This window comes from Halobellus sp. EA9 (assembly GCF_051195055.1).
In the GTDB taxonomy this organism is placed as follows: Archaea; Halobacteriota; Halobacteria; order Halobacteriales; family Haloferacaceae; genus Haloquadratum; species Haloquadratum rubicundus.
The window spans coordinates 222,810-439,697 of the sequence record NZ_JBNTJW010000001.1 but is presented as its reverse complement, the minus strand read 5'-3'; the positions used below and the strand labels follow the sequence as shown (position 1 = coordinate 439,697).

General features: G+C 69.2%; 232 protein-coding genes, 2 tRNA genes, 1 other RNA gene and 4 pseudogenes (1 of these 239 cut by a window edge). 129 read left to right on the top strand and 110 right to left on the bottom strand.

The features are described 5' to 3' along the window. Positions 1 to 528 carry the 3' portion of an endonuclease III gene (nth, locus tag ACQUQ0_RS02290; RefSeq protein ID WP_435182896.1) on the top strand. Its footprint begins 159 nt before the window's first position, so the window shows 528 of its 687 coding nt (coding positions 160-687); the start codon falls outside the window, past its left edge; the stop codon is at positions 526 to 528. A gap of 50 nt (positions 529 to 578) precedes the next feature. On the opposite strand, the gene ACQUQ0_RS02285 is transcribed toward nth, so the two are convergent. Then, positions 579 to 1,061, bottom strand: a complete 483-nt coding sequence (locus tag ACQUQ0_RS02285; protein ID WP_435182895.1) for a DUF7321 family protein — start codon at positions 1,059 to 1,061, stop codon at positions 579 to 581. A 102-nt stretch (positions 1,062 to 1,163) separates the two neighbouring features. On the opposite strand from ACQUQ0_RS02285, the gene ACQUQ0_RS02280 reads away from it, so the two are divergent. From ACQUQ0_RS02280 to ACQUQ0_RS02245, 8 genes are all read left to right on the top strand, one after another. Beyond that, positions 1,164 to 2,051: a DUF7319 domain-containing protein gene (locus ACQUQ0_RS02280; protein WP_435182894.1), complete on the top strand. Its 888-nt coding sequence runs from the start codon at positions 1,164 to 1,166 to the stop codon at positions 2,049 to 2,051. 133 nt (positions 2,052 to 2,184) lie between these two features. Next, the gene (locus ACQUQ0_RS02275; RefSeq protein ID WP_435182893.1) at positions 2,185 to 2,871 is read left to right on the top strand and encodes a plastocyanin/azurin family copper-binding protein; all 687 of its coding nucleotides are present in this window, start codon (positions 2,185 to 2,187) and stop codon (positions 2,869 to 2,871) included. After that, positions 2,871 to 3,257 (top strand): DUF7318 family protein, encoded by a 387-nt coding sequence (locus ACQUQ0_RS02270; RefSeq protein ID WP_435182892.1) that lies wholly within the window; start codon positions 2,871 to 2,873, stop codon positions 3,255 to 3,257. Before ACQUQ0_RS02275 ends, ACQUQ0_RS02270 begins: the two co-directional genes overlap by 1 nt. Before the next feature lie 3 nt (positions 3,258 to 3,260). After that, positions 3,261 to 4,067, top strand: coding sequence for a cytochrome b (locus tag ACQUQ0_RS02265; protein ID WP_435182891.1), 807 nt, complete (start codon positions 3,261 to 3,263; stop codon positions 4,065 to 4,067). A 4-nt stretch (positions 4,068 to 4,071) separates the two neighbouring features. After that, entirely contained in the window at positions 4,072 to 4,848 is a 777-nt protein-coding gene (locus tag ACQUQ0_RS02260; protein WP_435182889.1) for a cytochrome bc complex cytochrome b subunit, read from the top strand. Between the two features lie 163 nt (positions 4,849 to 5,011). Then, positions 5,012 to 5,488 (top strand): DUF7315 family membrane protein, encoded by a 477-nt coding sequence (locus ACQUQ0_RS02255; protein ID WP_435182888.1) that lies wholly within the window; start codon positions 5,012 to 5,014, stop codon positions 5,486 to 5,488. After that, positions 5,481 to 5,756: a DUF7314 family protein gene (locus ACQUQ0_RS02250; RefSeq protein ID WP_435182887.1), complete on the top strand. Its 276-nt coding sequence runs from the start codon at positions 5,481 to 5,483 to the stop codon at positions 5,754 to 5,756. Before ACQUQ0_RS02255 ends, ACQUQ0_RS02250 begins: the two co-directional genes overlap by 8 nt. 104 nt (positions 5,757 to 5,860) lie before the next feature. Continuing rightward, positions 5,861 to 6,307, top strand: a complete 447-nt coding sequence (locus tag ACQUQ0_RS02245; protein WP_435182886.1) for a DUF7313 family protein — start codon at positions 5,861 to 5,863, stop codon at positions 6,305 to 6,307. A gap of 134 nt (positions 6,308 to 6,441) precedes the next feature. On the opposite strand, the gene ACQUQ0_RS02240 is transcribed toward ACQUQ0_RS02245, so the two are convergent. The 7 genes from ACQUQ0_RS02240 to ACQUQ0_RS02210 form a co-directional block, all read right to left on the bottom strand. Then, on the bottom strand, positions 6,442 to 7,248 hold the full coding sequence (locus ACQUQ0_RS02240; protein ID WP_435182885.1) for an NAD(+)/NADH kinase: 807 nt from the start codon (positions 7,246 to 7,248) through the stop codon (positions 6,442 to 6,444). 121 nt (positions 7,249 to 7,369) lie between these two features. Beyond that, complete coding sequence (locus tag ACQUQ0_RS02235; protein ID WP_435182884.1) at positions 7,370 to 8,293, bottom strand: alpha/beta fold hydrolase; 924 nt, start codon at positions 8,291 to 8,293, stop codon at positions 7,370 to 7,372. Positions 8,294 to 8,340: 47 nt separating this feature from the next. Further along, on the bottom strand, positions 8,341 to 9,489 hold the full coding sequence (gene meaB, locus ACQUQ0_RS02230; protein WP_435182883.1) for a methylmalonyl Co-A mutase-associated GTPase MeaB: 1,149 nt from the start codon (positions 9,487 to 9,489) through the stop codon (positions 8,341 to 8,343). After that, positions 9,489 to 9,920 (bottom strand): cobalamin B12-binding domain-containing protein, encoded by a 432-nt coding sequence (locus tag ACQUQ0_RS02225; protein WP_372388103.1) that lies wholly within the window; start codon positions 9,918 to 9,920, stop codon positions 9,489 to 9,491. Before ACQUQ0_RS02225 ends, meaB begins: the two co-directional genes overlap by 1 nt. A gap of 49 nt (positions 9,921 to 9,969) precedes the next feature. After that, positions 9,970 to 11,283: a GAF domain-containing protein gene (locus ACQUQ0_RS02220; RefSeq protein WP_435182882.1), complete on the bottom strand. Its 1,314-nt coding sequence runs from the start codon at positions 11,281 to 11,283 to the stop codon at positions 9,970 to 9,972. Between the two features lie 229 nt (positions 11,284 to 11,512). Further along, the gene (locus ACQUQ0_RS02215) at positions 11,513 to 13,366 is read right to left on the bottom strand and encodes a S9 family peptidase (RefSeq protein ID WP_435182881.1); all 1,854 of its coding nucleotides are present in this window, start codon (positions 13,364 to 13,366) and stop codon (positions 11,513 to 11,515) included. 84 nt (positions 13,367 to 13,450) lie between these two features. Further along, positions 13,451 to 13,708, bottom strand: coding sequence for an MTH865 family protein (locus ACQUQ0_RS02210; RefSeq protein WP_372388109.1), 258 nt, complete (start codon positions 13,706 to 13,708; stop codon positions 13,451 to 13,453). Positions 13,709 to 13,833: 125 nt separating this feature from the next. On the opposite strand from ACQUQ0_RS02210, the gene ACQUQ0_RS02205 reads away from it, so the two are divergent. Together ACQUQ0_RS02205 and ACQUQ0_RS02200 are read left to right on the top strand one after the other, a co-directional pair. Next, entirely contained in the window at positions 13,834 to 14,307 is a 474-nt protein-coding gene (locus ACQUQ0_RS02205) for a pyridoxamine 5'-phosphate oxidase family protein (RefSeq protein ID WP_435182880.1), read from the top strand. A gap of 77 nt (positions 14,308 to 14,384) precedes the next feature. After that, positions 14,385 to 14,963: a plastocyanin/azurin family copper-binding protein gene (locus ACQUQ0_RS02200; protein ID WP_435182879.1), complete on the top strand. Its 579-nt coding sequence runs from the start codon at positions 14,385 to 14,387 to the stop codon at positions 14,961 to 14,963. On the opposite strand, the gene ACQUQ0_RS02195 is transcribed toward ACQUQ0_RS02200, so the two are convergent. The 10 genes from ACQUQ0_RS02195 to ACQUQ0_RS02150 form a co-directional block, all read right to left on the bottom strand. Then, entirely contained in the window at positions 14,942 to 15,469 is a 528-nt protein-coding gene (locus tag ACQUQ0_RS02195; RefSeq protein ID WP_435182878.1) for a hypothetical protein, read from the bottom strand. The two genes, ACQUQ0_RS02200 and ACQUQ0_RS02195, sit on opposite strands and share 22 nt — an antisense overlap. Further along, the gene (locus ACQUQ0_RS02190) at positions 15,462 to 15,893 is read right to left on the bottom strand and encodes a CopD family protein (RefSeq protein WP_435182877.1); all 432 of its coding nucleotides are present in this window, start codon (positions 15,891 to 15,893) and stop codon (positions 15,462 to 15,464) included. Before ACQUQ0_RS02190 ends, ACQUQ0_RS02195 begins: the two co-directional genes overlap by 8 nt. Positions 15,894 to 15,991: 98 nt before the next feature. Beyond that, positions 15,992 to 17,050 (bottom strand): glycosyltransferase, encoded by a 1,059-nt coding sequence (locus ACQUQ0_RS02185; RefSeq protein ID WP_435182876.1) that lies wholly within the window; start codon positions 17,048 to 17,050, stop codon positions 15,992 to 15,994. 97 nt (positions 17,051 to 17,147) lie between these two features. Then, complete coding sequence (locus ACQUQ0_RS02180) at positions 17,148 to 17,645, bottom strand: VOC family protein (protein ID WP_435182875.1); 498 nt, start codon at positions 17,643 to 17,645, stop codon at positions 17,148 to 17,150. Positions 17,646 to 17,733: 88 nt separating this feature from the next. Continuing rightward, positions 17,734 to 18,357, bottom strand: a complete 624-nt coding sequence (locus ACQUQ0_RS02175) for a DUF420 domain-containing protein (RefSeq protein WP_435182874.1) — start codon at positions 18,355 to 18,357, stop codon at positions 17,734 to 17,736. 259 nt (positions 18,358 to 18,616) lie between these two features. Further along, entirely contained in the window at positions 18,617 to 19,663 is a 1,047-nt protein-coding gene (locus tag ACQUQ0_RS02170) for an NAD(P)-dependent glycerol-1-phosphate dehydrogenase (RefSeq protein ID WP_435182873.1), read from the bottom strand. Between the two features lie 92 nt (positions 19,664 to 19,755). Next, a complete protein-coding gene (locus tag ACQUQ0_RS02165) occupies positions 19,756 to 20,451 on the bottom strand; it encodes a LysE family translocator (protein WP_435182872.1) in 696 nt (231 codons plus the stop codon). Positions 20,452 to 20,523: 72 nt separating this feature from the next. Continuing rightward, a complete protein-coding gene (locus ACQUQ0_RS02160) occupies positions 20,524 to 21,228 on the bottom strand; it encodes a TMEM165/GDT1 family protein (RefSeq protein WP_435182871.1) in 705 nt (234 codons plus the stop codon). Then, positions 21,225 to 21,929, bottom strand: a complete 705-nt coding sequence (locus tag ACQUQ0_RS02155) for a metal-dependent transcriptional regulator (RefSeq protein ID WP_435182870.1) — start codon at positions 21,927 to 21,929, stop codon at positions 21,225 to 21,227. Before ACQUQ0_RS02155 ends, ACQUQ0_RS02160 begins: the two co-directional genes overlap by 4 nt. Positions 21,930 to 22,038: 109 nt before the next feature. After that, positions 22,039 to 23,211, bottom strand: coding sequence for a pyridoxal-phosphate dependent enzyme (locus ACQUQ0_RS02150; protein WP_435182869.1), 1,173 nt, complete (start codon positions 23,209 to 23,211; stop codon positions 22,039 to 22,041). A 151-nt stretch (positions 23,212 to 23,362) separates the two neighbouring features. Here ACQUQ0_RS02150 and ACQUQ0_RS02145 point away from each other — a divergent pair, with 151 nt between their 5' ends. Continuing rightward, positions 23,363 to 24,637: an NAD(P)/FAD-dependent oxidoreductase gene (locus ACQUQ0_RS02145; protein ID WP_435182868.1), complete on the top strand. Its 1,275-nt coding sequence runs from the start codon at positions 23,363 to 23,365 to the stop codon at positions 24,635 to 24,637. Positions 24,638 to 24,696: 59 nt separating this feature from the next. Here ACQUQ0_RS02145 and ACQUQ0_RS02140 read toward each other — a convergent pair whose 3' ends face one another. Together ACQUQ0_RS02140 and ACQUQ0_RS02135 are read right to left on the bottom strand one after the other, a co-directional pair. Continuing rightward, on the bottom strand, positions 24,697 to 25,392 hold the full coding sequence (locus ACQUQ0_RS02140; protein ID WP_435182867.1) for a metallophosphoesterase: 696 nt from the start codon (positions 25,390 to 25,392) through the stop codon (positions 24,697 to 24,699). Positions 25,393 to 25,605: 213 nt separating this feature from the next. Further along, complete coding sequence (locus ACQUQ0_RS02135) at positions 25,606 to 26,208, bottom strand: J domain-containing protein (RefSeq protein WP_435182865.1); 603 nt, start codon at positions 26,206 to 26,208, stop codon at positions 25,606 to 25,608. A 187-nt stretch (positions 26,209 to 26,395) separates the two neighbouring features. On the opposite strand from ACQUQ0_RS02135, the gene ppsA reads away from it, so the two are divergent. The 15 genes from ppsA to ACQUQ0_RS02060 all read left to right on the top strand — a co-directional run bounded on the left by ppsA (position 26,396) and on the right by ACQUQ0_RS02060 (position 44,082). Then, on the top strand, positions 26,396 to 28,684 hold the full coding sequence (gene ppsA / locus ACQUQ0_RS02130) for a phosphoenolpyruvate synthase (protein ID WP_435182864.1): 2,289 nt from the start codon (positions 26,396 to 26,398) through the stop codon (positions 28,682 to 28,684). 132 nt (positions 28,685 to 28,816) lie between these two features. After that, a complete protein-coding gene (mfnA, locus tag ACQUQ0_RS02125; protein ID WP_435182862.1) occupies positions 28,817 to 30,001 on the top strand; it encodes a tyrosine decarboxylase MfnA in 1,185 nt (394 codons plus the stop codon). A gap of 150 nt (positions 30,002 to 30,151) precedes the next feature. Next, on the top strand, positions 30,152 to 30,685 hold the full coding sequence (locus ACQUQ0_RS02120; protein WP_435183040.1) for a YqaA family protein: 534 nt from the start codon (positions 30,152 to 30,154) through the stop codon (positions 30,683 to 30,685). Between the two features lie 83 nt (positions 30,686 to 30,768). Next, complete coding sequence (gene metG / locus ACQUQ0_RS02115; RefSeq protein WP_435182861.1) at positions 30,769 to 32,835, top strand: methionine--tRNA ligase; 2,067 nt, start codon at positions 30,769 to 30,771, stop codon at positions 32,833 to 32,835. Between the two features lie 92 nt (positions 32,836 to 32,927). Beyond that, positions 32,928 to 34,703: a pyruvate kinase gene (pyk, locus tag ACQUQ0_RS02110; protein ID WP_435182860.1), complete on the top strand. Its 1,776-nt coding sequence runs from the start codon at positions 32,928 to 32,930 to the stop codon at positions 34,701 to 34,703. Between the two features lie 31 nt (positions 34,704 to 34,734). Next, a complete protein-coding gene (locus tag ACQUQ0_RS02105) occupies positions 34,735 to 35,016 on the top strand; it encodes a DUF7312 domain-containing protein (RefSeq protein WP_435182859.1) in 282 nt (93 codons plus the stop codon). Positions 35,017 to 35,066: 50 nt separating this feature from the next. Beyond that, positions 35,067 to 36,884, top strand: coding sequence for a DUF7282 domain-containing protein (locus tag ACQUQ0_RS02100; protein WP_435182858.1), 1,818 nt, complete (start codon positions 35,067 to 35,069; stop codon positions 36,882 to 36,884). Next, positions 36,881 to 38,038 carry a restriction endonuclease gene (locus ACQUQ0_RS02095; protein WP_435182857.1) on the top strand — a complete coding sequence of 386 codons (1,158 nt, stop codon included), beginning with the start codon at positions 36,881 to 36,883 and terminating at the stop codon, positions 38,036 to 38,038. Before ACQUQ0_RS02100 ends, ACQUQ0_RS02095 begins: the two co-directional genes overlap by 4 nt. Before the next feature lie 294 nt (positions 38,039 to 38,332). Beyond that, positions 38,333 to 39,022 (top strand): NfeD family protein, encoded by a 690-nt coding sequence (locus tag ACQUQ0_RS02090; RefSeq protein ID WP_435182855.1) that lies wholly within the window; start codon positions 38,333 to 38,335, stop codon positions 39,020 to 39,022. Positions 39,023 to 39,154: 132 nt separating this feature from the next. Continuing rightward, positions 39,155 to 40,339, top strand: a complete 1,185-nt coding sequence (locus tag ACQUQ0_RS02085; RefSeq protein ID WP_435182853.1) for a LolA family protein — start codon at positions 39,155 to 39,157, stop codon at positions 40,337 to 40,339. A gap of 387 nt (positions 40,340 to 40,726) precedes the next feature. Further along, positions 40,727 to 41,098, top strand: coding sequence for an ArsR/SmtB family transcription factor (locus ACQUQ0_RS02080; RefSeq protein WP_435182852.1), 372 nt, complete (start codon positions 40,727 to 40,729; stop codon positions 41,096 to 41,098). Position 41,099: 1 nt separating this feature from the next. Beyond that, positions 41,100 to 41,411: a DUF7521 family protein gene (locus ACQUQ0_RS02075; protein ID WP_372388153.1), complete on the top strand. Its 312-nt coding sequence runs from the start codon at positions 41,100 to 41,102 to the stop codon at positions 41,409 to 41,411. Positions 41,412 to 41,683: 272 nt separating this feature from the next. After that, complete coding sequence (locus tag ACQUQ0_RS02070; RefSeq protein WP_435182851.1) at positions 41,684 to 42,022, top strand: ArsR/SmtB family transcription factor; 339 nt, start codon at positions 41,684 to 41,686, stop codon at positions 42,020 to 42,022. 119 nt (positions 42,023 to 42,141) lie between these two features. Beyond that, a complete protein-coding gene (locus ACQUQ0_RS02065) occupies positions 42,142 to 43,386 on the top strand; it encodes an SPFH domain-containing protein (protein WP_435182850.1) in 1,245 nt (414 codons plus the stop codon). Between the two features lie 75 nt (positions 43,387 to 43,461). Then, positions 43,462 to 44,082, top strand: coding sequence for a winged helix-turn-helix transcriptional regulator (locus tag ACQUQ0_RS02060; RefSeq protein ID WP_435182848.1), 621 nt, complete (start codon positions 43,462 to 43,464; stop codon positions 44,080 to 44,082). A 12-nt stretch (positions 44,083 to 44,094) separates the two neighbouring features. Here ACQUQ0_RS02060 and ACQUQ0_RS02055 read toward each other — a convergent pair whose 3' ends face one another. Next, entirely contained in the window at positions 44,095 to 44,340 is a 246-nt protein-coding gene (locus ACQUQ0_RS02055; RefSeq protein ID WP_435182847.1) for a DUF7123 family protein, read from the bottom strand. A gap of 415 nt (positions 44,341 to 44,755) precedes the next feature. Between ACQUQ0_RS02055 and ACQUQ0_RS02050 the strand changes: the two genes are divergently transcribed. Then, a complete protein-coding gene (locus tag ACQUQ0_RS02050; protein WP_435183038.1) occupies positions 44,756 to 46,549 on the top strand; it encodes a flippase-like domain-containing protein in 1,794 nt (597 codons plus the stop codon). Position 46,550: 1 nt separating this feature from the next. Here ACQUQ0_RS02050 and yjjX read toward each other — a convergent pair whose 3' ends face one another. Next, on the bottom strand, positions 46,551 to 47,063 hold the full coding sequence (gene yjjX, locus ACQUQ0_RS02045; RefSeq protein WP_435182846.1) for an inosine/xanthosine triphosphatase: 513 nt from the start codon (positions 47,061 to 47,063) through the stop codon (positions 46,551 to 46,553). A gap of 74 nt (positions 47,064 to 47,137) precedes the next feature. Beyond that, the gene (locus ACQUQ0_RS02040; protein ID WP_435182845.1) at positions 47,138 to 47,929 is read right to left on the bottom strand and encodes a helical backbone metal receptor; all 792 of its coding nucleotides are present in this window, start codon (positions 47,927 to 47,929) and stop codon (positions 47,138 to 47,140) included. A gap of 244 nt (positions 47,930 to 48,173) precedes the next feature. On the opposite strand from ACQUQ0_RS02040, the gene ACQUQ0_RS02035 reads away from it, so the two are divergent. Together ACQUQ0_RS02035 and ACQUQ0_RS02030 are read left to right on the top strand one after the other, a co-directional pair. Then, on the top strand, positions 48,174 to 49,220 hold the full coding sequence (locus ACQUQ0_RS02035; protein ID WP_435182844.1) for a transcription initiation factor IIB: 1,047 nt from the start codon (positions 48,174 to 48,176) through the stop codon (positions 49,218 to 49,220). A 114-nt stretch (positions 49,221 to 49,334) separates the two neighbouring features. Next, positions 49,335 to 49,751: a DUF7575 domain-containing protein gene (locus ACQUQ0_RS02030; RefSeq protein WP_435182843.1), complete on the top strand. Its 417-nt coding sequence runs from the start codon at positions 49,335 to 49,337 to the stop codon at positions 49,749 to 49,751. Here ACQUQ0_RS02030 and ACQUQ0_RS02025 read toward each other — a convergent pair whose 3' ends face one another. The 3 genes from ACQUQ0_RS02025 to ACQUQ0_RS02015 form a co-directional block, all read right to left on the bottom strand. Next, on the bottom strand, positions 49,752 to 50,960 hold the full coding sequence (locus tag ACQUQ0_RS02025) for a 3-dehydroquinate synthase II (protein ID WP_435182842.1): 1,209 nt from the start codon (positions 50,958 to 50,960) through the stop codon (positions 49,752 to 49,754). 61 nt (positions 50,961 to 51,021) lie between these two features. Continuing rightward, complete coding sequence (locus ACQUQ0_RS02020) at positions 51,022 to 51,678, bottom strand: GNAT family N-acetyltransferase (protein WP_435182840.1); 657 nt, start codon at positions 51,676 to 51,678, stop codon at positions 51,022 to 51,024. A gap of 89 nt (positions 51,679 to 51,767) precedes the next feature. Then, positions 51,768 to 52,517 (bottom strand): CPBP family intramembrane glutamic endopeptidase, encoded by a 750-nt coding sequence (locus ACQUQ0_RS02015; RefSeq protein WP_435182838.1) that lies wholly within the window; start codon positions 52,515 to 52,517, stop codon positions 51,768 to 51,770. A gap of 133 nt (positions 52,518 to 52,650) precedes the next feature. Here ACQUQ0_RS02015 and ACQUQ0_RS02010 point away from each other — a divergent pair, with 133 nt between their 5' ends. Further along, positions 52,651 to 54,378: a radical SAM protein gene (locus tag ACQUQ0_RS02010; protein ID WP_435182837.1), complete on the top strand. Its 1,728-nt coding sequence runs from the start codon at positions 52,651 to 52,653 to the stop codon at positions 54,376 to 54,378. Positions 54,379 to 54,431: 53 nt separating this feature from the next. Here ACQUQ0_RS02010 and ACQUQ0_RS02005 read toward each other — a convergent pair whose 3' ends face one another. The 3 genes from ACQUQ0_RS02005 to nreA all read right to left on the bottom strand — a co-directional run bounded on the left by ACQUQ0_RS02005 (position 54,432) and on the right by nreA (position 56,729). Beyond that, positions 54,432 to 54,887, bottom strand: a complete 456-nt coding sequence (locus ACQUQ0_RS02005; RefSeq protein WP_435182835.1) for an SHOCT domain-containing protein — start codon at positions 54,885 to 54,887, stop codon at positions 54,432 to 54,434. 86 nt (positions 54,888 to 54,973) lie between these two features. Further along, complete coding sequence (locus ACQUQ0_RS02000) at positions 54,974 to 55,372, bottom strand: TRAM domain-containing protein (protein WP_435182834.1); 399 nt, start codon at positions 55,370 to 55,372, stop codon at positions 54,974 to 54,976. A 91-nt stretch (positions 55,373 to 55,463) separates the two neighbouring features. Beyond that, on the bottom strand, positions 55,464 to 56,729 hold the full coding sequence (gene nreA, locus ACQUQ0_RS01995; protein ID WP_435182833.1) for a DNA repair protein NreA: 1,266 nt from the start codon (positions 56,727 to 56,729) through the stop codon (positions 55,464 to 55,466). Positions 56,730 to 56,859: 130 nt separating this feature from the next. Between nreA and ACQUQ0_RS01990 the strand changes: the two are divergent. After that, positions 56,860 to 58,142 (top strand): annotated as a pseudogene (locus ACQUQ0_RS01990) (MFS transporter). A gap of 140 nt (positions 58,143 to 58,282) precedes the next feature. On the opposite strand, the gene ACQUQ0_RS01985 reads toward ACQUQ0_RS01990, so the two are convergent. After that, entirely contained in the window at positions 58,283 to 59,158 is an 876-nt protein-coding gene (locus tag ACQUQ0_RS01985) for a transcription initiation factor IIB (protein ID WP_435183037.1), read from the bottom strand. A gap of 197 nt (positions 59,159 to 59,355) precedes the next feature. Between ACQUQ0_RS01985 and rnhA the strand changes: the two genes are divergently transcribed. Beyond that, entirely contained in the window at positions 59,356 to 59,952 is a 597-nt protein-coding gene (gene rnhA, locus ACQUQ0_RS01980; protein ID WP_435182832.1) for a ribonuclease HI, read from the top strand. Beyond that, a complete protein-coding gene (locus ACQUQ0_RS01975; RefSeq protein ID WP_435182831.1) occupies positions 59,945 to 60,562 on the top strand; it encodes a DUF7108 domain-containing protein in 618 nt (205 codons plus the stop codon). The genes rnhA and ACQUQ0_RS01975 overlap by 8 nt, the downstream gene beginning before the upstream one ends. Before the next feature lie 6 nt (positions 60,563 to 60,568). Here ACQUQ0_RS01975 and ACQUQ0_RS01970 read toward each other — a convergent pair whose 3' ends face one another. After that, a complete protein-coding gene (locus ACQUQ0_RS01970; protein WP_435182830.1) occupies positions 60,569 to 60,928 on the bottom strand; it encodes a PadR family transcriptional regulator in 360 nt (119 codons plus the stop codon). A 281-nt stretch (positions 60,929 to 61,209) separates the two neighbouring features. On the opposite strand from ACQUQ0_RS01970, the gene ACQUQ0_RS01965 reads away from it, so the two are divergent. Both ACQUQ0_RS01965 and ACQUQ0_RS01960 read left to right on the top strand, forming a co-directional pair. Then, entirely contained in the window at positions 61,210 to 61,743 is a 534-nt protein-coding gene (locus tag ACQUQ0_RS01965; protein ID WP_372388194.1) for an inorganic diphosphatase, read from the top strand. Between the two features lie 175 nt (positions 61,744 to 61,918). After that, positions 61,919 to 62,050, top strand: a complete 132-nt coding sequence (locus ACQUQ0_RS01960) for a hypothetical protein (protein WP_435182829.1) — start codon at positions 61,919 to 61,921, stop codon at positions 62,048 to 62,050. A gap of 21 nt (positions 62,051 to 62,071) precedes the next feature. On the opposite strand, the gene ACQUQ0_RS01955 is transcribed toward ACQUQ0_RS01960, so the two are convergent. Next, positions 62,072 to 62,575, bottom strand: coding sequence for a molybdopterin-dependent oxidoreductase (locus tag ACQUQ0_RS01955; protein ID WP_435182828.1), 504 nt, complete (start codon positions 62,573 to 62,575; stop codon positions 62,072 to 62,074). 122 nt (positions 62,576 to 62,697) lie between these two features. On the opposite strand from ACQUQ0_RS01955, the gene ACQUQ0_RS01950 reads away from it, so the two are divergent. The 4 genes from ACQUQ0_RS01950 to thrS all read left to right on the top strand — a co-directional run bounded on the left by ACQUQ0_RS01950 (position 62,698) and on the right by thrS (position 67,221). Next, positions 62,698 to 63,660, top strand: coding sequence for a rhomboid family intramembrane serine protease (locus ACQUQ0_RS01950; RefSeq protein WP_435182827.1), 963 nt, complete (start codon positions 62,698 to 62,700; stop codon positions 63,658 to 63,660). A 1-nt stretch (position 63,661) separates the two neighbouring features. Continuing rightward, a complete protein-coding gene (locus tag ACQUQ0_RS01945) occupies positions 63,662 to 64,447 on the top strand; it encodes an endonuclease V (protein WP_435182825.1) in 786 nt (261 codons plus the stop codon). 146 nt (positions 64,448 to 64,593) lie between these two features. After that, entirely contained in the window at positions 64,594 to 65,118 is a 525-nt protein-coding gene (locus ACQUQ0_RS01940; protein ID WP_435182823.1) for a hypothetical protein, read from the top strand. Between the two features lie 177 nt (positions 65,119 to 65,295). After that, positions 65,296 to 67,221 (top strand): threonine--tRNA ligase, encoded by a 1,926-nt coding sequence (gene thrS, locus ACQUQ0_RS01935; protein ID WP_435182822.1) that lies wholly within the window; start codon positions 65,296 to 65,298, stop codon positions 67,219 to 67,221. Positions 67,222 to 67,238: 17 nt separating this feature from the next. On the opposite strand, the gene ACQUQ0_RS01930 is transcribed toward thrS, so the two are convergent. Continuing rightward, positions 67,239 to 68,312: a DMT family transporter gene (locus tag ACQUQ0_RS01930; RefSeq protein ID WP_435182820.1), complete on the bottom strand. Its 1,074-nt coding sequence runs from the start codon at positions 68,310 to 68,312 to the stop codon at positions 67,239 to 67,241. A gap of 223 nt (positions 68,313 to 68,535) precedes the next feature. Between ACQUQ0_RS01930 and hflX the strand changes: the two genes are divergently transcribed. Further along, positions 68,536 to 69,918, top strand: coding sequence for a GTPase HflX (hflX, locus tag ACQUQ0_RS01925; protein WP_435182818.1), 1,383 nt, complete (start codon positions 68,536 to 68,538; stop codon positions 69,916 to 69,918). 9 nt (positions 69,919 to 69,927) lie between these two features. Here hflX and moaC read toward each other — a convergent pair whose 3' ends face one another. Both moaC and ACQUQ0_RS01915 read right to left on the bottom strand, forming a co-directional pair. Next, positions 69,928 to 70,458 carry a cyclic pyranopterin monophosphate synthase MoaC gene (gene moaC, locus ACQUQ0_RS01920; protein WP_435182816.1) on the bottom strand — a complete coding sequence of 177 codons (531 nt, stop codon included), beginning with the start codon at positions 70,456 to 70,458 and terminating at the stop codon, positions 69,928 to 69,930. Then, positions 70,455 to 71,891 carry an NAD(P)H-hydrate dehydratase gene (locus ACQUQ0_RS01915; RefSeq protein WP_435182815.1) on the bottom strand — a complete coding sequence of 479 codons (1,437 nt, stop codon included), beginning with the start codon at positions 71,889 to 71,891 and terminating at the stop codon, positions 70,455 to 70,457. The genes moaC and ACQUQ0_RS01915 overlap by 4 nt, the downstream gene beginning before the upstream one ends. 147 nt (positions 71,892 to 72,038) lie before the next feature. Here ACQUQ0_RS01915 and ACQUQ0_RS01910 point away from each other — a divergent pair, with 147 nt between their 5' ends. After that, positions 72,039 to 72,407: an ArsR/SmtB family transcription factor gene (locus ACQUQ0_RS01910; RefSeq protein WP_435182813.1), complete on the top strand. Its 369-nt coding sequence runs from the start codon at positions 72,039 to 72,041 to the stop codon at positions 72,405 to 72,407. Between the two features lie 69 nt (positions 72,408 to 72,476). After that, entirely contained in the window at positions 72,477 to 74,885 is a 2,409-nt protein-coding gene (locus ACQUQ0_RS01905; RefSeq protein ID WP_435183036.1) for an ATP-dependent DNA helicase, read from the top strand. 14 nt (positions 74,886 to 74,899) lie between these two features. On the opposite strand, the gene ACQUQ0_RS01900 is transcribed toward ACQUQ0_RS01905, so the two are convergent. After that, positions 74,900 to 75,082, bottom strand: a complete 183-nt coding sequence (locus ACQUQ0_RS01900; protein ID WP_372388216.1) for a DUF7576 family protein — start codon at positions 75,080 to 75,082, stop codon at positions 74,900 to 74,902. A 164-nt stretch (positions 75,083 to 75,246) separates the two neighbouring features. On the opposite strand from ACQUQ0_RS01900, the gene ACQUQ0_RS01895 reads away from it, so the two are divergent. Then, on the top strand, positions 75,247 to 75,477 hold the full coding sequence (locus tag ACQUQ0_RS01895) for a DUF7511 domain-containing protein (protein WP_435182810.1): 231 nt from the start codon (positions 75,247 to 75,249) through the stop codon (positions 75,475 to 75,477). A gap of 33 nt (positions 75,478 to 75,510) precedes the next feature. Here the strand turns inward: ACQUQ0_RS01895 and ACQUQ0_RS01890 are convergent, their stop codons facing one another. The 7 genes from ACQUQ0_RS01890 to ACQUQ0_RS01860 all read right to left on the bottom strand — a co-directional run bounded on the left by ACQUQ0_RS01890 (position 75,511) and on the right by ACQUQ0_RS01860 (position 83,199). Further along, the gene (locus tag ACQUQ0_RS01890; RefSeq protein ID WP_435182807.1) at positions 75,511 to 76,611 is read right to left on the bottom strand and encodes a CheF family chemotaxis protein; all 1,101 of its coding nucleotides are present in this window, start codon (positions 76,609 to 76,611) and stop codon (positions 75,511 to 75,513) included. Then, positions 76,608 to 78,269, bottom strand: a complete 1,662-nt coding sequence (gene flaJ / locus ACQUQ0_RS01885; RefSeq protein WP_435183035.1) for an archaellar assembly protein FlaJ — start codon at positions 78,267 to 78,269, stop codon at positions 76,608 to 76,610. Before flaJ ends, ACQUQ0_RS01890 begins: the two co-directional genes overlap by 4 nt. 157 nt (positions 78,270 to 78,426) lie before the next feature. Further along, positions 78,427 to 80,097 carry a type II/IV secretion system ATPase subunit gene (locus tag ACQUQ0_RS01880; RefSeq protein WP_435182805.1) on the bottom strand — a complete coding sequence of 557 codons (1,671 nt, stop codon included), beginning with the start codon at positions 80,095 to 80,097 and terminating at the stop codon, positions 78,427 to 78,429. Continuing rightward, on the bottom strand, positions 80,097 to 80,849 hold the full coding sequence (locus ACQUQ0_RS01875; RefSeq protein WP_435182804.1) for an ATPase domain-containing protein: 753 nt from the start codon (positions 80,847 to 80,849) through the stop codon (positions 80,097 to 80,099). Before ACQUQ0_RS01875 ends, ACQUQ0_RS01880 begins: the two co-directional genes overlap by 1 nt. A 3-nt stretch (positions 80,850 to 80,852) precedes the next feature. Next, positions 80,853 to 81,305: a flagellar protein G gene (locus tag ACQUQ0_RS01870; RefSeq protein ID WP_435182802.1), complete on the bottom strand. Its 453-nt coding sequence runs from the start codon at positions 81,303 to 81,305 to the stop codon at positions 80,853 to 80,855. Next, on the bottom strand, positions 81,306 to 81,749 hold the full coding sequence (locus tag ACQUQ0_RS01865) for a fla cluster protein FlaF (RefSeq protein WP_435182801.1): 444 nt from the start codon (positions 81,747 to 81,749) through the stop codon (positions 81,306 to 81,308). It lies immediately after the preceding gene. After that, positions 81,733 to 83,199, bottom strand: coding sequence for a flagella accessory protein C (locus ACQUQ0_RS01860; RefSeq protein WP_435182800.1), 1,467 nt, complete (start codon positions 83,197 to 83,199; stop codon positions 81,733 to 81,735). Before ACQUQ0_RS01860 ends, ACQUQ0_RS01865 begins: the two co-directional genes overlap by 17 nt. A gap of 309 nt (positions 83,200 to 83,508) precedes the next feature. On the opposite strand from ACQUQ0_RS01860, the gene ACQUQ0_RS01855 reads away from it, so the two are divergent. Beyond that, entirely contained in the window at positions 83,509 to 84,270 is a 762-nt protein-coding gene (locus ACQUQ0_RS01855) for an RAD55 family ATPase (protein WP_435182799.1), read from the top strand. Positions 84,271 to 84,421: 151 nt separating this feature from the next. Here the strand turns inward: ACQUQ0_RS01855 and ACQUQ0_RS01850 are convergent, their stop codons facing one another. The 3 genes from ACQUQ0_RS01850 to ACQUQ0_RS01840 all read right to left on the bottom strand — a co-directional run bounded on the left by ACQUQ0_RS01850 (position 84,422) and on the right by ACQUQ0_RS01840 (position 86,434). Then, positions 84,422 to 85,054 (bottom strand): archaellin/type IV pilin N-terminal domain-containing protein, encoded by a 633-nt coding sequence (locus ACQUQ0_RS01850; protein WP_435182798.1) that lies wholly within the window; start codon positions 85,052 to 85,054, stop codon positions 84,422 to 84,424. A gap of 9 nt (positions 85,055 to 85,063) precedes the next feature. After that, positions 85,064 to 85,726, bottom strand: a complete 663-nt coding sequence (locus ACQUQ0_RS01845; RefSeq protein ID WP_435182796.1) for an archaellin/type IV pilin N-terminal domain-containing protein — start codon at positions 85,724 to 85,726, stop codon at positions 85,064 to 85,066. Positions 85,727 to 86,095: 369 nt separating this feature from the next. Beyond that, positions 86,096 to 86,434 (bottom strand): ArsR/SmtB family transcription factor, encoded by a 339-nt coding sequence (locus ACQUQ0_RS01840; RefSeq protein ID WP_435182795.1) that lies wholly within the window; start codon positions 86,432 to 86,434, stop codon positions 86,096 to 86,098. A gap of 241 nt (positions 86,435 to 86,675) precedes the next feature. Between ACQUQ0_RS01840 and ACQUQ0_RS01835 the strand changes: the two genes are divergently transcribed. The 8 genes from ACQUQ0_RS01835 to ACQUQ0_RS01800 all read left to right on the top strand — a co-directional run bounded on the left by ACQUQ0_RS01835 (position 86,676) and on the right by ACQUQ0_RS01800 (position 93,253). After that, a complete protein-coding gene (locus ACQUQ0_RS01835) occupies positions 86,676 to 87,233 on the top strand; it encodes a DUF7500 family protein (RefSeq protein ID WP_435182794.1) in 558 nt (185 codons plus the stop codon). A gap of 90 nt (positions 87,234 to 87,323) precedes the next feature. Continuing rightward, on the top strand, positions 87,324 to 87,692 hold the full coding sequence (gene cheY / locus ACQUQ0_RS01830) for a chemotaxis protein CheY (RefSeq protein ID WP_372388241.1): 369 nt from the start codon (positions 87,324 to 87,326) through the stop codon (positions 87,690 to 87,692). Further along, complete coding sequence (locus ACQUQ0_RS01825) at positions 87,689 to 88,939, top strand: chemotaxis protein CheC (protein WP_435182793.1); 1,251 nt, start codon at positions 87,689 to 87,691, stop codon at positions 88,937 to 88,939. Before cheY ends, ACQUQ0_RS01825 begins: the two co-directional genes overlap by 4 nt. A gap of 56 nt (positions 88,940 to 88,995) precedes the next feature. Next, positions 88,996 to 89,568, top strand: coding sequence for a chemotaxis protein CheD (locus ACQUQ0_RS01820; RefSeq protein WP_435182792.1), 573 nt, complete (start codon positions 88,996 to 88,998; stop codon positions 89,566 to 89,568). A 515-nt stretch (positions 89,569 to 90,083) separates the two neighbouring features. Continuing rightward, positions 90,084 to 90,620, top strand: a complete 537-nt coding sequence (locus ACQUQ0_RS01815) for a FlaD/FlaE family flagellar protein (protein WP_435183034.1) — start codon at positions 90,084 to 90,086, stop codon at positions 90,618 to 90,620. 71 nt (positions 90,621 to 90,691) lie between these two features. Continuing rightward, on the top strand, positions 90,692 to 91,768 hold the full coding sequence (locus tag ACQUQ0_RS01810; protein ID WP_435182790.1) for a hypothetical protein: 1,077 nt from the start codon (positions 90,692 to 90,694) through the stop codon (positions 91,766 to 91,768). A 156-nt stretch (positions 91,769 to 91,924) separates the two neighbouring features. Then, positions 91,925 to 92,362 (top strand): universal stress protein, encoded by a 438-nt coding sequence (locus ACQUQ0_RS01805; RefSeq protein WP_435182788.1) that lies wholly within the window; start codon positions 91,925 to 91,927, stop codon positions 92,360 to 92,362. Positions 92,363 to 92,449: 87 nt separating this feature from the next. Next, positions 92,450 to 93,253 (top strand): RIO1 family regulatory kinase/ATPase domain-containing protein, encoded by an 804-nt coding sequence (locus ACQUQ0_RS01800; protein WP_372388249.1) that lies wholly within the window; start codon positions 92,450 to 92,452, stop codon positions 93,251 to 93,253. A gap of 358 nt (positions 93,254 to 93,611) precedes the next feature. Here ACQUQ0_RS01800 and ACQUQ0_RS01795 read toward each other — a convergent pair whose 3' ends face one another. From ACQUQ0_RS01795 to ACQUQ0_RS01785, 3 genes are all read right to left on the bottom strand, one after another. Continuing rightward, the gene (locus ACQUQ0_RS01795; protein WP_435182787.1) at positions 93,612 to 94,043 is read right to left on the bottom strand and encodes an SRPBCC family protein; all 432 of its coding nucleotides are present in this window, start codon (positions 94,041 to 94,043) and stop codon (positions 93,612 to 93,614) included. Between the two features lie 59 nt (positions 94,044 to 94,102). Beyond that, positions 94,103 to 94,327: a DUF7123 family protein gene (locus ACQUQ0_RS01790; protein ID WP_435182786.1), complete on the bottom strand. Its 225-nt coding sequence runs from the start codon at positions 94,325 to 94,327 to the stop codon at positions 94,103 to 94,105. A 62-nt stretch (positions 94,328 to 94,389) separates the two neighbouring features. Continuing rightward, on the bottom strand, positions 94,390 to 94,581 hold the full coding sequence (locus tag ACQUQ0_RS01785) for a DUF7525 family protein (protein ID WP_372388255.1): 192 nt from the start codon (positions 94,579 to 94,581) through the stop codon (positions 94,390 to 94,392). A 118-nt stretch (positions 94,582 to 94,699) separates the two neighbouring features. Here ACQUQ0_RS01785 and ACQUQ0_RS01780 point away from each other — a divergent pair, with 118 nt between their 5' ends. Further along, positions 94,700 to 95,866 (top strand): LEA type 2 family protein, encoded by a 1,167-nt coding sequence (locus tag ACQUQ0_RS01780; RefSeq protein WP_435182785.1) that lies wholly within the window; start codon positions 94,700 to 94,702, stop codon positions 95,864 to 95,866. A 5-nt stretch (positions 95,867 to 95,871) separates the two neighbouring features. On the opposite strand, the gene ACQUQ0_RS01775 is transcribed toward ACQUQ0_RS01780, so the two are convergent. The 9 genes from ACQUQ0_RS01775 to ACQUQ0_RS01735 form a co-directional block, all read right to left on the bottom strand. After that, entirely contained in the window at positions 95,872 to 96,903 is a 1,032-nt protein-coding gene (locus tag ACQUQ0_RS01775) for a PhoU domain-containing protein (protein WP_372388259.1), read from the bottom strand. A 126-nt stretch (positions 96,904 to 97,029) separates the two neighbouring features. Beyond that, the gene (locus ACQUQ0_RS01770) at positions 97,030 to 98,088 is read right to left on the bottom strand and encodes an ATP-NAD kinase family protein (RefSeq protein WP_435182783.1); all 1,059 of its coding nucleotides are present in this window, start codon (positions 98,086 to 98,088) and stop codon (positions 97,030 to 97,032) included. A 256-nt stretch (positions 98,089 to 98,344) separates the two neighbouring features. Beyond that, a complete protein-coding gene (locus tag ACQUQ0_RS01765; protein WP_435182782.1) occupies positions 98,345 to 99,043 on the bottom strand; it encodes a competence/damage-inducible protein A in 699 nt (232 codons plus the stop codon). An 87-nt stretch (positions 99,044 to 99,130) separates the two neighbouring features. Continuing rightward, the gene (locus ACQUQ0_RS01760; RefSeq protein WP_435182780.1) at positions 99,131 to 99,928 is read right to left on the bottom strand and encodes a DUF5803 family protein; all 798 of its coding nucleotides are present in this window, start codon (positions 99,926 to 99,928) and stop codon (positions 99,131 to 99,133) included. 37 nt (positions 99,929 to 99,965) lie between these two features. Then, positions 99,966 to 100,643: a DUF2110 family protein gene (locus tag ACQUQ0_RS01755; RefSeq protein ID WP_435182779.1), complete on the bottom strand. Its 678-nt coding sequence runs from the start codon at positions 100,641 to 100,643 to the stop codon at positions 99,966 to 99,968. Next, complete coding sequence (locus ACQUQ0_RS01750) at positions 100,643 to 101,170, bottom strand: transcription factor (protein WP_435182777.1); 528 nt, start codon at positions 101,168 to 101,170, stop codon at positions 100,643 to 100,645. Before ACQUQ0_RS01750 ends, ACQUQ0_RS01755 begins: the two co-directional genes overlap by 1 nt. 139 nt (positions 101,171 to 101,309) lie before the next feature. Next, positions 101,310 to 101,699 carry a type II toxin-antitoxin system VapC family toxin gene (locus ACQUQ0_RS01745; RefSeq protein ID WP_435182776.1) on the bottom strand — a complete coding sequence of 130 codons (390 nt, stop codon included), beginning with the start codon at positions 101,697 to 101,699 and terminating at the stop codon, positions 101,310 to 101,312. Continuing rightward, positions 101,696 to 101,848: a hypothetical protein gene (locus ACQUQ0_RS01740; RefSeq protein WP_435182774.1), complete on the bottom strand. Its 153-nt coding sequence runs from the start codon at positions 101,846 to 101,848 to the stop codon at positions 101,696 to 101,698. Before ACQUQ0_RS01740 ends, ACQUQ0_RS01745 begins: the two co-directional genes overlap by 4 nt. A 127-nt stretch (positions 101,849 to 101,975) precedes the next feature. Continuing rightward, the gene (locus ACQUQ0_RS01735; protein ID WP_435182773.1) at positions 101,976 to 102,530 is read right to left on the bottom strand and encodes a tRNA (cytidine(56)-2'-O)-methyltransferase; all 555 of its coding nucleotides are present in this window, start codon (positions 102,528 to 102,530) and stop codon (positions 101,976 to 101,978) included. Between the two features lie 147 nt (positions 102,531 to 102,677). Between ACQUQ0_RS01735 and ACQUQ0_RS01730 the strand changes: the two genes are divergently transcribed. The 3 genes from ACQUQ0_RS01730 (at position 102,678) to ACQUQ0_RS01720 (ending at position 105,533) form a co-directional block, all read left to right on the top strand. Beyond that, positions 102,678 to 103,424, top strand: coding sequence for an SIMPL domain-containing protein (locus tag ACQUQ0_RS01730; protein ID WP_435182771.1), 747 nt, complete (start codon positions 102,678 to 102,680; stop codon positions 103,422 to 103,424). 56 nt (positions 103,425 to 103,480) lie between these two features. Next, positions 103,481 to 104,269 (top strand): DUF2797 domain-containing protein, encoded by a 789-nt coding sequence (locus ACQUQ0_RS01725; protein ID WP_435182770.1) that lies wholly within the window; start codon positions 103,481 to 103,483, stop codon positions 104,267 to 104,269. A gap of 127 nt (positions 104,270 to 104,396) precedes the next feature. Then, positions 104,397 to 105,533: a DUF4382 domain-containing protein gene (locus ACQUQ0_RS01720; RefSeq protein WP_435182769.1), complete on the top strand. Its 1,137-nt coding sequence runs from the start codon at positions 104,397 to 104,399 to the stop codon at positions 105,531 to 105,533. A gap of 180 nt (positions 105,534 to 105,713) precedes the next feature. On the opposite strand, the pseudogene ACQUQ0_RS01715 reads toward ACQUQ0_RS01720, so the two are convergent. The 3 genes and pseudogenes from ACQUQ0_RS01715 to ACQUQ0_RS01705 form a co-directional block, all read right to left on the bottom strand. Further along, positions 105,714 to 105,917, bottom strand: a pseudogene (locus ACQUQ0_RS01715) (HVO_2922 family protein); the annotation flags it as partial. Positions 105,918 to 106,210: 293 nt separating this feature from the next. Then, positions 106,211 to 106,521, bottom strand: an RNA gene (gene ffs, locus ACQUQ0_RS01710) — signal recognition particle sRNA. A gap of 78 nt (positions 106,522 to 106,599) precedes the next feature. Continuing rightward, complete coding sequence (locus tag ACQUQ0_RS01705; protein ID WP_435182768.1) at positions 106,600 to 107,022, bottom strand: DUF7548 family protein; 423 nt, start codon at positions 107,020 to 107,022, stop codon at positions 106,600 to 106,602. A 109-nt stretch (positions 107,023 to 107,131) separates the two neighbouring features. On the opposite strand from ACQUQ0_RS01705, the gene ACQUQ0_RS01700 reads away from it, so the two are divergent. Genes ACQUQ0_RS01700 through ACQUQ0_RS01690 form a run of 3 tightly spaced genes read left to right on the top strand, consistent with a single transcriptional unit; the run spans position 107,132 to position 109,761 of the window. Continuing rightward, the gene (locus ACQUQ0_RS01700; protein WP_435182767.1) at positions 107,132 to 108,286 is read left to right on the top strand and encodes a thiolase C-terminal domain-containing protein; all 1,155 of its coding nucleotides are present in this window, start codon (positions 107,132 to 107,134) and stop codon (positions 108,284 to 108,286) included. Beyond that, entirely contained in the window at positions 108,283 to 108,678 is a 396-nt protein-coding gene (locus ACQUQ0_RS01695; protein WP_435182766.1) for an OB-fold domain-containing protein, read from the top strand. Before ACQUQ0_RS01700 ends, ACQUQ0_RS01695 begins: the two co-directional genes overlap by 4 nt. Positions 108,679 to 108,732: 54 nt before the next feature. Next, a complete protein-coding gene (locus tag ACQUQ0_RS01690) occupies positions 108,733 to 109,761 on the top strand; it encodes an aldo/keto reductase (RefSeq protein ID WP_435182765.1) in 1,029 nt (342 codons plus the stop codon). A gap of 31 nt (positions 109,762 to 109,792) precedes the next feature. Here ACQUQ0_RS01690 and ACQUQ0_RS01685 read toward each other — a convergent pair whose 3' ends face one another. Beyond that, positions 109,793 to 110,023 carry a SelT/SelW/SelH family protein gene (locus ACQUQ0_RS01685; protein ID WP_372388284.1) on the bottom strand — a complete coding sequence of 77 codons (231 nt, stop codon included), beginning with the start codon at positions 110,021 to 110,023 and terminating at the stop codon, positions 109,793 to 109,795. 89 nt (positions 110,024 to 110,112) lie between these two features. Here ACQUQ0_RS01685 and ACQUQ0_RS01680 point away from each other — a divergent pair, with 89 nt between their 5' ends. After that, on the top strand, positions 110,113 to 110,337 hold the full coding sequence (locus ACQUQ0_RS01680) for a hypothetical protein (RefSeq protein WP_435182764.1): 225 nt from the start codon (positions 110,113 to 110,115) through the stop codon (positions 110,335 to 110,337). Between the two features lie 31 nt (positions 110,338 to 110,368). Here ACQUQ0_RS01680 and ACQUQ0_RS01675 read toward each other — a convergent pair whose 3' ends face one another. Continuing rightward, positions 110,369 to 111,049: a DUF7546 family protein gene (locus ACQUQ0_RS01675; RefSeq protein WP_435182763.1), complete on the bottom strand. Its 681-nt coding sequence runs from the start codon at positions 111,047 to 111,049 to the stop codon at positions 110,369 to 110,371. A gap of 2 nt (positions 111,050 to 111,051) precedes the next feature. Further along, a complete protein-coding gene (gene cyoE, locus ACQUQ0_RS01670) occupies positions 111,052 to 112,458 on the bottom strand; it encodes a heme o synthase (protein WP_435182761.1) in 1,407 nt (468 codons plus the stop codon). Positions 112,459 to 112,578: 120 nt separating this feature from the next. On the opposite strand from cyoE, the gene coxB reads away from it, so the two are divergent. Further along, positions 112,579 to 113,307, top strand: a complete 729-nt coding sequence (gene coxB / locus ACQUQ0_RS01665; RefSeq protein ID WP_435182759.1) for a cytochrome c oxidase subunit II — start codon at positions 112,579 to 112,581, stop codon at positions 113,305 to 113,307. A gap of 90 nt (positions 113,308 to 113,397) precedes the next feature. Here coxB and ACQUQ0_RS01660 read toward each other — a convergent pair whose 3' ends face one another. Next, on the bottom strand, positions 113,398 to 113,844 hold the full coding sequence (locus ACQUQ0_RS01660) for an adenylyltransferase/cytidyltransferase family protein (protein ID WP_372388292.1): 447 nt from the start codon (positions 113,842 to 113,844) through the stop codon (positions 113,398 to 113,400). After that, entirely contained in the window at positions 113,841 to 114,389 is a 549-nt protein-coding gene (locus tag ACQUQ0_RS01655; protein WP_435182758.1) for a Mov34/MPN/PAD-1 family protein, read from the bottom strand. Before ACQUQ0_RS01655 ends, ACQUQ0_RS01660 begins: the two co-directional genes overlap by 4 nt. A 167-nt stretch (positions 114,390 to 114,556) precedes the next feature. Here ACQUQ0_RS01655 and ACQUQ0_RS01650 point away from each other — a divergent pair, with 167 nt between their 5' ends. Beyond that, positions 114,557 to 116,482 carry a DHH family phosphoesterase gene (locus tag ACQUQ0_RS01650; RefSeq protein ID WP_435182755.1) on the top strand — a complete coding sequence of 642 codons (1,926 nt, stop codon included), beginning with the start codon at positions 114,557 to 114,559 and terminating at the stop codon, positions 116,480 to 116,482. A 216-nt stretch (positions 116,483 to 116,698) separates the two neighbouring features. On the opposite strand, the gene ACQUQ0_RS01645 is transcribed toward ACQUQ0_RS01650, so the two are convergent. Both ACQUQ0_RS01645 and ACQUQ0_RS01640 read right to left on the bottom strand, forming a co-directional pair. Continuing rightward, positions 116,699 to 118,267, bottom strand: a complete 1,569-nt coding sequence (locus ACQUQ0_RS01645) for a phospholipase D-like domain-containing protein (RefSeq protein WP_435182752.1) — start codon at positions 118,265 to 118,267, stop codon at positions 116,699 to 116,701. Positions 118,268 to 118,385: 118 nt separating this feature from the next. Then, positions 118,386 to 119,714, bottom strand: coding sequence for a HEAT repeat domain-containing protein (locus tag ACQUQ0_RS01640; RefSeq protein ID WP_435182751.1), 1,329 nt, complete (start codon positions 119,712 to 119,714; stop codon positions 118,386 to 118,388). A gap of 113 nt (positions 119,715 to 119,827) precedes the next feature. On the opposite strand from ACQUQ0_RS01640, the gene ACQUQ0_RS01635 reads away from it, so the two are divergent. Then, positions 119,828 to 120,652, top strand: a complete 825-nt coding sequence (locus ACQUQ0_RS01635) for a class I SAM-dependent methyltransferase (protein ID WP_435182750.1) — start codon at positions 119,828 to 119,830, stop codon at positions 120,650 to 120,652. A gap of 90 nt (positions 120,653 to 120,742) precedes the next feature. Here ACQUQ0_RS01635 and surE read toward each other — a convergent pair whose 3' ends face one another. Genes surE through ACQUQ0_RS01620 form a run of 3 tightly spaced genes read right to left on the bottom strand, consistent with a single transcriptional unit; the run spans position 120,743 to position 123,869 of the window. After that, the gene (gene surE, locus ACQUQ0_RS01630; RefSeq protein WP_435182749.1) at positions 120,743 to 121,546 is read right to left on the bottom strand and encodes a 5'/3'-nucleotidase SurE; all 804 of its coding nucleotides are present in this window, start codon (positions 121,544 to 121,546) and stop codon (positions 120,743 to 120,745) included. A 47-nt stretch (positions 121,547 to 121,593) separates the two neighbouring features. Further along, positions 121,594 to 123,072 (bottom strand): small ribosomal subunit Rsm22 family protein, encoded by a 1,479-nt coding sequence (locus ACQUQ0_RS01625; protein WP_435182748.1) that lies wholly within the window; start codon positions 123,070 to 123,072, stop codon positions 121,594 to 121,596. Next, a complete protein-coding gene (locus ACQUQ0_RS01620; protein WP_435182746.1) occupies positions 123,069 to 123,869 on the bottom strand; it encodes a prephenate dehydrogenase/arogenate dehydrogenase family protein in 801 nt (266 codons plus the stop codon). The genes ACQUQ0_RS01625 and ACQUQ0_RS01620 overlap by 4 nt, the downstream gene beginning before the upstream one ends. A 377-nt stretch (positions 123,870 to 124,246) precedes the next feature. Here ACQUQ0_RS01620 and ACQUQ0_RS01615 point away from each other — a divergent pair, with 377 nt between their 5' ends. Beyond that, on the top strand, positions 124,247 to 124,750 hold the full coding sequence (locus tag ACQUQ0_RS01615; RefSeq protein WP_435182744.1) for a hypothetical protein: 504 nt from the start codon (positions 124,247 to 124,249) through the stop codon (positions 124,748 to 124,750). A gap of 25 nt (positions 124,751 to 124,775) precedes the next feature. Here ACQUQ0_RS01615 and ACQUQ0_RS01610 read toward each other — a convergent pair whose 3' ends face one another. After that, positions 124,776 to 125,960 carry a M24 family metallopeptidase gene (locus tag ACQUQ0_RS01610; RefSeq protein WP_435182743.1) on the bottom strand — a complete coding sequence of 395 codons (1,185 nt, stop codon included), beginning with the start codon at positions 125,958 to 125,960 and terminating at the stop codon, positions 124,776 to 124,778. Positions 125,961 to 126,080: 120 nt separating this feature from the next. Here ACQUQ0_RS01610 and srp19 point away from each other — a divergent pair, with 120 nt between their 5' ends. The 3 genes from srp19 (at position 126,081) to ACQUQ0_RS01595 (ending at position 127,623) form a co-directional block, all read left to right on the top strand. Next, entirely contained in the window at positions 126,081 to 126,362 is a 282-nt protein-coding gene (gene srp19, locus ACQUQ0_RS01605; RefSeq protein ID WP_435182742.1) for a signal recognition particle subunit SRP19, read from the top strand. 1 nt (position 126,363) lies between these two features. Next, positions 126,364 to 126,591 (top strand): H/ACA ribonucleoprotein complex subunit GAR1, encoded by a 228-nt coding sequence (locus tag ACQUQ0_RS01600; RefSeq protein WP_372388313.1) that lies wholly within the window; start codon positions 126,364 to 126,366, stop codon positions 126,589 to 126,591. Positions 126,592 to 126,657: 66 nt separating this feature from the next. Beyond that, positions 126,658 to 127,623 carry a presenilin family intramembrane aspartyl protease PSH gene (locus tag ACQUQ0_RS01595; RefSeq protein WP_435182740.1) on the top strand — a complete coding sequence of 322 codons (966 nt, stop codon included), beginning with the start codon at positions 126,658 to 126,660 and terminating at the stop codon, positions 127,621 to 127,623. Between the two features lie 98 nt (positions 127,624 to 127,721). On the opposite strand, the gene ACQUQ0_RS01590 is transcribed toward ACQUQ0_RS01595, so the two are convergent. Then, positions 127,722 to 128,234 (bottom strand): PUA domain-containing protein, encoded by a 513-nt coding sequence (locus ACQUQ0_RS01590; RefSeq protein ID WP_435182738.1) that lies wholly within the window; start codon positions 128,232 to 128,234, stop codon positions 127,722 to 127,724. Between the two features lie 118 nt (positions 128,235 to 128,352). Here ACQUQ0_RS01590 and ACQUQ0_RS01585 point away from each other — a divergent pair, with 118 nt between their 5' ends. Beyond that, positions 128,353 to 128,538 (top strand): hypothetical protein, encoded by a 186-nt coding sequence (locus ACQUQ0_RS01585; protein WP_435182736.1) that lies wholly within the window; start codon positions 128,353 to 128,355, stop codon positions 128,536 to 128,538. Between the two features lie 30 nt (positions 128,539 to 128,568). Here the strand turns inward: ACQUQ0_RS01585 and ACQUQ0_RS01580 are convergent, their stop codons facing one another. After that, positions 128,569 to 129,066 (bottom strand): NYN domain-containing protein, encoded by a 498-nt coding sequence (locus ACQUQ0_RS01580; RefSeq protein ID WP_435182734.1) that lies wholly within the window; start codon positions 129,064 to 129,066, stop codon positions 128,569 to 128,571. A 333-nt stretch (positions 129,067 to 129,399) separates the two neighbouring features. On the opposite strand from ACQUQ0_RS01580, the gene dapA reads away from it, so the two are divergent. The 10 genes from dapA (at position 129,400) to psmA (ending at position 138,006) form a co-directional block, all read left to right on the top strand. Continuing rightward, positions 129,400 to 130,308: a 4-hydroxy-tetrahydrodipicolinate synthase gene (gene dapA / locus ACQUQ0_RS01575; RefSeq protein WP_435182733.1), complete on the top strand. Its 909-nt coding sequence runs from the start codon at positions 129,400 to 129,402 to the stop codon at positions 130,306 to 130,308. Beyond that, positions 130,308 to 131,135, top strand: coding sequence for a 4-hydroxy-tetrahydrodipicolinate reductase (dapB, locus tag ACQUQ0_RS01570; protein WP_435182732.1), 828 nt, complete (start codon positions 130,308 to 130,310; stop codon positions 131,133 to 131,135). Before dapA ends, dapB begins: the two co-directional genes overlap by 1 nt. After that, positions 131,132 to 131,977 carry a 2,3,4,5-tetrahydropyridine-2,6-dicarboxylate N-succinyltransferase gene (locus ACQUQ0_RS01565; protein ID WP_435182730.1) on the top strand — a complete coding sequence of 282 codons (846 nt, stop codon included), beginning with the start codon at positions 131,132 to 131,134 and terminating at the stop codon, positions 131,975 to 131,977. The genes dapB and ACQUQ0_RS01565 overlap by 4 nt, the downstream gene beginning before the upstream one ends. Then, complete coding sequence (gene lysA, locus ACQUQ0_RS01560) at positions 131,974 to 133,218, top strand: diaminopimelate decarboxylase (RefSeq protein ID WP_435182728.1); 1,245 nt, start codon at positions 131,974 to 131,976, stop codon at positions 133,216 to 133,218. The genes ACQUQ0_RS01565 and lysA overlap by 4 nt, the downstream gene beginning before the upstream one ends. Next, the gene (dapF, locus tag ACQUQ0_RS01555) at positions 133,215 to 134,159 is read left to right on the top strand and encodes a diaminopimelate epimerase (RefSeq protein WP_435182727.1); all 945 of its coding nucleotides are present in this window, start codon (positions 133,215 to 133,217) and stop codon (positions 134,157 to 134,159) included. Before lysA ends, dapF begins: the two co-directional genes overlap by 4 nt. After that, a complete protein-coding gene (locus ACQUQ0_RS01550) occupies positions 134,160 to 135,314 on the top strand; it encodes a M20 family metallopeptidase (RefSeq protein ID WP_435182726.1) in 1,155 nt (384 codons plus the stop codon). A 65-nt stretch (positions 135,315 to 135,379) separates the two neighbouring features. Next, positions 135,380 to 136,108, top strand: a complete 729-nt coding sequence (locus ACQUQ0_RS01545) for an RNase P subunit p30 family protein (RefSeq protein WP_435182725.1) — start codon at positions 135,380 to 135,382, stop codon at positions 136,106 to 136,108. Further along, a complete protein-coding gene (locus tag ACQUQ0_RS01540; protein ID WP_435182724.1) occupies positions 136,092 to 136,760 on the top strand; it encodes a class I SAM-dependent methyltransferase in 669 nt (222 codons plus the stop codon). Before ACQUQ0_RS01545 ends, ACQUQ0_RS01540 begins: the two co-directional genes overlap by 17 nt. A 6-nt stretch (positions 136,761 to 136,766) precedes the next feature. Then, positions 136,767 to 137,246, top strand: a complete 480-nt coding sequence (locus tag ACQUQ0_RS01535) for an Rpp14/Pop5 family protein (protein ID WP_435182723.1) — start codon at positions 136,767 to 136,769, stop codon at positions 137,244 to 137,246. A 4-nt stretch (positions 137,247 to 137,250) separates the two neighbouring features. Then, positions 137,251 to 138,006, top strand: coding sequence for an archaeal proteasome endopeptidase complex subunit alpha (gene psmA, locus ACQUQ0_RS01530; RefSeq protein ID WP_435182722.1), 756 nt, complete (start codon positions 137,251 to 137,253; stop codon positions 138,004 to 138,006). Positions 138,007 to 138,168: 162 nt separating this feature from the next. On the opposite strand, the gene ACQUQ0_RS01525 is transcribed toward psmA, so the two are convergent. Further along, positions 138,169 to 138,522 (bottom strand): helix-turn-helix transcriptional regulator, encoded by a 354-nt coding sequence (locus tag ACQUQ0_RS01525; protein ID WP_372388335.1) that lies wholly within the window; start codon positions 138,520 to 138,522, stop codon positions 138,169 to 138,171. A 25-nt stretch (positions 138,523 to 138,547) separates the two neighbouring features. Then, entirely contained in the window at positions 138,548 to 139,321 is a 774-nt protein-coding gene (locus ACQUQ0_RS01520; RefSeq protein WP_435182721.1) for an NRDE family protein, read from the bottom strand. Positions 139,322 to 139,418: 97 nt separating this feature from the next. Here ACQUQ0_RS01520 and ACQUQ0_RS01515 point away from each other — a divergent pair, with 97 nt between their 5' ends. Further along, positions 139,419 to 139,859, top strand: coding sequence for a universal stress protein (locus ACQUQ0_RS01515; RefSeq protein ID WP_435182720.1), 441 nt, complete (start codon positions 139,419 to 139,421; stop codon positions 139,857 to 139,859). Between the two features lie 221 nt (positions 139,860 to 140,080). Here the strand turns inward: ACQUQ0_RS01515 and purN are convergent, their stop codons facing one another. After that, a complete protein-coding gene (gene purN, locus ACQUQ0_RS01510) occupies positions 140,081 to 141,676 on the bottom strand; it encodes a phosphoribosylglycinamide formyltransferase (protein WP_435182719.1) in 1,596 nt (531 codons plus the stop codon). A gap of 178 nt (positions 141,677 to 141,854) precedes the next feature. On the opposite strand from purN, the gene purB reads away from it, so the two are divergent. The 5 genes from purB (at position 141,855) to ACQUQ0_RS01485 (ending at position 146,164) form a co-directional block, all read left to right on the top strand. After that, a complete protein-coding gene (gene purB, locus ACQUQ0_RS01505; RefSeq protein WP_435182717.1) occupies positions 141,855 to 143,243 on the top strand; it encodes an adenylosuccinate lyase in 1,389 nt (462 codons plus the stop codon). Positions 143,244 to 143,324: 81 nt separating this feature from the next. After that, positions 143,325 to 144,401, top strand: a complete 1,077-nt coding sequence (locus ACQUQ0_RS01500; protein WP_435182716.1) for a glucose 1-dehydrogenase — start codon at positions 143,325 to 143,327, stop codon at positions 144,399 to 144,401. Next, positions 144,388 to 145,038, top strand: a complete 651-nt coding sequence (gene gfcR, locus ACQUQ0_RS01495; RefSeq protein ID WP_435182715.1) for a transcriptional regulator GfcR — start codon at positions 144,388 to 144,390, stop codon at positions 145,036 to 145,038. Before ACQUQ0_RS01500 ends, gfcR begins: the two co-directional genes overlap by 14 nt. Positions 145,039 to 145,114: 76 nt before the next feature. Then, the gene (locus ACQUQ0_RS01490; protein WP_435182713.1) at positions 145,115 to 145,456 is read left to right on the top strand and encodes a glutaredoxin family protein; all 342 of its coding nucleotides are present in this window, start codon (positions 145,115 to 145,117) and stop codon (positions 145,454 to 145,456) included. Positions 145,457 to 145,597: 141 nt separating this feature from the next. After that, complete coding sequence (locus tag ACQUQ0_RS01485; protein WP_372388345.1) at positions 145,598 to 146,164, top strand: DUF7110 family protein; 567 nt, start codon at positions 145,598 to 145,600, stop codon at positions 146,162 to 146,164. A gap of 78 nt (positions 146,165 to 146,242) precedes the next feature. Here the strand turns inward: ACQUQ0_RS01485 and ACQUQ0_RS01480 are convergent, their stop codons facing one another. Then, positions 146,243 to 147,532, bottom strand: coding sequence for an aminomethyl transferase family protein (locus ACQUQ0_RS01480; protein WP_435182711.1), 1,290 nt, complete (start codon positions 147,530 to 147,532; stop codon positions 146,243 to 146,245). A gap of 236 nt (positions 147,533 to 147,768) precedes the next feature. On the opposite strand from ACQUQ0_RS01480, the gene ACQUQ0_RS01475 reads away from it, so the two are divergent. After that, positions 147,769 to 148,284: an amino acid-binding protein gene (locus ACQUQ0_RS01475; RefSeq protein WP_435182709.1), complete on the top strand. Its 516-nt coding sequence runs from the start codon at positions 147,769 to 147,771 to the stop codon at positions 148,282 to 148,284. Between the two features lie 45 nt (positions 148,285 to 148,329). Here ACQUQ0_RS01475 and ACQUQ0_RS01470 read toward each other — a convergent pair whose 3' ends face one another. Beyond that, the gene (locus ACQUQ0_RS01470) at positions 148,330 to 148,980 is read right to left on the bottom strand and encodes a type I 3-dehydroquinate dehydratase (RefSeq protein ID WP_435183033.1); all 651 of its coding nucleotides are present in this window, start codon (positions 148,978 to 148,980) and stop codon (positions 148,330 to 148,332) included. A gap of 174 nt (positions 148,981 to 149,154) precedes the next feature. Then, positions 149,155 to 150,165, bottom strand: a complete 1,011-nt coding sequence (locus ACQUQ0_RS01465; protein WP_435182708.1) for a 2-hydroxyacid dehydrogenase — start codon at positions 150,163 to 150,165, stop codon at positions 149,155 to 149,157. 110 nt (positions 150,166 to 150,275) lie between these two features. On the opposite strand from ACQUQ0_RS01465, the gene ACQUQ0_RS01460 reads away from it, so the two are divergent. Continuing rightward, positions 150,276 to 151,247 (top strand): phosphoadenosine phosphosulfate reductase family protein, encoded by a 972-nt coding sequence (locus tag ACQUQ0_RS01460; protein WP_435182706.1) that lies wholly within the window; start codon positions 150,276 to 150,278, stop codon positions 151,245 to 151,247. An 18-nt stretch (positions 151,248 to 151,265) separates the two neighbouring features. Here ACQUQ0_RS01460 and ACQUQ0_RS01455 read toward each other — a convergent pair whose 3' ends face one another. Both ACQUQ0_RS01455 and ACQUQ0_RS01450 read right to left on the bottom strand, forming a co-directional pair. Then, positions 151,266 to 152,423, bottom strand: coding sequence for an XdhC family protein (locus ACQUQ0_RS01455; RefSeq protein ID WP_435182704.1), 1,158 nt, complete (start codon positions 152,421 to 152,423; stop codon positions 151,266 to 151,268). Further along, on the bottom strand, positions 152,420 to 153,094 hold the full coding sequence (locus ACQUQ0_RS01450) for a Rossmann-like domain-containing protein (RefSeq protein ID WP_435182703.1): 675 nt from the start codon (positions 153,092 to 153,094) through the stop codon (positions 152,420 to 152,422). Before ACQUQ0_RS01450 ends, ACQUQ0_RS01455 begins: the two co-directional genes overlap by 4 nt. A gap of 84 nt (positions 153,095 to 153,178) precedes the next feature. On the opposite strand from ACQUQ0_RS01450, the gene ACQUQ0_RS01445 reads away from it, so the two are divergent. Then, positions 153,179 to 154,387, top strand: coding sequence for a sensor histidine kinase (locus tag ACQUQ0_RS01445; protein WP_435182702.1), 1,209 nt, complete (start codon positions 153,179 to 153,181; stop codon positions 154,385 to 154,387). Between the two features lie 37 nt (positions 154,388 to 154,424). On the opposite strand, the gene ACQUQ0_RS01440 is transcribed toward ACQUQ0_RS01445, so the two are convergent. Next, on the bottom strand, positions 154,425 to 155,711 hold the full coding sequence (locus tag ACQUQ0_RS01440; protein WP_435182701.1) for an MFS transporter: 1,287 nt from the start codon (positions 155,709 to 155,711) through the stop codon (positions 154,425 to 154,427). Between the two features lie 143 nt (positions 155,712 to 155,854). Between ACQUQ0_RS01440 and ACQUQ0_RS01435 the strand changes: the two genes are divergently transcribed. Both ACQUQ0_RS01435 and ACQUQ0_RS01430 read left to right on the top strand, forming a co-directional pair. After that, positions 155,855 to 157,315, top strand: a complete 1,461-nt coding sequence (locus ACQUQ0_RS01435; RefSeq protein WP_435182700.1) for an MATE family efflux transporter — start codon at positions 155,855 to 155,857, stop codon at positions 157,313 to 157,315. Positions 157,316 to 157,400: 85 nt separating this feature from the next. After that, positions 157,401 to 158,183 carry a ZIP family metal transporter gene (locus tag ACQUQ0_RS01430; RefSeq protein WP_435182699.1) on the top strand — a complete coding sequence of 261 codons (783 nt, stop codon included), beginning with the start codon at positions 157,401 to 157,403 and terminating at the stop codon, positions 158,181 to 158,183. Positions 158,184 to 158,271: 88 nt separating this feature from the next. Here the strand turns inward: ACQUQ0_RS01430 and ACQUQ0_RS01425 are convergent. Continuing rightward, positions 158,272 to 158,343: transfer RNA gene (locus ACQUQ0_RS01425), tRNA-Ala, on the bottom strand. Positions 158,344 to 158,592: 249 nt separating this feature from the next. Between ACQUQ0_RS01425 and ACQUQ0_RS01420 the strand changes: the two genes are divergently transcribed. Genes ACQUQ0_RS01420 through ACQUQ0_RS01405 form a run of 4 tightly spaced genes read left to right on the top strand, consistent with a single transcriptional unit; the run spans position 158,593 to position 161,240 of the window. Beyond that, positions 158,593 to 159,060 carry a 30S ribosomal protein S15 gene (locus ACQUQ0_RS01420; RefSeq protein WP_435182698.1) on the top strand — a complete coding sequence of 156 codons (468 nt, stop codon included), beginning with the start codon at positions 158,593 to 158,595 and terminating at the stop codon, positions 159,058 to 159,060. Positions 159,061 to 159,065: 5 nt separating this feature from the next. Next, on the top strand, positions 159,066 to 160,331 hold the full coding sequence (locus ACQUQ0_RS01415; RefSeq protein WP_435182697.1) for a hypothetical protein: 1,266 nt from the start codon (positions 159,066 to 159,068) through the stop codon (positions 160,329 to 160,331). Continuing rightward, positions 160,328 to 160,606 carry a KEOPS complex subunit Pcc1 gene (locus tag ACQUQ0_RS01410; protein WP_435182696.1) on the top strand — a complete coding sequence of 93 codons (279 nt, stop codon included), beginning with the start codon at positions 160,328 to 160,330 and terminating at the stop codon, positions 160,604 to 160,606. Before ACQUQ0_RS01415 ends, ACQUQ0_RS01410 begins: the two co-directional genes overlap by 4 nt. Continuing rightward, positions 160,599 to 161,240 (top strand): 30S ribosomal protein S3ae, encoded by a 642-nt coding sequence (locus tag ACQUQ0_RS01405; RefSeq protein ID WP_435182695.1) that lies wholly within the window; start codon positions 160,599 to 160,601, stop codon positions 161,238 to 161,240. The genes ACQUQ0_RS01410 and ACQUQ0_RS01405 overlap by 8 nt, the downstream gene beginning before the upstream one ends. 78 nt (positions 161,241 to 161,318) lie before the next feature. Here ACQUQ0_RS01405 and ACQUQ0_RS01400 read toward each other — a convergent pair whose 3' ends face one another. After that, the gene (locus ACQUQ0_RS01400) at positions 161,319 to 161,774 is read right to left on the bottom strand and encodes a cupredoxin domain-containing protein (protein WP_435182694.1); all 456 of its coding nucleotides are present in this window, start codon (positions 161,772 to 161,774) and stop codon (positions 161,319 to 161,321) included. A gap of 132 nt (positions 161,775 to 161,906) precedes the next feature. Between ACQUQ0_RS01400 and ACQUQ0_RS01395 the strand changes: the two genes are divergently transcribed. Beyond that, positions 161,907 to 162,608 (top strand): protein sorting system archaetidylserine synthase, encoded by a 702-nt coding sequence (locus ACQUQ0_RS01395; RefSeq protein ID WP_435182693.1) that lies wholly within the window; start codon positions 161,907 to 161,909, stop codon positions 162,606 to 162,608. A gap of 52 nt (positions 162,609 to 162,660) precedes the next feature. Here ACQUQ0_RS01395 and ACQUQ0_RS01390 read toward each other — a convergent pair whose 3' ends face one another. Continuing rightward, on the bottom strand, positions 162,661 to 162,936 hold the full coding sequence (locus ACQUQ0_RS01390; protein WP_372388428.1) for a DUF7111 family protein: 276 nt from the start codon (positions 162,934 to 162,936) through the stop codon (positions 162,661 to 162,663). Positions 162,937 to 163,035: 99 nt separating this feature from the next. Between ACQUQ0_RS01390 and ACQUQ0_RS01385 the strand changes: the two genes are divergently transcribed. From ACQUQ0_RS01385 to ACQUQ0_RS01375, 3 genes are all read left to right on the top strand, one after another. Then, the gene (locus ACQUQ0_RS01385; RefSeq protein ID WP_435182692.1) at positions 163,036 to 163,347 is read left to right on the top strand and encodes a DNA-binding protein; all 312 of its coding nucleotides are present in this window, start codon (positions 163,036 to 163,038) and stop codon (positions 163,345 to 163,347) included. A gap of 71 nt (positions 163,348 to 163,418) precedes the next feature. Further along, the gene (locus tag ACQUQ0_RS01380) at positions 163,419 to 164,501 is read left to right on the top strand and encodes a phytoene/squalene synthase family protein (protein ID WP_435182691.1); all 1,083 of its coding nucleotides are present in this window, start codon (positions 163,419 to 163,421) and stop codon (positions 164,499 to 164,501) included. Positions 164,502 to 164,585: 84 nt separating this feature from the next. Continuing rightward, the gene (locus ACQUQ0_RS01375; protein WP_435182689.1) at positions 164,586 to 165,446 is read left to right on the top strand and encodes a cytochrome c oxidase subunit 3; all 861 of its coding nucleotides are present in this window, start codon (positions 164,586 to 164,588) and stop codon (positions 165,444 to 165,446) included. A gap of 224 nt (positions 165,447 to 165,670) precedes the next feature. Here ACQUQ0_RS01375 and ACQUQ0_RS01370 read toward each other — a convergent pair whose 3' ends face one another. The 4 genes from ACQUQ0_RS01370 to ACQUQ0_RS01355 are packed head-to-tail and all read right to left on the bottom strand — an operon-like array spanning position 165,671 to position 169,657. Next, on the bottom strand, positions 165,671 to 166,690 hold the full coding sequence (locus tag ACQUQ0_RS01370) for an ABC transporter ATP-binding protein (RefSeq protein ID WP_435182687.1): 1,020 nt from the start codon (positions 166,688 to 166,690) through the stop codon (positions 165,671 to 165,673). 3 nt (positions 166,691 to 166,693) lie between these two features. Continuing rightward, positions 166,694 to 167,533 (bottom strand): ABC transporter permease, encoded by an 840-nt coding sequence (locus tag ACQUQ0_RS01365; RefSeq protein ID WP_435182686.1) that lies wholly within the window; start codon positions 167,531 to 167,533, stop codon positions 166,694 to 166,696. Then, entirely contained in the window at positions 167,533 to 168,456 is a 924-nt protein-coding gene (locus ACQUQ0_RS01360; RefSeq protein WP_435182684.1) for an ABC transporter permease, read from the bottom strand. Before ACQUQ0_RS01360 ends, ACQUQ0_RS01365 begins: the two co-directional genes overlap by 1 nt. Before the next feature lies 1 nt (position 168,457). Beyond that, positions 168,458 to 169,657: an extracellular solute-binding protein gene (locus ACQUQ0_RS01355; protein WP_435182683.1), complete on the bottom strand. Its 1,200-nt coding sequence runs from the start codon at positions 169,655 to 169,657 to the stop codon at positions 168,458 to 168,460. A gap of 307 nt (positions 169,658 to 169,964) precedes the next feature. On the opposite strand from ACQUQ0_RS01355, the gene ACQUQ0_RS01350 reads away from it, so the two are divergent. After that, a complete protein-coding gene (locus tag ACQUQ0_RS01350) occupies positions 169,965 to 170,189 on the top strand; it encodes a hypothetical protein (RefSeq protein ID WP_435182681.1) in 225 nt (74 codons plus the stop codon). 209 nt (positions 170,190 to 170,398) lie between these two features. After that, the gene (gene dph5 / locus ACQUQ0_RS01345; RefSeq protein ID WP_435182680.1) at positions 170,399 to 171,178 is read left to right on the top strand and encodes a diphthine synthase; all 780 of its coding nucleotides are present in this window, start codon (positions 170,399 to 170,401) and stop codon (positions 171,176 to 171,178) included. 6 nt (positions 171,179 to 171,184) lie between these two features. On the opposite strand, the gene ACQUQ0_RS01340 is transcribed toward dph5, so the two are convergent. The 3 genes from ACQUQ0_RS01340 to ACQUQ0_RS01330 all read right to left on the bottom strand — a co-directional run bounded on the left by ACQUQ0_RS01340 (position 171,185) and on the right by ACQUQ0_RS01330 (position 173,489). Next, positions 171,185 to 171,574, bottom strand: a complete 390-nt coding sequence (locus ACQUQ0_RS01340; protein ID WP_435182678.1) for a DUF4260 domain-containing protein — start codon at positions 171,572 to 171,574, stop codon at positions 171,185 to 171,187. Between the two features lie 126 nt (positions 171,575 to 171,700). Continuing rightward, positions 171,701 to 172,624, bottom strand: a complete 924-nt coding sequence (gene artA / locus ACQUQ0_RS01335; RefSeq protein WP_435182676.1) for an archaeosortase A — start codon at positions 172,622 to 172,624, stop codon at positions 171,701 to 171,703. A gap of 94 nt (positions 172,625 to 172,718) precedes the next feature. Next, positions 172,719 to 173,489, bottom strand: a complete 771-nt coding sequence (locus ACQUQ0_RS01330; protein ID WP_435182675.1) for a VOC family protein — start codon at positions 173,487 to 173,489, stop codon at positions 172,719 to 172,721. Positions 173,490 to 173,610: 121 nt separating this feature from the next. Between ACQUQ0_RS01330 and ACQUQ0_RS01325 the strand changes: the two are divergent. Beyond that, positions 173,611 to 174,122, top strand: a pseudogene (locus ACQUQ0_RS01325) (DUF21 domain-containing protein). A gap of 13 nt (positions 174,123 to 174,135) precedes the next feature. On the opposite strand, the gene ACQUQ0_RS01320 reads toward ACQUQ0_RS01325, so the two are convergent. Together ACQUQ0_RS01320 and ACQUQ0_RS01315 are read right to left on the bottom strand one after the other, a co-directional pair. Beyond that, entirely contained in the window at positions 174,136 to 174,591 is a 456-nt protein-coding gene (locus ACQUQ0_RS01320) for a TIGR04206 family protein (RefSeq protein ID WP_435182673.1), read from the bottom strand. Positions 174,592 to 174,597: 6 nt separating this feature from the next. Next, positions 174,598 to 175,710, bottom strand: coding sequence for an OBG GTPase family GTP-binding protein (locus ACQUQ0_RS01315; RefSeq protein ID WP_435182672.1), 1,113 nt, complete (start codon positions 175,708 to 175,710; stop codon positions 174,598 to 174,600). Between the two features lie 109 nt (positions 175,711 to 175,819). Here ACQUQ0_RS01315 and ACQUQ0_RS01310 point away from each other — a divergent pair, with 109 nt between their 5' ends. From ACQUQ0_RS01310 to ACQUQ0_RS01280, 7 genes are all read left to right on the top strand, one after another. Then, complete coding sequence (locus tag ACQUQ0_RS01310; protein ID WP_372388452.1) at positions 175,820 to 176,185, top strand: DUF7541 family protein; 366 nt, start codon at positions 175,820 to 175,822, stop codon at positions 176,183 to 176,185. A 107-nt stretch (positions 176,186 to 176,292) separates the two neighbouring features. Then, positions 176,293 to 176,799: a DUF6684 family protein gene (locus ACQUQ0_RS01305; RefSeq protein WP_435182671.1), complete on the top strand. Its 507-nt coding sequence runs from the start codon at positions 176,293 to 176,295 to the stop codon at positions 176,797 to 176,799. A 185-nt stretch (positions 176,800 to 176,984) separates the two neighbouring features. Then, positions 176,985 to 178,724: a cbb3-type cytochrome c oxidase subunit I gene (locus tag ACQUQ0_RS01300; RefSeq protein WP_435183032.1), complete on the top strand. Its 1,740-nt coding sequence runs from the start codon at positions 176,985 to 176,987 to the stop codon at positions 178,722 to 178,724. A 355-nt stretch (positions 178,725 to 179,079) separates the two neighbouring features. Next, positions 179,080 to 179,376 (top strand): DUF7520 family protein, encoded by a 297-nt coding sequence (locus ACQUQ0_RS01295; protein ID WP_435183031.1) that lies wholly within the window; start codon positions 179,080 to 179,082, stop codon positions 179,374 to 179,376. Between the two features lie 198 nt (positions 179,377 to 179,574). Then, positions 179,575 to 180,846 carry a Single-stranded DNA binding protein gene (locus ACQUQ0_RS01290; protein ID WP_435182670.1) on the top strand — a complete coding sequence of 424 codons (1,272 nt, stop codon included), beginning with the start codon at positions 179,575 to 179,577 and terminating at the stop codon, positions 180,844 to 180,846. Then, entirely contained in the window at positions 180,843 to 182,567 is a 1,725-nt protein-coding gene (locus ACQUQ0_RS01285; RefSeq protein ID WP_435182669.1) for a hypothetical protein, read from the top strand. Before ACQUQ0_RS01290 ends, ACQUQ0_RS01285 begins: the two co-directional genes overlap by 4 nt. Before the next feature lie 9 nt (positions 182,568 to 182,576). Next, the gene (locus ACQUQ0_RS01280) at positions 182,577 to 183,392 is read left to right on the top strand and encodes a metallophosphoesterase (RefSeq protein WP_435182668.1); all 816 of its coding nucleotides are present in this window, start codon (positions 182,577 to 182,579) and stop codon (positions 183,390 to 183,392) included. 35 nt (positions 183,393 to 183,427) lie between these two features. On the opposite strand, the gene ACQUQ0_RS01275 is transcribed toward ACQUQ0_RS01280, so the two are convergent. Further along, positions 183,428 to 183,688, bottom strand: coding sequence for a hypothetical protein (locus tag ACQUQ0_RS01275; protein ID WP_435182667.1), 261 nt, complete (start codon positions 183,686 to 183,688; stop codon positions 183,428 to 183,430). Positions 183,689 to 183,793: 105 nt separating this feature from the next. Here ACQUQ0_RS01275 and ACQUQ0_RS01270 point away from each other — a divergent pair, with 105 nt between their 5' ends. Next, positions 183,794 to 183,919, top strand: a complete 126-nt coding sequence (locus ACQUQ0_RS01270) for a hypothetical protein (RefSeq protein ID WP_435182666.1) — start codon at positions 183,794 to 183,796, stop codon at positions 183,917 to 183,919. Between the two features lie 81 nt (positions 183,920 to 184,000). After that, on the top strand, positions 184,001 to 186,853 hold the full coding sequence (locus tag ACQUQ0_RS01265; protein WP_435182664.1) for a DEAD/DEAH box helicase: 2,853 nt from the start codon (positions 184,001 to 184,003) through the stop codon (positions 186,851 to 186,853). A gap of 110 nt (positions 186,854 to 186,963) precedes the next feature. Here the strand turns inward: ACQUQ0_RS01265 and ACQUQ0_RS01260 are convergent, their stop codons facing one another. The 3 genes from ACQUQ0_RS01260 to ACQUQ0_RS01250 form a co-directional block, all read right to left on the bottom strand. After that, positions 186,964 to 187,245, bottom strand: a complete 282-nt coding sequence (locus tag ACQUQ0_RS01260) for a type II toxin-antitoxin system RelE family toxin (protein ID WP_435182663.1) — start codon at positions 187,243 to 187,245, stop codon at positions 186,964 to 186,966. After that, on the bottom strand, positions 187,235 to 187,528 hold the full coding sequence (locus ACQUQ0_RS01255) for a ribbon-helix-helix domain-containing protein (RefSeq protein ID WP_435182662.1): 294 nt from the start codon (positions 187,526 to 187,528) through the stop codon (positions 187,235 to 187,237). Before ACQUQ0_RS01255 ends, ACQUQ0_RS01260 begins: the two co-directional genes overlap by 11 nt. Positions 187,529 to 187,594: 66 nt before the next feature. Beyond that, entirely contained in the window at positions 187,595 to 189,790 is a 2,196-nt protein-coding gene (locus ACQUQ0_RS01250; protein WP_435182661.1) for an AAA family ATPase, read from the bottom strand. 113 nt (positions 189,791 to 189,903) lie between these two features. Between ACQUQ0_RS01250 and ACQUQ0_RS01245 the strand changes: the two genes are divergently transcribed. Next, positions 189,904 to 190,038, top strand: a complete 135-nt coding sequence (locus ACQUQ0_RS01245) for a DUF7128 family protein (RefSeq protein ID WP_372388469.1) — start codon at positions 189,904 to 189,906, stop codon at positions 190,036 to 190,038. Between the two features lie 74 nt (positions 190,039 to 190,112). On the opposite strand, the gene ACQUQ0_RS01240 is transcribed toward ACQUQ0_RS01245, so the two are convergent. From ACQUQ0_RS01240 to ACQUQ0_RS01230, 3 genes are all read right to left on the bottom strand, one after another. Continuing rightward, positions 190,113 to 190,802, bottom strand: a complete 690-nt coding sequence (locus ACQUQ0_RS01240) for a DUF7524 family protein (protein ID WP_435182660.1) — start codon at positions 190,800 to 190,802, stop codon at positions 190,113 to 190,115. A gap of 161 nt (positions 190,803 to 190,963) precedes the next feature. Further along, positions 190,964 to 191,152, bottom strand: coding sequence for a methytransferase partner Trm112 (locus ACQUQ0_RS01235; protein WP_313689546.1), 189 nt, complete (start codon positions 191,150 to 191,152; stop codon positions 190,964 to 190,966). Between the two features lie 201 nt (positions 191,153 to 191,353). Next, positions 191,354 to 192,679 carry an adenylosuccinate synthase gene (locus ACQUQ0_RS01230; RefSeq protein WP_435182659.1) on the bottom strand — a complete coding sequence of 442 codons (1,326 nt, stop codon included), beginning with the start codon at positions 192,677 to 192,679 and terminating at the stop codon, positions 191,354 to 191,356. 172 nt (positions 192,680 to 192,851) lie between these two features. Here ACQUQ0_RS01230 and ACQUQ0_RS01225 point away from each other — a divergent pair. Both ACQUQ0_RS01225 and ACQUQ0_RS01220 read left to right on the top strand, forming a co-directional pair. Next, positions 192,852 to 193,495 (top strand): annotated as a pseudogene (locus ACQUQ0_RS01225) (NAD(P)-dependent oxidoreductase). 288 nt (positions 193,496 to 193,783) lie between these two features. Further along, positions 193,784 to 194,089, top strand: coding sequence for a hypothetical protein (locus ACQUQ0_RS01220; protein ID WP_435182657.1), 306 nt, complete (start codon positions 193,784 to 193,786; stop codon positions 194,087 to 194,089). Between the two features lie 39 nt (positions 194,090 to 194,128). Here the strand turns inward: ACQUQ0_RS01220 and ACQUQ0_RS01215 are convergent, their stop codons facing one another. Then, the gene (locus ACQUQ0_RS01215; RefSeq protein ID WP_435182655.1) at positions 194,129 to 196,477 is read right to left on the bottom strand and encodes a DUF7527 domain-containing protein; all 2,349 of its coding nucleotides are present in this window, start codon (positions 196,475 to 196,477) and stop codon (positions 194,129 to 194,131) included. 94 nt (positions 196,478 to 196,571) lie between these two features. Between ACQUQ0_RS01215 and ACQUQ0_RS01210 the strand changes: the two genes are divergently transcribed. Further along, on the top strand, positions 196,572 to 198,221 hold the full coding sequence (locus ACQUQ0_RS01210) for a potassium channel family protein (protein WP_435182654.1): 1,650 nt from the start codon (positions 196,572 to 196,574) through the stop codon (positions 198,219 to 198,221). A gap of 185 nt (positions 198,222 to 198,406) precedes the next feature. Then, the gene (locus ACQUQ0_RS01205) at positions 198,407 to 199,072 is read left to right on the top strand and encodes a potassium channel family protein (protein WP_435182652.1); all 666 of its coding nucleotides are present in this window, start codon (positions 198,407 to 198,409) and stop codon (positions 199,070 to 199,072) included. 106 nt (positions 199,073 to 199,178) lie between these two features. Here the strand turns inward: ACQUQ0_RS01205 and ACQUQ0_RS01200 are convergent, their stop codons facing one another. Next, the gene (locus tag ACQUQ0_RS01200; protein WP_435182650.1) at positions 199,179 to 200,450 is read right to left on the bottom strand and encodes an amidohydrolase; all 1,272 of its coding nucleotides are present in this window, start codon (positions 200,448 to 200,450) and stop codon (positions 199,179 to 199,181) included. 318 nt (positions 200,451 to 200,768) lie between these two features. Here ACQUQ0_RS01200 and ACQUQ0_RS01195 point away from each other — a divergent pair, with 318 nt between their 5' ends. The 3 genes from ACQUQ0_RS01195 to ACQUQ0_RS01185 all read left to right on the top strand — a co-directional run bounded on the left by ACQUQ0_RS01195 (position 200,769) and on the right by ACQUQ0_RS01185 (position 203,099). After that, entirely contained in the window at positions 200,769 to 202,331 is a 1,563-nt protein-coding gene (locus ACQUQ0_RS01195) for a Na+/H+ antiporter NhaC family protein (protein WP_435182649.1), read from the top strand. Then, the gene (locus ACQUQ0_RS01190) at positions 202,328 to 202,594 is read left to right on the top strand and encodes a DUF7513 family protein (protein WP_435182648.1); all 267 of its coding nucleotides are present in this window, start codon (positions 202,328 to 202,330) and stop codon (positions 202,592 to 202,594) included. Before ACQUQ0_RS01195 ends, ACQUQ0_RS01190 begins: the two co-directional genes overlap by 4 nt. A 115-nt stretch (positions 202,595 to 202,709) precedes the next feature. Continuing rightward, on the top strand, positions 202,710 to 203,099 hold the full coding sequence (locus tag ACQUQ0_RS01185; RefSeq protein WP_435182647.1) for a DUF2237 family protein: 390 nt from the start codon (positions 202,710 to 202,712) through the stop codon (positions 203,097 to 203,099). An 88-nt stretch (positions 203,100 to 203,187) separates the two neighbouring features. Here the strand turns inward: ACQUQ0_RS01185 and ACQUQ0_RS01180 are convergent, their stop codons facing one another. Then, a complete protein-coding gene (locus ACQUQ0_RS01180; RefSeq protein WP_435182646.1) occupies positions 203,188 to 203,520 on the bottom strand; it encodes a 30S ribosomal protein S10 in 333 nt (110 codons plus the stop codon). A gap of 223 nt (positions 203,521 to 203,743) precedes the next feature. Between ACQUQ0_RS01180 and ACQUQ0_RS01175 the strand changes: the two genes are divergently transcribed. Further along, the gene (locus ACQUQ0_RS01175) at positions 203,744 to 204,205 is read left to right on the top strand and encodes a bis(5'-nucleosyl)-tetraphosphatase (protein WP_372388488.1); all 462 of its coding nucleotides are present in this window, start codon (positions 203,744 to 203,746) and stop codon (positions 204,203 to 204,205) included. A gap of 15 nt (positions 204,206 to 204,220) precedes the next feature. After that, positions 204,221 to 205,297, top strand: coding sequence for a DUF5787 family protein (locus ACQUQ0_RS01170; RefSeq protein ID WP_435182645.1), 1,077 nt, complete (start codon positions 204,221 to 204,223; stop codon positions 205,295 to 205,297). Positions 205,298 to 205,335: 38 nt separating this feature from the next. Here the strand turns inward: ACQUQ0_RS01170 and ACQUQ0_RS01165 are convergent, their stop codons facing one another. After that, positions 205,336 to 205,851: a DUF5797 family protein gene (locus ACQUQ0_RS01165; protein ID WP_435182644.1), complete on the bottom strand. Its 516-nt coding sequence runs from the start codon at positions 205,849 to 205,851 to the stop codon at positions 205,336 to 205,338. 96 nt (positions 205,852 to 205,947) lie between these two features. On the opposite strand from ACQUQ0_RS01165, the gene ACQUQ0_RS01160 reads away from it, so the two are divergent. The 3 genes from ACQUQ0_RS01160 to ACQUQ0_RS01150 all read left to right on the top strand — a co-directional run bounded on the left by ACQUQ0_RS01160 (position 205,948) and on the right by ACQUQ0_RS01150 (position 207,184). Beyond that, positions 205,948 to 206,271, top strand: a complete 324-nt coding sequence (locus ACQUQ0_RS01160) for a transcription factor S (protein ID WP_435182643.1) — start codon at positions 205,948 to 205,950, stop codon at positions 206,269 to 206,271. 146 nt (positions 206,272 to 206,417) lie between these two features. Next, positions 206,418 to 206,551 (top strand) — tRNA-Pro (locus ACQUQ0_RS01155). A gap of 78 nt (positions 206,552 to 206,629) precedes the next feature. Further along, a complete protein-coding gene (locus tag ACQUQ0_RS01150) occupies positions 206,630 to 207,184 on the top strand; it encodes a hypothetical protein (RefSeq protein WP_435182642.1) in 555 nt (184 codons plus the stop codon). Positions 207,185 to 207,240: 56 nt separating this feature from the next. On the opposite strand, the gene ACQUQ0_RS01145 is transcribed toward ACQUQ0_RS01150, so the two are convergent. From ACQUQ0_RS01145 to ACQUQ0_RS01135, 3 genes are all read right to left on the bottom strand, one after another. Next, positions 207,241 to 207,975: a methyltransferase domain-containing protein gene (locus tag ACQUQ0_RS01145; protein WP_435182641.1), complete on the bottom strand. Its 735-nt coding sequence runs from the start codon at positions 207,973 to 207,975 to the stop codon at positions 207,241 to 207,243. Further along, the gene (locus ACQUQ0_RS01140) at positions 207,972 to 208,361 is read right to left on the bottom strand and encodes a nascent polypeptide-associated complex protein (RefSeq protein WP_435182640.1); all 390 of its coding nucleotides are present in this window, start codon (positions 208,359 to 208,361) and stop codon (positions 207,972 to 207,974) included. Before ACQUQ0_RS01140 ends, ACQUQ0_RS01145 begins: the two co-directional genes overlap by 4 nt. 75 nt (positions 208,362 to 208,436) lie before the next feature. Next, entirely contained in the window at positions 208,437 to 208,901 is a 465-nt protein-coding gene (locus ACQUQ0_RS01135) for a pyridoxamine 5'-phosphate oxidase family protein (RefSeq protein ID WP_372388497.1), read from the bottom strand. Between the two features lie 114 nt (positions 208,902 to 209,015). On the opposite strand from ACQUQ0_RS01135, the gene ACQUQ0_RS01130 reads away from it, so the two are divergent. From ACQUQ0_RS01130 to ACQUQ0_RS01110, 5 genes are all read left to right on the top strand, one after another. Beyond that, positions 209,016 to 210,692: an acyl-CoA mutase large subunit family protein gene (locus tag ACQUQ0_RS01130; RefSeq protein WP_435182639.1), complete on the top strand. Its 1,677-nt coding sequence runs from the start codon at positions 209,016 to 209,018 to the stop codon at positions 210,690 to 210,692. Further along, positions 210,693 to 211,133, top strand: a complete 441-nt coding sequence (gene mce / locus ACQUQ0_RS01125) for a methylmalonyl-CoA epimerase (RefSeq protein WP_435182638.1) — start codon at positions 210,693 to 210,695, stop codon at positions 211,131 to 211,133. It begins immediately after the preceding gene. A 46-nt stretch (positions 211,134 to 211,179) separates the two neighbouring features. Beyond that, positions 211,180 to 212,868 carry an o-succinylbenzoate--CoA ligase gene (gene menE / locus ACQUQ0_RS01120; protein ID WP_435182637.1) on the top strand — a complete coding sequence of 563 codons (1,689 nt, stop codon included), beginning with the start codon at positions 211,180 to 211,182 and terminating at the stop codon, positions 212,866 to 212,868. A gap of 67 nt (positions 212,869 to 212,935) precedes the next feature. Then, positions 212,936 to 214,087: an acyl-CoA dehydrogenase family protein gene (locus ACQUQ0_RS01115; RefSeq protein ID WP_435182636.1), complete on the top strand. Its 1,152-nt coding sequence runs from the start codon at positions 212,936 to 212,938 to the stop codon at positions 214,085 to 214,087. A 123-nt stretch (positions 214,088 to 214,210) separates the two neighbouring features. Beyond that, positions 214,211 to 214,411: a hypothetical protein gene (locus ACQUQ0_RS01110; protein WP_435182635.1), complete on the top strand. Its 201-nt coding sequence runs from the start codon at positions 214,211 to 214,213 to the stop codon at positions 214,409 to 214,411. A gap of 140 nt (positions 214,412 to 214,551) precedes the next feature. Here the strand turns inward: ACQUQ0_RS01110 and ACQUQ0_RS01105 are convergent, their stop codons facing one another. Beyond that, positions 214,552 to 216,438 (bottom strand): bacterio-opsin activator domain-containing protein, encoded by a 1,887-nt coding sequence (locus tag ACQUQ0_RS01105; RefSeq protein ID WP_435182634.1) that lies wholly within the window; start codon positions 216,436 to 216,438, stop codon positions 214,552 to 214,554. A gap of 147 nt (positions 216,439 to 216,585) precedes the next feature. Between ACQUQ0_RS01105 and ACQUQ0_RS01100 the strand changes: the two genes are divergently transcribed. Next, on the top strand, positions 216,586 to 216,753 hold the full coding sequence (locus tag ACQUQ0_RS01100; RefSeq protein WP_435182633.1) for a DUF7563 family protein: 168 nt from the start codon (positions 216,586 to 216,588) through the stop codon (positions 216,751 to 216,753). Positions 216,754 to 216,888 lie beyond the last annotated feature (135 nt).

Sequence of the window (216,888 nt, the reverse complement as noted above, 5' to 3'; positions counted from 1 at the left end):
AACGAGGTCACCGAAGACCTCTTCGAGAAGTACCAGTCGCCCGAAGACTACGCCGCGGCCGACGAGGAGGAGCTCGCCGAGGACATCTACGGGATCACCTTCCACAACAACAAGGCCGGCTACCTCAAGTCGATCGGCGAGACGCTCGTCGAAGAACACGACGGCGAGGTGCCGGATACGATGAGCGCCCTCACCGACCTCTCGGGCGTCGGCCGCAAGACCGCCAACGTCGTCCTCCAGCACGGCCACGACGTCGTCGAGGGGATCGTCGTCGACACACACGTCCAGCGGATCGCGCGGCGGCTCGGCATCGCCGACGAGGAGCGCCCCGAGAAGATCGAACAGGAGCTGATGGAGCTGGTCCCGGAATCCGACTGGCAGCAGTTCACGCACCTGTTCATCAGCCACGGTCGCGCGGTCTGTACGGCCCGGAACCCCGACTGCGAGGAGTGCGTGCTCGAAGACGTCTGTCCCTCCTCGAAGCTCGACAGCGACGTCGACCTCGCGTCCGGCGAGGCGTGGGGGTAGGGGAGGCCGCGTCTCCCCGCCGCGTCCCCGCGCCGGCGGCCGCGCGCCGCTCACCCGAGCACGTAGCGGAGCACGAACCGATACAGTCCGAGGAGCCACGCGAGGAGCCAGAAGAGGACGTAGCCGAAGACGCCGGCGCGGAGCCGGCCGCGCCAGGCGCTCATATTCGGGTGGAGCTCGTCGATGTCGATCTCCTGGTCGGGGTCGTCGTAGAGGTCGGCCTCGCGTTTCACCTGGAGGATCCGCACGATGCCCGTCAGCGCGAACACGAGCAGGGCGTACGCCTGCAGGCCCAAGAGCGCGTGCAGGACCGCCACCCCGGTCAGCTGATCGAGCAGCCGCGGCACCATCCACGACGCCACCGGAACGGTGGTGAGGACGAGCCCCGGCACGATGATCTTCAGGTGGTAGACGAGGACGTCCCAGGTCACCGTCTCGGCGTCGATCATCACCCACGCGCCGTAGAGGTAAAACGGGAGACTCGCCGTGACCATCAGCGCGGCGACCGTCGCGATGGCCGAGTCGGATACCATCGACCGCGCTACGGACCGGCGGCGGGTAAAGTGCCCGACTCGCGTGCGGTCGCACTCCGGCGAACCGTTACCCTAAGGAGCCTGCCGCGCCAAGGTCCGACGATGACGGAGCCCTCAGAGGAGTCGTACGCGACGGACCGCCGCGCCGACGCGGTGGCCGCCGGCGACTCCGACGCCGACACCGACGGTTCAGACGCTGGCCCGTCCGCCCCCGAGTCAGACGACCTCGAGGCGCTCCGGAGGGAGGTCGAAGAGACCTACGACTTCGACGACTTCGGCCCCGCCGAGATGGCCGAGATGAGCCTCGAAGAGTGGGAGGCGGCGTTCGATCCCGACACCTGGATCGTCGGCGAGGAGCTCCTCGACCGGGTCGAACAGGAGCTCGAAGCGCGGGTCGCGATCCGCGAGATCTTCGCGGTCATAGAGCGCATCACCGAGGGCGAAGACCGCGTCGTCGCCTACTCCGACGAGGGGTACGCGGTCATCTACGACGACGGCAGCGTCGAGGGCGAGGGCACGGTCCTCCGGGACGTCAAGCCCACCGTCGCGCTCTGTTCGATGTCCGACTACGAGCTGATGGACGCGCCCGAGGACGCCTCGCTTCCCGAGCCCGAGGAGGTCGTCGAGGGAAGCGGCGAGTTCGGCAATCTGATGCTCCAGATCGTCGCGGGCGTCCAGATCCTCGTCGGCGTCGGAATCCTGATCGCGTGGCTGGCCCTCCCGTCTCTGTCGACGGTCGTCGCACCGATCGCCTCGTTCGGCTTCCTCGTGATCGGCGCCTTCCTCTTTTTCGTCGTCGCGAACGCACGGCTCTCCGATCGCTTCCGGACCGAGGAGTTCCGGGCCCGGCTTCGCGCGCTCGACGCCGCGGACGACGAGCCGCCGGAGGCCGTCGCCGAGGTGATGCCCGACGCCGGTGCCGAGACCGACGCCGCCGTCGACTCCGCGGCGAGCGGGAACGGAACCGAGACCGACCGAACTGACGGGTGACGACGCCCAGGCGCGTCTCCGACTGCCTCTGCGCCAAACCGCCGGGAGGACGCCCGACGACCCCGCTGCGGGGATCGCGGCCTCACGGGGGAGTCGGTGGGTTTAAGCGCGTTCCATCCTGAGACTGACGTGTATGAAGAGGCGGGACTTTCTGCGAGCAGCAAGCGTCCCTGCTGCCGCCGCGACGGCCTCTGCCGCCGCCGGTACCGGCGCTGCCCAGGAGACGGAGGGCGGCACCGACACCGGCACGGCGACCGGGACCAGTACCGGGACCCCGATGGGTACTGGGACGAGTACCGGCACCGGAACAGGCACTTCGGGCGGCTCCGGCGGTGGCGGAGGACCGACCGTCACGGTCACCGTCGGCCCCGGCGGCTCCCTGGTGTTCGAGCCGGGGACGAGCGAGCCGCTCCAGATCGCCCCGGGCACGACGGTCAAGTTCGTCTGGGATTCAGACAACCACAACATCGTCGTCAGCAGTCAGCCCGAGGGCGCCAACTGGCAGGGAACCCCGGGCGGGGAAGCCAAACTGTACAACACCGGCTACACCTACACTCACACCTTCGAGACGCTCGGCACCTACGAGTACTACTGCGCGCCGCATCAGAGCGCGGGGATGGTCGGCACTATCGAGGTCGTCGAGAATCCCAACGCTGGCGGCGGTGGCGGCAAGAAGGAACTCCACTCGTTCGGCGTCCCGATCCACGCCCACTGGGTCGGCGCCGCGACGATCCTCGCGATCCTCGTGACCGTGATCTTCACGTTCTACGTCCTGAAGTACGGTGAGTCACCACACACCGGCACCGGGAGGAACGGATAATGTCATCGAGCGGCAGCACCTACGGCGACATCCATCGGTACGAACCGGCCCGCGAGAGCACGGCGGCCGCGATCGCGATCGTCCTCCTGACGATCATCGAGGTCGTCTTCGTGTTCCTGTTCACATACGGCCTGCTGTCCGGCTGGGGCCTGAGCGAGACCGGGAACATGTATCTCGGCGCCGTCCTGGCCGTCATCTTCATCGACTTGGCGTTCATACTGGCGCTGTACCGCAAGGAGTTCCTGCCGGACGTCATAATCGTGAAGAAGCGGCGCCGTAAGTACGAAGACCTCTACATTCGGGAGGAAGACGTCGACGGAACGCCGTTCGCCGACGGCGCGTGGGACCAAGTCAAGCGCGCGATCTACCCGTACTACAAGCGATAACCAATGAGCCTCGAAAAGAAAGACGAATACGACCACAAAGGCTGGATGAAGGAGAAGGATCTGACTCCCGTGGAGTCGACCTTCCTCACCACTCTCATCTGGCTGGACAAGCGGTTCCGCATCGTCGACTACCTGGAGCTCTTGGAGACCCTCTACTACCGGGTCAACCTCCAGATGCCGAAGAGCCACACCGAGCAGTACAACCTCGACAACAAGTTCTGGTACTGGTACCCGCTGTACACGCTGGGGCTGTTCTCGACGCTGGCGTACGTCGTCGCCGCCATCTCCGGTGCGCTGTTGGGCTTCTACTACAGCCCCTCGGCGGCCGCAGGATCGGAGGCGGCGGGGACCGTCGCCTACGAGAGCATCGCGTTCATCATGCGCGACCTCCAGTTCGGGTTTATGCTCCGCTCCATCCACCGGTGGGCGGCGCAGGTGATGGTCGCCGCGGTGTTCCTGCACATGCTCCGCGTGTACTTCACCGGCGCCTACAAGGAGCCCCGCGAGCTCAACTGGCTGATCGGCATCGTCCTGATCAGCCTGACGATGGTGTTCGGGTACACCGGATACCTGCTCCCGTGGGACCAGCTCGCCTTCTGGGCGGGCCAGATCGGCGTCGAGATGTCGCTGTCGATCCCACTCATCGGCGAGTGGGTCGCCCAGCTGCTCTTCGGCGGTTTCTCACTGAGTCAGGCGACGTTGCAACGGATGTACATCATCCACGTGTTCCTGCTCCCGTTCGTGGTGACGACGCTCATCGCGATCCACATCGGCATCGTCTGGGTGCAGGGCATCGCAGAACCCCACTAGACCAATGACCGACGACACCACCTCCGAGACCGACTCCGACGACGACGTTCGCGCAGACGGCAGCGGCATCGTCGCACCGGACGACGAGACCCCGACGTGGCGCGAGCGCAAGACCCGCGCCCAGGGGCTCTCGCGGCTCACCTACGAGTACTTCGAGCGCGCCCGCCGGGAAGACCAAGACCTCCGCCAGGAATCCGACTACGTCGAGCGCGACGTGCTCGCGTTTCCGACGTGGCCCCACGAGGTCATCCGCAACCTCTCCATCGCGAGCTTCTTCGTCGGGATGCTGCTGTTCCTGGCGGCGACACTGCCGCCCCACATCGGCGCGCCGGCGAACCCGTCGAGCACGCCCGCGATCATCCTGCCGGACTGGTACCTCTACTGGTCGTTCGGCCTCCTCAAGCTCGGACCGCTGAACCCCGAACTGGCGATCCTGGGCGGAAAGAAGCTGATGGCCGACCGGACCTACGGCGTCCTCGCGAACCTCGTCGTCGTCGGGATCGTCGCCATCGTGCCCTTCCTCAACAAGGGCAGCGCGCGCCGGCCGGTCGAACAGCCGTTCTGGGCGGCCGTCGGCGTCGGCGGCGTCATCTTCGCGTTCACGATCAGCGTTTACTCCGCGAAGAATCTGCTCCCGATGAACGTCCACCTGGCGTTCGACCTGACGTTCATCCTCCCGCTCGTCGGCGGGTTCGTTACCTGGGCGGTCCTGAAGACGATGCGCGAGGGGTATATGTACGACCTCAACCGCCGGTACTACCGGCTCCGGCCGCCGAAGTAACCGGACTTCAGTCGTCCCTGGCTCCGCTCCGGCCGCCGATCCGAGGCCGACGCTGACGACCCCACGGACTCGTTTCCGTCGTTCTCCTGTTTCTCCCGATCGCGGTCGCGTTCCGAGGACGCACACGGAAAGGTCCATTTCGCTCCCGTCCGTAGCGCCCACAATGACCGATGGAGACGCGGCCGGCGCGGGCACGGGCGCCGTCGATCGCCCCGACGCCGCGGCGGCCGAGACGGCGGAGTCGGGGGCGGACGCGGGCAGCACAGAGCCGAACGGAGCGGACGCCGAGGGAGCGACGGGGACCGGCGTCCGCGGCCGCGACGTCGTCGTTCCGATGCCGCTGTACAAGGTCGTGACCGTGTTCTCGACGCTCATCGCGGTCGTGAGCGTCGTGTTCGGGTTTATGCTCCTCGACGCCGCGACGCTGAACGTGAGCTTCCTCGGCAACGCTATCCGCGGGCTGCTCGCGTTCGTCGGTCTCGCCGTCGCCGACGGGATCCTGAGCACGGTCCTGGCGGCGCTCGGGCTCGGCATCATCGCGTTCGGTGCCGGGGTGTACGTCCTCGGGACGCGGTTCCGCGCCCGCGGAATGGGAAAGTCTCAAGAGGACTCCGGCGAAGCTTCGAACAACGATGGCTGACGAGTTCGTCAAGGGTCTGAGCATCTTCACCGGCGCGGGGCTCGCGTGGATGGTCCTCGCCGGCTGGTACCGTACGCCGAGCTTCGAGAGCAGTCAACAGCTCGTCGCCCCCCTGTCGCTCGGCGACTCCGCGACGATGTTCGATACGCTGGGGGTGCTGCTGATGGACGTGTTCTTCTGGTTCGCGATCATCGGCGCGCTGACCTTCTGGGTCGGCATCCCGGCCGTCCGGCAGGCCCGCGAAGCGATCGAAGAGCGCGCGCAGTAGCTCGCGGTCCGACCCCACGTCCCGACCGCCGACGCGCCGTCAGTCGCCGCGATTCCCGCACCGGATTGGAAAAACTCTAATGACTCCTGTGCCCACGTTCTGATATGCAACCGCTACAGTTCCTCGTCCCGATCGACGCACTGGAGTCGATCGATGGACTCCTCCCGACCGTCGTCTTCGCGCTGGTGGTTCTCAACGTCCTCACGCGGCTGCTCCAGCACAACCGCCACGAGCGGCAGGCCGAGGAGGGCGACGACGAGGCGATCTCCCGGTGGCTCCCGCATACGGCAACCACGCTGGCGATGGTGTTCGCGTCGCTCCTCTATATGATCGTCGCGCCCCACGGCGGAATGGTGATGTCGGTGCTGGTGCTCGGGGTGTTCGTCACGGACTTCTTCGAGTTCGAGTCCCGCAAGGTCGAAGCCCGCTCGAAGAGCAAGGACCTCGAAAGGCCGACGGCGGCGATCGGCGCGTCGATCTTCGCACTCCTGTACGCCAGCTATCAGAGCGTCTTCTTCCTGATCGCGCCGATCTGGAACTCGATCGTCTGAGCGGCCACACGGCCGTCGATCTCTCGGCGGAGTTCTCTCCCGCCGAGCGGCGTCTCATAGTGATTCCCCTCACTGCTTACCGGCGAATACCATCCCCGGTGACGGCGTTCAGGGGTGAGAGACGAGAGCAATCACTATCGCTCCGCACTCGCGCCGGAGTCGGTCTCTGTCGCCGGACCGAACGTCTGCGGCGCGGCGATCGACAGCCTCCCCGCGACGGTGATCGAGATCGGGACCGCGGCGGGGACCGTCCGCGCGACCGCGTCGTCGAGCAGGAGCGACACCGCCGCCTCGTCGCGCTCGACCGACAGCGAGACCGGGGGCCGGAGCACCCACGTGTCGGCGTGCATCGCGTACGGGGAGATCGGCACGGCCGTCAGCCCCGTCTCGGGCGCGAGCAGCGGCCCATCCACGGCGTGCGCGTAGCCCTCGCTCCCGAGGGGCGTGGCGACGACGATCCCGTCGGCCCTGACGGTCTCGCTCCAGCCGTCCGACGCGACGCCGTACTCGGAGATGCGCGCGGGCTCTGCGGTCACGAGCGACACGTCCGCGAGCGCCGCGCCGACCGGCTCGCCGTCGACCGCGACGCCGAGGACGGGGTGAGGCGCGGTCTCGTACGCATCCGTCGCGACGGCGTCGATCGCGGCGTCCACCTCGGCCGTCGACGCGTCGTAGCGTCCCGCACCGGCGTCGACGACGACGACGGGACAGGCCGGCGGATCGGCCGCCAGCGCGAGAAGCGACGCCTCGCCGACGGCGAAGACGGCGTCGGCGTCGGTGGTGTCGACGCTGGCAGTGTCGGTGCCCGCGTCACGGCTCGGGGCCGACACCCGTTCGACGTCGACGCCGTCGCGCTCGGTCGCCCGCCTTTCGACGGCGTCGGCGGTCACGTCGGAGTCGTCGGCGTCAACGACGAGCACGGACAGGGACGCACCGCTCACGGCTCTGCCTCCGTTCGCGGTCGCGGGCGCGCCGGCTCGGCTTCGGGCATACCCGCCGATAGACCGCTCCCGGAAAAAGACCCAGCGGTTCGCGCCGCTCCGGAGGGTCGACTCTCGGCGCTCACTGCCCGACGGCGTCGCGGACGACGTCGAGCGACGCCGCGGGGAACTCCACGTGCGGGAGGAGCTTTGCGTCGTCGACGACGACCAGCCGGCAGTCCGCAGCCGCCGCCAAGTCTCGGCCGCGCTTCAGCGGCGTGATCTCCGCCTCGCGGCCCCACAGCAGCGTCACGTGGGCGTCGACGTCGGCGAGCGCCTCCCCGAGGTCGAACTCGGCGTTGAGGAAGCCGCTGACAAACGACGCCGGCGCGTACCGCGCGTTCGGCTGGTGGGCGGTCCGCCACTCGTAGTCCATCCACTCCTCGCTCACCTTCCCCATATCGTAGTAGCCGTGGTCGGCGTTGAAATAGCGGATCGAGGGCTTCGAGCCGAGCAGATTGAACAGCGCCTCGCCGAGGACCGGCGAGCGGAGGAGCTCGCGGGCGAGGAGGTTCCGGTCCGGGCCGCCGCGCTCCGTCGGACAGATCAGGACGACGGACGCGAGATCGAGGTCGTCCGCGGCGTCGACGAGGTACGCGCCCGTCAGCGACGAGGCGACGACCGCGGGCGTATCGAACTCGGCGACGAAGTCGCGGACGAACTCCTCGTACAGCGTCGCCGAGTAGCGGAGCGGCGGCCGCTCGGAGGTCCCGAAGCCCGGGAGGTCCGGCGCGACGACGTGGTAGTCCTCGGACAGGTCGTCGAAAATTTCGCGGAACTCCCCGTTCGAGCCGGCGGCGTTGATCCCGTGGAGCAACACGAGGTCGGGGGTCTCGGGGTCGCCCGCCTCCGCGTACTGCACGTCGAAGCCGTTCCACTCGAACGTCCGCTGGGACCCGGAGAGCGCCGGCTCCAGCGGCGGGGTCCGGTTCCGAATCGCGGCGTTGGCGAGCGCGATCGCGCCGGTCCCGGCGATCGCGGCACCGACGACCGATCTGAGTTTCATACCGGATCACAGTGTCGCGAGACGCTTGAGGCTGCTGGCGCCGTCCGTCACTCGCTTTCGGGGTCGCCGCCGTCGCCCGATCCGTCGTCGTCCGATTTCACGCACTCCCGGATCGGCTCGACGACCGCGTCGGCGACGGTGTAGGGATCGGTCTCGCGGGCCTGGACGCGCTCGGCGAGAGCGTCGAGGCCGCCCCGTCGCGCCAGTTCGGCCTCCGCGAGCTCGGTGAGGTCGCTCCGGACGAGCCGGCGGATCTCCGCGCCGTGTCGCTGCCGCGCCTTCGCCTCGCGCGCGCCGGACTCGCGGAGCCAGGCGTCGTGTCCGTCGAGCGCGTCGAGGAGGTCGTCGACGCCCTCGCCGGTCGTCGCGACCGTCTCGACGATCCGCGGGTCCCACTCGGCCGTCGCGTCGGAACCGTCTTCGCGGGTCGCCGGATCGGCACCGCTCGCCATCCCGGGGCCGTGGTGGCCGCTCTGCGCGGATCCAGCGTCGCCCGCCGAGCGCTGGCGGTGGAGCATTTCCTCCAGTTCGGCGACGGTGCGGGCGGCCCCGTCTATGTCGGCCTTGTTGACGACGAAGACGTCGCCGATCTCCAGGATCCCGGCCTTCAGCATCTGGACGTCGTCGCCGCTGCCGGGCTGGACGAGCACGGCGACGGTGTCGGCGGTCCGGACGATGTCGACCTCGCTCTGTCCGGCGCCGACGGTCTCGACGACGACGACGTCCTTGCCGAAGGCGTCGAGCGCCGTGATCGCCTCGGTCGTCGCGGTCGAGAGGCCGCCGAGCCGCCCGCGCGCGCTCATCGACCGGACGAAGACGTCCATGTCGCCGCTCGATGCGCCCATCCGGATCCGGTCGCCGAGGACCGAGCCGCCCGAGTACGGCGAGGAGGGGTCGACGGCGACGACTCCCACGGTCTGGCCCTGGTCGCGGTACGCCCGCGCGAGCTTGTCGACGAGCGTCGACTTCCCCGCGCCGGGGCTGCCGGTGACGCCGACGACGGCGGCGTCGCCGGCGTGGCCGTGGAGCCGGGCGACGAGGTCGCGGTGGCCCGGCGCGCGGTTCTCGATCAGGGTGATCGCTCGCGCCAGCGCGCGGTGCTCGCCGGCGAGCAGCCGCTCTACCAGCCGCTCGATCCGCGCCTCGGTGGCGTCGGGGTCCGCGACGTCCTCGCCTTCGGGGTCGTCTCCGCCCATCACTCGCGCTCGGGGGCGTGCTCGCGCACGAACTCGATCGTCTCTTCCATCGGCGTCCCGGGGCCGAAGATCGCGGCGACGCCCATCTCCCGGAGCCCCTCGCGGTCCTCCTCGGGAATGATGCCGCCGACGATCAACAGCGTGTCCGCGAAGGCGCCGTACTCCTCCAGCCCGTCGACGACCTTCGGCACGAGGGTGTTGTGCGCGCCCGAGAGGATCGAGATCCCGAGCACGTCGACGTCCTCCTGGACGGCGGCCTGGACGATCTCCTCGGGCGAGCGGTGCAGGCCGGAGTACACCACCTCGAACCCGGCGTCCCGGAACGCGCGGGCGATGACGTGGGCGCCCCGGTCGTGCCCGTCGAGACCGACCTTCGCGATGAGACAGCGGATCGGGCGGCTCCGCCCGCCGTGTTCGGCGTCGGCGCTCATACCTCGCCGTTCGGCCGCCCCGGGTTTGGATCTACCGGCGCAGCCGCTCTCAGCCGAAGTATCCCGGCACGGAGCCGTCGTCCGCGGGATCGACGTAGATCCCGTAGGCGCACTCGTCGCTGCCGGGCGGCGAGACGGCGACGACGTGCAGCGCGAAGGTCCCCACGCCGCCGGCCGCGGTCGAGCGTTCGACGACGCCCGTCGAGACGCCCGCGGTCCCGAGCGCGGCCTCGAACTGTTCGGTCTCCGACACGTCGGCGACGTCGGCGAGCGGCCGGCCGCTCCGGACCGTCCCGAACTGCTCGTCGTAGGCGCCGTTTACCTCCTCGACCCGAAGCTCGCCGTCGCGTCGCTCCACGTAGACCGCCGGCGCGGGCAGGCCGTCGAAGAAGGCGTGGAGCCGGTCGCGCTCGCGCCGCAGCGTCACCTCCCGTTCGATCCGTTCGAGCGCCTCGCGGGCGTAGCCGGCGAGGATCTCGACGAACTCCAGGTCGCTCTCGTCGAAGGCGGCGCGCGCCCCGCTCGCGACCTGAATCACGCCGCGGCCGTCGATCGGGACGCTGATGCCGGCGTGGAGTTCGTCGGTCTGCGGCCGGGCGTCCTCGACGGACTGGAGATCCGAGACGATCTCCGACTCGCCGCTGCGGAGCGTCCGCCCGGCGATTCCCTCGTCGACGCCGAGCGGCCGCACCGACGCGTCCGGGAGCGACGTCGCCCGCGGGAGCAGGCGGTCTCCCTCCAGCAGATAGATGACCGCGTAGTCGTACGCCAGCGCCTGGGTCGTCGCGTCGAGGGTCCGCTCGACCACGGCGCCGACGGTCTCGCAGGCGGTGATGTCCTCGGCGAAGTGACTCAGCGCCGTCAGCCGCGCGTTCGACTCCCGGAGGTGGCTCGTCCGCTTCGCGGCCCCGACCTCGGCGCGGACGCGCTCTACGAGCTCTCTGATCGTCGACTCGGTCGGGCCGCTCGTCTCGACGGTCTCGACGAACGGCGGCTCGTAGACCACCGTCGGCACCGCGTCGTCCTCGATGAGCGAGCGGATCAGCGCCCGATCGTCGCCGAGGACGACGACGCAGTCGAGGGTCGGCCCCAGTTCCTCGACGTACTCGACGGCGGTGTCGCGGCAGCGGACGACGACCTCGACCGAGAGCTCCTCCTCCAGCGTCTCGACCACCACCTCCGCGTTGGCGTCTATCTCGCCGTCCCCGTCGAACTGCCAGCCGTCGCCCCCCGGCTCGGCCTCTGTGCCCCCCCTCGTCCACTCCCCTCCGGAGTCGCGTTCGACCTCGTCGGATCCACCGTCGGTCGCGTCGCCGATGGACGTGACGAGGAGAACGCGTCCGCCTGCGGGGTCCCCCGACATACACTCCAAGGTGGCACGTCAACGCTTTAAGAGGTTCGGTCGGCTGACTGTTCCTCCGGAACGAGACGTGTTCCCACGGCACACCTGCCGTCCCTCGGTCCGGGGCGCCGCTTCGCACGGTCCGAGGTGAAGCGGGCGATTCGTCTGATTTCCGGGAAGTTCCGCGGATCGAACCGTGCTCGTCGCGGGGTTCGAGGGCCGTCGTGTGTCCCGGCACCCGACGCCGTCGTCACACGTGCTCATCGAGGAAGTCGACGACCGCGCCGTAGGCCTCGATGCGGTTCTCCAGCTTCGAGATGCCGTGGCCCTCGTCCTCGAAGATGAGCTCCCGGACGGGGACGTGCTCGCGGGCGGCCTCGACGAGCTGGTGGGCCTCCGAGACCGGCACCCGCGGGTCGTTCGCGCCGTGGAGCACGAACAGCGGCGCGCGGATCTCCTCGATCCGGTTGAGCGGCGAGATTGATTCGAGGAACTCCCGGTCCTCTTCGAGGGAGCCGTACTCGGCCTCGCGGAGCTCGCGCCGCCACTCGCCGGTGTTCTCTAAGAACGTCACGAAGTTCGCGATGCCGACGACGTCGACGCCGGCGGCCCACAGGTCCGGGTACTCGGTCATCGACGCGAGCACCATAAAGCCGCCGTAGGAGCCGCCCATCGCGACGACGCGGTCGGGGTCGATCGCGGGGTGGTCCACGAGCCACTCGACGCCCGCCTCGATGTCCCGCACCGAGTCCATCCGCTTTTCGACGTCGTCGAGGTGGCCGTAGGCCTTCCCGTAGCCCGCCGAGCCGCGGACGTTCGGCTCGAAGACGGCGTAGCCGTTCGCGAGGAAGTACTGCGTGACCGCGCTGAACGAGGGGCGGCGCTGGGACTCGGGGCCGCCGTGGATGTCGACGATCACCGGCGTCTCGCCCGCGCTCGTGTCGGACTCGGGGAGGGAGAAGAACGCCGGGATGTCGCGGCCGTCGAACGTCGGGTAGTGGACGAGTTCGGGCTCGACGAAGGTGTCCCGCGGGATGCCCGCGGTGGCGGCCTGGGTCCAGCGCTCGGCCGGGAGCCGGAGCCCGTCGGCCGCTTCGACCGCCGTCTCCGCCCCCGTATCGATCACGTAGACGTTCGCCGGGTCGCCCCGCCGGGTCACCGTCACGGCGAATCGCTCGCCGCCCTCGTCGAAGGCGACGCCGCCCACGACGCCCTCGGGGAGATCCGGCGCCGGCCGCTCGTCGATCTTGGGGCCCGATTCCGATCCCGCGGGCGCGACGAGGTCGCCGACGGTGAGTTCGGTGTAGCCGTCGACGTTCGTCGAGTAGACGACTCTTCCGTTCCGGTCGTCGACGGCGACGCCGTCGATCTCCCAGTCGGCGTCGCTCGCGACGAGCGCGAACTCGCCCGTCTCGACCTCGACGGACCACAGATCGAGGGTGTCGCTGTCGCGGTCGGAGACGAGGTAGAGCCGCTCGCCGTCGGGGCCCCACTCGGCGCTCTGAAAACGGACGGTCCCCTCGTGGGGCGTCAGGTGGGTCAGCTCGCCCGTCCGGAGGTCACAGACGGAGACGTTCTGGTCGAAGTTCGAGTACGCCTCCGCGACGATGAGCCGCGAGTCGTCGGGCGAGAAGCCGCCGACGGTCAGCCAGCCGTCGCCCTCGGCGACCAGTTCGGCGTCCTCGCCGACCTCGTCGCGGCCCTGCACGTAGACGTCGAAGACGGACTCGTCGCGGCGGTTCGACGCGAACGCGAAGCGCTCGCCGTCGTGGCTCCACCCGCCCCAGCGGTGCTTCGCGTCCGGGTGGGCGGTGAGGTTCGTGATCGACCCGTCGCGGAGGTCGTACCGGAACAGCTGCGCCCGTTCGTTGCCGCCCTCGTCCATCCCGAAGACGAACTCCTCGCGCGTGGGCGACCACGAGACGAAGGTGACGCGCTCTTCGAAGAACGTCCGCTGTTCGGGCCAGCCGCCGGGCTCGGTCGTCGTCCAGACCTGCGGGACGCCCGTCGTGTCCATCAGAAACCCCAGGCGCTCGCCGTCGGGGGCGAACGAGGCGCCGTAGGCGCTCCGGACGTTGAGATACCGCTCGATGTCGTGGGCCATACCGCCGGCTACGCCCCGGGAGACCAAAGCGTTCGGGTCCGCCCTCGACCCGCGCGGCGGGTCGGTCGCCGTCGGGCGGTCGGCTCAGATCATCCCTTCGGCCTTGAGCCCCTCGATGACGTCGTCGACGAGCGACTCGACGTCGTTGTAGGGAAAGTCCTGGTGCGAGCCGAGCTTCGCCGCCATCTCCATCGCGGTGAGGGTCACGTCGCCGGCCTCGAACTTCGTCCCGGGGCCGTCCGGGAGCGTCGGGACGAGGTCCATCTGACTGCTGACCGGGAAGTCGGCGCCACTGAACGCGTCTGTGAACTGCTGGCGGAGTTCCGCCTCGACGTCTGCCATAGCCGTGAGGTGCCACAGGACCCGCAAAAACGTTCCGGAACCACCGCAAACGCGTTGAGAGTTGCTCTTCGGGGCCGAGTCCGTGAGCCGTGGTTTTCTTGCCGCTCGGGGTCCAACGAGGACCGATGCCAGAGGCCGAGGTCGGCGTCGAGATGACAGACGAGGAGATCACGGCGTTCCTCACGCGGCAGGGACACGGCGTGCTCTCGTTCGCCGGCGAGGAGCCGTACAGTCTCCCGATCTCCTTCGGCTACGACGTCTTAGAGAACCGCTGTATCTTCCAGCTCGTCTTCCACGACGAGAGCACGAAGCGCGAACGGATCGCGTCCTCGTCCCGCGTCACCCTCGTCTCCTACGAGTGGCGCGGCCCCGACGACTGGCGGAGCGTCATCATCGACGGCGACCTCCGCTGGATCGACGACGAATCGCCGGAGGTCCTCGACGCCTCGGAGGTATTCGCGGAGTACGCCTCGCTGGCGGGCCTCGCCGTCTTCGACCGCCCGACGCCCGACCTCGATCCCGAGTGGTACGAACTGGAGATCGAATCGATGAGCGGCCGGCACGCGCCGGCGGTGGCGTCGATCGACGCGATCGAGTGACCGCTCGCGGCCGCTGTGGCCCCCGCGCGGGCAGACAAACCAAAGTATTCACTACAGGCGACTCCCAACGCCCGAGTATGACTGACGGCAACGCGGAGATGTCCCGTCGCGCCTTCCTCACGACGGCGGCCGGTACCGCCGCGACAGCCGGCGCCGCGGGGACCGCGGCGGCACAGGAGACCACCACCAGCGGCGGCGGTGGCGGCGGTGGCGGCGGTACGGCCACCGTGACGGTCGGGCCGGGCGGCGACCTGGTGTTCGAGCCGGGGACGAGCGAGCCGCTCCAGATCACGCCGGGGACGACGGTGAAGTTCGTCTGGGACTCGGACAACCACAACATCGTCGTCGAGAGTCAGCCCGACGGCGCGAACTGGCAGGGCCACGAGACGATCGAGAACAGCGGCTTCACCTACACACACACCTTCGAGACGCTCGGCACCTACGAGTACTACTGCGCGCCGCACAAGAGCGCGGGGATGGTCGGCACCATCGAGGTCGTCGAGTCGATCTCGACGCCCGCGCCGTCGAACGTCCCCGAGGTGCCCGACTCCGCGAAGACCCTCGGCGTCGCGACGACGTTCGCGATGGTCGCCACGCTGGGGCTCGCGTTCTTCTTCCTCAAGTACGGCGGCGACTACGAACTCGACGAGGAGTAGTCGTCCGGTCCCGGGACGATCCGCTCGCTCGCCCGCGCGACCGCGACGTTGCAGCCGGCGGCAATCGCGCCGACCACCGCGCCGACGACGGTGGCGACCACCGAGCCGACGACGCCGACGATCGCGACCGTGATCAGGAACTCCGGATCCCGAAGCGCGGCGACCGCGCCGGCGACGAGCGCGCCTCCCGCCACGAGTCCGACGCCGACGCCCGCGGCCCCGATGCCGCCCCGCCGGAGGAGCGCCCGACGGGAGCCGTCGCGGTCCCGGAGGCTCCGCTCGGCCAGGACCCACCGGACCGCGGCGACGACGAGCGCCCACAGGTAGCCGAAGGCGGCCAGTCCGGGGACGGTGCCGGCCCCCGCGAGCGCGCCGGTCAGCCCGCCGGAGAGGTGTGCGGCCAGGACGACGACGAGCGAGAGCGCCGCCAGATCGAAGGTCGCCACGGTCCACGCCTCGAACCGACTGGCGCCGTCGGCCTCGGCCCGCTCGTCCCGGTCACCCATGGGCGAGCACCTCCGCGAGGGCGACTGCCAGCCCGAGGCCCCAGCCGGTGACGGCGTACAGGGCGCGGAGCCGATCGCGGTCGGGCGAGGCGAGTCCCGAGCTGGCCGCTTCGAGCCGTTCCACCGCGAGGGAGCGAACCGCGGAGACGACGACGAGGCCGATCACGACCGCGAGCTTGCTGCTCAGGACCGTCCCCCACCGAGTCTCGGGCCCCGGCGGTCCGAGCGCGCCGAGGTTGCCGACGCCGGTGGCGATCATCACGCCGAGGGCGCCCCAGAAGAGCCGTTCGTATCGACGGAGCGCCGGCAGGGGATCGGCCTCGTCGCCGCGGAGTAGCAGCCACGCGACGCCGACGCCCCCGAGCAGGGCGGCCATCCCGAGGACGTGTGCGAGTCGGACGAGGAGGTGGAGGGCACTCGCCATACCCCGCCGTACACGGACGGGGACCGTAACTTCCCGGGACGGTCACGCCGTCGGACTTCCGGCCGTTCGTCGCAGAAGTCTCAGAAGTCTCAGAAGTCTCAGAAGAACCCGTAGTCGTCGATCTCGTCCTCGTAGACGCTCTCGTAGCCGTCCAGCACGGTCTCGTGGTCGTACCGCGCGAACGCCTCGTTCACCGTCCGGCGGTCCTGCCCGGCGGCGGCGACGACCTCGTCGGCCAGCTCCTGGGGGCTCGTCACGAGCGCGCCCCGCTCGCGGCTCTCGACCAGTTCGTGGGCGCTGGAGCGCGCCTGGTACTCGACGATGCCGACACAGCCGCAGGCGAGACCCCAGAGCAGTCCCCTGGGGAACGGATCGACGGTCGCGGTCTGGGCGAAGACGTGCGCGCCCTTGAGGATCGGGACGAACTCCTCGGGGTCGAGCGCGCCCAGGAAGGAGACGCGGTCGTCGATCCGGAGTTCCGCGGCGGTCTCCTCGGCGGTCCCGCGCTCGGGGCCGTCGCCGACGACGACCGCGCGCCAGTCGCGGTCCCTGAGCTCTGCGAGCGCCAGCAGGAACGACTCGACGTTCGCGTGCTCGTCGAGGCGGCGCGCGTACACGAGGTCCGCGCGCGTGTCGACCTCGGCGTCGCGGACGAGGTCGAAGTCGATCGACTCGGGCACGATCTCCACGTCGTCGGCGGTCGCGCCGTACTCGCGGACGTCCGTCTTCACGAGCCGGGAGGGCGCCAGCACCCGACTGGCGCTCTTCGCCGCGCGCCGGCACATCCGCTCTGTGTCGTCGTCGCGTCGCGCCCACCAGTCGACGACGACCGGGACGCGGAGGACGCGCGCGGCCGTCCGCGCGGCGGCGACCTGCGAGGGCGGGCTGTTGGCGGCGTGGATCACGTCCGGATCGGCCCGCCGGAGGGCGAACGGCAGTTTCGACGCGAACGCCCGCGCGGAAGGGGTCTCCGTGACCGCGACGTACTGGACGTCGTGCTGCTCGAAGGCGTCGAGCGGTCCCTCCCACCACTGGGCACAGAGGAAGACGACGTCGTGGCCGCGCGCCGCGAGGCGCTCTGCGACCCGCCGCGCCCGCCGCGTCGCGCCGTCCGAGCGGCGTTGATCGGGATACAGCGAGACGAACGCGACGCGCATACCCGAGGGTTTCGTCCGGGCGATAAAAATCCTCGACATTCGGTCGGTCCGCCGCGCGCTAGCCACCGTCGCCGCCGTGCGCCGGCGGACCGGCGGCTCACTCGTCCATATAGATCGGCGCGGGCTCTTCGCTCGGTCCCGGCGGGGCGATGTCGGTCCGCTCGACGACGTTGCGGACGACCGAGTCGTCGAGGTCGTCGGCGTCGGGGGAGTTCACCTCGATCATATTGCCCGCAGGGTCCCGGATGTAGAACTGGACCGCGCCCGAGGGGACGACGTAGACCGGCGGCTCGCCGTCGACGAACCCCCGGTCGATCTGCGGCAGGGGCTCGACCGCGGCGCGCCCGTGGTCGCGGACGGCCCGGTAGACGGCCTCGAAGTCGTCGAGGTGGAGCGCGTGGTGATTGAACGCCGGGGGTTCGGCGTCGCTCTCGACGATGTGGAGCTGGAGGTCGCCGACCGCGAACCACTGCACCCGCTCTTCGAAGTCGGGCGTGGGAATGCGCTCCAGGCCGAAGACCGACTCGTAGAACTCGACTGACTCTTCGAGGTCGTCCGCGACGATGCTGACGTGCGTATAGCTTACTTCGACCACGGTGCGGGAGGGACGACAGGGGAGACCAAAACGGTTCGGTCGGCGCCGGGGGCGGGAGACCGGCTGTGGCGATCCGGCCCCGCGTCGATCAGCCCACCAGGAGCACGGCCGCGGCGGCGGACTCGACGTACTCCCAGGAGAACGCGTGGTTCAGGAGGAGGTACGTGACGACGCCGAGCGAGAGCGACAGGAGCCACGCGCCGGCGGCGATCCGGCCGACGCGGCGGTGCGGCGTCTCCGCGCGGAGCTCTTCGGGGGTGTGGGTCGCCCCGAGGACGATGGCGTACAGCACCACCGGCACCGAGATGATCGAGAGGACGATGTGGATCGCGAGCATCGCCAAGTACGGGTAGTAGACGAAGGCCGGGCCGACGAACTCCTTGGTCCCGCCGCCCCCGATCTTGGTGAGGTACAGCGCCAGGAAGACGAGGATCAGGACGAACGACGTCACCATCGCGGCCGCGTGTTTTCGCACCTCGTCGCGACGGATCCACCGCCACCCCGCAGCGATCACGAGGACGTTCACGGCGTTGACGAGGGCGATCGCGTCCGAGAGGGTGTTCACCGCCGAGAGCGATAGCTCGGGGAAGACGCTCTCGGGAACGACGCCGAGGAAGGTCCCGACGACGGCGGCGTAGCCGACGACCGAGAGGACAGCCGTGACCGCCAGCGGGTGCCGCTTTACCGCGTTGTCGGCGCTCGCAGTTGCCATAATGGAGCGTCCGGACTCGGCACTATTCCGTCTTCGGATCCGACTATGACTGGGGAGTGGTTTCTGAGACAGACAGCGCCGACAAGACCTCGGAAGCTCCCGGCGTCTCGACGGCTGCGACTCGCTGTGTCCTCGGCTCATTCACTCTGTTCGTTCGCCTGCGGTGCTTGCGTCGTCTCGCACATCGAGACGCCGGCCCCTTCCAGTCCCGCCCGTAGTGGATCCGCGGCAATCGACGCCTAACGCGTCTCACCTCTCTTCAGATCACGCCGGTAAACGCCGCGGCCTCGCGCGCGGCGGCGTCGCTGACGCCGTCGCCGAGGATCGTGTAGCGGTCGCGGATCGTGTGCGCGGTCGTCACCGCCTCCAGGAAGGTCTCGTCGTCGATGCCGAGTTCGGCGGCCGTCGTCGGCGCCCCGACGTCCTCCAGGGCGTCGCGGATGTCGGCCCACTCCCCGCGCTCGCCGGAGTGGAGGTACTCGGTCACGACGGCGGCGACGCCGACCTGGTGGCCGTGGAGCGCGCGCCCCGGGACCAGGCGGTCGAGCTGGTGGGAGATGAGGTGCTCGGCGCCCGAGGCGGGCCGCGAAGAACCCGCGATCGACATCGCGACGCCCGAGGAGACCAGCGCCTTCGCGACGAGCCACGCCGACTCCTCGAACTCGGGCTTGACCGCGTCGGAGGACTCGACGAGCATCTCCGCGGTCATCTGCGAGAGCGCGCCGGCGTACTCGCTGTATTCGACGTTCTTGAGCCGGTGGGCGAGCTGCCAGTCCTTTACGGCGGTGTAGTTCGAGATGATGTCCGCACAGCCCGCGGTGGTGAGGTCCCAGGGCGCCTCCGCGAGGATCTCGGTGTCGGCGACGACCGCGAGCGGCGGGTCCGCGGCGACCGAGTGCCGGGTGTCGCCCTCCGGGATCGACGACCGCCCCGAGACGATGCCGTCGTGGCTGGCGGCGGTCGGCACGGAGACGAAGCCGCAGCCCAGCCGGTCGGAGGCCATCTTCGCCGTGTCGATCGGCTTGCCGCCGCCGAGCCCGACGAGGTAGCCCGCGTCTTCGGCCTCCGCGACGTCGATGACGCGCTCGACGGCGTCGAAGCTCGCCTGGTCGACGGTGATCGTCGCGGGGTCGTCGAACTGCGCGCGGACCCGGTCGCCGGCCAGCTCGTTCGGCGTCGGGCTCGTCACGACGAGCGGCCGACCCGAGAGGTAGAGCTCCGCCAGCGCATCCGAGAGGTCGTCGAGGACGCCGTGTCCGACGAGCACGTTCCGCGGGAGCTTGATCCACGTCGTCTTCTCGAACATAGCTCACGTATTCTGCGGCGCGGCTTAGAAGATACTGGTCCGCGCTCGAAATTCACCCGCGACTCGGTGAATCTCCGAGCGCCGGCGGCCGATCAGAGGAACGTCCCGGCGCTCTCGGCTAAGAACAGCAGGCCGAAGCCCGCGAGGACGACCGCGCTCAGTCCCGCGACGATCGGCGCGAACGCCTCGACGCGCCGCTCGGCGCCGACGAGCGCCGCCGGGAAGCCGGTGATCCAGAGGACGATCCCGCCGAAGAAGCCCGCGACGAGCGCTGGCGAGCCCGTGGAGACCACGAGAGTCCCCGCCAGCGCGTCCCCGACGTAGGGCGTCTGCGCCAGCACGTCGACCGTGCCCGGCTGGAGCAGCCCCACGCCGATCGTGAGCCAAAAGAGGATCTGGTAGGGGTTCGTAAGCGCCAGCACGAACGCCTTCCGGAAGCCGGTCCCGACTCGCGGGTCCGACTCGTCGGCGGCGCCCGCGCCGGGACGGAACGACGATCGGACGTCGCGTGCGGCGCCGTACGCGAAGTACAGCATCAGGAATCCCCCGACGCCGATCATCGCCGCGCGCACGAGCGGGAACTGCTCGACGAACGTGACGACGCCGAGCGCGGCGAGCACGAAGAAGATCGCGTCCGCGCTCATCGCGCCGAGGCCGGCCTTGAACCCCGCGAGCCAGCCCCGGACGACGCTCTCTTCGGCGATGATCGCGTTCATCGGTCCGGGCGGGGCCGCGAGCGCGACCCCGAAGACCGCGCCCGCAGAGAGGGTCGCGAGGAGACTCGTCATTGCGCCAAGGGACGACCGGAATCGAGAAAAAAGGTCCGAAGCGGCTCCTTGAGGGCCGCACGCCGCCCCGCCTCACACGAGCGCGAGAACGGCCGTACTGATCGCGCTGACGACGGTCTCCCAGACGGAGAAGCCGGTCACGACCGAGAGCGCGGTGTCGAGGCCGAAGAAGGCGAAGAGCGCCGCCGAGGCGAAGTGGGCCTTCCGCATATCGACCCGGTGGGCGAAGGTGTGGAAGAAGTACGCGTTGGCGAGGCTGACGGGGACGATCGCGAGCATCTCGCCGACCCAGATCGCGGAGGTCGCGCCGTACTGGACGGCGAGGCCGACCGTGACGAGCTGGGTCTTGTCACCGAACTCGCCGGTCACCATCATCGCGAAGATCGGGACGAATCCGCCGAAGGAGCCCGACAGGCGGTCGATCGGCGCGGGCAGGTCGAGCCCCGCCAGGTCGGCGAATCCGCCGTCGGTTTCGGTCGCCCCGCTCTGTGGGTTCGGCCCCGACGGCGCCGAGCGATACAGGAGGACCGCGAACGTCAGGAAGAGCCCCGCGGTAATGGCGTCGAGGACGACCGGCGAGAGCGCCGCCTGGAGCGCGCGCCCGAACAGGATCTCGAGGGCGGTCCACCCGGCGAACGCCGAGCCGGCGGCCGCGACCACGACGAGCGGATTGTACCGCGTCGAGAGCCCCGCGATGATGAACTGGACCTTCTCGCCGGGCAGCACCGCAAGCTGTGCGATGAACGCGACGACCAGGATCTCGGCGTAGGTCGTCACGCGTCGGTCACCTCGGCTGGATCGGTCGGGGCCGCCGCGTCGGCGACGGGTCGCACGTAGATCGCGTCCGCGACGGACTCCGGCAGGCTCTGTTCGCCCTCGGTTTCGGTCCGGACTGTGAGCATCCCGAACGGGGCGACGTCGACGATCTCCAGTTCCGTGCCGGGGGTTACGCCGGCGTCTTCGAGGTACTCCAGTTCCTCCCTGTCGCGGTCGCTCACGCGGGAGACGACCACCCGATCGCCGACTTCGTGCGCCGAAAGAGCGGAGGCGCCGTCGTCTTCTATGGGTGCCAGGTCGGCCGAGGGAATGGGGTCGCCGTGGGGGTCGACCACCGGGTCGTCGAGCGCCTCGGCGACGCGCCGCTCGAACTCCTCGCTGATGTGGTGTTCGAGGGCGTCGGCCTCGTCGTGGACCTCGCTCCAGGAGTAATCGAGGCGTTCGGCGAGGTACGCCTCCAGCAGCCGGTGGTGGCGGAGCACCTCCAGCGCGACGGTCTCGCCCTCCGGCGTCAGCTCGGCGCCCTTGTACTTCTCGCGGGCGACGAGGCCGCGCTCCTCCAGTTTGTCCAGCATGCTCGTCACCGTCGCCGGCGTCTTCTCCAGCGCGTCGGCGACGGCGGAGGTGGAGACCGGCGGCCCCGACCGGGTCTGAATCTGATAGATCGTCTTGAGGTAGTCCTCCATCACGTCGCTCAGCATACCCTGATTTAGACGGCTCTAAAAATATTAGTCTATCGATCGAAACAATATCCTATGTCGAGTAGGTGCGATAGATGGCAGACGCTCGATCAGCGCTAACGCGAGAAAGTTAGATTCCTTTCCCCATCAGGTGGCTCCGGAGTACGTCTGCGGTTTTCGTCCCGGATTCGGTGTTGACGACGACGACGTCGTCGCCGGAGCCGAGCGCGCCGTCGTCGGCGAGCGTCCCGGCGCCCGCGAGCGCGACGCCGCCGGCCGCGCCGACCTCCACGCCGGCCTCCTGGGCCGCGACGACCGCGCTCTCCAGGCTGTCGTCGTCGTCGACGGCGACGAACGCCCCGCCGGTCGCTTCGACGGCCGCGAGCGCCGCGGCCGCGCCCTTCGGCTCCGGAATCTCCAGCTCGCCGACGATCGTGTCCGGCGACTCCCAGGGCTCTACCGTCTCGTCTCCCCGCTCCGCGGCGGCGACGAGCGGCGCGCAGCCCGACGGCTGGACGGCGTAGACCGGCGGTAGCGCGTCGATCAGGCCGATCTCTCGGAGCTCGCGGAAGCCCTTCGCGACGCCGGCGACGACCTCCCCGGTCCCTGCGGGGACGACGACGGCGTCGGGGAGGTCCCACGACGCGGACTCCGCGATCTCGAAGGCGACCGTCTTGAGCCCGTCGTGGCGGTGGGGGTTGTCGAACTCCTGGAGCGTGTACCACTCGGACTGCAACTGCTCGTGGAGGGCGGCCTCGGCGTCCGGGTAGCGGCCGCCCGCGACGCGCATCTCGCCGCCGTGGACGTTCACCATCGCCTTGTTGGAGAACGGCGCACGGGAGGGGACGAACGCGTACGAGCGGATCCCGGCCATCCCCGCGTAGGAGGCCGCCGACTGCCCCGCGTTCCCGGGCGTCGCGAGCGCTGCGAGGTCCGCATCGGCCTCGCGCGCCGCCGTCACGGCCGGCGCGAGGCCGCGGTCTAAGACCGTCCCCGTCGGGTTCCGGCTCTCGTCTTTGATCGACAGGCTCCCGAGGCCGGCGTCGTCGGCCAGCGTCGGCGCCGAGACCAGCGGCGTGCCGCCCTCGTCGGCCGTGACCGGATCCGAGAAGGCGAGCAGGTCGGCGTACCGCCACATCGACCGCGGTGCGTCGGCGAGCGCGCCGCCGGTCCAGTCGACGGTGTCGCAGTCGTACCGCGCTTCCACCCGCGCGCCGGCGTCGCTCTCGCCGGTCGCCGTCGCGTCGTACCGCTCGCCGGTCTCCACACAGAACAGACCGCGAAACGCCTCGCTCGTTCCCATACCGGTGCTACTGAACGGACGGCCAAATCCCTATTCATCCGGTCATCTGGGTGGGGCGGGAGCGCGGCCGCTCGACGACCGCGCCGTTCGACGGCCCCCGCCGACGACCCCACTCGCAGTCCCTATGTGGGTGCCGACCGAAGGACCGCGTATGACTCAGGATTCCGTCGCGGTCGTCGGGGGCGGACTAGCGGGCCTCGTCGCGGCGCGACGCCTCGCTCTGTCGGGCGCCGAGGTGACGCTGTTCGAGCGCCGGCCGTCGGTGGGCGGTCGCGTCCGCACGGAGCACCGGGAGGGGTTCACGCTCGACCGGGGCTTTCAGGTCCTCTTCACCGCCTATCCGGCTGTCCAGCGCGAACTCGACCTCGGCGCGCTCGACCTCCGGTACTTCACCCCCGGTGCGGTCATCGCCCGCCCCGGATCGCGGTCGGTCCTCTCGGACCCTCTCCGGGACCTCCGGGCGCTCCCTGCGTCGGTGCGGAACGACGAGGTGACGGGGACCGACAAGGCGCGGACGCTGCTGCTCAGACAGCACGTCGGCACCCGGACCGAATCGGAGATCTTCCGGAGCGCCGACCGGTCGATCCGCTCGTACCTCCGCGAGTGGGGCTTCTCCGAGTCGTACATCGAGCACTTCGTCGCGCCCTTCTACGGCGGGATCACGCTCGATCGGTCGCTGTCGACCTCGAAACGCGTCTTCGAGTACACGTTCAAGGCGCTCTCCGACGGCCGGATCGCCGTGCCTGCCGCGGGGATGCAGGCGATCCCGGCGCAGTTGGCCGAGCGGGCGGAGGCGGCGGGCGCGACGATCCGCCGCAACGCCCGCGTTCGCGCGGTGACCGACCACGGCGACGGCGCCACGGTCGAGACCGAATCGGAGGCGCTCGACGTCGACGCGGTCGTGGTCGCCACCGATCCGAAGGAAGCGAAGCGGCTCACGGGTGTCGACGACGTGCCCACCGACGCCCGCAGTTGCGTGACGCAGCACTACCGGCTGCCCGAAGGCGTCACCCCGACGACGCGGCGGAAACTGCTTCTCAACGCCGCCGACCCCTCGCCGAACACGATCGTGCCGATGTCCGAGGTCGCGCCCGAGTACGGGCCCGAGGGCGAGGCGCTGGTCAACGCGACGTTCCTCGGCGAGGCGGCGCTCGACCGCGACGCCGACGCCCTCGCCGAGGAGACGCGGCTGACGCTGGAGGCGTGGTACCCCGACCGTGACTTCTCCGAGCTGGAGCCGGTCCGTACCCACCGGATCGAGTTCGCGCAGTTCGACCAGCCGCCGGGCGTCCACGACACGCTGCCCGGGACGCGGGCGCCCGGCGGGCGGACGTACCTGGCAGGCGACTACACCGCCTGGTCGTCGATCCAGGGCGCGATGCGGAGCGGCCGCGAGGCGGCGCGGGCGGTCGAGCGCGACCTCTGAGCGCCTCGGCGGCGACGGGGACGCGCGGCTCGCGGCCGAGGAGACCGCCGGCGAGCTTCTCAGAGCAGTTGCCGGAACTCCCCCAGCGGCGGGAACGCGAGCGCTTTCCCGGCGTCGCCGTCGTAGACGATCGGCCGGGCGTCGTCCAGCCGATCGAGCAGCGGCGACTGGAGGTCCGACCCGCGCGCGTCGTTGATCTCGACGCCCGCGGCGGCGCGGGAGAATGCCGGCAGCATCAGCACGTCGGCGCCGCGGTGGGCGTCCGGCGCGTCGAGGAAGCACGGTCGGCGGCGTCCCTCGATCGCGATCGCCGGGTGGTCGTGGCCGATCACGTATCGGTCGGCGTCGATCTCCGGCCGCTCGTGCCCGTGACAGACGACGACCCGCGGGTCTTCGGATGCGACGTAGACGTCACGGACGCCGTCGCGGACGCGGTCGAGCGCGGCGTCGTGATTCCCGCGGACGAACACCGGCTCGCTCCCCGCGTCGCGGCAGGCGCCGGCGAGCTCTGCGACCGTCTCGCGGCTCCGCTCGGTGACGGTCCCGAACCGGTGGAGCACGTCGCCGGCGAACACGACGGTCCCCGGGTCGAACGCCGCGAGGCGCGCGTCGAGCCGGTCCCGCAGGTCCCGCCGCTCGCCGAGGGGGAACGCGACGTCCGAAGCCGACGCGCGGCCCACGTGGAGGTCCGCGACGACGAGCGCGTCCGCGTCAGGGAGGAAGACGCTTCGCTCCCGGTACTCGATCGTGTCCACGGCCGGTCTTGGGCGCCCGTCAGCAAGTCAGTACCGGCACGTCGCGGACGCTCTGCTCGTCGGCGTCGCGGCGGCTATCGGTGTGGCGAACAGGCGACACGGACCGGACTGAGACCCGGTGGGGCCGCGCGGCGCAGTGTGTCGCACACCCGCTGACGCGCCGCGGCCGCGACTACGTCACGGGCGGTCTGGCCGCCTCCCGGTATAAAAACGTCAGTCGCTGGCGTGTTCCCTGGCGGTCGCGTACGCCTCTTGCAGCCGCTTGAACTCGGCCTCAGAGCCGCCGTGGTCGGGGTGGACGGACAGCACGCGGTCGCGGTAGGCGTCTCGGACCTCCTCGACCGTCGCCGGCCGCGAGACGCCGAGGTGCTCGAAGGCGTCCTGAACCGGGTTCGATCGGTCCGACGCCGACTCGACGCCGACGGTCGGCACCTCGAAGGGGAGCCGCCGGCCGAGCGCGCGGACCGGCATCTCGTGTTCGCAGAGCACCGTGTAGGTCCCGGCGCGTTCGAGCCGGAAGTACGCCTGCGCGTCGAAGGTGAGCGCGACGTCCCGCTGGGGCAGGTAGAACTCGACGGTCTCGCCGCCGATCTCGTAGTCCTCCGCGAACGGCTCGTCGATGTCGCGGAGGTACCGCTGGATCTCCGCGCGGCGGCGGGCCGACCCGTCGATGCGTCCGGCCCTAGGCGTCGGCTCGTCGGGGAACAGGCGGCCGCCGACGAGGAACACGCCCGCGGCGATCACGGAGGCCACGCCGCCGCCGAGCAGCCCGAAGACGAGCCACGGCGGCAGCAGCGAAACCCACTCCGGAAGCACAGTCGGATCGTGGGGTGCGGTCCTAAAGAACTTCTCGCCCGTGTCATCCGTCACGGGGGCTTCGGGTCGTCTCGGGGATCGACCGAGCCGCCCGGCGGGAATTGAGTACTCGGAGCCGAGTTTGTTTAATTCACCGTTGCACGCTTCGGAAAGTACTTTAGGGATATCTGCGGAAATGCACACACTGATGGCTGTAGCTTGGCTGGACGACGTGCGGTCCACCGACGTCGATCGCGTCGGCGGGAAGGGGGCTTCGCTGGGCGAACTCACCGCCGCGGGGCTGCCCGTCCCGTCGGGGTTCGTCGTGACCGCCGGTACCTATCGGGAGTTCATCGAGGACGCCGGCATCGACGAGGAGCTGTTTTCCGCCGTCGACGTCGACCACGAGGACACCGAGGCGCTGCGCGAGGCACACGAGCGCGCACACGAACTGATTATGGAGACCCCGGTGCCGGACGACGTCCGCGAGGAGATCATCGCGGCGTACCGGGACCTCGGCGACGGCGAGCGGTTCGTCGCCGTCCGCTCGTCGGCGACCGCCGAGGACCTCCCGGACGCCTCCTTCGCGGGCCAACAGGAGACGTTCCTGAACGTCCGGGAGGACGCGCTGGTCGAGCGCGTCAAGGAGTGCTGGGCGTCGCTCTTCTCCCAGCGCGCGATCTACTACCGGAACCGCCAGGGCTTCCCCCACGAGAAGGTCGACATCGCGGTCGTCGTCCAGGAGATGGTCGACGCCGAGAAGTCCGGCGTCCTCTTCACCTCTCACCCCTCGACGGGCGACCCGCAGATCATCATCGAGGCCGCCTGGGGCCTCGGCGAGGCCGTCGTCTCCGGGTCCGTCTCCCCCGACAACTACGTGATCGACCGCGAGACGGGCGAGGTGGAGACGATCACCGTCGCCGACAAGAAGACGATGATGATCAAAGACGAGGAGACCGGCGAGACCATCGAGACCGAGGTCCCCGACGACAAGCGGAGCGTCCGCGTCCTCGAAGACGGAGAGATCGACGAACTCATCGAGCTCGGCGAGCGCGTCGAGGACCACTACGGGACGCCCCAGGACGTCGAGTGGGCGGTCCACGAGGGCGAGATCTATATGCTCCAGTCGCGCCCGATCACCACCATCGACGACGAGGACGAGGCGGTCCCCGACGTCGAGGCCGCGGGCGCGGACGGCGGCATCGAGGCCGACAGCGCGGACTCCGGCGACGTGCTCCTCCGCGGGCTCGGCTCCAGCCCCGGAATCGCCTCCGGCGAGGTCCGGATCGTCACGAAGCTCGACCACCTCGACCAGGTCGGCGAGGGCGACATCATCGTCACGGAGATGACGATGCCCGACATGGTGCCCGCGATGAAGCGCGCGGCCGGGATCGTCACCGACGAGGGCGGGATGACCTCCCACGCCGCCATCGTCTCCCGCGAGCTCGGCGTCCCCGCGGTCGTCGGCGCCGGCTCGGCGACCCACGACCTCGAAGACGGCCAGCTCATCACCATCGACGGCGACAAGGGGACCATCCGCGAGGGAACCGAGCCCGAGGAAGAAGAGACCGAGCCGATCGAGGACGCGCGCCCGAAGACGCCCGTGAAGCCGATGACCGCCACCGAAGTGAAGGTCAACGTCTCGATCCCCGAGGCGGCAGAGCGCGCGGCCGCGACGGGCGCCGACGGGGTCGGTCTCCTCCGGACGGAGCACATGGTGCTCTCGCTCGGCAAGACGCCGACGAAGTACATCGCGGACAACGGCGAGCGCGCCTACGTCGACGAGCTCGTCGACGGCATTCGCACCGCCGCCGAGGAGTTCTACCCGCGGCCGGTCCGCGTCCGGACGCTCGATGCGCCCACCGACGAGTTCCGGCAGCTGGAGGGCGGCGACGACGAGCCCAGAGAGCACAACCCGATGCTCGGCTACCGCGGCATCCGGCGCTCGCTGGACAACCCCGACCTCTTCAAGCACGAACTGGAGGCGTTCCGCCGGATCTTCGATATGGGCTACGACAACGTCGAGGTGATGTTCCCCTTGGTCAACGACGCCGAGGACGTCGCCCGCGCCCGAGACCTGATGAAACAGGCCGGCGTCGACCCCGAAAAGCGGACCTGGGGCGTGATGGTCGAGACGCCCGCGGCCGCGCTGGCGGTCGAGTCGATGGCCGAGGAGGGCATCGACTTCGTCTCCTTCGGGACGAACGACCTCACGCAGTACACCCTCGCGGTCGACCGCAACAACGAGCGGGTCGCCGACCGCTTCGACGAGCTCCACCCCGCGGTCCTGTCGCTCATCGGCGACACCATCGAGACGTGCCGCGAGCTCGGCGTGAAGACGAGCATCTGCGGGCAGGCCGGCTCGAAGCCGCAGATGGTCCAGTTCCTCGTCGAGAAGGGCGTCTCCTCGGTGTCGGCCAACATCGACGCCGTCCGCGACGTCCAACACGAGGTAAAGCGGGTCGAACAGCGGCTCATCCTCGATTCGGTCCGCTGAGCCGCCGCGCCGACTTCCGGCGCTGACACAGCCATCCTCACCTTCTCCGGCCGCCCGGGGCCGAATCGCGGGTCCGCCACCCGGGGTTCCCGTAACAGAATACCTAAACGCGGCGGGGCCGTACTCGTCGCTATGCAGCGGGCGGCCCCGCAGGAGTTCGACCGCGTTCTCTCGTCGATGTGTACGGAACCACACCCCGACGCGAGAGCGGCCGCAGAGCGGTTTCTCGCGACGAATCCCGGCGACCCGGCCACGTACAACGAGGTCGCGCGCTTGGAGGCCCGCGCGGTGACCGAACTCGGCCGGCTCGCCGGCCTCGACGTGCCGCCCCAGACCGCGCCCGCCGAGCGGCCGCACGACGCCGACGACTCCCAGACCGTCGACGGCGGCGCGGAGTCGGTGCCGACGCGCTCGGGCGGGGGCGGAAGCGGCGTCCGCGACCCCGACGCGGCGCCCCACGGCTACGTCACGAGCGGCGGCACCGAGGCCAACATCCAGGCTGTGCGGTCGGCGCGGGAGCGACGTGGCGTCGCGAACCCGAACCTCGTCGTCCCCGAGAGCGCGCACTTCTCGTTCACGAAAGCGGCAGACCTCCTGGAGGTCGAACTGCGGTCGGTGCCGACCGACGAGGACCACCGCGCGGACGTTGAGGCGGTCGCCGCGGCCGTCGACGAGGAGACGGTCCTCGTCGTCGGCGTCGCCGGCAGCACCGAGTACGGCCGGGTCGATCCGATCCCCGAGATCGCGGCCGTCGCCCACGACGCCGGCGCGTACTGCCACGTCGACGCCGCCTGGGGGGGCTTCCTCCTCCCCTTCACGGACCACGAGTGGAACTTCGCCCACGCGGGGATCGACTCGCTGACGATCGACCCCCACAAGTGCGGCCAGGCGGCGATCCCGGCCGGCGGGCTCCTCTTCCGCGAGGCGGCCGGGATGGACGCGCTCGCGGTCGACACGCCGTATCTGGAATCCACCTCGCAGGCGTCGCTGACGGGTACCAGGAGCGGCGCGGGCGTCGCGAGCGCCGTCGCCGCCATTGACGCGCTGTGGCCCGACGGCTACCGCCGCGAGTACGAGCGCGCCGACCGGCTGGCGCGCTGGCTCGCCGACGAACTCCGCGACCGCGGCTACGACGTCCCCGGCGTCGAGCTCCCGATCGTCGTCGCCGACCTGCGCGGGAGCACGTTCGAGGCGCTCCGGGAGCGCGACTGGCGCCTCTCGCGGACGGGCTCGGGGCTCGCGCGGATCGTGATGATGCCGCACGTAACACAGAGCAGCCTCCGGGCGTTCCTCGACGACCTCGACGCCGTCCGGTAGGCCCGATCGACGCCGACGCGGTTCCGCGATCGTTCCGAAACTCAAGACTTACCACCCCGTGCGTCTCACTCCCCGACACACGTGTCAGTCCCCGCCACGGCATCCCTCCTCGGACCGGTCGCGCAGACGGCCAGCGCCGTCGGCGTCGCGGTGGCGGGCGACCTCCTGCCGGAGTTCGGCTGGCTCACCCGGGCGGTCGAGACCGCCACCGGGTGGCCCGGCGTCGGCATCATCTTCGTCTACTCGTTCCTGATCGCCTTCGCGCTCCCGGGCGTGAGCGAGGTCGTCCTCTTGGCGCCGCTGGATCTCGGACTCGGCGAGGCCGGCCGGCTCGCGGTCATCATCCTCACGACCGGCGTGGGCAAGGCCGCCGGGAGCGTCTTCGCGTTTCACATCGGCCAGGAGGTCAAAGACTCCGGGCCGGTGATCCGCTTCCTCCGAAACTCCCGATTCGACGTGGTCGAGTGGTCCGAGCGGCGGACCGTCGAGATCGCCCAGCGGTGGGGCTACGCGGGGCTCGCGCTCGCGCTCTCGGTTCCGTTCTTCCCGGACACGCTGTCGATCTACGCGTTCGCCGTCCTCGAAGAGGACTACGCGAAGTTCGCCGCCGCGACCTTCGCCGGGAGCGTGGGGCGGCTCGTCGTGACTCTCGTCGGCGTCGGAACGATCCTGTCGATCGTCTAGACGGCGCCGGGACGGACCGCCGCGCCGACCGGCCGCGACTTCGAACCAGCGGGATTTTGGTCCCGCCCCGTTCATCACCGTGTATGAGCCACGAGGACTTCCCCACCGACGAGCCGACGGTGGTGACCTGCGGCCTGCCGTACGCCAACGGCGACCTCCATATCGGTCACCTCCGCACGTACGTCGGCGGCGACATCTACAGCCGTGCGCTGAAGCGACTCGGACAGGACACCGCCTTCGTCTCCGGGTCGGACATGCACGGCACGCCCGTCGCGGTCAACGCCGAGGAGGAGGGCGTCACGCCCGAGGAGTTCGCGCTCCGGCACCACGAGCAGTACGAGGCGACCTTCCCGAAGTTCGACGTCGAGTTCGACAACTACGGCCACACCCACGACGAGACCAACGTCGAGACGACGCGGGAGATCGTCCGCACGCTGGAAGAAGAGGGCTACGTCTACGAGAAGGAGATCCCCGTCGCCTACGACCCCGAGGCCGACCAGTGGCTCCCCGACCGCTTCGTCGAGGGCACCTGCCCGTACTGCGGCGAACACGCCCGCGGCGACGAGTGCGACGAGGGCTGCGGCCGCCACCTCGAACCCGGCGAGATCGAAGACCCCGTCTCGGCGATCACGGGCAACCCCGCCGAGTACCACGAGCGCGAGCACGAATTCTTCGCCGTCTCGGACCTCCAGGAGTACCTCTCTGGCTTCCTCGACCGACTGGAGGGCACCTCGAACGCGCAGAATCAGCCCCGCGAGTGGATCGAGGGCGAACTCCAGGACTGGTGTATCACCCGCGACATGGACTGGGGCGTCGACTACCCCGGCGACGAGGACCTCGTCCTCTACGTCTGGGTCGACGCGCCGATCGAGTACATCTCCTCCACGAAGCAGTACACAGACCGCGTCGGCAGCGACGTCTTCGACTGGGAGGACGCGTGGCGCGACGAGGGAGAAATCGTCCACATCATCGGCCGCGACATCATCCAACATCACACCGTCTTCTGGCCGGCGATGCTCCACGCCGCGGGCTACACCGAGCCCCGCGCGGTGATGGCCTCGGGGTTCATCACCCTCGAAGGTAAGGGCTTTTCGACCTCCAGAAACCGCGCCGTCTGGGCCGACGAATATCTGGAGGAGGGCTTCCGCCCGGACCTGCTCCGGTACTACCTCGCGACCAACGGCGGCTTCCAGCAGGACGTCGACTTCTCGTGGGCGAAGTTCCGCGAGCGCGTGAACAACGAACTCGTCGGCACGGTCGGCAACTTCGCGTACCGCTCGATGCTCTTCGCCGCCCGGGAGTTCGGCGGCACGCCCGACGCCGACCTGTCGGACGACGTCCGCGAGCGCATCGAGGCGGCGATCGACGACTTCCGCGCCGGCGTCAACGACTACTCCGTCCGCGACATCGGCGAGAGCGCGGTCCGCCTCGCGCAGTTCGGCAACGAGTACATCCAGAAGCACGAGCCCTGGAAGCTCGACGACGACGATCCCGAGAAGGCTCAGGTCATCCGCGACTGCGTCCAGGTCGCGACCGCCGTGGCCGTCCTGTTCGAGCCGGTCACGCCCGAGGCCGCAGAGCACCTCTGGGAGGACCTCAACGCCGACGGCGACGTCCACGCGGTCGGCGTCGAGGCCGCCCTCGACGCGCCCGGCGGGGAGTTCGACGAGCCCACGGAGCTCTTCGAGAAGATCCCCGAAGAGCGCGTCGAGGAGCTCAACGAGAAGCTCGAAGCGCGCGTCGCGGAGGCGACCGCCGACGACGAGAGCGACGACTCGGCGGCGGACGAGGATTCCGACGACGCCGCGGCCGACCTCGAACCGATCGCCGACGAGCGGATCGGCTTCGAGGACTTCCAGGACCTGGACATCCGCGTCGGCGAGATTCTCGACGCCGAGGGCGTCGAGGGCGCGGACAAGCTCGCGAAGCTGACCGTCGACATCGGCGTCGAGGAGCGCCAGATCGTCGCCGGCATCAAGCAGCTCCACGACCTCGATTCCCTCCCCGGGACCAAGATCGTCGTCGTCGCCAACCTGGAGAAGGCAGAACTGTTCGGCGTCGAGTCCAACGGGATGCTGCTCGCGGCGGGCGAGCAGGCCGACCTGCTGACGACCCACGGCGACGCCGAGCCCGGCACGAAGATCCGGTAGCCCGGTCCTCCGCGCCCGCCGCGACTCGCCCAATCTTTACCGACACCCGGGCACCGGCGGTCTTTTTAACTCGGTGTTGAGTATACCGTTCTATGCGAAAAGCGAAGATCGTCTGCACGCTCGGCCCGGCGTCCGACGAGGAGTCGACGATCCAGGCCCTCGCGGAGGCGGGGATGAGCGTCGCGCGGCTCAACGCGAGCCACGGGACGCCCGACCACCGCCGGGAGGTGATCCGGCGGATCCGCGCGGTCGACGACCGGACGGAGCGCCCCCTGGCGGCGATGGTCGACCTCCAGGGGCCCGAGGTCAGGACCGCGCCCCTGGAGGAGCCGATCCAGCTCGAAACGGGCTCGGAGGTCCGGTTCGTCGAGGGCACGGACGCGACGCCCGAGACCGTCGGGCTCTCGTACTCGATCGCCGCCGCGGAGCCGGGCGATACGGTCCTCCTCGACGACGGCCGCATCGAGACCACGGTGCTCCGCGTCGAGGACGACGCCGTCGTCGCCCGCGTCGACTCCGGCGGGAAGCTCGCCGGCCGCAAGGGCGTGAACCTCCCGGGCGTCGACCTCGACATCGACCTCATCACGGAGCGCGACCGCGAGGAGCTCCGCGTCGCCGCAGAGACCGAGGCCGACTTCGTCGCGGCCTCGTTCGTCCGCTCGGCGGCCGACGTCTACACCATCAGCGACGCGCTCGACGAACTCGGCGCGGACATCCCCGTCGTCGCGAAGGTTGAGCGCGCCGGCGCGGTCGAGAACCTCGATGAGATCGTCGACGCCGCCTACGGCGTGATGGTCGCCCGCGGCGACCTCGGCGTCGAGATGCCGCTCGAAGACGTCCCCATCATCCAAAAGCGGATCATCCGCCGGTGCCACGAGACGGGGACGCCCGTCATCACCGCGACGGAGATGCTCGATTCGATGATCCACGCCCGGCGGCCGACCCGCGCGGAGGCCTCCGACGTCGCCAACGCCGTCCTCGACGGCACCGACGCGGTGATGCTCTCGGGCGAGACTGCCATCGGCGACGACCCCGTCCGCGTCGTCGAGACGATGGACCGGATCGTCCGCCAGGTCGAATCCAGCGACGAGTACGCCGAGGGCCGCGAGGGGCGGATCCCGACGCCCGACGGCGACTCCCGCACGGAGGCGCTGGCCCGATCGGCGCGCTACCTCGCACGCGACGTCGGCGCGAGCGCCATCGTCGCCGCCTCCGAGTCGGGCTATACGGCCCGGAAGACCGCGAAGTTCCGCCCGGCCGTCCCGGTGGTCGCGACGACGCCGATCGATCGGGTCCGTCGCCAGCTCGCGCTCTCGTGGGGGGTCATTCCGACCTACTCGCCGTACCGCGACGGCATCGACCAGATGATGGACGACGCGGTCGACGCCGCGCTCGACGTCGACGCCGCCGCCTCCGGCGACACGCTCGTCGTCCTCTCGGGGATGATGACCGAACTGGAGGGCACGAACACGACGAATATGCTGAAGCTCCACGTCGCCGCCGAGGCCGTCGCCACGGGCCGGAAGGTCGTCGGGGGCCGGATCACGGGGCCGCTCGCGGTCTCCTCGGACGGCGACCTCTCCGGGGTCCCCGAGGGCGCGATCCTCGCGCTGCCGGCGGACTTCGACGGCGAGTTCGACGGCGACGCGGCGAAGCTCGGCGGGATCGTCGACGCGCGGCCGGGGATGACCGGCTACCCCGCGCTCGTCGCCCGCGAGCTCGATCTGCCGATGATCTCGGGCGCGCCGCTGCCGGAGCGGCTCTCGCCGGGCACGACCCTGACGCTGCACGCCGAGCGCGGCATCGTCTACGAGGGCGACGTGATCAGACACCGCCGCGAGCCCGACCGCGGGCGTCGCGGGCGGTAGGGATTTCCGGGCGCGGCACCTACCTCGGGTGATGAGCGATCACGACCCGGACCGCGACCGGACCGCCGAGGACGACCCCGCTCGGAGTCCGGTCGACTTCGATTCCGAGTCCGATTCCGACTCCGACTCCGGTTCCGATTCCGACCCCGACGCGGCTTCGACGATCGGCACCCAACTCGACGAGGGGCTGACGTTCGAGCGTCCGCCGATCGAGCCCGAGCGCCCGGAGCCGGAGAACGCGCTGTTCGTCGTGCTCGGCGTGCTCGGCACCGTCGCCCTCCTGGCGTCGGCGTTCGCGCCGGGCCTCATCTGACGGCAGAGAATTATCACTTCTGATGCTGTGACCGTAGCGCTTTATGTGGTATGCGGGGTAGCAGTGAGACAACCGACCCGCCGATGTCCCACGCTACGCTTCCCCTCACCATCGTTTGCTGCCTCCTCGTCGGTGCGGTAGCCCCGGTTTCGGGGCTCGCCGCGGTGCCGGCGGCGCCGGCGCCCGCGTCGGTCGCAACGATCGACGCAGGTCCCGCACGCGCGCAGACCGAAGAGGCCTCTGGCTCGTTCGGCCGGGACAATCTGACGGTGACCCGCGGCAACGAGGTCACGATTTCGGTCTCGCACTCGGGCCCCGCGAACCTCACGATCGGCGGCGCGGAGTACGGTTTCAACGTCACCGTCCAACTCGGCGGTAGCGGCTCGACCGAGGTCGTCCTCGACACCCGCGCGACGACCGCCGCGGACCCGAGCGAGTTCATCGAGGGCGGCTCGCCGACGATGCACTCGGATCCCCTCGAGGAAGCGATCGAGCCCGATGACTACCTCCTGCGGCTCGAAGTCGACGGCGTCGAACAGGACCTCGCCACGCTCACCGTCGAACCCCGCGGCGAGACGACCGCGGCGTCCTACCGCGCCCCGGCGTCGTTCACCCCCGAGGAGTACACCGGCGGCGGCGAGGACGGCGACGCCGACGTGGGGGCGCTGACGAGCCAGATGAGCGCGGGCGAGACCGTCGCCCGCGGCGACTACGCCGTCGTCCGGTTCGAAGAGAGCGGCCTCGAAACCGCGCTGAACGCGAGCGATCTCACCGGGAGCGCGGCCGCGAACGGCCTGAAGGTCAACTTCACCCAGACCGACCCCGGCCCGAACCACGCGGCCCGCGAGTACGTCGCGACGGCGGGCGCGAACGTCTCCGTGCTCCCGAACTTCGAGAACGACCGGATCTACGTGCTCTGGAACACGAGCGGCGTCCCGATCGAGGACCGGTCCGGGCGCAACCGCTACCGCGCGGCGCTCACGCTCACCGACGAGAGCGGCCTCGTCGCCTCGGAGACGACGCTCGCGACGACGGCGTTCACCCTCGAAGCGCCGTCGGTGTCGCTGTCGCCGACGCAGGACGCGACCCACTACCCGTGGGAGAACGACACCTTCACCGTCACGGGCCGGACGAACCGCGCGCCCAACACGACCCTCGAAGTCCGGCTGCGTTCCGACGACCCGAACGCCTTCCTCCAACTCCGAGACGCGACCGTCGGCGCCGACGGCCGCTTCGAGGCCGACTTCGACCTCGGCTCGGTCTCCCGGGGCGCGAACGCGACGCTGTGGGTCCGAGAGTACTTCCTCCAGACCGCCCAGGACGTCTACCTGGTCGCGCCCGATCCGAGCGTCCGGATCGATAATCAGACCGCCAACGGCACGTCGCTGACCGTCGCGAGCGCGGAGATCCCCTCCGGCGGCTTCGTCCGGCTGGAAGACGCCGACGGCGAGTCGGTCGGCCGGAGCGACTACCTCGAACCCGGCCGCCACGAGAACGTCGCGGCGGAACTGAGCACGCCCCTGTTCGAGACCCAGCGGCTCCGCGCGGAGCTGGTCCGTGCGGACGCGAACGGCTCCTACCGGGCGAACGCCGAGGCGTACGCCGACGACGGCGTCGTCGTCAACGACACCGCGGTGATCGACTTCCCGCCGGCGCCGACCGAGACGCCGGCGGCGACACGGACCGCGACGGCGACGGCGACGCCCACGCCGACCGAGACGCCGTACCCCGTCGTGACGCGGACGCCGCTCGCGCCCGCCGGCGCGACGCAGTCGAGTCTCCCGCTGTCGCCGGGCGTCGCCGTCGCCGCGGTGCTCGCGCTCGGCGCGCTCTTGGCCCGCCGCGGCCGCGGAGGTGAGCCGTCGTGATCCCCGAACTGGAGCCCGAAGAGTTCGTCTCGTTCCTCGGCGACCTGTGGCGCGAGCGCGGCTGGAACGTCTCGATGAAGGAGCGCGCCGACGAGACCCACTTCGTGATCGGCAAGCGCGGCGACGGCAAGCGCGGCGTCATCTACGTCTTCCCGACGACGACCGCGACCGTCACCGAGCGGCACCTCAAGCAGTTCGTCACGTTCTGTCGGAAGCGCGGCATCGACGTCGCCGTCGTCGCAACCCAGGGCGCCTTCGCGGAGGGGGCCCAGCGCATCGCCGGCCAGCGCGGGGTCCACCTCCTCGACCGCGAGACGCTCGAAACCACCGTCTCGGAGGGCGGCTTCGACGACCTCCTCGCCCAGTACACCGAGACGAGCGGCCTCGCGGCCGTCTTCGAGCGCCTCCGCGACGTCGGCGTGCCCGTGCCGGAGGGGCTCGAAGACCGCCTGCCGGACGTCGGCGCCGCGGTCGCGGGACTCCGGGCGACGGTCGGCCTCACCGCGGACGGATCGGGCGACGAATCGGACGGCGGCGACGGCGGGACCGACGGAGACCCTGGAGACGGATCCCGACTCGACCGCGTGACGGACCGGCTCGGCGGGATCGCCTCGGGGTCGGTGCCGGCGGGCGTCATCCCCGTCGTGCTCGTCGTCGCGTTCCTGATCGGCGCGACCGTCGGCCCGGCGGTCGGCCTCGGCGGCGGGCTCTTGGGCCCGGGCGGCGATGCGGGCCCCGGCGTCTCCGCGATGTCGACCGCGGGCGCGAACGCGACGGTCGACGCGCGGTGGAACGCCGAGACGCGCGACGGCCTGAGCGTCAACGGAACCTCCTTCGAGCCGCCCGACGGGCAGACGTTCCTGCTCGTCCGCCTGAACGTCACCAACGGCGGCGACAGCCCGATCCAGCTCCAGCAGTCGGCGTTCGCGGTCGAAGTCGCCGGCCAGCGCTACGGCAGACAGCCGCTCGAAGGCGTGACGGGCTTCCCGAGCGCCGGGCTCTTCGAGCCGGGCGAGAGCCGCGAGGTGTGGATCGTCTTCAGCATCCCGGCGGACGCAGAGAGCGCGACCCTCGTCTACGACGGCGAGCTGAGGCTCCGGTTCGAGCGCGACACGTCGATCACGCCCGAGGCCACCGTCCCGGACGACGGCTGATACTGTTCCGCAGACGACGCGGGCTCGTCGATCGACACCCGCGGTTCGAGCGCTTCATACTGTCGGACACAACTGTTTCAAGATATTCGCCGCCCCGGGCGGGAAATTCTTCACAGACTTGTGTCCGACAGTATCACCGACGTCGCTTACGGTCGTAGCGTTTGCAAGTCTTCACTCACTCGATCGCACGCTGTCGTGCGATCGGATGTGTAATCAATTGCAAACGCTACGATAGCGTGATCCCACCTCGCGTCCCGTGATAACGCTTAATCGTGCGCCATCCCAAGCCCGCGTATGTTCGACCGAGCGCTCGCGGTCGCCCTCCAGCTCTCGATCCCGCCCGAGACGCTGCCGCTCCTCCTTGTGGCGGCCGGCCTCGGCGTCAGCTTCCTCGAAGCGTTCGCGCCGGGAGCGCACTTCATCGTCCTCGGGATCGCCCTGCTGGCGGCCGGGCTGGTGGGGCTCGTGCTCGGGCCGCTGGCCTCGCCCGTCGTGCTCGCGGTCCTCGTGCTCGTCTTCGGCGGCCTGGCGCTCTACGGCTACCGCGAACTCGACATCTACGGCGGCAAGGGCACGGCCCAGACGAGCGACTCGACGAGCCTCCGGGGGCGGACCGGCAGAGTGACAGAGCGCGTCACGCCCACCGAGGGCGAGGTCAAACTCGACGACGGCGGCTTCAACCCCTACTACGCCGCGCGCTCGGTCGACGGCGAACTCGACGTCGGGACCGAAGTCGTCGTCGTCGATCCCGGCGGCGGCAACGTCGTCACCGTCGAGTCCCTGGAAACCGAGTACGACGAGATCGACCGCGCGCTCGAACGCGGGCGTCGCGAGGGCGCGGCGGACGCGGCCGGCGGCGACGGCGGCGGCTCCGGTGAGATCGACGCCGACCCCGGCGCTGATACCGACGCGAACGAGAGCACGGGGTCGGAGTCGGAGCCGACGGATGGCGAAGACCTGGACGTCGAGACCGAGCGGAACTGACGGTCCGGGCGTCCCGCCCCGCGATCGCCGGGATCGCGCCCCGCGCCTCTCGCGCCGGCCCGCGAATCCCGGAGCGGCGGTATTTAATTGCCCGCGCTACCAGAACGCAAACGACCCTGGTCCCCACCCCGTATGACCGACAGCGCCCTCCCGATCGACCGACGGACGCTCGCCGCGCTCCTGCTGCTCGCCGTCGCCCTCTCTACCTTCGTGTGGGCGTCGGGGGCGTCGGTGACGGACGGCGAGCCGCGAGTCAGCGAGAACGTGAGCGAGCGGTACCGCTCGATCGACTCCCTCGAAGCGACCCGGTCGGTCGTCGTCGAGCGCGATCGGAGCGTCTCCCGCACGGTCGCAGACGTGACCCTCGTTCCGGGCACCGACCGCGAGCGGGTCCGGTTCCGCGGCGATGGCCCGCGCCGGTACGAGCGCCGGCTCTCCAACGGGTCGGTCCTGTGGCTCTACGATGCCGACCGGCGAAACGTCACCGTCATCAACCTCACCGGCCCGCCGGAGCGCACGACGCGGGCCGCCCGGATTCAGCAGTTCGTGGCGGCGGCCGGGCTGACGGACGCGGCCGGTCGGCCGCAGCAGCCGACGGTCGCGCCGCTGCCGGTCGTGCCGCGCGACCGCGGGGCCGGACCGCGCCCCGAGGCCGCCGACACCTACACCGTCGACTACGTCGGGACCGACTCGGTCGACGGCCGGGAGGCGTACGTCCTCAGCGTCGCGCCCTCGACGAACCGCAGCGACGTCGGCTACCGGCAGCGGCTCTGGCTCGACGCGGAGCGGTTCTATCCGCTCCGGACCCGGACCGTCTGGACCGCCGACGGGGCCCGGCGGTCGGTGACGACCACCTACACGAACGTGACGTTCGACGCGCCGGTCTCGGCGGACGCCTTCTCGCCGGACTTCGGACCGAACGCGACGGTCGAGCGGCTGGAGACGCCGGAGACCGAGTGGTACCGGAGCGTCGCCGACCTCTCGGCGCGGAGTTCGATCGCGGTCCCCGAACCGTCGGTGCCGGCGGACTTCTCGCTCACGTACGCGACGCGCACCACCGGCCGCGTGCGGGGCGTGGGGCTCCGGTACGCCGCGGACGGCCGCCAGCTCACGGCCGCCAAGTACAACTTCACCTACGCGCCCGACGAGGGCGAGACGGACCTCGTCGTCGACGGTCGGCCGGCGACGCTCGACCGCGGCCCGACGACCTCGCTGTCCTGGTCGTGCGAGCAGTACCGGTACACGGTTCGGGGGACGGGCGTCGAGACCGAGCGGCTGATCGCCGTGTCCCGGTCGATCGGGTGTCCCAGCGGGTGAACGCTTTCGGGTCCTCGTCCCCGCGGCGCCCGGCGCGCGACGGCGTTTTCTGACCCGGAAACTGCGGCTGCCGTTATATTATCTCTCGAACCCTCCCGTCGAACGCGATGGACACGCGCTGCGGGCGCGAGGTGCCGCCCCGCTCACGTCCCCGCCGTCCGTCGTCGCCGCCGCGGTCGCTACCGCGGCCCCGCTGACGTGCTCTCGATCCCTCCGCCGGGCTCCCTCCGTGCCCCGGCACCGACGCTCGACTCCCGGCCCGCCGTCTGCGCGGGCAGCCCTCCCCAAATCGGCCCGCCGCGGGCGGCTCCGACGACTGCGTGGTGGAACTTCAGAGTCGGAAGTCCGGGGCGGTATTTATTCGGGCGGCGGTCCTCCGGTCGACGCGTGAGCGAGGACCCGGACCCCGGCGACATTCTCGACATCCTCAGCGACGACTACGCCCGGGCGATCCTCGCCGCAACGAGTGTCAGACCAATGTCCGCACAGCAGCTCGCCGACGAATGTGAGATGTCCGAACCGACGGTGTACCGGCGGGTCGAGCGGCTCCGAGAGCACGACCTCCTCGAAGAGCGCACGGAGGTCCGAAGCGACGGGAACCACTACGGCGTCTACGCGGCCACGCTCTCGGAGCTCTCGATCGAACTGGGGGAGGGGCGCTTCGAGGCCGACGTGACCCGACGCGAACCGGCGTCGTTCCCCGGCGAACGGGAGTCAGACACCGCGGACCGATTCAGGAAAATGTGGGAGAACCTCTGACATGCTCGGGCTGTCCGCGCTCGTCGACTGGCTGATCGTCGCGCTCGCGCTCGGGTCCACGCTCGTCGGCGGCTACGTGGGCTATCAGGCCTACCGCGGGTATCGCCGCCACGACAGCCGGACGATGCGAGCGCTCTCGCTGGGGCTGCTCTTGCTCACGACCGTCGCGTTCAGCATCGCCTTCGTCGGCTCCGTGCTCCTCCGGGAGGGCTACCTCGACCTCCGGTACCAGCGTCCACTGACACTCGTGACGCGGACTCTGCAGTTCCTCGGCGTCCTCCTCATCGCCTACTCGCTCCACGCTCGGAAGTGACGCGCCGCGCCCGCGATTCCCGGGCCGGCACCGTCGGCGGCCCGGACCGACGATCACTGTACCTCCGCTAGTCGGGGGTAACTTCAGATCGAGAAACTCCGCGCCGGGTCTCTTTGTGGTCCGATACGCAGTGGGGTGTACGATGGATTCGATGCGAGACCCGAACGACGTGCCGCGCGCCTCTCGGAACCGACAGCCCGCCCCCCGCGTGAGGTCGAGACGCGACGGGCGGACCGAGCGCCGCGAGACGCCGGCGTCCGGAGCGTGAGGCGATGTCAAGCCTGTTACCTGCCCACGGCTCGGTCGAGCGCCCCGCTCCGGACCGCACCGAGGTCGTCGTCGACGGGACCGGCTCGGGTGCGGTGCTTTCGGTCCTGGCCTCGGAGACGGCGCAGGCGGTCCTCTGTGCCCTCGACGCGGGGCCGAAGCCGGTCTCCGAGATCGCCGAGGCGGCCGACACGTCGCTCCAGAACGCGCGCTACCACGTCGAGCGCCTCCGCGAGGCCGGGTTCGTCGAGCCCGTCGACACGTGGTACTCCGAGAAGGGCCGCGAGATGACGGTCTACGGCCTGCTGGTCGATCGGCTCGTGCTCCGGTTCGAGTCCCGGTAGCCGACCGGATCGAGACTTACGGCCCCGAAAAACGACCGGCGACGGCTGTTCGGACGGCCGCCGGCGGCCGGCGATCGGCCCGGGCCAACGCTTATCACCGCCACCTCCCAAGGTCGGCTATGGCACTCGGTCCCGCGTTACTCCAACTCGGCATCGGGATCCCGACGATCGGGATCCTCGTGCTCCTCCTCGCGATCGTCACCGTCTACCAGATGGTCGAGATCGTCGACGCCTACGAGAAGAAGGCGCTGACGGTCTTCGGCGAGTACCGGAAACTGCTCGAACCGGGGATCAACTTCATCCCGCCGTTCGTCTCGCGGACGTACGCCTTCGATATGCGGACCCAGACGCTCGACGTCCCGCGCCAGGAGGCGATCACCCGCGACAACTCCCCCGTGACCGCCGACGCCGTCGTCTACATCAAGGTGATGGACGCCAAGAAGGCGTTCCTCGAAGTCGACGACTACAAGCGCGCGGTCTCGAACCTCGCCCAGACCACGCTGCGGGCGGTCATCGGCGACATGGAGCTCGACGACACGCTCAACAAGCGCCAGGAGATCAACGGTCGGATCCGCCGCGAGCTCGACGAGCCCACAGACGAGTGGGGCGTCCGCGTCGAGAGCGTCGAGGTCCGCGAGGTGAACCCCTCCCAGGACGTCCAGCAGGCGATGGAACAGCAGACGTCGGCCGAGCGCCGCCGCCGCGCGATGATCCTCGAAGCGCAGGGCGAACGGCGCTCCGCCGTCGAGCAGGCCGAGGGTGAAAAGCAGTCGAACATCATCCGGGCGCAGGGCGAAAAGCAGAGCCAGATCCTCGAAGCGCAGGGCGACGCCATCTCGACGGTCCTCCGCGCGAAGTCCGCCGAATCGATGGGCGAGCGCGCGATCATCGAGAAGGGAATGGAGAGCCTGGAGACGATCGGCCAGGGCGAGTCGACGACGTTCGTCCTGCCGCAGGAGCTCACCAGCCTCCTGGGCCGCTACGGCCGGCAGCTGACCGACTCCGACGTCCAGGAACAGGCGGGCCTCGACAGCCTCGACTTCGACGAGGAGACCCGCGAACTGCTCGGGCTGGACGACATCGAGGAGATCCTCGGCCAGATCGACCAGGCGACGGAGATGGACGTCGAAGAGCTCGAACAGGAGGCCGAGGCGATCAAGCAGGGCGCCGGCACCGACTTCAAGGACGCCGACGCGGTGATCCAGGAGGCCGGCACGGTCGAGGAGCCGTCGATCAAGGACCCCGACGAGGTCGTCGCCGAGGCCGACGCCGACGCCGCGGAGTCGGGGTCGCCCTCGCCGGAGCCCGAGGACGCGGCGGACGAGTCGTCCGAGGAGCCGGCCGTCGAGCGCGAGACGGAGTAGCCGGCTCGGCGATCCCGTCGCTATCGCCCCGAACGAAGCGCTTTTGTCCGCATCTCCCCTCTATCAACCGACTCGATGCCCAACCGGGAGGTCGACGAGGAAAAGCGGGCGACGCTCAGGCGCTTTGCGGCGCTCGGAGCGGCCTCGCCGCTCGCCGGGCTGGCATCCGGCACCGCGGCCGCGGACTCGGAGACCACGAGCGACGCCCGCGACGCCATCGTCGGCTTCGTCGCCTCCGCGCCCGGCGCCCACTTCTCGAAGATCCGCGACGACCTCCAGTTGGGAACGGGCGAGACCCAACACCACCTCCGGAATCTGGTCGAGGAGGGCGTCCTCGACTCCCGCCGCGACGGCGACTACAAGCGCTTCTTCCCCGCCGGTCGCTTCTCGGCGTTCGAACAGACCGCGCTCGGGTACCTCCGGCGGCGGACCCCCCGCGGGATGCTCATCGAACTCCTTCGGAACCCGGACGCCACGGGCGCGGACCTAGCGGCCCACCTCGACGTCTCGCGGGCGACCGTGAGCGGCTACGCGCGCGAACTCGACGAGGCCGGATTGCTCTCCCGGGAGGACGGCTACGCCGTCGAGCGCCCGGAGACGCTCCTCGTGCTCGTCGTCAGGTACGCCGACTCGTTCGGCGCCGACGCGGTCGCGCTGGCGGACGAGACCGACTCGCTCGTGCGGTATGACCCCTGACCGCGGCGCCGCTCACCGCGTCACCTTCCAGGTCGTCCCCGAGGAGTAGCCCCACTTCTCGATCGTCAGGCCGACGTCGCTGTCGAGGATCGCCCGCATGTTCGCGCCGACCTCCTTCGCGGAGAGCTCCAGGTCCTCGGCGATCAGGCGCGATTTGAAGTAGGTCCGCTCGTCCACGTTCGCTCGCAGGTATCCGAGGATCCGATCCTGCTTCTCGTTGAGGTTCGCGGTCGGGCTCGCGGCGGCTGTCGCGCTCATACGCACCAGTACATCCGCTCGGCCTATGAGGTGTTTGGTACGGTCGCTTAACCCCGCGCTGTGGTGCGGTTTCGGCGGATCGATCGCCCGTTTCGTTCCGCCTTCGGGCGCCCGTCGGTACAGTCGCCTAACACGGATTCGGAGCCGATCCGAGGCAGAAAGTTCATACCCGCTGCACGGCCAGAAGCCACCAATGGACGGTCCCCGCGACGGCTCCGGACGCGACTCGGCCCCGCGGCCTCATAGTGGTTACTCTCGTCTCTTACCGCCGAACGCCGTCACCGGGGGGTGGCGTTCGGCGGTAAACAGCGAGAGCAATCACTATCACGCCACAGAGAGCGGCGTGCGCGCCGACGGAGGCGACGCCGCGGACGGCGACGTCGCAGCCGATCGCGGCGGGCCGGAAGCGGTCTCGGTGAGCGTCGTCCTGCCGGCGTACAACGAGGCCGACACGATCGAGGCCACGGTCGAGACGACCCTGCGGACGCTCGCGTCGTTCCTGGCGCCGGGGTCGTTCGAGGTCATCATCGCCGAAGACGGCTGTGCGGACCGCACGCCCGAGATCGCCGACCGCCTCGCTTCCGAGGACGACCGCGTCCGCCACTTCCACAGCGACGAGCGACTGGGGCGCGGCGGCGCGCTCGAACGCGCCTTCGAGGCGGCCGACGGCGACGTGTTGGTGTACTTCGACACCGACCTCGCGACCGATATGCGCCACCTCGAAGAGCTGATCGAGCGCGTCCGCTCGGGCGAGGCCGACGTCGCGACCGGCTCGCGCTGGATCCCCGGCAACGTCGCCGACCGGCCGCCGAAGCGCGGCGTTCCCAGTCGGGTGTACAACGGCCTCGTGCGGACGCTGCTCCGGTCGGAGCTCCGCGACCACCAGTGCGGCTTCAAGGCCTTCAGCCGGGAGGCGTTCGACGACCTCAAGACCGAGGTCGAAGACGACCACTGGTTCTGGGACACCGAGATGCTCGTCCGCGCCCAGCGCCGCGGGTTCGCGGTCGCGGAGTTCCCCGTCGAGTGGACGCCGAAGGGCGACACGAAGGTCGACCTCGTCCGCGACGTCTTCGGGATGGGCAGCCAGATCGTCCGCACGTTCTGGCAGCTGTCGGTCCGCCCGAGGCTCTCCCGCCGCGTCGGCATCGTCGCGGGCGCGGTCTTGGCCCTCGTCGCGCTGGTGCTGATGACGCAGTACATCGACTTCGAGACCGTGCTCTCCGAGATGGGCGACGCCGACCTCGCGCTCGTCGGCGCCGCTGCGGTGATCTACGTCCTCTCGTGGCCGCTCCGGGGCTACCGCTACCGCGACATCCTCGCGGAGTTGGGCTACCACGAGACGGTGGGGTTCCTGACCGGCGCGGTGTTCATCAGCCAGACCGGGAACCTCGTCTTCCCGGCGCGGGCGGGCGACCTCATCCGGGCGTACGTGGTGAAGGCACGCCGCGGGATCCCGTACCCCTCGGGGTTCGCGTCGCTGGCGGCAGAACGCGTCTTCGACCTGCTGACGATCGCCTCGATGGCGGGCGTCGTCCTCATCGGCTACACCGCGACCGGCCAGACCGCGGAGCTCGCCCGGACGATCACCGGCGCGGAGGGCGCCGGCCGCGTCGCCGTCATCGTCGCGCTCGGCGTCGGCCTCGTCGCGCTGGCGGCCGTCGTCGGGATCGCGCTCTCGGCGCGGAGCGACCGCGACTTCGTCCGCGCGCTGGTCTACCGCGTGAGCACCGACTCCTACGCGGACTTCGTCGCGGGCGTGGTCGGCCGGTTCGTCGACGACCTCCAGACCGTCGCGGGGACGCGCCGCGGCTTCTCCCGGGTCGGCGCGGCGAGCGTGGCCGTCTGGACGCTCGACGTCGTGACCGCGCTCCTCGTGCTCGCGGCGTTTCAGCCGGGGCTCCCGCTCGTCGAACTGATCGCGGTGAGCTTCTTCGCGGTCAGCGTCGGCAACCTCGCGAAGGTGCTGCCCCTCTCGCCGGGCGGCGTCGGGCTCTACGAGGGCGCCTTCACCCTCCTCGTCGTCGGACTGACGCCGCTGTCGGCCGAGCTGGCGCTCGGGGCGGCCGTCCTCGATCACGCGGTGAAGAACCTCGTCACCGTGATCGGCGGCTACGCCTCGATGCTCGGGCTCAACGTCTCGCTGACGACCGCGGTCGAAGAGACCCGCGAGGTCCGCGAGCACGGCGAGGAGGCGCCCGAACTCGATTAGGTTAGTACAGGTCGCTCAGGAACGGGCTCGCGGCCGCGGTGACCGCGGCGGCCAGCGCGTCGGTCCGGGTCATCGCGCCGCCGGTGAACGCGCCCGCGGCGCCCTGCTTCTTCGCGACGTCGGACTCGCCGAGGACGTCGTCCATCACCGGCCCCAGTTCCTCGCCCGCGCGGACGCGCCCGGCGACCGAGTCCGGGAGGGGAAGGCTCGGTCCGGCGCCGACGCCCCGCCGGTCGCCGTCGTCGACGACGGCCCACATCACGAGGAGCGCGGGCTCGCCGTCTTCCTCTTCTACGCCGGCCACGCCGCCTTCGATCCCCACCCCGAGGTCGTGGCTGCCGGCGTCGAGGACCGTCGCGGCTCGGTTCTCCGCGCCCCGGCGCGTCTCCTCGCGGCCCGTCGGCTGCTCGGAGACGCCGGAGGGGACCGGCTCCGCCTCGACGGTCGCGTCCGGGAAGACCCGGGCCGTCGCGTCGCGCTTCACGGGGTTCCCGCTGCCGACTCCGATTCGCATACCGGCGGGTGGTGCGGCGCGGAGTATACGCGTGTCGCTTTCGCGGTCCGGCGGGCCGCTGGCCTCCCCTTCACTCAGCCGTCGCCGTGGAGCACCGCCGCGAGCCGCTCGATGCCGCCGACGAGGGCGGGACTCGGCTGATTCAGGAGATCGTCGTCGAACACGTGGACCGGCGCGTCGAGGTCCCAGCCGCGCTCGGCGAGGACGTCGGGGTCGACCCGGTCGCCGTGGCCGCAGTGGTGGACCACGACGTGATCGGGGTCGGCGCCCGCGACCCGCGCTCTCGTCACTTCTTGTGACCGTTCTCCCGGTTCGCAGAAGGGGTAGCGGCCGCCCGCGGCCGCGACCGCGTCGGGGACCCAGTTGCCGGCGGCCATCGGCGGGTCGCCCCACTCTTCACAGTAGATCACGGGCCGGGCGTCGCTCCCGCGTTCGGGGACGCGGCTCCGGACGGCCTCGATCCGGTCGCGCAGTTCCGTCGCGAGCGCGCTCCCCGCCTCGGGCCGGCCGACCGCCCGCGCGAGCGCCTCGACGGAGTCGACCACCGCCGCGAGCGTGTCGGGCTCGACGTGGCAGACGTCGTAGCCGCGGTCTCGGAGCTCGTCGCGGACCTCGCGCTGGAGGCCGTCGGCGGTGCAGACGACGTCGGGGTCGAGGTCGGCCAGCCGGTCGTAGTCGGGGTTCAGCCACCCCCCGACGACCGGGCGGTCGAGGTCGCAGTGGGCGGTCACGCCGACGACCGCCTCGCCGGCGCCCATCGCCGTCAGGGACGCCGTCGCGCTGGGCGCGAGCGAGACGATGCGTTCGGGCGCGTCGACGGCATCTATGTCCGTCTCTCTTCGGCCGGCCGCTTCGGACGGCACCATATCCGTTCGAGCGGGGCCGACGCGCAAGTGCGTTGCGGACGGCCGCGGAGTCGGGAGCGCGCTCCCGTCCCGGTGGTATATAAATTATCACGGTCGTTTTTCTGGGATGCCTCGGGGAGGGGCTGTGCGCGCCGTTCGGGCAGACGATTCCGAACGCTTTTTATAATCTCCGTCGGTGGAGTTGGTACGGACCGCTCCGGGCCTTCGTACTGATCCCTGGCACGGGGCATTCGTCGCGACACCGATGAGCGAGCAGAGTACCTACACTCGCGTGAACGCGAGAACGAGAGACGAATCGCGAACGAACGAGGGACGAGACGGCAGTTCGGCCGGCCAGCGCTGGGTCCGTCCCGACGAGGAAGAGGAGGTCGAAGAGGAATCCCAGGACGAAGAGCTCACCTGCCCGGAGTGCGGCGGCAACGTCGTCGCCGACGACGAGCACGGCGAGACCGTCTGTGACGACTGCGGCCTCGTGATCACCGAGGACTCGGTCGACCGCGGCCCCGAGTGGCGCGCCTTCGACGCCAAGGAGAAAGACCAGAAGTCCCGTGTCGGCGCGCCGACGACGAACACGATGCACGACAAGGGGCTGTCGACCAACATCGACTGGCGCGACAAGGACGCCTACGGCAACTCCCTCTCTTCGAATCAGCGCCAGAAGATGCAGCGGCTCCGCAAGTGGAACGAGCGGTTCCGCACCCGCGACTCGAAGGAGCGCAACCTCAAGCAGGCGCTCGGCGAGATCGACCGGATGGCTTCGGCCCTGGGCCTCCCCGAGAACGTCCGCGAGACCGCGTCGGTCATCTACCGCCGCGCGCTCGACGAGGACCTGCTGCCCGGCCGCTCCATCGAGGGCGTCGCCACCTCGTGTGTCTACGCCGCGGCCCGGATGGCGGGCGTCCCCCGCTCGCTCGACGAGATCGCGGAGGTCTCCCGCGTCCCCAAGAGCGAGGTCGCCCGGACCTACCGCTACATCGCCCGGGAACTCTCCTTGGAGGTCAAGCCCGCCGACCCCGAGCAGTACGTCCCGCGGTTCGCCTCCGAACTGGGCCTCTCCGACGAGGCGAAGCTCCGCGCGCGCCAGCTCCTGAAGAACGCCAAGGAGAAGGGCGTCCACTCCGGCAAGTCGCCGGTCGGCCTCGCGGCGGCCGCGGTCTACGCCGCGGCGCTGCTGACGAACGAGAAGACAACCCAGGCCGCCGTCAGCGACGTCGCCGACATCTCCGAGGTCACGATCCGCAACCGCTACCACGAGCTTCTGGAAGCCGAAGAGAGCATCGGCCTGGCCTGATCGACGGCCGCGAATCCGCAGCGCCGCCGACGTACCCGACTTCGGTCCCGACTTCGGATCCGGACCGGACCCGGACGTTCACTTTTAAGACCTCCCACCTCGTCGCCCACTGATATGACGCACACGCGACGCCGTGCCCTGATCGCGACGCTCGTCGCCGTCCTCGGCGCCAGCGTCGGCGTCGCCGGCGCCGGCCACCTCTACCTCCGGCAGTGGCGCCGCGCCGCCGCCTGGTTCTCGGTCGTCGTGGGCGCGACGATCGTGCTGCTCTCGGTGTTCGTCGACCCGGCGACGCTCAGCCTCTCGGACCCCGCCGCCGTCGTGAACGTCGAGCCGGCCGCGCTGCCGACGACGGTCACCGTGCCGGTGTTCGCGCTCTTGCTGTTGAACGCGCTCGACGCCTACCGCCTCGCCGCTCGCGGCCCACAGACCGCGGACGCGCCGCAGTGTCCCGCCTGCGGCGGCGAACTCGATCCCGAACTCGACTTCTGTCCGTGGTGTACGACGCGGCTCGAATGGGAAGCGGAGTAGTTACTTCTCGATGATGCTCTCTTCGACGGCCTCGCCGAAGTGCCGCGCGGTCTGTTCGTAGTAGAGCCGCACCTCGTCGCCCGCCTCTAAGTCGGTGACCGCCTTCCGCCCCTCGCGGGTGTGGACCTTGATCGTCTCGGCGTTCTGCAGGAGGGTCTCGACGCGGTCGCCGTCGACCTCGGCCTCGATCCGGAACATCGGGCGCTTTTCGATCTTCACGCGGCCGACGACGGCCTCGCGGGTCTTCCCCTCGCTGTCGACGACCTGGACCTCGTCGCCGCTCTTCAGTTCGGAGAGGTACTTCGTGCCGCCGTCGGGCGTCCGGACGTAGGCGTGGACCGCGCCGGCGTTGACGCGGAACGGCCGCGAGGCGACGTAGGGCGATTCGGCGGTCTCGGCGTGGACGAAGAACAGCCCGCGGCTCATGCTGCCGACGAGCATCCCCTCGTCGTGTTCCATCAGGTTCCCGGTGTCGACACAGACCCGGTCGGCCATCCCGGTGCGCTCGACGGCGGTCACCTCGGCCCACTGGAGGTCGAGCGTCTCGCGCTCGGCCTCGTCGCGGATCTCGACGGTCTTTCTGATCTCGTCGGGATCGTCAGAATCGAGGAGCACCCCGTCGGCGCCGAGTTCGAGCGTCTCGAAGGCGGTCTTTGCCTCCTCGGCGGTCGTCACGCCCGCGATGAGGTCGGTCTCCTCGCCGATGCGCGCGATCAGGTTTTCGAGGGGGATGATCGTCCAGTCCTCGCCGACGACGATGGTGTACTCCGCGTCCTGGGCGGCCTCCTCGGCGAAGGCCTCGTAGTCCTCCGAGAAGATCCGGACGTAGGCGCCCTGCGCGCGGTCGTCCTCGCGGCGGAGCGTCGTGAGGTCCGCCGAGCCGGCGAAGTCCGGCGGCAGGTCAGCCGTGCCGTCGCCCTCGCCCTTCTTGCCCACGATGTAGGCGTCGGCCTCGCCCTCGGCGTCGACGTCGTCGATGGGGGTCTCGTCGGCGTCTGCGTCCTCCTCGACGTCGTCGATCAGCGCGGTGCCCGAGTCGGTGCGGAACGCCGCCACCGAGACGTCGCCGAGCGAGCGGACGCGGTCGACGTCGGCCTCGTCGACGAGCACCCAGTCTACGCCGGCCTCGAGGCCGGCCGTGATCCGTCGCTTGCGTGTCTCCCAGTCGCCGACGGTGTCGTCGGCCTTGAGCCAGACGCTGCGTGTCATTACCGGCCCAACTCGGCCGGCGCGCTTGAACGTGGCGACTCTGCGGAGGCTTGCCGCGGCGTCAGTCGCGGAACGCCCCGTCGACAGCCGAGACCGGTCGCGGTTCGGCCGGCTCGCCCTCGGGCTCCCGGAGGCGGCGATGATACCAGACGACGTCGTGCCAGCCGTCCAGTTTGAATCCCGCGGCCGGGAAGCGGCCGACGCGCTCGAAGCCGCGGCGCTCGTGGAACGCCTCGCTCTCGGGGTTCGGCATTCCCAGCGCGGCGTAGGCCGCGCAGTAGCCCTGTCGCCGGAGCGTGTCGAGCAGGCGGTCGTAGAGCCGCGTGCCGATCCCGGAGCGGTGGGCCTCGTGGTCGACGTAGACCGACGTCTCGACGGCCCACCGGTAGGCCGGGCGCTCGCGGAGCTGGCTGCCGTAGGCGTAGCCGACGATCCTCGATTCGACCTCGCCGTCGCCCGTCGCGTCGCGCGGGCCGTCGTTCCCGTCGTCTTCCGCGTCGCCCTCTGCGTCGTCACCGACGACGGCGACGTACCACGGATACTCGTCGGCGTCGCGCTTCTCGCGGACCTTCGCCCGCACCTCCGCGACCGACGGCACCTCGGTCCGGAACGTCGCCGGCGAGTCGCGGACGTAGGGCGCGTAGATCCGCCGGACCGCGGCCGCGTCGTCTGGGGTCGCGGGGCGGAGGCGGACGTGCCCATCAGCGTCGTCGCGCATACTGTTCCGAGGGCGGCCGAGCGTAACCGCTCTTGCGGTTCGCGATTCCCGCCTCCCGCGCTTCCCGATCGCTCACCGACCGCGGGACGTCAGAGCGCGTACAGCGACGGGAGGAGCGAGAGTCCGACCAGCAGTTCGAGGAGGTTGTTCAGCGCGTGGAACAGCCAGGCGCCGACGAGGTTGTCGAAGCGGAGGCGGAGCCACGTGAGCAGCGATCCGAGGAGGGCGGCGTTGAGGACGCCGGCGACCCCGGCGGTGAAGGCGTGGACGACGGCGAACACCGCGAGCGACGCGGCCCCGACGACGAGCGGTCGGTGCCCCCGTTCGATCCCGACGCCGACGAGGAGGCCGCGGTACAGCAGTTCCTCCGCGACGGGCGCGACGGTGACCGCGCCGAAGCCCACGGCGAGCGCTCCCGCGGTTGTGGTCACCGTCGCCGGCGCGTACCGCGCGACGCCGAGCGCGTCCGCCAGTACCGTCGTCGCGGGCCACCCGACGAAGACGCCGAGGGCGGTCGCCACCGCTCCGGCGGCGATCTCGCGGGAGGACGGCGTCCGGAAGAGCGCGGCCGCCGCGAACGGCGCCGAGTCCAACGCGACGAACAGGCTGCCGACGACCGCGAGGTTCGCGACGCCGTACACGAGCGTCGGGAAGTGCGGCGGAAACCCCGGATCGGCGCCGCCGGCCGCGACGTAGCCCGCCGTGATGGCGAGCGCCGTCAGCGCGATCGGCGCCACCGCGGCGAGCGCCCACGCGGAGCCGACGGTCTCGAAGGCGCCGGCCGTCCGTCGGAGTCGATCCCCCGGAATCCGTAGCGAGGCGAGGGTCGGAGGGCTCATTCGGGCGTGACTGTATCTACGATGGCCCCTGAATCTATCGGTTGGCTATCACGTCAACATTGAGTCCGGATCGCGCGGTCGCCGGCGGTCCCGGAGAGTGAGCGTTTTACCGCTCGGCCGTCTTTGGCCCGCTATGACCGATCCGGCCGACATCTCCGTGACGCTCGTCGACGGCTACGTCGACGAGCCGGCGCACTTCGGCGTGCCGCCGTACATCTCCACGTACCCGCGCTATGCGGCCGGGGCGCTCGTCGACGCCGGCGTCCGCCGGGAGCGCGTCACCTACCACACGATCGACGAACTCCGCGAGGACCGGGGCAAGTGGGCCGACGTCGCCGACGCCGACCTCTTCGTCTACATCGGCGGGATGACCGTCCCCGGGAAGTACGTCGGCGGGACGCCCGCCGAGCCCGACGAGGTTCGAGAGCTGGCCTGGACCGCCGAGGGCGTCTCGGTGATGGGCGGGCCGATCCGCTTCGGCGTCGGCGAGGAGAACGCCGGCGCCCAGGAGATGGAGCGGCAGGACCTCGACTACGACTTCCTCGCGATGGCCGACGTCGAGGCCGCGCTCTACGACCTCGTCCGAAACGACTTGGAGGGCTTCGAGAACCGCTACCGCGACACCGACGAACTGGACAGCTGGGCCGAGAAGGGGGCGTTCGTCGTCGAACAGCACCCAAATCATCCGGAATACCTGATCTGCGAACTGGAGACGTCGAGGGGCTGTGCCTACCGCTGTTCGTTCTGCACCGAGCCGATGTACGGCGACCCCTCGTTCCGCCAGCCCGAGTCGGTCGTCGGCGAGGTCGGGAACCTCTACGACCGCGGCGTCCGGCACTTCCGGCTCGGTCGCCAGGCCGACATCCTCGCGTACGGCGGTGACGGCGAGGCGCCCAACCCCGAGGCGTTGCGGGAGCTGTACGGCGGCATTCGGGAGGTCGCACCCGACCTCGGGACGCTCCACCTCGACAATATGAACCCGATCACGGTGGTGAAGTGGCCCGAGAAGGCGCGGGAGGGCATCCGGATCATCGCCGAGCACAACACCCCCGGCGACACCGCCGCCTTCGGCTTGGAATCGGCCGATCCCGTCGTCCAGGAGAAAAATCAGCTGAACGTCACCGCCGACGAGTGCTTCCGGGCGATCGAGATCGTCAACGAGGAGGCCGGCTGGCGCCCCGGCGACGATCCCGCGGACGCCCCCACCCACGGCGACGGCGCCGCGAACCGCCTGCCCAAACTGCTGCCCGGCATCAATCTCCTGCACGGGCTGAAGGGCGAGCGCGCGGAGACGTTCGAGCACAACAAGCAGTTCCTCGAACGCGTCTACGACGCGGGCCTGATGGTCCGCCGGATCAACATCCGGCAGGTCATGGCCTTCGAGGGGACCGAGATGGCCGACGAGGGCGCCGATATCGCCCGCGAGCACAAGAAGCGCTTCAAGCAGTACAAGCGCGAGGTCCGCGAGGAGATCGACCGGCCGATGCTGCGCCGCCTCGCGCCCGTTGGGACAGTCCTCCCCGACGTCCACCTCGAATACCACCAGGACGGCCGGACGTTCGGCCGGCAGCTGGGGACGTATCCGCTCTTGGTCGGGGTTCCGGGCGAGCGCGAATTAGGACAGACGATCGACGCCGCGGTCGTCGACCACGGCTATCGGTCGGTGACGGCCGTTCCCTACCCGCTGGATCCGAACGCGGCCTCGATGGACGAACTCACGGCGATTCCGGGGATCGGCGACAGCACGGCGGGCGACATCGTGGTCAATCGGCCCTACGAGTCGGCCGCAGAGGTTCCGTCCCCCGAAATCGACTTCGCGACGTTCACCGGCGGCTATCCGGTCGATCGCCGGGCGGACTGACGAGCCGTCGTCTGGCGTCGGCGGCGGCGTTCGCGCCGTCCCTCGCCGAAGCGCTACCCGCGGTTCGTCTCGACCGCGGTCCCCCGAGATCGCTCCGCGTGTTCGACCCCGGCCGCCGGGTCGTCGACGGTGCCGTTCTCGGTCCGGACGAGCGTGTCGAGCCGCCGTTCGAACTCCTCGTCGGAGACCTCTCCCGCGGCGTACCGGTGCTTGAGTGCCTCCACGGCGTCGCTTCCGGCGGATCTCGTTTTCGTTTCCCGGCCGGATGGCGGCGCGAGGAGCGACGCCGCAGCGACGGCCGGGAGGGTCAGCGCGAGGATTCCGAACAGCGCGATGAGGGCGTTGTACACGAGCCCCGTTTTCACGCCCGAGATGATCGCCACCGCGGCGTAGGCACAGAGGGGAGCGGCGACGCCGGCGACCGCGGCGACCCGACGCCGCCACCGACGGCTGTCGGGCGTGTATCTGGCGAGCGTGCTCGACGGCGATGCGTCGCGTGGAGGGCGCATATTCGGTGAGTGTCGACACTCGCACAAAACTGTTTTCCGGCCGAGAGCGGCGTTCGCGACGCGCGAGGCCGGACGCAGTGGCGTCGTTACAGTTCCTCTTCGATCACTTCGCCGACCGCGAAGTTCGACTTCACTTCCGTGACCTCGATCTTCACGCGGTCGCCGACTTCGGTGTCGGGGACGATGATGACGTAGCCGCGCTCGACGCGGGCGATGCCGTCGCCCTGCTTGCCGATGTCCTCGATCTCGACGTAGCGCAGTTCGCCGGGCTCGACGGGGGGCTGGGGCTCCGACGAGGGGCGCTCGGTCTCTGTCGTCTCCGTCGTGGACTCGGCCGAGCGAGAGATGAGAGCGACGCGGTAGGTCTCGCCGGGATCGATCGATCCGGTCTCGACCTCGCGCTTCGGTACTTCGACCACGTATCGGTCCTCTTCGGCGCGAACGTCCGCGTTGAACAGACACAGGAGCTTATCTGAGATTTCCACCGTATAGACCTCCGGTCGTACATTCCCGCGAATCGTTAAAGTAGTACCGCCCGTCACACCGGTCCCGCAGGTCGGTTTTCGGCCGCGTGGCCTAGTCGCCGAAGTCGCCGAAGGTCGTCTGGAGCCCGGCCGCCATCGTCGACTTCCGCTGGAGGGTGCCCAGCGAGATCGGCAGGTGCTCTCCGACGCCGCGGACCGCCCCGCCGAAGGTCTCTGCGGTCCCGTACTCCTCGCCGAAGGCGTCGCGGACGGCCTCCCGCACCTGCCAGACGCCGACCGGGCCCCAGTAGTCCTCGGAGACGTGCCGGAGGACGAGCGCCTTGGCCTGTCGCCCCCGATCGTCGAGGTGTTCGAGGACGCCCAGGCGGGCGGCGTGGTACGCGCCCGCGGTCTCCTCGACGTAGCCCGTCCGCCCCTCGCGGCCCTCGCTGTCGGCGGCGAGGTACATCCCCGCCTCGGGGTCGGGGTTCCAGACGCTGCCGGGCGCCTTCATCTCGACGAGCTCGTACTCCCACTTGCCGGGCGCGAGGATCACCCAGAAGGCGTTGCCGAGGAACTCGTTGCGGTGGACCTCTACGCTCCCGATCTCGGGGTTCGTCCGGATCCGCCCCCGGAGGTACTGGCCGACGGTGTCGTCGACGGCGGTGATCGACCACCGCGTGGGGACGAGTCGGCGCTGCTGGGTCTGGCCGAGCGCGCCCGCCGAGAGGATCGTGTTGACGTCGTAGACGTCGAAGCCGCGCCGGTAGAGGTAGGTCATCGCGCCCTTGGCGTTCCAGTCGTCGTCCTCCAGGGTCTTCTCGACGAGTCGCGGCACGTGGGGGTTCTCCGCCAGCTCCGCGGACTGGGCTCGCGCGCGCGGCCCCACGGGCGTCGCCACGTCCTCGACGCCGACGTCGAGGTCGACGTCGGGCTTCTCGTCGAGGCCGATCTCGACGGTCACGGGTCGGTCCGCGATCGCGACCTCGCGCTGTGTCCCCAGAAATCCGTTCCAAGAGTCGGCGACGTTCGTCACCTCCTGGGCGCGGTTGGAGTTCAAAAGCGAGGTCCGCCGCGCGAAGACGTCCGAGATGGAGACGCCCTCGTCGTACCACGCGCCCGAGGTCTCGAAGCGCTCGGCGTCGTCGTCGTGGCCGACCGGCGAGAGCAGCCCCGTCGACACCTTCGGATAATTGGAGGTGCCGACGAAGATCGACGGCGAGACGCCGCCGTACAGCGAGTCGCCCTGGACGGTCTCCTCGAAGCGGTCCTGGAAGGTCTCGAGGTGGTCGAGGATGTCGTAGGACTTCTCCTCGGCGAGCCGTCGACGCTCCGCCCGCTCGTTGCGCTCGATGTCGACGTACTCCTCCAGGTCCATTACCTGACCGTGAGCCGGCGACGAATATGAACCTTCGGCGCGGCGGTCGCTCGCGAGCGTCGGTGCCGGCGTCGCTTTCCCGACCGTGAACCGAAAGTTATCTTGCACAGAATATGAATTACTAAGCAAGATAGAAGACACACGCGACCTCACGCAGGGCATCCGCGAACACCTCGGGCAGTTCTCGCTGCACGTCCTCTTGGTGTTCGCGACGGGGCTGACGATCGGATCCGAGCGCGCGGTCGTGCCCGTTCTCGGCCGCGACGTGCTCGGCGTCGAGTCGCTGTTCGTGATCGGCTCGTTCGTGGTCTCCTTCGGGTTCGTGAAGTCCGCGCTCAATCTCTACGCCGGCAAGTGGGGCGAGGAGTACGGCCGCAAGCCCGTGCTCGTGGCCGGGTGGCTGACCGCGCTGTCGCTTCCGGCGATCCTGATCCACGCGCCGAACTGGGCGTGGATCACCGTCGGCAACGTCCTCCTGGGGATCAATCAGGCGCTGACCTGGAGCATGGCCATCAACGCCAAGATCGACCTCGCGGGCCCCGACCAGCGCGGCCTCGCCGTGGGGATCGACGAGGCCTTCGGGTACACCGGCGTCGCCGTCGGCGCGTGGGTCACCGGCGTGATCGCCGCGCAGGCGGGCCTCCGGCCGGCGCCGTTCTACTTCCTCGCGGCGGTCGTCGTGGTCGCGCTCCTCGTCTCGGTCGTCCTGATTCGGGAGACCGTCCAGTACGCCCGAGCCGAGGGCGACGACGACCACCACGACGCGAACCTCCCGTTCCTCGCGGTCCTGAAGCGCGCGACCTACGGCGACCGGACGCTGTTCGCGGCGGCGCAGGCCGGTCACGTCGAGAACTTCGTCGACACGCTGTTCTGGATCGCCGTCCCGCTGTACCTCACGAGCCGCGGGCTCGGCCTCGACGCCGTCGGCGTCGTCGTCGGCGTCCACAGCGCGATGTACTTCCTCCAGATCGGAACGGGCGGCCTGGCCGACCGCGTCGGGCGCCGCTGGCCCGTCATCGTCGGGATGTTCGTCGCCGGCGCGGGCGTGCTCGGGATGCCGCTCGTCGAGGGCTACCTCCCGTGGGCGCTCCTCGCCGGCGTCTCGGGCCTCGGGTTGGCGCTCCTGTACCCGAATCTGATGACGGTCCCGGGCGACGCCGCGCACCCGACGTGGCGCTCGGCCGGGATGGGCGTCTACCGGATGTGGCGCGACTCCGGGTACGGCGTCGGCGCGATCCTGATCGGGCTCTCGATGGAGTTCCTGTACGTCGAGGCCGCGTTCTACCTGACGGCGGGATGATGTTCCTCTCGGGCGCGGTCGTCCTCCTGTGGATGGAAGAGACCCACCCGGAGTTCGGGACCCACGAGCCGCCGGCCCCCGCGGCGGAGTCGGGTTCGCCGACGAGCGACTGATAGTGATTGCTCTCACTGTTTACCGCCGAACGCCGTTACCAGGGGTGGCGTTCGGCGGTAAGAGACGAGAGTAACCACTATGAGGGCCCTCTCCTGTGGCCGTCGGCTCGTAGGTGGAAAAACCGCGACAGAACGGGCGCCTAACTGTGGATGCCCATCGCTTCGATCTGCTCTTGGTACCGATTCCGGATGGTGACCTCGGTGACCTGAGCGACGTCGGCGACCTCGCGCTGGGTCTTCTTCTCGTTGCACAGAAGCGAGGCCGCGTAGATGGCCGCGGCGGCGAAGCCGGTCGGCGACTTCCCCGACAGCAAGCCCTTCTCGGAGGTCGTCTCGATGATCTCGTTGGCCTTCGACTGGACCTCCTTCGAGAGGTCGAGCTCCGAGCAGAATCTGGGCACGTACTTCTTCGGATCGACCGGCTTCATCTCCAGGCCGAGCTCCTGGGAGATGTAGCGGTAGGTCCGGCCGATCTCCTTGCGCTCGACGCGGGAGACCTCGGAGATCTCCTCCAGGGAGCGGGGAATGCCCTCCTTGCGGCAGGCGGCATACAGCGCGGAGGTGGCGACGCCCTCGATCGAGCGGCCGCGGATCAGGTCCTCGTTGAGGGCGCGCCGGTAGATCACCGAGGCGACCTCCCGTACCGAGCGGGGGACGCCGAGCGCCGAGGCCATCCGGTCGATCTCGGAGAGCGCGAACTGGAGATTGCGCTCGCCGGCGTCCTTCGTCCGAATGCGCTCCTGCCACTTCCGCAGGCGGTGCATCTGCGAGCGCTTCCGCGAGGAGATCGAGCGGCCGTAGGCGTCTTTGTCCTTCCAGTCGATCGTCGTCGTCAGCCCCTTGTCGTGCATCGTCTGGGTCGTCGGCGCGCCGACGCGGGACTTCTCCTGCCGCTCGGAGTGATTGAACGCCCGCCACTCCGGCCCGGGGTCGATCTGCTCTTCCTCGACGACGATCCCCGTGGGCTCGTGTATCAACTCGCCGTCGCCCGTCCGGACGAGGTCTTCCTCGTCCATGTCCTCGATGTCGATGCCGTCTTCCGCTTCGTCCGCCTCGTCTTCACGTTCGCCCTGCCATCGCGTCCTGTCTGCGTCCTGTTCCCGCTGGCGGGTGGGCCGTGTCATCGCATTTTTATATTCGCTATCTCGATACAGTTAAACCCTCGGCTGATTCGGACCGAACGCTTCTTTCGTCCCTGCCGAGTTCGTCCGGTATGCCGAGCGTCAACCTCGATCCCGACGTCGCCCGCGAGCGGCTGGAAGCCGCCGGCGTCGAGGTCGAACCGGGCAACACCGACCACGAGCGGTGGCGCGCCGAGCGCGGCGACGCCAACGCCGTCGCCTACGACGACACGGTCGTCGTGCAGGGGTCGCGGCCGACAGATCTCCTCGCCGTGCTCCGCGAGGACCGGGGCGGCCGCGCGCACGTCTACTTCGACGGCGCCAGCCGGGGGAATCCCGGTCCGGCGGCCGTCGGCTGGGTGCTCGTCACGAGCGACGGGATCGTCGCCGAGGGGGGCGAACGGATCGGCGAGACGACGAACAACCGCGCCGAATACGAGGCCCTGGAGCGCGCGCTCGAAGCCGCCCGGGAGTACGGCTTCGACGAGGTCGACGTCCGCGGCGACGCCCAGCTGATCGTCCGGCAGGTCAGGGGCGAGTACGACACCAACAACCCCGAACTGCGGGAGCGGCGGGTCCGCGTGCGCGAACTGCTGGAGACCTTCGACCGGTGGTCGATCGAGCACGTACCGAGAGCCGTAAACGACCGGGCCGACTCACTAGCGAACGAGGCGCTCGACGATGGCTGAACGAAGCGACGGCGACACCGGACGGCACAGCGCGGACGGCGAGCGGAGCGAGGGCGACGAGGACGCCGAGGTCCCCGACGACGTCGTCGAGGAGGCCGAGCGGCTGACGCGGCTCGCCGACGAGGCCGCCGTGGAAGACGCCGCAGAGGCCTACCGCGACCGCCGGGACGACCTGGTGGCCGACCACGACTTCACGGCGCGCGTCCGCGACGAGGACGACACCCTCGTGCTCTACCCCGAGGAGTGGGTCGAGGACGGAACGGTGCAGTTCGACCGGATCGACGACACCGACCGCGCGGTCGAGGTGTCGCTGTCGGGGCCCGACCACGGGGCCGAGTGGGACGCCATCGAAGCGCGGAACGAGGCCATCGTAGACGCGATCGAGGCGGCACACGGCCCCGACCACGCCGCCAACGTCCGCGCGTTCGCGGACTTCATGGGCAATCACTATCTGAAAGCGGTGGACGACGCGACCCGCGACGAGCGCGAGGAGTTCCTCACGGAGTACTACCCACGCAACGCGTGGCCGTCGGAAAAACAGGAATCCATCGTCGCCGAGAGCGTCCGTCTCGCGACCGAGACCGACCTCGACGACGTGCCCGGAGCCTGAGTTCGATTACCGGTACGACTCGACGAGCTCGACGAGTTCGTCCGCGCGTTCGTCGTCGGCGACGAACTTCGCGAACATCCAGTCGAACTGATCGACGAGCGCGTCGTGGCCTTCCTCGGTGAGCTCGTACTGGTTCGTCCGCTTGTCGAGTTCGCTCTTTTCGACCAGTCCCATCTCGACGAGGTCGTCGAGGTTGGGGTAGAGCCGCCCGTGGTTCACCTCGGTCCCGTAGTAGGTCTCGAGCTGCCGTTTGATGGCCAGGCCGTACATCGGTTCCTCGGCCAGGATCACGAGGATGTTCTGCTGGAACGCCGTGAGGTCGCGCACCACACTTTCGGTGTCAGTAACTGTTTGTGCCTCTGACATACTACCGAAAATGCCGTCGGGATATTTAACACTTCTTAACTCACCATTTAGCCGCCACTAATCCGCCTCCTCCGACCTCAAATCGGCAGATAACGGGCGATATGTCGAAATATAATATCCGCCGCGGTCCGATTCTCGTCGCCTAACGGGACCCCACAGATATTCCTGAGATATTATTAATGACTCAGTACCGCACTCAGCGGCCGTGAGAAGACGTCACAGGGCCTCCGGCCCAACGGCGATGCGAAAGGACTTTTTGTTCGTTCGGTGACGTAGTAGGTATGACGAACCTCTGGGAAGACCTCGAAACGGGACCGGACGCGCCGGACGTCGTGTACGCCGTCGTCGAGTGCCTGAAGGGCGAGCGGAACAAGTACGAGTACGACAAGGACGTCCCCGGCGTCGTCCTCGACCGCGTGCTCCACTCGAACGTCCACTACCCCTCGGACTACGGCTTCCTCCCGCAGACGTACTACGACGACGAGGACCCCTTCGACATCCTCGTCCTCGTCGAGGACCAGACGTTCCCCGGCTGCGTCATCGAGGCCCGCCCCGTCGCCCTGATGCGGATGGACGACGACGGCGAGCAGGACGACAAGGTCATCGCCGTCCCCGACGAGGACCCGCGCTACGACGAGGTCCAGGACGTCGAGGACCTCTCGGATCAGCAGAAGGCCGAGATCTCCGAATTCTTCGAGACGTACAAGAACCTCGAGGAGGGCAAAGAGACCGAGACCCTCGGCTGGGAGGACGCCGCGGCGGCCAAGGACGCCATCGAGCACTCGATGGACCTCTACGAAGAGCACTTCGGGTAGTCTGGCCCCGACTCCGACACCGACTCGGACTCCGAGTCCGACACCGATTTCGACCCCCGTTCTTTCGCCACCCGTTCGACGCCGAGCCATAACTGCTGAGAATACCGCCCGCTCGCCGCGATGTGTTATGCGTATGGGTAATCTTTTGGGTGCGTGCGCACAAGATACGGACGTGATGTCAGCCGAAACCACGCGCTTCGGCGTCGCGCACCCGACGGTCGTCCCCGGCAATCATCCGGGCGCCGGCGACGCGGACGAGGCTCCGGCGGACGAGGACACAGAGCGCGCCGCCGACAAGTCGTCCTGAGGCCCCGGTTCAGAGTACTCACTACGAGTCGATCCGCGACAGCGCAAGCTCCTTCGCCGTGTCCCCGTCGCTCGGCTCCGACTCGCGGAGCTCGATCTCTGCGACCCACTTGATCTGCTCCCAGCAGTCCGTGCCGGACTCGGTGGGGACGAGCCGCGCCGGTCCGCCGTGTTCGACCGGCAGCGCCTCGCCGTCGAGTTCGGTCGCGAGCACGGCCGTCGCGAGCCTCTCGATCGGGAAGGAGCACGCGTACTCCCCGTCCATCGCCCGGACGAGCGCGTGGCTCGCCGCCGACGTCGGATCGGCTCGATCGATGAGGGCTCCGACGCGGACGCCCCGCCAGGTGAGGTCGGCCGCGGTCCAGCCCTCCACGCACTCGAAGTCCTCCTCGAACGTCTCGGCCGGAAGCGCCGCCACGTCCGCCCTGTCGAGGTCGAGCGGGCTGTCGACCGCCCCGGTGACCCGGAGCGTCCACCCCTCGGGATCGACCTCCTCGGGCACCTCGTGTGATTCGAGTCCCGTCACGCGGACCCGTCGGTTCCCCGCGGCCAAAACCGTTGCCGCGAACGGGTTCGGGACGGCCCGGTGGCGGCCGGCGGACGGGCCGAGGGGAACCGTTTTTACTTGCGCCGGGACTACGAGGAGTGATGGCTACCTGCGACGAGTGCGGGAAGCACGAGAACATGCCGTACCAGTGCCGCCGGTGCGGGGACACGTTCTGTGCTGAACACCGCCTCCCGGAGAACCACGACTGTCCGGGCCTCAACGACTGGAACGACCCCTCCGGCGTCTTCGACAGCGGCTTCGACGACTCCGTCCAGAACCGCGGCGGTCGGTCCTCGTCCGCGGGGCTCAGAGAGCGGCTGTTCGGCACCGGCGGCCCGCTCGGGTACTTCCGCGGGAACATGAGCTACGTCTTCCTCGGCGCGATGTGGATCACCTTCGCGCTCCAGTACTTCGTCTTTCCCTTCCTCCTGGGCGCGGGACCGCGGAGCGCGCTCTGGCAGGCCACGTTCGTCCTCTCGCCGGGCCACGTCGAGTACGTCTGGACGTGGCTCACCTCGATCTTCGCCCACGGCGGCTTCACCCACATCGCGTTCAACAGCATCGCGCTGTACTTCTTCGGCCCCGTCGTCGAGCAGTACCTCGACACCAGGCGCTTCACGGCGCTCTTCTTCGGCGCGGGGATCGTGGCCGGACTCGCCCAGGTGTTCTCGACGCTCCTCACCGTCGGCCCGTTCGGCGCGGGCGTCGTCGGCGCCTCGGGCGCGATTATGGGCGTGCTCGGCGTGCTCACGGTGCTGAATCCGAACCTCAAGGTGTACCTCTACTTCATCATCCCGATGCCGCTGTGGGTGCTCACTTTCGGCTTCGCGGCGTTCAGCATCGTCGCGGGCTTCGGCGCCGCCAGCGGCGTCGGCGTCGTCGGCGGCAACGTCGCCCACCTCGCGCACCTCGGGGGGCTGATCGTCGGCCTCGCGTACGGCGCCCGCGTGAAGGGCCGCGTCGGCGTCCCGAACTCCCTCCAGTTCGGTGGCGGCGGCGGTCCCGGTGGCCCGGGTGGCCCCGGCGGCCCCGGTGGTCCGGGCGGCCCCGGACGGCGACCCTGAGATGGAGCCCGTCCGCCCCGAGTTCGTCCCCGACCCCGACGCGAGCCGCGCGGAGATGGAGGCGCTCCAGCGCGAGGTCGCCGCGGCCGCCGTCTGGGAGGACGACTTCGAGTTCGCCCCCGAACGAGTCTCCGCGCGCGGCGACAGCACGTTCGCCGAGGCCGCAGGCGACTCGACGGAGCGCCCGCTCGTCGCCGGCGTCGACCAGGCGTTCTTGGAGGACCGCGCCGTGAGCGTCGCGGTCGTCCGCCGCGGCGACGAGGTAGTCGAACGCGCCCACGCGGTGACGGACCTCGAAATCCCGTACATTCCGGGCCTGCTCTCCTTCCGCGAGGGCGGTCCGATCCTCGCCGCGTTCGCCGAACTGGACGCCGACCCCGACCTCGTCGTCTTCGACGGCAGCGGTCGCATCCACTTCCGACAGGCGGGCTTGGCGACGCACCTCGGCGCGACGCTCGACGTCCCGAGCATCGGCGTCGCGAAGGGCCTGCTCTGTGGCGCGCCTGACGACGACCTCGACGAGCGGCCGGAGGGCTGGCGGACGCCGATCCGCGCGGACGACTCGGTGGAGAACGCCGCGGACGGCACCGTCATCGGCCACGCGCTCCAGTCGCGGCAGTACGACACCCGGCCGGTCGTCAATCCGATCTACGTCAGCCCCGGCCACCGCGTCGCGGTCGGGACCGCCGCCGACCTGGTGGGGCGGCTCTGTGACGGCTACAAGCTCCCGGAGCCGACGCGGCTGGCGGACGCCTACGCCGACGACGTGAAGGCCGAGTACGCGTAGGGCGGTACAGCGATCGTTTGATAGTGATTACTCTCACAGTTTACCGCCGAACGCCACCCCCGGTAACGGCGTTCGGCGGTAAGAAACGAGAGTAATCACTATGAGTCTCCACAAGGGCCTTTCCGTCCTGCCGCGTGTGTCCGCGTATGCGACGCGCCAGCGCCGTTGCGGCGACCCTCGCGCTCCTGTTGCTCACCGCCGGCTGTCTGGGCGGCGCGCCGTCGTCCGGCACCGACTCGGCCACGCCGACCGAGACGCCGACCGACGCCGCGCCGTCGGGAAGCCCGACGCCGACGCCCGATCCGACGCCGGGCGCGACGCCCACCGACGAGTGGACCTCGACCGAGCGGGCCTCGGAGGTTCCCGACGCCGACACGGAAGTGAACCTGGAGAACCGGTGGAACCGGAGCGTCGAGATCCGCCTTCGCGTCGTTCGGCTGGCGACCAACGAGACGGTCCACGAGGGGACCTACACCGTCGAGCCGGGCGCGGAACGCCTCGTCTACAACCTCGCGGAGGCGAACCCCGACGGCATCGAGTCGTTCCGGATCGTCGCGACGGCGTTGAGCACCACGAAGCGCGTCACCGTCGAGACGAGCGCGTGTTACGGGAACGTCCACGTCGAGATCACCGAGGAGGGCGAGCTCTACCCGTACTACGCGATCTGTTGATCCGACGCGGTCGCCGTCGCTGCGCGTTCTGGCTCCCACGGGCCCTTTCGCGCACCCGTCGCCGCGGAGCCCCGCCGCTCTGATAGTGATCACTCTCATCAGCCTCGACAGTCGTCCCGTGCCCGCCTCTCCACCGACTCGAAAACACTTATTCGTGCGCTCGCACTCCCAACGCGTATGAGCGAAATCGTTGTCAGCCTCCCCGACGGCTCGGAACTCTCCGTCGCGGAGGACGCGACCGTCGAGGACGTCGCCTACGAGATCGGTCCCGGGCTGGGGCGGGACACGGTCGCGGGCGTCGTCGACGGCGAACTCGTCGACAAGGCCGACCCCGTCCACAACGGCGCGGAGGTCGTCATCGTGACGGACCAGAGCGACGAGTACCTCCGCGTGCTCCGCCACTCCGCGGCGCACGTCTTCGCCCAGGCGCTCCAGCGCCTCTACCCCGAGGCCAAGCTCGCGATCGGGCCGCCGACCGACGAGGGCTTCTACTACGACGTCACCAACGTCGATCTCGACGCCGACGACCTCGCGGAGATCGAAGACGAGATGGAGGCGATCATCGACGAGGACCTCCCGATCGAGCGGGAGCTCCGCGACCGCGAGGCGGCCTTCTCGACGTACGCCGACAACCCCTACAAGCGCGACATCTTGGAGACCGAGGCCAAAGGCGAGGACCCCGTCTCCTTCTACGTCCAGGGCGACTTCGAGGACCTCTGTCAGGGCCCGCACGTCGACTCGACCGGCGAGATCGGCGCCGTGACGCTGCTCAACATCTCCTCGGCGTACTGGCGCGGCGACGAGGACAACGACACGCTGACCCGCGTCTACGGGACGGCCTTCGAGTCCGAGTCCGACCTCGAATCGTACCTCGAACGCCGCGAGGAGGCCAAAGAGCGCGACCACCGCAAGCTCGGCCAGGAGCTCGACCTCTTTTCGATCCCGGACATCACGGGCCCCGGGCTCCCGCTCTATCACCCGAACGGCAAGCGGATCCTCGACGAGCTCTCCGAGTACGCCCGCAGTCTGAACCTCGACGCCGGCTACGACCCCGTCGAGACGCCGCACCTGTTCCGGACGGAGCTGTGGAAGGAGTCGGGCCACTACGACAACTACGTCGACGATATGTTCCTGCTCGACGTCAACGACGAGGAGTACGGATTGAAGCCGATGAACTGTCCGGGCCACGCGACCATCTTCGACCAGAAGTCGTGGTCGTATCGGGACCTCCCCGTGCGGTACTTCGAGGACGGCAAGGTGTACCGGAAGGAACAGCGCGGCGAGCTCTCGGGGCTCTCGCGGGTGTGGTCGTTCACCATCGACGACGGCCACCTGTTCTGCCGGCCCGAGCAGATCGAGGCGGAGGTCAATCAGGTGATGGACCACATCTACGAGGTGCTGGAGACCTTCGACCTCGACGCCCACGTCGCGCTCGCGACGCGCCCGGAGAAGTCCGTCGGCGGCGACGAGATCTGGGAGCAGGCCGAGTCCCAGCTCCGGTCCGTCCTCGAGAACCAGAACATCGACTACGACCTCGAACCCGGTGACGGCGCCTTCTACGGCCCGAAGATCGACTTCGCCTTCGAGGACGCCCTGGGTCGGAAGTGGGACGGCCCGACGGTCCAACTGGACTTCAACATGCCCGAGCGCTTCGAGCTGTCCTACACGGGCGAGGACAACGCCGAGCACCGCCCGGTGATGATCCACCGCGCGCTGTACGGCTCCTACGAGCGCTTCTTCATGGTCCTCATCGAGCACTTCGACGGGAAGTTCCCGCTCTGGCTCGCGCCCGAGCAGGTCCGGATCCTCCCGATCAGCGACGACCAGTTGGGCTACGCCCACAGGGTCAAAAACGAAATCGGCGACTTCCGCGTCGAGGTCGAGGACCGCTCGTGGACGCTCGGCCGGAAGATCCGCGAGGCCCAGGAGGACCGCGTCCCCTATATGGTCATCGTCGGCGACGACGAACAGGAGGCGGGGACCATCTCGGTCCGCGACCGGAAGGAGCGCGAGCGGGGCGACGTCGACGTCGAGACGTTCCGCGCGCACCTCGAAGACGAGTACGCCGCAAAGCGCGTCGAGCCCGACTTCATCGGGGAGTGACGATAGACGTTTGAAGATCAGTCGGCGTCGTGGCCGAACTCGGCGACGACGCTCGCGCTCCGGCACTGGTACTGCAGCCCGAAGATCCGATTGACACCGCAGCCGAGCGACCGCGGGAGCCGCCGCACGAGTCGGTGACGGAGGCTGTCCGGGTGGAAGCCGACCCGGCCCATCCGGCCGCCGAGGCGGTGGTGGATCGTCCGGTGCTGGACCAGCGCGAACCCGGCGAAGATGCCGAGGAAGCCGAGGACGGTCGTCCCGCTCACCGCCTGCCCGAGGAGCGCCCAGCCGCCGAGGGCGGCAACGACGGGCTGAAAGTAGCCGACGAGGTTGGTCTCGCTCGGGCCGATCCGCGCGTGGAGCGCGAAGTAGAGCAGGAAGCCGATCACGCCGGAGGCGACCGTCAGGTACGCGAGCGCCGCGAGCGCGGTCGGCGTCCAGGCCACGTCGGCGGGCGACTCGCCGGTGGCGACTGACCCCGCCAGGAGCGCGAGCGAGCCGACGAGCATCGCCCAGCCCTGCATCGACACGTCCGCGAGCGTCGTCCGGAGCGGCGTCGACAGCACCGATCCGAGCGCGAAGCTCGCGGCGGCGACCAGCAGGAGGCCGATGCCGACGGCGTCGGCCCCGAGCAGATTCGTGGGGTCGAGGTCCGCGACGACGGCGACGCCGACGAGTCCGAGGAGGAAGCCGCCGGCCGTGACCGCGTCCAGCGAGTCGTCGAGGACGAGCGCCGCGAAGACGGCGGTCAGGACCGGCGAGAGGCTGACGATCACGGCGGCGACGGAGCCCGGCACCGCGGCCTGGCCGAGGTACAGGAGGGCGTGGTACGCCGCGACGAGGAACCCCCCGACGACGGCGACGTTCAGCCATTCGGCCCGGCCGCGGGGGCGGATCCGCTCCCGCGTGACCGCCGCGTAGCCGAGGACCAGCACCCCGGCCAGCGCGTACCGCGCCCCCGCGAAGAACAGCGGCGGCACGGCTTCCAGTCCGGCTTCGATGGCGACGAACGACAGCCCCCAGATGGTCGCGAGCGCGCCAAAGAGGAGGGCATTCGGTGAGAGATATCGGGAACCACTGCGTCGAATCATAGAGATATCTCTTCTAAATGGCGTAAATATTTGAATTTTACTACAAAATAGAAGTGATAAATAGTTTCAAATTTCAAATATTGCCATTTTTCTCGTGTGAATCGATGTCTCGGTCGGTCGCGGACGCCGCGGCCTCCCGCGGGTAGCGTTCAAGTGCGTCGACTGTCTACGGGATGTAGATAGTGCAGGTGACAGACACCGAGGTCGCTCCGGCGGTGAACGTATGACCCAGGACAGTCGCGTCGTCGTCGCGAAGCGGGTCGACGGCGGCGACGACGCCGACCTGAGCGAGATCACAGAGCTCGCGCGCGCCGCGGGCTACGAGGTCGTCGGCACGCTCTCGCAGTCGCGCGACGAGGACGCCGCCTACCACTTCGGCGAGGGGAAGGTCGACGAGCTCGCGGCGCTGGTCGCCGAGACGGACGCCGAGGCCGTCATCGTCGACAACCGCCTGGGTCCGTACCAGACCTACAACATCGGCGGCAAGCTCCCCGAGGGCGTCGAGGTGATCGACCGCTTCACGCTCATCCTGGAGATCTTCGGCCAGCGCGCGAACACCCGCAAGGCCCAACTGCAGGTCGAACTCGCGGAGCTCCGCTACGAGCTTCCTCGGGCGGAGGCCAAGACGTCGCTGGCCAAACGCGACGAGCGCCCCGGGTTTATGGGGCTCGGCGAGTACGACGAGAGCCGCGAACAGGACATCAAGGCCCAGATCTCGCGGATCAAACAGGAGCTCGACGCCATCGCCGACAAGGAGGAGACCCGCCGCGAGCAGCGCCGGGAGTCGGGCTTCGACCTCGTGGCGCTGGCGGGCTACACCAACGCGGGCAAGTCGACGCTGATGCGCCGGCTGGCCGACGACCTCGACGTCGGCGAGAACGAGGGGCTCCACCCCGATCTCGATCCGACCGCCGAGTCCGAAGACCGCCTGTTCACCACGCTCGGGACGACGACGCGGCGCGCCGACACCGGGACGCGGGACGTCCTCCTGACCGACACGGTCGGCTTCATCTCGGATCTGCCGCACTGGCTCGTCGAGTCCTTCGAGTCGACGCTCGATTCGGTCTATCGCGCCGATCTCGTGCTCCTCGTCGTCGACGCCTCCGAGTCGATCGAGGAGATGCGCGAGAAGCTCGTCACCTGCCACGACACCCTCTACGAGCGGAACGAAGCCCCGATCGTCACCGTCCTCAACAAGATCGACCGCGTCGACGACGACGAACTGCGGGAAAAGCGCGAGGCGCTGTCCGCGCTCGCGCCGAACCCCGTCGCCGTCTCGGGGCTCACCGGCGAGAACGTCGACGAACTCACAGACCGGATCGAGGCCGAACTCCCCGACTGGCGCGAGGAGCGACTCCTCCTGCCGCTGTCGGACGACGCGATGAGCCTCGTCTCGTGGCTCTACGACCACGGGCACGTGCGGGAGGAGGAGTACACCGGCGAGGGGGTCCTCGTCGAGTTCTCGGCGCGGCCCGCCATCGTCGAACAGGCCCGCGCGAAGGCGGGCGAGATCAGGCGCGCCGACGCGCCGGACGCGGAGACCGAGGCCGCTCCCGTCGCGGACGGCGATGGATCCGAGTCCGGGGCGAGCCTCGACGGCCGGTAGGCAAAGTGATCAGTCGTCGGCCGACTCGCCGGGCCGCTGTTTCTCCTTCGTGACGACGTGGACGTCGTCGATCCGGGTGTCGGGGTACTGGCCGGCTTCGTCCTTTTCGGCCGCTTTGACCATGTCCCAGACGACGTTGAGTCCCGTCGTGACGCCCTCTAAGGCCTCCATCTCACAGCCCGTCTTCCCCGTGGTCTCGACGGCGACGGTGAGGACCACCCGCTCGTCGCGGACGTCGAAGTCGGTGTCGACGTTCGTGATCGGGATCTGGTGGCACATCGGGATCGTCTCCCAGGTGTGTTTGACGGCCTGGACCGCGCCGATCCGCGCCGTCGCGAGGACGTCGCCCTTGCCGATCTCGTCGTCGCGGATGGCGCCGATCGTCGACTCGGTCAGGTGGATCGTCCCGCGGGCGACCGCGCGACGCTCCGTGTCGGGCTTGGAGCCGACGTCGACCATCTGGACGTCGCCGGTCTCGTCGACGTGGGTGAGCTCCGGTTCCTCGTCCCCGTCGCCGGCGTCCGATCGCTCGTCGCTCATTCGTCGTCCCCCCACAGCGCCGCGGGCAGGCGGTCGATCAGATCGGTCGCGACCAGCCCGTAGCCGTTCTCCTCGACCGCCGCGTCCCCGGCGCAGCCGTTCGCGTACGCCGCGACGGCGGCCGCCTCGAACGGCGGCAGGACGCAGGCCAGCGCGCCGGCCGCGCCCGCGAGGACGTCGCCGGTGCCCCCGACGGTCATCCCCGGATTCCCCGTCCGATTCACCCGCCGGTCCCCGCCGTCGGCGATCACGTCGTAGGCGCCCTTCACGAGCAGGACGTGGCCGAGGTCGGCCGCGAAGTCCGCGACGAGGTCCGCGCGCGTCCGCCAGTCCTCGTCGGTCTCGCCGCCCATCTTTCGCAGTTCGCCCTGGTGGGGCGTACAGAGAAGCGTCGCGTCCGTGTCGACGGTCGGGACGACTTCGAGGGCGTCGGCGTCGACGACGGCGGTTTCTTCGTAGGCGTCGAGGAAGTCGCGGACGGCCGCCAGCGTCTCCTCGTCGCTGCCGAGTCCGGGACCGAGCACCGTGACGTCGTGTGCCGACGCGAGGGTGAGGAGTTCGCCGACGTGCGCCGGCGTGAGGTGGTCGCCGTCGTAGGGTCGGAGGATGAGGCTCTCGCTGTAGCCCTGGATCTCGCGGGCGACCGACGCGGGACAGGCGACCCTGACGAGGTCCGCGCCCGCCCGGAGGGCGGCCTGCGCGGCGAGCGCCGGGGCGCCGGTGTAGGGCCCGCCGCCGACGACGAGCACCTCGCCGAAGTCGCCCTTGTGGCTCCGGTCGGGCCGGCCGAGCGCGAGCAGGTCGCCCGGCCCGGTGAACAGCTCTGCGGCCTCGGGGATGCCGATGTCCGCGACCGTGACCGCCGCGTCGACGGCGTCGAGGCCGGGCTTTTCGTCGTGGAACGTCACCACCCGGTCGGCGTCGACGGCGACGCCCGCGGCCTCGCCCGTGTCGGCGTCGACACCGGAGGGGACGTCGACCGCCACGACCGTCGCGTCGGCGTCGTTGATCGCGCTCGCCGCCGTCGCCTCGGGTTCGCGGAGCGCGCCGGTCACGCCCGTCCCCAGCATCGCGTCGACGACGACGTCGGGGTCGCCGAGGTCGAGATCGGCCGAGTCGGTCACCGCGCGGGCGTCGTACTCGGCGTCCCGGAGCGCCTCCCAGTTCTCGCGGGCGATCCCCGTCGCGATCGTCTCGGGCCGGCCGAGCAGGTGGACCGCGACGTCGTAGTCGTCGAGGAAGCGGGCCGCGACGAGCGCGTCGCCGCCGTTGTTGCCGCGCCCCGCGACGACCGCGACCCTCGCGCCGGGGTCGGCCGATCGACGGACCGCGCGCGCCACCGCGTTGCCGCTCGACTCCATCAACTGCTTCCGGGGGACGCCGAGGGCCTCGGCGTTCCGATCCACCGCGGCCATCCGCTGGCTCGTGATCATCGCCCGACCCTCCGAGCGAGAGCGGCTAAAAAGCCGCGGGTGGGGGCGCCGCCGGCTTCGTTTCAGCGTGATCGATCCGATCACGCGTGAGCGGATGTGTGTCGGAAATCCGAAACGTTTAGGGTAGCGAGGCCGGTATCGCGTGGTATGTCGGGGCTACTGCCGTCAGAGACCGACGGGCGTGCCGGCGAGGACGACGGCGACGTCCGCGTCCTCCCGCTGGAGGACGACGAGGCCGCACGCCTCATCAACTGTCTCTCCTCCGACACGGCCCGCGCGACGCTCTCGGCCCTCCAGGATCGTTCGGCCACCGCCTCCGAGCTCGCCGACTCGGTCGGAACGTCGCTCCAGAACGTCCGCCACCACCTGGAGAACCTCCGCGACGCCGATCTCGTCCGCATCGTCGGCACCCGGTACTCCGTGAAGGGACGCGAGATGAAGGTCTACGCGCCCGCGCGCGAGTCGTTCGTCGTTTGTGTCGGCGATCCGCCCGAGGACGATCCGGGATACGAGTAGGTCCCCGCCGCGTTTCGGCCCTCACCCGCACCCTCAAATAGGGTGACGGATCCACTCACCGACACCGATATGAGCGCGGCCCAGCGAGTCCCCGACGTGAGTTGGCAGGCGGTCTTCGGTCACGACGAGCCCTACCCGGAACAAGCCGACGGCATCGACGCCACGATCGACGCGGCCGACGACGACGGCTTCCTGGTCGTCGAGGGGGCCTGCGGGACCGGCAAGACGATGCTCGCGCTCACCGCGGGGATCGACCGCGTCCGCGACCCCGACTCGAAGTACGAGCGCGTCCTCGTCCTGACGAGCGTCAAGCAGCAGCTCCGCCAGTTCGAGGCCGACCTGGAGGCGATCAACGCGAACCTCCCGATCGACTGGCGCCCCGTCTCGGGGCTGACGCTCGTCGGCAAGGCCGACGTCTGCCCGTACAGTCGCGAAACCGTCGCCGGAGTCGACGACGAGACCGTCTACGACCGCTGCGAGGGGCTCCGCGAGCGGACCCGCAACCTCGTCGGCGAAGACGGTCAGACGTCGACGGGGACGCTCGTCTCCGAGGCGAAGGCGACCCAGACCGGCCTGTTGGACACGGGGGCCACCCAGGGCCCCGACTACTTGTCGACGGCCGGCGAGCCGACGCCGTTCCTCCCGGAGACCGCCGAGTACGCCGACACCGAGTACTGCCCGTTCTACGCGACGTTCCTCGACGACCTCCCGGAGGACGGCGACCCGGTCGAGGCGGTCCCCTTCGACCTGACCGACCGCGGCCACATCGACACCGACGATCTGGTCCGTCTGAGCGCCGGCTACGGGACGTGCCCGCACTCGGTGATGGGCGCGGTCCTCCCGCACGTCGAGGTCGTCCTCGGGAACTACTACCACGCGTTCGACCCGCAGACGGTCGGCTCGTTCACCGGCGCGCTCGTCGACGACGCGACGTTCGTCGTCTGCGACGAGGCGCACATGCTCGAACCGCGCGTCCGCGACCTCGTCAGCGACGGGGTCGGCCTGACGACGCTCCGGGACGCCGAACAGGAACTGACGCGCGTGATCCAGCCCGTCGAGTTCGACGACGCGGGGAAGGACGCGGCGGGCGGGAGCGAGACCGGGAGCGCCGACGCCGACCTCGTCCGGGGCGAACTCGCGGACTCGGACGTGACGCTGCGGGAGCTCCGGGAGGTCAGGGCGTTCGTCTCGGACCTGCGCTCGGAGATCGACCGCCGCGTGAAGGCCCACCTCGACCGCTCGCTCCCGGACTGGCGGGCGGACCTCTCGCGGCTGGAGGACGACGAGATCCCCCTCCGCGACCCCGAGGCGCCCGCGGTCGACGACCTGACGGAGTGGGCCGACGACGCCGGCTACGACGGGGGGACGTGGGTCCGCGCCGAATCGGTCGGCGCCGTGGTCGCGCGGATCCTGAACGAGGCCGAAGACGAGGACGTCCGCCGGGCCGCGCCCGCGGCCGGCCGCGCGCTGGCGAACTGGAAGCGGTGCGATCACGTCTCGTACTTCCGGGAGATCGAACTGGAGCGGACGTGGGACGAGACCGAGTCCCGAAACTCCTGGCGCCGCGCCTACAACGCCCGGCTCGCGCTCCACAACTGCGTTCCCGGCGAGGCGATCGCCGAACGGCTCGGGGAGTTCGGCGGCGGCGTGTTGATGTCGGCGACGCTCGAACCGATGGACGTCTTCCGGGAGGTCACCGGCCTCGACGCGCTCGCCGAGCGAGGCCGACCGGTCGAAGAGCGGACCTACGGGCTCTCTTTCCCGGCGGCGAACCGCGCGTCCTTCGCGGTCGACGTCCCGAAGTTCACCCACGAGAACCGCGGGCGGCGGGGCGAGTCGAACCCGACGCGGCGGGCGCACGTCGACGCCGTCGCCGAGATCGCGCGCTCGCCGGGGAACGTCCTCGTCGGGATGCCGAACTACGGGGAGGCGTCGTGGATGGCCGAGGCCCTCGCCGATCGGCTCGACCGGCCGGTCCTGCTCGACGAGTCCTCCGGCGACGACGCGACGGAGGCGCTCAAGGTGGAGTTCTTCGGCGGCGAGCCGAAGGTGCTCGTGACGAGCCTCCGCGGGACGCTCACCGAGGGCGTCGACTACCGCGGGGACCGGCTCGCGGCCGCCGCCGTCTGCGGCGTCCCGCTGATCGACACCTCAAGCCCCCGGACGCGAGCGCTCCGGACGGCGTACGACCGACGGTTCGGCGGCGGAGGGTCGGACGGTCGGAACGGACGGAGCGGTTTCGAGACGGCGCTCACCGTCCCGGCGGTCCGGAAGGCGCGGCAGGCGATCGGCCGCGTGATCCGCGGCCCCGAGGAGGTCGGCATCCGCGCGCTGATCGACGCGCGCTACGCTCGCGCGTCGTGGGACAGCGTCCGGGAGTACTTACCCGAGACAGAGCGCGAGGAGTTCGATCCGGTGAGCCCCGATATGCTCGGGTACGGCGTCGATCGCTTCTGGTCGCGCGCCGGCGAGGAGTAGCGACGTCAGACCCGCTATCCGTCGTACTCGGCCTTGCACTCGGGAGAACAGAAGTGGCGAGAGGCGACGCGGCCGTCCTCGACCCAGGTGACGACGCGGTGGGTCGGCGACTGGATGATCTTCTCTCCGCAGGCCGCACACTCCGGAGCGTCGGCTTCGTCGACGTCTTCTCCGAGTTCGGAAGTCGGGTCTACCATTCTCTCCGAGTCATTGGCGCTCCGGCCCACTTGATACTGTCGAACGGCCGGGAGCGCGCCATCGCGCGCCGGCCGCCGCGCGGGCCGGTGCGGTGCCCGCCGGGGTTTCTCGCCGACAGTAGTAGTTTAATACGTCCGAAGCCTGGCTACGGGTGTGGACTGAGATGTCCGATCCTTCCGGCCCCCCAGAGAGTCGCAGTTCGGCGCCGCACGCAGAGCACTCCGCGGTACGGACGCCGGACGGCCGATTCGAGCTTCGCTGCGTCGTCGTCCGCTACGAGCGGCGACCGGACCGGTGTACGGTCTATCCGCGGCGCGAGAGCTGCTGTGAACACGTCGACGCGTGGTTCTCGGCCGACGCCGACGCGTTCGTCCCGCTCGACGAAATGCGCTGAGGGGGCGGTCGGTACACGGACGTTTTTCGCCGTTCAGACGTTGATGTCCTCGAACTCCTCGTTGACGATGAACCGCCCCTGCGGGGTGAGGTCGACCGGCGGCTCCTCGTCGGTGATGAGGTCGTCCTCGTGGAGCGATTCGAGCCTGGCGTCGAGTTCGGCCTCGCCGATGTCGAGCAGCGACGCCAGATCGATGTCCTCGCCGGTGGAGTAGAGGCCGACGAGCACCTCAAGTTCCTGTTCTTCGACCTCGACGTCGCGGACGTCGCTCTTGATCCAGTGGTAGATCAAGCGGAGGTACCGCCCGAGGATGTTCATCTTCCGCCGCGAGGTCATCGAGATCTCGGAGGTGACGGTCTGGCCGTTCTCGACGTGTTGGACCGAGAGGACGAGCAGCGTCTCGTCGTCGTCGGTCGTGCGCTCCATCACCTCGAAGAAGATGACCGAAGCGAGGTCGATCGAGAACGGTTCGTCCTGATCGGTCTTGATGTCGCCGCCGGTGAACGAGACCGACTCGTAATCGAGGTGCAGCCCGGTCTTTCGAGTCGGGGTGTCCATCACGCGGCCGCCGACCTTGGCCGGGTGGGTGACGAGCGCCGTCGAGCCGTTGAGCGTCGCTCGGAAGAGCAGAAGCGAGAACTTCTCGATCAGTTCGCGGTCGCCGCCGATGACGGTCGTCCGGCGGTAGTCGCCGTCGATGTAGCCGACCATCACGGTGTAGTCGAAGAACTCCTCGACTTCCGGGGGCACCTGGCCGACCGCGATGTCGAAGATCGAGGTGATCGGCACCGTCGTCTTGGTCTCCGAGGTCGCGAGGACGAGCCGCCGCCCGCTCATCAGGACGCGTCCCTTCACGGGGTCGAAGGCGGCGTCGCCGCCCGCGACGAAGTTCGCGACGAAGTCGACGACGATCGACTCCCCGTCGGGCGTCTTGGGTCGGTTTTTCCCCGTCGATTTGGATTTGGATTTTGCCTTGGATTTGGATTTGGCGTTCCCGTCCGCGTCGCCGCCGGACGCCGATTCGTCCTTGCCGCTCTGCTTCCGGTAGGCTTCGAGCAGCTCCGACCGGCCCTGCGCCGCCTCGCCGTGCTCGGCGCGCTGGTCCGTCCCCTCGTCGGATCCCGTCGCCGTCATACGCTGATCAGCCCCCCGGCGAGCGACGACGTCAGGACGGCGCTCCCACAGCCGATCCATACGAGGACGACGAAGTGGAGGTAGGCGTTCGTCTTGTGGCCCCCGTCGACCATCCGGATCATCAGCGACGAGAGGACGGCGTTGAAGAGGATGATGAGCGAGAGGAGGTACTCGATGATGGGGATGTCGTAGACGCCCGCGTATATCAGCTGGCCGAACTCGAACTGCGCGAGGTTCATACTCGACGAGAACGTCGCGAGAATCTCGACGATCTCCAGCCCGATGAAAAAGGAGAACGACGCCGACGCGGTGATGCCGTACAGGACCCCGATGAGCGTCACCGTCTTCTGCTGGCGCTGTTGGCGGAGCTTGATGACCTCGTTCATGTTGTTCGAGATCAGTTCGCCCAGCTGCTTCGGCGTCCCACCCATCTGTCGGCCGACGAGGTACATCTCGGAGAACTTCTGGATGAGGTACGAACTCGTCTCGGCGGTAAAGAGGAACCACGACCGGTCGGGTTCGACGCGCATGTTCAGCCGGACGTAGAGCCGGTCGATCTCCCGCGACAGCACGCCGAAGTCCTTCTCCCGGAGCGTCTCCAACACGGCGCGGGTGGTCGACTGCTTCGCGCTCTCGGAGGCGCCCAGCGCCCGGATGAAGCCCGGGTACTCCTCGTCGCGTTCTTTGATCGCGTTTTCGTGGTGTCGCGCCACGAGCCCGGGCACCGCCAGCGGCGTCACCGGGGCGGCGATCAGCACCGGGATGGGTGTATCGAGCATCACCCGCTGGACCGCCTGTCCCACCGGCGTCAAGCCCATCGTTCCGACGCCCAGAATCGTGATGAAAAGGAGGCTCAACGCGACGGCGCCGTAGAGCGCGATGTCGATCTGGCGGTCGATCTTCGTTCGGTACTCGTCCTGCTGGTACCACAGCGGGTCGTACGGCGACATCGTCCGGATGACGAAGTAGAACCCCAACTGGACGAAGACGAAGAGCACGATGACGGCCGCGATCGTCATCGTGGCGTCGGTGCCCGTGAGGATCGGGAGCACGATCGCGTTGATGATCGCGAACGTCATCGAGAGAATCATCGAGAGATAGAGGTCCTTCATCACTTCGAGGTTCCCGAGCGCGCCCTCGTAGACGGTGATGTACTTCTGGATCATCGTCTGCTGTTCGCCGAGCAGGAAGTCGTCGAGGCTCTGGCCGGCGTTCAGCGAGTACGCCAGCCGGTCGAGGAAGTCGCCGAGTTCCTTCGAGGGAACGACCCGCGCCCGCCGCCGGAGCGCGTCGTCGAGCGACTGATTCCAGGTGTCGACGAGCTCTGTGATCCGCCGCATCTCGACGGCGAGCTCGCCGTACTCCTCCTCGCGGCCGAGCTGTCTGAACACGGCCACGCGGTCGATGTTCGTCGTCGAAAGGACCGTCAGGTGCGTGATGACGAGGTGGAGTTGGTTTTCGAGCCCGCGACGCTGCTGCTCGACGAGGAGCCGCGGGTACAAGAGGCCCGCCACCAGCATCAACAGCCCGAGCAGGAAGATCGGGATCCGCACGAGCACCGGCAGCGGCAGCAGCACCGCGCCAGCGACGCTGACGGCGAAGAGGACCGCCGTCGGCAGGAGGACCGTGAGCGCGTACTTCCGGTTCTCCATCGGCATCCGCTCGTAGGAGTCGATGACAGACGAGAAGAAGCGCTCTAGCTGCTCCCGCTGGGCGCTGAGGCCGACGTTCGTGTCGGTGCCGCCGGAGCCCGAGCCGGCTTCGGTCTCGCTCATCGGTTCGCCTCCGTCGCGGTCGATTCCTGCTCGGCGCGTCTCATCCTTCGATCCTCGTCATATCGAACGGGAGCCCTTCCGTGCCGTCCCGCTGGAAGTCCTGAATGAGTTCGTTGACCTCGTGGTAGCCGACGATGTTCTCCTGGATCGCCCGCCGGATGATCTCGGTTCGGAACTCGATGTCCTCGTAGATCTTCCGGGTGTCGTCGTACCCGAGCAGCGTGGCGATCTTCTCCTCCATGATGAAGGAGTTGTTCCGCCCCTGGAAGACGATCTCGTCTTCGACGGGGTCCCAGTAGAACGCCTCGCGGGTGACGACGCCGCCCATCTCCTTGGAGTAGCCCTCGATCTCCTGGACCGAAGTCACCCGGCGGAGCGTCTCGTTGCCCCGCTTCACCCGGTTCTGGAACAGCGCGATGTCACAGTTCGACATGAACGTCTCGGGGACGTTGATCGGGTCCCCCGTGAACCGCTGGATCATCGAGACGATGTCGGACGCGTGGAAGGTCAGCATCACCGGGTGGCCGGTCTGGGCCGCCTGGAACGCCATCCGACCCTCCTCACCACGGACCTCCCCCACGATGATGTAGTCGGGGCGGGAACGGAGCGCGGCCGCGACCAGGTCGAACATATCGACCTCCGAGTCGGCGCCGCGCCCCTCACGCGTGAGGAGTTGCTGCCAGGTGTCGTGTGGCGGCAGCACCTCGGCGGTGTCCTCCGCCGTGTAGATCTTGGAGTCCCGCGGGATGAACGACGTGATGGCGTTGAGCGTCGTCGTCTTCCCCGAGGCGGTCTCGCCGACGACGAACACCGTCCGCTCGTTTTCGAGCGCGATCCAGAGGTACGCCGCCAGCTCCGGGGAGAGCGTTCCCCACTTCGTGATCTGGAACACCGACAGCGGGACGTCGTCGCCCTGACGGATCGTGAGCGAGGAGCCCTTCAGCGAGACGTCGTCGGAGTAGATGATGTTGATACGCGACCCGTCCGGGAGCGTCGAGTCGACGATGGGGTGGGCGTCGGAGACGGGGTCGCCGATCCGCTCGCCCATGTTCCGGAGCCAGTTGTCGAACTGCTCCGAGGAGTCGAACTCCACGGTCGTCTCCAGCAGCCCGAACTCCCCGTGGTCGACGTCGACCTGGCGGGGCCCGATGACGTGAATGTCCTCGTTCGCCGGGTCGCGCATAATCGGTTCGAGCGGTCCGAGCCCGACGATGTCGCGGACGAGCCGGTAGCGGACTTTCTCGTAGGTCTCCTCGGTTACTTCGAGCGGCCCGAGTTCGAGCCGCTGGACCAGTTCGGCCAGCCGTCCGTGGTCTTCGGTCTCTAGGGTGACGATCTCTTCGAGCAGTTCCTGGATCCGCTCTTCGTATTCTGTGTCCTCCGTCGGCGCGGGCTTTGCGACCGACCGTTCGAGGAGCTTGTCTTTGACCTGGCCGAAGAGGTCCTGTTCGTTGTCGTCGAGCTCCGGCTCGATGGTGTAGTACTTCGTCGTCTCCCCGAAGTTGCCGTAGACCTGGCAGTAGACGGGGCCGCCGAGGTGGTAGATGATGTTCGGCCGCCGCGACTCGTAGCCGTCCGGCTCGTCGACGAGCATCGGGAACTCCCCGGTGATCTGCCGGAAGCGCTTGAGGTGGTCGCGGAGGTGGCCCCACTGTTGTGCGTGCCGCTTCAACTCGCTGTCGATGCTCGCAGAGCCGTGTTCCGTCGCCATCAGGCAACACTCCTGGACTCGATGACGATGCCGATGCCCGAACGGACCGAGAAGCCGACCCGGTCGCCGACCTGCTGGCCCATCCCGGCGAAGCGCTTCACAAAGATGTTCCGTCGGACGTCGTTACCGACCTCGACCATCTCCAGTTCCAGGTAGACGTCCGCGATCGACCGGAACGGGCCGATCGCCTCCTCGTCGACCGTCGAGGGGTCGACCGTGAGCACGATCGTCTTGCCCTTCGTGGTCAGATCGCGGAAGAAGGAGATGATCTCTAAGGCGGCCTGCCGCTCTTCGTTCTGGCGGACGAGCGCCTCGAACTTCGGGTCGTTCCGGAGGATGGCGTCGAAGGTGTCGACGATGACGACGTCGCCCTCCCAGAGCGTGTCGGCCTCCATCATCCGTTTGAGGAACTGCTTGCGCTCGTCGTCGCTCTCGCCGCCGGTGAGCGCCCCGCGGGCGTCGATCTCCGCGGGGATGAAGAGGATCTGCTCGTCGAGCAGGGGCTTGACGACGTCGTAGCTGAGAGAGTTCATCTGGTCGAGGAAGCCCCGAACGCCCAGCTCGGTCGAGATGAGCGTCGTCACCACGTCCTCCTTGGTGAACCCGTAGGTGAACCGCTGTGAGAGGACGCTCTTTCCGGCCCCGTAGTCGCCCTCGATGAGGACGATCGAGCCCTTGGGGATGCCGCCGCCGAGTTCCTTTTCGAGCCGGTCGTGGTCTTTCAGTCCGAGCGAGTATTGGTTCGATGCCATAGATTAGACGTTGAATCTGAAGGTCTCCTCGTCGCCGTCGACGACGAGCGTGACCCGGTGGTCGCCGTCGCCGAGGTTCGGAGCGCCGATCTCGACCCTGACGACCCCGTGCGGCGTCCACTCGTCCGGATCGCCTTCGCCGTCGACGAGCGTGACCGTCACGTTCGTCCGGTACTCCGCGTCGACGATCACGTCGAAGGTTTGGTTTGTCGCCGGTAATGTCCGCCTGCCGGTGTTCTTTACGTACAGCGTGATGGTGTCGTTGCTGTAGACGGTGCCCTCGGAGTTGCTGATCACCTCGAACTCGGTCGCGATGTTCTTCGCGACGTCGGCGCCGCGGTCGTCGAGCGCGCCGCTGATGCCGGTGACGGTGTCGATGAGGACGCCCGCGACGCCCGCCGCGATGACGATGCTCGCGATGAAGAGGATCAGGCTCGGGACGGAGACGTCTGCCATCTAACTCCCCTCCACCGTGGTGTTGGTCGACGAGACGCCGTTCTGCGCGACGACCGTGACGCTGTCGGGCTGTGCGACGTTCGTGACGGTCAGCGTGAGCGTCTGACCGGTGGCCCAGACATCGGTGTCGGCGTCGCCGTCGACGGAGGTCTCGTCCGGGACCACGTACTCGTTGTCGACGAGGAGGCTCGTATCCGCGACCGACAGGGTCGTCGTCCCGTCGTTCGTCGCGTTGACGACGAGGTCGTTGTTGCCGCTCGCGTTGTAGACGACGCTCGTCACGTCGATCGCCGTGTTCCGGCGGTCGAGCAGGTCTTCGGACTTCTCGTCGCGGGCCTCCGAGAGCTGCTCTGCGCTGCCCGCGGCCGCCGTGTAGAGCGTGCCCGAGGCGATCAGGACGCCGAGGAAGATGACGGCGGTCGACCCGCTAACGCCGAATCCCACGGGACCCACCTCCGAGCGCCGACAGCTCCTCGAGGAGCCGCGACTCGTTGACATCGCCGGCGAGTCGGCTGATGTACGTCAGACTCTCCCTGTGGTGTTCGACCCGCAGGTCGCGCGGGCGTTCGGTCTCCCCGGCGGTGGCGGCGTTGCGGACGTGCTCGCACATCGTCCGCTCGACCTCCTTCGTGATCCATTCCTGGGACCGGTACTGTCGCAGCGCCCGCGCCGCGCCGATCGCTCCGCCGACGTCGACGAGGAACCGCGTCCACTCCAGGACGACCGATTCCGCCGTGTACCGCGCCGGCAGTTCGGTGAGGTACGCGTCGGATCCGGCGGCCGCCTGCTGGCCCGTTCCGTTCGTCGCCGGCGTCTGTGACGATGCCGCTTCAGTCTGTTCGGCCTGCATCGATGCTGTCGATTCCATCGTTCCGTTTTGTGCTGCGTCCGCCGCCGACTCGGTCTCGGTCTCGGCTCCGTCATCGCTTTCTGCCTCGAAGAGCGACTCGTCGGAATCGACCGCCTCGGGTTCGCCGTCCGCTTCGGCCTCGAATCCGTCGCCGTTTTCGAGTTCGTCGCCGACGTGGTTCTGCATCTCCTCGAACTCGTCTTCACGTTCGTCTTCGCCTTCCGCGTCTCCCTCGGCGAGTTCGCCCTCGGCCTCGGCGTCCTCTTCGTCTTCGAGGTCGTCCCAGCCCTCGTTCTCTTCGTACTCCTCTTTCAGATCGTCGAAGCTGGCGCCGCCGCCGGCGCCGCCATCGTCGGCCCCGTCGTCGTCTTCGTCGAGGGCTTCGGCCGGATCGGCCCGCTCTTCGTCGGCGAGTTCGTCCTCGGCGGCGAGTTCCGCTTCGTCCTCTTCGGCGTCGAGGTCGCCGAAGTCCTCGTCGAAGAACGACTCGGCGTCGGCGTTGGCGACCTCGCTGTCGAGGTCCTCTTCGCTCTCTTCTTCCATCTCGAAGAGGCCGAACGCGCCGTCGCCTTCGAGGCCGCCCATCTCGCGGGCGTCGTCGACGAAGGGGTTGATCCCGCGGGTGACCATCTCGTAGATGTCGAGCAGCTTCCGGATGGTCTCGTCGAGCTCTTCGACGGTCTCGCCGATCTGTTTGTTCTCCTCGCGGACCGTGTTCATCCCCGAGGAGATGGAACTGACCTCGTTTTCGAGCTCGGAGATGCGGTCTTCCATCTCGGCGATGGTGTCGGCGTCGACCTCCGAGCCGCCGAAGTCGTCGCCGCCTCCGCCGCCGTCGAAGCCGCCCATCTCGCCGTCGAGGCCGTCCATCCCGCCGTCGTCGAACCCGTCTCCCATCCCGTCGCCGAGGTCGTCGCCTCCGCCGTCGTCGAGGTCGCCCATATCGCCGTCGAAATCGTCCAGATCCTCGTCGAAGCCGAGCCCGTCTGTGGCGAGCGTGTCGGACTCCTCGTCGTCGCCGTCCATCCAGTCCATCACGCCCATTCCGATCCCTCCCGGTCGCCGAATTCGGCCGGTATCCGACACGACTGTCGCGGCGGATCACAGCCTCCTACGGACCGAATCGGGCCGCCCGTCCGCCCGGTCCGGTCGTCCGGTCTCGATGGAACAGGTAGCATTGCTCTGAATGTCCCAGCATCGGTACAAGAAGGTTCGCTCCAAATTATCGCTCGTGATAGAACCGGTGTGGCGGGGTTTCGGTGTCGCCGCTCTGTCACCGAATCCAGGGGCGAAGAATTATCCGGGTGCGGGACCGACGCATCACCTAACACCTACCAGGGAGTGATCTCACGTATGCCAGAATTCGTCAAGACCGGCGTGGAGGGGCTCGACTCGATCCTCAACGGGGGTATCATCGAGAACGCGGCCGTCCTCGTCAGCGGAAATCCCGGTACCGGAAAGAGCCTGCTCGGCCTCCAGTACCTCTACAACGGCGTTGATATGTTCGACGAAGGCGGTATCTACCTCACCTTCGAGGAGACGAAAGACGACATCAGCCAGGCCGCCGAATCGATCGGCTTCGAGAAGTGGGACGAGTTCGTCGAGGAGGGCCGCATCAAGATCTACGACAAGCGGACGCTGCTGCGGAGCGGCGACTTCTCAGACACCCTCGATACGATCCTCGACGACCTCCAGGACACCCAGTACGACCGGCTCGTGTTGGACTCGCTGACGATGTTCCAGCTCTTTTTCGAAGACGAGAAGGAACAGCGCCAGTACCTCCTGAAGTTCATCGACATCCTGAAAGACAGCGGGCTCACCTCGATTCTGACGATGGAACAGTCGGCGGTGTTCCCTGAGACCGAGATCGGCCTGGAGAACTTCCTGACCGACGGGAACATCTACCTGATCCAATCGCCCGCCGGCTCGACGTCGAACCGGTACGTCTGGGTGGCGAAGATGCGCAAGCAGGCGATCAAGAACTCGATGTTCCCCCTCGAAATCGAGGAGGGCGGGCTCAAGGTGTACGAGCAGGCCGCCGGCTTCTCGATGGTCGGCGAGTCGGCGCCGATGTTCGGTGACGGTGACGCGGGCGGCGGTGGCGGATTGGAGTAGGCTCTCTTCGTCTGCGCGCTTTTCGCCCGTTGACGACGGCGTGAACGTCTCGTCGGTCAGTTACTCGAATGGCGTAGCGCAGCCGCTCATCGGATGACGTCCGAGAAAAAGGTGGAAATCGTTCGTCGTCGGTTCGGGGAACCGTGCCGGGTTAGAGCTTGACGGGTTCGCCGGGGTTCTTGCCGGCGAGTTGCTGGGGCATCGTCAGGAGGACCTGGGTCGTGCCGCCCGTCCGGCTCGTGATCTCGAGGCGGACCTGTTCGCCGGTGTCGAGACCGCCCGATTTCGGTTCGATTTTGACCGTATCAATTGTCACTTCATATCGGTCCGACGCACCATTCAGCACGCCGAACGACCCGTCGTCATCGGTAACTTTGGTCAGACGGAATTTCGTGTCCGTACCATCGTTTTGGCCGTCATCAGACACCGATTCGCTGGCATTGGTCAGCGTTTGGACGGTGTCCCCACTGAGGTACTTGATAGAGGTGGAGTTCATATCCACGCTACTGGAGCCGGCGGCGAGTCGAACGGTCATCGTGATGTTGGCGATGTCCTCGTTGCTGCCGACGGTCCCGTGGGTGTTGATGACTTCCACGCGGTTCGTGACCTTGTTGACGCTCTCTTGGCCTGCTTCCTCGGCGGTCGCTTGGAGGAAGCCGGCGGTGTTCACGAGGACGCCGGCCGCGATTGCAGCGACCAGGACCATCGCGATGAACACGATGAGCGTACCGATACCGACCTGACCGCGGTCGTCGTTGTCGTCGTTGAATAATTTTTGGAACATTTGTCTCACCTATAGGGGCACCGGATCGTTGTCCTCTTGACCGGCGAGTTGCTGGGGCATCGTCAGGATGACCTGCGTTGAACCGCCCGAGCGACTCGTCAGTTTGAGTTCGACGGATTCACCGGTCTGGAGTCCGCCACCGCTTCCCTCGACGAGCGAGGTGTTGATGACGATCTCGTAGCGGTCGGCCTGACTGTTCAGAACCGGGAACGAATTGTCGCTGTCGTCGTTGAGTGCGTACGCGGTGAATTGGGTCGAGTTCAGCCCATATCCACCTGATTCAGCAGATACGTTGATATCGCTCGCTGTGCCGTCCGACGAGGTGTTTTTGAAGACCAAATTTTCGGCAGTGGTACCACTGACGTATTTGATAGTGGTACTTTTGAGCGAGACACTGCCGGAACCGGCAGCCATCCGAACCGTGAGGTTCAGGCTATCGACCGCGAATCCGCTCCCGGTGTCGTTGACGATACCGTGGGTACTCACGACGTCCATACGATTGGTGACCTTGTTGACGCTCTCTTGGCCAGCGTCCTCCGCAGTCGCTTGGAGGAAGCCAGCCGTGTTCACCAGCACGCCGGCCGCGATTGCAGCGACCAGCACCATCGCGATGAACACGATGAGCGTACCGATACCGACCTGACCACGGTCGGCGTCGTTGTTTTCGAACATATTGTGTTGTCTCCAGTCTGGCCCCTACCTCCTCCCCGGAGGTGAGGACCGTCGAATTGACAGAATCTCGGTCTGTACATAATGGTATGGATCCAGATATCAGATGTGATATTATAGTTTCAAGACCTGAAACAACGATATCTGCCTACAACAGGTAATTATGCCCCCAATTTTCTATCCCACGATCACGATCGGCACAGAGAGAAACCGGGCGTGTCTTCAGTCGGCCCGGACTTCGACGAACGGATAGCCATAGGGGCGCACTGAACACTCACATGTGGCTCTCGAGGTACGCCCTCGCACGCGCATATCGTCGATGCGAGTCACTCTCGTCGCAGTAGCAACGCGTCCGAGATCGTGCGCACGCAATTATTCGCTGGAGATCTGCCGCCAGACGTCGTCGAGCTTGTTCTTCACTTCGGGTCGGTCCGTGACCTCGATGTTGAGTTCGTCCTCGTTGAACTCGATTATGATTTCGTCGACTTCCCGCCGGTAGACGTTGGTCCGTCGGTGCTCGTCCGAGAGAACGCGGTCGTGCAATTCCAGCAGCCCCGCCCCGGTGAGCTCCTCGATCCGACGATAGCAGGTCGCGATCGGGATGTCGAGCATATCGCTGAATTCCTGGGCGGAGTGGGCTTCGTCGGCAGCGCGCAGGATGTCGGGATTGTACTCGTTCCCGAGCGCTGAAAGCGTCCTGTCGGACTCCATAGGTACTCGACTATTCTGCGTGGAATTACCTCAATGTGACGGTCGTTGAAATATCGGTATTGATACTGAAAACTGACGGCGAGAGCGTCAGTATCGTTGATTTACCGATGATTCGTTCGTTCACAGTCGACTCGAAGGGCTCGACTCGACTTCGCACAGCGCAAATCGAGTCTGTTCCGCCGACCGAGCGGAATTTTGCGCCTGCGATGGCCTTATTATCGCGCCGACGACACCACGAGGTATGGCCCCGGCGGACCCCACAGACGACGCGCACCCCCACGCGCGTGAAGATGAGGGTGTCGTCAGGCCCGACGAACTCGACTACACCGCCTCCGAGCGGGTCGCAGAGCTCGACGAGGGGCGGTACGTCGTCGCGACCGACAACGACGAGACGCCTTCGGTCGACGATGGCGACGAGGAGGCGGTCGAGGACAGGGGCAGCCTCGCCCGCCAGCAGATGGCCCGCTACGTCTCCGAACGGGACGCGGACTACGGGTTCGCGCTCACCGCGGCGTTCGACGGCGAGGTCGCTCACCACGAGCACTTCTCGGACGACGTCGCGACCGCGTTCGGCGAACTGACCTCGTGGTACGTCGATCAGATCGACACCGACGCCTCGACGCGAAAGGCGCTCGCGATCCTCCTCTTGGCGTCGGACACGCAGGTCGCCTATCCCACGAAAGCGCTGGCGTCGGTGCTCGACCGACACGGTCTCAGCCTCGACGATTCGATCGCGGACCTCGTCAGCGCGCTCCGCGGCGAGGGGCTCCAGATCCCGTCGGACCCGCCCGAGGAGTGAGCCAGACCGCTCCGTTCGGCCGTCGCTCTGCTGTATCATCACTGATAATGGGGGCGATGCGTTTATACAGCGTTTCTCGGAAGGGGAGATATGGCACGCAGCGTACTGGTGGTCGACGACTCGGCGTTTATGCGGAACCTGCTGAAGCAGCTGCTGGAAGACGACCACGAGGTCGTCGGAGAAGCCGAGAACGGCGTCGAGGCGGTCGAGCTGTATCGGGAACTCGACCCCGACGTCGTCACGATGGACGTGGTGATGCCGATCCGCAACGGGATCGAAGCCACCTCCGAGATCAAGTCGATCGACCCCAACTCGTCGGTGATTATGTGTACGTCCGTCGGACAGGAAGAGAAGATGCGGGAGGCCGTCGAAGCGGGCGCGGACGGCTACATCACGAAGCCGTTCCAGAAGCCCAACGTCCTCCAGGCCATCGACGACGTGGTGGGCGTCGAAGCATGAACCTGGACATCCAGTCGCTTCGCACGTTCAGTAACCTCGCGCACTCGGGCGCCGAAGAGGCGGCCGGCTCGCTCACGACGCTGACTGGGTTCGACGCGCGCGTCACCGTCACGAAGATCGAGATGGCGACCAGAGACGACGTCGAGCGGGAGTTCCGCGAGCGCGACCTCGTCACCGTCCACATCGGCTTCTCCGGGGCGATCGCGGGCCACACGATCTTGGCGTTCGACCGCGACCGCGCGGTCGAACTCGTCGACGCGCTCGTTCCGGGGGCGTCCGACGACCCCGACAGCGAGCTCGCGACGAGCGGGCTGAAGGAACTGGGTAACATTATGCTCGGCGGCTTCATCGACGGCTGGGCGGACTTCCTCGGCGAGGGGATCGACATCACCACGCCGACCTACGTCGAACTGGACGCCAATCGATCGCTCCGGGACGTCGTCGACGGACCCGCGGCCGGCGACGGCGGGGCAGCCGCCGCGAACGGGACCGGCGGCGCCACCCCGTTGGAGACCGAACTCGACACGGGCCACGTGCTGGCGTTCCGGAACCACCTCGAGACGGTGAACGAGGAGGCGGGCTTTTACATCTACATGCTTCCCACCCACGACTCCGTCGAGACCATCGTCGACGCCGCCGGCGAGGACAACGACGCGATTCCCGTCGAGACGTTCACCTCCTTCTCCCGGATGATCTCCGAAGGCGCCGGGCAGGCCTCCGAGGACCTGACCGCGATGACCGGCATCGACACCTCCGTCGACGTCAGCCGGCTGAGCTTCGTCCCGGTCGAGGGGGTACCGATGGAACTGACAGACGAGGCCCGGCGCGGGGTCGTCCTCGAATTTATGGGGACGCCTTCCGGGTACATCGCGATCCTGTTCGACCACGACTCCGCCGAGAGCGTCGCCGACGCGCTGATGCCGGGGATGGACGCCGACCCGGCGATGCGGCAGAGCGCGATCCAGGAGATCGGCAACATCGTCACCTCCGGATTCCTGGACGGCTGGGCGAACGCCCTGGAGACGACGATCGACATCTCGCCGCCGACCTACGTCGACGACATCGCCTCGGCGATCGTGGACCCGCTCGTGACCGAACTCGCGCGGACCCAAGACTACGCGTTCCTCATCGACTCCGCGATCGTGACGCCCGACGAGACGTTCACCTGCGACATCTACGCGCTGCCGGACGAGCGGGAACTGCGCGCGGCGTTTGACCAACTCGCGCCCGAACCCGAACCGAACTGAGGCCGCGATCCGGTCTCCCTGTGGCCCGGCCGGGCCATCTCCCTCCGAACAAATCAATGAAGGTATACACGACTGACCGATCGACCGATCGATCACGCAGCGAGCGCGTCAAGGTCGGCGTCGCCGACTACGCCGTCGCCGAGACGGGCTCGGAGCTGGTGACGAGCGGCCTCGGCTCCTGTGTCGGGATCGCGCTCGTCGACCCCGAGGCCGGCGTCGCGGGCCTCGCCCACGCGATGCTCCCCAGGGCCAGCGACGGCCGACACGAGACCGACGGCGGAAACCGCGCGTCGTCGGACGGCCCCACGCCGCCGTCCGAGACCCCGAACGAAGCGAAGTACGTCGATACGGCCGTCCGCGGCCTCCTGCGCTCGATGGTCGACGCCGGCGCCGACCGCTCGCGCGTCGAGGCCCGCGTCGCCGGCGGGAGCGCGATGTTCGATTTCGACTCCGGCGAAGGCGGGATCGGCGAGCGCAACGTCGCCGCCGTCGAGGAGGTCCTCGCGGACCACGACATCCCGATCGTCGCGACCGACGTCGGGGGCGACCACGGCCGGTCGCTGTCGCTGGACGCTGCGACCGGCGCGCTGTCCGTCCGTCGGGCGCACGACGACACCCGCGTACTCTAAAGTTCTCGCTACTGAGCCACAGGGGCGAATCCCGCCTCCAGAAATCGAATCTGATAATTTCGCAGGTACGTTTATGAACGCGCCACGAAATCGTCGAGTGAGACCACAGCGGCGGGCGCGCCGCGACAACCCAGGCTATGACCATCGATCCCGACGACTACGACCTCCGAGAACTCAGGCGTATCGCGGACGAGCGGCGGAACGACCGCCGATCGGACGACTCCGACGACGCGGGCGGCTCCCGCTCGCGGTCCGAGGACCGCCGGCAGTCCAACGGCCGCGACTCGCTCGATCGCCCGGACCGGCGACGGCGCGATCGCCGCCGCGACGGCCACCACCGCGGTAACGGCACGGCCGACCGGCGCCGCAACGGCCGCGACGGCCGCGACGATACCGAGCGCCGCAACGACACCGACGGCGACGTCTCGGTCCGGCCGCGCGAGGACGTCACGCCGCCGCGGCGCGGCGACTCCGACCACGCCGACGGTCACGACGAGGTCGTCCGGGCCGACCAGATCGCCCGGGACCTCGGCTTCGGTCGCAACGGCGAGACTCGCGACGGCCGATTCGACTACAGGCGCCGGGACCGCGGGCGCTCGAACGGCGTCTCGCGTCCACGGTCCGGTCGCGGCGACTTCGATCGCCACGACGACGTCGGGCGGTTCCAGTTCGACACCGAGATCCGCGAGCGGCCGCGCGGCCGCGCCGGCGAGGCGCTCCGCCAGAATCAGCTCGAACAGCTCCTCGTCCACGAGACGGCCGCCGCCGAGCGGCTCTCGAAGCCCTACCTCACCACCCTGCCGGACGCCTACGCGGCCGAGCGGATCGTCTTCGACTGGCTGGAGTTCCTCGTCCTCAAGGGCGGCTTCAAGCGGACGATGGACGCCATCCGGTATTACCACACCGTCGACTGGCTCACCGAAGACGTCGAGGCCGAACTCCAGGACTACCTCGTCGGGTTCTCGGGCGAGGTCACGGACACCTCCGAGTTCGACGTCGACGACCACCACCTGAGTCTCGTCTACATCGCGCGCCTCTCGTCGATGCAGTAGGGTCGACGCCCGCCGATTCTGTCACTTCTCTGACCAACAGGGTTTTTAATCCGTTGGCGCTCGGTTCCGGTATGGCCGACGAACAAGACGCGCCGTCCGAGGACGAGACGGACGACAGCGCAGCGGAGCCCGAAGGGCCGACGCCGGTCGGCGTCAAGCTCGGTAGCACACGAACCGTTCTCCAGTACGTCCGCGACAACGAGGTCACCACGGTCCGAACGCTGACCTGCCTCGCCACGTTCGAGGACGCCCTCACGGGCGAGGAACAGGTCCTCTTCGGCGAACAGGCCGCCCAGGAGTACCCCGACAAGGTGGAGTATATGCTCCGTTCGGGTCTCCCCGAGGACGACGAGCGCGCGGAGCTCGCCGCGAAGTTCTTCAACGAGGTCGTCGCGAGCGAGGGCCTCGACGCCAACAGCGCCGTCGTCTACGCGATCCCGACGATCGACAACGAGCCCGGTCTGGAGAACCTCAACCGCGTGATCGAAGAGAGCCCCGTCGGCGACGCCCTCGTCCGGAGCTTCCCCGAGTCGCTCTGCGGCGCGATCCCGGCCTTCGGCGACGACCTGGAGGCGATCGACGAGGTCTTCGCCGCGGTCAATATGGGCTCGACGAACCTCGAAGCCTCGGCGTACCGCCACGGCGAACAGCTCTCGCCGTTCGTCTCCGGCGCGGTCACGGGCAACGAGGTCGACCGCCGGATCGCCAACGCCGTCGAGGAAGAAACCCAGGGTCGGGTCAACATCGACCTGACGACCGCCCGCGAGTACAAGGAAGAACACGCCGACTTCGACGACTTCCAGCCGTTCACCGACGTCATCCAGCAGCCCGGCGGCGGCGCCCACGAGTTCACGATCGAGCGCTCGGTGATGGAGCCGCTCTCGGACTACGTCGACGACGCCGTCGACGAGGTCGCGAACAACTTCCTCGCCCAGCTCGCGAACGACCACATGAAGCCCTACCAGCTCGCGCTCTCGAAGCCGATCGTCCTCACCGGCGGGATGGCCTGCATCCCCGGCATCGTCGACGTCTTCGAAGAGCGCCTCTCGGCCGAACTCGACCGCGACGTCGACTGCATCGCCGCAGACCGGCCGGACCTCGCGCCCGCCGAGGGCGCCCGCCGGATCGCCGAGCGGCTGATCGACTGACCGGCTGATCGACCGATCGACTAACTGGCTGATCGACCGATCGACTGACCGGCTGATAGATCACGGCTGGCGACCGGCGGGCGGATTCCGTCGGTCGATTCTCACTCCCTGGCAGTCACCCAAACGACTACCCCGCGGGTCGGCGTATCCTCGCGTATGTACGAACGCATCCTCGTTCCGACCGACGGCAGCGACTGCGCCGACTACGCGGTTGAGCACGCGATCGACATCGCCGAGCAGTACGGCGCCGAACTCCACGTCCTCTCGGTCGTCGACTCCCGCGACGTGAGCCACAGCGCGCCCGCGATCAGCCCCCAGCAGGTCGAAGAGACGCTCCGCGAGCGCGCGGAGTCCGTCGTCGAGGCCGTCGCCGACCGCGCCGCCGACGCCGGCGTCGAGGCGGTCACCGCCGTCGAGCCCGGCATCCCGGACGACGTCGTCGTCGACTACGCCGTCGACAACGACTGCGACCTGATCGTGATGGGGACCCACGGCCGGACCGGCCTGGAGCGGTACCTCCTCGGGAGCGTCACCGAGCGGACGGTCCGCCGTTCCGCGGTCCCGGTGCTCACGGTCCGCGCGAGCGACGAGTAGCGCGGCGTCGGTGCCTCGGCCGCGCTCGACGAGCGGCCGCGGCGTCCCGAGGGCGATATATATACGCCCCGAGGCCTATCTCAGGGTATGGAGCTCCGTCGCCTCCTGCGCGGGCGCGTCGAGTGGTCCCGCCTGGAGGAGGTCGCCCGCGAGATCCGCGACCGCTACGGCCGCGAGGAGGTCCGCGTGCGGTTTCTCGACGCCGACAACTGGCTGTCGACGCCGATGGTCGTCGACGACCGGTGGTTCGTGAAGGTCATCTCCCAGCAGAACTCCATCGTCCACGCGCTCTTCACCACGGGCCGGAACCTCGGGGCGTTCTCCTCGGGGACGGAGGGCTTCTTCGAACACTTCGCCACCCCCGTCGAGATGGCCCGCCACGAACTCGAAGCGACGGAGCGGATGCGCGAGGTCGGCCTCAACGCCCCCGAGCCGGTCGAGGCCTTCGAGGTCGACGGCCTCGGCGTCCTGGTGCTCGAATACCTCCCCGACTTCCGGACGCTCGACGAACTCGACGAGGAGGCGGAGGCCGACCTCGCGCCGGCGCTCTTCGAGGCGCTCGCGACGATGCACGACCACGAGCTCCTCCACGGCGACCTCCGGGCGGAGAACGTCCTCATATTGGACGGCGAGATCTACTTCATCGACGCCACGAACGTGCGCGAGGAGGGCGCGCCCGACGCCAAGGCCTACGATCTGGCGTGCGCCCTCGGCGCGCTCGAACCGCTGATCGGCGGCAAGCGCACCGTCGACGCCGCGGAGTCGGCCTTCTCGACCGAAGACCTCCTCGCCGCCGCGCGCTTTCTGGACTTCGTCAACATCCGACCCGACCACGACTTCGACGCCGCCGTCCTGAAAGGCGAGATCGACAAGCGCGCGTCGTCGCCGTAGCGGTCGCTTCGGCCGGTCGAAGTCGAATGGATTGGCGCGGCCGGAGCGCGGAAGGGAGGTGGCGGGAGCGGGCGCACAGTCTCCCTCTCCGGGAGGAGGGAGCTGAACGCGTGGCCACAGCGGACCCCGAGCACTGTGGCGGATGCGGCGGGTGTGTGCCGACTTCGACGAGAAAAGCGTCGGTCGTCGGCGACAGGAGATAGCGCGGCGACGTCAATAAACCCTCCGGGATGTGCCGACGCTCCGAGCCGCCGCCACGCGCCGCGATCGGGCCCTCATACTGATTACTCTCGTCTCTTACCGCCGAGCGTTGTCAACGGAGATGGCTCTCGGCGGTAACAAGTGAGACTAATCAGTATCACGCGTCGGCTTCGACCGCCCGGCGAAGCGCGCGTTCGAGGTTCTCCAGTTCGGTGTCGAGGTTGCGCTTGAAGAAGCCCTCGACGCCGGGGACGCGGCCGTCGACGACGAACTCGTTGACGAGCCTCGCGCCGCCCTCCGTGGGCTCGATCGTGTGCTCGCCGGTGACGCGCAGCACCGAGGACTTCCCGACGAACTTGACGTACTTCGGGGGGTCGCGGGTGACGTCTTCGGTCTCGACCCTCGCGGTCGAGTTCACGAGCGGTATCGGGAGCCGGACGTGCCACGTCGCGGTCCCCGCGTCCCGGTCGACCTCGTAGCGCTCGACGACGCTTATCGCGTCCGCTCGCTTGCTGGGGTCGGCGATGAAGTCCCACACGGCCTCGGGATCGGCGTCGAACTCGAAGACCCGCCGGACGCGTACCGTCATACACACTCCTCGGTGGCGGAGACAAAAAAGGCCCTGAATCGCGGCGGGGCCGCCCGTTGTCAGCTCCGGGTGACGCGCCACGTCGTCGAACGGGCCCGGCCCCACTTTTCGATCTCGACGTCGTCGGACTTCTCCGCGAGCCGCGGGAGGCGAGCGCCGACCTGCTTGGCCGAGAGGCCGATCGCGTCGGCGATGTTCTTCGCGCGGAAGTAGCGCTCACCGGCGCCGACGCTCTCGCGGAGGTAGGCGACGATCCGTCGCTCCTCTTCGGTGAAGTCGCTCATCTCGCTCCCTCTAGGGACGGTCCGGTCTTAAGCCTCTCGTCCGTTCGGACGCTCGCCGGCGCTCACCCGAAGAGGTGCGTCGCCGAGACCGCCAGCGACGCGGCGACGACGGCGACGGCGAACCCGACGGCCGCGAGCAGCTGCGCCCCGGTCAGCCCCGCGGCGAACATCCCGGCGACGCCGAACAGGGCGACGATAGAAAAGAGGACGGTCAGGCCGAATCCCTTGTCCGTGGTGGCGGAAGCAGTCTCCATACTCCGTCGGTCGACCGGTCGCGACTTAGTTCATACGACTCCGGCCGCCGCCGGCCCGACGCCCGCTCGGGCGGCCTCTCCGACAGCATCTTTAGGGCCGGTCCGCTCCGGAGAGACGATGCTATCGCTCCTGGTCTTCGGGCGGCTCCGGACCGTCGTCGGCGCGCTGCTCGTCGTGGCACTCCTCGTCGGCGGCGCGTTCGCGGCCGGAGTCGTGGGCGTCCCCTCCGTCGCGGGCGTCGAGAACCGCTTCGGCCCCGTGAACGAGACGACCACGGTCGTCGAGACCGACCTCGTCGTGTCGAACCCGAACCCGATCGGCGTCTCGCTCGGCGGCCTCACCGTCGACTACGACGTGCGCCTGAACGACGTCTCGCTCGCGAGCGGCGTCAAGGAGGGGCTCCAGGTCGGCACCGGCAACACCACTGTCCGGTTCCGGACGGCCGCGCGGAACGAGCGGATCCCGCCGTGGTGGGTCTCACACGTCCGCAACGGCGAGCGGACGACCGTGACCGTCGATACCGCGGTGGAGTCGTCGACGCTCGGCCGCACGGTCGACCCGCCGAACGTCACCCGGCAGGTGGAGACGGACCTGCTCTCGCAGTTCAACTCCTCGGAGACCAGGCCCGTGAACGCGAACCGGCCCTTCGTCTCGGATCCGGTCCTCTACGTGAACGAGACGCGCGCGCAGTGGGGGACCGTCACCGACGCCGAGACGCCGATGCGGCTGGACTTCGTCGTCTACAACCCCAAGCCGTACCCGATCGGCGTCTCCCGGCTCGGCTACGACATCACGATGAACGACGTCGCCGTCGGCAACGGCACGACCGACTCCGAGTACGTGATCCCCCCGAAGTCGTCGCGGACGGTCGAGGCGACGGTGTCGATCCGCAACGACCGGATCGACGAGTGGTGGGTGACCCACCTCGAACGGAATCAGGTGACAGACCTCCGGGTCGAGTTCGCCGCGCGCCTGGAGTTGTCGACCACGGCGATTCGGGTCCCGCTGGACTCGCTGACCTACACGCGGACGATCGAGACCGACATCTTCGGCACGAAACCGAGAGTCGAAAACGGGACGGCGACGTCGGAGACCGCGACCGCGACGCCGTCCGAGGGGACGAGTGACGACGCGGCGACCGAGACCGCGTCGCCGACGCCGACCGCCGCCCCGACGCCCGATTCGACCGAGACGGCGACGGCGACTCCGACGCCGACCGCGACCGCGTCGAGCGGCGATTCGGGGACCACGACGACCGACGGCGGGCTGATCGAGATCGGGTAGGTATCTCAGCCGATCGTGACGTGTTCGGACTCCTCGTTCAGCGCGAGGTTCGCGGCGATCTCGGCGTTCCGCATCGCGTACTGAGCGGTCTGCTGGAGGCTGACGAGGACTTCCCGGACCTGCAACAGCTCGTTGTTCTCCATCTCCGGGAGGTCGTCGAGGATCTCCTGTTCGCGGTCCCGCAGCTGGCGGAACAGCGTCCGGCACTCGACGGTCTTGTCGTAGTCGCGCTCGACGACCGACTGCACCGCCGTCCTGGTGAGCTCGTCGACCTGGTCTGTGAACTCCCGGATCCGCCGCATCGTCCCGGAGTCGATGTCGAGGGTGTGGCCGTCGGCGTCCATCACGATGTTGGCGATGTCCTCGGCGTTGTCGGCGGTGAGTTCGAGGTTCTTCGCCACCGAGCGGTAGCCGATGAGCGGGAAGCCGGATTCGAGGCCGACCGCCCGCGCGAGGTTGGGGTTCTGGTAGGCGGTGAAGATCAGGCGCAGGAGGAGGACGAAGATCTTGTTCGCCTGCCGCTCGCGGTTCAGCGCGCGCTGGGCGAGGTCGGTGTTGCCGTGCGCCAGCGCCTTGACCGCCTCGCCGCGCATCGTGCTGCCGGTGTTCTCCAGCCGTTCGAGCAGATTGTTCAGCGTGAAGTCCTCGGGATCGACAGAACACCGAATGGCGATCCGGTCGGGCGTCTCCTCGATGACGCCGAGGCCCATCAGCTGGGTCTCGGCCTTGTAGACGGCGTTGATGTGCTCGGAGTCGAGCGCGCCGTCGCTCTTTTCGATGTGGATCACCCGCCGCCCGAGGACGTACTGGGCGACGATCGCGCGTTCGAGCGAATCGGCGTCGAGGCCGTCGGCGCGGATCGTCGCCGAGGAGTCCTCCTGGCTCGCGGACTCGGGAAGGACCGTCAGCGTGCCCTTGCCCCCCATCCGGAGCGACACCTCGTCGCCCTTCTCGACGTTGTGCTCTTTGGCCCACTCCGCTGGAAGGGTCATCGCCAGCGTCGAGGGGCCCAACCGCTGGACCTTACGTGTCTCCATACGCCTCTACTGGCTTCGACTGACCTTAATTCTCACTATATGCTACTTATATCTATACAAATCTGATGTGGGTGTTAAATGCCGTTGGAAGCGTGTGGACCCTCGGTTCGTCCGGGCGTCCGTCGCTCACGCGATCCGCATCATCCGCCGTTCCACCCGGCCGACGCGGACCTTCGTCCACCCGCGGAGTTCCGCGTCGAGGTCGGGGTCGTCGGTGTCGACCCGGAGTTCGCCCACGGTGTCGAGCTTGGACCTGGAGGCGACGATTTCGAGGTCACAGCGGCGGATCACCGCGGGCGAGAGCTGGGGGTTGCCGCGGCCGAACACGAACCCCTGGCCGCCGATCGGCGAGACGACGATGACGTTCTCCTCGCCGAGCGCGTCGAGAATCTCCGACTCGGTGGCATCGAGCGCGAGCACCTCGCCGCCGCGCCAGACGTCGACGCCGAGCGGCGAGCCGTCGAAGCCGAGCGCGTCCTTGATCGCGCCGACGGTGCTCCCCGGCCCGAGCACGAAGGTCTTGTCGCTCGCGCGGATGTCGTCGGCGACGCCCTCGGCCAGCGCCTCCACGTTGCCGCCGCCCAATTGTTTCGAGGACTGCAACTCCTCGGCGACGGGCACGAGCGGGACCGCCCGGAGTTCGGGGTGGACCGCTCCCTCCCGGTAGTCGTCCTCGTCGATGTCCATCACCTCGCGGCGCTCGGTCCGCTCGAACGTCCGAACGACGTGGGCGGCGTCCTCGGGGGAGACCGCGAACACCGACGAGTACACCTTCACGCCCGCGGGCACGCCGAGCATAGGCGTCTCGGTTCCCTCCAGCGCCTCGGCGACGTCCGCGGCGGTCCCGTCGCCGCCGACGAACAGCACGAGGTCGACGCCGGCGTCGACGAACGCGCGCACCGCTCGCTCCGTGTCGGCGGCCGTGGTGTCGTCGCCCTCGGGCGCACCGAGGACCTGCGGGTCGAAGCCGGCCTCGCGGGCGACGTCTCCGCCCATCTCGCCGCCCCAGGTGAGCAGGTCGACGTCGTCGCGGTCGGCGAGCTCCGAGAGCGCCCGCCGCGCCCGGTCGGGGGCCCGCGGCTCGGCGCCACGGCGGCGGGCCTCTGTGACCTTCCCGTCGGTGCCCTTCAGGCCGACGCGGCCGCCCATCCCGGCGATCGGATTGACGACGAGCCCGATTCGCATACCCGAAGCGAGTGGCGAAGCGCGGAAAAGGCCGCCGGTCGGCGATCGCTCGCGGACCGGCGACCGCGACGCCGGATACTGAACGCTTAAGAACGCCGCCCCGGAAGCGTGTGGTATGCTCCCGCTCGCAATCACCGGCGAACCGTTCCCGATCGCGGAGACCGGTGCGGTCGTGCTGCTCTTGAGCCTCGCTATGGTCGTCGTCTGGATCAGACTGCTCGGCCGCTGATCCCGTCTCGCCGCGTCTCTTCGCCGCCTACTCTTCGTCCGCGGTCAGTTCCACGCGCGCTTCCAGCCACGCCGCCGCGTCCTCGACCTCGTCGGCGTCGGTCGAAGTGAGTTTGATCCGGACCGACTCGCCGGGGTAGCTGCCGACCGTCACCTCGAAGCGCTCGCGGAGTTCCCCGAGGCGGTCGATGAGTTCGCTCTCGGGTTCGTCGACGTCGACGACCGTCGAGTGGGTGCGCTCGCCGGAGAACTCCTCGGCGACGCGCTCGAACATCGCCTTCATCTCGTCAGGGACGCCCGGAAGCACGTAGATCCCCTCGACGACGGTGCCGGGGGCGACGCCCTCGTCGTTCGGGAGCATCCGGGCCCGCGCGGGCAATTCGGTCGTCCCGTCGACGAGGTCGCCCGCGGCGTAGCCGCCCTCCTCCCGCAGCCACCGCTCGGCCTCCTCGTGGGGCTCGACGTCGCGGCCGACGGCGGCGGCGACGGCCTCCATCGTCACATCGTCGTGGGTCGGCCCGAGCCCGCCGGTCACGACGACCGCGTCGTACTCCGCGCGGTACTCGTTGACGACGCGAGCGATGTCGGCGACGACGTCGGGGACGGTGGTGATCCGCTCGACGCTGACGCCGCGGGCTGTCAACTGTTCGCACAGCCACGCGGCGTTCGTATTCACGGTGTCGCCGGCGAGGATCTCGTCGCCGACGGTGACGATTGCGACGCGCATACCGACACCTGGGCCGAGGCGGACAAAAGGGGCGCGGCTCGATCGAGAGCGCGTGGCCCGCCGAGAGAGCGCGCCCCGCGCGGCCGCTCAGCGCATCCCCGGCGGCGGACCGTCGTCGTCGTCGATCTCGGTCTCGACGTCGATGCCCATCTCCCGGCGCTGCTCGCGCAGTACCTGGATCTGCCGGCGGTAGTACAGCAGGCCGCCGACGCCGACGAGCGCGACGAGGGCGATGATCCCGCCGAAGATGTAGAGGTCCCGCTGGAGGTAGAACTGCACCGAGACCGTCTCGGCGGTCACCGGCTCGTCCCAGACCACGTGGACCCGGCTCTCCTCGTCGATCGACGTCTCGTAGTTCCCGGGCCTGACCTGCCCGAAGACGGGGAAGTCGATCCGGCGGTCCGGGGGCAACACGACCTCGTAGGTCCCCTCGACGTACGTCGGGAGGGTGAACCGCTTCATCGTGCCGCCGCTCGTGAACGCCAGCGCCCCGCCGCGCGGCGGCGCGTCCGAGGGCAGCGTGACGATCGTCTCGTCGCGGGTCTGCCTGATCTCGCCCCCGCGGGCGCGGATCTCGCTGCCGGTCACGACGGTCCCGTTGGGATAGCGGTAGCGGACCGCCTGCACCGGGAGGGGGGTCGTCCCCCCGAAGCCGTCGCGGCGGAACAGTTCGAGGGTCGTGCCGTTCGTCTGCAACACCGCGCGGAACTGCGTGTTCGGCTGGATGGTGACGTGGGCCGTGCGGTTGGACTCCCACGTGTAGTTGGCCGCGGGGTCGCTGTCGATTCGGTCCTGCGGGACGGGGCCGGTCCCGATCCCGAGACAGCCGCTGGTGGCGGCCAGGAGGGCGAGGCAAGCGGTCGCGAGCAGGAGTCGGCGGTTCATAGTGGCCTTCCGTAGTCGATGTGCGTCGTCGGAGCCGTCAGGTCAGGACGCACTTCAGCTCCGAGCGGAGATACGAGCCGATGCTGGCGAGCAGCCCCGGCGGGTCGGTGTCCGGCGGACAGACGATGCTCTGTTCTAGGAGTCCCAGGCGCTCGACCGTAACGATGTCGGCCGCGTGGCCCGCGCGGTTGACCGTCGCGCGGACTTCGCCCCGCGTGGCGCTGTTGACGTTGACGCGGCCGCTTCTCTCCTCGCGGGTCCACTCGTAGAGGCGGTCGCGCTCGGCGTCGGCGAGGCGCGAGGGCTCGCCGTAGACGAACCGGATCGGGAGGTGCTGGACGACGCCGAAGCGGTCGCGCACCTGAACGGGCGTACCCGCGCCGAGCCCCAGTTCCTCGGCGGGGATCCGGATCTCGGTCCCGTTGCCGGCATCGAGGGTCCAGCCCGCCTCGTCCCAGGATTCGAGCGTGCCGACGTAGGTCTCGCCGGCCTCGAACTCGGGGGTGATCTCGCCCCACGTCTCCGCGAGGGCGTTGGCGGCGACGGTCGCGTCCTCGCCGGAGAGCGCGACGTCGAGGAAGTCGTCTTCGCGGACCTCGACCGCCCAGTCCACGTCGAGGTCGCCGACCTCGTTGTCCACGAGGGAGCCGAAACTGTCGAGCGCGCGCTCGCGGGCGTCGCCGCTCACGTAGCACTTGGTCGCTAGGACGACCATCAGTCGCCGTGGACCTCGACGTTGAGTTCGTCTCTGAGCTCTTCGATGCGGCGCTCCATCGCCTCGACCATGTCGTCGTTGTCCATCGGCTCAAGCGGCGCGCCGGTCTCGGGACACTGGAAGCCCTGCTCCATCGCCTCGGAGAACTCGAAGCGGATACCAGCGGGCTCGGAGAGGTAGAACTCGTGGGTGCGCTCGTACTCCAGCCGCTCTTCGAGCGCCTCCAGCAGCCGCTCCATCTCCTCGCGGAGGTTCTCGGGGATGTTCTCGTAGTGGAACGTCCAGAGGTAGGTGAGCCACCCGGAGTCCTCGTCGCGGACCCGGCGGTACTCCGCAAGGTCGTTCTCGTAGAGAATAAAGAGCGCGCGGCGGACGTCGTTGAGCTCGAGACCCAGCTCCTCGGCGAGCTCCTCGTCTGTCACCTCGCCGTCGGGGGGCGCCGCGGCGACCGGCATCCCCGTCGGCCCGACCAGCTCGTGGAGGTACTTCTGGATGACCGGGTCGTTCAGCAACTCCTCAAAAGCCATTACGCACAGTTGCGCCGCTCAGTCGTTTTAAAGTTGCGGATGGCGGGGTCGTGAACTCATAATGTCTATTGTCAGTCGTTGCCGCTGGTTCGCCGAAACGGGGCGGCGAACCAGCGGTAAACAGTGACAGTAGACATTATCAGAGTGTCTCGCTGGGCGGGACTGCGCCGTGTTCGGTTAGCTCCCCATCGAAGGAAACGAGCGTGGCATCGACCGCTTCCGCGGCCGCTAAGATGAGTGCGTCCATCGGATACAGTAGCGTATCCGACTGCAACTGATTGGCGGTCATCATATCCGACGCGTCCGGAAACGTAACCGTCGTTCGAGATGCGATCCGGCTTTCAATTCGGTCGATCTGCTCCCGTTCGAACTGTTTCTTTTTCGCCAGCACGCTCCGGAGCTCCATCAGATTCAGAATCGATATGTGTAGCCCCTCCGCCTCATTCAGCAGTTCTACGGCGGTTTCGGACCGCTCGGTGTCGCGGGTGACGGCCGCAACGAGAATGTTCGTATCGAGGAAGAGCCTCATATCCGCTCACGGACGTCACGGACCGCCTCGACGGAGTCGACTTCGACATCGACCGCCAACTCCGCCAACGAATCACCGAGCGGAACCGTCGTGTCGTCGGTCGGATCGGGATCGAGATATTCCCTGAAATCGTCTGCAGTGAGGCTCATACAACGCGATTGTGTCGCTCGTCGCAAAAGCCTGCTGGTGAGTTGACTCATACTGTCGGACACAACTGTTTCAAGATATTCGCCGCCCCGGGCGGCGAAATTCTTCACAGACTTGTGTCCGACAGTATCAGGGATCGCTCTCCTCTCCGTCAACGTCGACGACGCGCTTGCCGCGCGCCTGCGGGAGTACGCGACGATCGGCGCCGGGCCACTCCCGGTCCAGTTCCCGCCCCTCGAACAGCCGGTCGAGAAAGACCGCGAGCCCTGCGACCTCCGAGTGGGGTTGGTTGGTGACGCCGACGTTCCAGTCGGCGTGTTCGTACACCTCGAAGGGCACCTTCTCGCCGCCGACGACCACGAGCAGCGGCCCCTCTCGGTGGGCCGCTCGCACGTCTTCTACGACGTCCTGGATCCGCTCGCCGTACATCGTCAGGTGGACGACCGCGCCGGACCACTCCCGGATGGTCGCGTCCAGCTCCGCGGTCAGTTCGACCTCGAAGGGGCCGCCGAACCGCCCCGTGATGTCCGCGACCGTCTCCTCGGACTGCCCGGCGTTGTCCGGGAAGATCACGCGGTCGGCGCCGAGGGCCCGCGCGGTGAGCCCCACGTGGGTCGTCATCCGGTCGTCGCGGCCGGGCCGGTGGCCGTACCGGAGGACGGCCACCTCCGATTCGCCTTGCATACCCCCACCGAGACGGCGCGGGGCTAAGGGGCTTCGGATGGCCCGGTCCCGGTCCCGGTCTCGGTCGGCCGTCGCCTCGGCGACCCAAATTCAAACGATCGTTTGAGCCACCACGAGACACTTTGTGTCGGTGCCGAATCGTCGCGTATGCCACGACGCGCACTCGCCGCAGTCGGCGTGGTCGCATTGGTCCTGCTCGCGGGCTGTTCGGGCGCCCTCTCGGGCTCCGCCGCGGACGCTCCGCAGTCCCAGGCTGGAAGCACGATCGAGGTCTCCGGCGTCGGCAGCGCCAGCGGACAGCCGAACCGCGCGGTCGTCCGCGTCGGCGTGGTCGCGACCGCCGACGACGCCGTGACCGCCCGGCAGCGACTCGCCGAGAACGTCTCGCGGATGCGCGAGGCCCTCTCGGAGATGGGCCTCACCGACGACCAGGTCACGACCCAGTACTACGACATCGGCCGCGACTACCGGCCGCCGCGGCGCGAGGGCGCGGAGCCGCGGGTCCAGTACCGCGCGACCCACGAGTTCGAGATCACGCTCTCGGACGTCGACCGGGTAGGCGCGGTCATCGACACCGCGGTCCGGAACGGCGCGACGAACATCGACGACGTGTCGTTCACGCTCTCGGCAGAGCGCCGCCAGCGACTCGAACACGCCGCCCGGAAGTCCGCGATGACCGACGCGCGGCGGAAGGCCGAGACGCTGGCCGAGGCGGCCAACCTCACGATCACCGGCGTCCACGTCGTCCGCGTCGAGGGCGGCTCGCCGCGCCCCGCTGACGTCGAGTACGCCGCGACGGCGACGCCCACCGCGAACGCCGGCACCGACGTCGAGAGCGGCCCGGTCGACGTCGTCGCGACCGTGCAGGTCGTCTACAACGCGACGGCCGCCTGATCGGTGTCGACGACCGAACGGTACGGCTTTTACCCGCCCGCCGCGTAACCGCGGGCGTGCAGTTCGTCGGCTACGACACGGGCGGTCCGGGGCTCCTCCTCAGCGACGCCTCGTCGGACGACACCGAAACCGATCCCGGGGCGTCTGCCGACGTCGAGTACGTCTCCTTAGAGTCGGGCACCGAACTCGCGTACACCCTCGGCGAGCGCCACTGCGCGGGGGCGGTCACCGACGACGGCCACGTCCCCTGTCCGGAGCCGACCGCGCCCTACTGTCCCCAACACGCCTCCACGTGGGTCTGCGCCAAGTGTACGGGCACCTGCCTGAAGGACGAGATGGACTGCGTCGAGCCGCACGCGATCTACCTCGCGGCGTTCGCGCCCGACGCGTTCAAGGTGGGCGTGACGAAGGAGTGGCGCCTCGAAACCCGGCTCCGCGAGCAGGGCGCCGACCGCGGGGCGCTCCTCGCCGTCGTCCCGGACGGCCGCATCGCCCGCGAGCGGGAGGCCGAGATCGCCGAGGAGATCCCCGACCGGATCCGCGTTCCCACGAAGCGCGCCGGGCTCCACCGCGACGTCGACGAGGCGGCCTGGGACGCGCTCTGTTCCGAGTTCGATGTCGACGAGGACGACCGCTTTCGCTTCTCCTACGAGCTGGACCTCCGGGACCGACCGGTCGCCGAGACGATCGCCACCGGCGTCGTCCGGGGCGTCCAGGGTCGCCTCCTGGTCCTCGATCACGCGGGGAGCACCTACGCCGTCGACCTCCGGGACCTGGTCGGCTACGAGGCCGCGCCGGAGGCGACCACCCGCGACGTGCAGGCCAGCCTGGGCGCGTGGGGGTGAGAACGCCGTTAACGGGGCGTTACCGGACCGGGATCTGCTGTACCCGAATTAAACGGCCTAAATCCGACTGAATCCGGTGCCACGACCGTCTGTATAAATGGTCGTTCGGCCCCTCCCTCCGAGCGCAATGAACCGCAACGCAATCGCGACCGCCCTCGTCGCGGCGCTGGTGCTCGTCGCCGGCTGTTCGGCCGGCACCACCGGCTCCGGCGGGGACGTCGCGACCGACGGCACCGCCACGGCGATGGAGTCGACGAGCAGCTCCGGCAGCGGCGGCACGGTGAACCTCTACATCAGCGACCAGCGGAACGACATCGAGGACTTCGAGCACCTGAACGTCACCATCACGCGCGTCGGCTTGCTTCCGGCGGGCGAGGATGACGCGGACGAGTCCGACGACGACGCTGATGGGTCTGCGGACGGTGGCGACACCGAAACCGAGACCGAGGTCGACGACGACGCGAACGAGACCGAGACGGAGGTGACCGTCACGTCGGCCGCGTCCACCGAGGAGATGGACGACGGCGAGGACGCGGACGACGAGGGCGGGTCCGAGTGGATCGAATACGAGGTCGACAACCGCACGGTCGACCTGACGCGGCTCAAGGGCGCGAACGCGACGCAGCTGTCGTCGTTCGACGTCCCGAACGGCACCTACGAGAAGGTGTTCGTCTACGTCTCCGGCGTCGAGGGGACGCTCAAGGACGGGAGCGACCAGCGCGTGAAGCTCCCGAGCGGTAAGCTCCAACTGAACTCGGAGTTCACCGTCGGCGCCGGCGAGGAGGTCGACTTCGTGTTCGACATCACCGCGATCAAGGCCGGCCAGAGCGGGAAGTACATCCTGAAGCCGGTGATCTCCGAGTCCGGGACGGACGTCGAGATCGACCGGGTCGACGAGGACGAGGACGACGATGACCACGAGCGCGGCGGGCAGGCGGCCGACCGCCCCGACGGCGAGAGCCGGGCGCTCGACGCCGGCTTCGTCGGGAACGTCACCCGCGGCGAGAACGCGACGCTCAGCGTGACGCAGAACGGGAGCGCGGTCGCGAACGCCTCGGTCTCGGTCAACGACGAGGCGATCGGGACGACCGACGCGGACGGCACGATCACGTTCTCCGTCCCCGAGGACGCCGAGGGGCTCTCCGTGAGCGTGACGAAAGGCGAGATGGAAGGCGAAGTCGAAATCGAATTTGCGTCCGATTCGGATTCGGAGGCCGGATCGGATCAAGGGCAATCGAACGGCCAGCAGACCGCGACGGCCTGACCGCGGACCGCCTGATCACGGGCGGATTCAGCCGCCCGACCCGTCCTCCGTTTCTTTTTCGGTCTCTCCGGTAGTGTCGGCGTCGGCGTCGGCGTCGGTGCCGGCGCCTTCCGCGTTTTCTGCGCCGTCGCCGTCGTCTGAGCCCTCGCCATCGCCTGCATCGTCCGCCTCGTCCGCAGATTCGAGCTCCGCGTTCGGCGCGTTCTGCTTGACGCTCTCGACGCCCTCGCGGGCGTTCCGCCGCTCGGCGTAGCCCTGGCCCGAGTCCGCGAGGACGTTCCCGTTGCGGTGGCAGAGTCGCCAGCGGTACTCGCCGCCGCGGTCCTCGTAGATCTCGAAGGCGGCCTCGCCGACGTCGAGCACCCGCGCCTCGGGCGCGTACTCCCGGAGCGGACTCGCCACTCGGCTCGGCAGGAACAACGCCAGGCCGAGTACGCCGAGGACGGCCCCGAGAGCGAAGAGCCAGTAGCCGCGGACCTCGTCGCTCGTCTCGGGTCGTCCGACCCCTCGTCGATACCACCGCGGAAACGTGCCGTCGTCCGAATCACTCATCATCGACCACGAGGGATACATCGCCGAGCGAGTAGCTATAGCTCGGGGACAGGTCAGACCGTCGCGGCCGCGGCGCTCGGCGGGCGCTCGACGGAGCCGCGGCTCGGGAGTCGATGCCGAATGAATGGTGGACGGCGGGATTGCCCGGCGTTCCGGCACGGGGAATCCCGGTCGCCTCCTCCACCCCGCGATCCTCCGAGCGACGAACGTCCGTCGGTCCGCTGCTCGCTTCCGCGCCTGACGGGGTACCGACGACGAACCGCGGGAGACCGACCCTGCGGCCGGCGTCCGCGGACCGCCGTCCCCGAAGGACGAGGCTTCGACGTTGGCTTCCGGGGCCCGCGCCGGTCTGACCGGACGCCCCCGGGTTCGGTCCCCGCTGAAGGCCAAAGTCGCGGGTGGAGAGCAGGGCCTAGCTGCCCGACCTAGTCCATCCCGAGGTACGCCGGGGCCACATAAGGGGCTTTCGACTCTTCGATCCCCCGATCGACGGACGGCGTGCGGGTGCGGATGGTCAGTTCAGGACCCGCCGGGCGTAGCTGGCGGCCGCGATGGCGGCGACGGCGGCGCCCGTGACGACGACCCACCGGTGGGTCTCCAGCCACGCGTACTCCGCGGGGAAACTGAAGAGGAGCGTCGGGTCGATCGCCAGCGCCCAGAGGAGCGAGAAGAGCACCATCGCGAGCCCGGAGACGAGCGCGACGCCCGAGAGGGTCGCGGGGTCCGACCGCTCCTGGGCGCCCGCGAGGAAGACGACGACGTCGAGCAGCGCGAGCACGCCGACGATCGAGACGCCGATCGGGCCGGCGGCGTAGTACTCCGCGACGCCCGAGCCGGGTGCCGATACCACGAGCGCGGGCGCGAAGACGACCCCCGCGAGCAGGAGGCAGACGACCGCGCCGACCTTCGGCGCGAGGGAGTCGAGGCCGAGGTTCATATCGGCAGTGGGACGGGCGGCGGTGTAAGGGCTTCGAGAGGCGCTCGCGTCCGCGAGCGGAACCGACCGAAAGGGAAACGAGTAAGCCGTCGCCCTCTCGTGTCCGACTATGGAGCGCGTAGCGATCATCGGCGCGTCGATGACCCAGTTCGGGCAACGCGAGGAGTGGATCCGCGGGTTGCTCGCGGAGGCCGGAGGCGCCTGCCTCCGGGACGCTTGGGTGTCGGCCGACGCCGTCGACCACCTGTACGTCTCGAATATGGCGAGCGGCGAGTTCGAGGGCCAGACCGGCGTTCCGAACGCCCTCGCGCACGACCTCTCGGCGGTCCCCGCCTACACGGCACGGATCGATCAGACCTCCTCGTCCGGCGGCGCGGGCGTCTACGCCGCCTGGCAGTCGGTCGCGTCGGGCGCCTCCGAGATGACGCTGCTCGTCGGCGGCGAGAAGATGACCCACCGCTCGACGGCCGAGGCGACAGACGTCATCGCCTCGCTCACCCACCCCGTCGAGTACAAACACGGGATCACGCTCCCCTCCTTCGCGGGGCTCACCGCGCGGCACTACCTGAACGAGTACGACGCGCCCCGGGAGGCCCTGGGGAAGGTCGCGGTGAAGAACCACAAGAACGGCGTCGACAACCCCCACGCCCAGTTTCGGAAGGAGGTCGACCTCGATACGGTGCTTGAGTCGCCGATCGTGGCCGACCCGCTCCGGCTCTATGACTTCTGTCCGATCACCGACGGCTCGGCGGCGCTCCTCCTCTGTCCCGAGTCGGTCGCGAGGGAGTACACAGACGAGTACGCGGTCGTCTCGGGCATCGGCGGCGCGACGGACACCCACGTCGTCCACGAGCGCGCCGACCCGACGACGATGGGCGGCGTCGTCAACTCCGCCGAGCAGGCCTACGAGATGGCGGATGCCTCTCCGGACGACGTCGACGTGGCCGAACTCCACGATATGTTCACCATCCTGGAGTTCCTCCAGTCCGAGGACCTGGGCTTCTTCGAGAAGGGCGAGGGCTGGAAGGCCGTGGAGGAGGGCGTCACCGACCGCGACGGCGACCTCCCGATCAACACCTCCGGAGGTCTCAAGTCGAAGGGCCACCCGCTCGGCGCCTCCGGCGTCGCGCAGGTCTACGAGATCTACAAGCAGGTCGTCGGCGAGGCCGGTCCCCGCCAGGTCGACGCCGAGACGGGCCTGGCCTGCAACGTCGGCGGCTTCGGGAACTGCGTGACGACCGCGATTCTGGAGGGACAGGTATGAGCCAGGAGACCGAGGACTCAGGCGACGAGCCGACGATGGAGGCGTACCGCTACCCCGACGGGAGCATCACCTACCCGGGCCACCCGTACGGCCCCGGCGGCGAGGAGCCGACCGGGACGGTCGACCTCAGCAGGTACACCGCCGAGGTCGTCACCTGGACGACGTCGACCGCGACGCCGCCCGGGGTTCGGGAGCCGAACACGATCGCCATCGTCGAGTTCGACGTCGACGGCGAGCCCGTTCGGGCGATCGGCCAGGTCACGACCGACGAGGTCGACGTCGGCGACGCGGTCGAGCCGGTGTACTGCGAGGAACTCCGCGACCCCGAGGCGGGCATCCGCGAGCCCGAGAGCCAGGAGTGGGACGGCTTCCGGTTCGAGCCCGTCGAGTAGGTCGCCGGGACTCCGGCACGCACGCTTTTCACCTCCCCGCGCGTCGGTTCGCGTATGAGTGATCTCTCCTACCGGCGGCTCGGCTCGACCGGCACGAAGGTCTCGGAGCTCTGCTTCGGGACGTGGCGCTTCGGCCGCGAGACCGACGGCGTCGTCGAGACGACGAAGAGCGAGGCCCACGACCTGCTGGACGCCTTCGCGGACCGCGGCGGCAACTTCATCGACACCGCGAACGTCTACGGCACGCCCAGCGGCCGCAGCGAGACGTGGATCGGCGACTGGCTCGCCGGCCGGGACCGCTCGAAGTACGTCGTCGCCTCGAAGGTCTACTTCGACTTCGATCCCGACGACCCCAACGGCTCGGGCCTGTCGCGGACGCACATCCGAGAACAGATCGTGGGCACCCTCGACCGGCTCGGCACCGACTACCTCGACCTCTACTACATCCACCGCTGGGACGAGGAGACGCCGATCGAGGAGACGCTGTCGACGCTGGACCGCCTCGTCGAGGAGGGGAGAGTGAACTACCTCGGCGCCTCGACGATGGCGGCCTGGCAGCTCACGAAGGCGCTGTGGAAGTCCGAGGTCAACGGCTGGGAGCGCTTCGAGGTCACCCAGCCGCTGTTCCACGCCGGCTACTACGAGGACGTGAAGGAGTACCTCGACGTCTGCGGCGACCAGGGGCTGGCGGTCTGCCCGTACTCGCCGCTGGCCGGCGGCTTTCTCACCGGCAAGTACGAGCGTGCGGACTCCGGCGATCCCACGGACGTGATCGCCCCGGACGGGTCGCGGGCGTCCCTCGACGACCGCTTCAGCGACTACTACCTCTCCGAGCGCGGCTGGCACGTCCTCGATGCAGTCCGCGCGGTCGCCGACGAGGAGGACGTCTCGCCCGCGCAGGTGGCGCTCCGGTGGCTGATGGACTACCCCGACGCGACCGTGATCCCGATCGTCGGCGCGCGGACCGTCGACCAACTGGAGGAGAACCTCGGCGCCGCTGCCGTCGATCTCTCCGATGCCCAGTGGGACCGCATCTTCGAGGCCCGCTACGACGAGGAAGGGCGCCGCTGGGGCCACCGCTGAGAAGCCGCGCTGCCGCTCGCACCCGACCCTGTCAGATCTCGTCGCGCACGCGCCGCGTGATCGCGTCGACGTCGTAGTCGTCGTCGGCCTTGTCCCAGACGACGTCGCCGTCGACGGCGACCGTCAGCACGCCGTGGTCGCCGGTCACGAGCGCGACCCGGTCCAGCCGGTCGCCGAACTGTTCGAGCAGCGCGTGCTGGATCTCCTCGGCGCGGTCGAGGAAGCCGCAGGGCACGCAGTATTCGATCTCGATCGCCGTCATACCCGGGTTCTCGACGCCGCGGCCTGTTAAGCGCGTCGCGCGCTTCGGAGTCAGACTTTTGGTAGTTGATACCATAGTTCGAGATTGGTATGTGTTACCACTCCCAGCGACGGGCCGCGCTGGCCGAGCAGGAGCACGACGCCGAGGTGGTGGCCGACCGAGACCGCACCGCATCCCGAACGGGGGACGACCGCGACGCCCCCGCGGACCCGGACAACTTCGTCGAGATCGACGAGGTCGCAGAGCGCGTCGACGACGCGGCCGACGATCCGGGAAGCGTCGAGACGGAGCCGAAGCCGGTGGGATTCGCCTGAGAGCCTCCCGCCGGATCTCGCCGACCCCTTTTCACCGACGGAACCGGTCGCCGACGACCGGCCGCCAGTACAGGAGCGCGACCGTCGCGAAGAAGACGACCGTCGAGACGTCGTAGGAGAAGTCGAACGCCGCGGCGGCGACCGCAGAGCCCCCGCCGAAGACGCCCGACAGGAGCGAGGCCACGATCGGCCACGAGCACGACACGCACGAGAAGAGCCCGACGATCCCGGAGACGGCCGCGCCCGCGGCGTCGATCACCGTCGCGTACACGAGGTACGCGAGCGCGAGGTAGCCGACGACGCGCGCGGGCATCAACACGAGGGCGGCCCACGGCGTCGAGACGACCGGCGCGGGGCCCCACCCCGGCGCGAGCGTCGCGATCCGGACGCCGAACTCCCCAGCCCCCGGCCGCATCGCGGTGACGACGACGCCGCCGACGACCGCGAGCACGACGAAGTAGGCGGCGGCGATCGCGAGGGCTCGGCGACGGGTCTCCGCGTCGGCCGGCCCGGGATCGGTCTTCCAGACGGCCAGGACGCCGACGGCGACCCACAGCAGGCCGTAGATCGTGTATCGAGGTTGGATGATCGTGATGTCCGCCGCCAGGAGGTACGCCAGCGCCAAGGCCACGACCGTGTTTGCGACGAGCGCGGCGTGGAGGACGTCCCGGCCCCGGATTCCGACGCGCGAGGCGGTGTCGGCGAGCGCCATCGTCAGACCGCCAGGGCGTCGACGACCACGGCGAGGAGCAAGGCGCCGAGGTATGCGTTCGAGGCGTGGAACGAGCGGAGCGCCGCGGCCTCGGTCTGTTCGTAGTGCAGCCGCACGGCGAAGTACAGGAACGCCGCACCGAAGGCGACGCTCGTGAGCGCATAGAGCAGGCCGAGCGCGTCCATCGTCGCCATCGCGCCCGCGGCGACGAGCGTCGCGGCGAGGTAGAAGAGCACGTGCTTCCGCGTCTCGGTCTCGCCGCGGACGACGGGCATCATCGGGAAGCCGCCGCGCTCGTAGTCGTCCTTGTACGCCAGCGCGAGGTTGTAGAAGTGCGCCGGCGTCCACAGGAAGATGATCGTCGCGAGCGCCACGCCCCCGATCCCGACGTCGCCGGTGACGGCGACCCAGCCGATGAGCGCGGGCAGCGCGCCGGCGGCGCCGCCGATTACGGTGTTCTGGACCGTGTTCGGCTTCAGGAGCAGCGTGTAGACGACGCTGTAGAACAGGATCGCCGCGACCCCGAGGACCGCGGCGAGGACGTTCACCCACGCGAACAGCGCGACGGAGGCTACCGCGAGGGCGACGCCGAACGCCAGGGCGTTGCGGACGGGGACCAGGTCCGTCGCGAGCGGCCGGTCGCTCGTCCGCTGCATCCGTCTGTCGATGTCGCGTTCGAGGACGTGATTGAACGTCCCCGACGCCCCGATCGAGAGCACGCCCCCGCCGAGCGTCGCGAGGACGACGCCGGCGGTCAGGTCGCCGCCGGTGGTCGCCGCCAGCGCCATCCCCGCGGCGGCGACGAGGCAGAGCAGCCACATCAGCCGCGGCTTGGTCAGCCTGAGGTACGCCTTCGCCGTCGCGAGCAGCCGCTCTCGGGGGTCGCTCGGAATCGCCGGCTCGTAGCCGTCGTCGACGGGCGGATCGAGGTCGACGCTGTCGACCGAATCCTCGTTCGGGTCGCCGGTCTCGCGCTCCAGCGACCACGCCAGCGCCGCGACGAGCGAGCCGAAGATGCCCATACCGACGATCAGATGGAGCGCCGAGAGGGTGCCGGTCGCGCCGCCGACCGCGACCACCGCGCCGAGGCCGGCCTGGATCGGGTAGAGGACGCCGGCGAGCAGCGTCGCCGCCAGCACGCGCCGTTCGACGCCGGCGCGGAGCCCCGTCACCATCGTCACGACGCCGAGCGCGCCGACGAGCACGGCCGCGATCCGGTGGCCGACGGCGAGCCAGCCGGCCGCCGCCGTCGGCGTCGTCCACCCGTCGCCGCAGACCGGCCAGGCGGTACACGCCGCGGCCGCGTCGGTCAGGGCCGTGGTCGCGCCGACGAGCAACAGCAGATAGACGCCGATGGCCGTCGCCGCGAGCAGGCCGTGGAATCTGTCGTGGGATGCGGTCGGCGCCACGGGAATCACCTACTCGGAGTTGGGAATCCCCGTACTTAGGGGCCGCGCTTTTCGCGTCGCGCCGGTCCCGGAGTGGCGAAGTCAGCAACTATTTACGTGGTAGTTCCTAAGTCCATACCGATGCAAAAGACGCGTTTGGCACTCGTTTCACTGCTCACGGTGGTGGTGGCGGGCCTGGTCGCGGACCCGGTCGCCGCGCAGACGTCCGCCAGCGCGGAGCTCATCCACGGGCTGAACGGGAAGCTGCTGACGATCGCGATTCCCGTCACCATCCTCGTGGAAGCGATCCTCATCTACACGGTGGTGAAGTTCCGGAACAACGACGAGCCGAGTCCGACGAAGGAGAACCGTCGCCTGGAGATCACCTGGACGATCGCCACGGCGATCATCCTCCTGTTCGTGGGGGTCGCCTCCTACGGCGTGTTGGCGAACGAGAACGTCTCCTACCAGCCGCAGGCGGAGAACGCCGCCGGCGACGCGGTCGACGGGGATCCGGTCGTCGTCCGCGCGGAGGCCTACCAGTGGGGCTGGGAGATGTCCTACCCCGAGGCGGGCAACTTCTCGACCGGCACGAAGATCGTGGTGCCCAAAGACCGGCCGGTCCACATCCGCGTCACCTCACGCGACGTGATCCACGGCTTCCACGTCCCGGAACTCGCCCTCAAGCAGGACGCCTTCCCGGGCCAGGTGAACACGATCAAGACCGTCCCGTACGAGACGGGTACCTACCAGGGCTACTGCACGGAGTACTGCGGGGTCGCCCACTCGCAGATGTACTTCACCGTCGAGGTCGTCTCCCAGGAGGAGTACCAGCAGTGGCTCGACGAGCAGCAGTCCAGTAACGAGTAGTCGCGCGTTCTCGTTTTTCCAGTTTTCAGTTTCGAGTTCCCGTTCTTCGACTAACGCAGAATCGAGCGACCGCCAGCCACCGGACCGCGGCTACGCGTCGCCTTCGTCCGCCCGCGACGCCACGATCCGATCGATGATCCGACCGGTCGAGAGCAGTTCCTCCTCGTACCGCGGTTCGCGCGCGGACGCGCGGTCGACAGCGCAGTCGATCCCGCGGGCCGCGAGCGCGTCGCGGATGGCGTCGGCGTCGTGGTGCTGGTCGTGACCGAGGACGATCACGTCCGGATCGATCCGCTCGATCGGGACGAAGATGTCCTCGCGGTGGCCGAGGTGGGCCTCGCTCACGACGTCGAGCGCGTCGACGACGTCCCGCCGCTGGCGGTCGGGGAGGATCGGCGGCTCCTTGTGGGTCACGTTCTCCCGGCGGGCGACGATGACGTGGAGCTCGTCGCCCATCGCGGCCGCCTCCGAGAGGTAGTGGACGTGACCGGGATGGATGAGGTCGAAGGTGCCCTGGGCGACGACCCGGCGCGTCACCGGAAGAACCCTCCGTCGTCCCGGCCGCCGCGGTCCTCGCGACGGGTCGATTCCGCCTCGACCGCGACGTAATCCAGATCCAGATCTGATTCGGTGAAATCGAAGAACTCCTCGGGATCGGGGAGGTCGACGTCCAGGACGTCCAGGTCGCGCGGGTCGCCGTTCTGGTCGAACGCCCGCCAGTCGTCGGGGCCGTAGGGGTGGCCCAGGATGATGTGGACCCGGCCCTGGCCGAAGGTGTCGAGGTCGGCGTCGCTCGGGCGGAGCACGCCGTTCGGGTGCGAGTGGATCGAGCCGACGGCGCGGCGGTCGTTCGGGATCATATTGTTGTCGACGGTCGCGCTCGTCTCGTCCGAGCGGGTCCCCGGAACGATCAGGACCTCCGTGATCACCGTGCCCGAACGGTCGAGATCGAAGTTCCGCGCCGGCTCGCCGCGGAGGAACCCCATATACTCGTTCGGGTGGGTCTCCCGTGAGGCCTCCAGCGCGAAGTCGAGCGCGTCGGCGGCGATGCCGAGGATCTCGCTCGACCGGAAGAGTCGCATACGCGATGCTGAGAAGCGTCGCCTTCTAAGGATTCCGGTCGCTCTACGCGGCGGCCGACGGGCTCCACTCGCCGTGGCCCGAAGGGCCGTGTGCGGTCGATTTCGCGGCCGTTTCCGCTCGGGGCCGATTGTAAAGTCTTAACCACGGCGCACCACTATTCGGCAGTATGAACGCCGACAACGCCGGGGATTCCGGCGGCGAGTCCGCTCCGGATTCGGAGGGCGACTCGCGTCCTGTCGTCTACGACCTCGCACCGAACTGCACGCTCGAAGACGTCTCAGAGGATGACCACTACCACGCCGTCGTCAACGGCGTCGTCGAGTACGGCGTCTTCGTCGACATCTCCGACGAGGTCTCGGGGCTGGTCCACGAGTCGAACCTCGATCGCTCCTACGAGGTCGGCGACCGCCTGACCGTCACGCTCGAAGAAGTCAAGGAGAACGGCGACGTCGCCTTCGACGTCTTCCGCGAGTCCTCGTATCAGACAGTCGTGGTCGACCACGAGCCCGACCTGACGCCGATCGCGGGGCTCTCGGCCGGCGACGAGGTCCACATCGAGGGCCAGGTCGCCCAGATCAAACAGACCGGCGGCCCCACCGTCTTCCGCATCGCCGACGAGACGGGCATCGTCTCGGCGGCGGCCTTCCGCGAGGCGGGCGTCCGCGCCTTCCCGGCGATCGACCTCGACGACGTGGTCCGGGTCGGCGGCACCGTCGAGTCCCACGACGGCTCCCTCCAGCTCGAAGTCGAGTCGATGACGCGCCTCGACGACGAGGCGATGGCGGAGGCCCGCGAGCGCCTCGACACGGCCTTCGAGGAGCGAGCCGCGCCCGAAGACGTCGAGCCGCTCGTCGAGTGGCCCGCCTTCGAGAAGCTCCGCGACGACCTGCGGGACCTCGCGCGCCTGCTCCGGCGGACCGTCCTCGAAGGCCGGCCCATCCGGGTGCGCCACCACGCCGACGGCGACGGGATGTGCGCCTCCGTGCCGGTCCAGCTGGCGCTGGAGAACTTCATCGAGGCCGTCCACGACGACACCGACGCCTCGCGCCACCTGATCAAGCGCCTCCCCTCGAAGGCCCCCTTCTACGAGATGGAAGACGTCACGCGCGACCTCAACTTCGCGCTTGAGGGCCGCTCCCGCCACGGCCAGCGGCTTCCCTTCCTCCTGATGCTCGACAACGGCTCGACGGAGGAGGACGTCCCCGCCTACGAGAACCTCGCGCACTACGACGTCCCGATCGCGGTCGTCGACCACCACCACCCCGACCCCGAGGCCGTCGAGGACCTGCTCGACGCCCACGTCAATCCCTACCTCTACGACGAGGACTACCGGATCACCACAGGGATGATGTGCGTCGAGCTCGCCCGGATGATCGATCCCGACATCGCCGACGACCTCCGGCACGTCCCCGCGGTCGCCGGGCTCGCCGACCGCTCGAAGGCCGAGGTGATGGACGAGTTCGTCGACCTCGCCGAGGCGGAGGGCTACGACCGCGAGCGCCTGCTCGACGTCGGCGAGGCCCTCGACTACGCGGCCCACTGGCTCCGCTACAGCGACGGGCAATCGCTCGTCAACGACGTCCTCAACGTCGGCTGCGACGACGAGGAGCGCCACCGGGAACTGGTGGACTTCCTCGCGACCCGCGCCGAGCGCGACGTCGAGCGGCAGATGGACGCCGCCGAGCCGCACCTCGAACACGAGCGCCTGGAGTCGGGCGCGCACCTCTACACGGTGGACCTCGACGAGTGGGCCCACCGCTTCACCTACCCCGCACCGGGGAAGACGACGGGCAAGCTCCACGACCGGAAGGTCGACGAGCACCGCGAGCCCGTCATCACGATCGGCTACGGCCCCGACTTCGCCGTCCTCCGCTCGGACGGCGTCCGGCTGGACATCCCGCGGATGGTCGCCGAACTGAACGAGGAGGTCGTCGGCGGCGGCGTCTCCGGCGGCGGCCACCTCGTCGTCGGCTCGATCAAGTTCGTGAAGGGAATGCGCGAGGCGGTCATCGACAGCCTCGTCGAGAAGATGGCCGACGCCGAACTCGACGAGGAGCTCTCCTCGCAGGCGATCGTCGAGACCGACGACTGATAGTGATTACTCTCGTCCCTTACCGCCGAGCGCCGTCACCGGGCGTCGGGTTCGGCGGTAAACAGTGAGAGTAATCACTATGAGACGGCGGTCTCGCTGTCACGGGTCCTCCCGGTTCTCGAACTCTACCGTCCGACGCAGCGCGAACGCCGCCAGCAGCAGCGCCGCGAGCGCGCCGAGTGCCATCGTCAGCCGGGTCCGGAGATCCGAAGACGCTCACGCGGGCCCCGACGAACCGGCGCCGGCGGCCGCTCGCCAGTCGGCCTCGAACGCCGACTCGAAGTAGGTCGCGGGCTCGGTACCTTCGAGCGCCAGCAGGACTTCGCGGTTTTCCCGCGCGGAGTGTGCGTTGAAGTTCAAACTCCCGACGATGGCGGTGTCGTCGGCGACGATCCCTTTCGCGTGGACCTTCCCGAAGCGACCTTCCGGATCAGCGATCCGCGCCTCGATCGGCAGCCCGCGCTCGCGGAGATCGGCGGCGCGGTCGACCACGGCGCGGTTCGAGTCCTCGTCGTACCACGCGTTCGACAGCAGGAGCCGCACGCGAACGCCCCGCTCCGCGGCGGCGACGAGCGCGGCGAAGTACGGGCCGTCGACGTCCAGCCGCGGCGCCAGGAGCGCGACGCTGTCGTTCGCGTCGGCGATCGTCTCCCGGACGGCGGCGCCCGCGTTTCCCGGCGCGGTGAGCACGCGGACTCGATCGACGGCGACGGTTTCGGGTTCGATCCTGGCCTCGAACGACCCCGACGCGGGCGCGACGTCGACGAACGAGGCGTTCCGTCGGACCGCCCGCCACGGCACCGCGTCGATGCCGTCGGCGTCGTGTGCGAACACGGCAGCGAGCTCGTCGGCCGTTCGGGCCGAGTCGACGCGGACGCCCCAGCCGCGGCTGTCGCGGCCGCCCGTCCCCGCCGGCTTCCAGTTCTCGGTCAACACGAGCGCCCGGTCGTCGACGACGGCGTACTTGGGGTGGTGGTAGGCGTACCGCGAGTGCGAGCCGTCGATCAGGCGGACGTCGACGCCGCCCGCCGCCAGGCGGTCGAGCTGCTCGCGCTGGGCCGTCGTCATCCCGCCGATCGGGCCGCCGTCCAGGAGGACGCGGACGCGCACGCCGCGCCGTTGGGCCGCCAGCAGCACATCGGTCGCGCGCGGCGAGGCGAAGGTGTAGCCCGCGACCAGGATTCGCCGGTCCGCGTCCCGGAGCGTCTCGATCGGGACGTCGGGCGCGTCCGGGAGCACGAACGCCGTCGCCGTCGCGGCCCCGGTGGCGACGACCGGTCGGGGCCGCAGCCCACGCGGCGTCCACCGCCCGGTCGTGGCGTTCAGCCGTTCGCCCTCGTTCGAGCGGTCGTATCCGACTTCGTCGACCACGCGGCCGTCCCGTTCGAGCACGAGCCGTTCCCCGGCGTTCGAGAGCTCCAGTCCGGGCGCGACGACTGCCATCTCCGTCCCGACGAGCGCCCGTGTCGCGTTCGGCGCCGACGAGAGCGCGACGCGGCCGCCGGGCGGCAGGCCGACGGTCGACTCGCCGTCGCCGAGAGTGAGGTTCCGCGTTCCGTCGGCGTCGACGACGACGTACTCGCCCCGGTCGCCGTCGGCCACCGGGTCCGGGAAGACGGCGACGATCTCCGGCGCGGCTCCCTCTTCCGTGGTCCCCGTGTGGTTCGCCGGCGGGGGGCTATCGGCGGCGACCGGTCCGGCGAGCGCGGCGGCCGACAGCACGCAGAGCCCGACCGCGACTGCGACTGCGACGAGCCGCGCGGCCCTGCCCGATGGATACCGCACGGACGGCTCGTCGGCGTCGAAACGGGGCGATCGACGGGTGGGGTGACGGCCGCGCGCTCGTGGGGGCACGGCGCGTCTGGCCGCCCGATCCTATATAAAAGGTCCGAGGGGTCGAAATTTAGGCCGGCGCGGCTTCCGCGTCGGCGTCGTCGAGCGTCTCGGCGGCGAGTTCGGCCTCGTGCTGGACGAGGTACGACTGCTCGTCGGCGTACTCGGCGACGGTCTCCAGCGCCGCCTCGGTGCCGATCTGGCGGAGCGCCCAGGCCGCCGCCGCGCGGACGGTGTCGCTCTCGTCGTCGGCGAGGGCGTCCCCGAGCGGATCGATCGCGCGCGTGTCGCCGATGAGCCCGAGCGCGCGAGCGGCGTAGGGCCGGACGTTGTCGTTGTCCATTTCGAGCTTGTCGGCGATGGCCTGGGTGGCCTCCGTCGAGCCGATCTCGCCGAGCGCGCGGAACGTCACCTTCTGGAGCGCGGGGTCGGAGTCGGTGTCGATGTACTCGACGAGCGTCTCGACGGCGCCCTCGGCGTCGCCGCCCATCCGGCCGAGCGCCTTGATCGCCTTCTTCTCGCGGCGCTGGGCGAGCTGGTGCATCTCGTCGAACGCCTCGGCGTTGGCCATCCGGACGAGCGCGTCCATACAGTGCTCCTGCATGAACTCCGACTGGAGCTTCTCCTTCGCCAAGAGGACCATGTCGACGCGGCCCTGCTCCTCCCACTGCTTGAGCGCCGACAGCTCCGGCGGGTAGTCCTTGTAGTGTCCGAGGACGTCGTAGAACCCCTCGGCCATCAGCTGCTCGTTCGTCTCCAAGTCGTCCCACTCCTGGGCGTCCTCCAGCCCGGCTTCGAGGTCGTCTGTGGCCTCCAGGAGCGCCGCGATGGTTTCGGCGTCCTCGTCGGCGTCGAGGTCGGCGTCCTCGACCGCCGCGACGACGTCGTCGAGCGCCCCCGCGACGTCGTCGGTGTCGATCCCATCGCCGGCGGCCGCGTCGGCGTCGAAGGTCAGGCCCGCATCGATCGTCTCCTCGGCGGCGTTGACGAACGCCGAGACGGCCTCGACGACGGCGGACTCGCCCTGTTCGGTCCAGCGCGTGTCGGAGATCTTCGATCGGGCGGATTCGACGGCTTCCGTCACGTCGCTGGCGTACGGGCCGCGCTGGGCTTCGAGGTCGTCTCGGAGGTCCGAGACGCGGGATTCGAGGTCCGCACGCGGATCCTCGGCGTCCTCGTCGTCCTCGTCGGGCTCGGGCAGGTCCGCCGACTCCAGGTCGGCCTCGACCGCGTCGAGATCGGCCTCGACGTCGTCGAGGTCGGCCTCCGTCTCGGCGGCCTCCAGCGCGTCGGCGACCTCGTCGAGGCGCTCGCTGAGGGTCTCGGGCGTCGCGTCTGTCGACTCGTCCGACGCCGCCGCGTCCGAATCGGCGGTCGTCTCCTCGTCCCCGTCACTCATATGCCGGAATATCCGTCCGTACCCAAAAAGAGCGTTTCCCTTCTGTCGCGGTCGGCTCGCTCCCCTCTTCCGCTCCGAAGCGATTTATCCCGCTCCGCCGCGAACCCCCGCCGATGACCGCGCCGAGCGACGAAAGCGGCAGCGCGAACGCCGACCGCGACGACTGGGACTCCGAGACCTATGACGGCTCGCACTCGTTCGTCTACGAGTACGGCGCCGACGTCGTCGACCTCCTCGACCCCGACCCCGGCGAACGGATTCTCGATCTCGGCTGCGGCACCGGCCACCTCACCGACCGGATCGCCGACGCGGGCGCGGACGTCGTCGGCGTCGACCACTCCCGAGAGATGATCGAGACCGCGCGCGAGACGTACGAGCACCGCTTCGTACAGGCGGACGCCCGCGATTTCGGTCGCACGGACCTCGGCGTCGACGCCGACCCCGTCGACCCGTTCGACGCCGTGTTCTCGAACGCGGCGCTCCACTGGATCGACGACCAGGACGCCGTGCTGGACTCCGTCCTCGACGTGCTCGCCCCGGGCGGTCGGTTCGTCGCGGAGCTCGGCGGCCACGGCAACGTCTCGGCGATCGTCGCGGCCGTCGCGGCCGAACTCGAAGAGCGGGGATACGAGCCGCCGACGGATCCTTGGTACTTCCCGACGGTCGGCGAGCACGCGACGACGCTGGAAGCCCACGGCTTCGAGGTGCGGTACGCGCGGCTGTTCGACCGGCCGACCGAACTGGACGAGGGCGACGACGGGCTGGCTGCGTGGCTCGGGATGTTCGGCGACCGGCTGTTCGGATCGGCCCCGGAAGCGGAGCGCCCGGACGTCGTCGCGGGCGTCGAGGACCGGCTCCGGGACGAACTCTACGACTCGGACGCGAACGCCTGGACCGCCGACTACCGGCGCCTCCGGTTCGTGGCGGTGCTGGAGTAGCCGCCCGTCGGCCGTTCAGACGGTATCGAGGTATCGTAGCGTTTGCAAGTCTTCACTCGCTCGAGCGCTGTCGTGCGATCGGACGAGAAATCAGTTGCAGACGCTACTATACGTCTCCGCGAGCGCGTCAAGCGCCTCGTGGTGCTCGGTCGTGTGGGGCGCGGTCAGCGGCGACACCGACACCTTGCCGTCGACGACCGCACGGCGGTCAGTCCCCTCGGGGTCGGGGATGTCGTCGGCGCGCATCCGCTCCCAGACGCGGTCGTGGAGCGTGATCGTGCCATTGCCGTCGTGCTCGGCGGTCATCTCGTACAGCGTCGAAGGGCGGGTGATCTCGATCGGTGCCGGACCGTCGCCCGCGGCCATCGGCGCGTTGACGTTCAGGTACTCGGCCTGCTCGAAGACGCCGGCGCCGAGGGCGTGCTTGACGAGGAATTTCGTCGCCGCCGTCGCGTTCCGGAAATCCTCGGGATCGGACGCCTGCTCCTGCCAGGGCGTGTCGCCGCCGCCGGGGACGTACAGCGACACGGCGATGGCCGGCACGTCGAAGAACGCCGACTCGACGGCCGCGCTGACCGTCCCCGAGCGGCCGAGGACGTAGGCGCCGAGGTTCGCCCCCTTGTTGCAGCCCGCGACGACCGCGTCGACGTCGGGACGGAGCGCTTCGAGGCCGGCGACGACGCAGTCGGCGGGCGTCCCCTCGATGGCGTAGCCCAGGTCGTGTTCGCGCACCGAGACGTCGTTCGAGAGCTTGCGGCCGACGGCGCTCTGGTCGTCCGCCGGCGCGACGGCGGTCACGTCGGCGACCTCCGAGAGCGTCTCGTAGAGCGCCCGGAACCCGACCGCGTCGATCCCGTCGTCGTTGGTGAGCAAAAGCGAGAGCGAATCGCTCATACCGCTTCCTTCGGCGGGCGGGGGAAATGTGTACCGCCCGCCGGCGCCTACGCGACGAACTCGACGAACGTCCCGTCGTCGACGACGAGGTTGTACGCGCCCTCGTCGTCGTTCCACAGACAGAGGACGTTCTCGAACGCGAGCACGTCGCCGTAGTCGGCGGCCAGCAGATCCTCGTTCAGCGGATCGGTCGCCGTCGCGACCGCGTAGTGTTCGGTCGACTCGCTCCCGTCGCCGATCTTGAACAGCGGATTCGTCCCGTCGTCGCCGTCGTCGGTGAGGTCCCGGCTCAGTTTCACGGCGAAGAGGTCGATCCGGTTCGTGACGTGCCGCTCCATCTCGGCCATCTTGGCGTGCCGGTCGGGATCGGCGCGGAACTCGGCCCGACGCGCGCCGTCCGGCCGGAGCACCGCGTAGGAGAACTGGACCGTCTCGTTGCGAAAGGTGCCGTCGCCGGGCGTCCGTCGGCTCGCGGGGCCGTCGGCGCCGTCGGGTTCTTCCGGATCCGCCTCTCCGGCCTCGTCGAGTCGGCGCTGGAACGGCGGCGCCTCGATCTCCGGGCGGCGGTCGAACGACCAGCCGCGGTCCGAGGGCGCCTCCCCGGGCCACAGCCGGAGCGTCGGCGCGTAGACGGCGACGTCGCCGTCGGCGGGCGCCAGCGCGCGCTCGACTTCCCGGAGCCCAACGCTGGTGTTGCGGTCGGCGGGCGCCAGCGCGACGAACGAGCCGTCGGCGGCGACCGCATCGAGGTAGCGCGCCGCGACCGACGCCGGCTCGTCGAGTTCGCTCAGGACGTTCGCGAACAGGACGAGGTCGAACCCCGACTCGGCGCCGGTCACCGATTCGGGGTCGAACGCCTCGGCGGTCTCGCGGTGGATCGTCGGCCGGAAGTTCCGGCCGGTCTCGGCGAGCAGCCGGTCGAGGACGTCCGCCGACGCCGAGGGCTCGACCGCGTGGTAGTCGACGGCGGCGTCGTCGGGCAGGTAGTCGTGGAGGCCGAGCGCCGGCCCGCCGGTCCCCGCGCCGACGTCGAGGACGCGGAGCGTCCGCGGGAGCCGCTCGCGCTCGGCCAGGTCGTCGAGGACGTAGCCGATCGCGGCGTAGTAGTCGGGGAGGTGGTAGATCGCATAGGCCAGCGCGGCCACGTCGTCGTACTCCACGGGGTGTTGCCGGTAGTAGTCCTCCTTCAGTCGCCTGATCGTCTCCCGCAGTTCGGCGCCACTCTCGCCGCGGTGCCAGTTCGCGCCGTAGCGCTCGACGAGCAGGTCTTCGAGCGCGAAGGCGTAGTCCTCGGGGAAGGACTCGGGCCGCCATCCGGGCTGTGGCGCGGGTTCGTCGCTGGCGGGGACGAACGTCCCGTCGTCGCGCTCCCTCAGTCCGAGGTCGAAGGCCTCCTCGCGGAGCGCCTCGCGGACGACCGCGGGGTGGGGCGTCCCCTCGATGTACTCGCAGATCTCCTCGGGATCGATGGGGCGGACGTGCTTCAGGTACTTCGCGTTCGCGCGGACGGCCTCGCGGTCGATCACGCGTCGTCGCCCCGCTCGCGGCGCTCGTCCGGCTCCCGATCCGACTCCCCTGTCCCGCGCCACGCCCCGGCTTCGGCGTACAGTTCCTCGAACGCCTCGCCGTCGGCGTCGGCGATCCGGCGGGCCGCGGCCGCGATGTCGTCGGCGCCGTCGAAGGACTCCTGGATCTCGCGGTAGACCTGCGGCGTGCCGCCGGTCACGGTCTCGACCAGGTCCGCGAGCGCCTCCGAGACCGGCGTCGCGAACTCCTCGCGGACGTCCTCCGCGGCCAGCGCGTACGCGAGCACGGCCGTGTGGGCGCCGGCCTGGACCGTCTCCATCGCGGCGTCGTGTTCGGCGGGATCGGTCTCGAAGACGTCGTTGCCGGCGGCCTCGATCGCTTCGACCGCCCGCTCGGTCACCGGCCCCGGGGCGTCGACGACGGCGGCGACGTTCCCCGGCGCGTTCTCGGGCGCGAAGAGCGGGTGCAGGCTCACCCGCTCGTGGTCCGGCAACCGCTCGCGCATCGCCGTCACCGGCTCGGCCATCACGCCGGTCACGTCGAGCATCGCCCGCGACGCGCGGTCGGCGTGGGCCTCGATCGCCTCGTCGGCGGCGCTGATCGGCACGGCCAGACAGACCGCCGCGAACGTCTCTCCGGTGTCGAGAGCGACGGCGCGGGCGTCGGCGTCGACCGCCTCGGCCGCCGCCTCCGCGACGGCGGGGTCGCGGTCGGCGAACGCGACGCTGAACGCCGACCCGAGCGTTCGGCCGGCCCAGCGGCCCATTCCGCCGGCTCCGACGACGAGTACCTCCATCGCCGCCGACTACGCGCCGCGGTCGTCAAAAGGGGTTCGGTGCCGTCGCCGCCGAGCCTCTGCTAATGTCTATTGTCAGTCGTTGCCGCTGGTTCGCCACCCCGTTTCGGCGAACCAGCGGTAAACAGTGACAGTAGCCATTATGGATCGGCCACCCTCAGTATTCCACACTCGATTATCAAGACTGATACTCTAGTCCGTACGTTTATTACGGTCGTCGAAAGACACGTATCGGGGGAAACGGACCTGCACCGTCGCCAGACCGACCGGTCGATCGCATCGAGCCGCACCCACATACACGCGTGTGACGGCCGTACGCCGCCGGAGCCGACCCCGATCGGCTCCGAACCGGACATCCGTGCGGCCACGTTTAACGAATGAAATTCCCAACGACCTCGGGCACCGACACGCACGGCCGCCGCGTGACGCTGCCCGACGACCTCGACGGCGACCAGACGCTGCTCGTCGTCAGTTTTCACCTCCGACAGCGGTCGCTCGTCGCCCCGTGGCGGGAGTTCGCGACGGAACTCCGCGAGGAGTTCGACCACTTCGCGTACTACGAACTCGTCGTCGGAAGCAACGGCGGGATGCTCCCGCCGACCTCCAAGGGCGGCCTCTCGCCGACCAACGCGCGACACCGCCTCCACGAGGACACGATCTTCCTCTCGGTGAACAAGCGCGCCTTCCGCCGCCGCCTCGGGATCCTCGGCGAACAGACGATCTACGCGTTCCTCGTCGAAGACGACTACGTCGTCCGACAGGCCGCGGGCGTCCTCACGCCGGACACCGCCGACGCGCTGGAGTCGCTGCTCCGGGAGTACCGCGACCACCAGAACCGCTCTTCGAACGGCGCGAGGAGCGCGGGCGAGTCGTCGTCCTGATCGGCGGCTCCCCCGTCGACCCGCTTCAGACCCGCAGTTCGATCGGGTGCTCGGTCAGGTTCTCGTGACCCTCTTCGGTGACGACCACCAGGTCTTCGAGCCGCATCCCGCCGACCTCGGGGTCGTACAGCCCCGGCTCGACAGTGATCACGTGACCCGGTTCGAGCTCGCCGCCGTCGGGCGAGACTCGCGGGAGCTCGTGGACGTCCAGGCCGACGCCGTGGCCGGTCGAGTGGATGAACCCCGTCTCGGTCGTGGGGTCCGAGCGGAGCGTCGGCAGCCCGGCGTCCTCGTAGACGTCGCAGACGGCGTCGTGGATGGCCTCGCCCGTCACCCCGGGCTCGATGGCGTCGAAGGCGGCGTCCATCGCCTCCCGCGTGAGGTCGAACCACTCGCGGATCTCCGCGTCGGGCTCGCCCTTCACGAAGGTCCGCGTCATATCGGCGTGGTACTTCGTCGCCTTCGACTGCGGGAAGATGTCGACGATGATCGGCTCGTGGGGCCGGAGCGGACCGCTTCCCCTGTCGTGTGGGTCGGCGGCGTCGGCGCCGCAGGCGACGATGGTCTCGTCGAGGGCACAGCCTCGTTCGAGGAGCGTCGTCTCGATCTCCCGCTTGACGCGCTCGCTCGTCAGGACCTCGCCCTCGTAGCGGAGCGCGTCGCCGTCGTCGCCTTCGCCGATCGTGGCCGCGTCGAGCAGGTCGTTCGTCGCCCGCATCGCGGCCTCGTTCGCGCGCTGCGCCTCGCGGATCCACTCGATCTCCTCGTCGGTCTTGCGGGCGCGGATCTCGGTCACGACGTCCTCGGTCTCGGCTTCGGCGGCGACGCCGCGCTCGCGGAGCCGGTCGGCGGGCCCGAGCGGGAAGCGGTCGGGGGTCGCCGCCGCGTCGACGTCGCGGTCGGAGAGCCACTTTGCGACGACACGCGCCCGCGCCTCGTCGGTGCCGTGCTCGGCGGCCAGCGAGCGGTAGTCGTAGTCCGCCAGCCGCGAGACGTCGTCGGCGCGGCTCTCCTTCTTCGCGCGGCCGAACTCCAGCGAGGAGACGAGGATCGCGGTCGTCTCGGGCGTGAACAGCGTCACGAACGGGTCGGGCGCGTCGAAGCCCGAGAGGTACCGCTGGGTCGAGTTCGACCCGTCAGCGTCGACGAGGTAGCCGTCGAGCCCCGCCGACGCGAGGTGGTCCTCCAGTCGCGAGAGGTCGGGTTCCATACCCGGACTGGGTGACGCTGTCGGATAAAGGCCACCGCTCGCGGGGCCGGCCTCCCCGCCCGTGGCTCGCTCCCGACGCGGACCACAACCGTATTACGGGCGCGTCGCGGTCGTTGGACTATGGCTGTGGAGAACGTCATCTGGCCGCGCTACCTCGACGCCTCGGTCTCCCGGGACGACGGCCGGCGCGTCCCCCTCGACGACGCGATCGAGGACCCGACGGTCGACGAGATCGCGAAGGCCGTCCAGCAGATCGGCTACGACGCCGTCATCGAGCGCGACGTGACGCACCCCCGCGAGTGGGACGCCCGCGGGCGCGTCCTCGTGAAGGGCGCCGAGGACTCGACGAAGAACGACCTCGTCCAGGCGGTCGCCGCCTACGTCAGCATCCTCCGGGACTGATATGCAGCGGCTCGGCACCGTCTCCCGGACGGCCCAGAATCTCCTCGTTGTCCGCTGCGACGACGCCGACCACCCCGGAATCGGCACCGAGGCCGTCGACGAGTCGCTCTCGACGGTCGGCCGCGTCGTCGACGTCTTCGGTCCGGTGGACCGCCCATACGTCGCCGTCGCGCCCGAGTCGAGCGTCCGCCCGGCGTCGGTCGTCGGCCAGCGGCTCTACGCTCGGTGAGGGGCCCGCGGCCCTCCCGACGCCGAAGCGCAATCCCCATAGTGGGCCGCCCGCAACCGTGGCCGTATGCGAAGACGCGTCGCCGCCGCGGTCGGATTCGCCGCCCTCCTGTTCTTGCTCGTGCAGCTCGGCGCGCTGGCGCTCGTGCCGACCTTCTACGAGGCGGGCTACCAGACCGTCGAGGACCCGAGCGACCCGACCAACAGCCTGGTGTACATCGGCGCGATCCTCGTCGCGACGGCGCTGATGCTCGCGGCGTTCAAGTTCGACCTCGATTGGATCGTTCAGGGCTTCGTCGTCCTCGCGGCCGGGTCGCTGGCGTGGTACGTCTTCTCGGTCCTCCTCCCGCCGGTCCCCGCGCTCGCCGCGTCGGCGGCGATCGCGGTCCTCCTCTTCGTCCACCCGGAGTGGTACGTCATCGACGCCGCCGGGGTGCTGATGGGCGCCGGCGCCGCGGGGCTGTTCGGCATCAGTTTCGGCCTCCTGCCCGCGATCGTCCTCCTCGCGGTGCTGGCCGTCTACGACGCGATCAGCGTCTACGGCACCGAGCATATGCTCGATCTGGCCTCGGGGGTGATGGACCTGAATCTCCCGGTCGTGCTCGTCGTTCCGACGACGCTCTCGTACTCGCTCCGGGACTCGACGCCCGACGCGGTCGAGCGGGATGGCGACGAGAAAGGTGACGCTGACGACGATGACGACGACGATGCCGACGACGATGACGACGTCCGCGACGCGTTCTTCATCGGCCTCGGCGACGCCGTGATGCCGACGGTGATGATCGCCAGCGCGGCGTTCTTCGTCCCGACGTCGCTCGCGCCGCCGCTCGGCGTCCCCGGCCTGCCGGCGTTGAACCTCCCCGCGCTGACCGCGATGGTCGGCACCTTCGCGGGCCTGTTCGCGCTGCTGTGGATGGTGCTGAAGGGCCGTGCCCACGCCGGACTGCCGCTGCTCAACGGCGGCGCGATCGGCGGCTATCTGGTCGGCGCGCTCGTCTCGGGCGTGCCGATCCTGACGGCGCTCGGGCTCTGATAGCGATTACTCTCGTCTCTTACCGCCGAGCGCTGCCAACGGGGGTCGCACTCGGCGGTAAACAGTGAGAGTAATCACTATGAGACCGAACCGACGACCTACTCCTCGTCGCCTTCGCCGCCGGCGCCCTCGCGGATGCTGACGGCCATCCCCGTCTCGAAGTCGCCCATCGCGTCCGCGGAGAGTTCCGCGCGACCCACCCCGAGGACGGTGTCGTCGTCGAGGACGACGGCGACCTCGTCGCCCGGCCGGACCGCCGGATCGACCTCGCGGACGAACTTCGCGAAGGCGTTCTTCCCGTCCCTGACGAACGGCGCGCTCTCGTCGCCGACGACGACCCGCGCCTTCGGCCGCTCCAGCCCCGCGACGAGCCGACGACCGCCGACGACGCCCAGCGTGAATCGACCATCGGTCCCGTAGGAGACGACGCGGCCCTCGGTCGCGACGACCTGTCGGGGGCGACCGCTCGTCGATCGATGAATCGTCAGGCGCTCGGTCTCGGATTCGTCGCCACCGGCCCGGGGGAACAGCGCCGCGCCGGCCCCGGCGCCGAACTGGTAGTCCGCGATCGTCCGGAGTTCGGCGAGGTCCTCGCCGCTCGCGTCGCTCATACGCGCCGTACCGTCCGGAGCGTCAAGACACCCCCGGTCCGGCGCGGGGATTGCCAGTCCGTCTCACGCCGCGACGACTCGAAAATTCATATATACCGCCGCGGATTCGGGAGCGTATATGATCGTCAACGCGCGCCTCGTCGCGCTCGGGGTCTTCCTCCTCGCTCTCAGCAGCGGCCTCTTCTTCGAGACGGGCGTCAGCGACGCTCTCGCCCTGTCCGTCGCCGGCGTCGCCATCGCCGGCACGGCGCTCGCGGCGCTCGTCGCAGTTCGGACCGACGCGGGCGAGTCACGCCCGACCTGAATCGGCGCCGGCCTCCCCGGCACCCTGTCCTTACAGCAGGAACGTCTCCTGGCGCTCCGAGAGGTCGAGGAACGCGTCGGCGGCGTCGATCAGTTCCTCGGCGGTCGACTCCTCGAAGGCCATCACCTCCACGCGCACCCCCTCGTGGCGGAGGTGCGAGCACAGCCTGGAAAAGTCGCCGTCGCCGGTGCAGAGCACGACCGTGTCGACGTGGTTCGCGAGCGTGACGGCGTCGAGGCTCATCCCGACGTCCCAGTCCGCCTTCTTCGAGCCGTCGCCGAAGGTCTTGATCTCCTTGATCTTCGGCTCGAAGCCGATGTCGACCAGGGCGTCGAAGAACGATTCCTCCTCGGGGCTGTCCGCGCGGACGACGTATGCGATCGCCCGCGTGAGGCTCCGTCCCGAGACGCCCTTCTCCAGGAGCGCGGAGTAGTCGATGTTCCTGGAATAGAGGCTCTGGGCCGTGTGATAGAGGTTCTGGGCGTCGGCGAGCATCGCCACCCGCTGATCCGGGTGAATTTCGGTCATACAGTACCTGGGGGCGGCTTGGTACATGAATGTCCGGTCCCGGCCGCGGTCGCTCAGGCAGTCGACCGCACCGAGCGCTCGGGGCCGCTCGCCCCGCGCCACTGCGAAACGTATATAATTTTGGAGGATCACATCTCAGGCGTGACACACGCCACGCCGTCCGCGACGGACTCGCCCCGTCGGCCAGCGGCGGGTGGCGCTCTTTTCGGCGGAAAAAAACGCGCGGCGTAAACGCTCTGGGCGGGAGTGGCAACCCCGTCCTTGGCGACCCCCGGACCGCGCGTACCGGATGACGACAGAGACAAATCCCACCCGACAGTACACACCCCAACGATGACAGATATCGACTTCACCGGCGTGTTCCCCGCGATGACCACGCCGTTCGACGCGGACGAGGAGATCGACCGCGAACAGCTCGCCGAGGACGCCCAGCGGCTCGAAGCCGCCGGCGTCGCGGGCCTCGTGCCCGCCGGCTCGACCGGCGAGAGCGCGACGCTGACCCACGACGAACACATCGAGGTCGTCGAGACGGTCGTCGAGGCCGTCGACGACGTGCCCGTGATCGCGGGCTCGGGCTCGAACTCGACCCACGAGGCGCTGGACCTCTCCCAGCGCGCGGCCGACGCCGGCGCCGACGGCCTCCTCCTGATCTCGCCGTACTACAACAAGCCCGAACAGGCGGGCCTGCGCCAGCACTTCGAGGCCATCGCCGACGCGGTCGACCTCCCGCAGATCGTCTACAACGTTCCGAGCCGAACGGGCCGCAACATCAAGCCCGAGACGGTCGGCGAGCTGGCCGCTCACGAGAACATCCGGGCGTACAAGGCCGCCAGCGGCGACATCGCCCAGATCTCGGAAGTGATCGAGTACACCCGCGGCGAGGATCTCTCGGTTCTGTCCGGCGACGACGCGCTGACGCTCCCGATCTGCTCGCTCGGCGGTCGCGGCGTCATCTCCGTCGCGGGCAATGTCGAGCCCGAACGGATGGTCGAACTCGTCGACGCCGCCGTCGGCGACGACCTCGAACGGGCCCGCGAGCTCCACTACGAGCTGTCGCCGCTGTTCCGGCACCTGTTCGTCGAGACGAACCCGATCCCGGTCAAGGCCGCGATGGAGATCCGCGGCTACGGCCCAGCCCGGCTCCGATCGCCGCTCACGGACCTCGAAGACGACAACCACGCCGAGATGGAGCGGATCCTCGCGGAGTTGGAGACGGAACGAGAGGCGACGGAGGCCGTCTGATGGGCGGGCTCCGCGTTGCGATCACGGGCGCGAGCGGTCGGATGGGCGGCGAACTCCTCGCGGCCGCCGCCGACCACGACGACGTCGACTACGTCCTCGCGGCGACCCGGACGCCCGAGGCCGTTCCGAGCGGCGACGCGCCGGACGCCCCCGACGCGGTCGTCGCCGACAGCGACCTCGACGACGCGCTCGAATCCCACGACGTCGACGTCCTCGTGGACTTCACCGTCCCCGAGGCGAGCGTCGACTACCTCCGGGCCGCCGCCGACAGCGGCGTCGCCGCCGTCGTCGGGACGACCGGCTACGACGACGACCACCTGGAGACCCTCGATTCGGTCGCCGAGTCGGTCCCGCTCCTGCGCGCCTCGAACTTCTCCCGCGGCGTCGCGGCGCTCCGCCGGGCGGTCGAGGCCGCCGCCGGGGCGCTCTCGGGCTACGACGTCGAAGTCACGGAGACCCACCACAACGGCAAGCGCGACGCCCCCTCGGGGACGGCGCTCACGATCCTCGACGACATCGACGAGGCCCGCGGCGAGGCGGCAGAGCGCGTCCACGGGCGCGAGGGCGACCAGCCTCGCGAAGGGACCGAGATCGGCGTCCACGCGCGCCGCGCGGGCGACGTCACGGGCGAGCACGAGGTCCTCTTCGCCGGCAACGAGGAGGTCGTCGAACTGACTCACCGCGCCGGCTCCCGCGGCATCTTCGCGGTCGGCGCGCTCGACGCCGCGGCCTGGCTCGCCGGCCGCTCTCCCGGACGGTACGATTTCGGTGAAGTCTTGGACGCCGGCGGCGAGAACGAAGACGACGGAGCTTCCCGATCCCAATGAGCCTCGAATCCGACATCGACGACCTGTGGCAGCGCTACCAGGACGACGACCTCTCCGCGGAGACCGCCGGCTCCGGCGTGGAGTCGACGCTCAACGCCTTCCTCGAAGCCCTGGAGACCGGCGAGGCACGGGCGGCCGAGCAAGTGGGCGACAGCGGCCCGGACGGCTGGGTCGTCAACGAGTGGGTAAAGCGCGGCATCCTGCTGAACTTCGGCCTGCGCGAGACGCTCCCCCGCGAGTACGGCGACGTCACCTACTACGACGTCCTGCCGCTCCGCTCGACGACCGACCTCGGCGGCCGCGGCACCCGCAACACCCCCGACGGCACCGCGATCCGCCGCGGCGCCTACCTCGGCTCGGACTGCATCGTGATGTCGCCGTCGTTCGTTAACGTCGGCGCCCACGTCGGCGACGGCACGCTCGTCGACTCGTGTGACACCGTCGGCTCCTGCGCCCAGTTAGGAGAGAACGTCAAGCTCGGCGCCAACACGCTGATCGGCGGCGTCCTCGAACCCGTCGAGGATGCGCCGGTGATCATCGAAGACGGCGTCTCGCTGGGCGCGGGTTGTCGGGTCACTTCCGGCTTCCACGTCGGCGAGAACACCGTCGTCGGCGAGAACTCCCTTCTGAGCCCGCGGATCCCGGTCTACGACCTCGTCGAGGAGGAGGTCATCTACGGGCACCTGCCGTCCGAGCGCCGCGCGTTCACGCGGTACGTCGAGTCCTCGCTCGGCGACCACGACCTCTTCGAGTCCGGCGCGTACAAGCCCGCGGTCGTCGCGCTCGACATCGAGGACGACACCCTCGACAAGACCCGTCGCGAGGAGGCGCTCCGGGAATGAGCCACACCGGCGGCGGAGGGCCGGCCGTCAGGCGCCTCGCCGACTGGGACGGCGAGGCCCTCCTCGCGCTCGCCGAGGAGTACGAGACGCCGCTCTACGTCGTCGACCTCGATCGGGTAGCAGCGAACTGCGCGCGGCTTCGCTCTGCGTTCCCCGACGCCGACGTCCGCTACGCGATGAAGGCTCACTCGGGCGCCCAGGTCCTGCGGACCGTCCGCGAGGCGGGGCTGGGCGCCGAGTGCGCCTCCGCGGGCGAGGTGATGCGCGCGCTCGACGCGGGCTTCCTGGGCGACCGGATCCAGTACACGGCGGTCAATCCGCCCGCCCGCGACCTGGATTACGTCGTCGAGCGCTGGCGCGAACACCCCGGCATCACGATCACGGTCGGCGCGGCCGACACGGTCGACCGCCTGCGGGACCGCGGCTTCGACGGTCGGCTCTGCATCCGCGCGAACCCGGGCGTCGGCGCCGGGCACCACGAGAAGGTCCAGACGGGCGCAAACGCGAAGTTCGGCATCCCGATCGAGCGCGTGCCCGACCTCGCCGAGCAGTGGGCCGCCGAGTTCGACCTCGTCGGGGTCCACGCCCACGCGGGCAGCGGCATCTCGGGCGAGGACCTCTCGGCCCACCGCGAACTGGTCAGCCGGATGGGCGACCTCGCGCGCGAGGTCGAATCCGCGGTCGGCCCCCTGGAGTTCGTCGACGTCGGCGGCGGATTCGGCGTCCCCTACGAGGAGGACGAGCCGCCGCTGGACCTCGACGCCGTCGCCGGGGCGACGCGCGAGGCGCTGGGCGAGGTCGACGCGACGCTCGCGGTCGAGCCCGGGCGGTACGTCGTCGCCGACGCCGGCGTGCTCCTCACGACCGTGAACACGGTCAAGCAGGCCCGCAACGCCACCGTCGTGGGGGTCGACGCCGGGATGACGACGCTCCTCCGGCCGGCGATGTACGACGCCTACCACGCGATCCGGAATCTCTCGGCGCCCGACGCCGAGTCGACCCCCGTCACGGTAGCGGGACCTATATGTGAGTCGGCGGACGTACTGTGTGAGCACAGGTCGCTCTCGCGGCCCCGACGCGGGCACCTCTTCGCCGTCGGGAACGCGGGCGCGTACGGATACGAGATGTCGAGCACCTACAACTCCCGACCGCGGCCGGCCGAAGTCGTCCTCTCGGAGGCGACGGTCCGTCCGGCCCGTCGGCGCGAGACCCTGACTGACCTCACCACCCTGGACCAATGAGCGTACAGCACGACCGAGTACCAGTCGAGAAGTACCACGGAACCGGCAACGACTTCATCGTCGTCGACGCCGTCGAATCGATCCCCGACCGCCCCGCGTTCGCGACCGCCCACTGCGACCGCGAGACCGGCGTCGAACACGACGCCTCGCCGCGCACCGGCGCCGACGGCGTCCTCTTCTTGCACCTGGAAGAGCGCTACTCGCCGCCGCGCGTTGTGATGACGCTCGTCCAGCCGGACGGGTCGGTCGCCGCGATGTGCGGCAACGGCGCGCGCGTCGCCGCCGCCTGGGCCGCAGAGCGTACGGGATCGGACGAGCTAATGATCGACACGCCCGCGGGAACGCGCCACGCGGTCGTCGAGGGCGACGAGGTGACGATCGAGATGGGCGAACCGAGCTTCCGTCCGCGCGACGTCCCGCTGGCCCGCGAGGCCGAACGCAGTGAGGCCTCGGACGAGCGAGCGGGAGCGGGGCGACACGCGAGCCGCGAGGCCGAACTCGTCGAAGAGAACGTCGAGGGACTCGCCGTCACCGCGGTCAACACGGGAGTCCCCCACGCCGTCGCGGTCGTCGACGACGTCGACGCGGTCGACCTCGAATCGGTCGCGCCCGCGGTCCGCCACGCTGACGTCTTCCCCGAGGGCGCGAACGTCACGCTCGCCTCGCGGGACGGCGAGGACGACGAGGGCAACCCCCGGTTCCGACAGCGCACCTACGAGCGCGGCGTCGAGGGCGAGACCCGATCCTGCGGGACCGGCGCAGTCGCGGTCGCCGCGGTCGCCAAGCGGCTCGGCCTCGTCGACGGCTCCGACTCGATGACGGTCAGCCCGCCCGGGGGCGACCTCCGGATCACGGTGCCCGACGACGGCCCCGCGACGCTCGCCGGCCCCGCCGAACGCGAGTTCGCGGGCGAACTCGACGTCGTGGTGCGATCGACGTAGATGGCGGGCGCGGATTCCGACGCCGATCCCGACCCCGACGCGGATCCGGAGTTCGACCCCGTCTCCTTCCTCGAATCCGCAGTGCCGATCGCCTCGAACGAGGATGTCGATGAGATGCGGGAGTTCCTCGTGGAGACGGTCGAGTCTCGGGGCATCGACGTCCGCGTCGACGACGCGGGCAACACCATCGCGACGAAAGCCGGCGCGGACGCCGGCGATGACCCCGAGACGCACCTCGTGTTCAACACTCACATCGACACCGTCTCGCCGCACGTTGCCTTCGAGCGCGAGCAGGTCGACGGGGAGCTCGTCCGGATCCACGGCCGCGGGGCCTGCGACGCCAAGGGCCCGCTCGCGGCGATCCTCGCGGCGTTCTTCGCCGTCGAGCCCCGAACGGACGCCCGCCTGACGCTTGCGGTGACGCCCGACGAGGAGGCGCTGTCGACCGGCGCGGCGGCGCTGGACCTCGACGGCGATTGCTACGTCGTGGGCGAGCCCACCGGTCTGGACGTCTGCACCGCCGCGAAGGGCCGCTTTCAGGGCACGCTCACGCTCTCCGGCGTGGCGGCCCACGCCGCCGAGCCCGACTCCGGCGCGAACGCCATCGCGGGCCTGGAGGGCGCGCTCGGAGCGATCCGGACCTTCGACGAGGGGCGGGAGGCGCACCCACAGCTCGGCCGCGCGACGCTGACGCCGACGACCGTGGCCGGCGGCGACGCGACCAATCAGGTGCCCGCCAACTGCGAGCTCGTCCTCGACCGGAGGAGCGTCCCGCCGGAGACGGCAGAAGGCTTCCGGTCCGAGCTCGAAACCGCGGTCCGCGAGGCCGTCGCCGACGACGTCGGCGTCGACTTCGCGCTCACGGACCGGCCGACGCCGTTCCTGGAGGCGTTCGCGACCGACGCGGACCACGGCCTCGTGCGGACGCTCGCCGCCGCGAGCGAGCGCGCGGGCGGCTCCGGCGAGGTGCGGCCCTTCACCGCCGCGACGGAGGCGTCGTACTTCTCGCCCGCGCCGGTGGTCGTCTTCGGTCCGGGCGTCCTCGCCGACGACCGAGGGGCCGTGGCCCACGCCGAGCGCGAGTACGTCGACGTCGCGGACGTGCGCCGCGCCGCCGAGGCGCTGACCGACGCCACGCGACGGCTGGTCGGCTGACTCCCCGCTCGGCCGCCCGTCGGCCGACCGCAACTCCCATACTCGCCCGCCCTGTCTCCTCCCGTATGTACGAGGCGGTCCACGCCCACCCCGACGGCGAGAGCACGGCCTCGCGCCTCGCGCTGACGGCCGAGCGCCACGGCTACGCGGGCGTGATCGTCCGCACCGACGACGCCGATCCCGACTACGAGACGCTCCGGGAAACGGCGAACGTCGACGTCGCCGACGGCGTCGAGATCGTCGCGCAGGACTCCCAGCACGCCAGCGGCGCGGTCGGGAACGCTCGCCCGAAACACGAGGTGGTGATCGTCGCCGGCGGGACCGACGGGCTGAACCGCTTCGCGGTCGAGCAGGCCCGCGTCGACGTGCTCGCGCGGCCGTTCGAGGGCACCCGGGACGACGGAACCGACGGGATCGGCGGCGACGGCGACGTCAACCACGTGCTCGCGAAGGCCGCCCGCGACAACGACGTCCGGATCGAGGTGAACCTCGCGCCCGTCCTCCGGGACCGCGGCGGCGGCCGCGTCCGCCACCTCGACAAGCTCCGTCGCCTGAAGCGCCTCCTCGATCACTACGACGCCCCGTACGTCGTCAGCGCCAACGCCGAATCGCACCTCCAGGTCCGCGCGCCGCGCGAGTTGGCCGCCCTCGGCGAGGAGATCGGCCTCGGCGCGGAGTGGACCCGCGACGGACTCACGGAGTGGGCGCGGCTCGTCGAGCGCAATCGGACGCGGCTGTCCGAGTCGTTCATCACCCCGGGCGTCGAACGTGGCCGGTATGAAGAAGACGATTGAGGAACACGCCGAGCGCTTCTCGGAGGCGGCGGCGTCCTACGACGACGACCAGGACAGCGCGGAGTACCTCGCCTGTGCGGACCTCGTCGTCGAACACGCCGACCCCGGCCCCGACGACGTCGTCCTCGACCTGGGGACCGGCACGGGCGCTATCGCGCTGGCGCTGGCGCCGGCCGCAAAGCGCGTCGTCGGACGCGACATCAGCGAGGGAATGCTCGATCAGGCGCGCGAGAAGGCCGCGGAGATGGGCATCGAGAACGCCGAGTTCGGCGAGGGGCGCTTCCGCGCGCCGAACTACGACGGGCCCGTCGATATCGTCACCTCGAACTTCGCGATGCATCACCTCTCCGACGACGAAAAGCGCGAGGCGATCGGAGTGATCGCGGATCTCGACCCGAGGCGGTTCGTCATCGGCGACGTGATGTTCTTCGGGGCGCCCGACCCCGACGAACCGTTCTACAGCCCGGAGGTCGACGACCCCGCGACGGTGGGCACGCTCGTCGACGCGCTGACCGACGAGGGGTTCGTCCTCACCGCGGTCGAGCGCGTCCACGACCAGGTCGGCGTCCTCGTCGCCGAGCGCTTCGGCGAGTCGAGCGAGCGCGTCGCGGTCGACGGCGATCCGAACGAAGCCGACGCAGACGAGGAGTGAGCCGGAGTGAAGCACCTCCCGAAGCACCTCCAGCCGCGCTGGCGCTATCTCGCGGTCGGGATCGAGACCTGGCCCGACGCGGACTTCTCGCGGGGGGCCTTCCAGCGGGACCTCTGGTACGCCGCCCAGAACCTCTACGGCGACGTCGGCAGCGCCGAGACCGACCTGACGGTGCTCGGTTTCGCGCTCGCGGACGGCGACGGCGAGACGATCGTCCGCGCCCACCGAGGCACAGAGGACCGCGCGCGGGCCGCCCTGGCGACGCTCGACCGCGTCGACGGTCACGAGGTCGGCCTCCGCGTCCGGGGGGTCTCGGGGACCGTTCGTGCCTGTGAGGAAAGGTATTTGAACGGCCGGGCCGGACGTGACAAACAGAGAGACGTCGTGTTCGAGAACGAGCCTCACGCCGCCGTCGTCCGCGACAGTCGCGTCGACGTCGAGCGGGCGGAGGGGTTCGCGGGCGCGACGCGGCTCGATTTCGAGTGATACTATGCAGGGACAAGCCCAACAGCAGGCATACGACCGTGGGATCACGATCTTCTCGCCCGACGGTCGTCTCTATCAGGTAGAGTACGCGCGCGAGGCCGTAAAGCGAGGGACCGCGAGCGTCGGCGTCCGCACGGCAGAGGGCGTCGTGCTGGCGGCCGACAAGCGTTCGCGCTCCCCGCTGATGGAGCCGACGAGCGTCGAGAAGATCCACAAGGCCGACGACCACGCCGGCATCGCCTCGGCGGGCCACGTCGCCGACGCCCGACAGCTGATCGACTTCGCGCGGCGGCAGGCGCAGGTCAACCGCCTCCGCTACGGCGAGGCCGTCGGGATCGAGACGCTCACGAAGAACGTCACAGATCACATCCAGCAGTACACCCAGGTCGGCGGCGCTCGCCCGTTCGGCGTGGCGCTCCTGATCGGCGGCATCGAGAACGGCGAGCCCCGACTCTACGAGACGGACCCCTCGGGGACGCCCTACGAGTGGAAGGCCGTCTCGATCGGCGCCGACCGCAGCGACATCCAGGAGCACCTCGAAGAGAACTACGCCGAAGGCCTCTCCCTCGACGAGGGCGTCGGCCTCGCGCTGCGGGCGATCGCCTCGGCCAACGAGGACGAGCTCGAAGCCGACGGCGTCGACGTCGCGACGGTCTCGACCGACACCGAGGCGTTCGTCGAACTCTCGAACGACGAGATCGCCGAGTACATCGCCGACAACGACCTCGAACCGGCCGAAGACGAGGAAGACGAAGAGTAGCCAGTAGCCCGCGGGCCGCTGCTGCCCGGTCTTCTCGCTGCGAGCCGTTCGCGACGCGTCGCCGTTCGGACCGCCGACCGCGTACCGAGTCCCGCTACGGCCGACGCTCGCGCCGAGTGTAGATCACGCGGAGTCCGACAGCCGAACCCGCGACGTCGAGGCTCAGTACTCCTCGTAGGCGAGGTTCATCAGCCACTGCGAGAAGGCGTCGCTGTTGTGGTTCACCTCTTCCTCGCCGATGAACGGCGAGAGCATGTCGCCCGCCATAAGCAGCGAGAAGTCGAGATCGCGCGCTGCGGGTTCGAGGTGGTAGGTGTTGTGGCCGTCGTAGACGGTGTCCTCGCGCTCGATGAGCCCCTGAGACGCGAGGCTCTCGGCGATCCGGCTACCCTTCCGCGAGGAGATGTCGAGTTCCTTCCAGAAGTCGCTCTGGTGGATCCCACCGGTCTCTCGGATGAGTTCCAGCCCGCGACGTTCGTCCTCCGAGAGGTCGGCTTCGGGGTCGCCTGCGCTCATAGGGGGTCCGACGCCCGCGACTCGTTTAAACCTGACTTTCGACCCGTTCGAACGACGTCTCACAGGGCGGCCCGTCCGCGAAGCGGAACCCGACGTCGCCGTCGGCCGAGAACGTGAGGACCGACGACGAGCGCGTCCCGAAGTCGCGGTCGGGTTCGTGGATACAGACGCCGTACTCGTGGTCTCCGAGGACCTCCATCGCGCGGTCCCGCCAGGCAACCGGGCCGTCGAAGTCGGTGGGGTCGAGCGCCCCGAGAATCCGCTCTGCGTTGTGTGCCTGCTCGATCCCGCGTTCGGGGTCGCGGTCGAGGTCGAAGCGCTCGCCGTCGATCCCGACGTTGACGACGACGTGGACGCCGGGATCCAGCTGTCGCACCCGCAGGTCGCCGTCCCACTCGAAGAGGTAGGCCGCCGGCTCGCCGTCGCGTCCCCGACCGCGGCCGTCGGCGACGACGAGGTTGAAGCCGTTGTACGTGTCTGATTCGACCGCGGATTCGACGACTGGCCGAGCGTCGTCGGCGCTCTCGGTCCGGAGGACGTCGCGGACGAGCTGGCCCCGGGAGCGCTCGCCGCCGTCCTCGATACGGACCCAGCGGTTCGTCAGGCCCGCGAAGACGCCGGGCTCGTTGTAGCCGATCCAGGTCCCGCCGGCGACGGCGTCACGCGGGGCGAGAAACGCCGGGTCGCCCTCGGCGACGGCCGGCGGCTCGGACGTCCGGTCCAGCCGTTCGTCGCGGTTCGCGGCCACGACGAGCGGCGCGTCGGCGAACGCGCGCCAGGCGAAGGTCAGCGTACACACACCCGCGATACGTGCGGCGGACCAATAGGTGTGCTGTTCGAGCCGGGCGGGAATCGGGGGACCGTTCAAGGCCCCGCCGGCCGAAGACGAACCCGAGATGTACGACCGCATCCTCGTTCCCACCGACGGAAGCGACGGCACGCTCCAAGCGCTCGAACACGCACTCGACATCGCGGCCACGCGCGATGCGACGGTCCACGCGCTGTCCGTGGTCGACCGACGCCTCTATCTGGCCGCCGGCGAGGAACAGAAGCCCGAACTCAAGGCGTCGCTGAAGGACGACGCCCGCGAGGCCGTCGATCGAGTCGCCGACGCCGCGGCCGATGCGGCCGTCGACTGCGAGACGACCGTCCGCGACGGGATTCCCTACCGAGCGATCCTCGACTACGCGGAGGACTCGGACGTCGACCTGATCGTGATGGGCACTCACGGGCGGTCGGGGCGGGACAAGCTCGCGAACCTCGGCAGCGTCACCGAACGCGTCGTCGAGAACACCGACAAGCCCATCCTGGTCGTGCGAATGACCGACGACGAGTAAGGTCGGCCACCGCCGCCAGCCGGATCTGCGCGATCGGCGATTCCGGCGGAGGTTTATATACGATCGCGGGGCCAGACGCCCCGTGACGTAGGATTCGTCCCGCGTCGGGTCGCGGTTGCTCGGCACGTCGACGCGGGCGCAGTCGTGCCGACTGTTCGCCTTTTCGCCGCAGCGCTCTCTGTCGCCCACTCGCCTCGACTTCCGGCGCTCCTTCGCTCCGGTCAGTCGTGCCGGAAGCACCGCCGCCCGGTGAACACCATCGGCACGTCGTGGGCGTCGCAGGCGGCGATGACGTCTTCGTCGTTGACCGAGCCGCCGGGCTGGATCACCGCCTCGACGCCGGCGTCGATCGCCTCCTCGACGCCGTCGGGGAACGGGAAGAAGGCGTCGGAGGCCATCACCGCGCCCTCGGGGCCCTTGCCCTCGGCGTGTTCGTCGGCTTTCATCGCCGCGAGCCGGACGGCGTCGACCCGCGAGACCTGACCCATTCCGACGCCGACGGTCTCGGTCCCGTCGGCGAAGACGATGCCGTTGGACTTCACGTGCTTGAGCACCTTCCAGGCGAACAGCATCGTCTCTACTTGCTCGTCGGTCGGCTGGGTGTCCGTCGCGATCTCGACCTCCTCGCGGTCGGGCGCCCAGCGGTCGCGCTCCTGGACGAGTCGACCGCCGACGAGTCGCTTCTCCGTGAGCGCGTCGGTCCACTCGCCGAGCGACCCGATGTCGAGGACGCGGAGGTCGTCCTTCGTACGGAGGACGTCGAGCGCCGCGTCCGTGAGGCCCGGCGCGACCACGACCTCCTTGAACGAGTCGACGATCTCCTCGGCGGTCGCCGCGTCGCACTCGCGGTTCAGAGCGACGATTCCTCCAAACGCGCTCATCGGGTCCGTCGCGAGCGCGTCTGCGTAGGCGTCCGCGAGCGTGTCGGCCGTCGCACAGCCCGCGGGGTTGGTGTGTTTGATCACCGCCGCTGCGGGCTCGTCGTCGGCGAATTCCTTGATCAGATTCAGGGCCGCGTCGGCGTCGTTGTAGTTGTTGTACGAGAGGCCCTTCGCGCCCTCGTTCAGCTGCGGCGCGCCGACGACGCTCGCTTCCGTGTCGGCGGCGTCGGCGTAGACCGCGGCGTCCTGGTGGGGGTTCTCGCCGTAGCGCAGTTCGGCCACGCGGTCGTTCGAGACGACGCGTCGCTCGGGGAAGTCGCCGCCGTCGTCGCCATCGACCGAGACGGTGGGCTCACCGTCCCGCTCCGAGACGTCGAGACGCCCCTCCGCGAACCACCGCACGGCGCGCGGGTACGCCGTGAACTCGGCGTCGTAGAGCACGCGTGACTTCAGCGACTCCGCGTCGTCGTCGCCGTAGACCGGCACCGACTCTTGGGTGACGACCGGCCCGGCGTCGACCTCCTCGGTGACGACGTGGACGGTGCAGCCGGTCACGCTGACGCCGGCGTCAAGCACCTGCTCGTGGGCGTCGTCGCCGGGGAACGACGGCAGCAGCGACGGGTGAACGTTGAGGACCGTCGGCGTCGCTTCCAGGAACGTGTCGGTGAGGATCCGCATATAGCCGTCCAGACAGACCAGGTCGAAGTCGTAGCTCGACAGCGCATCGAGGATCCGACGCTCGTGGTCCGCGCGCGACTCGTCCTCGTCGCGCTCGACGACTTCAGTGGGAATGCCGCGCTCGGCGGCAGCGTCGAGGACGGGCGCGCCTTCGTGGTTCGCGAGGACGACGCCCAGCTCGGCGCCGCCGGGCGCTCGCTCGTCGATGTGCAGGAGGTTTCGGCCGCGGTTGCTCGCCAGGCCGGCGATCGTGGTCATACCTGAGCCCCCTCGCGCGGGTAGTAAGTCAGTTGCGGTCTCCCCGAGGTGAGTATGCACGGACGCGGATAGCGCACTCGGAAAACGGGCTGAAACGCACCGGATCTATGCACGGGAGTGTGATACCCACCGCCACCGCTTCGACACGCTTTTTTAGCGGACGGCGGAGTCTCTCCGTATGCAGGACCTCTCCCGTTCCGACCCGCTCGCGGCCGTGTCGCCGCTCGACGGACGGTACGCGGGCCGCACCGAACCGCTCGTCCCGTACGCCAGCGAGGCGGCGCTGATGCGGGCCCGACTCCGCGTCGAAGTCGAGTACCTGATCGCGCTCGCGGAACTCGATGCGACCTCCCTGTCGCTTTCGGACGCCGAGCGCGCGGACCTCCGCGCCGTCGTCGACGGCTTCGACGGCGAGGACGCGCGGCTGATCAAGCGGCTGGAGACCGAGGGCGCCGAGGGGTACAGCGCGACCAACCACGACGTGAAGGCCGTCGAGTACTTCCTGCGGACCCGAGTCGAGGAGGCGGTCCACCCGTGGATCCACTTCGGACTCACCTCTGAGGACGTCAACAACCTCGCGCACCGACTGCTCGCCAAGCCGGCCGTCGAGGAGGTGCTCTTGCCCGCGATCGCGTCCGTCCGCGACGAACTGGAGTCGCTGGCGCGCGAGTACCGCGACACGCCGATGCTCGCGCGGACGCACGGCCAGCCCGCGACGCCGACCACCTTCGGCAAGGAGATGGCCGTCTACGCCGCCCGGCTCGGACGGGCAATGGGTCGCGTCGCCGACGCCGCGTCCGGCCTCTCGGGAAAGCTCGCCGGCGCCTCGGGGACCTACGCGGCCCACGTCGCCGCCTACCCGGACGTCGACTGGCGCGCGTTCTCCCGCGCCTTCGTGACCGGGCTGGGGCTGGAGCACACCGCGCTCTCGACGCAAGTGAACCCCTGCGACGACCTCGCGGCGCTGTTCGACGCGCTCCGCGGCGTCAACAACGTCCTCTTGGATCTCGACCGCGACGTCTGGCTCTACGTCTCCGACCGGTACCTTGGCCAGGAGGCCGAGGAGGGCGAGACCGGCTCGTCGACGATGCCGCACAAGGTGAACCCGATCGACTTCGAGAACAGTGAAGGGAACCTCTCGAAGGCGAATTCGGACCTCCAGTTCCTCGCGGACTATATCACCACCTCGCGGCTCCAGCGCGACCTCTCCGACTCGACGGTGAAGCGCAACGTCGGCGCGGCGTTCGCCCACTGCCTGATCGGCTACGGAAAGACAGAGACCGGGTTGGGAAAGGTCGTCCCCAACGAGCGGGTGATGCGCGAGGACCTCGACGCCCACCCGGAACTCATCGGCGAGGCGGTCCAGACCATCCTCCGGCGCGAGGGCGACACCGATGCCTACGAGCGCGTCAAGGAACTCACCCGCGGCCGCGAGGTGTCCCTGGCGGACTTCCGCGACCTCTTCGAGGACCTCGACGTCGACGAGTCGGTCCGGGAGGAACTCCGCGCGCTCTCGCCGGCCGAGTACGTGGGCGTCGCCGACGCGCTCGTCGACGAACTCGACTGACGCCGGGCTCTTGCGACCGCCGCCGCATTCTTAACTCGAAAAGGAATAAATCTTTTATCGACTCGGGAGAGAAGAGCCTGTATGAACGCGATCGCGGTCGAACGCGGGGGAGAGAGACCGGTCGTCGTCGACACCGCGCGGCCGACGCCCGCGCCCGGCGAGGCGCTCGTCCGGACGCTTCGGGTCGGGGTCGACGGGACCGACCAGGAGGTCATCGCCGGCGGCCACGGCGGCTTCCCGACCGATGCCGACCACCTGATTCTGGGTCACGAGGCCGTCGGCGTCGTCGAGGACGCCGGCGACACGCGGTTTTCCCCCGGTGACGTCGTGGTGCCGACCGTCCGGCGGCCGCCGGGCGAGTCCAACGAGTACTTCGACCGCGGCGAGCCCGATATGGCGCCCTCGGGCGAGTACTACGAGCGCGGGATCGAGGGCGCACACGGATTTATGTCCGAGTACTTCACGAGCCCCGGCGAGTACCTGGTGTCGCTGCCGCGCGAGCTCGCCGACGTCGGGTTCCTCGTCGAACCGCTCTCGGTCGCGGAGAAGGCGATCGAGCTCGCCGCCGCCGCCCGCTCGTCGTTCGATTGGGCGCCCGAGTCCGCGCTCGTCCTGGGCAACGGGAGCCTCGGACTCCTCACGCTGGCGCTCCTCCGGGACCGCCACGACTACGAGCGGCTCTACTGCCTCGGTCGCCGCGACCGCCCCGATCCGACGATCGACATCATCGAGGAACTGGGCGCGACCTACGTCGACTCCCGGGAGACGCCGGTGGAGGCGGTTGCCGACGCCCACGAGCCGATGGACCTCGTCTACGAGGCCACTGGGTACGCGAAACACGCCTTCGCGACGATCGAGGCGCTCGCGCCGAACGGGGTCGGCGCGCTCCTCGGCGTCCCCGAGCCCTGGGAGTTCGAGATCGACGGCGGCCGCCTCCACCGCGAGATGGTCCTGGAGAACAAAGCGCTCGTCGGGAGCGTCAACTCGAACGTGCGGCACTTCGAGGCGGCCGTCGAGGCGCTCGGGACGCTCCCGGAGTGGTTCTGCGACGCGCTCGTCACCGGCGTCTACGGTCTCGGGGACTTCGAGTCGGCGTTCGTCGACGACGACACCACTATAAAAACAGCCGTCCAATTCAGCGCGTATGAAGAACGTTGACGACCTCATCGCCAGCGCGGCCGAACTCGCCGAGCGCGGGCTCTCGAAGGGCGAGATCGCGGACGAACTGAACGTCTCCAGGGAGACCGCGAGCTGGCTCGTCGAGCGGAGCGGCTCGACGGGATACGAAGAGCCGGACCAGCCCGACGCGGCGACGACCGGCGCGAGCGGGCCGCACGACATCCACGTCGACTGGAGCGCCGTCGGTCGGGATTCGACCCGCCTCACCCAGATCGGACGCGCGATGGCCGACCTCCTGTTGAAGGAGGGCGAAGAGGTCGACCTCACCATCGGCATCGAGAAGGCTGGCGCGCCGCTGGCGACGGTCGTCGCGAGCGAACTCGACACGGATCTCGGCTCCTACGCGCCGGCGAAACACCAGTGGGAGGAAGGCGACATCGAGGAGCTCGGCGGGTCGTTCTCCCGGAACTTCGCGCAGATCCGCGACCGCGAGTGTTACGTCGTCGACGATACGATCACCTCCGGGACGACGATGCGCGAGACGGTCGAGTCGATCCGCGAGGAGGGCGGCGACCCGGTCGCCTGCGTCGTGATCGTCGACAAGCAGGGGATCGACGAGATCGAGGGCGTCCCCGTCTACTCGCTTATCGACGTCGTGCGCGTCGGCGAGGAGTGACCGGCCTTCTCCGGCCTCCCCGGCCCCGACGGTCGCCGACGCAACCCATTTGACTGCGGACCGCCTACGGGTCGGTATGACGTTCCAGCCCGATTCGGACCTGTCCGACGGCGAAGTGCAGTCCCGAGTCGACGAGGCCATCGAGTCCAACGACGTGGTCCTGTTTATGAAGGGGAACCGACTGATGCCTCAGTGCGGCTACTCCCAGCGCGCGGTGAACCTCATCTCCCAGTACGAAGAGGAGTTCGAGACGATCGACGTCCTCCCCGCGCTCGATCAGTACCGGGCGGCGCTCGAATCCCACAGCGGGTGGGAGACGATCCCGCAGACGTACGTCGACGGGGAGTTCATCGGCGGCAGCGACATCCTCGCGGAACTCGACGAGCGCGGCGAGCTCGAAGCGACGCTCCGGGCGTAGGGGAGGCGTCCGACCGGAGCGGTCCGTCCCGCCCAGTTACCAGATAGCAGAGACCCTATAAGCCCCCGGTCCGTACCACCACGCAGGTACCGACGTCGCGTCGCGTCCGTCTCGTACGGGTACCATCCAACCACCATAACTATGTCAGGCCGCGTATTCCGACTTCACTCGACACTTGAACTGCCCCTCGAAGAGGTCGAAGAGTACCTGAACGGTGATCCGGACCTGCCCCCCGAGGTCGACGACGTCGAGGTGACCCGTCGCAACAACACGCTCATTCTCAAGGCCGTCGCCGCCGAGGACGACCTGAGCAAGTACACGCCGACGGCACAGCTGAAAGCCAGCATCACGGAAAACCGCGTCTACGAGGAGGAGCCGCCGCGCGCCGGCGCGCCCCGCTGGGAGGAAGAAGAAGAGGAGATCCCCTCGGAGCTCGTCGAGTTCGCCTGCTTCAAGGGCGACCGCGAGACCGTCCTCCAGAACACCGCCCTCCAGTATCCGATGTTCCTTGTCCTCCGCGAGATCGCGCTCCTCGCCGAGAAGGGGACGCTCACGGCGATCACCGAGGTCGACGACGAGCTCGAAGCACACCGGATCGTCGAGGGCGAAGAGCGCCCGGCGAGCATCGAGGTCGTCGAGAATCCGTCCCAGAGCGAGGGCGGCTCGAACGGCGTGAACTGGCGCGACAACAAATTCATCTCGGACTGATTCTGCGGCGACTCGACGCCCCGTTCGCGCGAGCGACGTGCGGAACGCGAGCGCAGAACCGCAGAGCCGCAGGACCCCTCAGCGCCGATCGGCCTTGTACGGGGCCTTCGCGACGGTCGCGGAGATCTCTGTTTCGACGTGGCGCTCGACGCTCTTGTTCCCGGAGCCGTCGGCCTCGCCCCAGGTGAGCGTGATCTCGGTCCCTGGCTCGGCGTACTCGGTGTCGAGGATGGCCAGCGAGAGCATCTCCCGGTGGTTGTAGATGTAGCTCATCCACTTCGAGACGCCGACGTGCTCGCCGTCCTTCGTCACCTCGTCGTAGTGGCACGCCGACGAGCGCGGCGCCGGCATATCCATAAATTTGTGCGTCTCGCCCTCGCGGAAGAGCGACGCGAAGACGTCGACGACGTCGTCGTCGTCCCACACCAGCGTGGCCTTCTTCCGGTCGGGATCGTCGATCTCCGCTTCGAGGGCCGCCTTGCCGACGAAGTCGTGGTCAATGTCGACGATGTGGTCGTAGCCGACCTCGATCGGCGTGACGTAGTAGTCCTCGATGTCCTCGGAGTCGAAGCTCCCGCCGATGGAGATGAGCCCGCGCCGGAGGTCGAGCCACTCGCGGAAGTCCCGCATCTCCTCGCCGGTGTAGATCGCCGGCACCGGGAGCGGGAGCCACCCCAGGACGGTGTTGGCGCTCTGGTAGCTCTTCGAGCCGAGCCGGCGGATCCCGTACTCCTCGCCGGCGTCGAGGATCGTTTCCCGGACGGCGTCGCCGTCGTCGTAATCGCCCCAGAACTCGAAGCCGGCCTCGCCGGCCATCCCGTGCCGGAGGAGGTAGGCGTCGACGCCGTCAATCGAGACCTCCGCGAAGCGGAAGAAGCCGAGGTCGGGGATGTCGCCGTCGAGCACTTCCTCCATCACGGCGACCGCGTCGGGGCCCTGGACCTGGAACCGGAAATTCTCGGGGTCGTCGCCGGTCGCGACCGGCCGCGGTTGCATCTCGACGTCGACGTCGTAGTCGCCTGTTTCTGCCTGGTAGTCGAGCCAGTTGTGGGCGGCCGCGGCGCCGACGCTGAGGAACCGGTCTTCGGCCTCGCGGAAGAGGATGGCGTCGCCGATGAGGTAGCCGTCGGGGTTGGGGACGACGAGCTGTTTCGCCTGCCCGACGTCGAACTGACTGAAGTCGTTGACGGCGTAGTCGGCGTAGAGGTCGACGGCCTCGCAGCCCTCGATCCGCAGGTCCGTCATGTGGTACGACTGGTCGGCGAACGCGACGCTCTCCTGCCAGGCGCGCTGTTCTTCGATCCAGTGAGTGAACTCGTCCGGGAGGTCTGTGAACTGTGCCAGTCCGAGGTCCCGGAGGAGACTCACGGGACTCTCTGCGGACTGGATCGCGTCCTATAGCGTGCGGTCTGACATCGGAACTCACGCGGTACTCGGTAGATATTTACACAATAGTTTACGATACTGGCGCGAGAGTCCCGAAGGCGTCGGATATCCGTGGTCTCGTTTACTCGCGACCGAATACGGACGGCGGCAGTATACTTATTTCGGCCCCACCGTTTGATTGGGACTGCCAATGACTCGCACGACGGGGTGGGACGCCGATGAGTGACGCACAGTCGGACATCCGGGCGTACACCCTCAGACTGGAGCTGATCGACGAGCCGGGCGAGCTCCTCCGGTCGCTCCGGCCGATCGCGGACAACGGTGGGAACCTCCTGTCGATCTTCCACGAGCGGGGCAACGTCACCCCGCGCGGGCATATCCCCGTCGAGGTCGACGTCGAGGCGACGCCGGACCGCTTCGAGAAGATCATCGACGACCTCCGCGACGCCGGGATCAACGTGATCCAGGCCGGCACCGAGCGGTACAGCGAGGGCCTCACGGTGATCCTCTCGGGGCACGTCATCGACACCGACCTCTCGGACACGCTCTCGCGCATCCAGGAATCGGCGAACGCGTCGGTGACGGACCTCTCGATCTCCGCGCCGGAGGGCACGAGCGACGTCTCGAGCGCCCGCATCCGCATCGCCGCCGAACGCGGGGCTACGGAGGACGTCCTCGGGAAGATCCGCCGGATCGCCGACGAGAAGGACCTCCGGCTGGTCGAACCGCTCTAGCCCCGACACGGCGAAATCGACGATCTCGGCGTCGCTGCCGGATAATCAGTTCGGGAGGGTCAGTTCCGAGGGAACGGTGACGTCGTCCTCGACGGCTTCGATCCGTTCGAGGTTCGTCCCGGCGATCCTCGTCGATTCGATCAGTGCCGCGAGCTTGCCCAGGGGGAGCTGTCCGGGCGCGTACTCGCTGTCGTCGTCGGGCAGCGGCGCGTAGCCGAGCCGCGAGCCGTAGATGTGGCCGACGACGCGGGTGTGGCTCCCGATCTCGCCCATCGCGATCCCGGCCGCGTCGACGCCAGCTTCGGTGGCCTCGTGCAGGACGGATAGAAGCGTCAGCGTGTCCGAGAGGTCCTCGGGGTAGGTCGCGACCTTCGCGATGTCGCCGTAGCCCGCACACTGGTCGATGATCGCGGTGAGGACGTCCTCGTCCGGCGTCGTCTCGAAGTCGTGGTGGGAGATGATCAGCCGCACGTCGTTCTCGCGAAACTCCTCGAGGATCCACTCCTTCGCCCGCGCGGTCTCGAGTTCGATGTCGACGTAGGCGACGTCGTCGAACCGGGAGGCCGCGAAGAGCGTGTCCAGCCGGCCCTGATCTCTGGCCTTGCCGCCGAACCACTGGTTCCGATTCGTCGCGATGATCGGGAGCTCGCCGTCGTAGGATTCGAGCTGTCCGATCGGATCGTCCGCCTTGTCCATCCGGAACTCGACGAGGTCCGCCTTCCCCCGGGCCTCCGCCTCCCGTGTCAGATCGTTCGTCGTGGCCGCGAGAGCGAAGCCGTCGATCTTCATGCCAACGAGTAGCACCCAGCCGACCATAAATTTGCTTATCGGGCCTCCGGATCGCTCCCGTGACGCGGCGGCGACGGCGACCTATTCGAGGCCCGCGTCCCGTAGCGCCGAGTTCGGCAGGGGTTCGCCTTCGATGCCTGCCTCGAGGTTCGCGGCGGCCATCTCGGCCATCCGGCCCCGCGTCTCGACGCTCGAACTGCCGATGTGCGGCGTCACGACGAGCTTCTCGGGCGCGTGCCGCAGCAGCCGGTGGTCGGCCGGCAGGGGCTCGGGGTCGGTTACGTCGAGCCCCGCCCGTGCGATCCGGTCCGCCTCTAGCGCCTCGTCGAGCGCCTCGGTGTCGACGACCTCGCCTCGCGCCGTGTTGACGAGGACGGCGTCGTCGCGCATCCGTTCGAACTCCGCAGCGCCGATGAGCCCGTCCGTCTCGTCGGTGAGCGGCACGTGCAGTGACACGAAGTCGCTCGCGGCCAGGAGTTCGTCGAGGTCGACGTACGTCGCGTCGAGTCCGACCGCTTCCAGCTCGGCCTCGCGGTCGGGCTTCCGACTCCGGCTCGTGTACAGGATGTCCATCCCGAATCCGGCACCCCGGCGCGCCGTGGCGGTGCCGATGTCGCCGAGGCCGACGATGCCCAGCGTCGCGTCGTGGACGTCCGCGCCCCGCAGGAGCGTCGGTTCCCACGTCTCCCAGGCGTCGGCTTCGACGTGGTCGTGCGCTTCGACGGTGCGGCGCGCGCACATCATCAGGAGCGCCCACGCGAAGTCCGCGGTCGTCTCCGTGAGCACGCCCGGCGTGTGACCGACGGCGATCCCGCGCTCGTGCGCCGCTTCCAGGTCGACGTGGTCGTAGCCGACGGAGTAGGTGCTGACGACCGCGAGGTCCGACGACGCGTCGAGCACGCCCGCGTCGATCTCGTCGGTGAGCAGACAGAGGAGGCCCTCCGCGTCGTGGTCGGCGACCGCGGCCTCGATCTCCGAACGCCCGGGCGGGAGCGTCTCCTCCCGGACGACGACCTCGTACCGGTCGCGGAGGCGGTCCAGGCCCACCCCGGGGATCTCGCGCGTGACGTAGACGGTCGGTGGCTCGCTCATCGGTTCCCTCTGTCTCACATCCCGACAAAGGTGCTTGCGGTTCCCGACGGGCCCCGACCGATCGAATCCCAAAAGGCATTTATCGGACTGTAATTAGATGTAATTACGAGATGTCAGACGAGTTCCCCGATTACCTCGACGTCGACTACGCGGACGGCGAAGGCGAGACGCCCGAGGATTACCCGACGATCCAGGACAAGATCGAGAAGGCGATCGAGGTCACGAAGCGCGGCCTCGAAGAGTACCGCAACCCCGCGGTGATGTGGACCGGCGGGAAGGACTCGACGCTCACGCTGTACTTCATCAAGGAGGTCGCCGAGAAGTACGACCTGGAGACCCCGCCCGCGGTCTTCATCGACCACTACCAGCACTTCGACGAGATCCACGACTTCGTCGACCACTGGGCCGAGGAGTGGGACCTCGACGTCGTCTACGCCCGCAACGAGGACGTCGGCGCCTACGTCGACGAACACGATCTCGAACCCGGCGACGACATCCCCGTCTCGGAGCTCTCCGAGCACAACCAACATCACGTCCGCAATCTGCTGGAGTACGAGGACGACACCTTCCCGTTCCTGCTGGACACCTACGTCGGCAATCACCTGCTGAAGACGGTCGCGCTGAACGACGTCCTCGAGTCCGAGGGCATCGACGGCGTCATCTCCGGCGTCCGCTGGGACGAACAGGAGGCCCGCGCCGACGAGACGTTCTTCTCGCCGCGGCACGACCCCGATATCTACCCGCCGCACGACCGCATCCAGCCCATCCTCCAGTTCGACGAGGCGTCGGTCTGGGAGGCCTTCTGGCACTTCGTGGTCCCGGACACCGTCGAGGGCTACCCCGACGACGGCTACGTCCCGCAGGGCGCCGACGACCTGCCGAACGGGCTCACGATGGAGGACATCCCGGTCTCGCCGAAGTACTTCGCCGGCTTCCGCTCGCTCGGCAGCGAGGTCTCGACCGACAAGACCACAGAGGAGCCGGCGTGGCTGCAGGACATGGAGAACACGACCGAGCGCGCGGGCCGCGCCCAGGACAAGGAGGACCTGATGGAGCGCCTGCGCGACCTCGGCTACATGTAAGCTCGGTCCGAAAACAGCCTACTGCGCGGGCGCGTCGGACTCGACGTCGACGCGCTCGTGGATCGGCCCCTCGCGTTCCTTGAGGTGCCGCGGCTCCCGCCCGTTCGAGACCGCCAGCGCCTCGCCCACGATGCTGTGGGCGATCTGGTAGGGCGACCCACCGCCGAGGTCGAGTCCGACCGGCGTGTACAGCGACGCCAGTTGGGACTCCGTGTAGGTCTCGTCGAAGGCCTCGCGCATCTCCTCGAAGCGCTCGCGCGGCCCCATCAGGCCGACGTACGGCACGCCGGCTCCCAGGAGCGCCTCAACGGTGAGTTGATCGTCGACGAAGTTGTGCGTCATCACGACCGCGTAGGTCTGGTCGTCCAGATCCAGGTCGTCCGCGACGGTCGCGGGCGAGGTGGTGACGATCCGGTCCGCCGCGGGGAAGCGCTCGTCGAGGTCGACCGCGCCGCGGAAGCCGACGACCGTGACCCGGAAGTCGTTCTTCGCGGCGAACTCCGTGACGGGGCCGACGTCGTGGCCGGTCCCGAACACGACCAGGTCGGCCGGCGCGGCCAGGCCGTCGACGAAGACCTCGATTTCCGTCCCGTCGTGGTCGACGGTGACGGTGTCGGCCTTTCCGTCCGCAGCCAGTTCGCCGGCCGGCCCCGCGAGCCCCGCCGGCCAGTCCGCCGCGTCGTCGCCGTCGGGCGTCCGCAGGGCGTCGCGCTCGGGGTGGTAGTACGCGCGGTCGCCCTGCTCGAACGTCGAGTCGCCGCCGTCGAGGACGGTGAGCACGCCGACGTCTCTCCCCGCCGAGAACGCCTCGACGGCCGGGCGGTAGGTCTCCGAGAGGGGTTCGAGGAGGACCTCGATGACGCCGTTACAGCCGACGCCGAGCCCCCAGACGTCCTCGTCGTCGTCCTCCATCAGGTCGTAGGTGACGAGCTCGGGCCGACCGCGCTCGCGGACCCGGGCGCCGACTTTCACGAGTTCGTCTTCGAGACAGCCGGCGGTGATGCTGCCGACGCCCGCGCCCCCCTCGTCGAGGAGCATCTTCGCGCCGGGCCGCCGGTAGGCGTTGCCGTCGACGTCGACGATGGTCGCCAGGACGTCGGTGCCGCCGGCGTCGAGTCGGTCGCGGATGCGCTGTACTACCTCCGTCTCGGGAACGCTCCAGTTTCGCTGTGTCATGGATTCGTGGATTCGTCGTGGCTCTCGGTCGTCTCCGGCTGTGCTCGCTCGCCGCCCCTCCCGTCCGCCCGTTCGCCGAGCGCGACGCCCGCGGGGCGTGCCCCGGCGACGTACACCTTCTCGACGCCGGCGTCGTGGAGGTCGGTGCCGCACGCCCCCGCCGCGACAGCCTCGCGAGCCCGCGAGCGGTCCGTGACCGACGCGCCGGCGACGACGTCGACGCCCGCCTCGAACAGCGGCCCGGGGAGGAACGACGCGGTCGCCCCGATCACGATCACCGTCGCCTCGGCGGGCGCCGCCGCGAGGTACCGATCGATGCCGCCGTAGATGAGCGCCGATCCGGTGACGAAGACGACCGCCGCGTCAGAGAGCGCCGCGTCGGCCCCGGCGGGCGTGTGGGTCCGCACCGCGACGCCGTCGGGATCGGGCACGTCGTCGATCGGCTCGCGCTCGATCACCCTGACCTCGACGCCGTCGAACTTCCGGAACGCGGGGCCGAACAGCCCGACCGTCGCGATGCGCTCGACGTCGGCGTCGAGCAGCGCCATCGGATCCCCCGTCTGCCAGTCGACGAGCGGCGCCGAGAGGGCGCTCGCGGTCGCGATCCCGAGCGCCCGCTGCGGCGGGCGCTCCCGCCGAAGGCTGCTCCGGGCGGCCGCCGTACCTCTCATCTCCCTCACACGTATATCCGATCTGATATTCACCGCTGATACTCGGGCCGCAAGGAATACATTTCGCCCACTCCGGGATAGCGTATGGACGGGCTCTCGGACGGCACCGTTGGGAATTTCTCCGCGTTCGACGGCGGCACGAGCCGCAGCGACGCGGCCGCCCACGCGCAACTGTACGATATCGTTCTCGATATCTCGACGAGTCTGATGAGTGCCGAACCCGACGAGTTCGAGACGAAGGTCCGGTGGAGCCTCGAGAGCGTCGGCGCGCAGGTCGGCGCCGACCGCGGCCAGGCCTTCCAGGTGCGGGGCGACGACTTCGAGTCGCTGGCGCAGTGGACCGACGACGATGTCGACCCCACCGGGCTCCGACGGATCGATTCCGGGGAGTTCGACTGGCTCGGCGAGCGGATGCGGCAGTTCGACAACGTCGCCGTCTCCCGCCTCGGCGACCTGCCGTCGGACGCCCCCATCCGGGACCGCCTCCGCGACGCCGACGTCGGCGCGGCCGTCTTCCTGCCGGTCGTCGACGACTGGTCCCTCGAGGGGTTCGTCCGCTTCGACGTCGAGCGCGGCGACCGCCGGTGGTCGGACACGGAGATCGATCTGCTGCGGACCGTCGCGGACATGATCGGCCACTCGCTGGCCCGCGTGCGGCGGGAGACGCAGCTCCGCGACCAGAACGAGCGGCTGGAGACCTTCGCGAGCGTGCTCTCGCACGACCTCCGCAATCCGCTCAACGTGATGACGGGCTCGCTCGCGATCGAACAGTCCGAGGGCGACTCCGAGCACGTCGACCGGGCGCTCCGCGCGGCGAACCGGATGGAGACGCTCGTCGATCAGGTGCTGGACCTCGCCCGACAGGGCCGCGATGTCGATGATCCCCAGCGGCTGAGGCTCGACGCCGTCGTCAGGCGGGCGTGGGAGACCGTCGAGACATCGGCGGCCGACCTCCGGTTCGACGGCGAACTCGGGGCCGTCTCCGGGGACCCCGAACGGCTGCGCGCGGCGTTCGAGAACCTCTTCCGCAACGCGATCGAGCACGCCGGCGACGACGTGACGGTCCGGATCGGCCGCCTCGACGACGGCTTCTACCTCGCCGACGACGGGCCGGGGATTCCCGAAGACGAGCGCGGGTCGGTGTTCGACCGCGGCTTCACCACCGAGGGCGGGACCGGCCTCGGCCTCGCGATCGTCCGGAGCGTCGTCGAGGCCCACGGGTGGTCTATCGAGGCCGTAGAGGGCAACGACGGCGCCCGGTTCGAGATCAGCGACGTCGCGTTCGTCGGCTGAACACCGACCCGGCCGTCGCCGATCGCGGTCGTTTCGATCAGACGTCGCCCGATTCGTGCCCGACCGCGACGTCCTCCCGCTCGGGCAGCGAGAGGTAGATCACCCCGGCGATCCCGGTCAGCGCCGCCAGCAGGAAGAACGCCGTGGTGTAGCGGTCGTAGTCGGCCATCGCTCCCACCGCCGTCGAGCCGAGCGACCCGACGACGAAGAGGGTCGTCCGGACCGCGCCCCAGGCGGTCCCCCGGACGTCCGTGGGAAGGAGCGAGACGATGTACGCGTTCGAGATCGGGCCGACCGACAGTCGCATCCCCAGAAAGAGGACGACCGCGACGAGCACCGCCAGGCTGTCCGCGTACGGGAGCGCCACGAGCGGGGGCACGCCCGCGAAGGCGACGGCCGCGAGCACCCGGCCGTGCCCGTAGCGGTCCGCGAGCGCGCCGCCGGCGGACTGAAAGACCGCGGCGCTTAGGAACAGGAGCCCGAAGAGCGTCCCCGCGAGGGCCTCCGAGAGCCCTTTCGCCGTCACCAGGTACGTCGTCAGAAACGCGGTCAGCCCCTGGAAGGCGAACAGCATCAGCATCGTCCCGACGAGTGCGAGCCCGACGGTCCGGGACGCGACGGCGTCGCGGACGGCACCGGCGTACGCGCGGATCCGTGCGCGCTTGCCCGCCGCGTCCGGTCCCGGATCCGGAGCGTCGTCAGTCTGCTCCGCGTCCCGCCCCGGGACGAACCGCCGGAGCGCCGCGCCGGCCAGCAGGAACCCCGGAACGGTGAGCGCGAGCGCGCCGCGCCAGCCGACGAGGCCGGAGGCGTAGGTCGCGAAGGGCGGGAGGAGGGCGGCGCCGATGCTCCCCGCCGCGAGGACGATCCCGAACGCGGCGCCGTCGTTGCCGGCGTAGATCCGCGAGAGGGCGGTCCCCCGCGGCGGGCCGTAGAGCCCGGACGCCAGGCCGTAGGCGCCGGTCGCGACGAGAAACACCGCGAAGGTGGGCGAGAGCGCGTACACCGCCATCGTGAGGCCGCCCGCCACGGCGCCCGTGACGAGCAGCGCCCGCTCGCCGACGCGGTCGATCAGCACGCCGGCGGGGAACTGCATCACGGCGTAGGTGACCCACAGGAGCGTGATCGCCGCGCCCGCGACGGTCTCGGAGACGGGGAAATCGGCCCTGATCGCCGGGAGCAGCGCCGGGATGACAAACCGGAGGCCGAGCGCGAAGAACCACCCGCCGGCGACGGCCACGAGCGTCCAGCCGCGGCCCCCGCCGCGCAGCGCCGCCACTGTGTCGGTGACGCGAGCGACCACGGAGCCGGAGACCGACGACACTACCGGGACGTCCACGCACGGCTTCAAGACGCTGACGGAACCGGCGCCGAACGCGCGCTGGACTTCGTCCCCTGACCCGGCGGGGCGAGGGCGTACGACAGATTGAGTACGGTGCGGCCGATAGCCCGTGACGTACTTCTCCGATGGCCGTCCGCGACTCCATCTGGCGGGTGCTCTCGCTGTTTCCGGCGGCGCTGGCCCGCGCCGGGCTCGTGAACCGCGAGCAGGCGGAGTCGGCGTTCGACCTCGCGGTGCCGGTGATGGTGATCGGCGGGCTCCGGGTGCTCCTCCGGATCGCTGACTTCCTGATGGTCGGGCTCGCGCTCGGCGACGCCGCCATCGCCGGGCTGGAACTGGGGTTTCAGTACTACTTCATCGGCTTCGGGCTCTCGCTTGCGGTCTCCTCGGGGACGATAAGCGTCGTCTCCCGGCTCCAGGGCGCGGACCGCCCGGAGCGTGCGAACCTCGCGGTCAAACAGTCGCTCTGGCTCGCGCTCGCCATCTCGGTGCCGCTGACGGTCGGCGCGTGGGTCTACGCCGAGCCGCTCGTCGGGATCCTGACCGCGGACCCGGCGGCGGTCGACTACGGGGCGACCTACCTCTCGATCGTGATGCTGTCGATGGCGCCGCGGTTCTTCTCGATGGTCGCCGCGCGGGCGCTCGCGGGCAGCGCCGACACGCGCACGCCGATGTACGCGCGACTGCTCACGCTGCCGACGAACGTCGTCCTCAACGCCGTGCTTATCTTCGGGCTCGGGCCGATCCCGTCGTTCGGCGTCGCCGGCGCGGCGATCGGGACCGCCGTCGCCAACGCGCTCGCGGCGGCCCTCTTCTTCTGGCTCCTGGTCTCCGGCGACTACGCCGTCGCCCTCGACCTCGGCGGCCGCCAGTTCGACCCGGGGCTCGTCGTCGAGATCCTCCGCGTCGGACTCCCGCTCGCGGGGATGCGCCTGGTCCAGACGCTCGCGCGCTTTCCGTTCCTCTTCATCCTCGGCGTGCTCGGGACGCCAGCGCTGGCGGCGTACGCCATCGCCCGCCGGGTGATGCTGCTGGCGCTGATGCCCGCCTGGGGCTACTCGACGGCGGCGTCGACGCTCGTCGGACAACACATCGGCGCCGGCGACGACGACCTGGCCGCGGCCTACGGCTGGCAGACCCTCCGGATCGCGCTCGCAACCCAGCTCCTGATCGGGGCGGTCATCGTCCTCGCCGCGCGGCCCATCGCGGTCGCGTTCGGCACCGACCACGTCGGGCTGACGGTGTCGTTCATCCGCCTCTTCGGCGTCGTCGTCGCCGGCTTCTCCATCTCGCGGACGATGCGCGGCGGGCTGCGCGGCGCCGGCGACACCCGCTGGCCGCTGTACGCGATGGTCGTCGGCTCGTTCCTCGTGCGACTCCCGATCGCCACGCTCGCGCTCCCGGCCGGCTTCGCCGTCACGCTACTGGGCGTTTCCCTCCCTGTCGGCCTCGGCCTCGGCTTTCCCGCCATCTACGTCGCGATCGTCGCGGACTTCTACGTGAAGGCCGCGGTGAACACCGGACGGTTCCGATCGGGGCGGTGGCGAGGCGTCGCTCGGGCGTCGGGACTGACCGGCGGGGACTGACCGGCGGGGACTGACCGGCGATCCGGGAGCGCTTCCTCGGGGGACGCTCGCTGGGTTTTTATCCGCCGATGCTGCGGGTCGGCGTATGACCACGTTCGAGACGATGCTGATGGTGACGACGCTATCCGGGCTCGTGACCGGCGTCGGCGCGGTGCCAGTCCTCCTCGGCGCTCGCGTCAGCCACCGCGTGTACGATGCCGCGCTGGGACTCGCGGGCGGGATTATGATCGCGGCGTCCGTCTTCGGGCTCATCATCCCGGGGACCGAACAGGGGTCCCTGTGGTCGGTGATGGTCGGCGTCTTCGTCGGCGGCTTCGGCCTGCTCGTCGGCAACCGCGTGATCCCTCACGTCCACACGGAGTACAAGCGCTGGCGCGGCCACGGCGGCGCCACAGACGAGGAGCCGACGCTCGACGACCGCGTCCGGCGGGCCATTCTGATCGGGGGCGCCATCACGCTCCACAACGCGCCGGAAGGCTTGGCGATGGGGGTCGCGTTCGCGTCCGGCCTCGAGGAGATCGCGTTCGTCCTGGCGATCGTGATCGGCCTCCAGAACGTCCCGGACGGCTTCGCCTTCGCCGTCCCGGTCAGCCAGGCGGGGATGCCCACCTGGCGGGTCTTCGCGTACACGACGCTTTCGGGCACCGTCCCGCAGGTCGCCGCCTCGGTCTTCGGGTTCGGTCTCGTGGCGATCGCGCAGGGGGTCTTCCCCGTCGCGGCCGGCTTCGCCGCCGGTGCGATGCTCGCGGTCGTCCTCCGGGAGATTGTCCCGTCGAGCCACGGTCACGGCTACGCCGACGCCGCGACGGCGGCCTTTCTGGTGGGATTCGTCTTCTTCGTCGTCGTCGACGCCGTCATCGGGGCGTGAGTCGGTTACTCGGGACTGAAGGGGTCTGTGGGTCTGCTTGTAACCGTCTCGGAGTTGGCACCCCCTGGGTATGGCCGCGGAGTAGGAATGGACTCGCCGGGATTTGAACCCGGGGCCTCTCCCATGCCAAGGGAGTGATCTACCACTGATCTACGAGCCCGCGAACGCACTCTGAGGTATTCCGCTTTCGTTCTTAAGGGCTTCGACTTGCGGGACGACGGCGATGGGTCGGAATCCTTTTGTCGCCGTCGCGTCTGGTCTCCGACGGGAACAGCACGGCCGCAAATCTGACTCGCCGCGCGGTGCGGCTTGGGATTGCGGAAGTGCGGTGCGCTACGCGCATCAAACGTAGCAGTCGCGTCCAGATCTGCGGCTGTCTTCTGCGGTCTGTGCCGTTCCAACCACAACAATGGCACGAATGCACACTCGCCGCCGCGGCTCGTCCGGTTCGGACAAGCCGGTGGCAGACGACCCCCCGGAGTGGAGTGACGTCGATCCCGACGACATCGAAGCGCGTGTCGTCGAACTCGCAGAGCAGGGCCACGATCCCAGTCAGATCGGGCTCAAGCTCCGCGACGAAGGCGTCAAAGGCGTGCCGGTCCCCGACGTCAAGGTCGCGACCGGCAAGAAGGTCACCACGATCCTCGAAGAGCACGACGCCGAGCCCGAGCTCCCCGAGGACCTGCGGAACCTGATGGAGCGCGCGGTGCGGGTCCGCCGCCACGTGCGCGAGAATCAGCAGGACATGCAGAACAAGCGCGCCCTGCAGAACACCGAGTCGAAGATCCGTCGCCTGGTGGACTACTACCGTGGCGACGAACTCGACGAGGACTTCACCTACACCTTCGACACCGCCGTCAAACTCCTCGAAGAGTAGCGTAGATGGCCTCCCGATCCGACTCCACCGCGACGACGGACGCCCCCGCCGCCACCGACAGCGTCGCGTCGGTTCTCGCCGACGCGGACTTCGTCCGGCTCGTCGCCCGCGCCGACGGCGACGCGCTGGCGGCCGCCGGGCTGCTGGCGCGGGCGCTCCGCGACCTCGACGTGCCCTTCCAGGCGCGCGTCGACGCGCTCGGCGCCGACGCGCCGACGACGGACGAGGGCGTCCTCCTCGCGGTCGGTGCGGATCGCTCCGACGCGGACGTCGCCGTGGCCCCGACCGGCGCCGACCCCGCGAGCGCGCGGGCGTTCGACATCGCGTCGACGCTCGTCGGCGACGCGCCCGACCTGGGACTCGCCCTCGCGGGCGTCGTCGCCGGCGGCGCACACCCCGGCTCGGTCGCCGGATCGCTCGTCGAGCGGGCGGAGGCGTCGGGCGCGATCGAACGCCGACCCGGCGTGGCCGTCCCGACCGACGACGTCGTCGACGGGCTGACGCACTCGACGCTGTGGCACGCCCCCGTCTCGGGCGACGCCGCGGCCGTCGCGGACCTGCTCGGCCCGTACGCAGACGACGCGGGAGCCGCGGACGACGACGAGCGGCCGCGGACCGTCGCCTCGCTCGTCGCCCTGACGGTCGCCGGCGACGACGCGGGCACGCCCCGCGGCGCCGAGGCGGTCGAGCGAGCGCTTCGCCCCCACGCGACGCCCGAGGGGCCGCTGGCGACGATCGGCGGATTCGCCGACGTCCTGAACGCGGTCGCTCGGGAGCGCCCAGGCACGGGCGTCGCGCTGGCACTCTGCCACGGCGGTCGCGACGCCGCGCTCGACGCGTGGCGCGATCACGCCGGGGCCGTTCACGCGGCGCTCCGCGAGGCCCACACCGGTCGCTACGACGGCGTCTTCGCCGTTCGCGCGGACGTCGGCGGCGACGCCGACGCCCCCGGCGCGGACAGCCGGACCGCGGGCCGCCTGGCGACGCTCGCCCGACTCGCCCGCGACTTCCGCTCGCCGGAGCCGTTCGTGATCGCGCTCGGCGACGACGTCGCGGCGCTGTCGGCGGTCGAATCGGGTGCGAGCGACGCCGCCGACACGCTCGCCGCGGAGTTCGGCGCGGGCCCGACGCCGGCCTGGACCGGCACCGCGACCGACGCGGTCGTCCGCGTCGATCCGGACGCCGCCGACGCCGACGTCATCGCCGCGGCGAGGGACGCGACGCGCACCACGCGCGCGGATCGGACACCGGAGTCGGAGGGATCGAGATGACGGAGGGAACAGACACGGAACCGAACGCGGACCCGGGGCGCGAGCGCGCGCTCCGAACCGCCCGCCTGCGGACGAGCCACGCCGACGCCGAGACGGTGGCGGCGGCGCTCCGTCCGGACAACACCGACTCGATGGAGATAGCCGTTGAGGGCGACGCCCTCGTGACGACGATCTCCCGCGAGACGACCGGCGGACTCCAGTCCACGGTGGACGACACCGTGGTCAATCTGACGGTGGCAGAGACCATCGTCGACACAGTTCAAACCCATGAGTGAACGATCAGTCTCGAAGCAGAGAAGCGGAAAGCGATGGTACACCCTCATCGCGCCGGAGCAGTTCGACCGGACCGAACTCGGCTCGACCTTCGCGGACGAGCCCGAGAAGGTCTACGGCCGAACCGTCGAGGTCACCCTCGGCGACATCACCGGCGACCAGGGTGAAAACAACACGAAGCTCACCTTCAAGGTGAACGACGTCTCCAGCGACGCGGCCTACACCGAGTTCATCAAGCACGAACTCGCCCGCGACTACGTCCGGAGTCTCGTCCGGCGCGGGGCCTCGAAGGTCGACGCCGCGATCACGGTGCTTACGACCGACGACTACCGCGTCCAGCTCCAGCCCGTCGCCTTCACGACGAAGAAGGCCGACCGGAGCCAAGAGCAGGCGATCCGCCGGGTGATGATCGACCTCGTCGAGGAGGCCGCCGCCGAGCGGACCTTCGCCGAGCTCGTCGACAGCGTCATCGAAGGCCGGCTCTCGTCGGCGATCTACGGCGAGGCCAAGACCATCTACCCGCTCCGCCGGGTGGAGGTCCAGAAGCTAACCCTCGAAGCGCGGCCCGAAGAGGTCGCCGCCGAAGAGGAGGCCGCCGTCGACGTCGAAGAGGAAGACGTCGCGGTCGACGAGTAATCGGCTCCGCCGGAGACGACTTTCGTTTTTGCGATCGACCGAGAACCGTCCGAGCCGCAGCCACGCGACCGACTCTCGCTACTCCTCGACGACGACGGTCCCGACCATCCCGGCCTGCTCGTGCGGGATGCAGAAATACTCGTACTCGCCGGGGACCTCGAAGGTGTGAGACCACGACTTCCCGCTCTCGATGATCCCCCCGAGTTCCGAGGTGAACGCCTTCCGCGCCGCTTCGGTGGAGTCGTAGCCGCCGCTGGCGAAGAACTCGGCGTCCTCGGGGATCGCCGAGTCGTAGGCGGTCACGGTGTGACCGCGCGAACTGGTGTTCCGCCAGACGACCGTTTCGCCCGTCGAGACCGTGATCTCGACGGGATCGAACGCGACGGCGGTCATCCCGACGTCGTAGTCGTCCGCGGCGCCGACTCCCGAGCAGCCGGCCAGCCCCGTCGCCGCCGCGGCACCGAGTCCCGCGAGCAGACGCCGTCGGGAGACGCCGGATGAACACGCGCCGTCCGCCGCTCGCTTATCGCTCATACTGCCGACTCGGGAGCGGAGAAACAAATGCGGCGCGGTCCCGGAGCGATCCGAGCGCCCTCCCGCCTCCCACTCCGCCGCGGCCCGCGACGGATGTAAAGAGGTAAACCGATCCTCCGAGTCGGCCGAGGTATGAAGCCGCGGTTCGTCGGTCGGCTGGGCCTCGCCGACGCGGTCACGATCTCCAACGCCGCGCTCGGATTCCTCGCGGCCGTCACTACCACCGTCGACGTCGAACTCGCGGCGCGGCTCCTCCTGCTCGCCGCGATCGCGGACGCGCTCGACGGCGTCGTGGCCCGCCGCCGCGGCGGGACCGCCGTCGGTCCCTACCTGGACTCGCTGGCCGACGTCGCCTCCTTCGGCGTCGCGCCCGCGCTGCTCGTCTCGATGGCCGTCGCCGACGCGTGGGGGCTCGCGACCGGGCGGGGGCTCGTCGCGGTCGCGGGCGCGGCGCTCTTCGTCGCGGCCGCGGTGACGCGACTCGGCCTCTACACCGCCTACGACAGCGACGCCCACGAGACCGAGGGCGTCCAGACGACGCTCGCGGCGACGATCCTCGGGGCGACGGTGCTGGCGGGGTTCACGAGCCCGATCGTCCTGGCGCCGCTCGTCTACCTGCTCGCCGGGCTGATGCTCGCGCCGATCACGTACCCCGATCTCCACGCCCAGGACGCGCTGGTGATGGGCGTCGTCCAGGCCGCCGCGATCCTCCTCGGCGGTCGGATGGGCAAGCGCCTCGTCGGCTCGGTCGGCGAGGGCTTCGCCTACGGGCTGTTGTTCCTCGCGCTCGCGTACTTGTTCTTGGGCCCGAGGTTCTACTGGCGACGCGACTGAGTCGAGGACGCGGCTCGCGCGCCGCCGACCCGTCTCCCACGCTTGCCGCCGCTCACATCCCCATGTCCTCTGCGGCCTCGGGGACGGGGAGGTCGTGGGGCGAGACGCCGAGCAGCTCCGCGGCGTGATCGAGCGCCATATCGAAGCCGTAGTACCGCTCCAGTTCGTCGCCGTCGGCGGTCGGCCGGACTTTCAGCATCGCGTAGCCCTCGCGGTTCTGTGCGACCGCCGCGGTCTGTCCGTCCCGCTCGAAGACCAGCAGGCGCTCTGTCTCGGTCTCGCGGTAGCGTGCGGTGATCCCGTCGGCCGTCGTCTCGCGTTCAGCCATACCCGCGATTGGGAAGCCGGACAGTCGAACCTACCGGTTCCGAGCGGCTCCCGAGCGCCGACCGAAACGCACGTGTGAGTCGAGCGCGAGGTTCCGCCGATGTCGCGATGGCTCCAGAGCGGACGGCGGCGGGACCTGTGTGCGCTGCTCTACGAGGCCGGAACGCTCCGCGGACAGAAACTCAAGACGTCGCTCGAACGACACTACGACACCAGGCTCGATCCGCAGTCGTTCTACGGGAGCCTCGACGCGCTCGTCGACCGGGGGCTCGTCGCGGTCGAGACCGAGGGGATCCACGACGTCTATCGCCTGACCGAGGCGGGGATCGACGGCGTCGAGTCCCACCACCGGTGGCTCACGGCGCGCGTCGAGGGCGGCTCGGGGACCGAGCCCGACGGGGACGCGGAGTGAGCGCGGGGGCGGACCGCCGAATCGCCCCACGAAGTTTTTTATGCCGCCCTCCGTAGGGCCTCACACTCCGAATGTCTCAGCAGGAAGAACGTCCCCGAGTCGACCAAGCCGACCTCCGGTGGTGCCACGAGTCGGTCCAGGGGGTTTCTCGCACGTTCGCGCTCACGGTAGACGTGCTCGACGAGCCGATGTCCTCGTACATCTGCCTCGGGTACCTCGTCTGTCGGATCGCGGACACCGTCGAAGACGCGTCGCACATCCCGCCCGAAGACCAAGTGTCGCTGCTCGACACCTACGACGCGGTCCTCGACCCCGGGGACGACACCGGCCCGGAGGCGTTCGCGGCCGCCGTCGAACCGCACCTCCCCGACGACGGGGAGCTGACCGAAGACTGGCGGGTCGTCCGCGACTCCCCGCGGGTGCTCCGGACGTTCGGGAGCCTCCCCGAGGACGTCCAGGAGGCGGTCGTGCCACCGGCCCGGGAGCTGGTCCAGGGGATGGCCGAGTTCGTGGAACGCTACGAGGACGAAGGCGGGCTCCGGATCCAGACGAAAAGCGAACTGGAGGAGTACTGCTACTACGCCGCCGGGACCGTCGGCAACCTCATCACGAACCTCGTGACGCGCGGGGACGTCGCCGCCGAGCGCCGCCGCCGGCTCTACGACACCGCCGAGGAGTTCGGCCTGCTCCTCCAGCTCGTCAACATCTCGAAGGACGTCTACGACGACTACACCGCCGAGAACAACGTCTACCTCCCGGCGGAGTGGCTCCGCGACGAGGGCGTGCCTCAGGACGAGGTCGTCGACGAGGACTACCGCGCCGGCGCGGCGTCGGTCGTCCGCCGGACCGCCGAGTTCGCGGGCTCGTTCCTCGACGACGCACAGACGTACCTGGAGACGGTCCCGCTCCGCGACGGCAACACGCTCGAAGCGTGGGCGATTCCGTTCCTGCTGGCGGTCGGCACACTCCGCGAGCTGCTCGCTCAGCCCGAGGACGCGCTCTCTGCGACCGGCGTCAAGATCTCCCGCCAGGAGGTGCTGGCGGTCGTGAGCGAGATGAGCGGCGCGGGCGGCGAGAGCCGGGAGTCCCTGGGCCAGCTCCGCGAGTCGATCGCGTCGGCGCCGTACCACCGGACGCCGTCGAGCGCCGACTGACGTCGCGACGCGGCGCCGGGCGATCGGGACGCACCACCGGCCGTTTTGGGAGGCTTTTTAGTCGTCGGATCGAAAGGCACGCCTATGGGTACCGAAGAAGCACACGACGACCACGGACACCACCTCCCCGCGGTCGAGGACTGGCCCCGCGGGTTCGGTGAGGCGAGCTGGTGGCCGTTCGTCACCGCCGCAGGCGCAGGGGGGATCTACATCGCGGCCGCGCTGTACATCCTCGGCCGCGGTGACGGTGCGATCGTCGGCCCGATGGTCGGCCCGGCGGCCCTCGTCGCCACGATCGGACTCTTCCTCGTCGGACTGTACGGCTGGACGTACCACGCCTTCGTCGTCAAGTTCTGGGACCGCGAGGCCGACGCCCAGAGCGCGAACAAGCTCCGCTGGGGGATGCTCGCGTTCCTCGGCTCCGAACTGGCGACCTTCGGCGGGCTGTTCGGCTACTACTTCTGGATCCGCGCGGGCAACTGGGAGTCCCTCTTCGTCGGGGTCCCCGAGCTGACGGGCTCGCTCGTCCTGATCAACACGGCGATCCTGATCGTCTCGTCGGTCACGCTGCACTACGCGCACCTGGCCATCCGGAAGAACGACCGCAGGAAGTTCATCGGCGGTCTCGCCGCGACGCTCCTCTTGGGGATCGTGTTCATCGGCGGCCAGGTCTACGAGTATTACGAGTTCATCATCCACGAGGAGTTCACGATCGCCTCCGGGTTCTTCGGCTCGGCCTTCTACGGCCTCACCGGCCTTCACGGCCTGCACGTCAGCCTCGGCGCGGTCCTCCTGGGGATCGTCTTCGTCCGCGCGCTCCTGGGGCAGTACTCCGCCGAGCGCCACGTCTCTGTGAGCACGGCGTCGATGTACTGGCACTTCGTCGACGTCGTCTGGATCTTTCTCGTCGTCGTCCTCTACGTCGGCGCGGAAGTCGGCGCCTAACGCGTCCGGGACGACTCCCCTCTCGTCTCCCGCGTCCCCCGCCCGCCCGTCGCCAGTACCGGCCACCTTCGCCGCGCGACCGTCGAACGGCACCACGGATCTGCCACCGACGGCCGGACGTGTCTTTTCTGTACGGCTATTCGAGGCCCGGTACGTCTCCATTCGGGGGCAGTGCTCGCCCCTCCCGAGCTCTCTTCGGGAGTAGCGAGAACCTCGGACGCGGCTCACCGGGAGACGCGGTGGAGGTGTTCGGCGTCGATGTCGAGCGTGATCCGATCGCCGGGGGCGACGTCCTCGTGGCGGCTCGCCTCGACGGTGATCTCGCTCCCGTCGGCGAGCGTCGCGATCGCCTGTACCCGTTCACCGAGGTAGAAGACGTTCTCGACGTGGGCCTCGATGGGTCCCGCGCCGAGACGGAAATCGTCCGGGCGGACCGCGAGCGTCGCGGGCCCGGTGCCGGGGAACTCCGGGGCGTCGATCTCGGCGAACCCGAAGTCGATCGCGGCCGGCGTCACGGTCGCCTTGAGGAGGTTCGAGGTTCCGATGAAGTTGGCGACGAACGCGTTGGCGGGCGACTCGTAGATATCGGTGGGTGTACCCACCTGTTCGAGGACGCCGTCGTTCATCACGGCGATCCGGTCGCACATCGACATCGCCTGCTCCTGGTCGTGGGTGACGTACAGGGTCGTCACCCCGAGGTCATCGAGGAGGTCGCCCAGTTCCTTCCGGAGGTTCTGCTTGAGCTTCGCGTCGAGTCCGGTCATCGGCTCGTCGAGCAACAGGAGCCGCGGTTTGATGGCCAGCGCCCGCGCGAGGCCGACCCGCTGCTGTTGCCCCCCGGAGAGGGTCGTCGGATCGCGATCGGCCAGCTCCGAAATGTCGAGCAGGTCCAGGAGTTGCCGGGCGCGCTCGCGGCGCTCGGCCTTGCCGACGCCGTGCATCCGCGGCCCGAACGTGACGTTCTTCAACACGCTCATCGTGTCGAAGAGGGCGTAGGATTGGAACACGAGCCCGACGTTTCGGTTCTCCGGCGGCACGTGAGTTACGTCGTCGCCGTCGTAGGCGATGACGCCCTCGTCGGGCGTCTCGAAGCCCGCCGTGAGCCTGAGCGTGGTGGTCTTCCCGCAGCCGCTCGGGCCGACGATCCCCATCACTTCGCCGTCTTCGATGGACAGCGAGAGGTCGTCGACGGCGGCTGTCGAATCGAACCGTTTCGTGACGTGTTCGAGTGAGATTTCCGACATCTGTCAGGTCTCCCGTCCGGTCGAGCGGTGGCCGATCACCTGGAGGGCGATGGTCACTCCGGCGATGAGGAGGAAGAACACCGACACCGCCGCGGCGGCGTTGAGGAACGAACTGTTCGTGATGTTCTTGAATAGGAACAGCGACAGGGGGGGCGTTCCCTTCGAGTATACGATGTAGGAGAAGTTGAACTCCGCAGCCGCGAGCGTCCACGAAATGATCGATCCGGCGACGATTCCGGTCCGCGCGCTGGGGACGATGACGGTCAGGAACGTCCGCGGCCAGGACGCGCCCAGGCTCCGTGCGCTCTCTTCGATCCGCTGGAGGTCCATCGACTCGAAGCTCGACTGGACCGCCATCACCATATACGGCGCCTTCAGGAGCGAATAGCCGATGATCAGTGCGACCCCCGACGTCGAGAGTTTCGGATACGTCCGGAGGAAGGCGATCCCCAGGATGATGCCGGGGGCGAGCGGAAGTATCGCGAAGACGTTGAGCAGATCGCGGCCGGGGAACTCGTATCGCGCGATGGCGTATGCGATCGGAACGCCCGCGAGGAGGTTGATCACCACCCCGCCGAGGGCGAGTCCCACGCTGTAGAACAGCGAGGTGCCGATCGCCACGTTCGCACCGATACCGTCGCCGAAGATCACGGCCTCCCAGTTCGCGGTCGTGACGAACCCCCGCGGGAGGACGCCGGCCCAGTTGGCGGCGAACGAACTCACGAACGTGAGAACGACCGGGAGTGCGAGAAACAGGACGGTCGCGATCAGGACGGTCGTCACCGCTTCGCGACCGAAGCGGGCCGAGAGGCTCGGTCCGCCGGTCCGGTCGGCTCCGGCCATCAGATCGTCACCTCCGCGCTGGTGTACCGGAGTACCAGAACCGTGAACGCGAAGACGAAGACGAACCAGACCGTCGCCATCGCCGACGCCTGTGCGATGTTGAACCCGTTGGCGAGCTCGCGGTTGATCTGGAGCGTCCAGACGAGCAAGCTCTTCAGGATGAGGATGGTCCCGAAGATCGCCAGCGCGGTCCGGAACACGAGAACGCACGCGCCGATGAGCCCGGGCTTGATCTGGGGGAGCGTCACGTACCGGAACGTCTGGAGGGGCGTCGCCCCGAGGCTCCGGGCGGCCTCCTCGGCGTCGGTGTTGACCTCCGCGTACGTTCCGCGGAGCAGCAGCATCGCCCGCGGGATCATCGAGTAGAGGTACGCGAAAAAGAGCCCGAGAACGCTCGTCGCGACCGCGAGGCTGGACGCGGAGCGACCGGCGAGGAACGCCAGGAAGTTCGTCAGAACGCCCGTGTTCCCGAAGAGGACGATGATCATAAACGCGGCCACGATTCCCGGGAGGCTATTCGGGAACGACAGTACCGTCACCAGCAGCCGTTCGCCCGGGAGGTCGTACTTTTCGAGCGCGTGGGCGACCGGCACGGCCACGGTGATCGACGCCAGTGTGGTCGCGACAGCGAACCAGAGCGAGTTGAACGCGACCCGCCGGTAGTACGGGTCTTCGATCAGCGCTCGGTAGGAACTGAGCGTGAACCCCTCGGTGACGAACTGCGATTCGGAGACGCTGATCCGGAACATCTCCACCAGCGGGAAGAACCCCGAGACGAGCACCAACAGCAGGAACGGCACGCAGAGCGCGACGATCCGTCGGACCTCGCGCTGCCGCTCCGAACGCGGCGCGACCAGCGTCCCGAGGAATCCGGTCACACGGCGGCGCGTTCGGGTGCCGAGCGTCTCGGCATCGACGGACATCTTACAGGTTCGCGCCGCGGGTGATCTCTTGGATGATCGACTCCTGTTTCTCCACGAGCGTGGCGTAGTCGACCTGGAACTGCGTCTCTTTGTAGCGGCTCTGCGGCGGGAACTCGGGCGGCATCTCCAGTTCCGGGGCCCGGATCGGCCGGACGTAGGCGTCGAGGAACTTCCGCTGGCCCTCCAGCGAGAGGACGTAGTCCATGAACAGCTTGCACGCCTGCGGGTTCGGCGCGCCCTTCAGCATAGCGTACCCGTACGGCTGATTGAACGCACCCTTGTTCCCGTTCTTGCCTTTCAGGAGGGCGACCCCGACGTTCTCCTCGGGGAGGTCCGAGTTGTTGTACTTGAGGTCCAGCCCGGAGTAATCGTAGCGGATGAACGTCGCGTACTCGCCTTTCGTGAACTGCGCGAGGAAGTTGTCGGTGAACTCCGCACCACCCTTCTGAATCTGTTTGTAGTAGTCGATTACCGGCTGGAGGTCATCGAGGCTCCCGCCGCGGGCGTTGTTAATCGAGAGCGCGCAGGCGAGCCCGACCGCGGCCTGCGGTGTCTGGAGCGCCAAGTCCTGCATAATCTCGGGCTTGAGGAGGTCCTCCCACGTCTGCGGCGGTTCGATCCCGCGCTCCTCGTAGATGTCCTTCCGGTAGGTGACCGCGGTGGTCATCCGGCGCGTCGCGGTGCAGTGACCGTTGTCGGTCTTGAGCTTTTCCGGGACCTTGTCCCAGTTTGCCGGCTTGTACGCCTGCGTCAGCCCGTCCTTCATCGCCTGCACCGCGAAGGTGTAGCCGCCGTTGAACGCGGAGTGCGTGGGGTTCTGCGCGTGGGACCGGGCATCTTTCAGCGCCTCGCCCGACGACCGATCGTCGTCGTTGAGCTGGACGCCGTACTGCTGTTTGAACTGCTGCATCAGCGCGGGCCAGTTCGACCACCCGGACTGGACCGCGTACACGTAGAGCTTCTTCGGCGGCTCGGGGAACTTGGCCGCGCTCACCGTCGTCTGGTAGTCGCCGTACCCGACCTGATACGTCTCGCCGCTCGTCGTCGCTGTCGACTGGCTCTCGGTCGTCTCCGTGGAGCCGCTCGTACTCGTCGCGGTGCTTCCGCCGCCACCGCCGCCCGAACAGCCGGCCAGTCCGCCTGCGAGCGCTGCGGCCGATCCCGCGAGAAGTCGGCGTCGAGAATAGTTCTGTTCGTCCATTGGGACAAGCGTACTCTACGGAAACTAACATTTGAGCGTTGATATGATCTCTCTGAGCCGTACGTTCGGCTGTAAGCCCAACGCAGGAGTATATACTGCTCCCCTTCGGTACGTATCGGTCCGATGTTCATCGTGATTATCGCGCCCGTTCATCGATTCGCGCCGTCCCGTCCGGCGAGATATCCCCGGGACTCACGCCAGTCCCCACGAGTCGGATCTGACGGTCCGGACGCCGGCCCCCATCGCTCCGCTCGGGTGACCCCGGAGAACCGGACCTGTTTTTACACCCGTCACGCGAGTGTCGCCTATGAGCGACGCATCCGACGAGTCCGACGACCCGACGGTCCCGATCGTCTGTGAGGCCTGCGGCACGACCTCGCGCGTGCCGCTCTCGGAGCTCCGGGAATCCCTGGACACGCACAACGAACACCGCCACGACGGCGAGGAGATCGCCCAGGTCGACCCCGTCATCGCCGACGAGCTCGCCAACGCCGTCGCCGACGACCTCGGGCTGTTCGAGTCCGACGAGTAGTCGAGACGCCGCGCTCGCGAGGCATAGATGACGAGTGGTCGACGGCGCGATGACCAGTCGGCCGCCGACCGCCGCCGAACAAATCAGGCGCTGACAGCGCCACCCGCCACTTCGCTGGGCCCGCTCAAAAGCGTACCGCCCGCGACGACGGAACGACGCCGACCCCGCCCTTTCACGCGGTTTTTACGCACGGCCGTCCTGACGGCGGTATGCTCACCTTCATCGGCCTCGGCCTCTACGACGAGCGCTCGATCACCGTCGAGGGCCGGGAGGCGCTCGCCGACGCCGACCGCGCCGTCGCGGAGTTCTACACCAGTCACCTCGTCGGCGCGACCGTCGACGACCTCTCGGCGTACCACGACATCGACATCGAGGTCCGCGAGCGCGCGGGCGTCGAACAGCATCCCGAGGACGTCCTCGACGCCGCCGAGGACGGACACGTCGCCTTCCTCACCGCCGGCGACACGATGATCTCGACGACCCACGTCGACCTGCGCCTGCGGGCGATCGAGCGCGGCATCGACACCCGCGTGATCCACGGCGTGACCGCCCAGACGGCCGCCAGCGGCCTGACGGGCCTCCAGAACTACCGCTTCGGGAAGGCCGTCACGCTCCCGTTCCCCTACGCCCACGGCGCCGAGGGGGTGCCGCAGAGCGTGCTCGACTCGATCGAGCGGAACCGCGAGCAGGGGCTCCACACCCTCGTCTATCTCGACATCAAGGCCGAACGCGACGAGTACATGACCGCCGACGTCGCCGCCGGGCTGTTCGCCGACGACTGGGACGACGTCCTCGGCGTCGCCGTCGCCCGCGCCGGCAGCCCGGAGCCGACCGTCGCGGCCGACCGCCTCTCGGCGCTTGCCGAGCGCGACTTCGGCGACCCGCTCCACCTGCTCGTGATCCCGGGCGACCTCCACCACGTCGAGTCCGACGCGCTGGCGGCGCTCGGCGGCGCGCCCGCCGACGCACTGGCCGAGAACGAGACCTGACGCGGTTCAGCGCGGCCTTGCGACCGCGGGGTCGGCTCGGTGCCCCGTCGACGGGGAGAGGTGCGTCTCACCGAACCCCGACGCCGACTTGAGGCCGTAGCCCACGAGCCGATCGGCGCCGATGTGGCCGGCCCAGATCAGCGCCCCGAGGAGCAAGAGCCGGGCGTCGAGCCCGTAACCGACCGCGCCCAGCGCGACCGGGAGCGTGTAGGTGTGTCCGAGGTTGTAGACGACGCTTCCGATCCGTTCGTCGACGAGGTAGCCGAGCATCGAGAGGTCCGGCGCCAGCGCGAGCACGGCGAGGAGCCAGAGGGGTCCGCCCAGGCGGTAGTAGCCGTAGAGTGCCACGACGAGCGCGGCGGCGCCTTCGATCCGAAGAACCGTCCGTGGTGTCATACTACTAAGACGACGGCGTCGAATATGAACTAGCCGGTACCGACGGTTCTCGGCTCTCTCCCGTGGGATAGACCGTCTCCGCGGAATCGGACGACCGAGCCGCTACGGCGACCGTCCACGACCGGCCTATGTCCCAGGCCGATCCAGCCCGAGTTCGGATTCGAGGTCGTACTCGTCGCCGGTCACGAGAAAGAGCACGTCCTCGATCACGGTCAGCAGCTCGGGGAGCTCCCGCACGACGAGGTAGGTGATCCCGACGAGGACCACCACCGCGAGCAGCTGGCTGATGATCCGATCTGAGATGAAAAACGAGACCATATACGGGTCCGACGAGCCGAAGAGCAGCAGGACCTCGTCGACGAACCACTGCATATACTGCTTGCCGAAGGCGATCGTGATGAACGTCGTCCGCAGCAGATTCAGGGCGTAGATGATCGGGACGGCGACCGCCATCGCGCGCAGTTTCCGGCGCAGCGGCGCCTTCACCGCGGCGATCAGCCCGGCGAAGATGGCGATGCTCCCCAGCCCGGTACACGCGAGCACGACCGAGACCGTCAGGCGGTGCTCGCCGTCGAAAAAGAGGAACGTGTTCAGATACCCCTGCTCGCCGACGATCATCTCGGGGTGGTAGCCGAACGCGTTCACGAGGTAGCCGGTCTGGGCGGCGACGGTCTCCATCAGGATCCCGCGCGGAGCCGGCACCCCGACGCCGAACAGCGAGAACGCGGGGATCGTCTCGAACGGGAGGTAGATCAGGCCCATCGCGGCGACCGCGCGGGAGAGCACGAATAGCGAGTCGCGGCCGTTCCACAGCAGATAGCCCGTATACAGCGACGCCGGCACGGCGGCGATTGAGAGGATCCCCTCGACGTAGCTCTTCTGCTCGAACGCGAAGTGCGGCACCAACTGGAGCCAGAAGGCGGCGAAGCCGACCCACGCCGCGGCGGTGAGATAGCGCGCGACCCGCTCGTTCCGGTCCTCGAAGAGCGCTCCGACGGCGAACGTCAGGATCACGACCCACGCGAGCGCGTCGGAGAGCAGCCCCGGCATAGGCGGGAGAAGGAGAGTGACGAATAAATCCCTTGCCGTTCCGTGCGCTCGCGGCGCGACACCGGACCGGTCGCGTCGCGGGCGCTCTATCCGCTTACGACTCGGGGTTCAGGATCTCGATCTCGTGGCCGTCCTGGTCTCTGGTGAACGCGTAGCGGTCCTCACACGAGGCTGGGTCGCGGTAGTCGTCGGCCTCGCGCTCCATCAGGGTCTCCCAGTAGTCGTGGAGGTCGTTGGCCCGGACACAGAGGTGGCCCCAGGCGTCGCCCATCGTGTACGAGCGGCCGTCGTAGTTGTAGGTGAGTTCGACGGTCATCGCGGCGTCGGAGTCGCCGCGCGGCTTCATAAAGTAGTTCGCGAAGGTGTCGGACTCCCAGCGGCCGTCGGGGACGTACTCGAACTTCCGCGCCCAGAAGCCGAGCGCCTCGTCGGCGTCCTCGACGCGGATCATCGTGTGATCGAGGCTCCAGGTGGGCAGGTCGGCGTCGCGCTGGACGATCTCGACCTCGTGGCCGTCGGGGTCCTTCACGAAGGCGTAGCGGCCGCCGCAGGACTCGGGGTCGCGGTAGTCCTCGACGCCCTCGTCCAGCAGCTGCTCGTAGTGTTCTTCGAGTTCGCCCTCGGGGACGCGGACGGCGATGTGGCCCCAGGCGTCGCCCATCTCGTAGGTGCGGTCGTCGTGGTTGTAGGTGAGTTCGAGCATCGCCCCCTCGTCGTGCATCTCCTCGGGGCCCAGATAGACGTTCGTGAAGGTGTCCGCCTCCCAGCGGCCCTTCTCCTCGTAGTCCAGGTGCGTCGTGTACCAATCGAGCGACTCTTCGAGATCTTCGACCCGCATCATCACGTGATCGAGTACGCCGGACATACCCGAGTCATCGCACGCGGTGGTGAAAAAGGGTGCTGAACGCGCTCGCCGTGCGCCATCTCCGTACCGATCGGACCCCCGCGACCTCCACTTTGATACGGGTGCGCACAGACCGCCGAGTATGGATTCCCTCGTGGTGGTGCTCCCGTCGCTGGTCGCGGTCGTGGTCCTCCTGGCGCTCAGCGCCTTCTTCTCCAGCAGCGAGTCCGCGATCTTCTCGCTCCCGGACGACTGGATTCGGACGGCGGCGGCCGACGGCCGCACGCTCCAGCGGCTCCGTTCGGACCCGCACCGACTCCTGGTGACGATCCTCGTCGGCAACAACGTCGTCAACATCGCGATCACGAGCATCGTCACGCTGCTCGTGGCGCGCTTCGTCCCGCCCGGCGCCACCGTCGTCGTGGCGACCGTGGCCGCGAGCGTGCTCGTCTTGGTCCTCGGCGAGTCGTCCCCAAGTCCTACGGCTTCGGGCACGCTCGGTCGTGGTCGCTCCGGGTGGCGCGCCCGCTCTCGGCGGTCGAGCGACTGCTCGCGCCGCTGGTGTTCCTGTTCGACGCCGGGACGCGGCGACTGACCGCGCTCGTGGGTGGCGACGTCCACATCGAGGAGCCGTACCTCGACGACGACGGATAGCGGCGCTCTGTCGCTACCGGCCGACGGACTGGCGGAGCATGGGCCAGTAGCCCCACCACGCGACGGCGAGGAACGCGACCGACGCGACCGGCCACGCGATCCGTCCAGGTTGGATCGAAAAGCCCCACGCGAGGCGGAACTGCGCGACCGCGGCGACGACGAGCAGCCCCGCCGTCACCCGCGGATCCTCGCGGCCCGTTCGCCAGCCGACGGCAGCACTCGCGAGCGCGGCGGCGTAGAACAGCGTCGACAGCGGCCACGCGAGGATGTACGCCGGCAGCCCGCGCGTGTACACGAAGAGGAAGTCGAACAGCGTCGTCACCGACGGCGGGTTCGTGTTCACGAGCCCCCACGCGAAGAGGAAGGTGGCGTCGCCGACGGCGAAGACCTGGACGGACCAGGGGATCGCCAACAGAGCCCCGAGAACGGACATCCGGGCGAGCGCCGACGGAGCGGACGGACGCGACACGGTTCGCTACTTCCGGGCGACGACGCGCATCACGTCCTCGTCCTGCAGTTCGTGGTCGCGGCCGACCTGCTGTTCGTCGTGCTTGGCGCTCGGCCCCGTCACGCGGGCGAAGCGGAAGCGCTCGTCGAGCGTGCCGCCGAGCTTCCGGAGCGCGTCGTCGACGGTGTTTTCGCCCTCCTGGAGGACGAGCGGCTCCTCGTAGTCGACGCCGCGGCCCGGCTTGTCCATGTACACACGGATGAGGCCGAGCGCCTCCCACATCTCCTCTTTGAGCGCGTCGAGGCCCTTCTCGGCCTCGGCGCTGATGAACGTCGCCGCCTCGGGGTCGACGCCGACCTCCCGGAGGTTCTCCTCGACGGTGGGGAGGTACTCGCGGTCGATGAGGTCGGCCTTGTTGACGGCGACGATCGAGGGGAGGTACACGCGGTTGTCCATGATACCGTCGATGAGTTCGTCGATCGTGACGTCGCCGCGGACGGTCACGTCGGCGTTGACGTAGCCGTGCTCGCGCAGGACGCTCTTTATTGTGTCCTCGTCCAGGGAGACGTCGTCGGAGGTCGTCACGTGCAGTCCGCCCTTGCCGCGCTTGGAGATCGTGACGTTCGGCGGCGACGTGTCGAGTCTGATCTTGTTGCCGTACAGCTCCCGCCGGAGCCGCTCGTAGCGCTCGATCTCGAACACCGACAGCAGGAACACCACGAGGTCGGCCGTCCGGACGACAGAGAGGACTTCCTTGCCGCCCCCGCGCCCGCCCGCGGCGCCCTTGATCAGCCCCGGGACGTCGAGGATCTGGATGTTCGCGCCGTTGTACTTCAGCATCCCGGGGTTGACGTCGAGGGTGGTGAACTCGTACTCGCCGACCTCGCTGTCGGCGTTCGTGAGCGCGTTGATCAGCGTCGACTTGCCGACGCTGGGGAACCCGACGAGGGCGACGGTCGCGTCGCCGGTCTTCTCGACCGCGTAGCCGTGGCCGCCGCCGGCGGAGGACTGGTTTTCGAGTTTCTCCTTCTTCTCCGCGAGTTTCGCCTTCAGCCGCCCGATGTGCTCTTCGGTGGCCTTGTTGTAGGGCGTGTTCGCGATCTCCTCGCGGAGATCCTCGATCTCCTCTTCCAGTCCCATCGGTTCTCCCTCGTCTATCTGCGTCGAAAAAGGTGTTCTTTCCGGCCCGTCTCCGGGCCGGGTCGGCAGAATCGAAGCGTTTTGTATCGTTCGGTTCCTACCTCCGGCAATGAGCACCGACCCGGGTCTGTCGGAGCAGTATCGGATGGCGAGCCCCTGGCCGCTCTTCATCGCGCTCGGGATCCCCATTGCGGAGCTCGGAATCCTCTTCGGGCTGTTTCCGCTCGCGGTGGGCGGACTCCTGCTCTTCGGCGGGAGCGTCGCCGGGATGAGCACAGAAACGGGGTACGCGCGGTCCCCGTGGCGCGCGCTGGTCGGCGTCGCCGTCCCGCTGGCGGCGCTCGGCGTCGCCTTCGTCTTCACGCCGATCGATCTACCCAGCCGGGGGACCGCCATCGTCGCCGCGGCGGTCATCCTCGTCGCGGCGGGCGGCGCGGGCGCGCTGTTCAGCCAGGGACAGGAGCCGACCTACTGACTGGGACAGGAGCCAACCTACTGACGGCGGGATTCTCACCAGACCGGCCCTGACGCCGTCGGCGCCGAACCAACAACCTATTTGATTCTCCACCGAAACGGTCGCCTATGGCGAACAAGATCTTCGATCGGGACACGTTGCTCGACCTCACCGTCAACGTGGTTCCCCTGTTCATCATCGCGTTCTTCGTCGTCGCGTTCGCGGTGATCTCACCGTTCGGCATCGACCCGATGGCGTCGGCCATCCAGTTCGGGCTGCTCGCTATCCCGTTCGTCCTGCTGGCGATCCTGACGTACTTCGCCGGCCGCGCGGTCGCGGGGAGCGAAAAGTCCGGCGACGTCTATCTCCCGGGCCAGGCCGGCGTCCGCGGCGCCGAACCGCTCGAAGGCCACGGCCACGGCGAGTCTGACTCCGAGGTCGAAGCCGAGACGGTAGCCGGTGCGGTCGAAGGCGAGACCGACGCCGACGCCGACGCCGACGCGGGCGACGATGGCGAGGCGACCGAGACTGACGCCGCAGGCGTCGAGGACACTGAGGCGGACGAGGGCGACGACGGTGCGGACGCCGACGCCGCAGACACCGACGACGGCGACGATTCCTCGAAAGCGAACTGAGCCGCTTCCGCCGTCGTTCGGTACGCGTTCTTCTCTCGGCGGATTCCCGTTCGATTCCCCCGCTGTGCGTCCTGTCGGTCGTTTTATCGGATCTGAGACGGCTGCGCCGTCCCGAACCTTTCATTACCTTTCGTTCCTCAGTCTCTTCTATGCAGGTCAACGGACAGCTCGCACTGACGGTCCTTATGGGGCTCTTCCTCGTGGCCGTCGCCGCGTGGCTCGCGCGGATCGAAAACTGGCGCTCGTACAGCCCGATCGCGGGCGGCGGCGCCTTCGGGCAAGGGGAAGGATACGTTTCCGAGGAGAAACCGTCCGGTGTCATCCGCTGGCTCACGACAGTGGACCACAAGGACATCGGCATCCTGTACGGCACGTACGGGCTCATCGCGTTCGTGGTCGGCGGCCTGATGGTCGTCGTGATGCGGATCGAACTGATCGATCCCGGGATGACGCTCATCTCCAACCAGTTCTACAACTCGCTCTTGACGAGTCACGGCATCACGATGCTGTTCCTGTTCGGGACGCCGATCATCGCCGCCTTCTCGAACTATCTGGTGCCGCTCCTGATCGGCGCGGACGACATGGCGTTCCCGCGGATCAACGCGATCGCGTTCTGGCTCCTGCCGCCGGCGGCGCTTCTCATCTGGGCCGGCTTCTTCCCGATTCCGGAGGTCATCCCGGCGCAGACGGCCTGGACGATGTACACCCCGCTGTCCACGGGCGTCGGCGCCGGCACTCAGGCCAACGCCGGTGTCGACCTGATGCTCCTGGGGCTTCACCTGTCGGGCGTCTCCGCGACGATGGGCGCGATCAACTTCATCGCGACTATCTTCACCGAACGCGGTGACGACGTCTCGTGGGCGAACCTGGACATCTTCTCGTGGACGATCCTCACCCAGTCGGGGCTGATCCTGTTCGCCTTCCCGCTTCTGGGTAGCGCGCTCGTGATGCTGCTGTTCGACCGCAACTTCGGGACGACGTTCTTCGCCGGGGGCGACGGGGCGATCCTCTGGCAGCACCTGTTTTGGTTCTTCGGCCACCCCGAGGTCTACATCCTCGTGCTCCCGCCGATGGGGATCGTCAGCTACGTCCTCCCGCGCTTTGCGGGACGGCGGCTCTTCGGATTCAAGTTCGTCGTCTACTCGACGCTCGCGATCGGCGTCCTCTCCTTCGGCGTGTGGGCGCACCACATGTTCGCGACCGGGATCGACCCGCGGCTCCGGGCGTCCTTTATGGCGGTCTCGCTCGCCATCGCGATACCGAGCGCGGTGAAGACCTTCAACTGGATCACGACGATGTGGAACGGTCGCGTGCGGCTGACGACGCCGATGCTGTTTTGTATCGGCTTCGTCTCGAACTTCATCATCGGCGGCGTCACCGGCGTCTTCCTGGCGTCGATCCCCGTCGACCTGATCCTGCACGACACCTACTACGTCGTCGGGCACTTCCACTACATCGTGATGGGCGCGATCGCCTTCGCCGGATTCGCGGGCCTGTACTACTGGTTCCCGCTCTACACCGGCCGGATGTACCAGAAGACGCTCGGCAAGGCGCACTTCTGGCTGTCGATGGTCGGGACGAACATCACGTTCTTCGCGATGATCCTGCTCGGCTACGGCGGGATGCCGCGGCGGTACGCGACGTACCTCCCGCAGTTCGCGACGCTCCATCAGGCCGCGACGCTCGGCGCGCTCATCCTGCTCGTCGGCCAGATCATCTTCGTGTGGAACTTCGTCCAGTCGTGGCTCGAAGGCCCGCAGATCGAGGACGGCGACCCGTGGAACCTCCGGGACGCGGGCCTCTACACCGCCGAGTGGGACTGGTACGACCAGAAGCTTCAGACGGCCATCGCCGACGGCGGCGAGGAGGAACAAGCGCTGCCCGACGGCGGCGAGGCGGTCGACGCGTCCGCTGAGGACGACTGAGTCGCGGTCGGATCCGATTTTTCGTTTCCTCTTCTTTCAGTTCCGCCGATTCTGTCACGGTCTGCGATCGATCGTCGAGAGCGGTCAGACCGCGAGGATGATTCCCGTCGCGAACATCAACACCACGACGGCCGCCAGGATGAGTCCGAGGAGGTCTCTGTCGTTCATACGCCGAATTCGACCCATTGGGGCAAAGGTGCGTCGGTCCCAAGCAAGTGACCCGTCCCGAATCCGTGGTGGTCCGTCCGTTCGCCGCGCCGTGTGGCGTGCCGTCCGCGCGGCCGATAATCACTATTATCGGCCTGCGCGACGCACTGCCGGTGTGACCGAACGGGACCCCGACGCGGAGAGGGACGTGCGAGTCGACGACGACGCGACGGCGGGAGCGGCCCGCACGGACGCCCGCGAGGGATCGCGGTTCGTCATCCAACTGTACGTCGCGCTCGTCGCGGTCGCGGCGACCGCCGGGTTGCTCACGGGGGCGTTCGTCGACGGGCTCTCAGCGCCGCGGTTCCTCTTTCTGGTTCCGCTGCCGCCGACGCCGCTCGGTTTCGCCGTCTACGGCGGGCTCACCATCGCGCTCGTCCTCGGGATCCCGCTCGCGCTGGTGCGCTACGTCTCGCAGAACATCGACGACGTCGAGGGACAATAGCATCGCAGCCGCTCACGGAGGGCTGACAGCCGACGACGCTCGGCTACTCGCGTCGGTGTCGTCGGACACCCGCGGGCCGACGCGAGCGGGGCTTACCTCACGGGGACGCTGGCCGCGGCTTCGGGGATAAACGCTCGTCCTCGGAATCCCGCTCGCGCTGGCCACGTTTTTATTCCGGGCGGGCGTAGCGTCCCGACGATGGACGTAGACGAACACGCCGAGGAGCTCGCCTCCGCCCTCGGTGTCGACAAAGCGGAGGTCAAAGACGACCTGGAGAACCTCGTGGCGTACAGCGTGCCGATCGACGAGGCCAAACAGAGCGTCCGCCGCAAGTACGGCGGGGGCGACGGGGGCGACGCAACCCCCTCGACGAAGGACGTCGCGGACGTCACGCCCGAGGACGGCAACGTCACCGTGACCGTCCGGGTGCTCTCTGTCGGCCGTCGGTCGATCCGCTATCAGGGCGAAGAACAGGTCATCCGCGAGGGCGAGTTCGCGGACGCGACCGGGAAGATCTCCTACACCGCCTGGGAGGACTTCGGCTTCGAGCCCGGAGATTCGATCACCGTCGGCAACGCCGGCGTCCGCGAGTGGGAGGGCGAGCCCGAACTTAACGTCGGGCAGTCCTCGACGGTCGCCATCGAGACCGAACCCGTGGAGGTCCCCTACGAGATCGGCGGCGACACCGACCTCGTGGACCTCCGATCGGGCCACCGTGGCCGAAACGTCGAAATCCGGGTGCTGGAGGCCGAAGAGCGCGTCATCGACGGCCGCGACGGCGAGACCACGATCCGCTCGGGCGTCGTCGCCGACGAGACCGGGCGGCTCCCGTTCACGGACTGGGAGGCCAGATCGGAGCTCCGCGAGGGCCACGACTTCCGGCTCGAAGAGGTGTACGTCCGGGAGTTCCGCGGCGTGCCGCAGGTGAACCTCTCGGAGTACACGACCGTGACGCCGCTGGCCCGCGAGATCGAGATCGACGACGAGGCCCCGCGGATGGGCATCGCCGAGGCCGTCGGCTCCGGCGGCCTCTTCGACGTCGAACTCGTCGGGAACGTGCTCGAAGTCCGCGACGGCTCGGGGCTCATCGAGCGCTGTCCCGAGTGCGGTCGGGTCCTCCAGAACGGCCAGTGCCGCACTCACGGCGAGGTCGACGGCGAGGACGATATGCGCGTGAAGGCGATCGTCGACGACGGAACCGGCACCGTGACGGCCATCTTGGACCGCGAACTCACAGAGGAACTGTACGGCGGCACTCTCGAAGACGCGATGGAGGCCGCCCGCGACGCGATGAGCAAGGAGGTCGTCGCCGACGAGATCCGCGAGCGCGTCGTCGGCCACGAGTACCGCGTCCGCGGCAATCTCTCGGTCGACGACTACGGCGCGAACGTCGAGGCCAGCGAGTTCGAGCGCGCGGGCGACGACCCGGCCGCGCGTGCGAGGACGCTGCTCTCGGAGGTGCGGCCGTGAGCGACGCGCCCCAGGGCCGTGAGGTGGCCCGCCGGGTCTTCGCCGCGGAGTTCGACGACGCGACGCTGTCTTATTCGGAAAGCGACGAGGAGCGCGCGCCGAACTACGTCGTCACCCCCACCGGTGCGCGGATCAACCGCCTGTTCGCCGTCGGCGCGCTGACCGAGGTCGAGTCGGTCAACGACGACATCGTCCGCGGGCGGATCGCGGACCCGACGGGCGTGTTCGTCAGCTACGCCGGCCAGTACCAGCCCGACGCGATGGGCTTTCTCGAACGCGCGGAGCCGCCGTGCTTCGTCTCGCTGACCGGCAAGGCTCGCACCTACCAGCCGGAGGACTCCGATCGGATCTTCACGTCGGTCCGCCCGGAGAGCCTCAACGAGGTCGACGCCGACACCCGCGACCGCTGGGTCGTCGCCGCCGCCGAGGCGACGCTCGAACGCGTCGCGACGACCGCCGCGGCGCTCGGTCTCGACGTCCGCGGTGACGACCTCCGAGCCGCGCTCGAATCCCGCGGCGTCGACGCGGCGCTCGCTCAGGGCGTCGCGCTCGCGATCGACCACTACGAGACGACTGAGCACTATCTCGAAGCGGTCCGCACGATGGCGATTCAGGGGCTCGAACTCGTCGCCGGCGAGCGCGAGGCCGTCGACGGGCTCGCGGTCGATCCCGACGAGGCCGGCCCCGACGAACTCGGCCCGCTCCCCGACGTCGCCGCGCCCGCCGACGCGACAGCGACCGCCGGTACGGGAACGGAAGGAACCGAAGCCGCCGACGAGGCCACCGAAGCGACCGGATCGACTGCATCGACGGAATCGGAGCCGTCCTCCCAGTCCGCGGCGGACGAATCCGAGCCGCCGGCGGCGGACGAATCCGAGGCACAGCCCGCGGCCGAGACCGCCGCCGCCGACGTGTCCGATCAGTCTGCACCCGCTGAAGTCGACTCCGAGGGCTCCGCGTCCGCGGACGCCGAACCGACGGCGACGGAGGACCCGTCGGCGAGCGGCTCGGTCGACGGACCAGGCGATTTCGACGGAGGAGACGAAGGCGACGAACCGGACGCGCCTGCGGAATCGGCCGCCGACGAGACGACCGAGTCCGACGAACTGGGCGACTTCGGCGTCGACGCCGGCGGGACGGACCCCGACGACGTCGAAACCGGAATCGACGAGGGGGAGATGTACGAACTCGACCCCGAGGAGCGCGCCGAGATCGAGGCCGAGTACGGCACCGAGTTCGCGACGGGCAACGAAGTCAGCGAACCGGGCGAGGCCGACATCGACGTCCCGGACGTCAACGAACTGGAGGCCGAGGCCGGAGAATCGGACGAGGACGACGCGACCCCGTCCGACCCGGCGGCCCCCGAGCCGACTGCGGAGTCACCGCCGGCCGAGGAGACCGCCGAGGCGGACGCCGAATCGGCCGACGTCGCCGGCGAGGGCGCCGGCGAGGGGACAGCAGCCGAGGACGAATCCGAGCCGGCGGTCGACGACTCAGCCGACGACTCGGCCGCGGACGCGGCGGGCGTCGACCTCGAAGACGCCGCGGTCGCCGTGATGGAGGACCTCGACGACGGCGACGGCGCCGACCGGGAGGCCGTGATCGCGGCCGTCGTCGAGGAGTACGGCGCCGAGCCCGACGACGTCGAGGACGCGATCCAGGAGGCGCTGATGAGCGGCCAGTGCTACGAGCCCAACGAGGGCACGCTGAAGGCGATCTGAGGGGGAGCGATGGACGGCGGCGATTCCCCGACGGTGAGCGGTTCGGGCTCCCTCGTCGAGCCGGTCCCCGGCGAGCCCGCGGCGCGCGCGCGCCTCAACGGCGAGACGGCGCTCGTCGTTTCCGACTACCACGCCGGGATCGAGGTCGGCCTCCGCTACGAGCGCGGCGTCGAACTCGACAGCGACGCCGACCTCCGGCGCATCCGACTCCTCGGCCTGCTCGATCGCGTCGACCCGGACCGCGTGGTCGTCCTCGGCGACCTCGGCCACCGGATCGGCTCGGCCGACGGCGCCGAGGCCGAGGAGCTCGACGACCTGTTCGACGCCCTCGGCGACCGGCCGGTCACGCTCGTCCGCGGGAACCACGACGCGGGGCTCGAATCCGAACTCGCCGACATCGGCGGCGAGCGCGTCACCGTCACAGGCCCGGAGGGCGTCAGGCTGGGCCGCGTCGGCTTCGTCCACGGTCACACCTGGCCGTCGCGGGAGGTCGTCGAGAGCGACGTCGTCTGCGTCGGCCACGAACACCCGGCCGTCAGACTCGAAGACGAGGTCGGCGGCGGCCGCAAGGAGCGCGCGTGGCTCCGCGGGCCGCTCCGACCCGAGCCCTTCGCCGAGCACCTCGGCGTCGCCGTCGACGACCTCGACTGGCGCGGTCCCGAACTGATCGTCTTCCCGGCGTTCAACGACCGCTCGGGCGGCACCTGGGTCAACGTCGAGGGCCAGGGGTTCCTCTCGCCGTTCCTCCCCCGCGCACTCGTCGCCGACGACGCCGACGTGTATCTCCTCGACGGCACGCGGCTGGGGCCGTATCGGACGGTCTGATCGAGCGGCGAACGCCGGACTCGTAGTGACTACTCTCAGGCGGCGCCGACGAGCAGCCCGAGCGCGTAGACGACCGCGCCCGCGACGGCCGCGATCGCGACGAGGTTCCACTCCTCGGGACCGGCCGCGCGCTCGGGTCGGCGCAGGGCGTAGCCGGCGCTCGCGACGACGAGGACGCCACCGACGGCGACGCCGATCGCGCCCGGGCCGCCGGACCGGATCGAATCTGCGACCGAGACCACAGAGAGAATGCCGTAGGCCAGGAGGGCCGCCCAGAACGCCGTTCGGGGGTTCACGTCCGGGCTTCGGTCCTCCGGCGCGAAATACTTCCCGGCGAGGTCGCGGCCGCGGCGCACACCCGAGGGCGCCCCCCTTTTCGGTTTCGAGCGGGAATCGGCGGTATGCGAACCTCGACTAAGGTGATCGCGGCGGGCGTGTTACTGTTCGCGGTTCCGCTTCCGGGGACCTTCATCGGCGGCGGGCTCGTCGCGGCCGCGGGCGGCGGCATTCGGCTCTTCCTCGAGTAGGGTGCCGCGGTCCGGCCGCGTTCGGCCGCGCTCGGCGATCGGAACGTGGTGCTTAATCCGCTCGCGCCGGTAGTGGGACCGATGTCGGACGGCACGTCCGCCCGCGGGATGGACGCGTTCACGGCCCTCGGCGAGCCCCTCCGGACGGCCCTGTCCGAGCGCGGCTTCGCGACGCCGACCGAGCCGCAGCGCCGCGCGATTCCCCCGCTCGCGGCCGGACGCAACGCCCTCGTGATCGCGCCCACCGGAACGGGCAAGACGGAGACGGCGATGCTCCCCGTCTTCGATTCGATCGTCCGCGCGGACGGCGAGGCGCGCGAGGGCATCTCCGCGCTGTACGTCACGCCGCTTCGCGCGCTGAACCGCGATATGCGCCAGCGGCTGGAGTGGTGGGGCCAGGAGCTGGACGTCGAGATCGACGTCCGCCACGGCGACACCACCCAGTACCAGCGGCAGAAGCAGGCCGACGACCCGCCGGACGTCCTCGTGACCACCCCGGAGACGCTCCAGGCGATGCTCACGGGCAAGAAGCTCCGGCGCGCGCTCTCGGACGTCAGCCACGTCGTCGTCGACGAGGTCCACGAGCTCGCCTCCGCGAAGCGCGGCGCACAGTTGACCGTCGCCTTGGAGCGGCTCCGCGCGCTCGCGGGCTCGTTCCAGCGCATCGGGCTCTCGGCGACCGTCGGCTCGCCCGAGGAAGTGGGAAAGTTTCTCACCGGCGACCGGGACTTCGAGATCGTCGAGGTCGACGTCGGCAGCGAGGTCTCCTTCACCGTCACGCACCCCGAGGTGACTGCCGCGGACGAGACACTGGCCGGCGAGCTCGCGACCGACGCCGAGATCGCGAGCCACGTCCGAGCTATCCGAGATCTCGTCCACGAGCACGAGTCAACCTTGGTCTTCGTCAACACGCGTCAGACCGCGGAGGCGCTCGGCTCCCGGTTCAAGGCGCTCGGCGAGCCGATCGAGGTCCACCACGGCTCGCTCGCGAAGGACGTCCGGATCGACGTCGAGGACCGCTTCAAGTCGGGCGAACTGGACGCGCTCGTCTGCACGTCCTCGATGGAGCTCGGGATCGACGTCGGCCGCGTCGACCACGTCGTCCAGTACGGGAGCCCCCGCGAGGTCGCCCGCCTGCTCCAGCGCGTCGGCCGCGCGGGCCACCGCCGCGACGAGGTCTCCCGCGGCACGATCGTCACCGCCGAGCCCGACGACACGCTCGAAGCGCTGGCGATCGCCCGCCGCGCCGAGGTCGGGGAAGTCGAGCCCGCGCGCATCCACCACGCCAGCCTCGACACCGTCGCCAATCAGATCGTCGGGGTCGTGATGGACGAGGGCGAGGTGTCGGCGCGGCGCGCCTACGAACTGGTGACTGCGGCCTACCCCTTCTCGGACCTGGCCGAGGAGACCTTCCGCGAGGTCGTCCGCGAGCTTTCGAAGAACCGCCTGCTGTGGCTCGACGAGGAGGCCGACCGCTTGGAGAAGTCCGGCGGCACCTGGCAGTACTTTTACGCGAATCTCTCGATGATCCCCGACGAGGAGACCTACGAGGTCTACGACATCTCCTCGCGCGGGCAGATCGGCACCCTCGACGAGCGCTTCGTCGTCAACTTCGCCGAGCCCGGCGCGGCGTTCATCCAGCGCGGCGAGATGTGGCGCATCAACGACATCGACGACGAGGAGGCCCGGGTGAACGTCACGCCGATCGAGGACCCCAGCGGCGAGGTCCCCTCCTGGACCGGCTCGGAGATCCCGGTCCCCGCCCACGTCGCCAACGAGGTCGGCGAGATCCGCGCCGTCGCCGCCGAGCAGTTCGCCCGCGGCGCCTCCCGCGAGGCCGTCGCCCGCGACCTCCGGGCCAGGTACCCGACCGACTCCGACACGCTGGCGACGGCGCTGGAGCCGATCGAGCGCCAGGTCGAGGCCGACCTCCCGGTCCCGACCGCCGAACGGATCGTCGCGGAGGGGCAGGGCCGCACGGTCGTCGTGAACAGCTGTTACGGCCACCGCGTCAACGAGACGCTCGGTCGCCTGCTCGCGGCGCTCGTCGGCCAGCGCACCGGCTCCTCCGTCGGAATGGAGGTCAGCCCCTACCGGATCGAACTCGAAGTCCCCACTCGGGCTTCGGTCCGGGACATCGTCGAGGTCTTGGAGACCACCGAACCGGGACACGTCGAGGCCGTCCTCGAACTGGCGCTGAAGAACTCCGACGCGCTGAAGTTCACGCTCGCGCAGGTCGCCGCGAAGTTCGGCGCGCTCAAGCGCTACCAGGGCCGCGAGCGCTTCGGCGCCGACCGCCTGCTCGCCGCCCTTGAGGACACGCCCGTCTACGACGAGGCCGTGCGGGAAGTGTTCCACGTCGACCTCGCGGTCGAGGAGACGGCCGATCTCCTGGCCGGGATGCAAGGGGACTCGGTCGCCCTCGAAACCGCCAGAGAGCGCACGCCGATCGGGACCGGCGGCCGCTCCAGCGGGCGCGAACTCCTCGTCCCCGAGAACGCCGACGCGAGCGTGATCCAGGCGGTGAAAGAGCGGATCCAGAACGACCGCGTTCGGCTCTTCTGTCTCCACTGCACAGACTGGGAGCGCGAGACGAAGGTGCGTCGCGTCCGCGACCAGCCGGAGTGTCCCGAGTGCGGCGCGACCCGGATCGCCTGTCTCAACCCCTGGGACGAGGAGACGCCGAAGGCCGTCCGCGCGGACGACGCCGACCGCGACGACGAGGCGGAGCGGCTGGTCGAGCGCGCCTACCGCTCGGCGAGTCTGGTCCAGAGCCACGGCAAGCAGGCCGTGATCGCGCTGGCGGCGCGCGGCGTCGGCCCGCAGACGGCGGCGCGGATCATCAGTAAGCTCCGCGAGGACGAAGCCGACTTCTACCGCGACATCCTCGAACAGGAGCGGCAGTACGCCCGGACGCAGTCGTTCTGGGACTGATAGTGATTACTCTCACTGTTTACCGCCGAACGCGACGCCCGGTGACGGCGCTCGGCGGTAAGGGACGAGAGTAATCACTATGAGTCGGTCTCTCGTCGAAGCCGCGTCCGTCAGTCGTCAGCGGTGTAGGCCCCGCTCCGATGCTCGATGCGATGCACTTCGAGCATCGTTCTGTCCCGGTCGAGCGTACACGCCAATCGGTACTGACCGATCCGGAGTTTGGAGAAGGGCCCGCCGGTCAGCGGTTCCAGAAACTCGTCGGGATCGCGCCACTTCGAGTCGACGATCTCGTCCAGTTTCGAGACGATCCGGTCCTGGATGTGTGGGTCGAGGGCGGCGAACTGATCGGCGGCCTGCCGGCTGAACTCCCACGACCAGTCCTCACTCCCCATCGCCCTCGTGGTCCACCAGCTCTAGGATCTCCGCTCGGGAGAACGACTCGGACTCTCCGGTCCGCCGCTCGTGTTCGACCGTCGCGATCTGCTTCCACCCTTCCCGGGAGAAGCCCGGATGCTTCACCGCGTCGCGCGCGACGTACCGGAGGAATTCGCTCCGGGAGTTGAATCCCTCTTCCTTCCAGGTTTCGTCGATGTCTTCGAGGAAAGATCTGCTGAGACGGAGATTGATCTGCACCATCTCGGGGTCGTCGCTGTTGGTGGTATCGGTCCCGGACATATACAAATGCTTTACAGACGTCTATACTAATTCCTGCCGGTGGCACGGACGGTTCGTATCCCCGACCTATCCTGACGGCCCGACGCTCCCCATCGCCGCCTCGAAGTGCGCCCGCGTGAGCAGCACCTCCTCGGCGTGCTCGTTCGCGGCCTCGCCCTCGTAGGCGCTCGCGACGTCCTCGATCGCCCGCATCGACGCCTCGCGAACCACGGCGGCGACGTCGGCGCCGGAGTAGCCCTCCAGGTCCTGCGCGAGGGCGTCGCGGTCGACGTCGCCGGCCAGCGGCTTGCCGTCGAGGTGGACGTCGACGATCTCCCGGCGAGCCGCGCGGTCGGGCGCGGGCACCTCGACGTGTGACTCCAGACGGCCGGGACGCAAGAGCGCGGGGTCGAGCGCCGCCTTCCGGTTCGTCGCCGCGAGGACGACCAACCCCGGGTGGTCGGCGACGCGGTCGAGTTCGGTGAGCAGTTGGGAGACGACGCGCTCGCCGACGCCGGAGTCGCCCCCCGCGGCGTCGCGGTCGGTCGCGACGGCGTCGATCTCGTCGAAGAAGACGATCGCGGGCGCGGCCTGCCGGGCGCGCTCGAACACCTCGCGGACGGCCTTCTCGGACTCGCCGACGTAGCGGTCCAGCAGTTCCGGGCCGGCGACCTGCACGAAGTTGACGCCGCTCTCGCCGGCGATGGCGCGAGCCAGGAGCGTCTTGCCGGTCCCGGGCGGGCCGTACAGGAGCACGCCCGTCGGCGGATCGGTCCTCGCGGCCTCGAACAGCGGGCCGTAGGTCAGCGGCCAGGTGACGGCGCGTTCGAGCGTCCGCTTGGCCTCGTCGAGCCCGCCCACGTCGTCGAACGTCGTCGTCGGCGACTCCGCGACGTACTCGCGCATCGCCGAGGGCTCGACCGCGGCCATCGCGGCCTCGACGTCCGCGCGGGTCACCTCCAGATCCGTGATCGGCGCGTCGACGTCCGCCCGGCGGCCGCGCCGGAGCGCCGTCATCGCGGCCTCGGTCGCAAGCGACTCCAGGTCCGCGCCGACGAAGCCGTGAGTCCGGCTCGCCAGCCGCTCGATGTCGACGTCCTCGGCCAAGGGCATCCGGCGGGTGTGGACCTCCAGGATCTCCCTGCGCCCCTGCTCGTTCGGCACGCCGATCTCGATCTCGCGGTCGAAGCGACCGCCCCTGCGGAGCGCGGGATCGAGCGTGTCAACGCGGTTGGTCGCGCCGATCACGACCACGTCGCCGCGAGCGTCGAGGCCGTCCATGAGCGAGAGGAGCTGGCCGACGACGCGGTTCTCGACGTCGCCGCCGTCGTCGCGCTTGCCCGCGATGGAGTCGATCTCGTCGAAGAAGACGACCGCGGGGGCGTTCTCCCGCGCCGTCTGGAACTTCTCGCGGAGCTTCTCCTCGGATTCGCCCTTGTACTTCGACATGATCTCGGGCCCGGAGACGTCGACGAAGGTGGCGTCGACCTCGTTGGCGACGGCCTTCGCGATCAGCGTCTTGCCGGTGCCCGGCGGCCCGTGCAAGAGGACGCCCTTCGGCGGGTCGATGCCGAGGTGGGCGAAGACCTCCGGCTCCGAGAGGGGCAGTTCGATCATCTCCCGCACGAGATCGAGTTCCTCGTCGAGGCCGCCGATGTCCTCGTAGGTCACCGCCGGCGCGGTCCCCGACGGGCTCGCGTCGGCGGTGCCGTCCGGGGCGGAGCCGTCCTCGCCACTACCGCGGTCGCCGCCCGCGACGGCCGAGACGACCCGGCTCAGCGTTCCCTCGCGTTCGAGTCGAAGCTTCGTCGAGTCCGCGACGCGAACCATCCCGTCGGGCGCCGTCTCGCTCACGACGAACGGCGACGCGCTCAGCGACTCGAAGCGGATCTGGCCGCCGGGCTGGATCGGCCGGTCCCTGATCGCCCGCTTTATTAGTTCGACCGCGCGGTCTTCGTCCTCGAAGGCGACGTCGTCCGGCATCGACAGCGTCACCGTCCGGGCGGTCTCGACGTCGACTTTTCGTACTCTGACGATCTCGCCGATCTTCGCCCCGGCGTTCGCCCGCGTGTCGGCGTCGACGAGCACGACGTCGTCGGGGACGTCGCCGCCCGCCGGCCACACCTTCGCGACCGTCTCGCGCTCGCCCTCGACGACGACGGTGTCGCCGCTGAGCACGCTCAGTCGTCGCCGCGCCGGCTCGGGAAGGCGCGCGATCCCCCGGCCGGCGTCTCGCTTTTCGGCCCCGCGAACGGTTAGTTCGAGGCCGTCGTCCGCGCTCATACTCGCCCTTCGGCGGGCCCGCTCTTTTGTCTTGCCCGGGAGGGAGCACCCGCCGGACGCGCGCTCGACGCACCGGGGGAAGGGTTTTAGCGTGTGACCTCGTGACACCCGATATGGTGTCGACCGTCGAACGTGACGGCCAGACGTGGTACGAGTGCGACGAGTGCGGCCTGCTGCTCGAAGACGAGTCCGACGCGAAGACCCACGAAGAGAACTGTACCGCCGAAGAGCCCTCGTACCTCCAGTGAACGCTCGGGAGGGCTTCGGTTCCCGCCCGAGGTAGCGCACGCTCGCGCGTTGCTGTCCTCGCGTCCGTCCGCGGTCACTCCAGCAGGAGCCACCCGGCGACCGCGACCGCGCCGGTGACGATCACGGCGACGACGAGCGACAGCACCACCTCGCCGACCGCGGCGATCACCGCGAGCCCGACGAGCACGGCGGCCACCGCGAGGCCGAGGAAGGCGAGCGTCTCGGGCGAGGCGGCGTCCACCCGCGCGAGGAGCTCCGGCACCGAGTCGTCGAAGAACGTCGTCCCGCGCTGCGATCGTCGCGCTCGGGGAGTCCGTCGCGTGCGACTCCTCCGATCGCCGCCGCGAGTGAATCTGGAGCTACTCGGGGTGGCGGACGCGGTCCCGCGCTGTTGGGTTTCCTCGGCGTCCGATTGTGCCGCCGCGTCGTCGATGTCGCTCGCATCGGGATTCGCGATGGTGAGTTCGATCGCCGCGGTCTCGGCGCCGTAGCCCGAAACGATATCCAGGCGGCCGCTGGCGGGCGTTCGGTCCGGAACGACGCCGATCGGGATCCGGCTGGTCTCGCCGCCCTCGACGTAGTGGTTGGCCTCGTTGAGCCGCGCGGTCCCCGAGAGGTCGTCGTCGAGGTGGAGATGCACGTGGACCGGACCGCCGGCGTTGTGGAGGACGACGTGGAACGGGCCGCGGACGGTCGCCTCGTCGGGCGCGTCGATCGCGTGGACTGCCCCCTGGTTGAGTTCCACCCGGAGCGACTCTGACACGAAGTGACAGACGTAGCGAACGACTAAAAGCGTTCAGGTGGGCGCGGGTGGACGGCGGGCAGAAGACGGGTGTCGCTATCGTAGCGTTTGCAAGCCTTCACTCACTCGATCGCACGACGGCGTGCGATCGGATGTGTACTCAGTTGCAAACGCTACGGTAGTCAGTCGTCGTCGCGCATGTCCGGCGGCAGGAGGTTCGGAATCCCGTCTTCGATCGGGTAGACCTCGCCGGTGACGGTGCCGATGAGGCGCCCCTCGATGATCTCCTCGCCGTCGCGCTCGTCGACTTCCAGTTCGAGGTCGCTCTTGTCGAGGGGGTCACAGAGGATGTCCATCAGTGACTCTTTCATCGCTCGGTAGGAGGCGAGCGGCCGTGAAAAGGCTACGGGTTCGGTCGGGTGCCGCTCCGGGGGTTTATGTACGACGACGGGACCACCGACGGCGTGATCTGAGAGACGCCCCGCGTCGGGCCGCGGTCGCTCGGCACGCCGACGCGGGGAGCGGTTCGAGAGTTCGGACCGCGCGGGTGCCGACTGTTCGCCCCCTCAGAGCTACTGCTCGAAGGGATTCGCCAGTTCGATCGTCTGCGCGCGGTCGGGGCCGACGCCGACGGCGTAGATCGGCGCGCCGACCTCCTCGGAGAGGTACTCCAGATACGTCTGGGCGTTCTCGGGGATGGCGTCGTAGCCCTCGGCGGCGACGGCGGACCAGTCGACCTCCGGCCACGGCTCGAACTCGCGGAGGTTGGGCTCACAGCGGCCCCAGCGCTCGGTCGTCGCGGGCATCGTCAGCAGCTCTTCGCCGTCGAGGCCGTAGGAGTGGCCCACCTTCACCTCGTCGAGGCCGGCGAGGACGTCGATGTGGTTCACCGCGAGGCCGGTGAAGCCGTTCGCGCGGGCGGCGTGGCGGAGCATCGGGACGTCCAGCCAGCCGATGCGCCGCGGCCGGCCGGTGACGGTGCCGAACTCGCCGCCCTTCTCGCGGATGTAGTCGGCCAGTTCCTCGTCGTCGCCGGTCAGTTCGGTCGGGAGCGGGCCGGTGCCGACCCGCGAGAGGTACGCCTTCACGATGCCGACGACCTCGCCGCGGCCGACGACGGTCGGGCCGACGCCCGTCCCGGTAGCGGCGCCGCCGGCGGTCGGGTTCGAGGAGGTGACGTAGGGGTAGATCCCGTGGTCGATGTCGATCGAGGTGCCCTGTGCGCCCTCGAAGAGGACGTCGTCACCGGCGTCGACGTGAGAGCCGAGGAACTCCCCGGCGTTGACGGTCATCGACTCCTCGCGGAGGCGCTCGCCGATCTCCACGTACTCCTCGTAGACGGCGTCGACGTCGAACGCCTCGCCGGTGTCGACGCCGAAGACGTCCTCGGCGAGCGCGCGCTTCTGCGGGATGACGTACTCCAGCCGGTCCCGGAGTACCTCGGGATCGAGCAGGTCGCCGACGCGGATGCCGCGGCGGCCGGCCTTGTCCTCGTAGGTCGGGCCGATGCCGCGGCCGGTCGTCCCCGCGTCGAGGTCGGAGTCGGACTTCGCCTCCTCTTCGATCCCGTCGAGGACGCGGTGATACGGCATGATGACGTGCGCACGGCGGGCCACGCGGACGTCGGGGTCGAGGCCGCGCTCGCGCAGTTCGTCGATCTCCGAGAACAGCGTCTTGGGGTTGACGACACAGCCGTTGCCGAGGACGCCCACCTTGTCGCGGATGGCGCCGCTCGGCACCAGCGAGAGCTTGTACTCGTCGCCGTCCTGGACGACGGTGTGGCCGGCGTTGTCGCCGCCCTGATACCGGGCGACCACGTCGGCGTCGCCTCCCCACAGGTCGACGAGGGCGCCCTTGCCCTCGTCGCCCAACTGGGAGCCGACAATCGTGACGGTCATACGTGCCGCTACTTCGCCCCCCGTGAAACGGGTTACGGTCCGCCGCGCGGGGGCCTCGGCTCCGCACGCGCCTCTCAGACGTCGCGTGCGATCCGTCTCGACGTCCCGGGTGCCGGTCGGCGTTGCCGGAGCCCTCGCCCTTTGGCCGGCCGACGTCGTAGATAGGTGGCAGGTGCACGTACTGCTGCTCGGCGCCAGCGGGCGGATCGGACGGCGGGTCGCGACGGAACTGCTCGACGGGGACCATGCCGTGACGGGCGCCTCCCGGAGCGGAGCGGAGCGGTCCCCGAGATCGAGGATCCGGACTTCGTCGCGGTCGCCGGCGACGCGACCGACCCGGATCAGATCGCGCGGCTCGCGACAGGTCACGACGCCGTCGCCTCCGCGCTTGGTCCCGGTGACGACGAATCGCCAGAACTGCTCGCGGAGATGATCGGGGCCGTGATCGAGGGGATCCGCCGCGCCTCGGTCGATCGGCTCGTCTGGACGGGCGGCGCCGGCGGCCTGTACGTCGGTCCCGACACCCGTCTCGTCGAGACCGACGACTTCCCCGACGAGTGGGTTCCCATCGCCCGCGCGGCCATCGACGCCTACGAGACTCTCGCGGCGGCCGAGGACCTCCGGTGGACCTACCTCGCGCCCGCGGCGCTCATCGAACCCGGCGAACGGACCGGGGAGTACCGGACCGCCGAGGGTGAACTCGTCACCGACGAGGAGGGCGACGGCTACATATCGATGGAGGACTTCGCGGTCGCGCTGGTCGACGAACTCGAAGACCCCCAAGGGATCCACACGTACCTCGGGACCGGCTACTGATACTGTCGGACAGAGTCATCCGAATCCGGCGTGTCACCGACGCCGAACCCGGACGACATCCGGGACCGCTCGGTCGGATCTCGGACGCACTTCGGACGGCGAACGCTCGCTGCGACCGCTGCCGAGTCACGGGCGTCGAAGCCCCCGAAACCGTCGGATTCAGCCGTCACACGGGCATTAACCGAAGATTAATTACCCGCGCTAGCGTACGTCAAGTCGAGTGGCGTTTCCTGGTTCGTCGGACGGAGGGCAAGGTTTAAATCCCGACCAGACAAGTTAACAGATGACATGATAGACCGACTGGAAAAAGAAGTGGATATGCTAGAACGCCACTTGCAGGTCCTGAGAATGGTCATCGAGAGCGAGCCCATCGGTATCGTGAAGATGTCGAACGAGACCGGCTACCCCCACCACAAGGTTCGGTACTCCCTCCGCGTCCTCGAAGAGGAGAACCTCATCGAGCCGTCGAGCCAGGGCGCCATCACGACCGAGCAGACCGCGGACTTCGTGGACGAACTCGACGAGAAACTGGACCACATCGTCGACAAGCTCGACGAGATGAAGATCGAAGAGACCGTCGAAGTCGAGAACTGAACGCTTCGGCCGGAATCTCGGAGACGTCTCGTCTCTTTTCTACAGATCCGGAACGTTCAGGTGGAACTCACCGTTCCGCGCTTCCACCAGACAGAGGTGGTAGCCACGTTTCCGCGAGAGCTTGACGTACGAGAGCTTGTTCGACCGCGAGAGCAGTCCCCCGCCGGTCGCTTCGGCGACCGTCTCCAGCGCGCCGGGCTCGTAGAAGGACTCGGTGACGTAGAACCCCGCCGCCAGCGACTCGTCGCTCTCGGCGAGGGTTCCCGTGTTCTCCACGAGCGAGCCCACCATCGCCTCGGTGGTCGCGTTCCGCGAGGCGTTGATGTCGGCCACGAACAGCGGATCGCCCATCTTGTCCCGGAAGATGACGTCGAAGGCGCGCTCCTCGGCGCCGTCCTCGCCCGCGATGTCGACGGTACCGGAGAGTTCGATCCGGTCGATGTCGGGAATCGCGTCGAAGACGCCCCCGAGCTTCGATCGGTTCCCGGTCTCGCCGATCTCATAGAGGAGGTCGGAGACGACCCACTCGGCGAACGAGTACTCCGTGCTGTCGTGGAGGAACTCCTCGTAGGGGCGGTCCGCGACGACGAGGTCGTCCGTCTCGAAGGTGGTGTGGTGTTCGAGGCGGAGGTTCGCGCTCACGTCCTCGCGGGAGGCCTTGCCGTCGTGCGCGTGTTCGAGCGTCGCCTCGCCCTTCCTGTCGTACCGGACGAAGAGGTTCGTCCCCGCGAGCGCCCGGTCGGGGGCCATCGTCTCCGTCTCGGCGGCGTCCGCACCCCCGCTCGCGCTCGCCTCCTGGGATTCGAGCTCGGCTTCGAGGCGCTCGACCTCCGACTCCAGCCGCTCGCGCTCGGCTTCGAGTTCGTCGATCCGCTCGCGCTGCTTCTCGCGGGCCGCCTCCAGCTCCTCGACGCGCTCGCGGTACTCGTCGCGCTCCTCGGCGAGGTCGTCGCGCTCGGACTCCAGCGATTCGAGCCGCTCGCGCGCCCGGGAGAGCCGCTTCCGGAGGCGGTCCGCGTGCTGGTCGTCGGTCTCGTTCCGGTCCTGGCCGCGCCGGCGTTCGCGTCTGGCCGCCGCACGGTCGCGGGCCTCGCTGGCGCGTCGTTGCCGCGTCGAGGTCCGTTCGGCCGCCTGTGATTGAGATTTGGACTGGGCGTCGCCCTCTCGGACGCTCGCCTCGCCGTTCGATCGCCCGGGATCGAGGGAGGGAATCGTGCGCGCCTCGCGCCAGCGCTCCTCGTCGGAGAACACGCCGTCGCGCTCGGAATCACTCGGCGGTGAGGGATCGACCGCCCGTGCCTCCGCTCCGGCGGCGGTCTCGGCCGCTCCGCCGCCCGGTCGCTCGGTGCCGTCGACGGGTCTGGGGTCGGATTCTGTTGGCGACGCCCGCTGGTCGTCCACGGCTGTCGCCTCGGCGACGTTCGTTTCGGTAGTCGTGTCCGCCGACGTCGACGACGGCTCGCGAGCATCGGCCTCTGCGGTCGCCGTGGGGGTGTCGGAATCAGCCGGCTCGACGCTCGCGGCGGCGTCGGCGGGATCGTCGACGGCCGCTGTGTCGGTCCCGCGGTTCGCGGCCGTCGGCGCGTTCGGTGGTTCGTCCGCCTCGTCGCTGGCCGACTCGGCCGTCCCGCTGCCGTCCTCGCCTGCGACCGCTTCGTCGTCCGGTCTCAGGTCGGCGTCGGTGGCGTCGACCGCCGATCCGTCGTCTTCGCGGGCCTCGTCGCCGTCGTCGATCGCCGCGTCGCGATCCGCCGTCGGTTCCGTCTCGTCGGCGTCTTCGTCAGCGGCGTCTTCGTCGCTCGTGTCCGATTCGACCGCATCTTCGTCGGCCGTATGGCCGCTGTCCGGGAGTTCGGGGATGTCGACCAGCTCGATGTCGACGTCTTTGACCTCGTAGATCCCGACCTCGTCTGCGGCCTTCTCGAAGGCCTCGTCGCCCGTGACGAGCCGCTGAGAGCTGCCGACGAATGCGGCGCTCATCGACTTCCCGCCGTGGTAGACGACGTAGTAGTCCCCCGAGAGCACGTTCTCGGAGAGCTCGATGTAGCCGGTGAAGCCGCCGCTTTCGAGCGTCTTGTCGGCGTCGGCGAGCGGCGTCTCGTTCGTGTAGTACTTCGCGCGCGTCTCGCCGCCGCGTTCCTGCATCGCGAAGAGGAGCGGCAGGCTCGGGTCGGCCGCGCGGTACGCGGTGAGTGATGCGTCCTCGAAGTCCCCGATTTCCCCCTCGAAAACCCCGACGACGCGGCCGTTCAGGAAGAACGCCCACGTCGTCCCGGCGGAGACGGCTCCGCTGAACTCCGAATCCGAAAGCTGGTGGAGCCCCTCGTATCCGTCCGGCGCGGCGACCGTCTCCCACTCGGTCACCACGTCGATAGTGCGACTGTTCATCCGTGTGTGTATCACGTAATCCGGATCAAATACTTTCCGGAGCGTCAGACGCCGGCTCCGGCGAACTTTTCCCGCCGCGCACCGAGCGACCGGTATGGCAGACGGCTCGGCCTGGTCTTCGACCGAGGCCCGGCGGCGGCTCGGGATCTATCTCGCGGTCGCGCTCGGCGCGGTCGGTTTCTACACGGTCCTCTACCGCTGGACCCTCGCGACCTTCGAGGGGATCTCCGTCGGGTGGATCGAGGCGATGCACGTCGTCGTCGAGACGTTCACGACGACCGGCTACGGCGAGGACGCCGGGCTCTGGAACGCGCCGCCGACGTTCCTGCTCTCGATGGCGATGCAGTTCACCGGCGTCGCGCTCATCTTCACGACGCTGCCGCTCTTCGTCGTGCCCTTGGTCGAGCGCGCGCTCGAACGCGACCCGCCCACGGAGTCGTCGCTCACCGACCACGTGATCGTCACGCCGCTGACCGCCCACGGCGAGATCCTCATCAGCGAACTCCGCTCGAAGGACATCCCGCATCTGGTGATCGAGCCCGACCGCGAGCGGGCCAGGGAGCTCCGCGACGACTACGAGGTCGTCCACGGCGACCCCGAGTCGGTCGCGGACCTGCGCGCCGCCAACGCCGACGCGGCGGTCGCGCTCGTCGCCGACAGCGACGACCGGACGAACGCCAGCGTGATCCTGACCGCAGAGCAGTTAGACGCCGACGTCCGGCTCGTGAGCCTCGTCGAGGAGCCCGAGGTGGCGGACTACCACCGCTACGCCGGCGCCGACGACGTCGTCTCGCCGCGGCAGCTCCTCGGCGAGAGCCTCGCGCGGAAGGCCGCCTCGCCGATCAACCCCGAGAGCGAGGAGGCCGTGCTGATCGGCGACGACTTCGAGGTCGCGGAGGTGCTGATCCACCCCGACAGCGAACTCGAAGGCCGGACGATCGCCGACGGCGAGATCGGCCGGCGGACCGGCGCGGACATCATCGGCATCTGGTCGCGCGGGGAGTTCGTCACGCCGCCGTCGCCCGCGACCGTGCTCGACGAGCGCACGACGCTTCTCGTCACCGGCCACGAGGACCAGGTGGCGCGGCTCCGCGAACTCGCCCGCTCGGAGGCGCGCCGGCACCGCCGCGGCCGGGTCGTCGTCGCGGGCTACGGCGAGGTCGGCTCGACCGCCGCCGACGCGCTCGCCGACGCCGGCGTCCCCCACGTCGTCCTCGACTCCGCGGAGAAGCCAGGCGTCGACGTCGTCGGCGACGTGACCGATCCCGAGGCCTTGGAGCGGGCCGGCGTCGCCGACGCCGAGAGCGTCCTGATCGCGCTCGACGACGACACCACCGCCATCTTCGCGACGCTCGTCGTCGAGCGGCTCGCCCCGGAGGCCGAGATCATCGTCCGGGCGAACGACGCCGCCAGCGTCAAGAAGATCTACCGCGCGGGCGCCGAGTACGTCCTGGCGCTCTCGACGGTCAGCGGGCGGATGCTGGCGTCGAACCTCACCGACGAGGAGGTGATCGCGCCGCAGTCCCAGATCGAGATCGTCCGCGTCGACGCGCCGCGGCTTGTCGGGACGTCGCTCGCGAAGGCGGACGTGCGGGCGCGGACCGGCTCGACCGTCCTCGCCGTCGAGCGCGACGACGAACTCCGCACGGACGTCGGCCCTGACTTCCGGATCCGATCGGGGGACACGCTCGTCGTCGCCGGCACCGACGAGGCCGTCAACGCGTTCAACGAGCGGTACGGTTAGGCCGACTCGACGGCCGACCGCGTTCATCGTGATTACTCTCACTGTTTCCCGCCGAACGCCACCCACGGTGACGGCGTTCGGCGGGCAGAGACGAGCGTAGTCACTATTAGCCGCCGCGCCCGCCCAGTTCGAGTATCGCCCGCGAGACGACGTCGACGCTTCTCGTCACCGGCCACGAGGACCAGGTGGCGCGGCTCCGCGAACTCGCCCGCTCGGAGGCGCGCCGGCACCGCCGCGGCCGGGTCGTCGTCGCGGGCTACGGCGAGGTCGGCTCGACCGCCGCCGACGCGCTCGCCGACGCCGGCGTCCCCCACGTCGTCCTCGACTCCGCGGAGAAGCCAGGCGTCGACGTCGTCGGCGACGTGACCGATCCCGAGGCCTTGGAGCGGGCCGGCGTCGCCGACGCCGAGAGCGTCCTGATCGCGCTCGACGACGACACCACCGCCATCTTCGCGACGCTCGTCGTCGAGCGGCTCGCCCCGGAGGCCGAGATCATCGTCCGGGCGAACGACGCCGCCAGCGTCAAGAAGATCTACCGCGCGGGCGCCGAGTACGTCCTGGCGCTCTCGACGGTCAGCGGGCGGATGCTGGCGTCGAACCTCACCGACGAGGAGGTGATCGCGCCGCAGTCCCAGATCGAGATCGTCCGCGTCGACGCGCCGCGGCTTGTCGGGACGTCGCTCGCGAAGGCGGACGTGCGGGCGCGGACCGGCTCGACCGTCCTCGCCGTCGAGCGCGACGACGAACTCCGCACGGACGTCGGCCCTGACTTCCGGATCCGATCGGGGGACACGCTCGTCGTCGCCGGCACCGACGAGGCCGTCAACGCGTTCAACGAGCGGTACGGTTAGGCCGACTCGACGGCCGACCGCGTTCATCGTGATTACTCTCACTGTTTCCCGCCGAACGCCACCCACGGTGACGGCGTTCGGCGGGCAGAGACGAGCGTAGTCACTATTAGCCGCCGCGCCCGCCCAGTTCGAGTATCGCCCGCGAGACGACGTCGACGCCGACGCCGATGCTCGCCTCGTCGACGTCGAAGGTGGGCGTGTGGTGGCCGCCGGGGTGGTCGGTGCCGATCCCGACGTAGGCCGCCTCGCCCCCGTGTTCCTGGACCGCGCGCATCAGGTACGTCGCGTCCTCGCTGCCGCCGAGGTGGTCGGCATCGAGCACCGAGACGACGCCCTCGGTCTCGCTCGCCGCCCGGCTCACGACGTCCCGGAGTTCCGGGTCGCTCACGGCGGAGGGCGCGCGACCGGCCTGCGTGCGCTCGACCTCGCAGCCGTGCATCTCGGCGGCCGATTCGAGGACGCGCTCGGCGCGCTCGTCCATGTACTCCATCAGGTCGGTGGTCTCGCCGCGGACCTCGCACTCGATGCGGACCCGCTCGGCGACGATGTTCGTCGCCGTCCCGCCCTCGACGACGCCGACGTTCACGCGGGTCGCGCCGTCGCCGTGCCGCGGGATCCCGTAGAGGTTCTCGATCGCCGTCGCGGCCGCCTGCATCGCGTTGTCGCCTTCTTCGGGGCGCGCGCCGGCGTGGGCCGACGCGCCGCGGAACTCAGCCTCGAACTGCGAGACCGCGAGGAAGCCGTCGATGCCCGCGACGACCTCGCCAGAGGGGTGATCGAGGCCGACGTGGACCGCGAGCAGGTAGTCCACGTCGTCGAGGCGACCCGAGTTCGCCATCGGCTCGCCGCCGACGATCCGCTCTTCGCCGGGCTGGAAGAACACCTTCAGCGTCCCCGCGAAGTCGCTTTCGAGGATCCGATCGAGGACGCCCAGCCCGATCGCCGCGTGGGCGTCGTGGCCGCAGGCGTGCATATACCCCCCGCGCGCCGAGCGGAAGCCGCCGGCCGCGGGCGCGTGGTCGTCCGATTCGGACTCGGTGATCGGGAGGGCGTCGATGTCGACCCGGAGGGCGACCGTCGGCCCGTCGCCGCGTTCCGCGACCGCGAGCGCGCCCGTGTAGCCGCCCTTCAGCCGATCGAGGATGTCCTCGCGGGCGCCGGCCTCGCGGGCGCGGTCCAGCCAGGCGTCGAGTTCGTCGTCGTCGGGAACGCCCGCTCTGGAGCCCTCGTCGAGGACCTCCCTGCCGACGTACAGGGAGTCGAGGTCGCGGGTCTCCAGTTCGTCGACGATGCGCGCGGTCGTGTAGAACTCCCGCCAGGCGGGCTCGGGGTGTCGGTGCAGGTCCCGACGGAGTTCGACGAGGTCGTCGGTGGTCACACCCCCGATACTCCCCGGAGGGGCAAGTACTCGACGGGTCCCGCTGTCACGCGTCGCTCGGTTCCGACCCCGGACGCGCCGGTAACACCCGGCGAACCGGACCTAATCAGTATAAATACATATCAATATAATGTCTGTTCGCGGGCGATAGTGGGTGACATCTCTTTTTCCGGCCCGAACAGTCGTAGAGAATTCCACGACGGCAGGTGGGACTGGGATGTCCAAGCTAAAAATGTCGATCTCCCGAACGTGATGATATTTTGGTGGATAGATACTGACTTATTTGTACGTCTCCGATGTAGTGCGGCCCGTGGTAGTATGAGTGACAGCGAAGACACCGAGATCAACGAGGAGATCGCCGAGGCCGAACTGGCCTCGGAGTCGACGCCCGAGATCGCGTTCCGCGGCGGGAAGTTCGTCAGCGCGTTCCCGCTGGCGTTCTTCGTGGTCTGGGCGATCGTCCAGAGCGGCCTGCTCCGGATCGGCGACACGACGGGGCTCGTCGCCGGGATGCTGGTCGCGCTCATCATCGGGATGTTCCTCGTGAAGGGGTCGTGGCAGAGCTATGCGAACACCATCTTCGAGGGGATGACCCGCCGGGTCGCCGCCACCGCGGTCGTCGCGTGGCTGTGGGCCGGGATGTTCGCCGAGACCATCCAGGTCGGCGGCTTCGTCGAGGGCCTCGTCTGGGCCGCGACCGCGGCCAACGTCGGCGCCGGGCTGTTCCCGGCGGTGACGTTCATCCTCGCGGGCCTGCTCGCGACCGGCATCGGGACCGGGTACGGGACGACCGTCGCGTTTACGACGCTGTTCTTCCCGGCCGGCGTCCTGCTCGGCGCTAACCCGGTACTGCTGTTCGGCGCGATCCTCTCGGGCGCCGTCTTCGGCGACAACCTCGCGCCCGTCAGCGACACCACTATCGTGAGCGCGGTGACGCAGGACTCCGACATCGGCGGCGTCGTCGCCTCGCGGTTCAAATACGCGATCGTCGCGGCGTTCGTCGCCCTCGTCGGCTACCTGATCGCGGGGCCCGCGATGGGCGGCCTCGACGTGTCCGCACAGGCCCGCGAGATCCTCATCCAGAACTCCGAGCCCGCCGGCCTGGTCCACCTGATCTCGATGCTGATCGTCATCGGCACCGCGGTCGCCGGCCGACACATCATCGAGGCGATCTCGTGGGGCATCGTCGCGGCCGTCGTCTTCAATCTTGTGTTCGGGCTCGCCTCGGTCCCCGAGATGGTGGTGTTCCGGGCGCCCGAGTCGCTCGGCATCGCGCAGTCGCTGGCGTGGCTCCCCTTCGTCCAGTTGGTACCCGCGGGCCAGACCGGCGTGGGCGGGAGCCTCTACACCGGCGCCCAGGGCTTCTTCCCGCTCATCGTGCTCGTCCTGCTCATCGTCGCCGGCGCCCAGGTGATGATCCGCGGCGGCGGCTTCCAGGCGCTGCAGAACTGGCTGCTCGACTCCGTCGCAACGAGCGTCCGCCGCGCCGAGACCACGATGGTCCTCGGGACGGCGCTCGTCAACGCGATGATCACGATCAACACGGCCGCCGAGATCGCCATCGGGCCCTACATCGCGCGGCTCGGCGAGCGCTTCAACATCAACGGCTACCGGCGCGCGAACATCCTCGACGCCAACACCTCGGCGCTCGGCTACATCTTCCCGTGGTCGGGCGGCGTCCTCGTCGGCTATGCAGTCATCCAGGGCCTCCCCAACGAGTACGAGTGGTTCACCCAGTCGATGGTGGTGAACCCCGCCGACGTCGTGCCGTTCGTGTTCCACGGGTGGGTGCTCGTCGCGGTCTTCCTCCTGGCGGCGCTCACCGGCTTCGGGCTCGAATACACCAGCGACCGCGAGGCCGAGGAGGTGGCTCGCGTATGAGCCTTCTGGAGAAGTACACGAAGGGCTGGTCGTTCCGCAGCAACACCCCGTCGTTCGACGAGGGCGACGAGATCTCGGTTTTCGTCACCGGCGTCGAGGACGGCGAGCCGGTCGCCCGCATCGGCGACTCGAAGCTCCGCGTGACGGGCGGCTCGCGGAATCTGGTCGACAAGCGCGTGCTCCTCCGCGTGACGGGCTTCGACGACGGCGAGCACGTCGGCGAGGCCGAGTACCTCGAAACCGTCGGCGAGAGCGCGTTCTAGAATCCGCCTTCTTCTTCGGGCGATCCGCTTCGCCCTTCACCGCTCGTCGTAAGATGGCGTCACGGAACCGACCACCGACGGGGGGCTTTTGGTCACGGATCACCCCTCTATCGGTATGCCCGAACGAAACGTCCTCGGTGAGGAACTCGCCACCTGCAGTACCGATCCGAAGACCGGCTTTGCCCGCGACGGGTGCTGTGGAACTCATCCGGACGATCGAGGTAGACACGAGCTTTGTGCGGTGATGACAGACGAGTTCCTCTCGTTCAGCAAGGAACGGGGCAACGATCTCGTGACGCCGCGTCCGGAGTTGAACTTTCCCGGACTCGCCCCCGGCGATCGCTGGTGTCTCTGTCTCGGACGGTGGATCGAGGCGCTCGAAGCCACGCGAACCGGCCGCCTGCCGGAGACGACCGTCCCACCCGTCGTTCTCGAAGCGACCAACGAGGCGGTGTTGGACTCGGTGGACCTGGAGACGCTCGAAAATCACGCCTACGACGCCTGATAGCAGCTACTGTCGTCGTATTCCGCTTGCGTCAAAAACCGTCGTGCGTCCCATCTGTCGCCCGCGCGGCGCTACGACCCGTCGGCGGTCAGTCCCGGAGGTGCCCGAGCGGCTTCTTCTGTTCGACCTCGATCTCGACGTGGAGGCTCTCGGGGAAGTCTATGTGCCCCACCTCGCGGGCGATGTGGTCGTTGCCGTGGATCTCCAGCTTCCGGGAGTAGACGGTGTAGTCCCACGAGGGGAACTCGTCGCCCGGCTGGAGCGTCCGGTACTGTGGGACGGCGATCTGTTCCGGCGGGTCGGCGTGGGGGCCCTTACACTCGGCGCCCTTCCGTTCGAGCATCGACTTGAGGTCTTCCACCTGGGATTCCAGTTCGTATCGGTTTCCCGACTGGAAGCGGAGTTTCGTGACGAAGGTCATGGCTGGGGTCTCGCTGGGATAGGAGAGACATCGAGGGCGAGCCGTAAAAGCACATCCATAGGTGCTGGTGACTCCCGTTTCGTACCGCCGAGCGCCGGCAACGGGGGGAGCGCCCGTGGGAAAGAGTGGGAGTCATCATCAAGTGCGGTACGTCGGCGCCTCGGCACTCGTCTCGGGCGAACGTCCGATAGTCTCTTAACTCCCAACCGGGTTTATGTAGCTAATGACGGTAGAAGCGGTCAGCGCTGGAGCCATCCTCTTCCGCGACACCCGCGGCGAACGGGAGTATTTGCTCCTGAAGAGCCGTCCCGGGGACTGGGAGTTCCCCAAAGGCGGGGTCGAGGGCGAAGAGGAGCTCCAGCAGACGGCGATCAGAGAAGTGAAAGAGGAAGCCGGCATCGAGGACTTCCGTCTCATCGACGGCTTCCGCGAGGAGTACGACTACGTGTTCGAGGCCGGCGGTGACACGATCCACAAGACGGTCCACCTCTTCATCGCGCGCTCGTTCGAGGCGAACGCGGAGCTGTCAAACGAACACCGCGACCTCCAGTGGCGCGACTACGAGCAGGCGATCAACACGATCACCCAGGACGGACCGCGGGAGATCTTCGAGGAGGCCCACGAGTACCTCGACCAGCTCGCCGCCGAGAACGCCGAGGCCGGCGACGGGAAGTACCTCGCGTAGGCGGCGCGTCGAGACGTGGCCCCCGGAACCGCGGAGTTCGGCTTCGAGCTCCTCGTCTGTCGGTGGGCGGAGAGCGCCTGGCCGCCCGGCAGTCACGAGGACGCCGACGGGAGCGGTGCGGCGAGCGCTCCCGCGCGAGCCCGCGAGGACGCCGTGCTCGTCGCCCGCCAGCTCGGCACACAGGAGCGCCGCTGGGACACGGTCGTCCTCGAATGCGACCCGGCCGGGCTGGCGGCTCGCGCGCGGTTCGGCGAGCGCGAGCTGGATTCGGACCTGCTGCACGTCGTCCGCAACGCTCCCGAGGAGTGGGCGTGGTACCGCGACGCCCTGCCGCACCCGGGATACCCGTGGCGCTACGTCCGGGCGGCCGTCCACCGCGCGGCCGGGCGCGGCGTCGTCGAGAAGCGCCGTCGCGGCAACCGGATCGAGATCCGCCGCGTCGCGCCGTACCCCAACTGGCTCCGCCGGATTGTCGCCGTCGAGAACAAGCCCGACCTCGACGCGTCGGCGGCGCGGGCGCTCTCGGCGCAACTGGAACACGACGTCGAGACCGGGCTGGCCGACGAGATCTGGGTGGCGACCGAGGCGACGGGCGACCGGATCGAGCCCGCGCTCCTGGAGGGCCTCCCGGTCGACGTGGGCATCGTGGCGCTCTCGTTCGACGGGGGCGACGACGCCGCTTCGCCGGCGGGGCCCCACGTCCGGACCGACGCGTCGGTGGAGTGGTACCCGAGCGAGGTGACGCCGCCCGACGCCGACCGCGACGAGGAGCGGCGGCGCCGCCGGCTCGAACTCGCCGAGCGCGCCTACGGCCGCGGCTGGCGGTCGTACCACGAGACGATGCGGCCGGACTGTCGGCACTTCGAGCTCCGACGGATCGGGCGCGCCCTCGTCCCGCACTGCGCCGCCAAATCGCGGTCGCAGACCGCCGCCGAGTGCGCCGGGTCGTGCCCCGACTTCGAGCCCGAGCCGCCCGCCTGGCGGACGCGCGGGTGGCCCATCGAAGGCGGTCCCGGGAAGGGAATCAAGCGGCTTCTGGCGGGGCGTCGGGAGTGGATCCGCGATCGGGAGCGGGAACGAGAGCGGACGTAGAACGCGAGCGGACGTAGAACGCGAGCGACGAACGGGCGCTACTCGGTCACTTCGACGTCGACCTCGTCGCGGTCGACGGCCAGGCGGAACGTCGGGACTGTCCGGTAGATCACCTCGACGACGCCCTTGCGCCGGAGGTTCTGGAGCGCCTCGCGGACGTCCTCGACGGGCGGGTCGACGTCGAAGGCGTCGCGGACGCCGTTGAGGACGCTCACGACGCTCTCGGAGCGCTCTTCGGGGCCGGCGACGACCGCGAACACCTGCGACTCCAGTTCGGGGACGCGGATCACCGAGGGTACGCCGCCACCCTCCTCGTCGCTCTCGACGCCCGGCTCGACGTCGACCAGCTCCGCGGCCTCGCTCGTCGCCCGGATGAGGCTGTTGTCGTCGCGGTAGTAGTAGTCCGCCAGTTCGTTTTCGAGGTACTGGTGGACCTCGCTGCCGGACTCCAGCCCCCACCGCTCTTGGAGCTCTTTGTTCTTCGTCGGTTGCAACCGTACGACGTCGGCGAGGCGCTCTGTGGCCTCGTCCGAGAGGGCGCTGTCGTCTGTCACGGCCGTCCGTTCGTTCCGGACCGTTAAGGCGTTTCGACATCCGCCGCCCCGGGAATCCCGGCCGCTTAAGTCTCTCAAGCGTCTGCGTGCGGGTAAATGGAGTTCTGCGACGAATGCGGTTCGATGATGAAAACCGACGGCGACGCCTGGGTCTGCGGTAGCTGCGGCTACGAGAAGCCCCGCAACACGGCCGACGAGGAGCACATGACCTCGACGGCCGCCCGCGAGGAGAGCGAGGTCGTCGACATGTCCGACGTCGACGACTCCGAGATCGGCCCGACCACCACGGTCGTCTGCCCGGAGTGCGACAACGACCGCGCGCGCTACGAGATGAAGCAGATCCGGTCCGCAGACGAGTCCGAGACGCGATTTTTCACCTGTACCGAGTGCGGTCACAAGTGGCGCGAGGACGACCACTGATACTGTCCATTACCAGTCATTTGATCTGAGGCCGACTGCACAGCCCCGCGAGCGGCCGGTACGAATCCCCCATAGGTCGCGGCCATCGTTCCCAGCCAGCGGAAATCTCCGCCGCTTGTTCCCCGCGTCGGACGCGACGTCCAACCGGGCACGTAGTTCCAACCGGAAGAACGTCCGTGCGGTCGAAGAGCGGTCGGGGGTCGTGAGTCCGCGCGGCACGTCCCGGCGCGTGAGCCGTCGGCCGTGCGGGAGGCTCTGGGTTCGAGTCCCAGCGTGTCCATCGTCCGGCCGAGGCGTTCTACGACGCTTGGTCGCGCTGACGCCGCGACTTAAGTCGCTCGCCGCCCAACGGCGACCCGTGTCTCCCGACGTCCCACCGCCGGAGCTGTCGGTCCCGGAGGGGTGGCGGCTCGTCGCCGAGGACTTCCGGACGCCGCTGGAGGTGAGCGTCGCCTCGATCGAGACCTCGACGCGGATCTACGAGGACGTCGACCTCCGCGAGCGGCTCGCGGACGTGACGGGCGTCGAGACCACCTGGCGGTTCGCCTTCGCGAGTCGGCTCCGGATCCGCCCGCGAGCGCCGCCCTCGCGGGCGCTCACCCGACTCGTCACCGACCGGGCCGAATCGAAGTTCGAGGACGTGCTCCGGAACCGCGGCTTCGACGGGATCGCCCGCGCCGACTCCCACCGCATCGACGTCGGCGACGCGACCACGTCGGCGACGCGGTACCGCGCCCGCGTCGGCGTCGGCGGGCTGGACCTGCCGGTGGAGGCGTTCTTCGCCGTCTGGCCCGCCGAGCGGGACTACCTCCTCGGCGGCGGGGCCTACCCCCTCTCGCTCCCGGAGCCGGAGGCGTTCGACGCCGAGCGGGGCCGCGAGGAACTCTTCTCGCTGATCCGGTCCATTCGGTGAGCCGATACCGGTGAGCGAGCGGACGACGGATCCGAACAAGACGCGTTCTCCCGGCGCTAGCGGCCGTTCCGCGCGAACGTGAGATAGCCCGTGTGGCCCACGCCGGCCGTCGAGGGGCGCGAGCCGCGCTCGCCGAAGTCCATCTCGCGCTGGATGGTCTCGAAGGTCTCGACGTCGACGAGGCCGGCCTCGCGCGCGGCCGCGACGGCCTCGCGGCTGTTCTCGACGAACGGCGAGTAGACGGCGACGTGGCCGCCGTCGGCGAGCAGGTCGGGCGCGCGCCGCACGACCGCGGGAGCGTCGCCGGTGTCGAGCGTGACCGCGTCGAACGGCGCCTCGTCGACGACGTCGTCGAGGTGCTCCGTCAGGTCGCCCGTCCGGACGTCGACCCGGTCGTCGACGCCCGCCAGCCGCATATTCTCGCGGGCGACGTCGGCGAAGCCGGCGTCGACTTCGTAGGTCGTCACCTCGGCGTGCATCCGCCCGAGGTAGGCCGCGAGGACGCCCGTGCCCGTGCCGGCGTCGAGGACGCGGTCGCCGGCCGCGACGCCCGTGTGCCCCACGATCAGGCCGACGTCGCGGGGCATCATCGGCGCGCCGGTGCGCTCGAAGTGATTGAAGAGGTCCGGCCCGCGCAGGCGGCGGACGACGAACGGCTCGCCGAGGTGGGTTTCGAGCACGTCGCCCGGCTCGACGTCCTCGGGGACCTCCAGGACGCCGAGGTCCGTCTGGAGCTCGTCGCCGGGCGCCCGGAGGTACTCGCGGTCGTCGTGGACGAGGAGGAAGCTCACTCCAGCCGGGAGATGGCGGCCGCCAGGTCGCCGTCGGCGGCTTCGAGCGCCTCGCGGGCCGCGTCGCTGTCGACGCCCGCGCGCTCGGCGACGAGTTCGACGTCGTCGGCCGGGACCCCGTCGTCGGATCCGGCCTCCTCGGCGTCGCCCTCGCTCCCGCTCCCGCTTTCGCCGGCCCCGCGCTCGCGGCTCTCGGGCTCGCCGACGACCTGGTAGGTCTGCTGGCCCTGGGCGTCCATCCGGGTGACCTGGGCGTCGGAGAACACGAGCTCCTCGCCGGCCGTCTTGATGACGACCTCCTCGGCGTCGAGCTCGGTGACGTCGATGCCCATCTGTTCCATCATCTGCTTCATCTTCCGGGGGTTCATTCCGCCTCCGCCGAACATAGCTGGCCGAAGCGAGGGTGGCCGGTAGCAAAAACGTGGCGAACCGCGGGCTCTGGGGGCGTTTCGCGTCCCCGTTCACTCGGCGTCGTCCGGCACCCGCTGGAGGCCGGTCGCCTCTTCGATCTCCATCTCGTAGCCGATGATCGAGAGCTGGCGCCTGCCGACGCCCGTGAGGTCCGGCGACCACGCGTTCTCGTCGATCAGCGAGCCGATGTCGCCCCACTCGCCGGTCGACAGCTCCTCGATCGGCCCGAACGCGAGGACGCTCCGCCAGTTCCGGTGGGACTCGATGTCGTAGACGGAGAGACACGCCCGCTCTGTCGTCTCGCTGAACGCGATCTTCCGGCTCTGGGGTCGGAACTGCCAGAAGGCGAAGACCGCCCGACCGGGCTCGTAGCCGAAGGAGATCGGCACCGCGTAGGCCTCGTCGCCGTCGGCCAGCGAGAGGATGCCGGTCCCTTGGGCCTCCAGGTACGCGTCGATCTCCGCGTCGGTCATCTGCCCGCCGCGGACCCGGTCCGGGTCGACTTCGTCGGTCATACCCCGGCGTTTGTGGGCGTCCGTAATGGCCTTGTTCCTTCTGGCGACTCGCGCCGTCCGGCGGCGTCGCGGAGGCGCGGACAGTTTGAATAGCCGGCGGGCGCTTGCTTCGGTATGTTCGACCCCGACGACCTCGCGCGGATCCGCGAGGCCAAACGCGAGTGGGAGGCGGAGACGCTCGATCCGACCCTAGAGCGCTTCGGGGAGCGGCGCGAGACCTTCACGACCGACACCGGCGGCCAGGAGCTCGAACGGCTCTACACCCCCGACGACGTCGCCGACCTCGATTACGGATCGGACCTCGGGTTCCCCGGCGAGGCGCCCTACACCCGCGGCGTCTACCCGACGATGCACCGCGGGCGCCTCTGGACGATGCGGCAGTACGCCGGGATGGGAACGGCGAGAGAGACGAACGAGCGCTTCCGCTACCTCATCGACCAGGGCTCGTCGGGGCTGTCGATGGCGTTCGACCTGCCGACTCAGAAGGGCTACGACTCCGACGCGGGGATGGCCGCCGGCGAGGTGGGGAAGGCGGGCGTCGCGATCGATAGCCTCCGGGATATGGAGGTCGTCTTCGACGGCATCCCCCTCGACGAGGTGTCGACGTCGATGACGATCAACGCCCCCGCTGCGGTTCTCTTGGCGATGTACGTCGCGATCGGCGACGAGCAGGGCGTCGACCGCGCGGAGCTCCGGGGCACGATCCAGAACGACATCCTCAAGGAGTACATCGCGCGCAACCTCTACATCTACCCGCCGGAGCCGTCGATGCGGCTCATCACCGACGTCTTCGAGTTCTGCGCCGCGGAGGTGCCGAAGTTCAACACCATCTCGATCTCGGGGTACCACATCCGCGAGGCGGGCTCGACCGCGGCCCAGGAGATCGCCTTCACCCTCGGCGACGGCATCGAGTACGTCGAGCGCGCGCTCGACGCCGGCCTCGACGTCGACGACTTCGCGCCGCAGCTCTCCTTTTTCTTCAACGCCCACAACAACATCCTAGAAGAGGTCGCGAAGTTCCGTGCGGCCCGGAGACTCTGGGCCGAGATAATGGACGAGCGCTTCGGCGCCGAGAACCCCAAGTCCCGACAGTTGAAGTTCCACGCCCAGACCGGCGGCTCGACGCTGACGGCCCAGCAGGTCGAGAACAACGTCGTCCGCGTCGCCTACCAGGCGCTCGCGGCCGTCCTCGGCGGCGCCCAGAGCCTCCACACCAACGGCAAGGACGAGGCGCTGTCGCTGCCGACCGAGCAGTCGGTGCGGACGGCGCTGCGGACCCAGCAGATCCTCGCCCACGAGTCGGGCGTCGCGGACACGATCGACCCCCTCGGCGGGAGCTACGCCGTCGAGTCGCTCACCGACGAGATCGAGGCCGAGGCCCGCGAGATCCTCGACGCGGTCGACGAGCGCGGCGGGATGCTCGCGGCCGTCGAGTCCGGCTGGGTCAAGCGGCAGATCCAGGACGTCGCCTTCGAGCGCCAGCAGGAGATCGAATCCGGCGAGCGGATCGTCGTCGGCGTCAACGAGTACCAGGTCGACGAGGAGCCCGAGGTCGACATCGAGGAGGTCGACGAAGACGACGAGCGCCGGCAGAAAGAGCGGCTCCAGGAGGTGAAAGACGACCGCGACGACGAGGCGGTCGAGGCCGCGCTCGACGTGCTCGCCGACGCCGCCGCGGGCGACCGGAATCTGGTCCCGCCGATCGTCGACGCGGTCAAGGCGTACGCCACGGTCGGCGAGATCTCGGACGTGCTCCGCGAGGAGTTCGGCGAGTACCAGCCGAGGTTTTAGATGCCGCTCGCTTTCGATCACCTCGGGATCGCGACCGACGACGGGGCCGACCTCGCGGCGACGTTCGAGGCCGTCTTCGACGCGCCGCTCGTCCACGAGGAGCGCTTCGACGGGATGGTCGTCCGCTTCCTCGAACTGGAGTCGGGCTACTTCGAGGTCCTCGAACCCGAGGAGTCGGGACCGATCGCCCGCTTCATCGACCGCCACGGTCCCGGAATCCACCACGTCGCGCTCCGGACCGACGACGTCGCGACCGAACTCGCGCGGGCCCGTGAGGCCGGCCTCGATCTGATCGACGAGGAGCCCCGACCGGGCGCGTGGGGTCACGAGGTGGCGTTCCTCCACCCCAAATCGACTGGCGGCGTCCTCGTGGAGTACGTCGAGGTCGGAGGGCACGACGGCGACGACGGCCACGACGACGACAGCGCCGACGCCCGCTGACGACCAACAGTACAGTTTTGGCGGCCGCTCCCCGAACACGAATCCGATGCGCGATTTTCTCTCTCACCGCGCGCGGATCGAACCCGACGGCGAGGCGCTCGTGGTCGCCGAAAGCGGCGACGGCTACACCTTCGGGAACCTCGACACGCTCGTCGACGACCTCGCGGGACGGCTCGCCGCGGCGGGCGTCGATCCCGGCGACCACCTCGGCGCCGTCCTCCGATCGCGGCTCGAATACGTCTGTCTGGTCCACGCCGCGATGCGGCTCGGGGCCACGCTGGTCCCGATGGGCGACGGCCTCACCCCCCGCGAACTGGCCGGCCAGATCGACGCCGCCGACGTGACGAGCGTCGTCTGCGGCGAGGACACGGAGGCGGCCGTCGTCGACGCGGTCTCGCGGATCGAAGGGGCGGAGGCCGGCGCCGGCGATTCAGACGAGCCCGCAGCTGATGCCGACGCCGACACCGATCCGGAGCGGGAATCCGAATTCGAGTTCGCGCCCGACTCCGAACCGATCACCGTCCTCGCCGTCGACGACCCCTCGACCGAGCGGCCCGTCGCGCTGTCTGAGACGCCCGCCGAGGAGGTGAAGCCCGCCGACTGGGCGCTCGACGGCACGCAGTTGATCCTCTTTACCTCCGGCACGACGGGTGATCCGAAGGCGGTCCGGCTCACCGTCGAGAACCTCCTGGCCAGCGCGGTCGCGTCGGTTTTCCGGCTCGGGTTCGATCCGACGGACCGCTGGCTCGTGACGCTCTCGCTGCACCATATGGGCGGCATCGCGCCGGTGCTCCGGATGCCCCTGTACGGGATGGCGGTCGTCCTCCGGGAGTCGTTCGCGGCCGGCCCGGCCGTCGACGACGTCGACCGCTACGACGTCACCGCGACGTCGCTCGTGCCCACGATGCTCGATCGGATGCTCGACCGGCGGGGGACGCTCCCGGAGTCGCTTCGGGTGGTCCTGCTGGGCGGCGCGCCCGCGTCCGCCGAATTGATCGAGCGGTGTCAGGCCTACTCGGTGCCCGTCCACCCGACCTACGGGATGACAGAGACGGCCTCCCAGATCGCCACCGCGCGGCCCCGGGAGGCCTTTGCGGCGCCGGACTCGGTCGGCCGGCCGCTACTCTTCACGGAGGTGACGGTCGTCGACGAGGCGGGCGCGTCCCTGCCGCCCGGCGAACCCGGCGAGATCGTCGTCGACGCGCCGACGGTCACGCCCGGCTACTACGGCGACGCCGCGGCCACCGAGGACGCGTTCGGGCCGTTCGGCTTCCACACGGGCGACGTCGGGGTCCGCGACGAGGACGGCTCTCTCACGGTGCTGAACCGCCTCGACGACCGGATCGTCTCCGGCGGCGAGAACGTCGACCCCGGCGAGGTCGTCGAGGTGCTCCGCGGCCACCCCGACGTCGCCGACGCGGCCGTGGTCGGCGTGCCGGACGCCGAGTGGGGCGAGCGGGTCTCGGCGCTCGTCGTCGGCGCGGGCGAGGGCGACCCCGACCGCGCGGACCTGCTCGACTTCGCCCGCGAGCGGTTGGCGGCCTACAAAATCCCCAAGACCGTCGCCTTCGCCGACGCGCTCCCCCGGACCGTTTCCGGAACGGTCGACCGCGCGGCCGTCAGAGACCGCCTCTCGGGGGATGACGGCGATCGGGCGCCGGCCGACGAGGACTCCGCCACCGGCGGCGCGGCCGACGCCGCCGAATCGCCGCCCGACGGCGACCGCGACGAGTAATGGTAAACGAGTTTTAAGTTTTTCAAAGTTCCGAGAGTTATTTGCTCGTGGCTTCCCACTCTGGGCTATGGACCTACTCGACGAGTCGGTCGTGCCGGAGCACGCCCGCGAGGTGAAACGGGAGGCGCGCGAGTTCGCCGACGAGTACATCCGACCGAACGCCGAGGAGTACTTCCGCTCGGGCGAGTACCCCTGGGAGATCCTCGAAGCGGGGATGGACGCGGGACTGGTCGCCCAGGACATCGGCGAGGAGTACGGCGGGAAGGGCTACGACCTCGAAGAAGTGCTCGCGATCAACGAGGAGTTCTACGCCGCCGACGCGGGGATCGCGCTCACGCTGATGCTCGCCTCGTTCGGCTGCGAGATCGTCGAGAAGTACGGCACCGAAGAGCAGAAAGAGGAGTACCTCCGCCCGGTCGCCGCCAACGAACAGCTCTCGGGGCTCGCGGTCTCGGAGCCCCAGACCGGCTCGGATATGGCCGGGATGACCACCAGAGCCGAGAAGACCGACGACGGCTGGGTCCTCAACGGCGAAAAGTACTGGGTCGGCAACGCCGTGGAGGCCGACTGGCTGACCGTCTACGCGAAGACGGGCGACGGCGACGACCGCTACGGCAACTACTCGATGTTCATCGTCGAGACCGACACGCCCGGCTACGAGGCCGAACACATCCCCGAGAAGATCGGGATGCGCGCCTCCAAGCAGGGCCACATCGTCTTCGACGACTGTGAGATCCCCGAGGAGAACCTCGTCGGCGCCGAGGGCGGCGGCTTCTACGCCCTCGCGGACTTCTTCAACCACGGCCGCGTCGTCGTCGGCGGTCACGGCATCGGCCTCGCGGCCCACGCCATCGAGGAGACCTGGGAGTTCGTCCACGAGCGCGAGGCCTTCGGGCGGACGCTCTCGGAGTTCCAGTCCACCCAGCACATACTCGCGGACCTGCGGATGGAATATGAATCGGCGCGCGCGCTGAACTGGCGGGCCGCCCGGAAAGTCAAGGAGAACGAGGACGCCGGCTTCTGGGCGGCCGCGACGAAGACCAAATCCACCGAGATGGCCGTGAAGTGCGCCGAGCGCGGGATGCAGCTCCACGGCGGCCGGTCGGTGCTGGAGGAGTACCCGATCTCGCGGATCTACCGCGACGTCCGCATCCCCGTCATCTACGAGGGCGCGAACGAGATCCAGCGGAACCTCATCTACCGACAGGGCGGCGTCTGATTGGACGGCTCCGAGACCGCCCGCGACACCGGAACCGGAATCGGGCGCCCGCACCGTGGGCCTAATATTGTAGGGCGCGGTGTCAATGGACTACCGTTCCTCGTTTCTGGTACCGAACAAACGATGTCCAAAAGCCAGCCCACCGTCACCGAACTCACCGAGTACTGCGACGCCTGCGACGCCCGGACGCCCCACGAGGTCTCGATCGAACTCAAGACCGAGAGCAAAAAGCGGACCAACCGGGCGTTCTCGCGGGAGCCCTACCGCGTGACGAAATGTCACACCTGCGGCGGCGAGCGGAGCCAGCGGATGAACGACGCCTGACTCGGACGCGATTCGGCCGAGGCTCCGTCCCCGCGAATCGCCAGATGCGGGTCGGACTCATAGTGATTACTCTGGTCTCTTACCGCCGAGCGCCGTCACCGGGCGTCGCATTCGGCGGTAAACAGTGAGAGTAATCACTATCAGTCGTCGCTCCCGGTCGCGCCGTCCCCTGATGCCGTCCGGTCCCCCGCGGTCTCCGCGAAGAACGACTCGATGAGCTTCCGCTCGCCGGCGCGCAGGTGCTCGTGGAACGTCGGCGCCGCGATGCCCAGCGCGTCGGCCACCTCCTCGGCGGTGCTCCCGCGCGGCCACTCGAAGTACCCCGACGCCAGCGCCGTCTCCATCACGTCGCGCTGTCTGTCGGTCAGCTTCTCTTCGAGCTGCTTCCGGAACGCCGAGGGCGACTGCACCTCGGATTCGACCTCCCGCTTCGCCACCACGGTCGTCTCCGGGAACGACTTCTGTACCGCGGCGGTGAGTGCCCTGAGGTCGGACTGCGGCGGCACCCTGACGGCGAGCTCGCCGACGCCGTCGGTCGCGGTGAACGACTCGACGGTCGCGCCCAGCTCCGCGACCGTCACGAGCGCCGAGCCGTCGGTCAGCCGGAGCTCGACGAGCGTTTCGTCGGACTCCTCGGAGATCGTTCGCACGTCCGCGACGGCGTCGAGCGGCGCGATCGCGGATATGATCGAGCCGGCGTCGACGCCCTCGACGGAGAGGTAACAGGAGACGACCCCGTCGTCCGACGGCGTGAGCGCTCCCATCCGAACGGTCGCCCCGAACTCGAGCGAGAGGTCGACGACGACGTCGCGGGTGTCGGTGTGCTCGAAGACCAACTCGACCGCCGTGTCGCCGTAGAGCAGCTGCTTCGACTCGGCGGCGTTGATGCCGTTGCCGATCGTCTCGCCGACCTCGCCGAGCATCGATCGCTCCTCGTCGGTGATCGCGCCGCGGACGTAGACCACGAGCGCGCCGTAGACCGTATCGCGGTACCGGACGGGCACGACGACTGCCCGCCGCTGGCCCTCGATCGGCTCGGGATCGGCCAGCACGCGCTCGACGTGCGCCTCGGAGACGGGCGCGGTGACGACCTCCCGCTGGTCGATCGCGGCCCGGACCGTTCGCGTCGGATCGAAGGACTTCCCGGGGCCCGCGGTCGCGGACCCGCCGTCGGGGCTCGCCTCCTGAGCGTCGGCGAGCGGAGCGACGACCGACGCCGCGGTCGCCTGGGGCTCGACGGCGTCGACCGCCTCGTCGTATCGGGCGATCCACGCGCCGTCGTACGGCGCGGACTCGAACGACTCACAGACCGTCTCGGCGATGTCCGCGCGCGTCGTCGCGTCCACGAGCGCCTGGTCGATCCGCCGTAGGAAGCCGTTGATCCGGCGGGCGCGTTCGAGCTGGCGCTCGCGCTCGCGGATCTCCGACTCGCGCTCGGCCCTGAGCTCTTGGACCCGCGCCGTCAGGTCGTCGAGCGCGTCGGGATCGCCGAGCTCGGCGAGGTTGCGGGATTCGAGCACTGCCTCGGTCGACTCCAGCGCGAAGTACTCGCGGACCCGCGCGTCGAACTCCGCGCGGACGAGCAGTTCCTCGACGGTGCCGACGACGTCGTCCTCGCCGACCGGCTTGACGAGGTACTCGTCGAACGGCATGTCGACGATGTCGGTGTCGGGCTCGACCGCGGTCATCATCGCCACCCGGCAGTCGAGGCCGCGGGCGTCGATCTCCGCCAGGACCTCGTCGCCGGAGAGGTCCGGCATCCGCCGGTCGAGGAGCACCACGTCGACCGCCTCGTCGACCGCTTCGAGGGCCTCCTCGCCGCCGTAGGCCAGCCGGACGTCGAAGTCGTCCCGGAGCCAGTACTCGCAGGTGTCCGCGAGGTCCTTGTCGTCGTCGACGACGAGCACGACGGGGGTCGCCTCCGGCGCGTCCACGCCGCCGTCGGTGTTCGGCACTTTGCGAGCGCCGGATTCGGCCGCCGCTGACGCCCCGGTTCGCTCGCTGTCGGCCGATCCGCCCGATGTCATCTACTATCGGAAGGGAATACAGCCACGGATAAATAACTGCCCCTGAAACCGGGAATTCCCTAACAACATAGGGTGTCGTGTTAGGCCACTTGCACCCTTCGTATCAAGTGGATATGCTCGAACGAACCGTCACCGAGGTGGGCGCCGATGCCTGAATGCCAGAACTGCGGATCCTTCGTCTCTCGGGACTACGTCCGGGTGTTCGCCCCCGAGGGGTTCGAGGACGCCCGCGTCTGTCCGCACTGCGAGGACGCCATCCGCGAGGGGGCCGAGGTCCGCGAGGCGCGCGCCCGCCGGGTGTCGTCGTCGCCGTAGCTCACGCTCCCACACTCCCACACACCCCACGCTCCGTACCGTCGCTCCCCGGGACGACTGCCCGGAACCGACCCCGACGCGACGGCACTCCGTTTTCCCCCGCGGTCGGCCGGTCCCCCGCGGCCGACCGCCAAC

Bases quoted from the DNA above. Each gene is read 5' to 3' on its own strand.
- ACQUQ0_RS02185 (WP_435182876.1), bottom strand. From the start codon at position 17,050: ATGCGCGTCGCGTTCGTCTCGCTGTATCCCGATCAACGCCGCTCGGAC.
- ACQUQ0_RS01740 (WP_435182774.1), bottom strand. From the start codon at position 101,848: ATGAGCCTCACTGCAGACGATTTCAGGGAATATCTCGATCCCGATCCG.
- ACQUQ0_RS01250 (WP_435182661.1), bottom strand. From the start codon at position 189,790: ATGAGCGCGGACGACGGCCTCGAACTAACCGTTCGCGGGGCCGAAAAG.
- ACQUQ0_RS02060 (WP_435182848.1), top strand. From the start codon at position 43,462: ATGCCCAACCGGGAGGTCGACGAGGAAAAGCGGGCGACGCTCAGGCGC.
- ACQUQ0_RS01135 (WP_372388497.1), bottom strand. From the start codon at position 208,901: ATGACCGACGAAGTCGACCCGGACCGGGTCCGCGGCGGGCAGATGACC.
- ACQUQ0_RS01270 (WP_435182666.1), top strand. From the start codon at position 183,794: ATGCGAACCTCGACTAAGGTGATCGCGGCGGGCGTGTTACTGTTCGCG.
- ACQUQ0_RS01265 (WP_435182664.1), top strand. From the start codon at position 184,001: ATGTCGGACGGCACGTCCGCCCGCGGGATGGACGCGTTCACGGCCCTC.
- ACQUQ0_RS01870 (WP_435182802.1), bottom strand. From the start codon at position 81,305: ATGGCAGACGTCTCCGTCCCGAGCCTGATCCTCTTCATCGCGAGCATC.
- ACQUQ0_RS02035 (WP_435182844.1), top strand. From the start codon at position 48,174: ATGAGCGAGCAGAGTACCTACACTCGCGTGAACGCGAGAACGAGAGAC.
- moaC (WP_435182816.1), bottom strand. From the start codon at position 70,458: ATGAGCGACGAGCGATCGGACGCCGGCGACGGGGACGAGGAACCGGAG.
- ACQUQ0_RS01760 (WP_435182780.1), bottom strand. From the start codon at position 99,928: ATGAACCGCCGACTCCTGCTCGCGACCGCTTGCCTCGCCCTCCTGGCC.
- ACQUQ0_RS01695 (WP_435182766.1), top strand. From the start codon at position 108,283: ATGAGCCAGGAGACCGAGGACTCAGGCGACGAGCCGACGATGGAGGCG.
- srp19 (WP_435182742.1), top strand. From the start codon at position 126,081: ATGGCTGTGGAGAACGTCATCTGGCCGCGCTACCTCGACGCCTCGGTC.
- ACQUQ0_RS01680 (WP_435182764.1), top strand. From the start codon at position 110,113: ATGTGTTACCACTCCCAGCGACGGGCCGCGCTGGCCGAGCAGGAGCAC.
- ACQUQ0_RS01430 (WP_435182699.1), top strand. From the start codon at position 157,401: ATGACCACGTTCGAGACGATGCTGATGGTGACGACGCTATCCGGGCTC.
- ACQUQ0_RS01755 (WP_435182779.1), bottom strand. From the start codon at position 100,643: ATGGTCGTCCTAGCGACCAAGTGCTACGTGAGCGGCGACGCCCGCGAG.
- ACQUQ0_RS02055 (WP_435182847.1), bottom strand. From the start codon at position 44,340: ATGAGCGCGACAGCCGCCGCGAGCCCGACCGCGAACCTCAACGAGAAG.
- ACQUQ0_RS01850 (WP_435182798.1), bottom strand. From the start codon at position 85,054: ATGTTCCAAAAATTATTCAACGACGACAACGACGACCGCGGTCAGGTC.
- ACQUQ0_RS01965 (WP_372388194.1), top strand. From the start codon at position 61,210: ATGACGAACCTCTGGGAAGACCTCGAAACGGGACCGGACGCGCCGGAC.
- ACQUQ0_RS01960 (WP_435182829.1), top strand. From the start codon at position 61,919: ATGTCAGCCGAAACCACGCGCTTCGGCGTCGCGCACCCGACGGTCGTC.
- ACQUQ0_RS02040 (WP_435182845.1), bottom strand. From the start codon at position 47,929: ATGGTGCCGTCCGAAGCGGCCGGCCGAAGAGAGACGGACATAGATGCC.
- ACQUQ0_RS01455 (WP_435182704.1), bottom strand. From the start codon at position 152,423: ATGACACAGCGAAACTGGAGCGTTCCCGAGACGGAGGTAGTACAGCGC.
- ACQUQ0_RS02270 (WP_435182892.1), top strand. From the start codon at position 2,871: ATGTCATCGAGCGGCAGCACCTACGGCGACATCCATCGGTACGAACCG.
- ACQUQ0_RS01730 (WP_435182771.1), top strand. From the start codon at position 102,678: ATGCCACGACGCGCACTCGCCGCAGTCGGCGTGGTCGCATTGGTCCTG.
- dapB (WP_435182732.1), top strand. From the start codon at position 130,308: ATGGGCGGGCTCCGCGTTGCGATCACGGGCGCGAGCGGTCGGATGGGC.
- ACQUQ0_RS01475 (WP_435182709.1), top strand. From the start codon at position 147,769: ATGAGTGACGCACAGTCGGACATCCGGGCGTACACCCTCAGACTGGAG.
- ACQUQ0_RS01255 (WP_435182662.1), bottom strand. From the start codon at position 187,528: ATGTCCGGGACCGATACCACCAACAGCGACGACCCCGAGATGGTGCAG.
- ACQUQ0_RS02220 (WP_435182882.1), bottom strand. From the start codon at position 11,283: ATGTCGGGGGACCCCGCAGGCGGACGCGTTCTCCTCGTCACGTCCATC.
- ACQUQ0_RS01350 (WP_435182681.1), top strand. From the start codon at position 169,965: ATGAGCGACGCATCCGACGAGTCCGACGACCCGACGGTCCCGATCGTC.
- ACQUQ0_RS01825 (WP_435182793.1), top strand. From the start codon at position 87,689: ATGAACCTGGACATCCAGTCGCTTCGCACGTTCAGTAACCTCGCGCAC.
- ACQUQ0_RS01750 (WP_435182777.1), bottom strand. From the start codon at position 101,170: ATGGCTTTTGAGGAGTTGCTGAACGACCCGGTCATCCAGAAGTACCTC.
- ACQUQ0_RS01745 (WP_435182776.1), bottom strand. From the start codon at position 101,699: ATGAGGCTCTTCCTCGATACGAACATTCTCGTTGCGGCCGTCACCCGC.
- ACQUQ0_RS02150 (WP_435182869.1), bottom strand. From the start codon at position 23,211: ATGGGAACGAGCGAGGCGTTTCGCGGTCTGTTCTGTGTGGAGACCGGC.
- ACQUQ0_RS01490 (WP_435182713.1), top strand. From the start codon at position 145,115: ATGACGTTCCAGCCCGATTCGGACCTGTCCGACGGCGAAGTGCAGTCC.
- ACQUQ0_RS02210 (WP_372388109.1), bottom strand. From the start codon at position 13,708: ATGGCAGACGTCGAGGCGGAACTCCGCCAGCAGTTCACAGACGCGTTC.
- ACQUQ0_RS02175 (WP_435182874.1), bottom strand. From the start codon at position 18,357: ATGGCAACTGCGAGCGCCGACAACGCGGTAAAGCGGCACCCGCTGGCG.
- psmA (WP_435182722.1), top strand. From the start codon at position 137,251: ATGCAGGGACAAGCCCAACAGCAGGCATACGACCGTGGGATCACGATC.
- ACQUQ0_RS01985 (WP_435183037.1), bottom strand. From the start codon at position 59,158: ATGGACGAGGAAGACCTCGTCCGGACGGGCGACGGCGAGTTGATACAC.
- artA (WP_435182676.1), bottom strand. From the start codon at position 172,624: ATGCCGGGGCTGCTCTCCGACGCGCTCGCGTGGGTCGTGATCCTGACG.
- ACQUQ0_RS01215 (WP_435182655.1), bottom strand. From the start codon at position 196,477: ATGAACAGTCGCACTATCGACGTGGTGACCGAGTGGGAGACGGTCGCC.
- ACQUQ0_RS01405 (WP_435182695.1), top strand. From the start codon at position 160,599: ATGAGTGAACGATCAGTCTCGAAGCAGAGAAGCGGAAAGCGATGGTAC.
- ACQUQ0_RS01210 (WP_435182654.1), top strand. From the start codon at position 196,572: ATGGCAGACGGCTCGGCCTGGTCTTCGACCGAGGCCCGGCGGCGGCTC.
- ACQUQ0_RS01905 (WP_435183036.1), top strand. From the start codon at position 72,477: ATGAGCGCGGCCCAGCGAGTCCCCGACGTGAGTTGGCAGGCGGTCTTC.
- ACQUQ0_RS02070 (WP_435182851.1), top strand. From the start codon at position 41,684: ATGTCAAGCCTGTTACCTGCCCACGGCTCGGTCGAGCGCCCCGCTCCG.
- coxB (WP_435182759.1), top strand. From the start codon at position 112,579: ATGCAAAAGACGCGTTTGGCACTCGTTTCACTGCTCACGGTGGTGGTG.
- ACQUQ0_RS02265 (WP_435182891.1), top strand. From the start codon at position 3,261: ATGAGCCTCGAAAAGAAAGACGAATACGACCACAAAGGCTGGATGAAG.
- ACQUQ0_RS01580 (WP_435182734.1), bottom strand. From the start codon at position 129,066: ATGACCGAAATTCACCCGGATCAGCGGGTGGCGATGCTCGCCGACGCC.
- surE (WP_435182749.1), bottom strand. From the start codon at position 121,546: ATGAGCGATTCGCTCTCGCTTTTGCTCACCAACGACGACGGGATCGAC.
- ACQUQ0_RS01590 (WP_435182738.1), bottom strand. From the start codon at position 128,234: ATGAGCGACGCGAGCGGCGAGGACCTCGCCGAACTCCGGACGATCGCG.
- ACQUQ0_RS01385 (WP_435182692.1), top strand. From the start codon at position 163,036: ATGTCGCGATGGCTCCAGAGCGGACGGCGGCGGGACCTGTGTGCGCTG.
- ACQUQ0_RS01130 (WP_435182639.1), top strand. From the start codon at position 209,016: ATGTTCGACCCCGACGACCTCGCGCGGATCCGCGAGGCCAAACGCGAG.
- ACQUQ0_RS02205 (WP_435182880.1), top strand. From the start codon at position 13,834: ATGCCAGAGGCCGAGGTCGGCGTCGAGATGACAGACGAGGAGATCACG.
- ACQUQ0_RS01160 (WP_435182643.1), top strand. From the start codon at position 205,948: ATGGAGTTCTGCGACGAATGCGGTTCGATGATGAAAACCGACGGCGAC.
- ACQUQ0_RS01230 (WP_435182659.1), bottom strand. From the start codon at position 192,679: ATGACCGTCACGATTGTCGGCTCCCAGTTGGGCGACGAGGGCAAGGGC.
- mce (WP_435182638.1), top strand. From the start codon at position 210,693: ATGCCGCTCGCTTTCGATCACCTCGGGATCGCGACCGACGACGGGGCC.
- ACQUQ0_RS01400 (WP_435182694.1), bottom strand. From the start codon at position 161,774: ATGAGCGATAAGCGAGCGGCGGACGGCGCGTGTTCATCCGGCGTCTCC.
- ACQUQ0_RS01550 (WP_435182726.1), top strand. From the start codon at position 134,160: ATGGCGGGCGCGGATTCCGACGCCGATCCCGACCCCGACGCGGATCCG.
- ACQUQ0_RS01380 (WP_435182691.1), top strand. From the start codon at position 163,419: ATGTCTCAGCAGGAAGAACGTCCCCGAGTCGACCAAGCCGACCTCCGG.
- ACQUQ0_RS02155 (WP_435182870.1), bottom strand. From the start codon at position 21,929: ATGCTGAGCGACGTGATGGAGGACTACCTCAAGACGATCTATCAGATT.
- ACQUQ0_RS01100 (WP_435182633.1), top strand. From the start codon at position 216,586: ATGCCTGAATGCCAGAACTGCGGATCCTTCGTCTCTCGGGACTACGTC.
- ACQUQ0_RS01840 (WP_435182795.1), bottom strand. From the start codon at position 86,434: ATGGAGTCCGACAGGACGCTTTCAGCGCTCGGGAACGAGTACAATCCC.
- flaJ (WP_435183035.1), bottom strand. From the start codon at position 78,269: ATGCCGATGGAGAACCGGAAGTACGCGCTCACGGTCCTCCTGCCGACG.
- ACQUQ0_RS01835 (WP_435182794.1), top strand. From the start codon at position 86,676: ATGGCCCCGGCGGACCCCACAGACGACGCGCACCCCCACGCGCGTGAA.
- ACQUQ0_RS01910 (WP_435182813.1), top strand. From the start codon at position 72,039: ATGTCGGGGCTACTGCCGTCAGAGACCGACGGGCGTGCCGGCGAGGAC.
- ACQUQ0_RS01260 (WP_435182663.1), bottom strand. From the start codon at position 187,245: ATGGGGAGTGAGGACTGGTCGTGGGAGTTCAGCCGGCAGGCCGCCGAT.
- ACQUQ0_RS01930 (WP_435182820.1), bottom strand. From the start codon at position 68,312: ATGATTCGACGCAGTGGTTCCCGATATCTCTCACCGAATGCCCTCCTC.
- ACQUQ0_RS01890 (WP_435182807.1), bottom strand. From the start codon at position 76,611: ATGACGGCGACGGGATCCGACGAGGGGACGGACCAGCGCGCCGAGCAC.
- ACQUQ0_RS02025 (WP_435182842.1), bottom strand. From the start codon at position 50,960: ATGACACGCAGCGTCTGGCTCAAGGCCGACGACACCGTCGGCGACTGG.
- ACQUQ0_RS02195 (WP_435182878.1), bottom strand. From the start codon at position 15,469: ATGGGTGACCGGGACGAGCGGGCCGAGGCCGACGGCGCCAGTCGGTTC.
- ACQUQ0_RS01595 (WP_435182740.1), top strand. From the start codon at position 126,658: ATGCGAAGACGCGTCGCCGCCGCGGTCGGATTCGCCGCCCTCCTGTTC.
- ACQUQ0_RS02015 (WP_435182838.1), bottom strand. From the start codon at position 52,517: ATGAGCCCTCCGACCCTCGCCTCGCTACGGATTCCGGGGGATCGACTC.
- ACQUQ0_RS01195 (WP_435182649.1), top strand. From the start codon at position 200,769: ATGAGTGACAGCGAAGACACCGAGATCAACGAGGAGATCGCCGAGGCC.
- ACQUQ0_RS01795 (WP_435182787.1), bottom strand. From the start codon at position 94,043: ATGACGGTACGCGTCCGGCGGGTCTTCGAGTTCGACGCCGATCCCGAG.
- ACQUQ0_RS01845 (WP_435182796.1), bottom strand. From the start codon at position 85,726: ATGTTCGAAAACAACGACGCCGACCGTGGTCAGGTCGGTATCGGTACG.
- ACQUQ0_RS01765 (WP_435182782.1), bottom strand. From the start codon at position 99,043: ATGCGCGTCGCAATCGTCACCGTCGGCGACGAGATCCTCGCCGGCGAC.
- ACQUQ0_RS01445 (WP_435182702.1), top strand. From the start codon at position 153,179: ATGGACGGGCTCTCGGACGGCACCGTTGGGAATTTCTCCGCGTTCGAC.
- ACQUQ0_RS02085 (WP_435182853.1), top strand. From the start codon at position 39,155: ATGACCGACAGCGCCCTCCCGATCGACCGACGGACGCTCGCCGCGCTC.
- ACQUQ0_RS01895 (WP_435182810.1), top strand. From the start codon at position 75,247: ATGTCCGATCCTTCCGGCCCCCCAGAGAGTCGCAGTTCGGCGCCGCAC.
- ACQUQ0_RS01565 (WP_435182730.1), top strand. From the start codon at position 131,132: ATGAGCCTCGAATCCGACATCGACGACCTGTGGCAGCGCTACCAGGAC.
- ACQUQ0_RS02020 (WP_435182840.1), bottom strand. From the start codon at position 51,678: ATGCGCGACGACGCTGATGGGCACGTCCGCCTCCGCCCCGCGACCCCA.
- ACQUQ0_RS01540 (WP_435182724.1), top strand. From the start codon at position 136,092: ATGAAGAAGACGATTGAGGAACACGCCGAGCGCTTCTCGGAGGCGGCG.
- ACQUQ0_RS01360 (WP_435182684.1), bottom strand. From the start codon at position 168,456: ATGTCCGTCGATGCCGAGACGCTCGGCACCCGAACGCGCCGCCGTGTG.
- ACQUQ0_RS01390 (WP_372388428.1), bottom strand. From the start codon at position 162,936: ATGGCTGAACGCGAGACGACGGCCGACGGGATCACCGCACGCTACCGC.
- nreA (WP_435182833.1), bottom strand. From the start codon at position 56,729: ATGGACCTGGAGGAGTACGTCGACATCGAGCGCAACGAGCGGGCGGAG.
- ACQUQ0_RS02105 (WP_435182859.1), top strand. From the start codon at position 34,735: ATGAGCGATCACGACCCGGACCGCGACCGGACCGCCGAGGACGACCCC.
- ACQUQ0_RS01690 (WP_435182765.1), top strand. From the start codon at position 108,733: ATGAGTGATCTCTCCTACCGGCGGCTCGGCTCGACCGGCACGAAGGTC.
- ACQUQ0_RS01900 (WP_372388216.1), bottom strand. From the start codon at position 75,082: ATGGTAGACCCGACTTCCGAACTCGGAGAAGACGTCGACGAAGCCGAC.
- ACQUQ0_RS01705 (WP_435182768.1), bottom strand. From the start codon at position 107,022: ATGAACCTCGGCCTCGACTCCCTCGCGCCGAAGGTCGGCGCGGTCGTC.
- ACQUQ0_RS02170 (WP_435182873.1), bottom strand. From the start codon at position 19,663: ATGTTCGAGAAGACGACGTGGATCAAGCTCCCGCGGAACGTGCTCGTC.
- ACQUQ0_RS01780 (WP_435182785.1), top strand. From the start codon at position 94,700: ATGCTATCGCTCCTGGTCTTCGGGCGGCTCCGGACCGTCGTCGGCGCG.
- yjjX (WP_435182846.1), bottom strand. From the start codon at position 47,063: ATGCGAATCGGAGTCGGCAGCGGGAACCCCGTGAAGCGCGACGCGACG.
- ACQUQ0_RS02245 (WP_435182886.1), top strand. From the start codon at position 5,861: ATGCAACCGCTACAGTTCCTCGTCCCGATCGACGCACTGGAGTCGATC.
- ACQUQ0_RS02145 (WP_435182868.1), top strand. From the start codon at position 23,363: ATGACTCAGGATTCCGTCGCGGTCGTCGGGGGCGGACTAGCGGGCCTC.
- ACQUQ0_RS01585 (WP_435182736.1), top strand. From the start codon at position 128,353: ATGATCGTCAACGCGCGCCTCGTCGCGCTCGGGGTCTTCCTCCTCGCT.
- ACQUQ0_RS02165 (WP_435182872.1), bottom strand. From the start codon at position 20,451: ATGACGAGTCTCCTCGCGACCCTCTCTGCGGGCGCGGTCTTCGGGGTC.
- dapA (WP_435182733.1), top strand. From the start codon at position 129,400: ATGACAGATATCGACTTCACCGGCGTGTTCCCCGCGATGACCACGCCG.
- ACQUQ0_RS01860 (WP_435182800.1), bottom strand. From the start codon at position 83,199: ATGGGCGTGATGGACTGGATGGACGGCGACGACGAGGAGTCCGACACG.
- ACQUQ0_RS01940 (WP_435182823.1), top strand. From the start codon at position 64,594: ATGCGACGCGCCAGCGCCGTTGCGGCGACCCTCGCGCTCCTGTTGCTC.
- ACQUQ0_RS01500 (WP_435182716.1), top strand. From the start codon at position 143,325: ATGAACGCGATCGCGGTCGAACGCGGGGGAGAGAGACCGGTCGTCGTC.
- ACQUQ0_RS01110 (WP_435182635.1), top strand. From the start codon at position 214,211: ATGTCCAAAAGCCAGCCCACCGTCACCGAACTCACCGAGTACTGCGAC.
- ACQUQ0_RS01770 (WP_435182783.1), bottom strand. From the start codon at position 98,088: ATGCGAATCGGGCTCGTCGTCAATCCGATCGCCGGGATGGGCGGCCGC.
- ACQUQ0_RS01180 (WP_435182646.1), bottom strand. From the start codon at position 203,520: ATGACCTTCGTCACGAAACTCCGCTTCCAGTCGGGAAACCGATACGAA.
- ACQUQ0_RS02215 (WP_435182881.1), bottom strand. From the start codon at position 13,366: ATGGCCCACGACATCGAGCGGTATCTCAACGTCCGGAGCGCCTACGGC.
- ACQUQ0_RS01290 (WP_435182670.1), top strand. From the start codon at position 179,575: ATGGACGTAGACGAACACGCCGAGGAGCTCGCCTCCGCCCTCGGTGTC.
- ACQUQ0_RS01620 (WP_435182746.1), bottom strand. From the start codon at position 123,869: ATGGAGGTACTCGTCGTCGGAGCCGGCGGAATGGGCCGCTGGGCCGGC.
- meaB (WP_435182883.1), bottom strand. From the start codon at position 9,489: ATGGGCGGAGACGACCCCGAAGGCGAGGACGTCGCGGACCCCGACGCC.
- ACQUQ0_RS01915 (WP_435182815.1), bottom strand. From the start codon at position 71,891: ATGATCACGAGCCAGCGGATGGCCGCGGTGGATCGGAACGCCGAGGCC.
- ACQUQ0_RS01675 (WP_435182763.1), bottom strand. From the start codon at position 111,049: ATGGCGCTCGCCGACACCGCCTCGCGCGTCGGAATCCGGGGCCGGGAC.
- ACQUQ0_RS01340 (WP_435182678.1), bottom strand. From the start codon at position 171,574: ATGACACCACGGACGGTTCTTCGGATCGAAGGCGCCGCCGCGCTCGTC.
- cheY (WP_372388241.1), top strand. From the start codon at position 87,324: ATGGCACGCAGCGTACTGGTGGTCGACGACTCGGCGTTTATGCGGAAC.
- pyk (WP_435182860.1), top strand. From the start codon at position 32,928: ATGCGAAAAGCGAAGATCGTCTGCACGCTCGGCCCGGCGTCCGACGAG.
- ACQUQ0_RS01450 (WP_435182703.1), bottom strand. From the start codon at position 153,094: ATGAGAGGTACGGCGGCCGCCCGGAGCAGCCTTCGGCGGGAGCGCCCG.
- ACQUQ0_RS01525 (WP_372388335.1), bottom strand. From the start codon at position 138,522: ATGAGCGCAGGCGACCCCGAAGCCGACCTCTCGGAGGACGAACGTCGC.
- ACQUQ0_RS02235 (WP_435182884.1), bottom strand. From the start codon at position 8,293: ATGAAACTCAGATCGGTCGTCGGTGCCGCGATCGCCGGGACCGGCGCG.
- hflX (WP_435182818.1), top strand. From the start codon at position 68,536: ATGACCCAGGACAGTCGCGTCGTCGTCGCGAAGCGGGTCGACGGCGGC.
- ACQUQ0_RS01310 (WP_372388452.1), top strand. From the start codon at position 175,820: ATGAGCACCGACCCGGGTCTGTCGGAGCAGTATCGGATGGCGAGCCCC.
- ACQUQ0_RS01355 (WP_435182683.1), bottom strand. From the start codon at position 169,657: ATGGACGAACAGAACTATTCTCGACGCCGACTTCTCGCGGGATCGGCC.
- gfcR (WP_435182715.1), top strand. From the start codon at position 144,388: ATGAAGAACGTTGACGACCTCATCGCCAGCGCGGCCGAACTCGCCGAG.
- ACQUQ0_RS02255 (WP_435182888.1), top strand. From the start codon at position 5,012: ATGACCGATGGAGACGCGGCCGGCGCGGGCACGGGCGCCGTCGATCGC.
- ACQUQ0_RS02280 (WP_435182894.1), top strand. From the start codon at position 1,164: ATGACGGAGCCCTCAGAGGAGTCGTACGCGACGGACCGCCGCGCCGAC.
- ACQUQ0_RS02200 (WP_435182879.1), top strand. From the start codon at position 14,385: ATGACTGACGGCAACGCGGAGATGTCCCGTCGCGCCTTCCTCACGACG.
- ACQUQ0_RS01600 (WP_372388313.1), top strand. From the start codon at position 126,364: ATGCAGCGGCTCGGCACCGTCTCCCGGACGGCCCAGAATCTCCTCGTT.
- ACQUQ0_RS01635 (WP_435182750.1), top strand. From the start codon at position 119,828: ATGACCGCGCCGAGCGACGAAAGCGGCAGCGCGAACGCCGACCGCGAC.
- ACQUQ0_RS02285 (WP_435182895.1), bottom strand. From the start codon at position 1,061: ATGGTATCCGACTCGGCCATCGCGACGGTCGCCGCGCTGATGGTCACG.
- ACQUQ0_RS02065 (WP_435182850.1), top strand. From the start codon at position 42,142: ATGGCACTCGGTCCCGCGTTACTCCAACTCGGCATCGGGATCCCGACG.
- ACQUQ0_RS02250 (WP_435182887.1), top strand. From the start codon at position 5,481: ATGGCTGACGAGTTCGTCAAGGGTCTGAGCATCTTCACCGGCGCGGGG.
- ACQUQ0_RS01315 (WP_435182672.1), bottom strand. From the start codon at position 175,710: ATGGGACTGGAAGAGGAGATCGAGGATCTCCGCGAGGAGATCGCGAAC.
- ACQUQ0_RS01185 (WP_435182647.1), top strand. From the start codon at position 202,710: ATGCCCGAACGAAACGTCCTCGGTGAGGAACTCGCCACCTGCAGTACC.
- ACQUQ0_RS01785 (WP_372388255.1), bottom strand. From the start codon at position 94,581: ATGGAGACTGCTTCCGCCACCACGGACAAGGGATTCGGCCTGACCGTC.
- ACQUQ0_RS01140 (WP_435182640.1), bottom strand. From the start codon at position 208,361: ATGTTCGGCGGAGGCGGAATGAACCCCCGGAAGATGAAGCAGATGATG.
- ACQUQ0_RS01470 (WP_435183033.1), bottom strand. From the start codon at position 148,980: ATGGACAAGGCGGACGATCCGATCGGACAGCTCGAATCCTACGACGGC.
- ACQUQ0_RS01875 (WP_435182804.1), bottom strand. From the start codon at position 80,849: ATGGCATCGAACCAATACTCGCTCGGACTGAAAGACCACGACCGGCTC.
- ACQUQ0_RS01375 (WP_435182689.1), top strand. From the start codon at position 164,586: ATGGGTACCGAAGAAGCACACGACGACCACGGACACCACCTCCCCGCG.
- ACQUQ0_RS01395 (WP_435182693.1), top strand. From the start codon at position 161,907: ATGAAGCCGCGGTTCGTCGGTCGGCTGGGCCTCGCCGACGCGGTCACG.
- ACQUQ0_RS01880 (WP_435182805.1), bottom strand. From the start codon at position 80,097: ATGGCGACGGAACACGGCTCTGCGAGCATCGACAGCGAGTTGAAGCGG.
- ACQUQ0_RS01655 (WP_435182758.1), bottom strand. From the start codon at position 114,389: ATGCGACTCTTCCGGTCGAGCGAGATCCTCGGCATCGCCGCCGACGCG.
- rnhA (WP_435182832.1), top strand. From the start codon at position 59,356: ATGCCGAGCGTCAACCTCGATCCCGACGTCGCCCGCGAGCGGCTGGAA.
- menE (WP_435182637.1), top strand. From the start codon at position 211,180: ATGCGCGATTTTCTCTCTCACCGCGCGCGGATCGAACCCGACGGCGAG.
- ACQUQ0_RS01365 (WP_435182686.1), bottom strand. From the start codon at position 167,533: ATGGCCGGAGCCGACCGGACCGGCGGACCGAGCCTCTCGGCCCGCTTC.
- ACQUQ0_RS01460 (WP_435182706.1), top strand. From the start codon at position 150,276: ATGTCAGACGAGTTCCCCGATTACCTCGACGTCGACTACGCGGACGGC.
- ACQUQ0_RS01220 (WP_435182657.1), top strand. From the start codon at position 193,784: ATGATAGACCGACTGGAAAAAGAAGTGGATATGCTAGAACGCCACTTG.
- ACQUQ0_RS01805 (WP_435182788.1), top strand. From the start codon at position 91,925: ATGTACGAACGCATCCTCGTTCCGACCGACGGCAGCGACTGCGCCGAC.
- ACQUQ0_RS01105 (WP_435182634.1), bottom strand. From the start codon at position 216,438: ATGACATCGGGCGGATCGGCCGACAGCGAGCGAACCGGGGCGTCAGCG.
- ACQUQ0_RS01245 (WP_372388469.1), top strand. From the start codon at position 189,904: ATGGTGTCGACCGTCGAACGTGACGGCCAGACGTGGTACGAGTGCGAC.
- ACQUQ0_RS01305 (WP_435182671.1), top strand. From the start codon at position 176,293: ATGGCGAACAAGATCTTCGATCGGGACACGTTGCTCGACCTCACCGTC.
- ACQUQ0_RS01800 (WP_372388249.1), top strand. From the start codon at position 92,450: ATGGAGCTCCGTCGCCTCCTGCGCGGGCGCGTCGAGTGGTCCCGCCTG.
- ACQUQ0_RS01945 (WP_435182825.1), top strand. From the start codon at position 63,662: ATGGAGCCCGTCCGCCCCGAGTTCGTCCCCGACCCCGACGCGAGCCGC.
- ACQUQ0_RS01235 (WP_313689546.1), bottom strand. From the start codon at position 191,152: ATGAAAGAGTCACTGATGGACATCCTCTGTGACCCCCTCGACAAGAGC.
- ACQUQ0_RS01175 (WP_372388488.1), top strand. From the start codon at position 203,744: ATGACGGTAGAAGCGGTCAGCGCTGGAGCCATCCTCTTCCGCGACACC.
- ACQUQ0_RS01415 (WP_435182697.1), top strand. From the start codon at position 159,066: ATGGCCTCCCGATCCGACTCCACCGCGACGACGGACGCCCCCGCCGCC.
- ACQUQ0_RS02075 (WP_372388153.1), top strand. From the start codon at position 41,100: ATGCTCGGGCTGTCCGCGCTCGTCGACTGGCTGATCGTCGCGCTCGCG.
- lysA (WP_435182728.1), top strand. From the start codon at position 131,974: ATGAGCCACACCGGCGGCGGAGGGCCGGCCGTCAGGCGCCTCGCCGAC.
- ACQUQ0_RS02225 (WP_372388103.1), bottom strand. From the start codon at position 9,920: ATGAGCGCCGACGCCGAACACGGCGGGCGGAGCCGCCCGATCCGCTGT.
- ACQUQ0_RS01775 (WP_372388259.1), bottom strand. From the start codon at position 96,903: ATGGAGACACGTAAGGTCCAGCGGTTGGGCCCCTCGACGCTGGCGATG.
- ACQUQ0_RS02190 (WP_435182877.1), bottom strand. From the start codon at position 15,893: ATGGCGAGTGCCCTCCACCTCCTCGTCCGACTCGCACACGTCCTCGGG.
- ACQUQ0_RS01810 (WP_435182790.1), top strand. From the start codon at position 90,692: ATGGCCGACGAACAAGACGCGCCGTCCGAGGACGAGACGGACGACAGC.
- mfnA (WP_435182862.1), top strand. From the start codon at position 28,817: ATGCAGCGGGCGGCCCCGCAGGAGTTCGACCGCGTTCTCTCGTCGATG.
- ACQUQ0_RS01435 (WP_435182700.1), top strand. From the start codon at position 155,855: ATGGCCGTCCGCGACTCCATCTGGCGGGTGCTCTCGCTGTTTCCGGCG.
- ACQUQ0_RS01720 (WP_435182769.1), top strand. From the start codon at position 104,397: ATGAACCGCAACGCAATCGCGACCGCCCTCGTCGCGGCGCTGGTGCTC.
- ACQUQ0_RS01735 (WP_435182773.1), bottom strand. From the start codon at position 102,530: ATGCAAGGCGAATCGGAGGTGGCCGTCCTCCGGTACGGCCACCGGCCC.
- ACQUQ0_RS01330 (WP_435182675.1), bottom strand. From the start codon at position 173,489: ATGTCCGGCGTACTCGATCACGTGATGATGCGGGTCGAAGATCTCGAA.
- ACQUQ0_RS01855 (WP_435182799.1), top strand. From the start codon at position 83,509: ATGCCAGAATTCGTCAAGACCGGCGTGGAGGGGCTCGACTCGATCCTC.
- ACQUQ0_RS01950 (WP_435182827.1), top strand. From the start codon at position 62,698: ATGGCTACCTGCGACGAGTGCGGGAAGCACGAGAACATGCCGTACCAG.
- ACQUQ0_RS01610 (WP_435182743.1), bottom strand. From the start codon at position 125,960: ATGGAACCCGACCTCTCGCGACTGGAGGACCACCTCGCGTCGGCGGGG.
- ACQUQ0_RS01820 (WP_435182792.1), top strand. From the start codon at position 88,996: ATGAAGGTATACACGACTGACCGATCGACCGATCGATCACGCAGCGAG.
- metG (WP_435182861.1), top strand. From the start codon at position 30,769: ATGAGCCACGAGGACTTCCCCACCGACGAGCCGACGGTGGTGACCTGC.
- ACQUQ0_RS01970 (WP_435182830.1), bottom strand. From the start codon at position 60,928: ATGTCAGAGGCACAAACAGTTACTGACACCGAAAGTGTGGTGCGCGAC.
- ACQUQ0_RS01280 (WP_435182668.1), top strand. From the start codon at position 182,577: ATGGACGGCGGCGATTCCCCGACGGTGAGCGGTTCGGGCTCCCTCGTC.
- ACQUQ0_RS01615 (WP_435182744.1), top strand. From the start codon at position 124,247: ATGAAATTCCCAACGACCTCGGGCACCGACACGCACGGCCGCCGCGTG.
- ACQUQ0_RS01465 (WP_435182708.1), bottom strand. From the start codon at position 150,165: ATGAGCGAGCCACCGACCGTCTACGTCACGCGCGAGATCCCCGGGGTG.
- ACQUQ0_RS01650 (WP_435182755.1), top strand. From the start codon at position 114,557: ATGAACGCCGACAACGCCGGGGATTCCGGCGGCGAGTCCGCTCCGGAT.
- ACQUQ0_RS02030 (WP_435182843.1), top strand. From the start codon at position 49,335: ATGACGCACACGCGACGCCGTGCCCTGATCGCGACGCTCGTCGCCGTC.
- ACQUQ0_RS01700 (WP_435182767.1), top strand. From the start codon at position 107,132: ATGGAGCGCGTAGCGATCATCGGCGCGTCGATGACCCAGTTCGGGCAA.
- ACQUQ0_RS02275 (WP_435182893.1), top strand. From the start codon at position 2,185: ATGAAGAGGCGGGACTTTCTGCGAGCAGCAAGCGTCCCTGCTGCCGCC.
- ACQUQ0_RS01370 (WP_435182687.1), bottom strand. From the start codon at position 166,690: ATGTCGGAAATCTCACTCGAACACGTCACGAAACGGTTCGATTCGACA.
- purB (WP_435182717.1), top strand. From the start codon at position 141,855: ATGCAGGACCTCTCCCGTTCCGACCCGCTCGCGGCCGTGTCGCCGCTC.
- ACQUQ0_RS01640 (WP_435182751.1), bottom strand. From the start codon at position 119,714: ATGAGTGACGGGGACGAGGAGACGACCGCCGATTCGGACGCGGCGGCG.
- ACQUQ0_RS02010 (WP_435182837.1), top strand. From the start codon at position 52,651: ATGACCGATCCGGCCGACATCTCCGTGACGCTCGTCGACGGCTACGTC.
- ACQUQ0_RS01975 (WP_435182831.1), top strand. From the start codon at position 59,945: ATGGCTGAACGAAGCGACGGCGACACCGGACGGCACAGCGCGGACGGC.
- ACQUQ0_RS01790 (WP_435182786.1), bottom strand. From the start codon at position 94,327: ATGAGCGACTTCACCGAAGAGGAGCGACGGATCGTCGCCTACCTCCGC.
- ACQUQ0_RS01190 (WP_435182648.1), top strand. From the start codon at position 202,328: ATGAGCCTTCTGGAGAAGTACACGAAGGGCTGGTCGTTCCGCAGCAAC.
- ppsA (WP_435182864.1), top strand. From the start codon at position 26,396: ATGGCTGTAGCTTGGCTGGACGACGTGCGGTCCACCGACGTCGATCGC.
- ACQUQ0_RS01115 (WP_435182636.1), top strand. From the start codon at position 212,936: ATGGACCTACTCGACGAGTCGGTCGTGCCGGAGCACGCCCGCGAGGTG.
- dph5 (WP_435182680.1), top strand. From the start codon at position 170,399: ATGCTCACCTTCATCGGCCTCGGCCTCTACGACGAGCGCTCGATCACC.
- ACQUQ0_RS01685 (WP_372388284.1), bottom strand. From the start codon at position 110,023: ATGACGGCGATCGAGATCGAATACTGCGTGCCCTGCGGCTTCCTCGAC.
- ACQUQ0_RS01410 (WP_435182696.1), top strand. From the start codon at position 160,328: ATGACGGAGGGAACAGACACGGAACCGAACGCGGACCCGGGGCGCGAG.
- ACQUQ0_RS02090 (WP_435182855.1), top strand. From the start codon at position 38,333: ATGTTCGACCGAGCGCTCGCGGTCGCCCTCCAGCTCTCGATCCCGCCC.
- dapF (WP_435182727.1), top strand. From the start codon at position 133,215: ATGAGCGTACAGCACGACCGAGTACCAGTCGAGAAGTACCACGGAACC.
- ACQUQ0_RS02260 (WP_435182889.1), top strand. From the start codon at position 4,072: ATGACCGACGACACCACCTCCGAGACCGACTCCGACGACGACGTTCGC.
- ACQUQ0_RS01515 (WP_435182720.1), top strand. From the start codon at position 139,419: ATGTACGACCGCATCCTCGTTCCCACCGACGGAAGCGACGGCACGCTC.
- ACQUQ0_RS01545 (WP_435182725.1), top strand. From the start codon at position 135,380: ATGTACGAGGCGGTCCACGCCCACCCCGACGGCGAGAGCACGGCCTCG.
- thrS (WP_435182822.1), top strand. From the start codon at position 65,296: ATGAGCGAAATCGTTGTCAGCCTCCCCGACGGCTCGGAACTCTCCGTC.
- ACQUQ0_RS01485 (WP_372388345.1), top strand. From the start codon at position 145,598: ATGTCAGGCCGCGTATTCCGACTTCACTCGACACTTGAACTGCCCCTC.
- ACQUQ0_RS02100 (WP_435182858.1), top strand. From the start codon at position 35,067: ATGCGGGGTAGCAGTGAGACAACCGACCCGCCGATGTCCCACGCTACG.
- ACQUQ0_RS01300 (WP_435183032.1), top strand. From the start codon at position 176,985: ATGGGGCTCTTCCTCGTGGCCGTCGCCGCGTGGCTCGCGCGGATCGAA.
- purN (WP_435182719.1), bottom strand. From the start codon at position 141,676: ATGACCACGATCGCCGGCCTGGCGAGCAACCGCGGCCGAAACCTCCTG.
- ACQUQ0_RS01420 (WP_435182698.1), top strand. From the start codon at position 158,593: ATGGCACGAATGCACACTCGCCGCCGCGGCTCGTCCGGTTCGGACAAG.
- ACQUQ0_RS02005 (WP_435182835.1), bottom strand. From the start codon at position 54,887: ATGCGCCCTCCACGCGACGCATCGCCGTCGAGCACGCTCGCCAGATAC.